The organism is Colwellia aquaemaris (assembly GCF_057548755.1).
In genome coordinates, this window is record NZ_BAAJLV010000002.1 from 461,371 (window position 1) to 692,056 (window position 230,686).

Below are 230,686 nucleotides of genomic sequence, written 5' to 3' on the forward strand. Positions count from 1 at the left end.
CAGCAAACACAAACCCTACCTGATAATGACTTAGACCAACAGCGCCTAATTACCATTCTTGCTGATGATAGTTGTGCTGATTGGGCAAGCTTTTTACAGCAACTTGTTTTGCATATGCAAGGTGTTCATCAGCAATTTGTTGAACTTATTGGTGAAGAGAGCCCTAACCGTCAGGCAGTTGATCAATACTGGAGTACACTTTGGGACAGTCAGTGGGATGATGATGAGTCAATAACTTGGATAAGCCAATCGCCGCAACTTATAGCTAATAATGGTGATAACCCTTGTTGGCATAGCGAAGTGTTATGGCGCTCATTGAAAGAGTTTCGAGATGAAATGAGTAAACGCAGTATGGGAAACCGAGGCCGACAGGTGTTGGATAAATTGATCCCAAGTTTGTTATGGCATATTGCCAATTTAAAATTAAGTGAACAGTCATTAGCCCGAGTTTTAACCGTGCTAACAACAATTGCCACTCGCACTGCTTATTTAGAGTTACTATTTGAGAATGAAGGTGCATTGAAGCACCTAATTCACTTGTGTCACAACAGTAGCTGGGTTGCTGAGCATATTGCCAAATACCCAATATTATTGGACGAACTTATTGACCCGAAACTTTTTCATCAAGCACCACAATTAACTTCTTATGGCGCTGAACTTAGAGAAGTAATGCTACGGGTGCCCGAAGAAGATCAAGAAGCACAAATGATCACGCTTCGACAGTTTAAGCAAATTAAGCAATTGCGTATTGCTGCTGCAGATATATCAGGTATTTTGCCAATAACTGAGGTGAGCGAACATTTAACGGCTTTAGCTGAAGCTATGATTGAAGAAGTTGCTAACTTGGCATGGCAGCAACTAAGCGAACGTTTCGGGGTACCTAGTAGCAAAGCAGGTTCACAAGATAAGGGCTTTGCTGTTATTGGTTATGGCAAATTAGGAGGTATAGAGCTAGGTTATAGCTCTGATTTAGATTTAGTTTTTGTGCATGATGCTGACTTGTCAGAATCCACAACCGGTGCCAAACAGATTACTGCGGGTCAGTTTTACTTGAAGCTTGCACAACGTATGATGCACCTTTTTAATACGCGTATGGCCAATGGTATTCTGTATGAATTAGATATGCGTTTACGGCCATCAGGCAATGCTGGTTTGCTGATGGTGCATATCGACACCTTCGAACACTATCAAAAAAATGATGCCTGGACATGGGAGCATCAAGCGCTTGTACGTACACGAATAATTTTTGCAGCCAATGCATTAGCACAAAGGTTTAATCATATAAAGCGTGATGTGCTTGCAACAACACGAGACTTAAATACGCTGCGTAACGATGTGCAGAATATGCGTGCTAAAATGCGTAATCACCTTGATAAGTCATCACCTGAAAAAGTTGATATTAAACAAGGGCGTGGCGGCCTAGTGGATATCGAGTTCTTTGTGCAATATTTAGTGTTAGCGTTAAGTGCAAAACACCCAGAATTAAGTGCGCATTCAGACAATATTAGCTTGCTAGAAAACTTAGCCAAATTAAATTTAATTACTCAGCAAGAGCAGCAATTACTAACCAATAATTATTGTAAGCTACGCGATTTTGGTCATCATGCAACATTGCAAAATAATGAACAAATGCTATTAACCAATATTTTTCAGCGAGACTTTCACAATATTTTGCCGATATTAAATAAAGTACTTAGTTAACTTTTATTACTAATCACCGACGCGACTTAGGTAATAAAATGCACTCATTCTCTAAATACGGAATGGTGTATTCAATAAGTACGATGGCACGTTGTTGATTACAAAAGTAAATGCTTAGGCCATTTTCAAAGTGGCCTTCTACTGCTTTACCGACTTGATAAGCTGTGGTGAGGATACCTTTATTGATACGAAAAGCATCTTTGACTAAATAGTCGCGATTTAGCCACCAAATAACCTCCAAGCCATTGTCTTGTGCATATTCAGAAAGTTTTTGAAATAAGGTTTCACCTAAGCGAAACGGATGGTTATTTGTTCTACCCGTCCAATTTCTACGTAAAGGTCGAGTAATCAGCCTACGGGCTTCAAGTATTTTTTCTAAATCGCCTTTAGGCTCAGGTAAGTAAACAATATTATTTCTTATTTTAGGACCTTTTTCATCGTCGCCATGTAAATTGGCGTAGAAGCGCGAAAGCCCTTCCGCGGCAGCATTTTTACTCTTAGTTGGGCGAACAACTGATTTTTTCTCTGCATCGGCAACGCTAACAGACGTTGACGAATTGCCAGTCACCTCAGAAATATCATCTGCCGCTTCTTGGCTTAATGAAAAAAGTAAGTCCTGATTCATCAACAATGCTGATGCTAAGCCGATTAAAATAGCCCCTAAAACGATATTGCGCAGCCAAAAATTCATAAGTTATTTATATTTATGTTACATCTTAGCTTATACCATAACCAACAATGCTTATTTATACAATGATGGGTCGTCTTCGTTAGGTCTGGTTTTAAAACGACGGTGCAGCCACATATATTGCTCGGGCTTCACCATAATGGCTTTTTCAAGTTCTTGATTAACTCTTAGAACATCGGCAGTATCATCACCCGTTGGAAAGTTTTCCAACATAGGTTTTATTTCTAATGTGTAGCCACTACCGTCTTCGTTGCGGGTTGGAATTAACATATGGGTTTGGGTGTTTTTTTGCCTTGCAAATATTAATGTACCCGTTGTTGAAGCAGCTTCTGGTACGGCAAAAAACGGCACAAAAACACTACGATTTCGGCCGTAATCTTGATCGGGCAAATAAACACAGGCTTCACCATCGTGTAATGCTCGAATTAGTCCTTTAACATCACGCTTGCCCAGCATATATTTATTTGAACGGCCACGACCTCTAAATTGGAAGTATTCCATCAGTTGATTATTGTGAGGGCGATAAAATACAACCATAGGGTGGCCATAGCCAATGCCACGACAGTTAATTTCAACACTCAAGTAGTGCATAGCGAGCAATAAGATGCCTTTGCCTTCTTGTTGGGCTTTTTCGATGTGTTCTAAACCAATAACTTTTGTTTTACGTTTTACTCGCCAATTTGGCCACCACCAACCCATGCCAGTTTCAAGTAGGGCAATACCCGTGTTTTCGAAATTACGCTTAAGCATAGTCTCGCGCTCAGCGTTAGGCATATCAGGAAAACATAACTCTAAATTTCTTAGTGCCACTTTCTTACGACTTGAGCCTAGTTTGTACAACAAACGGCCTATCATTTTGCCAAGAAATAGTTGAAAACGATAAGGAAGCCAAGAAATGCTGTAGAGGATAAATACCCCAAGCCAAGTGAGCCAATACTTAGGTAACAGGAAAGATATTTTAAAATTTGGTTGTAAAACTTTATTTTTACTCACGGGATGATTTCAACTCATTGAATTGCTTGTGATACAATATTGCTTATTATATCTGTTATAGGGCCTAGGATGAAAGTAGATATTCCCGCTTTTGAAAAAGCGCGTGTTTTAGTGGTTGGCGATATCATGTTAGATCGTTATTGGTATGGGCCTACACAGCGTATTTCTCCAGAAGCGCCGGTACCTGTTGTTAAAATTCAACAGGATGAAGATAGACCAGGTGGTGCGGCAAACGTAGCGCTAAACATTGCCTCATTAAACGGCCAAGTGACTTTAGCTGGTATTACCGGGGAAGATGAAGCAGCTAAAACCTTAGCTAGTCATCTATCGGCAATGAATATTGATTGTCAGTTTTTACAATCACCGTCGCATCCAACAATTACCAAGTTACGGGTAATGAGTCGTAATCAACAATTATTACGCTTAGATTTTGAAGAATCTTTTGCCGATGCTGATAAACAGCCTTTACTTGAGCGCACTAAAGCCTTAGTTGCAGAGCATGATTTGTTACTTTTATCTGATTACGATAAAGGTACGTTGTCAGAAGTGCAGGCGCTAATACAAGTGGCAAAAGCGGAAAATGTTCCAGTGTTGGTTGACCCGAAAGGTACCGACTTTTCACGTTATCGTGGCGCAACATTAATTACACCTAATTTGTCGGAGTTTGAAGCTGTTGTTGGCCCTTGTAAAACTGAAGCTGAAATTGTCAGTAAAGGCCAAGCTTTGCTAAAAGAGTTAAATTTAACGGCTATGCTAGTTACTCGTAGTGAACAAGGTATGACGTTATTACGACATGATCATGAAGAGTTTCATTTACCAACACAAGCACGCGAAGTATATGATGTTACGGGGGCCGGTGATACTGTTATTGCCACTTTAGCACTAGCAATTGCCGCAGATGCCGAGTTTACTCAAGCCAGTGCTCTAGCAAATATTGCAGCAGGTATTGTTGTTGGTAAATTGGGTACCTCGACAGTAAGTGAAACTGAGTTAAATGCCGAGTTGAGCTCAGGGCAAGAAAGCGGCTTTGGCGTGATGTCCGAAGAGCAGTTAAAAATTGCTGTTGAGCTTGCACAAGCTCGTGGTGAGAATATTGTAATGACTAATGGCTGTTTTGATATTCTACATGCTGGCCATGTTTCTTATTTAAATAATGCTAAGACTCTAGGAAGTCGTTTAATTGTAGCAGTCAATGATGATGCCTCAGTTACAAGGTTAAAAGGACCTGGTCGCCCGGTAAACCCTGTTGATAGAAGAATGGCAGTACTTGCAGGTTTAGGCGCGGTTGATTGGGTAGTACCATTTAGTGAAGATACGCCGCAACGTTTAATTGCGAATATTTTGCCAAATATTTTGGTGAAAGGTGGTGACTATAAAGTTGAAGACATTGCCGGTGGTAAGGAAGTTATCGCTGCAGGTGGAGAAGTAAAAGTACTGAACTTTGAAGATGGTATTTCTACCACCAAAATTATCAATACCATAAAGCAAGAATAAATGATTAAGAAATAGTTAAGCAATAAAAAAGCCGCGAAAGCGGCTTTTTTGTGTTCAGAATTAACACTATGGCATAGTGCCCAAAATTGCAAAAAATTAACGGCGTTTAAGCTCTAATAGTTTATTGATTTTAAGGCAATGCTGCTTATTTCGCGGCCATTAAACCCTTGTTAATATCTTCAAGATCTTTATCCGTAATTGTACCGCCAGCACGTTTAAGTGCTAATACGTTTTGAATATAAGTATAGCGTGTTGAAGATAAGTTTCTTTTAGCGTTGTATAAATTACGTGTGCTGTTCAATACATCAACAATGGTACGTGTACCTACTTCAAAACCTGCTTCAGTCGCTTTTAAAGCGCTTTCAGCACTTACTACTGATTGCTCCAAAGATTTAATTGCTGAAACAGCGGCAATAACTGTGTTGTAGGCATTACGGGTATTACGTACAACATTACGATGTGACTGTTCCATATTTTGGCTAGCCACCACATAGTTGCTTTGTGCTTGGCGAACACTACTAGAAATTGCACCACCAGAATAAATTGGTACCGTTAACGTTACACCAATTGAATGGCTATCAAGTGCAGGTGAGTTAATACTATTTACATCAGTATCTGAAGAACTAATGCTGCCATTCAAATCTAATGATGGGTAGTGACCTGCCTTGGCGATATTAATATTTTCTTTAGCAATGTCTACATTGATTTTCTGTGCAATTAAATCTAAGTTTTTCGCTTCAGCGGTTTGCTGCCACTCATTCGCACTATCAGGTGATGGACGAGAAGTTCCGAAACGCTCAGTATTTAAAATGTTTAAATCGCGTGGATAAACGTTAGTAATAACACGTAGCGCTTCTTCAGCGTTAAATACATTATTTTCTGCTCGAATTTCGTCAGTTACGGCGTTGTCATATTGTGCTTGCGCTTCATGAACGTCCGTAATGGCAGTTAAGCCAACTGAAAAACGCTGTTTTGTTTGCTCTAATTGACGTTCAATAGCTGCTTTTTCCGCAACAGAGAACTCAAGGTCATCTTTGGCACTTAGTACATTAAAGTATGCTTCAGTCACACGAACAATTAAGTCTTGCTTCGCCACTTGGTATGCAATATCACTTTGGTGTGCAAGCTTTTTCGCGTTGTCTAAGCGCAACCAAGTTGAATGACGGTATATTTCCATACTAAGATTTGCACCGTAAGTGAAATCTTCAGAATCAAGCGTCATTATTTGGCCTGCATCATTTAATCGCTCGCTTTCACCATCGGTAAATGAAACCGAACCACTCAATTGTGGTAATAAAGTTGCACGAGCTTGATCTATGCCTTCTTTTGTCGCTAAATACTGAGCGTGTGCTCCAAGAACTACTGGATCATTCGCTTGCGCTTGTTGGTATACTGATAATAAATCTTCGGCATTAGCTAAAGAGCTACTTGCAGCACAGGCAAGGCCAATAAATAATGCTGTTATTGTTTTTCTCATGTTGGAGCGATCCCTTTAATTTTGAACTTGGTATTATTTTTCTAATTGTAACTATCTTAACGTGATTAGGGAATTAGCTAAATAAAATAAGTGTTTACCGAAGTATTCTAGTGTAACAAAATGTTAAGTGCTAGTGTTGCATACAAAACAGGCGATAATTTTATAATCTCAACCGGAACTTAGCGATGAAACAATTGAAAGAACCACTTTTACAATTTAATGTTAACGATGTGGAAATTGTTAATAAAACTCGTAAATACCAAGGTTTTTTTGCTTTAGACGAGTATCAATTTCGTCATAAACTTTATCGTGGCGGCTATAGTGAGGTATTGACACGTGAAGTTTTTGAACGTGGAGATGCCGTTGCTGTTTTACCTTACGACCCTGTGACTGATTCGATTGTATTGATTGAGCAATTTCGCCCAGGCGCTTTAAAATCTGAATGTGGACCGTGGCAGTTAGAGCTGATCGCCGGTATGTTTGACGCTGATGAACAACCTGTAGAAGTGGCTATACGAGAAGCAAAGGAAGAAGCTAACTTAACCATTTTGCCAAATAACATAATGAAAGTGATGACTTATTTGTCGAGTTCTGGTGGTATGAGTGAGGCTATTTATCTTTATTGCGCCAGTGTTGACAGCACTAACCTGTCAGGGGTTCACGGCTTAGACGCTGAAGGTGAAGATATTTTGGTTCACGTTATGCCTCGTCAAGACGCCTTAACATTATTAAGGCATGGAAAAATACCCAATGCTGCCACCATTATTGCGTTACAATGGTTAGAACTCAATATTACGAAATTTAGAAAAAATTAAATTAATATGTCTGCTGCTTTAAAGAAATACCGACCTCATTTGCCAACATTAATGTCACTATGTGATGTTAACTATATGCTGTTGTTGAGAATTCTTGCCGATAAAGAGCAAGTGGGCGAAGAGCGTTATTTTTTTATTTCTGATTTTCTTAGTTATCGAGTGAGTGTTAACGAGGTGACCCGCTATACAAGCCTGATCACAATTAACCAAGAAGCAAATATCAATGGTTATAATTTGTCGGCGCTATTTCGGCCTAAAATGGTGATTCGTTTGTATCATGATGCTCGTATGGCTGAAGTAATAAGTAATCAAGATGTACAGCAAGTCAAACCTCGTTATGACTATCCTAACGACAAAATGCACTTACCTGATGAAAAACAGCAAATTAATTATTTTTTAAAAGAATGGTTACAGTTGTGCTTGCATCTAGGTCAAACTCATGTGCCAGACATTGTAAATAAATAATCTTATGGCAGAAGATTTTATCCTCGTACAAATTAGTGATAGTCACTTATTTGGTGATACTAATGGTTTACATCATGGCAGTAATGTTTATCAAAACTTAGTCGCGGTTTTAAAAAGAATTAAACAATTGCCTCAAGTTGATATTTTGGTTTTTACGGGCGATCTTACGCAAGATCATAGTGAAGAATCATATCAACTTTTTGTTCAAGCCTTTAACGAGAGTGGGATAGTAACGCCCGTTTATTATGTGCCAGGAAATCATGACGAGCCTAAGCTTTTAAAACGTTTTCTAGCTGCGGCTCCTTTTTGTCAAACAAGTGTTATTGAAACTAGTGCGTGGCAAATACTTTTACTTGATAGCAAAAGTGCAACGCCAGCGGGCAAGGTAAGTAACCAGCAACTACAAAATATTGAACAAAAAATTGATAGTAGTAAAGCGCAGTTAATCTTGATGCATCATCATCCGGTAGACGTTGGTTATTTTATTGATCGACATGGCTTAGAGAGTAAAGTGAGTTTTCAGAATTTTGTCGAAGCCAATCCGTCAATCCATGCTATTGGCTGTGGACATGTTCATCAAGCACTGTCATTACCAATTGTGACCAAGGATAAAACCATTCCATTATATACTTGTCCGGCAACTTCAATTCAATTTGATAAAAGTTGCGAAACGGTTGCTAACAATGGCCAAGGACCAGGTTTTCGTTGTTTTACATTGAAAGAAAATAAGCAAGTTTCTACAGAAGTTTTCTTTATTTAAGAGCTAAGGAGTGATTTATTAGTGAAAAATTTATTATATATTCATGGTTTTAATTCATCGCCACAGTCAATGAAAGCGCAATTAACTGTTCACTATTTCCAGCAGCATCATCCAGAAATAAAGGTTTTCTGTCCGCAACTATTATCGTCCCCGAACGCTGCTATTGCGCAATTAATGGAGATCATAGAAAGTAACCCACAAGCTGAGTGGCTAATTATGGGGTCTTCGCTTGGCGGATACTTTTCAACTTACTTGTCTGAGAAGTACCAAGCTAAGGCTATTCTTATTAACCCTGCCGTTAAACCCTATGAATTATTAAATAATTTTCTTGGTGAGCAGTTAAATCCATACACTAATGAGTGCTATCAAGTAAAAGAACAGCACATAGTTGATTTAGAATTACTCAAGCAGGAAGAAATTACTAAAAAAAATTACTTGGTCATGGTACAAACTGGTGATGAAGTGTTAGATTACCAACAAGCCGTTGAAAAATACCAGCATTGCCAATTGGTGGTGCAAGAAGGAGGGGATCATAGTTTTGTTAATTACCAAGCTATGCTACCTCACGTTTCTGTATTTTTTAATTTAAATTGAAATAGCGTAAATTAGAACAGTTACATGAGCGAACAATATAATTCTGACTCCATTGAAGTTCTCAGTGGCCTAGATCCGGTGCGTCATCGACCGGGAATGTATACCGATACCAACCGTCCTAATCATTTAGGTCAAGAAGTTATTGATAACTCTGTTGATGAAGCATTGGCAGGTCATGCACAAAATATTACCGTCATTCTGGATAAAGACCAATCGTTAGAGGTTATTGATGACGGTCGGGGCATGCCAATTGATATACACCCAGAAGAAGGGGTATCAGGTGTTGAGCTGATTTTTTGTAAACTACATGCCGGCGGTAAATTTTCCAATAAAAACTATCAGTTTTCAGGTGGTTTGCACGGTGTTGGTATTTCAGTGGTCAATGCATTGTCAACCCGAGTTGATGTTGCGGTTCGACGTGACAGTAAAGTGTATGAAATGGCTTTTGAGAATGGCCATAAAGTTGAAGAACTGCGAGAAACAGGCACAGTTGGCCGTCGAAATACCGGCACACGAGTTAAGTTTTGGCCTGATGCAAGTTACTTTGACTCTGCCAAGTTTTCGGCTCGTCGCTTAGCACATTTGTTGAAAGCAAAAGCAGTGCTTTGCCCAGGTCTAACCATAAAATTTCATGACAAAAGTGAAGATAAAAAATATCAATGGTGCTACGAAGATGGCTTAGTTGATTATTTGAAAGAGTCAGTTAAAGAGTTAGTTAGCTTACCGGAAGAGCCTTTTGTTGGCAGCTTTACATCGCAACATGAAGCCGCAGATTGGGCGGTTACTTGGCTACCTGAAGGTGGTGAATCTGTTGGAGAAAGTTACGTAAACTTGATACCAACAGTGCAAGGTGGAACCCATGTTAATGGTTTACGCCAAGGTTTGCTTGAGTCAATGCGTGAGTTCTGTGAGTTTCGTAATTTAGTGCCGCGTGGTGTGAAACTAACGCCTGATGATATTTGGGATAAATGCTCTTATATCTTGTCAGTCAAAATGGAAGACCCACAGTTCGCAGGACAAACCAAAGAACGTTTATCTTCTCGTCAATGTGCTGCTTTTGTCACAGGCGTAGTTAAAGATTCGTTTAGTTTGTGGCTAAATGAGCATACTGAAATTGCCGAGGCACTTGCTGAATTTTGTATTGCTAATGCTCAGCGACGTTTGCGAGCAAGTAAAAAGATTATTCGTAAAAAAGTAACGCAAGGGCCAGCGTTGCCAGGTAAGTTGACAGACTGTGGTAGCCAAGATATCGAGCGCACTGAGTTGTTTTTAGTTGAGGGTGACTCAGCTGGTGGTAGTGCTAAACAAGCACGAGACCGTGAAGTGCAAGCGATTATGCCGTTGCGAGGAAAAATTTTAAATACATGGGAAGTTGAATCAGGGCAAATATTGGCTTCTCAAGAAGTACATGATATTTCTGTGGCATTAGGTATTGATCCAGACACAGAAGACTTATCTGGTTTACGTTACGGTAAAATATGTATTCTTGCTGATGCTGACTCTGATGGTTTGCACATTGCGACTTTATTGTGCGCCTTGTTTACGCAGCACTTTTTACCCTTGGTGCAAGCTGGTCATGTCTATGTCGCTATGCCGCCACTTTATCGTATTGATGTCGGTAAAGAAGTTTTTTATGCACTCGATGAAGGCGAAAAAGATGGCATTTTAGATCGTATTGAAGCCGAAAAGAAACGTGGCAAAGTGAATGTACAACGATTTAAAGGCCTAGGTGAAATGAACCCATTGCAACTACGGGAAACCACTATGGATCCAAACACTCGCCGTTTAGTGCAGTTAACGGTTGACGAACACAGTGAAACAATGGAACTTATGGATATGCTGCTTTCTAAAAAGCGCAGTGGCGACCGTAAAGAGTGGTTACAAGCAAAAGGTGATTTAGTAGAGTTAGAATAAAACTACTTGAGCTAGTGACAGGTGAGATTTCTTTATTTTCATCACTAGCTAGAACACTTTAATATAAAAGGTATAGACTTAAGCACTATACCTTTTTTGTTTCATTATAGGAGCCATTATGATTGAGCACCGTCATCTTCGTAGCATATGTCATGCCTCGATTGGTACTAATGATTTAGCTAAAGCAAAAGCCTTCTATACGTCAGTTTTGCAAACCTTGAATATTGCACTAGTTAGCGAGTATGAGCATGCCGTGGCTTATGGAAAAGGTTACCCTGAGTTTTGGTTACAACAACCTTTTAATAAAAAAGTAGCCAGTTGTGGCAATGGTGTTCATTTTGGTTTTGTCGCACTTAGTCGTACACAAGTTGATGAATTTTATGCAGCTGCTATTAAGGCCGGTGGTCAATGCAATGGCGCACCGGGAACCCGGCCAGAATATGGTGAACCATATTATGGTTGCTTTATTATTGATCTTGAAGGCAATAAGATTGAAGCAAGCTATTGGCAAATTTGAGAAAATAAAGTTTAGTTTATTCATTTTTTACTGAGTTTTATGGCATTTAAAGCTGATAAAAATAACAGTTTAATATTTATGCGAATTAGTTTTATACTGTATCGGGCGTTTGTTCGCCATTGTTGTTGGAGCGTAAAATTTGCTAAATGTATTTTTTAAATTAACTATTAAAAACTACAGCCGCATTCTCTTTCTTTTTTTGTTAATATCTTGTAAATCAATTGCTTTGCAGTCAGCTAACCAAAGTGATTTTGATGTCTTTTTGCAAAAAGCAGAACTTCTGATTGATAGTGACCCAAAGGCAGCATTGCAATTACTTAATTCATATCAGGGGGATGTAAAGTCTCAGCCAATTGTTAGCCAAGTGAATTTTTACCGTATTCAATCTGAGGCATATTCTGACCAAGCATTGTACCGATTTAGTAAAGCGTCAGCAGAAATTGGTTTAGAGCTCACTCAACAAATGAATAGCCCAAGTATCTTAATTGCGGAGCTTGCCTATACCAAAGGCTTCGCCATGGAAAGTTTGGGTGATCTAGACGGCGCCTTTCAGTTTTATCAAAATGGTTTAGATGTGGCGCGGTCAATGGATAACCAAGAGTTTATTGCACGTGGCATGATCAATATTGGTGCGACATATTATCTACAGAAAGAATACAAACAGTCGTTAATCATATTAAATAAGGCGCTTAAGATTGCCAACGAAATGAATGATGAAGCCTTAATGGGAGATATCACGAGTGAGCTTGGCATATTATATGGATATTTAGGCGAAGAGAATCAAGCGAATGAGTTTTTTCAGCAGTCTTACCAACATTTCAAAAATGCTGGAAAAGATAATTATGCGCTAAACAGTTTGCATAATGTTGCTATTAATCACGCCAATGAGAGTCGCTTTGAACAAGCAATTGAAGTATTTAGAGTTCTAGAAAGTGAAATTCAACCCAATACCAGTAATGAATTTATTGCTGGAATATATCGTAGCTTAGCTTGGGCATTACTTAACAAAGAAGATGCAGATACCGAAAATGCATACCGATATATTTTATTGGCAGGTGAATACGTTAAAGAGGTTGAACAGCATTTAGTTAAATTACAATACCTTATTGACAAAGCCTATATTTTGGAGGAAATGGGGCGTTTTCAGGAAGCTTTGCTAAACCTTGAAGAAGCTGAAGTATTGTTTGAGTATAAATCAAAAGATATTTACGATACTAGTGAAGTTAATATCTTGTACCTAAAGGCTAAACTTTATTATGGTTTAGGTCGTTATCAGGAAGCGTATAGCACGCAAGAGCAGTATTTTTTAAAAGCTATCGATTATAATGAATCTCGCGATACCTCCGAAATAGATGAATTACGATTACAGTATGAAAGTGAAACTGCCGCTCGACAAAAGCATATCTTGAAACAGAAACAGAGTTTGCAAAACTTCCAGTTGCAAAAACTCACTGAAGAAGCAAATAATCGTAAAATTTTAGCAGCGTTACTAGCCATTTGTTTACTTGTTTTAGCGTGGTTTTTACATCGAATTATTAAAGGCCAAAAAAAATTGCTTAAAGTGACACGCATAGATAGCTTAACCGGGATAATAAACCGCAGAAGACTATTGGAAATTGGCAACAATGGTTTTACTGAAGCTAGTGAGCAGCAGCAAGAATATAGTGTTTGTATGATTGATGTTGATTTCTTTAAAAAGATTAATGACAAATATGGCCATAAAATTGGTGATAGTACATTGCAAGAAATAGCAATATGTGGCCAGCAGCAAATGCGCGAAAGTGATACGTTTGGTCGTTTTGGCGGAGAAGAGTTTGTTGCTTTGCTACCAAATACCAGTCATTCGGAAGCATTTGACGTTGCACAGCGTATTCGAGAGCGTATTGAAAATGCAAAATGGCAAACACAAGAAGTTGAAAATTTAACCGTTAGTATTGGTATAGCAACATTTCATAAAGAAAATTACCCAGACTTTAGCAGCTTATTAAAAGCTGCAGACGCCCGACTTTTGCAAGCCAAAAGTGCCGGCCGCAATCAGGTGATTTGAAATGAATACTATTAGAATTTTTCTCGGTTGCTTGTTTATTACAGTGGTTAATAGCAAAGTGATGGCGAGCGATTTAGGTAACCAAGAGCAAGGTTTTAATACACCGAGTGCATCGTTAATTCAGAAAAAAGATAATGTTGCAGTGTTAGCGGTCAACGAAAAAATACTGTCATTAAAAAAACTTAGTGAACATAATACCCGTGCCGCGCAAATAGAGCTGCAGAAATTACTCCAGTCTGATTTGACGCTAAATCATGCCGAGTCTTATTTATTGCATATTATTCGCGCTAATATTGCCAATATTGTAGGACAAGAACATAAAGTTATTAATTGGCTTAATAAAGCCATTAAGCTTGAGTCATATATCGATGAAACACAGCTAAACTCGCCAGACTTTGCTAGTGCTTATTCGATACTTGCCAATGTATACAAACAGCAAGGATTACATAAAGAAGCATTTGATAATAAAAAGAAATATATCAAAAAGTTCTCAAGTCATTTAAAAGCGCAAAACAAAAACCGCTTAAAACGTTTAAATGATAAATATCAGATGGAAAAAAAGCGAGAAGAGAACCAATTGCTTAGTCAAAATGGTGAGTTAAAACGCTTCGAATTATTGCGAGCAGAATCGCAGCGGAATCAGCAAAATATTAATATAGGGTTGATTCTTGTTGTTACTGTTTTGTTTTTTATTCTCTTGTTACGTCAGTTTAAAATTCGCCGCCAATTAAAGATACTCGCGAAAAGTGATAGCTTAACGAAGTTAGCTAATCGCCGCGCTTTTTTTAAGTATGGTAATCGCTATATGGAAAACGCAGTATGTGAACAAAGCGAGTTGTGCGTATTGATGATAGATATTGACCACTTTAAGGCCGTTAATGATAATTTTGGTCATGATATTGGCGATAAAGTGATATGCATGATAGCTGACCTAGCAAGTGAAACCATGCGTTCGCGTGATGTACTTGCACGTATTGGTGGCGAAGAATTCGCTGCCATTTTACCAGATGCAAACCTTGATCAAGCACGCGCTATTGCTGAACGAATAAGAGAAAAAGCACAAAACAGTACTGTACCAGAATGTAAAGAAAGTGCTGTAACAGTGAGTATTGGCTTAGCGAGTATTCGTAATGCTAAAGAAAGTTTCGACCAATTACTACATGTTGCCGATTTAGCCATGTATCAGGCTAAAGAAAAAGGCCGAAATTGTGTATATAGCAACTCATCGACCGATAGCAAATAGTTTCATTTCCTCTACTAGGACAATAATATCGTGGGAAAGTATTTTTTCCTTGTCCATAATCAGCTAAGCTAGCCATAGAGCAACCATAACAACAAAAATTAGATTAATTACTAGCCGTTAATCACACTTTTAGGAACAACACTTCATGTCAGATGCAATCGACTTTAGTTTAGACGGTATTGAACAGCGCCCTTTAAAGCAGTTTACTGAAGAAGCTTATTTAAATTACTCGATGTACGTCATAATGGATCGTGCTTTACCTCATATAGGTGACGGGTTAAAACCGGTTCAGCGTCGAATTGTTTATGCAATGTCTGAATTAGGCTTGTCGGCGGTTGCTAAGTATAAGAAGTCAGCACGTACAGTCGGTGATGTGCTAGGTAAGTTTCATCCACACGGCGATTCGGCATGTTATGAAGCTATGGTGCTAATGGCGCAGCCTTTTTCTTATCGCTACCCATTGGTTGACGGTCAAGGTAACTGGGGTGCACCTGACGATCCTAAGTCATTTGCTGCTATGCGTTATACCGAAGCACGATTATCGCGATTTAGTGAAGTATTATTATCTGAGTTAGGTCAAGGTACGGTTGATTGGACGCCAAATTTTGATGGCACCATGAAAGAGCCAAAAAATCTACCGGCACGCTTACCACATATTTTGTTAAATGGTATCACTGGCATAGCTGTTGGTATGGCAACGGATATTCCTCCACATAATGTTAGAGAAGTCGCACAAGCATGTGTGCACTTAATTGAACAACCAAAAGCCGAGCTGGCTGATATTCTTGACATTGTACAAGGACCTGACTACCCAACAGATGCAGAAATTATTACCCCTAAGGCGGATATTGAAAAAATATATCGCACCGGCCGTGGTAGTATCAAAATGCGGGCTGTGTATGAGCAGTTACATGGCGAAATCGTCATTACCGCTTTGCCACATCAAGCTTCTGGCGGTAAAATTTTAGAGCAAATCGCCAATCAAATGCAGGCAAAGAAACTGCCAATGGTTGTTGATTTACGTGATGAGTCTGATCATGAAAACCCGATTCGCTTAGTTGTAGTACCTAGGTCAAATCGTGTCGACATCGAGCAACTGATGCAACATTTGTTTGCCACCACAGATCTAGAAAAGAATTTTCGCGTTAACTTAAACATGATCGGCTTAGACAATAAGCCAGCGGTTAAAGACATAAAATCGATATTGAGTGAGTGGCTAACGTTTAGACGCGAAACGGTTCGCCGTCGTTTGCAATACCGTTTAGACAAAGTGCTAGCACGCTTGCATATTTTAGATGGCTTATTAGTTGCGTATTTAAATATTGATGAAGTTATAGAAATTATTAGAAATTTTGATAACCCGAAAGCTGAATTAATGTCGCGCTTTGAGTTATCAGAACGACAAGCAGAATCAATTTTAGAGATTAAACTTCGTCAACTTGCCAAACTTGAAGAAATTAAAATTAGAGCTGAGCAAGACGAGCTAAATAAAGAACGTGAATACCTAGAAAAAACGCTAAACTCAAAAGCTCGCATGAATACCTTGCTAAAGAAAGAAATTCTTGAAGCTTCTGAAAAGTACGGTGATGATCGCCGTTCAGTGCTGGTGGAGCGTAATGAAGCAAAAGCATTGTCTGAGAAAGATTTAATGCCAAGCGAAGCGGTTACTGTTGTGGTTTCAGAAAAAGGTTGGGCACGTTGTGCTAAAGGGCACGACATAGATGCGAAAGCGTTAAATTATAAGTCGGGTGACGATTACTTATGTGATGCCCGTGGTCGCAGTAATCGGCCGGTGGTTTTTATTGACTCTTCCGGCCGCTCTTATGCGACAGATGCCCATAGTTTGCCAACGGCACGTAGCCAAGGTGAGCCATTAACAGGACGCTTTAACTTAGCCAGCGGTGAGAACTTTGAAAAAGTTGTCATGGCAGAAGATGAGCAAAAATATCTGTTAAGCAGTGATGCTGGTTATGGTTTTGTTGGTAGTTTTGCTGATATGGTCAGTCGAAATAAAAACGGTAAAGCATTATTAAGTTTGTCTGCCTCTGCAAAAGTTATGACCCCAAGACTTATCACTAACGTTGATGAAGAATTAGTACTGTCAATTACCTCTGAAGGACGCATGCTGGTGTTTCCGTTAAGAGACCTACCGGTATTAAGCAAAGGTAAAGGCAATAAAATCATTAATATTCCTGCCGCTCGTGCTAAGGCGCGCGAAGAGTTTGTTACTTTACTTGAAGTATTGTCGCCTGAAAGTGCAGTCACGCTACATGCAGGTAAGCGAAAACTTACCCTTAAAGCCAGCGATATAGAACATTATCGAGGTGAACGTGGCCGTCGAGGTAACAAACTACCGCGTGGTTTACAACGTGTCGATCGCGTAGAAATTGAAATGGCCACCGCCAAAGCTGATGAAACTAGCGAAGCCTAATACTGGGCAATTACACAGCCCTTTTAATCAATATTAGGGCTGTATTTTTATCATTATGCTACTTTTCTTTGTGTGTCTTTATCTTATATAAATAATTAAGAAAGTCATAAAACTGTCATAAAACTTGCCTAGAATTATTTTAACTAGGAGAGTTATGTGACCGTTAATATAAAAAAAATCATTGAAGATAAAGCCGTTAATACTGTTTTTCAGCCAATATTTAATATACAAACCCAAGATATTACAGGCTATGAAGCACTAACGCGTGGCCCGAAAAACAGCCCGTTATACTCTCCTGATATTTTGTTTGAAAAAGCAACTCAGGCTGGGTTACTTTCGGAATTGGAAATACTCTGCCGAGACAAAGCGATTAAACGTTTTTCCGAATTAAAATTAAGTGGTAAGTTATTTCTTAATATTAGTCCACTTGTGTTATTAAATAAGAATCACCCTCAAGGCGAAACCATTAAATTTGTTGAGCAAGCAGGACTTAATTGCCAGCAAATTGTTATTGAGTTAAGTGAAAAGTATCCGCTGCCTAATAACGACATGCTACGTCAGGCATTGGCTAAGTATCGTCAATTTGGTTTTAATGTCGCAATAGATGATTTAGGAGCTGGCTACTCAGGTTTAAAGCTTTGGAGTCAACTATTACCAAATATTGTTAAAATTGACCGGTATTTTGTTGAGAGCTGTCACCAAGACTGTTTTAAGCAAAAGTTTTTGCAAGCCATTTTTGAACTTGCTTGTGCCGCGGAAGCAGAAATTGTTGTGGAAGGTATTGAGTGCCTAGAGGAATTTAAGTTACTTAAAAAGCTTGGCATGGTGCATGCCCAAGGTTTTTACTTAGCAACGCCAGAATTAGAGCCTGTAAGAGAATATCCTGAGCATTTAATTGTTCAGCATTGGCAAAACCTTAAAGCACAGTAAAGGCCATTTATTGTGCTTCTTGGAGTTGTGTAATGAGGCGAGAAAGTTGTGTGATTTTTATATTCGACAACTGTCGATAATCGAAATAGGGGGATATGATCAGTTGCTGCTCTTGGTTAATAGCAAAATCATTACTGAGCCAATGACACTCTTTTACTAAACCAAGTTGCTCGGCATAGCCTTTACCCAAAATAATGTGAACTTTATTTGACTGGGCATTTGAAAACTGTGGCTTTGAAAACAATAAGCAGTGTTTTGTTTCTTGCAAGAGCTGTTCATCACGTAACGATTGCCAATTTGTAAACTTATCGGGTGCAAGTTCAAACATTAATTTCGCGTAAACGTTGAATATTTTTCGCCAATGATTACCTGTTTCATTACCAATATGGGCTATTTCTCCAATAGTGACTTTTTTGAGGCTGGATAATTCTTGGTAGCTTGCAATAGGAGGGCGATTTTTAATATAAAAATATAGGGTTGCGTGTTCGCTTCCTAGGCCAACTAAGTTTTGATTCATGGTGTTTTTCCAATAAAAAACCCGGCTACTACCGGGTTTTAGTCGTTTTGCTTAGCGCCGAGCTAGTTAAAACTCTTCCAACATATATTCTAAAGAGTCATCAAAAGTTCTGAGATCTTTTTCAAGTTGAAATTTTTCTTTCAGTTGTTCAATTTCACGCCATTTTCTTTTTTTATTATTACTAGAACTTGATTTAGGTTGTCCTGCTAAAGAGTCCAACACTTTTTGAAGTTTTGCCATGGTATGCTCCTTTTTTCTACAACTGCACCTTTTAAATACCATAGTTACATGAAAAATAGAAACACTTTTTTGCATTTATGTTACAAAAACCTCAAATTATGCAAATCCGATCTTAAAAAAATGTTAACCGGTATTTAAAGCATGGCAAGTAACTGTTGCTCTAATTTTTCTTGGTCAATGGCAAAGTTACGAATTCCTTCAGCAAGTTTTTCTGTTGCCATGGCATCTTGGTTCATTAGCCATCTAAATTTCGCTTCTGTTAATTGCGCTTCTTCTGCGATTGCCGGTTGTTCAGAAAATAATTTTTGCTTAACTACTTGCTCTGAGTTTGCTAATTCATCCATTAAGTTTGGACTAATGGTTAATCGATCACAGCCGGCTAATTCTAGTATTTCACCAGTATTGCGGAAGCTTGCCCCCATAACCACGGTTTTATAACCTTTTGCTTTGTAATAGTTATAAATACTGCTGACTGAAATTACCCCTGGATCTTCAGCGGCTAAATAGTCACTCTTGCCGGTAGCCTTTTTATGCCAGTCAAGGATGCGACCAACAAATGGTGAGATTAAATAAATATTAGCCTCTGCACACGCTTGAGCTTGGGCAAAATTAAATAGTAAGGTTAAGTTACAGTTAATACCTTCTTTTTCTAGCTGCTCAGCGGCTTTTATACCTTCCCAAGTTGAGGCTACTTTAATTAAAATTCGGTCATTACTGATGCCGGCTTCATTGTACATGGCAATTAGTTTTTTACCTTTGGCAATTGACGCTTGGGTATCAAATGATAAACGAGCATCTACCTCTGTCGAAATTCTTCCCGGAATTATTTTTAAAATTTCTAAACCAATTAATACTGAGAGCTTATCAGCCGCATCTATAACTTGCTGCTCGGTATCATTTGATTGTGATTTCGCCCATTCAACTGATGCTGCCAGCAAATGCTGGTAATTTGCTAGCGATGCTGCTTTTAATAGTAATGACGGATTAGTCGTTGCGTCTTGAGGTTGAAACTTGGCAATTGCTTCAATATCACCGGTATCGGCAACAACTGTGGTCATTGCTTTTAGTTGAGAAAGTTGATCTGTCATAACATGTCCCTTGAATAAAATAATGGAATCAAATGAATTTTCGAGTACGTTTTGGTGAAATATTACAACGTTTTTCGAGCAAAATAGATGAAATTGCTAGGTATCTGTCTTATTCATGTGTATTTGTATCAAATTTTCATAAATTAGCAAGTCAGATTATGGAATATCTTAGAGGAAATCAGACATATTTTTATTAGTTATGCATTCTGGTATTAATAAACTCTCATTAAGGCGATTATATTCACTTTTGCTTATGTTATAGTGACAAAAAATTATTTTAAATTAAAGAGTAAATCAGCCATGTTACTTGTTGTTTCTCCCGCGAAAAACCTCGATTATGATTCCCCCTTAGCGACAGAGAAATTTTCTCAACCTGAGTTGCTTGAGCACAGTAAAGTGCTGATAAAGCAATGCAAAAAGTTATCCCCAGCAGATATTAGTTCCTTAATGGGAATAAGTGATAAGTTGGCAGGCCTTAATGCCGCGCGTTTTGGACAGTGGTCAACGCCGTTTACAGTTGATAATGCAAGGCAAGCTGTATTGGCATTTAATGGTGATGTTTATGCTGGTTTAGACGCTAAATCTTTTAGTGAAGAAAACTTTGCTTTTGCTCAACAGCACATGAGAATTTTGTCTGGCTTGTACGGTTTATTAAAACCGTTAGATTTGATGCAAGCGTACCGCTTAGAAATGGGAAAAAAGCTAGAAAATGAACGCGGTAGTAATTTGTATCAATTTTGGGGCGACATTATCACTGAAAAATTAAATACAGCAATTGCTGAACAAGGTGACGATATTTTAATTAACTTAGCGTCTAACGAATATTTTAAGTCAGTGCAGAAAAAGTCATTAAAAGCAGAGGTAATTACACCGGCATTTAAAGATTGGAAAAATGGCCAATATAAAATGATCAGCTTTTTTGCTAAAAAAGCGCGGGGTTTAATGGCACGTTATATTATTGAAAATGAAATTACTGAGCTTGAGCAACTAAAAGCATTTGATGTTGCAGGTTATCAATATTCAAAAGAGTTTAGTAAAGGTAATGATTGGGTATTTACCCGCAAAGAATCATAACTTATAACTATTTAAATAGCCTTAGTGTTACTTAATAGCAGTAATGCTAAGGTTTGGTTTTCGGATGTTTTAGATTTTTGATACCAGCTTTTGTTCAGTTTTTTTGTCGCCCACCTTCACTAACCACTCTTAGCTTTCTTCGTAAAACCGTCTTTTTAAATGCGTTATTACCAGAGCTTTCGTTGCCTGGCTAAGTTTCTGCTACGCTTAAATTAAGAATATTTACTAGGGCTTAATTTTAATGTTTAAAAATACACTAACCAATACTCTGCTTGTGGTACTTTTAACACTAATACTATCGGCTTGTGCAACCATGGGGGAAGGAAGTAAAGCGGAGAAGCAGCAAGAAATTTTGCAAATGAAAGATGCGGTTTTGACTCAATTATTTGCTGATAAACCCGATACACGGTCACAATTAAACGCTGCTGCGGGTTATGCCGTATTTTCTAATGCTAATATTAATTTAATTTTCCTTGCCGCAGGCACAGGATATGGTGTGGTAAAGAATATGAAAACAAAGCAGCACACCTATATGAATATGGCCGAAGGTGGAGTAGGTTTGGGCTTTGGGGTAAAGGACTATCGTATTGTGATGGTCTTTCATAGTGAAGCTGCAATGCAAAACTTTATTAGCTCAGGCTGGACTTTTGGCGGTAATGCCGATGCCTCAGCCAAAGCAGGTAAGAAAGGTGGCTCAGTTGAAGGAGAAGCTTATTATGGCGATGTTACTGTATATACTTTCACTGAAAGTGGTTTAGCGCTACAGGCAACGATAAAAGGTACTAAGTTTTGGCGCGCTGATGCCTTAAATTAAAAGTTTATTGCTAATCCTGCGTAGAAGTAAGCACCATTGTAGCCAAATGGTGCCGCGCGACGAGAATATTTAAAAATGCCGTCACTTTCGACTACTGTATTACCCGCTTGGTCGATAATGGTTCCCGCTCTAGAGTTACCTATAATATTTTTGTCTGGATAAACATTAAATAGGTTATTGCTGCCAATATATAATTTGATATTTGATGCAAGTTGATGCTCGACTCGAATATCCGTTAGCCATTTTTCACCATAGGTTTGTTGCGCTCCATCGATAACCTTGTATTTACCAAAATGATTGAAGGTTAAATTAAACTGCCAGTTTTGATAGCGGTAATGAGAGTTGAAATTTATTCTACTTTCCGGTTGCCAGCTTTCAATAATAGCCACATCGTGTTTGGAAAAAATATCATCAACAGCGACATTACTTAAAGCGCTATTGTTTGGAGTAAATAAGCGCTCTACTTGAGTATTAGTATAGTTGGCAGCAAGGGTGATATTTAACTCGCCGTGTTCGGTCTTTGGTTGCCATGTTGCTATCACGTCTAGGCCTTGTGTTTTTGTATCTGCACCATTTAAAAATACTTGCGCTTTATCGACATTTTCAACAATGAGTAACTGGTCTAAACTTGTATTTAAGCCCATAGACAAACCACTACTTAACACTATACGGTCATCTATTTCGATATGATAATAGTCGAGTGTCAGTGTTATATTATTTTCAAAGTTGGCTATCGCACCGACACTAAAATTAGTTGACGTTTCTTCTTGTAGTTTAGGTATACCGATAGCCGTTGCCACTGCACTGTCATTTCGAAAGGTGGCAACTTTTTGGCTGATAAGCTTGTCGTCACTGTTAACCAGAAATTGGGTGCTAGTGTTATTGAAAAAAAGCTGCTGCATTGAAGGAGCTCGAAAGCCTGTATTAACAGCCGCCCGATAGGTGAGCCAGTCATTTTTTTGCCAATGCGCCGCAATTTTTAAGTTGGTTGAAGAGCCAAAACCGTCGTAATTATCAAACCTAGCAGCTGTGTTAATAAATAAATTTGATAGTAATTGCTGCTCAACCTCTACATACATTGAACGCACATTGCGGCTTTCATTAACTGTCGCTTTAGGCGCTATACCTGGAAATCCTTGAATCCCTTCAATAGCAGTATTTGTCGGGTTATTCGCCGCTACAATGTTATAGTTTCGATAGCTATATTCTTCTCCAGGCAAAACTTGATAATGGTCTTTTCTATACTCTATGCCAAGTGCAAGCGTTGTCCAGTCTAGATCTTTCCTGATATCTAGGTTTAAGGTTTGTAGTGAAAGATTTAAATCATAGGCGTGAGCATTTCTTGGCACATTGGCTCTAATATATGCTGGTTGTTTATTTTGTGAAGACAGTTGCTGGGCGTATGAGGCATTTAGCGAATTTTCTGTCCGATAGCTTATTTGGTTTTTTCCATAGGTATATGAAGCATCGAGAGCTATGCCGTTATCGAATTCAAAATTATAGCCTACATTTAATGAGTGATCGTCAATGGTCGATGCAATTTTAGGTAGATAGCCATCGATTAACGTTGCTTGGCCGTCTTGCAGTAGAGGGTTTGTTTGGGCATTTTTGGCTGTACGAAAAAATGCAGCTGAGGTGTTGTCCCGTGTTGAATATGTTGCAAAGCCATAAAGCTCGCCTACATCTGTGTTGTAGCCAGCATTGACTACCCAAGCTTGTTGTATGTATTTCGGGTTGCCCACCTGAAAGTTATCTCGCTTTGCTGTTAACTCTCTAGGGTTTGACGTGCTATAGATGGAGTTTTTTTCTTTTATGCATCCGTGATAGATACATGAACCGTGCAGGCCTGCACGATTAGTTGCTTGATGATCAGAAATACTCCCTGAAATATTGGCATAACCTTGCTCAAACAGTGAGATATTTTTCGAAAACTCTATTTGTTGGCTTGCTCCGTCGCCTTGGGAGTATTGTCCGTAGGATAATTCACTATAGTCAGTTTCAGTATCATCTTTAAGTACGATATTAATTACTCCGGCAATGGCGTCAGAGCCGTACTGGGCTGCTGCGCCGTCACGTAATATTTCTATACGTTTTATTGCCGCTAGTGGAATGGCATTTAAATCGGTACCTGCGGTGCCACGGCCAACAGAGTTATTAATATGAATTAAACTTGCTTGGTGTCGACGTTTGCCATTCACTAATACTAAGGTTTGATCTGGCCCTAAACCTCTTAATGTGGCGGGTTGTAATACATCACTGCCATCGCTAATTGCTGATTTTGAAAAGTTAAATGAAGGCGCGATAGCTTGTAGCATATTGCCAACATTAGTTTGGCCTGATTGCTTTAATTGTTTAAATGGTAAAATATCAACAGGTACAGGTAAATCAGTAATAGAACGACGAGCTGTTCGGCTACCAACTATGGCTATTTTTTCAATACTGTTAACTGGAACTGGCGTTTGACTACGGCTTTTTTGTGTATTTTCCTCGGGAATGCTTGCACTTTCATTTTGTGATGCTTGTGCTATGGCAATGACGTTATCCTTATTCTTAACAAGAACCAAGCCTGAATTTCTAAGTAATTTATTTAACGCAAAATCAACAGTGTAATAGCCTTTAACGGCATTAGTTTGAATGTTTTTAGTTATTTCAAATGGAAATAACACCGTGTGTTGGCTTTGCTGACCGAAATCAATTAACGCATGGTTTGCGTTTTGTGATGGGATATTGAAATAGATAAGATCAGCGGCTTTAGATGTTGTCGATAACAGTAATGTTGCTATTGTGAAGCAGGATAGCCAATTTTTACTTCCTTGATATAAGTTCTTAATTGTCTTTATCAAACTGAAATAAAAGGTGGTTGCTTTCAATGTTTAACGTTCCAATAAAGCGATTATTTTAATTTTTCAGGCTATGAACTCACTAACTTATTTTAGCCTAACATGAATTAAATAATATTAAGAGCGACTTAGTACAAAGGTGTTGCTATTAAGTTTATGATAGCTAATAGCAAAATTATAATTTAATGATTGTAGCAAGCCATTTATATCATCAGTTTTAAAGTATCCAGATACTTTTATGTTAGCCATATTATCCGCAATAGGAGCAAAATTTACCGCGTTATAACGTTGAATTTCAGCGAGTACTTGCGTTAATGGTTCACCATTGAAGATAAGCATACCTTGTTGCCAAGCAAGATCTTTTTCAATTTCTGATGCGCTTAGAGTCTGCACTTGCTTAATATTATGTTGGTGGATAGCGATTTTTTTACCAGCAGCGACTATATTATTTTTTTCTTTGTTAGTTAGTGAATCTAGGTTAGAACTAGTTATTGTTTTTAATAAAGTTGCACGCGGTGTGTTTACGTCGCTGACTAAAACTTTACCTTCTTCGACTAACAGTTCCATATCGCTATCATTGTAGCGCTGTACGTTATAAATAGTGCCTAGTGCTGTAAAAGACTTACCTCCCGAAATTACTGAGAACGGTCGATTTTTATCTTTAGCAACGTCAAACTTAGCTTCGCCACGAATTAAGGTTATTTTACGTTGCAGTTTGCTATAAGCTACTTCAATAACTGTGTTGGTATTTAATGTAACGGCACTACCATCAGTTAAGGTAATTTGTTTTTGTTGGCCGAATAAGGTTTTAAACGTTTGGTAGGCAAGTGGCTGAGAATGACTGTTATTAGGTGATTGCCAAAGTTTGTCAATCTCACTTACAAGGTTTACGGTTAGCATTGCAATGGCAAATATACTCGCAGCTAAACTTCCCTTCATTATGTAATCTCGACGAGAGTTTTTGTCGCTCGGGGCTTCAAATATGCCTTGTAGGTCATACTGGGTGCTGATATCGCCCCATAAGGTCGTCATTCTACGTAACGCACAATAGTGGGCTTTATCTTGATTAAGCCAGGCAATTAACTGTTGCTTTTCAGCGCTAGACATTCCTTTATCAAGGCGCGTTATCCAAAAGTTTGCTTGTTCTTGGACCGATTTTTTATCGTTTGACGTCTTGGTTATCATTTATTTTTTTATTTCTACAGCGGAGATTACAAATTAATACAGTTTTTCACTGGGATTTACTCTAAAGCAATTTTTATCAGTCTGCTATGGAAATTTGACTAAATTATATAAATAAATAACTTTATGCCTCTGTACTAACCTTTCAAAGCTTTAAAAGTCGCTTGTTGGGCGTAAATACTTTTTGCTAATGGTAAGTTATTTATTCCTGTACACCTTCTCGATATGCTTCCGATTTAATTCGTGCACTTTAACGACTAATAATTACAGTTTTTAAACATTAGTGAACATTAACGCAACGGTTATCTAATTATCGTCAAGTTACAATATTGCCATTAATTACAGGAGATATTTAGATGCAAAACCTTAACAAAATAACGAAAACATTATTCGCTGGTTCAATACTAAGCTTAATTGCAATGTCGCAAGCTATACATGCACAAGAGTGGCAGTTTACTACGGGGCTTGGTGTATATAGTGCTAATGAAGCATGGAAGGGAACTGATTCAAAACAAGGTTTAGCACCTATGTTGTCGGCAAAGTATGGTAATTGGCTTATTGGCCAAGATGGCATTGTTTCGTATAGCGTATTAAATGAAGAAGATTTCGGCTTAAGTGTTGGCGTAAATTATAGAAATGAAGGTTATGATACTGACAAGTTTATGGGCTCTGAATCATCTACTGATGAAGTTTTCAAAGGTTATAAATCACCAGAAGCCGACTTAACCGTTAAGGTTGAAGGTTATTGGCAGTTTGTTAATTTAAGTGTTGAACAAGATATTTCTGGCCATTCAAAAGGCTTAACCGCAGATCTAGGCATCGAAGTTCCTATTTTTAATATTGGCAAAGATTTTATGGTGCAAGCAGAGGCGACAGTACATTGGCAAAGTAGTGATTATGCAAATTACATTTACGGTGTTTCAGATACACAGGTGGATGTTAGTGTTGGTAGAACGGCATATACCGTAGGTTCAGCAACCAATTATAGTGTTGGATTATCGGCATTTTATCAGCTAAATACTGATTGGAATGTAATAGCGTCGGCACAATACACTAAACTCGATGATGCGATTGCCGATAGTCCATTAATTGGTGAGGATAAGGTAACAGGGATATTTATTGGCGCGAGCTACAGTTTCTAGTAGTAATACGCCTATTTGATTTAAAAGTCGTTAGATAACATTAAACCTTAGGTAAATTTAGGCTTAATGTTATCTGTGTAGCAAGTTTATTTTTTCTTGCGCTTAGCCTGTTTCTTTGCTTTTGCTTTTTTCTGTGCAGCAGTTTTTTTCACTTTTGCTTTTTTGATGGCAACACGTGCCTCTTTATTTTTTGGTCTTAGCTCTTCAATAACGCGACGCGGAAGACGTTCGTTAACGTAGCGCTCAATTTTGCCAACAACGGCCATATCATGCGCTTCAACTAATGAAATCGCCGTGCCTTTATTACCAGCACGGCCAGTTCGCCCAATACGGTGTAAATAAATATCAGCGGTGCGTGGCATATCAAAATTAATGACGTGAGTGATATCGTCGATATCTAAACCACGCGCGGCAACATCTGTTGCCACGAGCACATTGACGGTGCCATTACGTAAGCGCTCGACAGAGGTATTACGTTTGTCTTGCAGCATTTTTCCTTCTAACCAAACACAAGGCACGTCATCGCCGTAAAGTTTACCTGATAGGTATTGCACGGTTTCACGTTTATTGGCAAAAACAACAACACGCTCTAATTCTTCTTGCTTTAACAGGTTAAGTAACAATGCGATTTTATGTTCTTTATTATCAGCAAGGTGCAGCCATTGGTGAATTTTAGCTTTTTCTTTTCTTGACGGGTTTGCCTCTAAAAATGCTGGTTCATTGAGGATTTCGCGAGAAAACCTTAATACGGCTGAACCTTCAAGTGTTGCTGAGAACAACATAGTTTGCTTTCGCCAGCGTGCTTCTGCAACAATGCGATTGATAATCTCGGCAAAGCCCATATCCAGCATACGATCGGCTTCATCTAAAATTAACACTTCAATTTCCCGAGTATCAAACTGTTCCGTTTCGATGTACTCCATTAAACGGCCTGGTGTGGCAACTAAAATATCGGTATTTGTTGTTAAAATGTCTTTGTGACTGCCATAGTTTACGCCACCGGTAATAACGCCAGATTTAAGTTTAGTGTGCGCTGTTAACTTCTGACATTGCTCATGCGTTTGTATGGCCAATTCTCGTGTCGGTGACAAAATAAGCACACGAGGAAAGCCTGGCTTACTGCGCGGGTAGTCTAATAAATGTTGCGCAGCAGGTAGTATAAATGCGGCTGTTTTTCCTGTTCCTGTAGGCGCTGAAGCAAGTACGTCTTTACCTGTCATAGCAACGGGTAATACTAATTCTTGAATCGATGTAGGCTTTTTAAAACCGGCATTTTCAATACCGCCCAACAATGCGGAATCTAGGTCAAACTGAGTAAACATGTAATAATTTTCTTCAAAGGTAATTAGTTGCGGATTATAATGGCAAAATCCGATTTATCCTAAAGATCTTGCCAAAATTGTCTATTTATTAAGATATTTTTGCTAATCAGCGAGTATATCGTTAATTTCTGATTTGATTTGTTGGCACCAAGTGTGAATGCGCTCATCACTTAAATTATATTGATTGTCTTCATCAAGCGCCAAACCAACAAAGTTTTGTTGATCCTCGGTTAGTGCTTTTGATGCGGCAAATTCGTAGCCTTGATTGGGCCAGTAACCTATTACATAGCCTCCTTGCGCGATAACTTGATCATGTAACATGCCAAGGGCGTCTTGAAACCATTCGGTATAGCCTATTTGATCACCCATACCATACAAAGCAACTATTTTGCCTTCTAAGTCTATATTAGCAATGTCAGGCCAATGTCCTTCCCAATCTTCTTGAATTTCACCATAGTCCCATGTCGAAATACCAAGTATCAAAATATCGTGGACCGACATTTCTGTTAGCGCAGTGTCTTTAATATTGAATAAAGATACGCACTGAGTGCCTAACTCTGCTTGAATTTTTTCTGCTGCCATTTCGGTATAGCATGTGGTCGAGCCATAAAATAGTGCAATATTCATTGATTAAGTGTACCGAAGGTTATAAAACCGAAACATAGGGTGACGGGAGTGATTTTATTGAGATTTTAGCAAATATACGGCAGTTAATACTAGTTTAAATCAAGAACAACAGTAATAAATACTATTTGAACATAGTCGCAGTTATTGCATTTGCGTTATTTTCACTGTAATTTTAGCCTCCAATAAGCGGTCTTTGTTGCTAGTGTTAAATTTAACGTTATTCCCCGCTATCAAATTTATGGAAATCTTTATGTCTAAGAAGTTTTTATTTGCTGCATTATTAGGTGTTTTTAGTTACTCAAACTTTGTTGCTGCTGAAACGATACCTGCAAATAATAGTGTTATGCTACCAAACACACAATCAAATCAGTTTAATCTTGTTAAAACAAAATTGAGCACTACGTTAGGCTTTAATATTGCAAGTATTAAGGCATCTCCAATTGCTGGTATTGTTGAAGTGATCACTGATCAAGGGCTATTTTATGCCAGTGCTGATGGTAAATTTTTGGTGCAAGGGAAAATGTATGGCTTAGGTGAAAATATCAGTAATTTGACTGAAGAAAGCTTAGCGCAAGTTCGAATTGATGGTATGGCCAAGTTTTCTGATGCCATGATTGTTTTTCCTGCAAAAGAAGAAAAGCATGTAGTAACTGTGTTTACTGATATTACTTGTGGTTACTGTCGTAAAATGCATGATCAAATAGCTGATTATAATGATAAAGGTATTACCATACGTTATTTGGCTTACCCACGTGCTGGCGTTAAAGATCGTGCCGGTCGTTATTCTCAGGGGTTTAAAGACTTACGTTCTATTTGGTGTCATGAAGACCCACAAGATGCACTAACGAAAGCGAAAAGTGGTTCTAATGTCGCGGCACGTATTTGTGATATGCCAATTGAAGGTGAATTTAATTTCGGTCGTCAAGTCGGCGTTACTGGTACACCAGCGATTATGTTAGCGAACGGCATGATGGTGCCGGGTTATCAAGACCCAAGTAAGCTCTTTATGTTGTTGGAAACAGCCCAACGCGGCGGATAATGAATAACCGAATACATTCGTAAAAATGGCAAGTGTTTACTTGCCATTTTTGTATTTAAAGCCCAGAAAAATATTATTTAAGAATATAGTTAATGCAAAAAGAAATTGTTCGCAGAGCTCAGGTTGATGACCAGCATTTACCTGAAACACTTCATCCCATTATTCGACAAATTTATGCACGTCGCGGTGTTACCAACGAGCATCAACTTGAATTAACTGCAAAGCATTTATGTGCGGTTGAAACATTAAAGGGACTACCGCAAGCGTGCGCTTTGCTACATATGGCGTTAAAAGAACAGCATAAGATTACCATTATTGGCGATTTTGATGCCGATGGCGCAACCAGTACCGCGTTAATGATGGAAGCATTATCTATGTTGGGCTCTCACCATCATAATTTTCTGGTGCCTAATCGTTTTAAATATGGCTATGGACTGACTCCTGAAATTGTTGATATTGCTGCCTCGCAGGGGGCACAGGTATTAGTGACGGTCGACAACGGTATTAGTTGTATTGCTGGGGTAAACCGTGCGAAAGAACTTGGCTTAAAAGTTGTGGTAACTGATCACCACCTGCCGGGGAATAACCTACCTTTAGCCGACGCCATCGTAAATCCAAATCAAGTCGGTTGTAATTTTGCCAGCAAGTCACTTGCCGGCGTTGGTGTTGCTTTTTACTTTATGCTGGCTTTAAGAAAGTATTTGCGTGAGCTAGCTTGGTTTGAACAGCGAAATATCAAAGAGCCCAATATTGCCCAATTACTTGATCTTGTTGCCTTAGGTACAGTGGCGGATGTGGTGTCGTTAGATGCAAATAATCGCATTTTAGTTGAGCAAGGACTAAAGCGTATTCGCGCTGGTGCAACACGTCCAGGTATTCAGGCTTTAATTGAAATTGCCGGTAAAAATCAACAACAACTGGTGGCAAGTGACTTTGGCTTTGCACTTGGCCCAAGGATAAATGCCGCAGGGCGGCTAGATGATATGGCTTTTGGTATTAACTGCTTACTGGCAAAAGACTTATCAACGGCAAGAGTCATGGCTGCTGATTTAGATGACTTGAACAAAGCTCGTCGAGAAATAGAGCAAGGCATGCAAGTTGAGGCCGAGCGTGTTTTGGCCAGCTTACAATTTAGCGAAGATAACCTGCCTCATGGTATTGCATTATTTCATGGCGATTGGCACCAAGGGGTAATTGGTATTGTCGCAGGGCGGCTGAAAGAGAAATTTCACCGGCCTAGTATTGTTTTTGCTAAAGCTAACGATGAAGCTTGTGATGACCAGCATGCTAATACGCTTGAGGAAATTAAAGGCTCAGCTCGTTCTATTCCTGGCCTACATATTCGTGATCTACTTGAACATATTGACAGCCAGCACCCCGGTATTATTTTAAAATTTGGTGGCCATGCCATGGCGGCGGGGCTATCCATTGAAGCAAATAAATTTAACGAGTTTTCAGACTTGTTTGAACGTTACGCCAAGCTGTGGCTAAGTCAAGAAGCACTAACTGGTGTAATAGCGTCTGATGGTAGTTTATCTACGCAGAATATGACTTTATCTTTCGCTGAGTTGCTGCGTGATGCCGGTCCTTGGGGGCAAAATTTTCCAGAGCCATTATTCGATGATGTTTTTACCCTTGTTCAGCAACGTATTGTTGGAGAAAAACATCTTAAGTTAGTTGTTGAAAAAGACCAGCAGGTGTTTGACGCAATTGCATTTAATATAGATATTAAACGTTGGCCAGACCAAGAAATAAATGCAGTCAAGTTAGCGTATCGACTTGATATCAATGAATTTAGAGGCAAGCGAACAGTGCAACTTATGGTTGAGCAACTTGCTAAGCATAGTTAAATATTGGGCTATTTCGGTAGCGGTTGTCATAATGCGTTAAATCACATAACAAAATAGATTAAAAAAGCATAATAACTTGTCAATGCAAGCGTTTATTTAATGGCGCAAGTAAGCTACAATGCGCGACTATTTTACCCTTAAGTCGTTAGATGTGACTTGGTCACCAAAATCGTATGTTTGAAGTCAATCCAGTTATAAATAAAATTAAAGAAATTCGCGAACGTGCTTTATTGCTTCGGGGGTACCTTTGACTACGATGTTAAAGCCGAGCGCTTAATTGAAGTTAGCCGTGAATTAGAATTACCCGATGTTTGGAACGAGCCAGAAAAGGCACAAGCACTAGGGCAAGAACGATCTTCATTAGAGCTAGTAGTAAATACAATTGTTGAGCTTGAGTCTGGCTGTGAAGACATTGAAGGCTTAGTTGAACTGGCGGTTGAAGAAGGTGATGAAGATACGTTTAATGAAGCAGAAAATGAAATTGCTTCATTGATGGCTGAACTCGATAAATTAGAGTTTCGTCGCATGTTTTCAGGCAAGCAAGATGCCAATAATGCTTATCTAGATATTCAATCTGGCTCAGGCGGTACTGAAGCGCAAGATTGGGCTGAAATGTTAATGCGGATGTATTTACGTTGGGGCGAATCTCACGGTTTTAAAACCGATGTCATTGAAGTTAGTGATGGTGATGTTGCTGGTATTAAAGGCTGTACGATTAAATTTTCAGGTGAATACGCGTTTGGTTGGCTGCGCACAGAAACGGGTGTACATCGTTTAGTACGAAAATCACCATTTGACTCTAGCGGCCGTCGCCATACCTCATTTGCGTCAGCATTTATTTACCCTGAAATAGACGACAATATAGAAATTGATATTAACCCAGCTGATTTGCGTGTAGATACCTTTCGCGCCTCTGGGGCTGGTGGTCAGCATGTTAATAAAACTGACTCGGCAATACGTATTACCCATGTGCCAACAGGTGCGGTTGTGGCGTGTCAAAGTGACCGCTCGCAGCATAAAAACCGTGCAACTGCCATGAAGCTTTTAAAAGCTAAGCTTTATGAAATGGAAATACAAAAACAAAATGAAGATAAGCAAGAACTTGAAGATGGTAAGTCTGATATTGGTTGGGGCAGTCAAATACGTTCATATGTATTAGATGATAGCCGAATTAAAGACTTACGAACTGGTGTTGAGAACCGGAATACGCAAGCGGTACTTGACGGTGACTTAGATAAATTTATTGAAGCTAGCCTTAAATCGGGCCTGTAGTTTCGCAATTTTAGACCATGAGAAATGAAAATGACTGAGCAAAATAAACCTGCACAAGATGAAAATAAGTTAATCGCTGAGCGTCGTAGTAAGCTGGCGAATATACGTGAAAATTGTGATGCAAACGGCCACCCAAATAAATTTGATCGTAAAGATTATGCCGCTGATATTCAGGCTGCTCACAGTCATAAAGATAAAGAAACTTTAGAAGCTGAAACCCAAATGTACAGCATTGCTGGTCGTGTTATGGCAAAACGTGGGCCATTTTTAGTGCTGCAAGATATGTCTGGTCGCATTCAAGCTTATGCTGAAAAAACAGTTCAAAAAGACATAAAAGCACGTTGGGGCTTATTAGATATTGGCGACATTATTGGCGTTACAGGTACTTTACACAAATCAGGTAAGGGTGACTTGTACGTTAATATGAATGAGTATCACTTATTAACCAAATCTTTACGCCCGCTTCCTGAAAAATTCCATGGTTTGTCTGACGTTGAAACTAAGTATCGTCAGCGCTATGTTGATTTAATTATCAATGAAGAAACTCGTAATACTTTTAAAATACGTTCAAAAATTGTTGATGGTATTCGTAAGTTTTTAACAGAGCGTGACTTTATGGAAGTGGAAACGCCAATGCTGCAAACTATTCCGGGTGGCGCAACGGCTAAGCCGTTTAAAACTTTCCACAACGCACTAGACATTGAAATGTTTATGCGTATCGCCCCAGAGCTTTATTTAAAGCGTTTAGTGGTTGGCGGTTTTGAAAAAGTATTTGAAATTAACCGTAACTTCCGTAACGAAGGGTTATCGACGCGTCACAACCCAGAATTCACTATGATCGAATTCTATCAAGCGTATGCTGATTACAAAGACCTAATGAATTTAACGGAAGATATGCTGCGCACCTTAGCTGAAGATGTGATGGGCACTTCTGTTATTCGTAACACAGTTCGTAATGCTGAAGGTGAAGTCACTGAAGAGAAACTCTACGACTTTGGTCAGCCATTTGCGCGCTTGTCTATGGTTGATGCCATTTTAAAATATGGTAAAGACTTGGATGAGTCAGTATTACGTAATCCAGAAGAAAACCTTGATGCCTTAAAAGCGATGGCTAAGCAAGTTGGCGTTAAAGAAACTGAAGCATCAAAAGTGTGGGGCGCAGGTAAATATATTTGTGAAATATTTGAAGAGGTTGCTGAGCATATGCTTGATCAACCAACTTTTATCACAGAGTACCCGTGGGAAGTGTCACCATTGGCCCGCCGTAATGATGAAAACCCATTTATTACTGATCGTTTCGAGTTCTTTGTTGGTGGCCGCGAATTAGCTAATGGTTTCTCAGAGCTTAACGATGCAGAAGACCAAGCAGCTCGTTTTAAAAAGCAAGTGGAAGAGAAAGATGCTGGCGATGATGAAGCTATGCATTTTGATGAAGACTACATTCAAGCGCTTGAGTATGGTTTACCGCCAACAGCAGGTGAAGGTATCGGTATTGACAGACTAGTGATGTTATTTACAGATTCTCCTACTATTAAAGACGTTATTTTATTCCCACATATGCGTCCACTGACTGAATAGCATTAAGTTAAAAACAAAAAAGCACCTTAGGGTGCTTTTTTTATGTCTAGTTTATTTCAGCGTTAAAGCTTATATATCAGACAATCCCCAAATGAAGGCTGCAACGGCGGTTACGGCGATTAAATTTAAATAAATTATGCCTATAATTGAGAACTTTAAAAATGTAAACAGATAACCTTGTTTATACACTCGTTTTTGCATAATAAACAGGTAACAAGGCAACCATGTCAGTAAGATTATAGCTGTGTAGCCAAGACCATTGGCTAAACTTGGCATTGGTGTAGACAGCTGCTCTTGTGCGTTATCAAGAATGTTTACCAGCAAAATGATAAGAAAAATAAAGCTATGACTATGTAAAGCCACGGTTAGATGCTCTAAATATAGTCGATTAGCAAATAAGTAAAAGAGCTTTAATATTACCGCAAAAATGGGCAACAAAATAAACATTAATTGCGGTAACTTGCTGATAGACTGCTGAATTAATGGTCTGGCATCAGAGCTAAACGCCTGTTGTCCCTTTTTTTCTAGTAACTTGACTTTTTCTGCTAAACGCTTGTTATTGTCATCCGATAAAAAGTCGAAAGTAAAGGTACCGTCAGCGTTATTTGATAGGCTAAAAACCTTTGATTGCTCAGCTTTTATCTCACCAGATTTTATCTGCGACAATTGAGTTTTCCATGCTGATAACTTTTTCATATCTTGTGAAGAAAGCATTTCAGCATTAATTATTGCACCTAACTCTTGTTTAACTATTTTTTGGGTGAGCTCAGACTTTTTTGAAGCCGTTTCTTCAGAAAGATCGGCTTGATAGCCTTTAAAGCGGCTAATTTCACCAATTTGAGCTTGTTTTTGTTCTGCTGGGAGAGTTTCTATCTCTCGTTCAAGTTGACTAATATGTAGCTTAACTTGTGCAAGTGGCTCTGCCATCCTTTGTTTATGAACTAAGAGTTCATTACTATCAATGGCAAAAAACTTGAGAGAAATAAAAAATATAATACTGACAAATAAATACAGTCGAAGTGGTGGTACATAATGCACACGACGTCCTTGTATATATTCGTTGGTTAAAAATGCTGGCTTAAACAGTAGTGGCCATAATGTGCGAGATGCGCGCGAGTCAAAGCTAAAAATATCGTCTAGTAAATGCATTATAACATTCCAGAAGTATCGTAATGTTGACTCTATTGACTGTCCACATTGGCTACAAAAAGCACCGGTAACTTTTGCATGACAATTCTCGCAAATGGTAGTGGAATTATCGCTATTTGCTGGCAGCACTTCTAAATTGATGGCTTTGTTCTGATCAGACATAGTAATTGCATTAATAAAACAGTTACTTAGCATAATATCATTGATGCAAATTTGCGCAAATGTGAATTTGATGTTTATTTTTACGAAGAATTTCGTTTCACTAGCGGACTAGTCGCGGAAATAATGCTCAAAACAGCTATTATTTATAATAAAACGTTAAAATTTTGTATATCTTTAGTGCTGTCTTGATAATGTTCTGTTAGATTTAGATAGTTACTGATCAAAGCAAGCCAAATAGTAGGAGAATTATAATGGCATTTGAAGTTACCTTCGAGTTGAAAGAGTCAGATTTAGAGCACTTTCGTGATGTTATGCGACAAGCAAAGTCAGGTGCGAAAACCTTAAGTGAAGCAGAAATTCTAGCGAATGCCAAAAACTTGAGCCAAGATGTAAAAGGCGATGTACCAGCGTTTGTTAGTGAAAGAATTCAAAAACTAGAAACATTAGTGGCGATGATTGAAGACTCGGAATGGAAAATTCCAGATGAAGAGCGTGCCGATGTGCTGAGTGCTTTAGCTTATTTTAGTGACCCAGAAGATTTAGTGCCTGACCATATTCCTGTATTAGGCTTTTTAGATGACGCAATCATGATAGAGCTTGTTGCTGAAGAGCTTAAAGATGATATTGAAGCTTTTATAGAGTTTTGTAATTACCGTACCCGTGAAGAAGGGCGCAGCGGTGATGCTACTATTACCCGTGAAGAGTGGTTAGGTGCTAAGCGAAGAGAGCTACATAGCCGCATGAGAAACCGTCGTTCAACACGCCGTCGTGGCCGTTCAGGTTTTCGCTCAATTTTCTAGATAACGCTAGTTTATTTACACATCAAGTTGACACTAAAAAGCCGCATAATGCGGCTTTTTCTGTTAAGACCTTTAGTAAAACTAATTCACGATTTCAAACTGCATTTAATGTGCAGTGACCAGACACAACAATATAGTTTAGAAAACTAAGATTTTTTTTATTCTAATTAGCTAATTCGTTAAATATAGCATTAGAACAAAGAACGCGATAATTACACCATTAAAAGCAAAAATATAGCCAAACCCCTTTAATCCTTGTTTTACAGTGTAATTATTGCTTTTTAAGTACCAGTACCAAATTGCACACATTATTAATGGGATCAGAAAAAAAAGTCTTATCATGCTTACGCTGTCTCCTGCTGTTTTGGTTGAGAAGGCTCTCGCCATGGTGCAACTTTAAATAGCATTAACATGCCAGGGATTGCCAGAGCGGTACAAATAAAATAAAAATTAGTCCAGCCAACTTGTTCAACAATAACACCTGTTGTTGCATTGGCAAACGTTCTAGGTAGTGCCGCAACAGCAGTAAACAATGCTATCTGAGTTGCAGCAAAGGCGGGGTTAGTATTTTTGGCAATAAACGCGGTTATACCTGCTGCTCCTAAGCCAACACCTAAATACTCAAAGCCCATAGCCATAGCTAAAGCGTAGGTATTATGGCCAACTTCCGCAAGTGCTGCAAAACCTAATATGCTGATTATTTGAACAAAGCCAAATAACCAAAGGGCGCGGTTAATGCTCATTTTTATCATCACTAGGCCACCAAGTGCTAAACCGATAGTCATTGCAATCATAGATGAGGTTTTAGCAACTACACCAATTTCGGTTTTACTAAAGCCTAAATCAATAAAAAAAGGGGTTTGTAAAGCGGTTGCCATATTGTCGCCTAATTTATATAAAAACAAGAACAAGACAATTTGTAATGCAGGCTTCATACCTCGACGGTTTATAAAGTCTTTAAATGGCAACACTACCGCTTGCTCAAGTGTTCTAGGGGCTTGTTCTGCGTTGTTTAATTCTTTAATTGCTAAACTCATCGCTATGCCAATTAACATAAAGGCAGCAACAATAATGAACACCGCTTGCCAGCTGATGTGATCGGCAAGTATAAAGGCAAGTGAGCCAGGGACTAAGCCGGAGAGACGATACGCTTGTACATGAATAGAGTTGCCTAAGCCAAGCTCATGCTCTGGCAATAACTCACGACGATAAGCGTCAAGCACTATATCTTGGCTGGCACTGAAAAATGCCACCGCTGCAGCTAAGTAGGCGACACTCCAAATATTCATCACAGGGTCGATAAAACCAAAAGCGGCAATGGAGAATAATAATAATATTTGCGTAAACAGCATCCAACTTCGTCTTCGGCCTAAAATAGGGAATGAGTACCTATCCATTAACGGTGACCAAATAAACTTCCAAACGTAAGGGATGCCAATTAATGAAAATAAACCAATTTCGGTTAGGCTGACACCTTCGGAGCGTAACCAGCCAGGAACAAGCTGATACAGAATGAATAAGGGTAAACCTGAGCTAAAGCCAGTGAAGATACAAATCAACATACGTCGATTAAAGATAGCTTGCTTGAATGTAGGAGATTGCATTGCCGTTAATGCCTAATGAATGCTAAGAGCTAATATGGCTAGGCTACCAAAATGCATTAGTAAACAGAAGTTTATTCTTTATTGTTAATAAATTTAGTTTGTAAGGATTTTTATTTATGCCTACTTTAGGCTATCACTACAGGTAATTAGGGTATAGGGCGCCAACCTATGCAATCAATAGGGTAGCTGCCAACACCTGAAAAGAATTCCAGGCAAGTTGATATTTCACTTTTAAAATATAAATTACTTTCTAAGGCGTTTGCGCTATGTAAACTCAACTCGTGCATAATATGCCAAAAAACTCGCTCTCGTGCACTGCTGGGGGTTTCGTCATTAACATTGAGTAATGTCCATTCTGCCATTGTATTTTCAACAAACTGGTCTAACTCAGTATAATGAATTGAATGGTTAACCACAGCGTCAATGTAAACTTTGATTTGCGTGATTTTTTCATTGATAAACTGCTCTATTATCATTATGTTCCTTGCAACTATTCACTTGAGTTTGAACTGAATTTTTCTTTTTATCGTGTGTTTTATAACGCCTGTAGCAACTGGTCGGCTTTCCTTAGTTATCGTTTATAAATGCTGAATTGTCAAAATTTAACTTGTACAAAATTGTAATAACATTGTCTTAATGGCTGTTAACTACTTGTGGAAACGAGGGAAAAACGTGTGAAATTTTAATTTTTCTTTAAAAAGAGAATGGATAAGCTAAATTCGGGATAAGAAATATCTCACAACCAAACTATCAGCTGTTTTTAGTGTAATTCTTACCTACAATACTCCGATGTTGGAGAGGTAAAATTATTCAAGCAACTTTGCCGTTTTAGGTGCTTAGGTTGGCACTGACAGCCTAGCATAATGGGTGAAGAGGAAAGGCTTTGTCCGAGTAGCTAAGGTATCCCGTATTGTCGAATAAACATAAGTGTAATACTGTGCTGTTCGTAATAATGCACTTATGTTTATTTTGAGTGTAAAAGTGCGTCGTTAAAGGGCAGGTAATAACGTAGCTTTAATTAATAAAACAGGCTCTACAGGTACATCTTCCCATGACATTTCATCGTTGTAATCTGTTTTAACTTTCGACATAGCTTCAACAACTTCTTCGCCTTCAACAATGGCACCGAACACCGCATAACCCCAGCGACGACCAGGGTCTAAACTGCTGTTGTCGGCGACATTGAAAAAAAACTGTCGATTAGCGGTATGCGGGCGATTCTCTTTCGCCATGGCAATGGTGCCTATCTCATTTTTTAGGCCATTCCCAGACTCGTTAATAATGTTCTTGTTAACTTTTTTAAGTTCAAAGTCTTTAGTATAACCGCCACCTTGAACAATAAACTCTGGCATGATGCGATGAAATATAGTGTTGTCGTATTCGCCACTAACCACATAAGTTAAAAAGTTATTAACAGTGATGGGGGCGCGAACACGATCTAATTCAACAATAATAACGCCCATAGATGTTTCTAGCTTTACTTGCGGGAACAGGTTATCAGGATCGATTTTTGTATCGTTGGCGCTAACCGTCAATGTTAGCCAGAGTAATAAAAGCGAAATAATTCTCATATTTTTATCCATCAAATGCGTTGTTGAGCGCCTAGTTAATAAACTGTTGTAACTCTTGGTTTTGTGTTATTTGAGTTAACAACTTAGCCAATTGTTGGTTGAAGTCTCTTTCTAACACGGCGATGTCAGCCTTAAATGGGCCATTGCTATTTCCCTTTATTGTAAAGGTTTTTGTTAAGCTACCTTGACCATTACTTGCGAGTACGCGAATTTGAATTTCATTATTAGCTTTATATTTTACTAATTCTTGTTGAACACTGATTAAAGCATTATCGATTATAACTTCTAGCTGGTTTGCTGCTAGCGGTTGAATTTGCAGACCATTAGCCTTCAAGCCAGCAGATAATGTTGAGTTAATAATGTTAATTAAAGGCTCTTGTCCAGAGTACAACTCGGCAGCTTCATTAGCTCGTAAAATTTGCACAATATGATTAGCACGACGTAAATCTGTAAAGCTAATTTGTACTTGCTTTTGATGGTATGCATTACCATTGGTTTTTGCTAATTCTGGGCTGACGATAATATTTTTTATCGGTGCGCTACAAGCAAAAAGAAATGACATTGATGTAATTAATAATATTCGGGTTAGCATTGAATTCATGTTTATGCTCGTTAATAAAGTTAAGGGCTAGCGCTTGATTGCTGAAATAGTAACGAATTTCTCATTGCTTGCAATAAGCTTCTCATTACCAAAAATTCTTTTTAATTTTATGTGGTAGGCCAGTTGCCTATTACCAATAATGCGCAACTCACCACCTTTTTTTAATACTCTATGGCTGTCTTTAAACATTTGCCAGGCAATGTGATCAGTTGTCGCAGTTTGCTGATGAAAAGGCGGATTACATAAAATTAAGTCAACACTGCCACCTTCAACGCTGGTCAGGCAGTCGTTAACTTGAAATTGACAATGTTCAACGACTTCAGGGAGATTTTCAGTAACATTACTTTTCGCCGAAGCAATTGCCATATATGATTCATCAACAAAATGCACTTGAGCTTCAGGCTGTTTGGATAAAACGCTTAAACCAATAACACCATTACCACAGCCCAAATCAATTACTTTACTGCTTGCCTCAACTTTAGGTAAGTTTTGTATAAAATAACGGGCGCCAATATCTAGTTTTTCTCGCGCATAAACATTGGCATGATTGCTGATAACAAAGTCGCTATTTTCCAGCGGCCACTTGGTAGGATATTTAGCAGCAATGGCATTGTTATTATCGAGCTTGCTAAATACTAAGCGCGCTTTTTTAACCGCTAATGATGTTTTAGTTGTACCCAAATGGTTTTCAAATACTTTTAATGTAGAGCTATGAATTTCTTTTGCGCGATCACCAGCTATAAAAATAATGTCGTTGTTTAACTGTTGTTTTATTTGACTTAATTGGTAGCTAAGTAAACCTTTACTTTTGGGTATTTTAAATAGCACGATATCAATATCTGCTGGCAAGTTATCTAAACTTGTTAATAAGGTGATATTGTCATTTGATAAGCCATTTTGCGCTAGATTATGCTTAATACCTTGTTGGCTCAAAAAGGAGTCATTTACACAAAATACATGGTGTTTCGACAAGTTACAGCTTAACGCACCAAAGTTGTCATTAAAAATAAGTACTTTCTTTTTTGACGTGGTGAGCTGCTCTTGCGTGAGGTAATTAATGATATATTCATCGGCTGCATCCCAAGCTTGTAAACTTCGGTTAACTTGGCCGATTGGAAACCTATCGAGAAAAAGGTTTTTGTCATTGATAATAAAAGGGCTGATCATAGCAGTTTAAATCTAATTGGCGTGGCGGATATTGTGACAAAATTTACCACTAGGGGCTAGAACTAAGGTAAATTTAAGGAAATATTTATTTTAAAGTGGCGGTGTATAGCAGTGTGAAAATAACATTATCAGATGCAGATATTGAATATATTGATAACTTTTATAATGCTAAGCAGTCAGCATTACTTTTTAGTGAGTTGTATCGGCAAGTCACGTGGCGTCATGATGAAATTTGTATGTTTGGCAAACAAATTAAGCTCCCTCGTTTGCAAGCCTGGTATAGTGATAATAATTTATCTTACCGATATTCAAATATGACGCTTGAGTCAAACACTTTTACGTCAGTATTGAACCAAATAAGACATAAAATTAGCGACTATTGCCAACATGAATTTAATGCGGTTTTGGCAAACTTATATCGAAATGAAAATGATAGTGTAGGTTGGCATAGTGATGACGAAACTGAGCTTGGCATTAACCCTGTTATTGCATCTTTATCGCTCGGTGTTGAGCGAGACTTTCAACTTAAACACATTATAACCAAAGAAAAAAAGACGTTAGTGCTAGCCCCTGGTAGCTTGTTAATTATGCGTGGCACAACACAGCATTATTGGCAGCACTGCATTCCGAAAAGAAGAAATAGTAAACTACCGCGTATCAATCTCACCTTTAGGAAAGTATTATCTTAGCGTTGAACTAGTTATAACAAACAATTAAAAAAAATATAAAAATTGTGCGGCCAGACTTCTAGATAGATGGCATAATTGCCGACAATGACTAAAATTAAAAGTGATCTATAACAGATCAAACTCAGGGAAAAATAATATGACAATAGAAGCTGTAATCGAAGAAAAATTACTTGCTGCTTTTTCGCCCATTCACCTAGATGTCATTAATGAAAGCCATATGCACAACGTTGCACCGGGTAGCGAATCACACTTTAAAGTGATTATTGTGTCAGAAGATTTCGAAGGTGAGCGTTTAATTAAGCGTCATCGAGCTATTAATTCGATATTGGCAAATGAATTAGCTGAGAAAATTCATGCCTTAGCATTGCATACGTACACGGAAAAGGAGTGGCAAAACTATTATGCTGAGAATACACCGCTATCGCCGAATTGCTTAGGAGGCAGTAAAAAAACTGGATAAATTTTTCGTGTATCTCTGCTAAATATATCGTTATGATATTATCGTTTTAAAATAAAACACCGTTAATATTTATTAACGGTGTTTTTATGTACAGGAAGTACGGTATCACGCGATTGCATGGATGCAAATGAGCGAATATGTACAGGAAGTACGGTATCACGCGATTGCATGGATGCAAATGAGCGAATATGTACAGGAAGTACGGTATTACTTGGCTGGCAAAAGCCATCAAATGCAAGTATATAATTCGGGTACACATGAGTATCTTGTTGGTAAAGAAAACATCAACGAAGGCATTATTACTTGGTACATTTCAAATAAGAATAAAAATAAATGGAAGAGTTATGTTGTTAAATATTGCTAGTAAGCTAGTAGATATTATAGATGTGCTAACTGACGCGTTAGGTAGGCTTATCGCTTGGTTAACACTGGTGATGGTTTTATTGACCTTTACCATAGTCGTCTTAAGGTATGGCTTTAATCTTGGTTGGATTGCCATGCAAGAGTCAGTACTGTACTTTCACGGTTTAGTTTTTATGCTAGGTGCCGGTTATACGCTAAAGCACGATGGGCATGTTCGAGTTGATATTTTCTATCAAAAATTTTCTGTAAAACAAAAAGCTTGGGTTAATTTTATTGGCGGCTTAACACTGTTGTTACCTGTGTGTTTGTTCATTTTATTTATTAGTATTGATTACGTTTTGGCCGCTTGGCAAATTATGGAGCGTTCATCAGAAGCGGGTGGCTTGCCGTTAGTTTATCTCAATAAATCTCTTATTTTAGCTTTAGCAATTACTTTGATTTGCCAAGGAGTTGCGGAAATATTGCGAAACTTTCTGCTTATAACAGCGCCTAACATTCATAACGAACTAGGAAACTAATAATGGAATATATTTCTATCTTAATGTTTCTTGCTGTCTGTATTGTGCTGTTATTTGGTTACCCCGTTGCACTTTCGTTAGCTGGTGTGGCGCTTATATTTGCTGGTATTGGTATTGGCAGTGGCGTTTTTGAAATGGCATTCTTACATGCCTTACCGAATCGACTTTACGGTGTACTCAATAACCAAACCTTATTAGCCGTGCCACTCTTTGTTTTTATGGGGGCTATGTTAGAACGCTCAAAAATTGCCGAAAATCTACTTAACGCCATGGCGTTATTATTTGGCCGATTCAATGCAGGCTTAGCTATATCAGTAACCTTAGTTGGAATGCTTTTGGCAGCGAGTACCGGCATCGTTGGGGCAACAGTTGTTACTATGGGCTTGTTGTCATTGCCGACTATGCTAAAACGGGGCTATAGCCCCGCATTTTCCTCGGGCATTATTTGTGCAACAGGTACGTTAGGGCAAATTATTCCGCCGTCAATTGCCTTAGTGTTATTAGGAGATGTGCTTTCTAGCGCCTATCAAAAAGCACAGTTGACCATGGGCATATTTAGCCCAAAAACGGTTTCAGTAGGCGACTTGTTCGCAGGTGCAGTGGTACCAGGGTTAATTTTAGTGCTGTTCTACATTTTGTATTGCATTTTTGTTGCGATATTTCAGCCCAGTGCCATCCCTAAGAAAAATGAAGTAAGTGATAAAAACGCAGTAGATAAGCTTTCATTACTAACCTTAGTTTCAGCCCTGTTGCCACCATTACTATTAATGGTAGCGGTACTTGGTTCAATACTATTTGGTTTTGCAACGCCAACTGAAGCAGCCGGTGTTGGAGCAACAGGCGCATTACTTTTAGCAATGCTTAATAAGCAATTATCAAAAGAGAACCTTATTGCCGTAATGCAAACTACAGTTAAAATTACCGCTATGGTTTTTTTAATTCTAATTGGAGCAAGCTTATTTTCGTTAGTTTTTAGAGGCTTTGGTGGTGAAGAGCTAGTGCATGGGCTTTTCCAGCAAATGCCCGGAGGTGTTGTTGGCGCGACATTGATTGTTATGTTGGTAATATTTCTGCTTGGCTTTATTTTAGACTTTATTGAGATTACCTTTGTGGTAGTGCCTATTGTCGCACCGGTATTACTTGCCATGGGGCTTGATCCTGTATGGCTGGGTATTATGATAGCAGTGAATTTACAAACTTCATTCTTAACGCCTCCTTTTGGTTTTGCCTTATTTTATTTGCGCGGCGTTGCAGATAAAACCGTGGCAACATCTGCAATATATAAAGGTGTTATTCCTTTTATTATTATACAGTTAATATTATTGTGTACCTTAGCTTATTGGCCAGGTTTAGTGACTTGGTTGCCCAATGTAATATACGGATAGAATTATGATAAAAAAACTAGCACAAGCTTTAACTGCAACGGCACTACTTAGCACCGTCTTAATGGGCTGTGGTGAAAGTACAACATCAGCAGACAAGGCTAATCAATCGCAAGTAGAACAAGAGAAATTTGTTTGGAAGTTAGTAACCTCGTGGCCAAAGAATTTCCCTGGTCTTGGTATGGCGCCAGAGAAATTTGCTAAGCAAGTGAACGCCATGAGTAATGGCCGCCTAACAGTAAAGGTATATGGTGCGGGTGAATTAGTTCCAGGTTTTGAAGTATTTGATGCTGTGTCGCAAGGTACAGTACAAATGGGCCATAGCGGCTCTTATTATTGGAAAGGGAAAATTCCGGCGTCACCTATTTTTAGTGCTATTCCTTTTGGCATGACAGCAACAGAGTTTAATGCATGGTTGCATTACGGTGGTGGCATGGAACTGTGGCAAGACTTGTATCAGCCTTTTGGTATTAAACCTTTACCAGGGGGCAATTCTGGCGCGCAATTTGGCGGTTGGTTTAAGAAAGAGATAAACTCAGTCGACGATTTACAAGGTTTAAAAATGCGTATTCCAGGGCTCGCCGGCGAAGTATTAAAAAGTGCCGGTGCCATTCCCGTAACACTAACTGGTGGTGAAATATTTTCTGCACTACAAAGTGGTGCTATTGATGCGACAGAGTGGGTAGGTCCCTATAACGACTTAGCATTTGGTTTTTACCAAGCGGCAGACTATTACTATTCTTCCGTTTGGCATGAGCCAGGTACAGGCTTAGAGTTTTTAATTAACCAAAAGGCGTTTGACGCATTACCTGCCGATTTACAAGCCATTGTTGAAGTTGCAGCAAATGCGGTGAATGAGTCAACCTTGGCAGAATACAATGCCCGTAATAATGCCGCGTTAAAAACCTTACTTGAAGAACATAAAGTGCAATTACGTCAATTCCCAGCGGAAGTTATGCAGGCGTTAAAACAGCACACGCAAACATTAATGGCTGAACAAGCTGCAGCAGATAAAGACTTTGCTCGAGTTTGGCAATCTTATAGCGAGTTTCTTGCTTCAATGCGTGAATTTAATCAATTAACCTTGCAGGCATACTACGAAAATCGTTAGTTTTTCATAAATTTTAGTAAATTTCCGACTGGTCGCACCTCTTAAAGCATAAAGCAAGAGTAAACTAGTCGGCAATTTCGTTTTCAAAATCAATTTATTCGCATTGCTCGCCTATTTAAATTAACAATTATATTGTTTATGGACTTGGCGATTATGGTGAAATTAAGAAGGTATCATTATGGTTATTAAGCCAAAAATTCGTGGTTTTATTTGTACTAATGCTCATCCGGTTGGTTGTGCTGCCCATGTTAATGAGCAAATCGCTTATGTTAAAAGTCAAACACAAGCAGATGCTAAACCGAAAAATGTTTTAGTGATTGGTGCATCTACAGGCTATGGTTTAGCTTCACGTATTACTGCTGCCTTTGGTAACAATGCTAAAACTTTAGGTATTTTCTTTGAAAAACCGCCAACGGAAAAGAAAACTGCCTCTGCTGGTTGGTATAACACTGCTGCTTTTCAAACGGCTGCCGATGAAGCGGGTATTTGGTCGAAAAGTATTAATGGTGATGCTTTTTCTCATGAGATTAAAGCGAAAGCAATTGAAACGATTAAAGAGGAATTAGGCCAAATCGATCTCGTGATCTATAGCTTGGCATCGCCTCGCCGTACTGATCCTGACACAGGTGAAGTGTATTCTTCGACGCTTAAGCCTATTGGTGAAAGTGTTACCACGAAAAACCTAAACACTTCTAAACGTATTATTGATTCAGTGTCGGTTGAAGCTGCTTCTGAAGCAGACATTCAAGGCACAATTGATGTCATGGGTGGCGCTGATTGGGAACTTTGGATTAAGGCGCTTCAAGAAGCTGGCGTATTGGCTAACGGTTTTAAAACCACTTCTTACACTTATATCGGTAAGAAATTAACTTGGCCAATTTATGGTCATGCCACGATTGGTCGTGCAAAAGAAGACTTAGACAGAGCAGCCAAGGCAATTAAAGAAAGCACTAAAGCGCTGTCAGGTGAAGCATATGTTACTTCATTAAATGCCGTTGTTACGCAAGCAAGTTCTGCGATTCCAATTATGCCATTGTACATTTCGGCGATGTTTAAGGTTATGAAAGAAGACGGCACGTACCAAGGTTGTATTGAGCAAATTCAAGACTTATTCCGTGAAAATTTGTATGGTGAAACACCCCGTTTAGATGATGGCGGCCGTTTATTCCAAAACTACAAAGAATTAGAGGATAGCGTGCAAGATCGCGTTACAGAAATCTGGAATACGGTAGACACAGACACCATTGATGAACTAACAGACTACGTAAGCTACCATGGCGAATTTTTAAAGCTGTTTGGTTTTAATGTAGATGGTGTTGATTACGAAGCTGATGTTAGCCCTGAGTTAGCAATCAATAATTTGCTATAAGTTAACGTTATGCGAGTTAGTGAGTCATTTAGCTAGCTAAGATAAAAAACCGACAAGTAAGTCGGTTTTTTTGTGCCAGCCGAGGTAACTTTTTTGCAAATTTATTAAAAAAATTACCATTTATTATTTCTGGTCAATAGGCAAATGTTGGATAACAATTATACTAAATTGTTGAATATTTCGGCCAATATAAGAAGTTTTTGTTCGATAATTACGCGAATTATAGATAATTCGTCTAAATTGTTATTTATTGTCGTGCTTAACATAGAATAAAAAGGTGATTTTGTGCTAGAATCGCGCCAGAAATTTTAACTAGAGCCAGTAATGCTTAATTTGCTAATAACAAATTAAGATTTTTGCTGAAATACACTGAAATCGATCATTTATGTTACTTAACTGCTTTAAGTTGCCTTAACTCGAGAGAGTTATGCAATTATTGAGCGCAGTTATGTAAATAAATTATTGATTTTGATACTCCCATCAAAAGTAGTGCAAGTGTTTATGATTACAATAAAAAAAGGTCTGGACGTTCCTGTAGTAGGTGCCCCCCAGCAGGTAATCCATGATGGTCCGTCCATCAAAACTGTTGCAACATTAGGTGAAGAGTTTGTGGGTATGCGCCCAACCATGTTTGTTAAGGTTGGAGATAGCGTAAAAAAAGGTCAGGCACTTTTTGAAGATAAAAAGAATCCTGGCGTTAAATTCACAGCTCAAGCTTCAGGTGTTGTTAAAGAAATTAACCGTGGCGAAAAACGCGTATTGCAGTCAGTTGTTATCGAAGTAGATGGCAATGAGCAAGAAACGTTTACAAGTTTTGCTGCTGATAAACTAAACTCTATTGCTCGTGAAGAAGTTGTTGCTAACCTTGTGAATTCAGGTTTGTGGACAGCATTACGCACACGTCCATTTAGTAAAGTTCCAGCCGTTGATGCTAGCCCAATTGCTATCTTTGTTAGCGCTATGGATACCAATCCATTGGCTGCCGATCCTGCAGTAATTATTGCCGAACAAAGTGAAGCATTTGTAAATGGTCTAACCGTACTTTCTCGTTTAACTGAAGGTGAAGTGTTTGTAAGCAAAGCTCCAGGAGCTGACATTGCCGTTACTTCAAATGCCAAAGTTACTGAGTTTGCTGGTAAGCATCCTGCTGGTTTAGTGGGTACTCATATGCATTTCTTAAAGCCAGTTAGTGCTGAAAGAGTTGCATGGCATGCCGGTTATCAAGACGTTATCGCTATTGGTAAATTGTTTACCACAGGTGAACTTGATAGCAATCGTGTTATTTCTTTAGCTGGGCCTGCTGCGAAGAATCCTCGTTTGGTTCGTACAACATTAGGTGCATCTGCTGCTGATTTAACCGCTAATGAAGCGCTTGATGGTGAGCTACGTGTAGTATCAGGTTCGCTATTATTAGGCTCAGTTGCTTCTGGTGTTCACGGTTACTTAGGCCGCTACCATACGCAAATCTCTCTTATTTTAGAGGGCAGAGAAAAAGAATTTATCGGCTACATGTATCCTGGCCCTAATAAGTTCTCTGTTACTCGTGCCTATATGTCTCACTTCTTCCCTAAGAAGCTATTCAATATGACAACTACCACTAATGGTAGTTCTCGTGCGATGGTGCCAATTGGTAACTTTGAACGGGTTATGCCACTAGATATTTTACCAACTATGCTGTTGCGTGATTTATGTGCTGGCGATACTGATGGTGCTCAACAGCTTGGTGCTTTAGAGCTGGACGAAGAAGATTTAGCATTATGTACGTTTGTTTGCCCTGGCAAAACAGATTACGGTGTGATCCTTCGTGATTGCCTAACCACAATTGAGAAGGAAGGTTAGTCATGGGCTTGAAAAAGTTTTTTGAAGATATCGAACCGCAATTTGAAAAAGGCGGTAAATTTGAAGCTTGGTATGCGCTTTACGAAGCAGTAGCAACTGGTTTATTTACACCAGGCCAAGTAAACAAAGGTCAAACACACGTTCGTGATAGTATTGATCTTAAACGTATCATGATCACAGTTTGGTTAGCGGTTTTCCCTGCCATGTTCTGGGGTATGTACAATATTGGTTTCCAAGCGACTGAAGCTTTAGTTGCAGGTTACTCTTTACCTGATACTTGGCAAGTAGGGTTATTTGAGTTAGTTGGTGGCAGCTTAACGGCTGATTCTGGCTGGTTTAGTATGATGCTTTACGGCGCTATGTTCTTTTTACCTATTTACGCGACGGTGTTTATTGTTGGTGGTTTCTGGGAAGTGTTGTTTGCGAGTGTTCGTAAACATGAAGTAAACGAAGGTTTCTTTGTTAGTTCAATTCTTTTCGCATTAATCCTACCGGCAACGATTCCATTATGGCAAGCCGCTATTGGTATTACTTTTGGTGTTGTTGTTGCTAAAGAAGTATTCGGTGGTACAGGTAAGAACTTCTTGAACCCTGCATTAGCGGGTCGTGCTTTCTTATTCTTTGCTTACCCAAGTGAAATTTCAGGCGATGCGGTATGGGTTGCTGCTGACGGCTTCTCTGGTGCAACTGCATTAAGTGCGGCTAACCAAGGTTTAATTGAATATTCAATGAACGCTGATTGGTGGAATGCATTCTGGGGCTTAATTCCTGGTTCTGTTGGTGAAGTATCAACAGCGATGATCTTTATTGGTGGTGCTTACATTCTTTATAAAGGTATTGCTTCATGGCGTATCGTTTTAGGTGTGTTTGCCGGTATGGTGTTAACTTCACTGTTGTTCAATAGCATAGGTAGTGATACGAATGCTATGTTCGCTATGCCTTGGTATTGGCACTTAGTTACTGGTGGTTTTGCTTTCGGTATGATGTTTATGGCAACTGACCCTGTATCAGCGTCATTCACTAATACAGGTAAATACTGGTTTGGTGCTTTAATTGGTATCATGGTTGTACTGGTTCGTGTGGTAAACCCTGCGTTCCCAGAAGGTATGATGCTTGCCATTTTATTCGCAAACTTATTCGCACCATTGTTTGACTACTTTGTAGTAAAAGCAAATGTTAAACGGAGGCTTGCTCGCAATGTCTAGTAATAAAGAAACATTTGGCAAAACGGTTGGTTTTGTAATCGCTGTATGTTTAGTTTGTGCTGCATTAGTGTCGATTTCAGCTGTACAGCTAAAGCCGCTACAAGTAGAGAATAAACTACTTGATCAACAAACTAAAATTTTAGAAGCTGCAGGCTTATTACCAGAAACTGACGGTACTAAAGCTAGCGTGCAAGCGACTTTTAAAAAGTTTGTTGAAGCGAAAATGATTGATCTTGATTCAGGTGCTTTTATCGAAGGTGATCCTGAGTTATTTGATGAACGTCGTAATTCTCGCGATGCGAGTAAATCTGACAAGCCTAAAAATGATATCGCGGGTATTAACCGTCGCTCTCATGACGCGGTTGTTTACTTAGTACGTAATGAAGCAGGTAAAGTTAATACTGTTGTTTTACCTATTATTGGTTCTGGTTTATGGGACTTAATGTACGGCTATGTTGGTCTTGAGTCAGACTTAAATACAATACGTAGTGTTGTTTACTCTGATCATAAGGAAACTCCGGGCTTAGGTGCTGAAGTAATGAACCCTAACTGGAAAGCATTGTGGCCGGGCAAGAAAATTTACGATAACAATGGCGTTGCTAAAGTGAACCTTGTTAAAGGTGGTGCGAAAGCTAACGATATTCATGGCGTAGATGCATTATCTGGTGCAACACTTACCAGTAACGGTGTTACACGTACATTACAATTTTGGTTTGGTGAGGAAGGCTATGGTCCTTTCATTGCTCAATATCGTGCAGGAGGTGTTAACTAATGTCTTCAGAAGCTAAAAAAGTATTAACGAAACCTATCGTTGATAATAACCCGATAGCCTTACAAGTATTAGGTATTTGTTCAGCGTTAGCTGTAACAAGTTCAATGACTAATGCTTTGGTTATGACATTAGCAGTAACGTTAGTAACAGCATTCTCTAACTTGTTTATTTCGATTATTCGTAATCAAATACCATCAAGTGTGCGAATCATTGTGCAAATGGCGATTATTGCGTCATTAGTAATTGTTGTTGACCAAGTATTAAAAGCGTTTTCATATCAATTGTCGAAAGAGCTTTCTGTTTACATTGGCTTAATTATTACTAACTGTATTGTTATGGGCCGTGCTGAAGCTTTCGCTATGAAAGAGAAGCCAGGTGTAAGTTTTTGGGATGGTATTGGTAACGGTTTAGGTTACGGTGCTATTTTAATTGCTGTTGCATTTTTCCGTGAACTATTAGGTTTTGGTACTTTATTTGGTATCGAGATCTTACCATTGATTCAAAATGGTGGCTGGTACCAAGCTAATGGCTTATTAGTATTACCATTTAGTTCTTTCTTTTTAATTGGTTTGATCATTTGGGCTATTCGCCAATGGAAACCAGAACAAGTTGAGAAGGATTAATTCTAATGGAACATTACTTAAGTTTATTAGTTAAAACTATTTTCATTGAGAACATCGCATTAACCTTCTTTTTAGGCATGTGTACTTTCCTTGCTGTTTCGAAGAAAGTTGACACAGCAATTGGTCTTGGTGTTGCAGTTATTGTGGTATTAGGTATTGCTGTACCTGCTAACCAAGTGATTTATCAAGCTGTTCTAGCGCCAGGTGCATTAGATAGCGTGTTAGGTATTACTGATCCGAAAGAGTCGATTGATTTAAGCTTCTTGTCATTCATTACCTTTATCGGTGTGATTGCGGCATTAGTTCAAATTCTTGAAATGGTACTAGATAAGTATTTCCCTGCTTTATATCAAGCACTGGGTATTTTCTTACCATTGATCACAGTTAACTGTGCGATTTTTGGTGCGGTATCATTTATGGTTGCTCGTAACTATACGTTAGGTGAGTCAGTTGTTTATGGTATTGGTTCTGGTATCGGTTGGGCACTTGCAATTGTTTTACTTGCAGGTTTGCGCGAAAAGATGAAATATTCTGACGTTCCAGATGGCCTTAAAGGTTTGGGTATTACGTTTATTACTGCAGGATTGATGGCATTTGGCTTTCTTTCTTTCGGTGGTATTTCGTTATAATAAGATTAACACAGAGAGCGATAACATTATTGCTCTCTAAAGATAAGTGCTAAGGAAAAGTCGATGGAAATAGTTCTCGGCGTATCGATGTTTACAGCAATTGTTGTTGCACTTGTTTTGGTGATTTTATTTGCCAAATCTAAGTTAGTTTCATCAGGTGATGTAAAAATCTCAATAAACGGTGACCCTGAAAAATCGGTTACTACAGCAGCTGGCGGCAAGTTATTAGGCGCGCTAGCAGATCAAGGTATTTTCGTACCATCAGCATGTGGTGGTGGTGGTACTTGTGGTCAGTGTCGTGTTGAAGTTCATTCTGGTGGTGGCGATATTTTGCCAACAGAATTAGGCCATATTACTAAGCGTGAAGCGAAAGAAGGTTGTCGTTTAGCGTGTCAAGTTGCTGTTAAGCAAGATATGGACATTGAACTTGAAGATGAAATCTTCGGTGTTCAACAATGGGAATGTGAAGTTATCTCTAACGATAACAAAGCAACTTTCATTAAAGAACTTAAGCTTAAAATTCCAAATGGTGAATCTGTACCTTTCCGTGCTGGTGGTTATATTCAAATTGAAGCTCCAGCTCATCACGTTAAGTACAGCGATTTCGACATCGATGAGCAATATCGTGGCGATTGGAATCACTTTGGTTTCTTCGATGTTGAATCGAAAGTTGATACCGACACATTACGTGCATACTCAATGGCAAACTATCCAGAAGAAGAAGGCATTATTATGCTGAACGTGCGTATTGCTACGCCGCCTCCTGGACGTTTACATTTACCTGCCGGTAAAATGTCATCTTATATCTTCAGCTTGAAGCCTGGTGATAAAGTGACTATTTCAGGTCCATTTGGTGAGTTCTTCGCGAAAGAAACTGACGCTGAAATGGTATTTATTGGTGGTGGTGCTGGTATGGCGCCAATGCGTTCACATATCTTTGATCAACTTAAACGTCTTAAGTCTAAACGTAAAATGTCGTTCTGGTATGGTGCTCGCTCACTTCGTGAAATGTTCTATGAAGATGATTACAACGGCTTAGCCGCTGATAATGACAACTTCGAATGGCATGTTGCTTTATCTGATCCTCAACCAGAAGATAACTGGGACGGTTTAACTGGTTTTATTCATAATGTTCTTCATGAGCAATACTTGAAAGATCATGAAGCGCCAGAAGATTGTGAATACTACATGTGTGGTCCTCCAATGATGAACGCTGCTGTTATTCATATGTTGAAAGATCTTGGTGTTGAAGATGAGAATATCATGTTAGATGACTTTGGCGGCTAATATTTCAATTTAAGCTTGTCTAATGATGCTACTTCATCGTTGGATGTACTCACCTATAGTTATAGGCTCCGTGCATCCATTTTGAACTTACATCATTATTCAGCGCTTAAATATAGAAATATGTTGTTAATATTATCGAATATTTTAAGGCGACTTCGGTCGTCTTTTTAATATTTATAAGAAAAAGTTCAGATAACCAAAATTATTTACTTTAGCTAAAACCACTGTGGCCTTCTGCCAAGTGAACAGTGGTTTTAGCTAAATTAAATTTTTATCAAGGATATTGTTATGCAATATAGAATTAAGCTTTTTTTAGCAATACTTGCTGTGGTTGTATTGACTGGTTGCTTCCCTAGTAATGACCTTGCTCGTCAAGAGTATCATTTGCAGGGTAATACCATGGGCACGACTTATAATATTAAAGTCGTTGGAGAGAACCTTAATACCGGTAAATTAAAGCAAGATATTGATGCGGCATTAAAACAACTGAATCAAGAAATGTCGACGTACATTGCTGATTCAGAATTATCACAATTTAATAAATCAACATCACTTGAGCCTGTTAAAGTTTCTAAAGGACTTGCTCGAGTTATTAAAGAAGCCGTTCGTTTAGGGCAACTTAGTAACGGTGCGCTTGATGTAACCGTTGGACCTTTAGTTAATTTGTGGGGCTTTGGACCGGGCTACCGACCTGAAACAGTGCCAAGCGATGAATTGTTATTAGCAACAAAAGCAAAAATAGGTTTAGATAAATTAACTTTTGCAAATGGCCTTTTAAGTAAGTCTACTCCTGAACTTTATGTCGACTTGTCTACTATCGCTAAAGGTTATGGAGTTGATTTAGTTGCAGAGCTTATTGAAGCCAATGGTATCAACAATTATTTAGTCGAAATTGGTGGTGAAATGCGCCTGAAGGGCTTTAAGCACACAGGAGAGCTTTGGCATGTTGCTATTGAAAAACCATTATCTAACGAGCGAGCAGTACAACAAATTATTGTGCCAAAAGATAACGCTGTAGCAACATCAGGTGATTATCGAATTTATTTTGAAGTTGATGGCCAACGATTTTCACATATCATAGACCCAACAACGGGTAAGCCAATCAATCATAAGCTTGTTTCTGTGACCGTTATTCATCCGTCTTCTATGACAGCTGATGGCTTGTCAACAGCTATGATGGTAATGGGGGAAGAGCAAGCTTTGGCATTTGCAGAAGCTAATGATTTGGCGGTTTACATAATTGCGAAAACAGATCATGGCTTTGTTGAGCAAAGCACGGTAAAATTCATGCAATACCTCAAGTAGGTTAGCAATTTTTTTTTCATTTATTGAAGATTCACTTCTAACTAGTTATTTTCAATAATAAAATAGGTTTGTAATCATTATGGCTATGTTTTTAATCACCTTAGGATTTTTCCTCGTTATTGTTATCGCAATGGCAGTAGGTTATATATTTCAAAAGAAAACCTTAGCTGGTAGTTGTGGTGGTTTAGCAAGTGTCGGTATCGAAAAAGCTTGTGATTGCGATAATCCTTGTGAAAAGCGCCAAGAGCGCGAACGTAAAGCCGCTTTAGAAGTTGGTGATATTAGCGTTAAAAATATTTAATTAATTTTAGCTTGCTAAGTGAGTTGAACCCTCACTAAGTCACTATTAAATAAATGCATAAAAAACGGTGAGCTAAGCTCACCTTTTTTTATGCACAGGAGCGCACTTATTCAATCAGCTTCTAACCATAGGTGGCTTCACGGCATTTATTGCGGCCACGCACATCGATAAATGGTATGTTGCGATCATATAGACATTCTTCGGTATTTTTGCCGCCACGGCATTAATAGCTCCATCTATGTCGATATGAAAGAGCTAATATTGTACTTTACAACGAACGTTCTAATAACCAATATCCCGCTACGATGGCAATCGCGATATTTAAGCTTTTTACTAGCTTTCTTCATAACTGGCGCTAAACATAAAAATGCGATAAAGATCGCGCTAAGCTGGCTTAATTTAACGCCAACATTAAATGAGGTTAGGCTTAATGCGTACTGGTTTTCTGGTAGCCCTACATCTCGAAAAACTGAAACAAAACCTAGGCGATGCAATAGACCAAATGCAAATATTATCGGTAGGTGATTATGTCCGATAGCTTGTGATTTTTCCCGAAAGTTGTTTTCTAAAGCGACAAAAAAATAATAGAAAATGCAATTAATGGATCAACAACATAACTCGGTAATTTGACTACGCCATAAATACCTAACATTAAAGTAATGGTATAGGCCAGTGTAAATGCGGGTACCAACCAAACAAGGCTTTAACGATTTTTAGCAAACAAAAATAGTGCTAAAACAAATAAAATATGGTCAATGCCTCGTCAGAATATGCACAAAACCTTGTATGATATAATCACTTATTGCCCCAAATGAATGTGCATTAATTCCTGTAGGTTCAAGTTCAGCAATGGTATAGCCTTTACTAAAACTTTGCCTTTTTAACGATAAAAATCTGCTTGTGTCTATTATTAAAAACGATATACTGTTTTTATATACAGTTCGGTGTGGGCTTAACAAAAGTGCAAGAGGCAGAGAATAAAATCAGAAAAATAATTCATGTTGATATGGATTGTTTTTATGCTGCCGTTGAAATGCGTGACAATCCAGCGTTACGTGATATTCCTATAGCTGTTGGCGGCAATAGTGCTCGTGGTGTTTTGTGTACTTGTAATTATAAAGCACGTGAATTTGGTGTTCGTTCAGCAATGCCTAACAGTAAAGCCAAAGCCTTGTGCCCCGATTTAGTTATTATCGACGGTCGTATGTCAGTTTATCAGCAAGTTTCTCAGCAAATTAGAGCTATATTCCTGCGTTATACCGATATTATTGAGCCACTATCTTTAGATGAAGCTTTCCTTGATGTGACAGACTCTGAACATTGTGCGGGTAGTGCGACGTTAATTGCTGAAAAAATTCGTGCTGAGATATTTCAAGAATTAGGCATCACGGCTTCTGCAGGAGTTGCACCAAACAAGTTTTTAGCAAAAATTGCCAGTGATGAAAACAAACCTAACGGGCAATGTGTTATTCCACCAGAGCAAGTTGACAGTTTTGTTGCCGAATTGCCACTGAGAAAAATTCCCGGTATTGGCCCTAAAACAGGTGAAAAGTTGTTGGCGGCTGGCTTTGAAACTTGTGCAGATATTCGAGCTAGCTCTGTTGCAAAGCTATATACTATTGTTGGTAAGTTCGCTAATTCATTATATATGCGAAGTTTTGGCATAGATCAAAGGGCGCTTGAAACAGAAAGAGTGCGAAAATCATTAGCCATTGAGACCACGCTTGCAGAGGATATTGATTCAATTGCGCAATGTCGCCAAGTACTCAGTAATTTATTTAGCAAGCTGCTACTGCGCTTGGAAAAACATTCTGATCGCATTATTGCCAAGCAAACGGTGAAAATTAAGTTTGCTGATTTCCAGCAAACCACGGTTGATGTGCAGTCTAGCGAATGTCGAGAAGATGTTTTTATTGAACTGTTGCAACGAGCTATGACCCGTTCTGACAATAGAAAAGTTCGCTTAATTGGGCTTTCTTTAGGTTTTTCAAACAAAGACTGTAATGAGCAACAAAGCCAATTGCCACTGTTTTGATTCGATAGGAATAGGTAAGTATTTGAGTGATTTTAGCTTGGTTAAATTTATAAAATTCAGAAAAAGTAAAAAGTTGCGGTAACTTTTTAAATAATCACTAATATTTATTATGCTAGGCAACGACTAGTTGCGCTGGCATTGAAATGGTTCATTAGACGGCCATCAATTCGCATTTGCTCTAATATGAGATTAAATTGCTGAACAAACTCGGGTGAAATATTTTTCTTATTAAAAATAAAGTGAATTGGAGTGTCATATAGAACCTGAGGATGAATTGCCATACCGTTGAAAATTGAGCGCTCTAATTCGTAACAAAGTACAATTTCATCATCTATTACGATGTCAACGCGCTCGTGATATAGCATTTTTAATCGTTTAGTTATGCTGTCGCTAAAAATGAAGTTATTGTAATTAGCTTTTGCTTTTTCTATCTCGTAACCGTACCAACCTGCAAGGTTTATAGCGATAACTTTTTCTAATTTGATAATATCTTGAAGGCTACTAGTTTGCTCTATATCACTATTGTTAATACGATAGGCAAAGCGGTTAACTTCATGGCGGTAAGCATTAGAGTAATGATGTTGTTTTAAGCGCTCCTTATTTTTACTAGCTCCTAAGCCAATATCGAAACGCCCTTGGCTTATTTCGAATAATGAGCGTCGCTCTGGGTATTGTGCTACAACGACATCACAGCCCATTTCTTTTAAAACATCCTTTAGTAGTTGAAGATCAACACCTTTATACTCTTGATCATCAGCTTTATAAATATAAGGGTACCAATTTGATGTTGTTGAGAGAACGAGGCTTTTTTTGCATTCGGGTACCGCAGCAAAAGAAGTGGAAACTTGCCCGCAAGTAATTAACACTACTATAAAAATAAAATAGCGGGTAGGTAATGATGTACCTTTTCTAGTCATTTAATCTCACTAATAAGTTTAAGCGAACAGTTACATACTAGTATGATAGTGCCTTTTAAAGCAAAAATAACGCTTACGACTTTGTAACTCTTAAGTGTTACGACGGTCTTTTCTTTTGTACACTTAAAGTGTTCGCTTAATAAAACTAAAACTAAAACTAAAACTAAAAATTTAATGGGGAAGTTATGTTAAAAAAATCAATTATGGCATTGACTATGATGCTTAGTGTTGGCGTCAATGCTCAGTCACTGGCTGATGCTGATATTAAGGTGCAAAATGCATCCGGCAACGTTTATATGTTAAAAGGTCCAGGTGGAAATATTGGTGTATTGGCAACCGATAAAGGCCTATTACTGGTTGATGATAAGTTTGCACCACTAGCAAAAAAAATTGAAGCGGCCATGAAGGGCATTGAAGATAAATCGCTAAAGTATGTTATCAATACCCATTATCATGGCGATCATACTGGCGCTAATGAATTCTTTTCTCATAAAGCACCAATATTTGCCCATGAAAATGTAAGAAGTCGATTAAGCAGCAAAGCTGACCATCATGCTGACAGCTTACCTGTAGTGACTTATAAAGATGGTATTACTATCCACTTAGACAACGAAGAAGTGCAATTAACGCATTTGCCTACAGGTCACACCGACGGTGATACCTATGTGTATTTTAAGCACGCAAATGTACTGCACACGGGAGATTTATTTTTTGAAGTTGGCTTTCCCTATGTTGATTTAAAAAGTGGTGGCAGTGTTAAAGGCTATTTGAAAAGTGTTAAGCATATGCTTAAGCATATTCCAGATGACGTTATTATTATTCCTGGTCATGGTAAGTTGACCAATAAAAAAAGTTTGGCGGATTTTGCTACTATGATTGAGTTTAGTATTAATAAAGTCAGTAAAGCATTGGCCTCAGGTAAGTCAGAAGCAGATATTATTGCTGCTGGTATTGGCGAAAAGTATCAGCATTTGTCTTGGGCCTTTATTACCGAAGAAAAGTGGTTAAAAACCTTAATTGCGGATTTACGGTAATGGCGAAATATAGAAGCGTTAAGCTAAATTGAATGATAAAAAAACCGCATTAATGCGGTTTTTTATTTGAGAGTCAAGATAAGTTAAGGATGAGAACGAAGCCTTAATATTGAATTGTTGACATCATAAATTAACACTCTTTGGTATGCCGGCATCAGATAACTTTGTGCAGATGCTCCGGTAATAACTTCTGACCAAAGTTCAACTTGTGCATTATTATACTTGCTGTAAGTGATGCCTAATGTAGGGTCAAAGCGGTAAAAGTAACTGTTGTCGCTTGTGTCAGTTGTTGTATTAAACGTTTGTACATTTGCATTACTTTGAAGCAGGCCATTGTCTGTGTAGCTATTTCCATCAAAGATAGACCACTCAGAAGCGTTGTTCGCTGTATAAATAGCGTTACCACTATTGCTTAATGCAAGATTAGATAAACTGCTAAAGGCTGCGTTAGTGTATGCAACACCATTGCTTGCTGAAACTTTTTCACTGGCATACGCGTTGTAATTTAAGGTATAACGTTCAAGTGATGTCGTCGCTTGCTTATACACCATAATAGTATCTGTGCTGCTAGCTTGAGCTATGGTTGAAGCAAAAAATGCATTTTCTTGATCCCAATAATGTCGGGTTAAGTTTAAATCTGCATATTCTAACGTTTGAGTTATAACAACCGCAGCACCAGCAACCATTTTTATCATGATTGGCCGATATTCAATGGTGACGTTTTCGCTGTCAATTTGACTAAATTGATAACTGCTTAAATCAAATTGATAATGATTAATACGCGTTTGCTCAACTTCGTTTTCATCTAAATAGCTTTCACTATTAGATGCTAATAACATACTACCGTCAGGATGAATAACCAAATTCGTTAAATCAACAGCCGCCAGAGGTGAAGTCGTACTGTTTACAAGCTCGCCAGTTACAACGTGATAAGTATTGATTTTATCTCCGTTAGCAATATAAGCGTATGGGCGCGTTGGATCTAAAACTAAGCCGGAAGTATTAATTGTTACATCACTAATATCAACATCGATACCGTCAGCACTATGTTTATTTAGGGTGACGTTTATTGTACTAGATAGCGCAGCACCCTCTACCGTTGGTGATAACGTTATAATTGCTGTATGTACACCATCGGTAGTTGCATTTGCTGGAATTGCGGTAACTTCCAAGGTGTTGTTGGCATTGTCGCTAGATAAAGACAACCAAGCGGCATCAGTTGTAGCTTGCCATGAGATCATATTCTCACTATTAGCTAGCACATCAATTGTATGACTCAGTGTTGCTTGCGTTGCTAAACTATTAAATGCCAAAGCTGGATAATTACTGGCTAACCGGATTGCATCGACAGCAAGTTCAATCGTAATAACTTTAGTGGTACCACTTGCGGGATCATAAATAGAAATAGAGGCAGTCATTAAGCCCCAGCCAGTAATTAAACTGCGATCAATATTAATTAATACTTTATCGCCATTTTCATCACTTTGTTGCGTAACTAATAACCAAGGTGCGCTCGCAGTTGCTTGCCAACCACTGCCTATATTAGACAAGGTCAGTTCTTGCTGGGCTATAGTGCTATCACCTAAGTTGGTGGTGAAACTGATGCTATCGACAGAGCTAGTAAATTGGCTTAAATTTACAACACTAATATTTTCAGAAGTGGGGGACGGTAAAACGGCTCGGCTATCGCCATTGGCAATAAGCAAACGACTTGGCTGGTTAAAACTTAGCGGAATACTGTTCGCAATCATTTGTTGCTCATCATAAATATCAAGTTTAAAACCGACGTTTGATTCAAAGCGTGCATAATGTGGACGATCATTAGCTGTATGCGCTAATGCTAAATTGGTGATTGCTTCATCAGAATTTAACACACCATTATCTGTAAAGGTTGTTCCATCAAAACTGATCCATTCGCTAGTTGGGCTAATGGCATAAATATTCTTCTCATCAGCTGTAACATAAAAGTCTGATATTTGGTCGCCTTCACCTAGTAACTCAGGTCGATAACTGTGAGTGATCTCTGTTGTTATTGGGTTTCGGCCGAAATCATTTACTTTTGCAGTTATTCTTTTGATCGACATTAAATCGTCAGCGGTACTGACATCTAAGGCAAAGATGTTTTGTTGGTCATTGGCAATATTAAATGCACGTGCAAAAAAGGCATTTACACCATCAAAACCAACACGCATAAGGTTTTCGTCGGCAAATTCTAGGATTGCTGTTGCAACAAAGTAACGGCCATCTATGCGCAAAAATTTTACCGGTTCATTGGTAATATCAGTATCGGTTAATTCGCTAATACTCATATCACTTAAATTAATTTTGTAGCGGTGTGTTGTTGTTTCGGTTGTGTTTTCGTCAATAATCGTTGTTTCGTCCGCTTTGGCTAAAATGACACTGGCATTTGGGTGAATAATCAGTTGCTCTAATAACGTGTCGGCAGGCGAAACAACAGTTGTTGATAATAATTCATTGCTGTAGAGGTGATAGCTGTGTAGTTCATTACCCGTTGCAACATAGTATTGTGGCAATAACGGGTCGATGACAACACCGTTAGTATTGCTAGTAATTTCGAGACTGTTGTTTTCAGTTTCACTATCACTTTTATATAAACTTACTTGAATGGTGTTTGCTAACAAGGTTGTTTGTTCGTTGCCACTAATAGTAATTTCAGCCAATGACGTTGAATTATTTGCTAAATCACTTGCATCTGCTTCAATGGTTAATTGGTTGTTTTCATAATCGGCCGTTAAAGTGAGCCAAGTTGCTTCGGTATTTGCCTGCCAGTCCCACGCCAAAATGCTATTTGAATTAACCTGTAGAACGGTTTTTACATTGTTTATATTTGCTGTTTGAGATAATGCCACAGCGGCTTTATTGGTAAACAAATACACATTATCTAGGCTTAATTCTACTGGGTATTTAGTAGTCCCAAGTGGGCTGGTTACGTCAATGGTAGTTTCAGTTAACCCTGGTGTTGTGATTGAGCTGGTATCTGGAGTTGCGGTAATTGTTGTTACGCCGTCGGCAAATGATTTTTCCAGCGATAGCCAAGGTGCAGAAGTCGATAGCGTTAAGTTATCGGCGCTAGAGCTAAGCTCAAGGGTTTTAGGTGCTATATTTGTTGCACCAAAGGTGTCATCAAACGTTAGTGCTTGCCAAACTAATAAGGATACATTGATATCTTTATGAGCAAAATTAGTCGTTGCGGCATCGCCTGTGGTCAACCTTAATTTAGTACCGTAAAGGTTGGCTATTAATTGGTTGGCATTGGCAACATCAATATGGATGGTAGCAGAGGTTTCGGTAAGGTTTTCAACACGATAATTTAGCCAAGCAACTGGTGACGAATCAGGAGCAAAACCTAGCAAAAGCCCGTCACCATTAAACGTTACATTTACTGCTATGGTATTCGTCTCTTCTTGTAAAAATTCATTAGTAAATGCAACAGAGGAAATATCGCTGTTGATAGAGAAAGTGGGGGTGTTGTCACTTGAACCACCACATGCTTGTAGAAATAGTGAGCTAAATAAAATTACCAATGCTAAACGCATATTTTTATATTGTCCCTTCATACAGGTCCCTGTTTTTTTATTAATAGCTAAAACTTAGCTTTTATTGTTTTGTTAGCTAAGTTTATTTTGCGCGATTATTAACATAATGTAAAAACTTATCGGTATTAATACAATACTTATACCCAAAAGCACCTTAAGATGCTGGATTTAGCAAGTCAAAAAATGGTTAGTACCAAGGTATTGATTGAAGAGCATGCTAGTTTCATTGTCGAAATCAATAACGTAGCAGGTGGCTCTTTATCGCCTGGCCCGAAGGGAGCTAAGCTAGAAAATCAGTTCAGCGTTGCAATACTTGATAAGGGAATAACCATTATCTTCATGCTGCGCCTTACGCTGGCTTCCTGGCTTAACGCTGAAACTGCATCTTCAAGTGGCTTGGGTATATACCCTTCATGTAGTTGCCAGCGACAATAATTTCCTAGTATGGCAAATGATAATAAGCAATGAAGTTAAGTTGCAAAGTGCTTATCAAGGTTATTTTAACGTATAGGGCGATGACCATTTCTTAGTAAATAAACTGCTTTAAATGCACTTGCTGATAAAATTGTGCAAAATTTGTCAATAAACAACGAAATTGATTGGTATCTTCAAGACGAGCTTGCGTATAATATGCGTTTTGGTGCGTCCCTAATAAAATATTAAAAAGATAAAGCAAAAATAAAGCGCTTTATGCAACAGCGTGGTTTCTCACAAAATGAAATCATGACACTATTAAACGCGTAAACAGATTTAATTTTTCGAAGAGTTGGAATTTCACATGATTGAAACTAGTGCCCAATTGCGTCAGGCATTTTTAGATTTTTTTGCTTCTAAGCAGCACCAAATTGTTGCTAGTAGTTCATTAGTACCAGGTAACGATGCAACCTTACTTTTTACTAATGCTGGTATGGTACCATTTAAAGATGTATTTCTTGGTGGCGATGTTCGTAGTTATACACGCGCCACTTCTTCACAGCGCTGTGTGCGAGCCGGTGGTAAACATAATGATTTAGAAAATGTTGGCTATACCGCACGTCACCACACCTTCTTTGAAATGTTAGGTAACTTCAGTTTTGGCGACTACTTCAAAAAAGATGCAATTCATTATGCATGGGAATTTTTAACGTCAGTTTTAGCGCTACCGAAAGAAAAGCTTTTAGTCACTGTTTATGAAACCGATGATGAAGCTTATAACTTTTGGTTAAATGATATTGGTGTGCCGGCAGAGAAAATTATTCGTATTGGTGATAAGTCAGCAGAGAAAAAATACGAGTCTGATAACTTTTGGTCTATGGGTGATACCGGCCCATGTGGTCCTTGTTCTGAGATATTTTATGATCACGGCGAAGAAATATTCGGTGGTCCTCCTGGCTCACCAGATGAAGACGGTGATCGCTTTATTGAAATATGGAACTTAGTTTTTATGCAATACAACCGTCATGCCGACGGTACTATGGAAGCTTTACCTAAACCTTCAGTTGACACAGGTATGGGGTTAGAGCGTATTGCCGCAATTATGCAAGGTGTTCACAGCAACTACGAAATTGATATTTTCCAAGGTTTAATTCGTGATACTGCCACACTTCTTGAATGTGATGATGTAGAGCATAAATCTTTACGCGTTATCGCTGACCATATTCGCTCGTGTAGCTTTTTAATTACTGACGGAGTTATGCCGTCAAATGAAGGTCGTGGTTATGTACTGCGTCGTATTATTCGCCGAGCAATTCGTCACGGTCACAAATTAGAAGCAAAATCATTTTTCTTCCATAAGTTGGTCGCATCCTTGGCAAAACAAATGGGTGAAGCGTACCCTGAACTTGTGCAACAACAAGCGGTTATTGAAAAAATATTACGTATTGAAGAAGAACAGTTTGGTCGTACACTTGACCGTGGTATGGCCTTACTTGAAGATATTTTATCAGAACTAAAAGGCGATACTATCTCAGGAGACGATGTCTTTAAGCTTTATGATACGTACGGCTTCCCAGCTGACTTAACAGCAGATATTGCGCGCGAGCGTCAATTGCGTATTGACCATGACGGTTTTGATGCAGCGATGGCACAACAGCGCGAACGTGCGCAAAAAGCGAGTCAATTTGGCACCGACTATAATGACACGATTAAATCTGATCACCGTACAGAGTTTAAAGGTTATACCCGCAGTGAAATGTCTTCAACGGTCATTGAGTTATTCAATAGTGACGCTTCAGTTTCTGAATTGAGTGCTGGCGAAAGTGGTATTGTTGTGCTTGATAAAACACCGTTTTATGCTGAGTCTGGCGGTCAAGTGGGCGATTCTGGCTTGCTGCATATTGATGACGGTGTTTTTGAAGTTTCTGATACATTCAAATTAGGTCATGCTTTTGCTCACAAAGGTATTGCTCGTCATAACATTGGCTTGAATCGTCGAGTGAAAGCCGAAATAGATACAGAGCGTCGAGCGGCTATCGTTAAAAACCACACAGCAACGCATATTTTACATGCAAGTTTACGTAAGGTTCTTGGCGATCACGTTACGCAAAAAGGCTCATTGTGTGATGCGGAAAAGTTACGTTTTGATTTTTCACATTTTGAAGGGGTGACCCGAGAAGAATTGAATAAAGTAGAGCGTATGGTAAATGAGCAAATTCGTAGCAATTTATCGCGCGAAACTAACTTAATGCAAATTGACGAAGCGAAAGCTAAAGGTGCTATGGCATTATTTGGTGAAAAGTACGATGACGAAGTACGTGTTGTTACGCTTGGTGAATTCTCAACTGAGCTTTGTGGTGGTGTACACGTTGAACGTACTGGTGATATTGGTTTATTTAAAATTGTATCTGAATCAGGTATTGCTGCAGGGGTTCGCCGTATTGAAGCTGTTACCGGTGAAACCGCGTTAAATTACTTTGAATCACAAGAGCAAACCTTAAACAATATTGCTGCTATGGTAAAAGCCGATGTTGTCAATGTTTCAAGTAAAGTAGAGCAAGTTATACAGCGCAATAAACAACTTGAAAAAGAAATTGAACAATATAAGCAACAGCTAGCGAGCCAAGCTGGCGCTGATTTGGTGAACCAAGCGGTTGACTTTAATGGTGTTAAAGCGCTAATTGCTAACCTTGACGGTGTTGAAGCTAAGTCTTTACGTGGCATGGTGGATGATCTTAAAAATAAAATGGGCTCAGGCATTATTTTATTAGCCACAGCAAATGGTGCAAAAGTTAGCTTGATTGCAGGTGTGACCAAAGATCTTATTGGTCAGGTTAAATCTGGTGAATTGGTTAATGTTGCTGCGCAAGAAGTGGGTGGTAAAGGCGGTGGTCGTCCGGATATGGCCCAAGCGGGTGGTAGTCAACCTGAAAATATAGCGACCGCATTAGAAGCTGCGCAGAGCTGGTTAGCCGAAAAACTAAGTTAATAAGCCGTTAAGGCTATACACGGTAAAAGGGGCTTTTTGGCCCCTTTTTTTGTGATTATTTGTTTAATGCTCAAGAACTAGAAAAATGTGTAACAACCGAATTGGTAATTTTAGGTCAAAATCTTAGCAAGAAAATGCCGCTTTCTCGAGGTAATTGATAACACTTGTTAACCTAGTGTAAATCAATAAGTATTTATTCATAGTTTTTTATAAAAAGTTGTCTTAAATTACAAAAAATTACCAATATGATGTTTATTGTTTCATCAAGGTTGTTAAAATAACCACTAATGAATGCAAAGGCAGTTTATTTGGGCTCTGCCTTATTTTCTGTTCGCAATTAAAATTTCGGCATTGTTTTAGGAATATTCAATGTTTAATAAGTATTTTATATACTTATTTTGATCTTTAGTGCACTTTTGCAAAAATTAGACTAAATTTAATTTGTTACTAGCTTATAAATATTTAGTGGATCTCGTTTTTAAACATAAAGGAAATTAGGATGTTAATATTAACTCGCCGAGTTGGTGAAACACTGATGATCGGAGACGACGTTACAGTGACAGTGTTAGGAGTGAAGGGTAACCAAGTACGTATTGGTGTTAATGCTCCAAAGGAAGTTTCGGTTCATCGTGAAGAAATCTATATGAGAATACAATCTGAAAAAGGAGAGGGCGAAGCCTCAGGGAACAAATTCTAATTGTTTCTCATAATTAAAAGCCGACACGATGTCGGCTTTTTTGATCTTCGGATTTAATTTATTTCACCATACTGAGCATATTTTCACGCTTTAATGTTTGAAAAACGAGCGTGTTGTTTGAAATCTCAGCAAACAGTTAAAAAAGCTAAATAAAAGCTGAAAAAAAGTTTGACTTATTTTTTTAATCCCTTATCATTCGCAGCCATTGGAGAGGTGGCCGAGTGGCCGAAGGCGCTCCCCTGCTAAGGGAGTATCTGGTTTATCCCGGATCGAGGGTTCGAATCCCTCCCTCTCCGCCATTCTTTTAGATTGGCATCGTTTGAACAACGATATTAAAATTGTTCAGTGTGAATGTATGTAGTGTTTACTAGGTTGTCTACCTAAGTAAATAATATCTAGTTCACTATCTCATAAACTAGAGATATAAATAAACGGTTTATAATGGACGCGTAGCTCAGCTGGATAGAGTACCTGGCTACGAACCAGGCGGTCGCAGGTTCGACTCCTGCCGCGTCCGCCACTTTTCTTTAAGTGGTTAAATAATAAAGAGTAGCTAATATTAAAGCTAGTTAAAAATTAAATACTGACTTAGGTCTATCTTGAATCAAGATATAAAATAATGATTGACCGCGGACGCGTAGCTCAGCTGGATAGAGTACCTGGCTACGAACCAGGCGGTCGCAGGTTCGACTCCTGCCGCGTCCGCCACATTAGAAAAACCAGTCTAACGACTGGTTTTTTTTCGTTTTAATGAATGTATAAGTATCATTAAAGCTATCTCTTAAACTGGCGATATAAAAAATTAAGTTTATTGCGAATGTGTAGCGCTGTTGGATAGATTATCTAATTATGCTGGCTACGAAGCATTTTAAATGCAAGGTTCGTTATCTCTTAAACTGGAGATATAAAAATTAAGTTTATTGCGAATGTGTAGCGCTGTTGGATAGATTATCTAATTATGCTGGCTACGAAGCATTTTAAATGCGAGGTTCGTTAACTCTTAAACTGGGGATATAAAAAATTAAGTTTATTGCGGACGCGTAGCTCAGCTGGATAGAGTACCTGGCTACGAACCAGGCGGTCGCAGGTTCGACTCCTGCCGCGTCCGCCACTTTTCTTTAAGTGGTTAAACAATTAAGACTAGCTATTATTAAAGCTAGTTAAAAAATAAATACTGACTTAGCTCTATCTTGAATCAAGATATAAAATAATGATTGACCACGAATGTGTAGCGCTGTTGGATAGATTATCTAATTATGCTGGCTACGAAGCATTTTAAATGCGAGGTTTGTTATCTCTTAAACTGGGGATATAAAAAATTAAGTTTATTGCGGACGCGTAGCTCAGCTGGATAGAGTACCTGGCTACGAACCAGGCGGTCGCAGGTTCGACTCCTGCCGCGTCCGCCACATTAGAAAAACCAGTCTAACGACTGGTTTTTTTTCGTCTCAAGGATCCTAAACTATACTTGGTGTGTTAATCACTTGATTTATCTAGTGCGAGTATATCCATGGTAAATTACAAGCTGAAAATTTCGAGTGTGCTGTTTCATCGTTAACGAATAATTCTTCATCGTTAACGGACAATTCTTCTTTGTAGCATTTTGTTATTTACGGTGTCATGATTGCCTTTTATTTTGTTTATTTAATGAATACATTTTAATTGCTGTTTTAGCATATTGATTGCTTATTCAGCAAATCTGATTGACCATATGGTTATATTATTAAATATTGGATATTGTATATCATTTGTATTTTCTCTCGTGTGATACCCGCTATTCATGCTTTTGATATTGTATACAATGTTGCCGATATACCATTTTGCATTTAAAAAGAGTGAAAAAATATCAATTTTAGCTGGTTTTTTGTACTGTTTTGGCTTGACATTATTTTTTTTAACCAATTTGTAAAAATGTGTTTGCTTTTTACATATTGGAGTGATTATTCTAATTATATAAAAATTGCTTGAGAGTATAAAAATGGAAAATCTTCAAGGGTTATTTGTTGAAGCGGGTACTTTAATGTTAGCTGGAATGGTATTTGTTTTTGCCTTTCTGAGCATACTGATCGTATTTATCAATTTTGTTTTAGTTAATTTAGCTAAAAAATATCCTGACGCCATTCCTGAGCCTAAAAGAACAAGCAACAAAAATAATAATAAACAAGACGCTAGCGGTGTCTCACCGGCTGTAGTTGCAGCAATATCATCTGCTGTTACTCAATATCGTCAACAACACTCTGCACAAAAATAGGAAATGACCATGACCAAGCCCCTAGGTATAACTGAAGTCGTATTACGTGACGGCCACCAATCATTGCTTGCTACGCGCTTACGTTTGGAAGATATGTTACCGATTGCATCTAAATTAGATGATATTGGTTATTGGTCAATTGAGTCATGGGGCGGTGCAACATTTGACTCATGTATTCGTTACTTAGGTGAAGATCCTTGGCAGCGTATTCGCGCCCTTAAAAAGGCAATGCCAAAAACAAAACAACAAATGTTATTTCGAGGCCAAAATATTTTAGGCTATCGTCATTATGCTGATGATGTTGTAGAGAAGTTTGTTGAACGTGCTCATATTAATGGTATTGACGTATTTCGAATTTTCGATGCAATGAATGACGTTCGTAATTTACAAACGGCGATTAAGGCTGCAGTCAAAGTAGGTGCGCATGCGCAAGGCACATTAAGTTATACAGAAAGCCCAGTACACACGTTAGAGGGTTGGCTAACTATGGCCAAGCAACTCGAAGATATGGGCGCACATTCATTATGTATTAAAGATATGGCGGGTTTATTAAAACCATATGATGCTGCTGAGCTTGTTAGCCGTTTAAAAGAAACGGTTGCTCTTCCTATCGCCATGCATTGTCATGCAACAACAGGTTTAAGTGTTGCAACGCACATGAAAGCTATTGATTCAGATATCGATGTGATAGACACCTCAATATCGTCGATGAGTATGACTTATGGCCATTCACCAACAGAAACTATTGTGTCGATTGTGGAAGGTACAGAACGCGATACTGGTCTTGATATGGTTAAGCTTGCTGAAGTTGCCGCATACTTTAGAGATGTTCGTGAAAAATATGCTCAGTTTGAAGGTAGCTTACGCGGTATAGATGCAAGAATTCTATTAGCGCAAGTACCTGGCGGCATGTTAACCAATATGGAAAGTCAGCTAAAAGAGCAGGGTGCTGCTGATAAGTTAGATGATGTATTGACGGAAATTCCAAAAGTTAGAAAAGACCTAGGTTATATTCCATTGGTAACGCCAACGTCGCAAATTGTTGGAACACAGGCGGTGTTAAACGTACTAACGGGTGAGCGTTATAAATCGATTACCAAAGAGACTGCGGGCGTTCTTAAAGGTGAATATGGTGTAACTGCTGATGCGGTAAACCCTGAGTTGCAAGCACGAGTGCTCGATGGTGCTGAAGCCATTACTTGTCGTCCAGCAGATATGCTTGATCCTGAAATGGATAAACTTTCAGTTGAGTTACAACAACTTGCAGATGAGAAAAATATTACACTAGCGGAAGACACTATTGACGATGTTTTAACTTACGCATTGTTCCCGCAAATTGGTCTGAAGTTCTTAGAAAATCGAAATAACCCTGATGCCTTTGAACCGGCACCAGGAACCGGCTCAGAAGTTAAAGCGCCAGCAGTAGCTCCCGCAGCCAGCGGTGTGCAATCAGCTCCAGAAAGTTATGCGGTAAGTGTTGATGGTAAAGTGTTTGACGTTGTCGTTGCACCTGGTGGCTCAATTGATTCTATTCAAGCCTCTAACGTAAATACTACTCCTGTAGCTAGTACCAGTAATGATGAACCGTTAAATGCTCCGCTGGCAGGTAATATCTTTAAAGTTTTAGTAAACGAAGGTGATGAAGTTGCTGAAGGTGATGTGGTTATCATTATGGAAGCAATGAAAATGGAAACTGAAATTCGCGCAAGTAAAGCGGGTGAAGTAACAGCTATTCATGCCAGAGAAGGCGACTCAGTTGCCGTTGGCGATACCTTGTTAAGCTTGTCATAGGATAACTCATGGAATCATTAAACGTATTGTGGATGTCGACTGGCCTAGCAAATTTTGAGCTAGGTCAGGTCATCATGATGTTAGTAGGCTGTGGCTTGTTATACCTTGCTATAGCTCGAAACTTTGAGCCTTTATTGTTAGTGCCGATGGGCTTTGGTGCTATTTTAACTAACATTCCTGTTGCTGGTTTCTCTGAAGTTGGTGGCTTGTTGCATTATATTTATTACGCAGGTATTGATACTGGCATATTCCCTTTGCTGATTTTTATGGGCGTAGGGGCAATGACGGATTTTGGCGCCTTAATTGCTAACCCCAAAACCTTGCTACTTGGTGCGGCTGCTCAATTTGGTATCTTCGCGACCTTGTTTGGTGCGATAGCCTTGAACTTCGTCGGTTTAGACTTTTCCATGAAAGATGCGTCAGCGATTGCGATTATTGGTGGTGCTGATGGTCCGACAGCGATATTTTTAGCGTCAAAACTTGCACCTGATTTACTTGGTGCTATTGCTGTAGCCGCATATTCTTATATGGCTTTGGTTCCTATTATTCAGCCGCCAATTATGCGTGCGTTAACTACGGAAGATGAACGTAAAATAGAAATGGCCCAGTTGCGTCATGTTACTAGAATTGAAAAGATTATTTTCCCGCTAGGTGTGTTACTAATGACAATATTCTTTTTACCAGCAGCAACACCGCTAGTGGGGATGTTTTGTTTAGGTAATTTGATGCGTGAATGTGGTGTGGTCGATCGTTTAAGTTCAACAGCCCAGAATGAATTAATTAATATAGTGACCATATTCTTAGGTTTAGGTGTTGGCTCTAAATTAAGTGCTGAGCAGTTCTTAAATACAAAAACACTCGGAATTTTAGCGCTAGGTGCCGTGGCGTTTTCAATTGGCACAGCGGCTGGTGTGTTAATGGCAAAATTAATGAATAAATTGTCGAAAGAAAAAGTGAACCCATTAATTGGTGCCGCAGGTGTTTCTGCAGTTCCTATGGCGGCACGTGTTGCCAATAAGGTTGGTTTAGAGTCCAACCCACACAATTTCTTGTTAATGCACGCGATGGGACCAAATGTTGCCGGGGTATTAGGCTCTGCTGTTGCAGCGGGTATTCTACTGGCATTAGTTGGCTAACTTTTAGCTGATAAAGGTTGTGGAACTAACATAAATAAAAGGGAGCTAATGCTCCCTTTTTGCTATTTGTGTTGTTGGTTTTTAATGTTTACGTTATTTGCCGATATTTACTTCGCCACTGCTTGGTAAGTTGCGGTAATAGTGTATTTGTGGATCCGTTAAGTTGATGGTAACTTTCTGTAATAGCTCATCAAGTTGATGTTTTAAGGCTAGCCCCTGAGCGTTATTGGCTACTGCCATGCTGGCAGGGATTACACCAAATTTTTGATAGTGTATATTTTCAATTTGTAAGCGTTTAATGGTGCTCATCATGGCAATACGCTCAAAGGTGGCAAACTCAAGCCGTCCTTTTGCTAACATTTTGACTAACTGATCTAAATTGGTAACTTCGACAAACTTCTCTCGGGGAATCGCCAATAACTGTGAGAAAAAATCCGCATTGCCAATGAGTGTTCCTATGCTTGCATTTGAAATCTTTGCAATATCAAATGCAGCATCTTGGTGTGAAAAAATATCGACGTGGGCAGCTATGTTCCAATTTAAATCATGGGCGTAGCGATAAAATTCGTCTGTTTCTAATTGTTGAGGTGTTAGTCCGATTAGATCTAGCTGGTTGTTTTTCAACGCGAGCTTAGCGCGACCATAGGTCATAATTTTAATGTTGAACTTAAAATCTGAAACTTGTTCAATGGCATTAAGCATGTCAATAACATGACCTTCGCCATTTTCAGTTATCATAGGAGGGAAGGGCTCAAAGCCAACGTTGATACTTTTTGCAAACAGTGGAGATATCCAAGTAATTGCAAGCAATCCAGTAATACTTAATAACTTCACTATTTTACCTAGGTACTTTTAGATAAGGTCAAGATAGCATGCTGTTATCTAGATGCCAATTTTATACCGTAATGCCCTATTAACCGTTACGTAAATAGGGCGAAATTACATGTTAGGTTAAGGCTGTAATTTAAAATTTTGCCAACCAGAATTAGACTTTTCAAAGCATACTCGATCATGTAAACGATTTGCTCTGCCTTGCCAAAACTCTAAATAGTTTGGCTTGACGCGCCAGCCGCCCCAAAATTCAGGCAAAGGAACCTCTTTGCCGGCAAATTTTTTCGTGTAGTAATCAACTTTTTCGGCGAGCTCGGTTTCAGTTTGAACCTTCTGACTTTGTCGTGATGCCCACGCTCCGATTTGGCTTCCGCGATCTCGACTATGGAAGTAACGAGCAGACTGCTCCGATGAAACTCTTTCTACACAGCCTTCAATACGAATTTGACGTTGTAAAACATTCCAGTGGAATAATAAGGCAACTTTATCATTGTCGGACAATTCGTTACTTTTTCGACTACCATAATTGGTATAAAAAACGAAACCATCGTTATCGAATTCTTTCAGCAATACCATGCGAGAGCTAGGTTGCCCGTTAGTGTTTACACTGCTAACCGAAACGGCTTCTGGTAATAAAATGCCAGATTTATTGGCATCATCAAACCATAACTTGAATAAAGAGTGTGGCTCTGCATAATCATCTATTTTAGGCAGAGGTAGTGCTACCCCTTGCCCAAAAGTGAATAAGCAACGTAGTTTTTCAAATAGCGTCATATTGAGGATAGATAAACTTTATTGATGTTTTTGCCATGATATCAGTTTTAGGCTAAAAACAAATATTCGACAGTAAAAATGTCTAGATAATTTTGCTATATTGAATACTGCTACTGACATGGAAATGTGTGATTCTTAAGCTATTAAATATCCCAATCATCGGAGTCATCTAAAAGTTCTTTTAAGCGTTTTTTTTCAAGTAGATCATCAATACGCTTTCTCACTTCTGAATTATGTGTTGCCTTTTCTCCTTTAGGCAGGTCTTTATCATAATTTTGTTGATCTACTGAAGGGGTTATATCATTTGTTAATTCATCGTTCATTTTTTATACCTACGGCTTTTACAGCTACGCTGCAATTACAATAAATAGTGGCTTTCATTGCCAATAATGCATCAACTTTTTACATTTGAATATCTCGAATAGCAGTAACTCATAATTTTTATGAATAACGCTAGCTTGTATAAATTGAACATAGGCAACTTGCTCAGAATTTTCAACTAAATATTTTTTCATTTCAACAAAAAAGTTAGTTAAAAAAGTTAGATGATTACTTTCTATGCGGATTTATAGCGACAGGAGATATTTAGCTTTTGCGAGTGCTCTGATAGACTTAGCAGCGAAACTCATTTAGGTAGCCACATTGATGTCAAACGACGAATTTTCTCATTGGTATAAGCAGCTAAACCAAAATGCTGTGCATAATCATTGGCGAAATCTCGTGGTTTTAATAGGTGAAAACTATTGGCTAAAGCAGCAAATATCGTCAATTTTGTGCTTAACCGATACCGTGTTAACAACTGCTAACTCAGCCGCAGTTTGCGGCCTTTGCTTTCAAGATGAGAAATCCATACAAGTCAATGAGCTGTTGCTTAGTGTTAATTGCAAAAACTATCATCAGTATTTAGGGACAGAACAGCAGCTTGTTGTACTCCCGTTAGCTCGTGGTGACGATAATAACGGTATTGAAAGTGATTTCGACCTTGATGCCTTTGCTGCGCTTTCAGGTACTATCGTTGCTGGTGGGGTATTGGTTTTAACAATAACAACAGATAGCGATAAAGAAAAAGTTGAGTTGCCACAGCTAGATAATTTTTTACAGCGTTTTTGGCAATTACTTAAAGGCGGCAATAGCCACATTATTAGGCAAAATGCACCATTAGTCATCACTTCAAATGATAAAAAATTACAAGCACCTAAGCACTTGTTACCCGCCAATAGGTCATTATCATACGATTGCAAAACACAAGAGCAAGTGCTAGCTGTTGATGCCATATTAAAGGTTGTGCATGGCCATAGAGATAGGCCGTTAGTGCTAACGGCTGATCGTGGGCGTGGTAAATCGTCGGCAATGGCAATTGCAGCTTGTCAATTGTTAGTCAATAGCAGACAAAATATTGATATTGTAATTACCGCGACAAGCCGGCAAGCGCTGAATGTTTTTTTTCAGCAGGTTAAACGCCAGTTACCTGAAGTCGAAGTAAATAGTAATCGTATTGAGCATGAAAATGGCGTAATAATATTTTTGCCGATTGATAAAATTCTTTTACAACAACCGAGTGCCAATGTGGTTATGGTTGATGAAGCAGCGGCATTTCCGGTTTATTTGTTGCGGCAATTATTAGAAAGCTACCATCGTTTGGTTTTCTCTTCTACTGTACATGGTTATGAAGGTGCAGGGCGAGGTTTTAGTATCAAGTTTCGGCAAGTACTTAACAGCTTACGACCTCAGTGGCGAAAATTTCATATTCATGAACCTATTCGCTGGGCGTCAAATGACCCGCTAGAGAGTTTTGTTTTCTCAAGCTGTTTACTTAATGCCGAATTACCTAAATACCCAAATGAAGTTGTTAAAAAAGTACCACTGACTTCGGTTACTGTGCAGCAAGTGGAAGTCAGTCAATTATTGGCAGACGAAGCGTTATTGCAACAGGTGTTTTGTGTGTTAGTAACTGCACACTATCAAACTTCACCAAGTGATGTGAAGTTGTTGTTGAATAACCCAGCAATATCGCTATTTACCCTTACCCATAAAGGTGATGTGTTAGGCGTTGCTATGATGCTAAAAGAAGGGCAAGTTGATGCTGAACTTGCTGAGCATGTACGTACTGGCAAGCGGCGCTTAAGAGATCAGTTTCTACCGCAATCGCTACTTACCCATTGTGGTTTTGATGATAGCTTTAATTATCACTACCAACGTGTAATGCGCATTGCTATTCATCCTCAATTTCAAGATCAAGGCTTAGGTGGGCACTTTCTTGGGCAAATTGAGCAACGGCTACAAAGTGATGATATTGACTTTATTGGTTCAAGTTTTGCTGGCAATGCCGGCTTGTTGAGTTTTTGGCAGCAATCTGGTTACTCGCTAGCACGTATAGGCTTTACCAAAGATAAAGCAAGTGGAGAACATTCGTGTTTGTTGGTAAAGCCGCTAACAAAGCAAGCACTTGAAAAACAAAAGCAAATAACCGAGAGTTTTTATCAACAGTTTGACTACTGGCTAACCGATGAATTCAAGCACTTACCAGCACAAATGGTATGGCAAGTGCTCCATCATAACCTTAGCAATAACACCAAGCGCTTTAACGATGAGCATAAGCGCATGGTTGAAGACTTTATTTCAGCTAAACGCCAATTTAGCAGCTGTGTGTTCGGTATACACCATTGGCTAATCGCACATTGTTTGCACGATTTTAACGCTGAGTTATTACCGATTATTACCCGGGTTTTACAAAAACACAGTGTTGAGCAAGTGTGCCAACAATATGGATTTACCGGGAAAAAAGCTTTTAATCAGTACTTAGTGGCGACAATTAAAAAATATTATCAAGAGTTACACTTTACTCGCTAAATGCGGAGTCGCTATTTGATAGCGCCATAGCCAATAATTTTTCATTTTATAGTAACTACAATGTCGATCAGCGAGCTGATCAAAATCATCATGTTGCATAACGGCATTAACGCCGAGGCAAATTTTGGCGAGTAGCTGCTTGTTTGAAGAGTGGCTATAACTGTTTATAAAACTTTCAAGCCAAGCTTCTAAATAGCCAATGTCGGCAATAGGTAATTCAGTTGTCATGTGTTTATTCCTCGATACGCAAATTGGTACTGACATTAAGTAAAGACTGCCATAGCGTTTTTCGAGCGTTGTTATCTAGGCAACGACAATCATTGCCAGCTAGTGCACCTGAGGTGATCAGTTGTGCTAATAAAGTGGTTGGTATTTCAACGCGTGATGTACTGTTGCAGCCTTCGGCTACTTGTCTGATACCCATGTTTTTCTCCTCATTCACTCGACTTTTTAAACCTTAGTTTAAATTCATAACCAATGCAAATGATAATTATTATCATTTGTAAAATATTGTCAATACAGTATTAATCTTGTTTCTTAGTCGTTAAAATGAAATTTAGAAATTTATTGAGGTGCGCTATGCAAGAAGTTATTCGGGTGGAGAATCTTACCAAAAGTTATAAAGATGTTATTGCAGTTGACCATATTAACTTTTCGATAAATAAAGGCGTTTGCTTTGGTTTACTAGGGCCAAATGGCGCTGGTAAAACCACCACCATTGAAATAATGGAAGGCATTATTAAGGCAACTCAAGGGCAAGTTTTTTATAACGATAAACCTGTTGACGAGTCAATGTCGCAACAAATAGGCATTCAGTTTCAAAATACTGCCTTGCAAGACTTTTTAACGGTAAAAGAAACTTTAGATTTATTTACTTCTTTTTATGAAAACACAGTACCGCATAAAGAACTCATTGAATTATGTGATTTAAGTGAGTTTTTGGATCGAGATAATCGCTTACTTTCAGGTGGTCAACGACAGCGATTACTATTGGCGCTAGCGTTAATTAATGATCCTGATATTGTTTTTCTTGATGAACCAACAACTGGCTTAGATCCACAAGCGCGACGAAACTTCTGGCAACTGATCAAAAACATTAAAGCCCGTGATAAAACTGTTGTTCTAACCACACATTATATGGATGAAGCTCAACAACTGTGCGATGACGTGTTGATTATGGACCACGGTAAAGTTATTGAGCGCGGCACGCCACGCCAGTTATTGAATAAACATTTCAAAGAAGTTTTCATCTATTTACCCGTTGAGCAAGTGCCCGAAGACTTGTGCCAACAGTTAAATTGGCAAGTGCAAGAACAACAGGTAGAAATTAGCACAACCGATGTTGAGGCTACAATTGCGCTGTTACTGGCAGAAAATGTTTCACTGGCAGGTTTACATGTAAAGTCACCTAATTTAGATGATTTGTTTTTAAAACTTACTGGCCATTCTTTAAGGGAATAAAATGATAAATATCTCACGTTTTTTTGCTGTGGTTAAAGCCCGCAATATTGAGTTTTTTCGTGACCGCTCGTCGCTTGGTTGGAATTTGTTTTTCCCCGTTTTATTGTTGGTAGGTTTGTCATTTGTATTTTCAGGAGATGGCCGAGCGGTATACAAAGTTGGGGTGATTAATTTAGCGCAAAGCCAATCGAGTTTTTTAGAGACAAAATTTATTGCCTTTATTGATTATCAAGATAACGCAAAAGCGAAAATGAAGTTAGAGCAACACAGTATTGATTTATTGGTCGATTTTAATGGGCAAGAGTACTGGGTTAACCAAGGTGCTCCGAATAGCTATTTGGTGGAAAAAATCTTTTTAAATGACCACAACAATTTTCAACGTATTGAAACACAAGGCAGAAAAATACGTTATGTTGACTGGGTTTTACCCGGCATTCTTGGAATGAACATGATGTTTAGCTGCTTATTTGGTGTGGGTTACGTGATTGTACGTTATCGTAAAAATGCGGTTTTAAAGCGCCTAAAAGCAACGCCTTTGTCGGCTTTAGAGTTTGTTTCTGCGCAACTTGTTTCTCGCTTGTTTATTGTCATGTTTATGTCATCTGTGGTGTATATTGGTTGTAACCTATTTTTTGATTTCTATATGCTTGGCAGCTATTTTGACTTATTTATTATTGCCATATTAGGTGCATTTAGTTTAATAACCTTAGGTTTATTAGTGGCTAGCCGCAGCAAAAGTGAAGAACTAATTGGCGGGCTATTAAATTTAAGTTCTTGGCCTATGATGCTACTTTCAGGGGTTTGGTTTAGTTTGGAAGGGGCACCTAATGCCGTGAAAGTATTTGCCGACTTTTTACCATTAACACATTTAGTGGCCGGGGCCCGTAAAATTATAACCGAAGGGGCGACATTGGCTGATATTAGCTATCATGTTTCGGTATTAATGATCATGAGCGTAATTTTTCTAACATTAGGCGCTTATTTGTTTAGCTGGAACACTGAGCGTTAGTCATATTTAGGTGAAATTGGCTTAGTTTTTATTTAGGAATTTTTAGTTCGCAATGTTATTAAAAATAGCTGGAATATTTTTTGTTGGCTTGGCAACGTTAGGGGCTTTTTTGCCATTACTGCCAACAACACCATTTTTATTGGTGGCGGCAGCATGTTTTGCTAAGTCTTCTCCGCGCATGCATAAAATGCTTTTGGCGAATAAAGTGTTTGGCCCGATGATTTATCATTGGGAAAAATCTCGCAGCATTCCAAAACGAGCCAAAGTCATCGCGTTAACGTCAATTGTTATTGCGACACTTTGGTCGTGTTATATTTTGCCATCATTATGGTTGAAAGTGCTGGTGGTGGCGTTAGTAGCATGGCCGTTTGTATTTTTATGGCGCTTACCACTTTCAGATGGCAATGCAGAAATAGCAGCAATTGAAGCGCCTGAACAAGCTAAACCAGAAGAAAATAAGTAACTCTGGTTTTAAGCTAACGCTTTAGCAACCAGTTGCGCCAAATGTGGCGGTAAGGTTAGTGATAGCGCAATTTCTTGTCCTTTGGCTGACATTTTTCGCCAGGTTAATTGCACAATACGAATAATTTTTTCTTCCGTATGTTTAGCTGCAAATTCATCAAAGTAATACTGTAAAAATACTAAGCAGGCAACGTCTTCTAAAGTTTGACTATCACTATTCGACTTTAATTTTTCTTTACGAATAATTGCTGCGGTGGTTTCTGCTGTTGCTTCGTCATAACCTTGCTCTAGCATAATATTTTTCGCAGTTGCCGCATGAAAAATACCAAGCTCTTTTCGCCAAGTTAAATATCCTTGTTTGCCAAGTGGAAAGTCAGCACGTTTTAAATGCCAGCGTTTAACATGTTGTGCGCGCACTGCTATTTGCAGATTCTCGTTTGCATCAGGCCAATATTGCTCTAAGCAGGTAGACATGTACTGTCCGTACAATAATTCTTTCGGATGGTTTACTCCGTCAACAATGGTGATATTCACATCGTTTTTATTGATGTTATCGATAGCATCCAATACGTTTTGCAATTGCGTCATAGTTCTTATTTTTAATTATGAAGAATAATAAAGTGTCAGTTTACTGTGTTTTTCATGAGATAAAAACTCACTCGTTATGAAAACTAGAATTAACTAAGAAATTTTGTACAACTAGATGGCAGGATCATATTGTCGTGAACATGCCTTTTCGGTATAATGCTTTCCCGTCCTACTAAATTCATTTGTTTGTCATAAACTAAATCAATTTAGTGCAAAATTTCTGTTTTTCCTGACTCTGGGTATCGCATGACAACTAGATATATTTTTGTTACTGGCGGCGTTGTATCGTCTCTTGGTAAAGGTATTGCTGCAGCATCATTAGCGGCAATTCTCGAAGCACGTGGTTTAAAAGTTACCATGTTAAAGCTTGACCCTTATATTAACGTTGATCCAGGGACTATGAGCCCAATTCAACATGGTGAAGTTTTTGTAACTGAAGATGGTGCAGAAACAGATCTTGATTTAGGCCATTACGAACGTTTTATTCGTACCAAAATGACTAAGCGTAATAACTTCACTACGGGCCGTATCTATCAAGATATTCTTGCTCGCGAACGTAAAGGCGAGTTTTTAGGCGCAACAATTCAAGTTATTCCTCATATTACTAACGACATTAAACGTCGGGTAATTGAAGGGGCTGAAGGTTACGATATCGCTATGGTTGAAATTGGCGGAACTGTGGGGGATATTGAGTCTCAACCTTTCCTAGAAGCTATTCGCCAACTAGGTGTAGAGCTAGGTCGTGATCGTGCTATGTTTATGCACTTAACGCTTGTGCCTTATATTGCCGCTGCGGGTGAAATTAAAACTAAACCAACGCAACATTCAGTGAAAGAGCTACGTTCAATTGGTATTTTCCCAGACATTTTAGTGTGTCGCAGTGAGCAAACTATTCCTGCCAATGAACGCGCTAAAATTTCATTGTTTACCAATGTTGAAGAAAAAGCCGTTGTTTCAATGCGTGATGTAGATTCTATCTACAAAGTGCCGGCGTTACTTAAGTCACAAGGTACTGATGAATTAGTGGTTAAACGTTTTGGTTTAGATGTACCAGAAGCTGACTTAACTGAATGGGAACAAGTGCTTTATCAAGAAGCCAACCCTGCGGGTGAAGTGGTTATTGGTATGGTAGGTAAATACACTGAATTGCCAGATGCTTATAAGTCAGTCAACGAAGCATTGAAACATGCTGGTATTAAGAATCAAGTAAAAGTTAAAATTCAATATGTTGATTCACAAGATGTTGAAGCCAAAGGCGTTGATGTACTAAAAGACCTTGATGCGATTCTTGTGCCTGGTGGCTTTGGCGAGCGTGGTGTTGAAGGTAAAATTTTAACCGCACAATATGCCCGTGAAAACAAAGTACCTTATTTAGGTATCTGTTTAGGTATGCAAGTGGCATTAATTGACTATGCACGTAACGTTGCAGGTTTAACTGACGCTCACAGTACTGAATTCAACCCAGAAACGCCTCACCCTGTGGTAGGTTTAATCAATGAGTGGTTAGACGAAGAAGGTAAAATTGAATATCGCGATGCTAACTCAGACTTAGGCGGCACTATGCGTTTAGGCTCACAATTGTGCCATATTGTGAAAGGTACCAAAACGTATGACGTATATGGCAGTGAAACCATTTATGAAAGACACCGTCACCGTTTTGAGGTAAATAATAACTACCGTGAACAATTAAGCAAAGCAGGCTTAGTATTCTCGGGGTTATCTACGGATAAAACCTTAGTTGAGGTGATAGAAAATCCAAATCATCCATGGTTTATTGCTGGGCAGTTCCATCCTGAGTTTAATTCAACTCCGCGCGATGGCCACCCATTATTTGAAGGCTTTATTGCTGCATCATTTGAGCATCAAAAACAGCAATCAAGTTAAATCAAACTAATTAAAAACCGTAGCTATTTGCTGCGGTTTTGTTTTTAGTCTACAAATGTTTTTGTATTCGCTAAAAACAACCTTTATTTAAAATTTAATTTATCGTTAATAACCTGCCATGCGCAGTTAGTAAGGAATAGGGAACATAATGTCGAATATTAGTAAAATTATCGCTCGCGAAATCATGGATTCTCGCGGTAACCCAACTGTTGAAGCGGATGTGTATTTAGAATCAGGTGCTTGGGGTCGAGCTGCTGCTCCTTCTGGTGCATCAACCGGTTCTCGTGAAGCACTAGAATTACGTGACGGCGACAAAGCACGTTATTTAGGTAAAGGCGTGTTAAAAGCCGTTGCTGCTGTTAATAACGATATTGCTAACGCACTTAAAGGTCAAAACGCTCTTGAACAAGCAAACATTGATAAAATAATGATTGATCTTGATGGCACTGAAAATAAAGAAAATTTCGGTGCTAACGCCATTTTAGCGGTATCTTTAGCAAACGCTAAAGCGGCGGCAATGGAAAAGAAAGTACAGTTATTTGAGCACATTGCTGATCTTAACGGTACGTCAGGCCAGTACTCGTTACCATTACCTATGATGAATATTATTAATGGTGGTGAGCACGCTGATAACAACGTTGATATTCAAGAATTTATGGTTCAGCCGGTTGGTGCAAAGAGCTTTAAAGAAGCCTTACGTATGGGCGCGGAAATTTTTCATGCCTTGAAAAAAGTTCTTTCAGCAAAAGGTATGAACACAGCGGTTGGTGATGAAGGTGGTTTTGCGCCAAATCTTGAGTCAAATGCTGATGCACTAGCAGTAATTAAAGAAGCAACTGCTGCTGCAGGTTACGAACTAGGTAAAGACGTAACATTAGCGCTTGATTGTGCCGCGTCTGAATTCTATAACGCAGAAAAAGGTATTTACGACCTGACAGGCGAAGGCAAGCAATTTACGGCTAATGAATTCTCAGACTTCTTAGCTAGCCTATGTGAAGAATACCCAATTGTTTCAATTGAAGATGGTTTAGATGAGTCAGACTGGGATGGTTTTGCTTATCAAACAAAATTAATCGGTGATAAAGTTCAAATCGTTGGTGATGACTTGTTCGTAACTAATACGAAGATTTTAGCGCGTGGTATTGAGCAAGGTATTGGTAACTCTATCTTAATCAAGTTCAACCAAATTGGTTCATTAACTGAAACCTTAGCAGCAATTAAAATGGCAAAAGACGCAGGCTTTACTGCGGTTATTTCACATCGTTCAGGTGAAACTGAAGATGCAACCATTGCTGATTTAGCGGTAGGTACAGCTGCTGGCCAAATTAAAACTGGTTCGCTATGTCGCTCAGACCGTGTTTCTAAGTACAACCAATTATTACGTATTGAAGAGTACTTAGGTGATAAAGCTGTGTTTAATGGCTTGTCTGAAGTTAAAGGCCAGTAATCACAACCTTTTTGCTAATTAAATTCAATAACCGCTTTGGTTATACTCACTGACACTTGTCAGCTCCGTGTAACCGCATTGTTCTTGAAATAATTAGCGACAAGTTTACTGATTACTTAGCAATGATAGAAATTTAAAAGCCACTCAAATGAGTGGCTTTTTTGTTACTACTGACTTGTTGAGTAGGTAATCTAAGTTATGTATATTATTTTGCATTAATGCAATACGGAGTTAAGCAGTTGGGCTTTAAAGCAATCACAATTCTACTTTCATTACTTTCTTTTAATGTCTTTGCATCTACACAAGATGAAATTGCTCACCTTTTGAAGTTTGTCGAAACGACCGAATGTAAATATGAGCGCAATGGCACTTTGCATACAGGTGCAGAAGCGGTAGAGCATATTAACAAAAAATATCAATATTACGCTGATGATATTAAGTCGACAGAAGACTTTATTAAATACTCTGCGACTAAAAGTAAAATGTCAGGTAAATATTATAAAATTCATTGTGCAAATAAAGCTGTGGTAAAAAGCCAAGAATGGCTGCTTAGTGAACTGAAAGCGTTTCGAAGTACGCATAGATAATGCAACTTTTTTGCTTGTTGTTAATCATATGCTGTTAGTAATACTCACAGTTTAAAACTATGGAGAGATAACGTGTATCAACTTTTACTTTTGGTATTTATATTATTGTCGTTTTCAACTTATGCTGACGAATTTGAAGCTTTGTCCGTTGATAGAGTCATCTCAAATAATCTGGAGTTAGTTTTTCCTAACGATAAAAATATTAAGCCCAAGGCCAGTGACTTTGAATTGATGAACTATGTTGTCATGAGTAACGACTTAGGTGAACGCTGGGCAGTAATTACTTTAAATAATACTTCCTCTGGTAGCCGAATTCTTGAACACGAGCATTTAATGGCTTTGTTTGCTGACGGAAAACGTCAAAGTCCGCTAGCATTTAAAGTAAGTTTTGAAGGGCAGGAAACACAGTCAATTACCGTTTCATTTGGTGAGAATAAGTTCCCTATTTTGTCGATAAGTACTGACGCTTCACTGTAATAACGGCTTGAGCTGAAATTGAATAATTGAGGTGATATGAACTTAATCGCGTTTTACCCGTCATATTTAGCGAGCTTAATTATTATTTATTTATCACGTTCACTTAAGGCATATTATGAAAAACATTATATTTTTTGCGTTCGTAGTACTTGCATTAACAGCTTGTAGCAATAAGCAACTTTATCAAGTGGGGCAAGACTATCAAAAAAGTGAGTGTATTAAAGAGTCTAGGACTGCACCGCAATATAATGACTGCGTAAGTAGCGATAAAAAGTCGTTTGAAGAATATGAAAAAGAACGTAAAGAAATCGCGAAAAAATAATACTTCTCATACCTTTTTGATAGTCGGTTATGCCGACATATCTTAATTAAAGCCAAACATTAAGTTTGGCTTTAATTTAATCGTTAGTAACTATAACGCAGCGTGAGGGCCAAATACTTCATAATGTATATTACTTTCTCCGACACCTAGTTTTAGCAATTGCTGTTTAGCAAATTGCATAAACCCAATAGGGCCACATAAGTAGAAATTACCTTTTTCAGTAGGTAAGTCAACGGCCGATAAATCCATCATGCCATTGCTAATATGAGCTTGCTCTGCCTCTTCATTTCTATACCAGATATTTTGTTGCCAGTTATTTTGCTTAACTAATTCGCTTGTGCGTTGTGAAAATGAATGCTGCTCGCTACTTTCACAGGCATGTAAAAAATGCACTGGTTGATTATGATTATTATCTGCTAATGTTTCTAACATACCTTGCATGGGAGTAATCCCCACACCTGCAGAAATGAGCACGGTAGGTGTTTGACGATCAACAAAGAAAAAATCGCCAGCTGGTGCGTATAACTGTACTTCGTCGCCAACGTTAACCGCATCGTGCAAGTAGTTAGATACTTTACCTGGAACGCCTAATTGCTCTCGTTTTACTGAAATACGGTAAGTTTTACCGTTTGCCTTGTCTGACAATGAATATTGGCGAATTTCTTTATAGTCATTGCCGGTAGGGTGAACTTCAAGCCCTAAATATTGCCCGGGCGTAAAGCCAATAACCGCTTGTTGGTCGACTGGAGCAAAAACAAAACTTTTAACCAGTTCCGACTCGACAATTTTATCAATAACTTTAAATGCTCTAGCGCCTTTCCAACCGCCAATTTCTGCTGCTCGTTGTTGATATAGTTCTGATTCACGGTTAATAAAAATGCTCGCTAAAAACTGGTAGGCTTGAGTCCATGCTTCTTCGACTTCTGCGGTAAATGCTTCACTGGCAAGTTCTCGTAGGGTTTCAATTAAATGATGGCCAACAATCGCGTAATGCTCAGCTTGTATATTAAAACTGGTGTGCTTTTGCGCGATACGTTCTACGGCCGTGGTTAATACACTCAAATTTTCAATGTTTTTTGCATAAGCAGCTATCGCTTCAAACAATGCTACTTGCTGGCGGCCTGTATGTTGATTCGACATGTTGAAAATATCTTGAAGTTCTGGGTTACTATTGAACATACGTTGATAAAAGTGTGCGGTTATAGCAGGCCCCGCATTTTCTAATAGTGGAATAGTACTTTTAATGATGTTGATGTGTTTGTCAGTTAGCATTGTTACTCCTAAATTAACTGAATGAGAAAGTAACCTATGGAATTTTAATATTCATAGGCTGTATTGAATTTGGTTTAGTTCGTTGTAAATGGTTAGCGTGATATTAAAAACGGCTACGCTTTGGCTTGGTTAGCATCGGAAAATAAATAATTAAAAATAGGCTAGCGGCAACTAACCAAGCTGATAAGCTAATATTCCATCCAAGTAGTGAGTGCTGAAACATTGGCATTAATACACGAGTGATTGCACTGATAAAAATTAATAAGAATATCCAGCTTACTAATTTATGTGGCAATAAAGCTCTTCCTGTATGACCTAGCGATACTCGCGACATCATGGCAAATATCATTAAACCCATGGCGGCTATAGTGATGACATGAATTGCATCTGAAAAGCTAATGTAAAAAGCGCTTGCCACGACAAATAAATAACTTGCACCCAACAATATTAGCCCTAGGCCAAGTGAGAAATAAGATAAATGCAAAGACCAAAGTAATGAAATTTGCAAAGTTGATGCTGTGCGCCAATAACAGAGGCGGATCAAATGCGCGATACCAGCGCTGATCATTAAAGTGGCTGGTGTAAAAGGTAGTTGAATAAAGTAGCCACTAAAAAACACCAGTATTCCCAGTAACGATAACGTGGTAATTAACGGGGTAAGCCATGTAGGTTGTTGTATCGCGGAAGTTTTTGCACCTGAAACGGTGAAAAATGGAATGACGCGGCCACCAAGCACGCCCATGAGTATACAAAATAGCAAAACAGCCGTTCTTGCAACATGCAAACTAAGCGCTTTATAGCCATTAACATCTAAAACTAATAAGCTAATATTTGTTAGCATTAAGGCCATAAGTAATGGGATGAAAATGTAGTTGCGATGGTTTTTACTGCTAAGCACTAATTTAGTAAACACTAAAATTGAACCAAGCCACCAAATTGACTGCAAGGCAATCGCTGTATATAAAAATAATGATTGATTGATTTCATTTTCGGTAACTATGCTCATTGCCAAACACACTCTCACTATTAGCCAAAGCGTGATAAAACTTAATACTGCTAAGCCTTTAATGCTTGCTTTACCTGTCCATGTTTGTGCTGCTGTTAAAATAAAACCTACAGCAACCGTTGCTGCAAAGCCAAACAGCATTTCATGAATGTGCCAAGTGCTTGGGGAAAGTTGGCTAAAACTTATATTGATAAAGCCATTTAGAAAAGCGCCCCAAAATGTCAGTGCGAAAATAGAACATAAGACGGCAGTAAGAAAATAGCTTCTAAAGGGTAAATCTAGCGCTGGATGTTGGTGAATTTTATCTAGTGAGCTTTGGTGTTGTTCGTGATTGAGCTGTATAAGTTCGCTATCTTGAATATTAAACATCTTAAAAGTCTCTTTTCCCAAAAGCATGTAACGCTACGCAGCGTATGACATAACCAAGCTTTAATGTGCCAGCAGAAATGATAGTTGCGATATGACCAGAAATTTGTATTGCCATGCCAAAGTGATCATCGAATACAAAAGTAATTGCAATGCTTAGTGAAATGATGACGAGCGATATCAGCATCATGTAGTTACCTACAATCAGACACTTTTGAAAATTAAGTGCGTTTTCAATCTCTGGCAGTTGTTGTGAAATAAAAAACTGTGAATACATGTTGCCTCCAAGCTTATCTGCTAGCGTCGGACATTGAACATAATGCTAATTTGTTAATGCCGAACTGTTTATCTGTGATTTAGCAAAGCCAGTGCCAAAAGATTAAATTTTATATTTATCAAGTGATTAGTTTTTTTATGAGAAATTTTTGTAGTCAAAGTGACTTCTTTATTTTGTAGTCAAATTGACACTTATGTGTTACTTTTGGTGTGAGGTTAGAAATCCTGAGGACGCTATGCACCAGATATCATCAACTGCTATTATTGAATTGGCTGTCGATTTAACGAGTAGTTTAAATCAAAAAGACAGATTTGATCGCTTGCTAGATACCGTGCGAAAAACGATTAATTGTGATGCTGTCGCATTGCTTTCATTTCAAAATGATGTGCTAACGCCATTGGCGCTGCAAGGGTTAAGCCGTGATACGTTAGGGCGAAGATTTCATGTTTCAGAACACCCTAGGTTTACAGTGCTCTGTCGCTCTAAGCTACCGATTCGCTTTGCCGCTGACTCCCCATTGCCAGATCCGTACGATGGATTATTGGTTGACAGAATAGGCGATTTACCTGTGCATTCATGTATGGGGTTACCACTTTATTACGATGATAAATTACTGGGCTTATTAACGATTGATAGCCTAACACCACATGAGTTTGAAAACATAGCCGAGCGAACACTAGAGATGATTTCAGCTATTGCTGCGGCAACTCTTAATACTGCCTTACTGATAGAACAATTGGAGTTGCAAGCCGACCATTCGCAGCGGGTAGTTGCAGAGCTTACCGAAGAGGCTTGGAAACGTGACGGTGGTGAACTTATTGGTGAAAGTCCAATAATGCAGCAGTTAAAGCAAGAGTTAGATATAGTCGCAAGCTCAGATTTTAATATTTTGATTTACGGAGAAACTGGGGTAGGCAAGGAGCTTGTTGCGCGAACGTTACATCATAAATCGTTACGACAAAATGGCCCTATGGTTTACGTTAACTGCGCGGCATTACCGGAAAATTTAATTGAAAGTGAGCTATTTGGTCATGTTAAAGGTGCATTTACGGGGGCTGACAAAAACAGGGCGGGCAAGTTTTCACTCGCTAGCGGTGGTACATTATTTTTAGATGAAATTGGTGAATTACCCTTGGCTGCGCAAAGCAAAATTCTGCGTGCAATTCAAAACAATGAAATTCAACCCGTTGGGCAGGATAATGTTGAACAAGTTGATGTTCGCATTGTGGCGGCAACGAATAGAGACCTACGAGAAGAAGCCGAAGGAGGTCGTTTTCGTGCAGATTTGTACCATAGATTAAGTGTTTACCCTATTAGAGTCCCCAAGTTGTATGAGCGAGTAGGTGATGTACAAGTATTAAGTGGATATTTTGTTGAACAAACGCGCCGTAAACTTGGTATTCAACAACTGAAACTTTCTGTGGAAGCAATTGCACATCTTGAACAATACAAATGGCCTGGAAATGTGCGAGAGCTTGAACATGTTATAAGTCGGGCGGCATTAAAAGCAAGAGCACGCCAAAAAGGTAAGGCGATTATTGCTATTAACCAAGCTGATTGTGGTTCGCTTGTTAATATTCAGGTTGACGATAATATCGAGCCTTCACCTGTAAATACGGAGTTATCATCAGCACATGCAAGCACAAACACAGGTTTGCCTGAAGGTTATAGTTTACGAGAGGCTACAGAGCAATTTCAACGAAGTATTATTATTGATGCGCTGGAACAAAATAGAGGAAGTTGGGCGGCTGCCGCTCGCGTTTTATCTACAGACAGAGCTAATTTAAATCGAATGGCAAAAAGGTTGAATATTCAAGTTGTGAAACACGTTCAGTAGTTTGTCACAATGGATTTGCCTGCTGATAAAAATGTGAATCAAAAAAGCCTGAGCAAATATACTCAGGCTTTAGTAAAAATGAAGTTGTAAGTGTTGCTAAAGGTTAATTACTTTTAGCTTCTTCTTTAGGTAAAAGTAAGTTTAAGCCAATGGCAACTAAGGCACATAAGCTAATACCTTGAATGCTATAACCGCCTAAATTTAGCGCCATACCGCCAATGCCAAAAACTAATACAACTGCGAAAATAATGAAATTTCGTGGTTGGTCAAAATCAACTTTTGCTTTTACTAAGCTACCTAAACCAACACTGGCAATTAAACCAAATAATAACATCATAATACCACCCATTACCGCACCCGGTATGGTTTGTAAAAGTGCGCCTAGTTTTCCTACAAAGGCCATTATGATAGCCGCACAGGCGGCCCAAGTCATAATTCTAGGGTTGAAAGCTTTGGTTAACATTACCGCGCCAGTCACTTCTGAATAAGTTGTATTTGGCGGTCCGCCTAGCATTGAAGCGGCAGTTGTTGCTACGCCATCACCTAATAAGGTGCGGTGTAAGCCGGGCTTTTTAATATAGTCTTTACCTGTTGCTGAGCCGATAGCAAGTACATCACCAATATGCTCAATTGCCGGGGCAATGGCAATAGGTAACATGTAGACAATGGCTTGCCAGTTAAACTCCGGCGCGGTGAATTTTGGTATAGCAAACCAAGCCGCGTTTTGTACCGGCATGAAGTCGATAATACCGTGATAAAGCGATAACAAATAACCAACAACTATGCCTGCTAAAATTGGCATTAAGCGCATAAAGCCTTTACTAAAAGCAGAAACTAACATGGTTGTTAATAATGCTGGCAAAGAAATACTTAAGGCCAGTGATTGATCAATTAGTTGCGCTGAACCATCACCCGTGCGACCTAGTGCCATATGCACAGCAACTGGGGCAAGCGATAAACCGATCACCATAATAATTGGGCCAGTTACAATTGGTGGCAGGTATTTAGTAATAAAGCCGACACCACGCATGCGAACCACGCCACTAAAGCAAGCGTAGACAACACCAACAACGGCCAAAGCCCCCATAGTTGCCGGAATACCCCAGGTTTGTGTGCCGTACATAATTGGTGCAATAAAAACAAACGAAGATGCTAAAAACACTGGTACTTGTCGCTTCGTTACTAATTGAAATAAGAGGGTACCAACACCAGCAGTACATAGCGCAACGTTAGGGTCTAAGCCAGTTAATAAAGGCATTAACACTAATGCGCCAAAGGCAACAAATAACATCTGTGTGCCAGTGAGTACTTCTTTAAAAAGCGATTGGTTATTAAAATTGTCAGTTGAGTTATTTTCTGAGTTCATATGTTACTCAATAAAACTGCCAGCAAGCTGGCAGTAAAGTGATTTAAATGTTTACTAAAATAATGAGGATTAGCGTTATTTAGTACCGAAGATTTTATCACCAGCATCACCTAAGCCAGGTAAAATATAGCCTGCGTCATTTAGGCAATCATCAACAGAGGCAGTGTAAAGCTCTACGTCTGGGTGGGCTTTTTCCAATGCTGCTATGCCTTCAGGTGCTGCAACTAACACTAGGGCTTTAATGTTTTTACAGCCTCGCTCTTTTAGCAAGTTAATGGTTTCTACCATAGAACCGCCTGTAGCAAGCATAGGGTCAATTACTAGTGCTAAACGTTCATCAATTTGGCCGGCTAGTTTTTCAAAATAAAATACTGGCTCTAAGGTTTCTTCGTTGCGGTACATACCAACGACAGAAATACGTGCACTTGGAATGAGTTCTAATACGCCATCCATCATGCCTAAGCCTGCGCGTAAAATAGGCACAACAGTAACTTTTTTACCTTTTATTTGTTGAACCTGAATTTCGCCATTCCAACTGGTAATTGTTTTATTTTCAAGCTCAAAGTCTTTAGAGGCTTCGTAGGTTAGTAAACTACCAACTTCAGCTGCTAATTCACGAAAACGTTTAGTACTGATATCACCTTCGCGCATTAGGCCAAGTTTATGTTGAATTAGGGGATGTTTTACTTCGATTACGCTCATCGTTTGCTCCAGAACTTGATGAAAATTATTTGTCATATTATATGCCATTCATCAGCTTATGTACGTAAAAGTCAGTGAAAAATAACAATTTTAAACACTTAGCTAATTGATGTGTGACATTTCAAATGTTGTCTGAAGTGTATAGTTTATTACTGTATAGGGTGTTGTCGGTGATCAACTAATGCGGTAGTAGCGCTGCTATTTTTATATTGGCCTTGGCAATAAATTCGTCGCTTGGTTATTGCGAAAGTAAATATTTAGTTAGCTATTTTATCTTTACACTACAATCAAGTATGCTTAAATTATCGTCAGTAAATTATATTCAGCAGTTAATTTCATGGTTACTCAATCATCATTATGGCAATCAGAGCAGCAGTCATCAGATTTTGCTGAGTTGTGTAATGCCTTATATGAAAGGGAATTGCGAATTTTAGCAACAACTGAAGTTACAAATGTTACTGGCTTACAGGGGCGAATTAAAAGTTTGCCTTACTATGTAAAACGTAGTGCGCATGCTTTATTAAATGCTGATAGCCCATTGGCACTGGATATTCAAAATGCTAGCTGGTCTGCTAAACAAGCCAACGCGTTACCATTTACCAGACAATTGCAGCATTACTCGGTCAATGTTTTATCTTGGTATCAAAACAATAAACTTGCTCATGGCTTAGTGGTACCAATTGCCACCCAAACTCGTGTGATACTCGATTGTATTGATAGAGTTGATGAGCAAAATCAAAGGTTTCGCACCAATGCCCACGGTTGGTTTAATTTGCACGAGAAAGAATTATCACATAAAAATTATCAGCTACTTAAGCCAACAAAAAAAATTATGACCGCCGCTTGTGCTGGACATTGCTGGAGAAACAGCCGAAAAGTACAACCTATAATTCCATCTTTACGAGAACTGTTACTGTCGTGCGCGATTAATTGGCGTAACTTTAAGCAGCCCTTTGCGCGAAACAATTAACAATTAATGGGCTCGGGTGTTTACAGCAGATGGTACGCATTTATAATAGCGAATCATTATGTGTTTATAAAATTCGAAAATTGATAATTTATGCGGCTGATCACAGCAATTTTGCTTATTTTTCTAGCGTTACTGCAATACCGACTTTGGTTCGGTAAAAACAGCATACCTGATTATTTCGCGTTAGAAGATGAAGTGGCTCGCCAACAAATCAATAATAATAAATTAAAACAACGTAATAAATTATTATATGCCGATACTGACGATTTAAAGTCTGGGACGGAAGCTATTGAAGAGCGCGCTCGTCATGAGCTAGGAATGATCAAACAAGGAGAAACATTCTTTCGTGTTATCCCTGCCGATTCTGATACCAATAAAAAGGAACGATTGCGATAATGAGCAAACTATTAGGGCCATTTACAGTGGTGATGCCTGCCGCTGGTGTTGGTAAAAGAATGCGCTCAACATGTCCTAAGCAATATTTAACCATCAAGCAAAAAACCATTTTAGAACATACGGTTCAGCGTTTATTAAGTCATGAGGCCATTTCTCATATCGTTATCGCATTGGGGGAAAATGATGAATATTTTCCAAGTACTTCATTAGCAAACAATAAGCAGGTTACGCGTGTAGTAGGTGGCAAAGAGCGTGTTGACTCCGTTTTAGCTGGCTTGCAAAGCATAGACAAAGATACACACCCTTGGGTGTTAGTGCATGATGCGGCTCGTCCTTGTGTGCAGCACCAAGATTTAACTAAGCTGATGGCATATTGTATCGAACATGACCATGGCGCAATTTTAGCGGCACCAGTGCGTGATACCATGAAACAGGCAAAAGCTGATGGTGTTATTGACAAAACCTTAGATCGAAGCCAAATGTGGCATGCATTAACGCCACAAATGTATAAAACAACAGAGCTAATCTCAGCTATTAGCCAAGGTTTAGCACAAGGTATAGAAATTACTGACGAGTCGTCGGCAATGGAAGCTTTTGGCTATACCAGCGGTTTAGTCAGTGCCTGTAGTGATAATATTAAAATTACACAGCCGACAGATTTAACGTTGGCTGAATTTATTTTAGAACAACAAAGTAGTGAAATAGAAGTAGAGACAAAATGAGAATTGGACACGGATTTGATGTACATAAATTTGGTGGTAAAGGGCCATTGGTTTTAGCTGGTGTTGCTATTCCTTATGAGTTTGGTTTTATTGCTCACTCTGATGGTGATGTGGCAATTCACGCTTTGTGTGATGCAATACTAGGAGCACTTTGCTTGGCTGATATTGGTAATCATTTTCCTGATACTGATGGCCAGTATGAGAATATCTCGAGTCGTATTTTACTTCGTCATGTTGTTGGCTTGATGCAAGCAAAGGGCTATTGTCTAGGTAATGCTGATATTACCATTTGCGCACAAGCACCTAAAATAGCCCCACATTTACAGGCGATGCGTACGGTTTTAGCACAAGACTTGCAGTCAAACATCGAGCAAGTCAATGTAAAAGCCACCACCACCGAAAAGCTCGGTTATGTTGGCCGAAAAGAAGGTGTTTCGGTGCATGCCGTGGTGTTATTGATGAAAGCTGAGAGCAAGAGTTGCTAATGTCTGAACCATCAATGGAAAAAGTTATAGAGTCGGCTCCGAGTTTATTGCCAAATTTTGCTTATTTATACTCAAAACCCACATCTACAGGATTATTGCGCAGCGAAAAAGCGGACTTTAAAGTATTTGAAAGACTACCATTTTTACCTTGCGGTGAAGGTGAACACCTATTTATTCATATTCGTAAAACCGGAGCTAATACCGCATTTGTTGCAAAGCAGCTTGCACAATACTTTTCAGTAAAAGAATCTCTTGTTTCTTACGCTGGTTTAAAAGATCGTTTTGCGGTAACAGAGCAATGGTTCGGTGTTCATGTGCCAGGTAAGCAAATTTTTGATTTAAGTGATTTGAAAATTGAAGGTGTCGAAGTTTTAGCTTACAAACGTCATAACAAAAAATTGCGTATTGGCGCATTAGAAGGTAATCGTTTTGAAATTACCTTACGAAATGTAACTGATATTGATGAATTAGTAAGACGTTGGCATGTTGTTTGTAATTTTGGCGTGCCTAATTACTTTGGTGAGCAGCGGTTTGGCATTAATGGCGGTAATATTGAAAAAGCCCTAAGCCTGTTTTCTGGTGGAAAAGTTAAAGATAAGAAAAAACGTGGCATGTATTTATCGGCGGCACGTTCACTAATATTTAATCACATTATTAGCGAACGTATAAAACAGCAAAATTTTGATACCATGTTGAGCGGTGATGTCTTAATGCTTGCTGGCACTCAGTCAGTATTTTTAGCTGAAGAAATTGATGAAAGCTTAAAAACAAGACTCCTAAATCATGATTTAGATATAACAGCACCTATGTGGGGAGCTGGCGAGTTAATGACCTCCTTAGATGCATTAGCCCTTGAGCAAGATGTCGCCAAAAACCAGCAAGCACTTTGTCAAGGGTTGCCACGTTTTGGCTTAAAGCAGGAACGTCGTCGCATCCGTTTGGTTGTAAAAGAGCCAGAAATAAATATTAAAGATGATATGGTTACCTTATCCTTTTTCTTGCCAGCAGGTGCATATGCTACGACAATTATGCGCGAGTTGATTAACTATACCGACATGACCGAGCGTGTTGTCAGTGATTCATCACATAAAGGCGCAGGACACACGTAGGACAACGATGAGAATATTATTAAGTAATGATGATGGCGTTCATGCCCAAGGCATTAAAGTGCTTTACGATGAACTTGCCAAGTACTTTGAGGTTAAAGTTGTCGCACCTGACAGAAATTGCAGTGGAGCGAGCCATTCTCTAACCTTGTTAAATCCGTTGCGAGCACAAGTCATGGATAATGGCTTTACCGCCGTAAATGGTACGCCAACAGATTCAGTGCACTTAGGTGCGACGCAGTTAATGCAACCCGTTCCTGATCTTGTGGTTGCAGGTATTAATCATGGTGCAAATTTAGGTGATGATACCATTTACTCTGGAACAGTAGCGGCAGCAACGGAAGGACGTCATTTAGGAATGCCAGCAATCGCCGTATCTTTGGTATCTAAAAATCCACAACACTTTCAAACAGCGGCGGTGGTTACTGCGAGGTTTATTGAGCGTTTGCGAGCACACCCTTTACCAAGCGATCAAATTATAAATATCAATGTACCAGATGTGCCATTAAGCGACCTTAAAGGCATACAGGTGACACGTTTAGGGCATCGCCATAAAGCGGAAACCATGAAAAAGATGCAAGACCCATGGCAACGTGATATTTATTGGTATGGGCCACTTGGCCAAGAGTTAGATGCAGGGGTAGGCACTGACTTTCACGCAGTTGCGAATGGTTTTGCGTCAATAACGCCGCTAACTATTGATATGACTGCTTATAAAAGCATGACACAAATGACAGAATGGATTAATGAACTTTCACTATGAAACAAAGTAATATCAATGCCAGAGTAGGCAGTAGTATCGGCGGAAAATCAAGTCGAAGTGGCGAGTTACTGGCACAAAAATTACTGGCAGAAGGCATTCAAAACCAACAAGTATTACAGGCAATTGCTCGTTCTCCTCGGCACATATTTGTGCCAGAAATACTTGCACATAAAGCTTATGACAATACCGCATTACCTATTGGGCAAGGGCAGACAATTTCTCAGCCTTATATTGTTGCGAAAATGTCTGAGCTACTGCTCGCTGACGGCGTACCAGAAAGCATACTTGAAATAGGTACAGGCTCTGGCTATCAAACCTCGATATTAGCGCAGTTGACCCCAAAAGTATTTTCGGTTGAACGTATTAAGTCTTTACAATGGCAAGCAAAGCGTCGCTTACGTTCAATGGATTTACATAATGTAGCCATGAAACATGGCGATGGTTGGCAAGGTTGGCACAGTAAAGCTCCATTTCAGGCCATTATTGTTACCGCTGCACCAACGGAAGTGCCAACGGCATTATTAGAGCAACTTGCTGACGGCGGACGTTTAATTATTCCTGTTGGGGAGCAAAGCCAAATATTAAAATTAATAACGCGACACGGCGACGACTTTAAAGAGCAACAAATTGAAGCAGTTCGCTTTGTTCCATTAGTACCCGGCGCATTAGGATAGTTTGTGAAAATATTTTCAGCATTATATGAATGGACACTGAAGTGGGCAGAGCATAAATTTGCGCCAAGAATTTTAGCAATTTTAACATTTGCAGAATCAGTTTTTTTCCCAATTCCACCAGATGTATTACTTGCGCCTATGGTATTGGCTCAACGTGAGCGAGCATGGCGCTTAGCAACGCTAACCACAGTAGCATCTGTTATTGGTGGCGTGGTTGGTTATGGTTTAGGTTATTTAATGTTTGAACCTTGGATTCAGCCTTTAATAACTGAATTTGGCTATCAAGCCCGCTTTGACAAGGCGATGTCATGGTTTAGCGAATGGGGCGTTTGGGTGGTATTTTTAGCGGGGTTTTCTCCTATCCCTTATAAGTTATTTACCGTTAGCGCTGGTTTTCTGCAAATGGCCTTCTTACCGTTTTTGCTAGCATCTGCCATTGGTCGTGGTATGCGGTTTTTCTTAGTTGCCGGTGTTATTCGTTGGGGAGGAGCGCCAATGGAACAAAAAATTAGACAATGGGTTGATGTGTTGGGCTGGCTGCTTGTGGGCGTAATTGTTATTGCGTATATAGCATCTCGATAAAGGATCTATTTGCGACTATGGCTAACAGGGTGAAGTTTGAGTTATTACAAATGAATGTTTTGCTATTGGTGGTTGTGATTCTGTTACTAAACGGTTGTTCTAGTCGCAGTAAACCCGCGCCGGTAGTTGATGTTCAAGGCTCGCTTCCTTTAAGCCAACGAATAAAGAACAGTGTTAGTGGACGTGAATATATAGTCAAAAAAGGTGAAACTTTATATTCAATAGCGTGGCGTGCAGATCTCGATGTTCGCACCCTCGCGAGTATAAACAATATAAAAGCACCTTATAATATTTACCCTGATCAAAAATTATTTTTAGTTAAAAATTCCAGCAACGCAAGTAAAAATAAAGCCAAGAGTAAAAGCTTTAACTCATCAAAACAAAAAGTTATAAAAAAACCTATTGCGCAGAAGAAAAAGCAGGAGTATGGTGGAAATGTAGCTGAGCAAAAAACAAGCAAAAAGGCTCAGCAACAAAAAACTGTCTTTTCACAGAAAATTAGAAAATGGCAGTGGCCTGCGAAGGGAAAAGTTATTCAGAAATTTTCCACCGCAAAACAAGGGAATAAAGGAATCGACATTGCGGGGCGACGCGGTGATTCGGTGAAAGCAACTGCAGACGGCAAGGTAGTTTATGCCGGCGATGCGTTACAAGGATACGGTCAGTTAGTCATAGTTAAACATAACGATGATTACCTTAGTGCTTATGCCCATAACGATCGCATTCTAGTTAAAGAACAGCAGGTTGTAAAAGCCGGTCAAGTGATTGCCAAAATGGGTGATACTGACGCTGAAAGAGTCATGCTTCATTTTGAAGTTCGCTTTCGCGGAAAATCAGTCAATCCTATGAAGTATTTGCCGAAATAATAATAAAAATTTATCAGAAATAAATTGGAGCCAACGTGAATATTTAGTCAGTAAATTTAGCTATAGCTAATTGTGGGAGATATAACATGGGCATAAAAAAACAAATAGAATGTTCTGATGTTGCAGAAAAAGAAAAACCAGAGCTTAATCAGGCTACAATGTCTGAAGAGGCGCCTTCCAATCTAGATGCAACGCAAATATATTTAAGTGAAATCGGCTTTTCTCCGTTACTAACAGCTGAAGAAGAAGTTTACTACTCGCGCCTTTCCCTTAAAGGTGATGAACCATCTCGCAAACGTATGATAGAAAGTAACCTACGTTTGGTCGTTAAAATTGCTCGTCGTTATAATAATCGTGGCTTACCATTACTTGATCTTATTGAAGAAGGTAACTTAGGTTTAATTCGAGCTGTTGAAAAATTTGACCCTGAGCGCGGCTTTAGATTTTCGACATATGCAACATGGTGGATCCGTCAAACCATTGAACGTGCCATTATGAACCAAACACGTACTATTCGTTTACCAATCCATGTGGTGAAAGAACTTAATATTTATTTACGCACGGCACGTGAATTAGTGCAAAAGCTTGATCATGAACCTACCGCTGAGGATATTGCTCTTGAGCTAGATGTGCCGGTGGAAGGCGTTAGCAAAATGCTACGTCTTAATGAGCGTATCGCCTCGGTTGACTCTCCATTTGGTGGTGAAGGTGAAAAAGTTCTACTTGATGTTATTCCTGATGAAAAATCTGGTGGTCCTGAGAGTAAACTACAAACCAACGACATCAAGCACAGTATTGTTGATTGGTTAAATGAACTGAACTCCAAACAACGGGAAGTACTGGCAAGACGTTTTGGTTTACTTGGCTATGAGGCGGCAACATTAGAAGATGTGGGCGTAGAAATTGGTTTAACCCGCGAGCGTGTTCGTCAAATTCAAGTGGAAGCGTTAAAACGTTTACGTGATATTTTAAGTCAACAAGACCTATCTATTGAGGCGCTATTCCAAGCACAATAAATCCTTTCTTATAATTGATGAAATAAAAAACCAGCAATTGCTGGTTTTTTAGTATTTATAAATATGTTCGTGAGCAGCTAGTTTCACACTAAATCTTTAAGTTTATATAATAAATCTAGTGCCATTTTAGGGCTTAAATCATTAACATCAGTGGCGCTCAACGTATCGACTACGGGATGGCTGGTATCCATCAATGACAGTTGTTCAAATGCTTGTGGCTCATTATCCATTATCGACGGCGCTTGCATATTTTCTAGCTCAGATAACCTTTGCTTAGCGCGCTGAATTACTGGTTTTGGTACACCGGCGAGTTGCGCTACTTGCAAGCCAAAACTTTTACTGGCGGCGCCTTCTTGTACCGCATGCATAAAAACAATACTGTCGCCATGTTCAACGGCGTCTAAATGTACATTAGCAAGACTGTCAATTTGCTCTGCTAATAAGGTTAACTCAAAGTAATGGCTGGCAAATAGGGTAAATGCTTGAGTTTTTAGTGCTAGCATTTCGGCACATGCCCATGCGAGTGACAGACCGTCATACGTGCTAGTGCCTCGACCTATCTCATCTAACAGTACTAAACTTTTATTTGTTGCGTTATGTAAGATATTGGCGGTTTCTGTCATTTCAACCATAAAGGTTGAGCGGCCACTCGCTAAATCGTCTGAAGCACCAATACGGGTGAATATTCTATCAACCATGCCAATATTTGCGGCGCTTGCTGGCACATAACAACCAATATGAGCAAGCAATACAATAAGTGCGGTTTGTCGCATATAAGTTGATTTACCACCCATGTTAGGGCCGGTAATAATTAACATTTTACGGCTGTCAGTTAGTACTACTGGATTGGCAATAAATGGCTCTGTGGTCATCTGCTCGACAACCGCATGACGACCAGCTTCAATGTTAATGCCGCTGTCTTCTTGCAATATCGGTTTTACGTAATTTAATGCCTCAGCACGTTCTGCAAAGGTGTTTAGTACATCAATTTCAGATAAAGATTGTGCTAACAATTGTAGATTTTCTAATTCTGGTAAAACTTTGTCGAACAACTCTTCATACAAACGCTTTTCTAAGGCGAGAAACTTACTCTGCGCCGATAATACCTTTTCTTCATGTTGCTTTAATTCATTGGTTATAAAGCGTTCGTTGTTTTTTAGTGTTTGTCGACGAATGTAATCGTCAGGTACTTCATTGGCAGCACTGCGGCTAATTTCAATATAAAAGCCATGAACTTTGTTGTATCCAACTTTTAATGTTTGAATACCGGTGCGAGCTTTCTCACGCTCTTCAAGCTGTGCTAAAAATTCAGTTGCGCCATCACTTAAGTCGCGTAGTACGTCTAATTCTTGGTTATAACCGGGCGCAATAACGCCGCCATCACGAATTAACACCGGTGGGTTTTCAACTATAGCACTTGATAATAAGCTTTGAACATCAGGCAACGGTTGGCATTGAGAGCTTAACCTTGATAAATGCGCTTGCTGGCATGTTTGTAGTAAGCTTTGTAATTCAGGTAACAATACTAAGGCATTACGCAAACGCGCAAAATCACGAGGTCGTGCAGAGCGTAGCGCTACGCGTGCTACAATGCGCTCTATATCACCAAATTGCTTTAGACTAGCGTGTAAATCTAAGCTTAAATCTTGCTGTAGTAACTCTTCAATGGCATTTTGACGATTATTAAGTGTACTGAGATCTCTTAACGGAAAATGTAACCAACGTTTTAGTAGTCTTGAACCCATTGGAGTTGCTGCTTTATCGAGAATGGCTGCTAAAGTATTTTCAAAGCCACCTTGAAGGTTTTGTGTTAACTCTAGATTTCGCCTAGTTGCGGCATCAAGAATAACAGCGCTCGATGCATTTTCTGCAATAATCGAGCGAATATGTGGTAGTGCCGTACGCTGACTGTCTTTCACGTATTGAAATAAACAACCGGCAGCAGCGATGCCTAACGGTTTATTATCGACGCCGAAACCTGAAAGCGATTTAGTGCCAAACTGTTTGTTAAGTAGGGTTTTACTGGTTTCTAGATCGAATTCCCAATCAGGGCGTCTGCGTAAACCTTTACGGCCAGCAATAATGTTATTGGATGATAATGACTCTGGGTATAATAATTCTGCTGGCGATAATCGCTGAAGTTCAGCTAACACTTGCTCTTCAGTGTTAGGTTCAATTAATACAAAGCGACCGCTAGTCATATCTAAATATGCTAAGCCAAAGCCTTGCTGTGTTTGATGAACAGCGACAATTAAATTGTCTTGGCGATCGGTAAGTAATGCTTCATCGCTAACAGTACCTGGGGTGACTACGCGAACAACCTTACGTTCAACAGGGCCCTTACTGGTAGCGGGATCGCCAACTTGCTCACAAATTGCGACGGATTCACCAAGTTGCACTAACTTTGCTAGATAGCCTTCAACGGCATGATAAGGAACGCCTGCCATTGGGATTGCGTTACCACCCGTTTTTCCACGAGCAGTTAATGAAATATCTAAAAGATCAGATGCTTTTTTTGCATCATCAAAAAATAATTCATAAAAGTCACCCATACGGTAAAAAATCAATATATTAGGAAATTCTGCTTTGATGGTGAGATATTGACGCATCATTGGCGTGTGAGCGGAAAGATCTGGCGTTATTGTTGTCATTGAAATGTGTAAACTCGTAAATTCATCAAAGTATTTAGTGGAAGAGATTATGCCACAAGGCTGGCGATTAGATATTATTATTTTTTACAAATATCGTTACGCCTATACAGGAAAAGCTCTCTTACAAAGCTACTGTAAATTGCAATAGTAACTTTTTTTCTGAAAATTTTAAAAAGTTACTATTTATTAAAAAGTTGTTATTTTTCAACGCTTAAAAAGTATCAATTGTTTTGATTTTAGTTAGAAAAAAAATAATTTGATAAAAACCTTGATACTGTACGACTATACAGTATACTTTGCGTCATCAAAACAAATTAACCACCTAAATCATTGTGGAGCATAAAATGAACGATAACAAAGAAAAAGCATTATCCGCTGCCTTAAGCCAAATTGAACGTCAGTTTGGTAAAGGTTCAATCATGAAGTTAGGTGATAACCGTAGTATGGATGTTGAAACTATCTCAACAGGCTCGCTAGGTTTAGATATTGCGTTGGGTGCTGGTGGTTTGCCTTTAGGACGTGTAGTCGAAATCTATGGTCCTGAGTCAAGTGGTAAAACAACACTTACGCTTGAAGTGATTGCTGAAGCGCAACGCAATGGTAAAGTGTGTGCATTCGTTGATGCCGAGCATGCACTTGACCCTATTTATGCTGAAAAGCTTGGGGTAAATATCAATGACTTGCTGGTTTCACAACCTGATACTGGTGAGCAAGCGCTTGAAATTTGTGACATGTTAACGCGTTCAGGTGCTATTGACGTTATTGTGGTTGACTCAGTTGCAGCCCTAACACCAAAGGCTGAAATTGAGGGTGACATGGGCGACTCGCACATGGGCTTACAGGATGTTAGGTTTGACTTAGTAGCATAACCTTTTAGTTAGAAATTATTTGTATATTCATTTCTCTAAATGTATATACAAATAATATTTAAATAACCCTTACAGAACGAGATTCTTAATTATGTCAGCAACTGAAAACAAAGATAAAGCTTTAGCAGCAGCACTAAATCAAATTGAAAGACAATTTGGTAAAGGTTCAATTATGAAGTTGGGTGAAAATAGATCAATGGATGTAGAGACTATTTCTACTGGATCTTTAGGTTTAGATATTGCTTTAGGAGCTGGTGGTTTACCTATGGGGCGTATTATCGAAATTTATGGCCCGGAATCTAGTGGTAAAACGACGCTAACACTTGAGGTTATTGCTGAGGCACAGCGTAATGGCAAAATATGTGCATTTGTCGATGCTGAACATGCTCTTGATCCTATTTATGCGGAAAAACTAGGTGTGAATATTAATGAATTATTAGTGTCACAACCTGATACTGGTGAGCAAGCGTTAGAGATTTGTGACATGCTTACAAGGTCAGGAGCTGTAGATGTCATTGTTGTTGATTCAGTGGCAGCATTAACTCCTAAAGCAGAAATAGAAGGTGATATCGGAGATTCTCACATGGGATTGGCCGCCCGGATGATGAGTCAGGCAATGCGTAAAATGACTGGTAATTTGAAACAGTCAAACACCATGCTAATTTTTATTAACCAAATTCGTATGAAAATTGGTGTCATGTTTGGTAACCCAGAAACTACCACTGGTGGTAATGCACTTAAATTCTATTCTTCAGTTCGTTTAGATATTCGCCGTATTGGTGCTGTTAAAAATGGTGACGAAATCGTTGGCAATGAAACTCGTGTTAAGGTGGTTAAAAATAAAGTAGCGCCACCATTTAAACAAGTAGAATTTCAAATACTTTATGGTGAAGGTATTAATAGCTTAGGTGAATTAATTGACTTGGGTGTTAAAAATGAAATGGTAGAAAAAGCCGGTGCTTGGTATAGCTATAAAGGCGACAAAATAGGCCAAGGTAAAGCGAATTCAGTTAAGTTCTTAAAAGAAAACCCTGAAATAGCACAAGAAATTGATGGACGCTTACGTGAAATTTTTTTGACGAAGAAAAGTGTTAGTCAAGAAAAAGAGGCAGAAAATCAAGGATAATAGTTTAGCTAAAATTTTGAATTTTTATGTGTAGTAGCTCAGACCTGATCTGACAGTTACCCGTTTTTGACGGTGTTTTGTCAGTTTAGATTTGAGCTAAATTCTTTTCAGCCCAAATCGATTTACCATCAATTAATGTTTCCAGCGGAGTTCGTCCGCAGCACATTTTTCCTTGATGTGTTCGTTCATTGTTGTAGTAATCTATCCATTCGTCCAGATCTTTTTGTAACTCATCCATATCAGCATACAGCTTTTTTCTAAAGGTAATTTGATAGAACTCATTTAGAATGGTTTTGTGGAACCGCTCGCAGATACCGTTTGTTTGTGGTGACATAGCTTTAGTTTTGGTGTGGTCAATATCGTTAATCGCTAGATATAGCTGATAATCATGGTGGTCGACACGACCACAATATTCAGTCCCACGGTCAGTTAAAATCCGTAGCATAGGAAGCTCATACTGCTCGAAATACGGTAGGACTTTATCATTTAATATATCTGCTGCTGTGATCGGTGTTTTAGTCGTATAGAGCTTGGCAAAAGCCACTTTGCTGTAAGTATCAACGAAGGTTTGCTGGTAAATACGACCAACTCCTTTGAGGTTACCAACATAAAATGTATCTTGAGAGCCGAGGTAACCTGGATGCGCTGTTTCAATTTCACCACAAGCTTCGTCATCATGTTTTTTCTTCTCAAGTGCAGCAACTTGGGCATCACTTAAAATAATACCGTCACTGGCAACCTTAGCTTCAAGTGCTTTAAGCCTTTTTTTGAAGTTTTCTAGATCATGGCGTAACCAAATTGAACGAACACCGCTACCCGAAACAAAGACACCTTGTTTACGAAGTTCGTTGCTTGTTCTGTGTTGGCCATGAGCGGGTTGAGCCACAGCGTATTCCATTACAGCGTTTTCTGTTGCTTCGTCTACTCTGTTCTTGACGTTAGGTGTTCTTCGGTTTTTATTAATAAGGGCATCAATACCACCATCGTCGACAAGTTCTTGATAACGATAAAACGTATCTCGTGATACGCCCATGACTTTACACGCTTTAGAAACGTTTCCTAATTCTTCAGCAAGGTTAAGCAGACCAGCTTTGTGTTTAATGATTGGGTTGTTAGTATGTAACATGAGGGTTACCTCTTTTTGTTTAAATTAAAGATTCGACACCTTTAATAAAAACGGGTAACTCTCAACTTTTCAAGATGATATGTAAGATCTAATCTGAACTAATACACATTATGTTCTGCGCAACTAAATCAGGACACTTTTCTTAAGGAATTTTGCTCATACTCAGTTGGCGACAGATCACCATTAGCGGTATGAAGCCTCTCTAAGTTGTAATAGCGCATATACGCTGTCACATCATTTCTCATATGCTCACGAGTTGGTTGTGGCACTTTCAACAACCAATCATGTTTTAAACTGCCGAAGAACCTTTCCACAACAGCGTTATCCCAACAAGCACCAACATCTCCCATGCTGGCTCGAATTCCATAATTCGCGAGTAAATTACGATATCGCTTACTGGTATATTGTGAACCTCTATCCGAGTGAAACACTAAGCCTTTAGGCGGCTGGCGTAAGTTATAGGCTTTTATCATCGCTTTGCTTACTAAATCAGTCGTCATGCGCTTATCAACATGACAATCGCTAGATACATCCAGCCTTTACCTGTTTTCAGATAAGTGACATCACCCGCCCAAATCTGGTTAGGCGCAACAGGATTAAAGTTCTGATTTAGTAAATTATCAGCAACAGCATCACTGTGCTTACGTTTAGTTGTTACTTTGTAAGCAACACGCTGAGTCACATATAAGCCAAGTTTAGTCATCAGCTTTTGGACGCCATAATCACTCACTTGCAATCCCTCCTTGCATAAACGCTTTCTCAGCTCTCGATAACCCAAGCTATTTCTACTTTGCTTGAATATCGTTTTAGCTCTCCTATATAAATGCAGCTGCTCTGCTGTAATGATTTTGGCTGGTCGATTTAGCCAAGCATAATAGGCTGAACGACTGACCTTCATTATCTTGCAAAGCTTCACAACGGGAAAAGCTGGTGATAGCTGTTTAATCGTTTGAAACGTTACTTCGTTTCCCTTAGCAGGAGGGAGCTGGCTTTTTTTAATATTTCTTTTTCCACCCTTAGCTCTTTGACTTCCTTGCGTAGCTTTAATAGCTCGGCTCGCTCATCAGCGTTTAAAATGGCACCTGATTGCTCTGCTTCAAACTTGGCTTTCCAGTTATAAAGTAACTTATCTGTGATACCTAAAGACGCTGCCGCTTTAGGTACGCTATAGCCTTGCTCAGTTACTAATGCTACGGCTTCTTTTTTAAATTCTGCCGTGTAGCTTCTCATTTTTCTTTTTGTCATATAACACCTCAATAATTGGATTATATTCCATTATCAAAGTGTCCTGTTTAATTACAGCAGATCATTCCAAAGATCCCGAATATTGTGCACAAGTAACAGACGCAAAAAATAAAGCAGTTTATCTTAAAGTTGAAGCATTAGAAATTAAAGTGCTAAAGTACACATAACAAGCTGTTAAATCAGGACAAAATACAGTTGGCTGTGTTTCGTTCCTCAACAATTTTAGCCAACTAAATTTTGCCCATTAACGAGGGTGTTAGCAGTACAAGGAGGTATCTCATCATTCTGCAATCTATCGGAATTATTTCCGTAATTCTGTTTATCTTCTTTGGTATAAAACATTTAATTGGCTTAAGGAAAGTTCAGCAGAAGTCGTAGAAAAGACACATAAATTATTACCAAGATAATAGCTCTTTTACTGTTCAATAAATTGAAGTTGCTTATTTGATTTTAACTTTTCTAATAATTCTGATTGCATATATTGATAAATATCCTCGATATTAAGCATTTCAACTTTTGATAGATAACGATTCCCTGTGTGTTGGGTAATGCGCTCAACATGCATCGGTTCCATTACAAAGACTTTATCAGCCCAATCAAGTAATTCAGCACTACAAAGACGAGAGCCATATTTAGCACAATACTTTTCACTTAATCCAGCAGACTGAAAAGTGTATTTGCTATTAAGGGCTTTAAAATAATCTTCAGCTGTGCGTGAACGGTGCATGTTTGCTGTACATAGAAAGAGAATATTCATGAGATTAATTTCAATAATTTACTTCATAAAACGACTGATGAGTTAGCTTTATTGTAAAGAGTAGCCAAATTAAATTAATTATTACAAGTCAATTGAACTAGGGTGTATTTTGTACAAAACGTTTTATTAACGCTTCTACAGTAACATTACCGTTATCTAGAGCCTCTTGCATAGCTTTTCTTACTTCCTTATTAAGAAAGCGCATCGATAATGCATTATCGATGCGCTACCGGAATAAGCTTGGGATCATTTAAAAGCAATCGTTTGCATATTAACTTTTATCAATGCATTGATGATAGTATAAACTCAGTTAAAAGTTAGTTCATTGTTGCTAGGTTTGTATGAATAAACTATCAAATACTCCTGCTTATGTTTTAACGCATGCTTTTGATAAAGCCGGTAGCGAGTTGGCTTTATCTGGTACTGATAAAGCCAAAATACTGGGTACGTAATCTTGCGACTGGATATTCCCTCACATCCAAAACTGGTGAGTTACAGCTGCACTTTATTCAACTTTACCAAGCATTATACCAGCTCACTTCAGGTGACAAAGCCTTGATGCAATATTGGTATGAATGTGAAAATAAAACACTCAATGACTCTCCTAAATCGCTTTGCAATTCTATTCATGGCCTACATCGAACTGTGCAATATCTACAGTTATTACAACCAAAGAATATCCTTATAAACCCTCCTGAATAATAGAATCTAAAATGTTTTTGGTTTGGTTTGGTAGATTATCTTCATTTTTAAATAGATGATAAATTAAGCCTGAACTTTTGTTAGCAATATTTTTCCCAAAGTTTAGTGCTTTTTTGCATTGATTTTACGAGCTGTTTTTCAAATTTGTTTATTTGAGGCAAGTCAAAAAATTTTCTTATATCCTGTAGTAGATACACGCCTTTTGAATTCCTAAAATAATAAGATACCCTTAATTTACCCAACTCCGTTTGACACTCGTCAGAGCAAATGCCTTTTGATTGTTGTAGTTCAGTATTTAATACATTTAACTTATTGTGTTTAATGTGAGTCATATAACCTAATTGGCTCTCATCAGTCTCTTTTAATTTGCCACACTGGTGCAGTTTTTTAGATAAGTCATGGTAAATACAACAACACGAGATGAATTTTTTTATGTGATTAATTTGATGTAGATAATAGGGAAACTTTTTTAAACTAACCGTCTGGATATTTTTGTAATCTAAAGGCTTTTTAAAGTACTTTCCAATACGGATAAATAACTCATAACCATAATGTGCTTTTGCATAAGTAAATGAAAATAGTCGAAGCAGTGACTTAAATAATTCCATGTTAAGAGCGCGATCGTCATACTTGGTATTAATATTTTTTTGTTTTAAATGGATGATCAGCAAAGCAGCAACCGCATTAAAAGAATTACATTTCGTTATCTCTTTTATGTGCCAGAATGTAAAATCTTTTGGGATGGATAGTATTTCCCTCTGTATTGAAAGTGGTAACTGCCGAGTTAGGAAAATAAGCTTGCTTTTTGTTGTTTTGTCTTCAGAAAGCAACGCCCATAATGGGTGATATAACGCTTGGCTTACTCCATTATATGTATTATCAATTTCATCAAGTTTTACTGAGTTTCTCAGTGGCTGACCATCCCACTTCTTCCGCCAGTAACCCTGATTTTGTATTTTTTTTGCATTCTCACCTTTGCCTAGCTTTAAAGGTAATTCATTAGTATTTTTTGCTCCAACTCTACGGAGTACATCATAAACACAGTGTGAAGTAGCGATCCTTTTTATTGATGGATCTAATTTTTGGTAAATATAAAACATCGTCAATTTCGCTTTTATCTTGAGAGTGCAGAGTAAAAATCTTTCAGAAGATGTATTGTTCTTATGAACAGTATAGGTTGATATTAGACACTGTTGATTAATTGGTTATGACTTACTTAGTAAAAGAGCTACTTAGCTTTAAGGACTTTAGCCAATATATCTGATGGCCAAATTAGGTGGATTGAGTGGTCAAATTTAATTGACTAACTGGATAAGTGAACTGATTTTAGTGTCGATATTAAGGTGAAATCTGCAGTAAGCATTGAATCAGTATGGAAAAAAGGCTATATACAGACTTTCAAGGCTGGAACAGAGGAAGTTCTTTATAACGTTAATATCATTGATGAAAATATAAAAATCATCAACGCTAATCATAAAGTTGATGGGAAGTACCTTGTTCCACCTAACTTTTACAAATTTGGTAAAGAAGGTCTCTACTCAAAACTCATAGCAATAAAGAATTCTAAAGGTGATTCTTTTGGTCTTTTAATCTCTGTAATTGAAGTTATTAGGTTTTACTACGCTTTATCCACTCACTTGTCGCATGCTGTTTTTTCAGGAGCTTTTAAGCACAATTTAAACTCACTAATAAACCCTGAGCATAGTGGTAACATTAAAGAAGAGTCTCGTTGTATATTACATTTACGAAAGCATATCAGTGACGAGGAAGGTTGGGTGATTGGTCGAATACTGAATTCCAAAGAAGCATTTCAGGGAGCCAATCAACCATTTGACGATATCCTGCAAAACTCGATTAACAACAAATGGATATATGTTGCATCCGCTTTTCCATTCTTAGGCTCAACGAACTTAACGGCCAGAACAAAGAGAATACGTTCATTAACAGACGATGGCTGGAAAACATTAATTTTAGGCTTGGAACATTGTACTGCTCCATTCCCTTTTGAAAATGCTACGTTCTCCAGAGACAATGATAATAATCGAGAAGCAGATCCAAACAATAAGCTTCCACCTGAAGCAAAGAAAATGGCTTGGCCAGTACTTAAAGATAAAGAATCAGACGGCAATAAAGACTTGCAAAACAAACGGGAGCCCAATAAAGAGCGCTCTACTGAAACGATTACTTTGCCTACTAATCGTTTTGCCACAATTGAAGGAAAAAAAACAGATAAGCCGTTAAAAGAACAATGCCACTACATGAGTGGAATTGCTGCAATGCAGAGTGATAAAGAATCAGATTCGTTAAATACGGGACAAGGACACGATAAAGGTTCAAATGCAGGTAAAGGAAATATCATACATCAACGTGTACGCGCTAAGTCACTACCAGCAAATTTTAGTACATTTAAAACAGCTATTGAACTATTAAATGAAAAAGATGGCATAATAAGCTTATTTATACGGGCTATCTGGTGAACCAAATTCCAAACCGACAGGGCCGCCAAGCTCGCCTTATAGTTTCCTTTTTCGGCACCAAGCGATCGCTATTTTATCAAAAATTTCAGCAGGGATGGCAACGGTAAGTTGTTCATTAGATCCAGTTTTTGTAATGCTAAATTCTTCAGGATTATTAGCTTGAATAACTGCGGGGTTATTATTGTCGTCATCAAACGTTATTTCTTGATAACAGCCAATATCAGGATTATCTTGTTCGTAAATCCACTCTTTTGTGCTCATGACGTACCCCTATAAATAAAATCAACATTCAAGCCAGTACATTTTATTGATGTAATTGGATATAAAATTTAATCATCACTTTATGACAGTAGCCTAAAGCGATGTAAAAATGAATGTAAATATTAATTATAGTACAACAGAACGTTGTAATTCAGAGGAAATGAACAACGGCAGCAAGTAGCTGCCAAGCTGAAAAAGGCAGGCAGTAAAGTTCAACAAATATGTCGTTGCTTATCCATTGCGCCTAGTTCATTTTATTATCGAGCTAAACCAAAATCTATTTGTCCTGAGCGCGTAATGTTTGATGCTGCTATGAAGCAAGTTCATGCTGATATGGATGCAGCTTATGGCAAAGTGCGTATGCATGGTGAGTTACAAGCATTATGCTTTGATATTGTGCTTCATCGTGTACGTACTTCGATGAAGCGATTAGGGCTAGTTGCCAAACGCCCTAAGCAACACAAATATCTTGATGGGGCAGACCATCAGTGATAGCGCCTAATCATTTAAATCGTCAGTTTAATCCTGAGCATTTAAACAAGTTATGGTCGGGTGATATCACGTATATTCGTACGCAACAAGGCTGGTTGCACTTGGCCGTGATTATGGACTTTCGCTCTCGCAAGGTAATTAGCTGGGCGTTCTCAGATAAACCTAATAGCGAGTTAACAACCAGAGCCTTACGATTTGCTGTAAATAAGCGACAGCCAATTGATGGCGGGTTATTCCACTTAGATCAGGGGGGCAATATACGTGTGAAGCATTTCAGCGTTCACTGAAAGAGCATGGCTTAGTCTCAAATATGAGTCGTGCAGGTAATTGCTTAGACAATGCAGTAACTGAACGCTTCTTCCGTAGTTTAAAATCGGAGCGGATTAACTATCGCCGTTATCAAACAAGGCGTGAAGCAATGGGTGATATTATTGATTACATCGAACCATTTTATATTCAAAAGCGGTGACATTATAAATTAGGAAATATCTCACCAGCAGAATATGAGATGAAATTAAGAAAAAGTGCCTAACAAAGTCTCCAAGTTTATTTGACCGTTACACAAACTTGTAACATATTTTATTGGTATAGCCTTCTCCGAACATGAGCATAGTATATTCTAGTTTCAGACTAAAACAATAGAAACCTTAGATCATAACATTACACTAACGCCAGCAATTTATAGGTGCTTTAGCAATTATTAGTAAGATATAATTATTAAAAATAATTACCCTATGTGCAGAGGGATTCATTGTTAGACTCCCTAAATAAGAAGGAAATTATTAATATGAAAAAAAGTATATTATTTTTTGGCGCTGGGCGGATGGGAGGCTCAATTCTTTCAAAACTTATTAATGAATGTAGTGATAACTATAGTTTTTTCATCATTGATCCTTATGTTGCTGAAAATCCTGGAGCATTTAAAGGCAAATGCCAGATATATAGTAGCGTTGAAGAATGTGCAAAAGAAAATAACGCTTTAGATATAGTTTTTGTTGCAGTAAAGCCACAAATGTTTTTAAGTGTTGCTCCACAAATTAACTCCATCACAAGTGAAAGCACCGTCATTATTTCAGTAATGGCCGGTATAGGATGTGAGAGCATTGGCGCAGCAATTAGTAATACGAAACAAATTATTAGATGTATGCCAAACATCGCAGCTACTGTGGGTAAATCGGCAACGGCTGGCTATGCAGGAGAGTGTGTATTTGAATCATCTAAAAAACAAGCCAGTGAAGTAATGGAAACCGTTGGAAGTTGCTATTGGGTTGATAGCGAAGAGTTGCTTCATGCTGTTACTGGCATTTCAGGTAGCGGTCCTGCTTATTTTTTCGCTTTTGTTGAAGCAATGATCTCTGGTGGAAAGTTAGTGGGATTAGAGCCTCAATTAGCCACAAATTTAGCTGTTGAAACCATGATTGGGGCTGCACAGCTTTTAATAGAAAACAATAATGCTTCACAATTACGAGAAACGGTAACAAGTCCTAATGGAACAACAGCAGCAGCATTAGATACTTTTGGTGATGCTAATGCGCTAAATAAATTAGTACATAGTGCAATTAAGTCAGCTGTTGATAGATCTAAAGCATTATCAAAATAATGATCTCTTATTTACTTCGTAACTTTATAAAGTTACGAAGTAGTTCTTAAATGAATAGTATTTAAAAGCTACGGCTAATGTATTTAACGCATAAAGACAGTATAAATAACTAAATTAAGTATTAAGGTTTCTATAATCTCTAGGTGTCATTCCAAGAACTGTAAGAAAATTATGATTCATTGTCGCAGTACGAACATACCCTACGTCGTAAGCAATAGTCGTTATTGGTAGGTCAGTATTTTTTAATAATTCAGTTGCGACTTTTACACGCTCCTTAATTATATATGAATGAATCGTTTCACCTGTTTCTTTTTTAAATGATCTTGCCATATGGTAACTACTTAGCCCAGCGATAACCGAAAGGTCATCCAAAGATAATGGCGTTGAAATATTACTCCTAATATAGTCTTTGATGCGTCGAAGTACACATGGAGACAAACCACCTTTTGGTCTATTTATGACGTTTTTTGCATTTGAATAATTTTGTAACAGTTGCATACCAATACAAGAAATTAAAGACTCAGTATATGCTGTACCAAACAGCTCAGATGAATTACCGTGAGCCGCTAACCCCGCTATCATACCAAACAAAGTTTCATCTTCTTCTATGTATTTAGCATCAAAGAGGACGTCTGATGCAGAGATTGAACTCATCGTTTTTTTAAATAAAGACTCATGATCTAGATAAAGTGCTGTATATTGAGATTTTCCATTACCTTTTGTTTCACAGGTTAACTCACATCCAGCTGGCAAAATAAGTATCTGTTTAGGTGGTAAAAAACCTTTCCATTTAGGTCCTGAATGGGTAGTTAACTTAGGTGCCTCACTGTAGCTTGAAGTTCGACAGTAAATAGCCAATTTATCAGTAGCCCAGTCACAGTACTTTAGTCCACTATATTCACGAGGATATTGTTCTATTTGAAAACCGCTACCAGTCTGAACAGAGAGATTTGGTATTAAACTTTTATTTGTTAGCTCTCTAGAAATGAACCCCGACATTATGCTCGCCTTATAACAATCTTATTAACATGCATTTTTAATTGAATTTAATATTTAAGCTGGTCATAACTAATAAATATGAATTAAAGCCTAGCCTATATAATATTAAACTGCAATTTAAACTTGTTTGATAAAAGTAATCCAATCTCTGAAAATGGACCTTTTATTGTTGGATAATTTGCTCGTGCTACTAGCTAGATTAGGGGGTAAATAGGACTAATTTTAACCAGTTATGGCTTTGAGGCTACTTTCTAAGTAATAAATATTGAATAAGGCGCAATATATAGAAGAAATAGCACTAAAAGGAAAGTATAACAAAAGTAATTGAATGACAATTTTTCTATTAATTTGCACTATCATCAATTTATTTAAGCAAGCATAACCATATAACAGTTATGGATTTCTTTAACCTTGAAGATAATAGCCATAAAGGAAAATACGCTAATGCCAAAATCCAGTAAAAATATTATTGGCTCTGCATCTAATGTTGATTTAATTTCGATATTTAGCAACCTTCTTAAACCAGCATCAATTGTATTTTTAATGGGGTTAAGCTTTTCATTATATGTAAATTTTTATGTATCTCCTATTTGGGTTGAACAAAAAAGTACATTTCAAGTGTCTGAAAATGCACAGAAGGATAAATTCTATATTCAAGGAGGAAAAGAAAAAATAATTGATGCTATTGTTCCTTACGATGAATCACCGTTAAATCAGCGTTCACTGAATGAAGTGCAGGGTCCTCCTAAGCTCGAACACCAATGGGTTGTCGAGTTGGTTCAAATAGATGGGTATAATGTCGAACGCTACTCTTTGTTAGAAGCTAAATTTCATTTCGGTATTTGGTCTTTATTACCTGCTTTTCTGGCTATTTTACTTTGTCTACTAACTAAAGAACCATTAACAGCACTTTTTAGCGGCATTCTATCTGCGGCCTTTATGTTAGGAAGGTTTGATATTACGAATGCAGTGTTAATTCCTAATATGGCAACGACAGGATCTGCTGGTGTTATACTGCTGTATCTGTGGTTATTAGGTGGCCTTATGGGGATTTGGTCTAAAACAGGTGCTGCGCAAGCTTTTGCTGAATATATGACTAAGCATTTTGTCAGAGGTCCTAAAACAGCCAAATTAGTTGCATGGTCACTAGGCGTGTTGTTTTTCCAAGGAGGTACTGTCAGTACAGTTTTAGTTGGAACAGCAGTAAAACCAGTAGCAGATAAAGAAAACATTAGTCATGAAGAACTCAGTTACATTGTCGATTCAACCGCGGCTCCTATCGCAATAGTAATCGCTTTTAACGCATGGCCAGCTTATATTCAGGCATTATTATTTGTTCCAGGTGCAACATTTTTAAGTACTGAATCTGCAAGAATGGACTTTTATTTCAGCAGTATTCCTTATAGTTTTTATGCGATTTTAGCGGTAATAGGTACTTTACTCTTAAGTTTAAATATCACTCGATTTTCAGGAAAAGGTATAAGGGCTGCACAAAAAAGAGCAATAGAAACTGGTCTGCTCGATGCTAAAGGCTCTAATCCTCTTATAACAAAAGAATTTCATAGTAATAGTGTACCTAAGGGCTATAGCTCAAATGTGTTAGAGTTTGTTGTCCCACTATTTGTCCTCATCACTATTGCCATCGCGACTTATCTATATGGAGGTTCCCCTCAAGTTCATTGGGCTTTTGGTGCCGCTTTATTGCTGTCAGCCTTCACAGCACTAATAAAAGGCATGAGTTTAGGGGACGTTATTTCAGGTTTTGGTGACGGAGTTAAAGGTGTTGTTGTTGCTTCTATCTTAATCATACTTGCAGTTACCGTGGGCTCGTTAAGCAAAGAAATTGGTGGTGGACTTTATTTAATTAGTTCCCTAGGGTCGTTTCTACCTTATTGGATTTTACCTGTTGTCTTACAAATTTTAACGATGATCATTGCTTTCTCTACTGGGTCTAGCTGGGGAACTTACGCAGTAACATTTCCTCTAGCTATGCCTTTAGCTTGGGCTATATCTCAATCAGGGGGACTAGCAAGTCCTGAGGTATTTATGTCAATTTGTTTTGCCGCTGTATTAAATGGTAGCATTTTTGGTGATCAATGTTCACCAATATCAGATACGACAATTCTTAGCTCGACAGCTACAGGATGTGACTTGATGGACCATGTTAAAACACAATTTGTACCTGCCATATTTGCCGCAACTGCGGCTGGATTTATGTGGACAATGGTGGCTATATTTTTCGTTTAATTTTTAAATGAGTTGTTACTGCAGTGGCGTGAGTAATACTTATAAAATATCTATCATTTGAATATTCCTTAAACACATAAATTTAAGTAAGCACAATTTAGCGTGACTACAGCAATTCAAGGCATGTTTATTCTTAGCAGGTAGCTAGTATTAAATAGTTGTCGGCTATATTTGCTGATAATAGTTTAGAAACCACAAGATATCTATTTAATATTTATGAAAAAGGGGAAGTAATGAATATTTTTAAGAGGAAGCCACTGCATATTGCTATTACTGCGGTTTTGTTTATTTACGCTAGTTCTTCACAGGCCGTAGAGTCAGAAGAGCTGGTTCAAGAACAGAACAAAGAAATTGAAACTATTAGCATATTAGGCTCTAGATCTAACTCTCGTACTGTAGAAGATTCACCAGTAGCCGTTGACGTTATCAGTGGTGATAGCCTTAATAGTTTAGGTAACTCGGCCGATATGACGGATAACTTAAAAGCCGTTGTTCCTTCATACACAGCTACTCCCTCTATAGGTGACGGTAGCGCTTTTGTTCGTTCTACGTCATTGCGTGGTATGGCTCCAGACCAAACACTTGTATTAGTTAATGGGAAGAGGCGCCACCGTTCGGCATTAATCCAACTTAATGCACCAGCAGCTGGTAATGGTGCTCATGGTGCTGACGTGGGTATGATCCCTGGTATAGCTATTAGTGGTATTGAAGTATTACGTGATGGTGCTGCAGCACAATATGGTTCAGATGCTATTGCTGGTGTTATTAACTTTAATATCAAAAATGCGTCTGAAGGTGGTGAAGTTATGCTTCAGTACGGTCAGTTTTATGAAGGTGAGCAAAGTGTAAAATTTGGTGCAAACGCTGGATTTGAACTTGGAGACCAAGGTTTTGTTAACGTAAGTATTGAACATTCAGATAACGAAGCCTTATCGAGAGGTTTTCAAAATCCTAATGCTCAGGCGCTTATTGATGCTGGTGCTGTAGGTGTTGGTCAAGATACTCCTTTTGATGATGCTCCATTAGTGCAGTCACATGGACGTCCTGAAACAACAGGTACTCGTATATTCATCAATTCAGGATATGAAGTTTCTGACAGTGCAGAAGTTTATGCCTTAGCAAATTATGCTGACACTGATGGCTTATATCGTTTTTTCTATCGTCACCCTACACACTCGTCATTACAATCTTTAGTCGATAACTTTGGCTATGACGGTGAACTAATGGAAACAGGTTATACACCTATTATGTCAGGTGAACAGCAAGATTATAGCTTTGTTGGCGGTATTCGCGGAGAGTTTTCCAACGAGATGTACTATGACTTTAGTTTTGGAATAGGTAATAACCGCTTAGAATTTAGTTTATTAAATACTACAAACCCAAGCTTAGGGCTTGGTAGTGATGGTGAGCCACTTCAAAGAGACTTTTATACTGGAGCTACTGAAGAAGAAGACATCTTCATTAATGCGGACTTTAGTAAAGAACTTGCAGACAACATTAATTTAGCGTTTGGTTTTGAGTGGCGGGAAGAGTCATATACTATCGAATCTGGTGAATTAAACGCATACACAGGTTTAGGCTCAAATGGCTTAAAAGGTACAAGACCGGAAGATACTGGTAGCTTCGATAGAGATAACTATGCTGCTTATATTGATATCGAACACGATATTACAGATGAGTTTATGTTGCAGTATGCTCTTCGTTATGAAGACTTCAGTGACTTTGGTGGCACAACTAACGGTAAAGTAGCTACACGCTGGAATGCTACAGATAACTTGATTATTCGTGGCGCTATTTCTACAGGTTTCCATGCACCAACACCTGGTCAATCTAATGTTCGTAAAACAATTACGGATATCATTGATGGACAGCTTGTTGATATTGGGCAGCTACCTCCAACCGCCCCTGCAGCTATTGCGGCGGGTGCAACACCATTAAAAGAAGAAGAATCTGTTGGAGTCAGTGCAGGTTTTGTTTTATCTGAAGGGACTAGCTCACTTTCTGTTGATGTCTTCCAAATTGATGTAGATGATCGTATTTATAATGCTCGTGATATTCCAAACCCATTAGCGGAAGGAACATTCATTAACTTTTATACTAATGCATTGGATGTTCGTTCAAAAGGTATTGATGTTATTCTAACAACAAATTATGAATGGAGTTCTGCTATAGATACAGACTTTACTCTTGCATATAACTATACCAAAGTTGAAGTTACAAATGTAGCGCCCGTAAATACACCGAACCATGGTGCGGTTATACCTGTTAACAAAGATCTTGTTGATGATATTGAGAATAACTACCCTAATGCGCGCTTTGTTTTATCAGCTAATACATCACTTACTGAAGATTTAAGCTTAATGGTACGTGCTAACTATTACGGTAGTGCTATCGATGGACGTGGTAGCCACGATCATCCAACAACACCATCAGCTAAGGTAGACTCAGTTGTTTATGTTGATATGGAATTAAACTATAACATGACTGAAGATCTTAAACTGACGCTAGGGGCTTCGAATATTTTTGATAATTACATCGATAAGTTAACAGAAAAAAATGCTAACTATTTAAATTTTGGTTTAGCTTACCCTCGTGATAGTGCTGCAAACTATGATGGCGGTTCTTGGTACTTACGTGCTTCATACTTATTCTAAGTCAAAAGAAAGTTTGTATTAAATGTTAAATGCTGTGCTTATTACCTGTGTTAGGTGATATGTACAGCATCTTTACTTGTTATACTACTTAATCCTGCTTCAATTAAAGAGGAAACTCTTCAAATAAATTTTTACAATATCATCTTTCATTCAACCTTACGTTTTTTACGAACCATATTAACCAATCAGACAAATCATTATTCTTTTTTACCGCACAAAGTCTTACAGGTTTTAGCAATATATAGGGTCTTTAGCAGTATTTAGTGGGCAAAAAAATTGCTAATGTTTTAACCTCTATTCTATTACAGAAGAGGAAATTTAAATGTACGATTTTTACGCTGATACTAAGTCTATACCAACTAAAGATATGCTAAAAACCATACTCGAAGCAGAGCTTGGAGATGAACAGAAAGGCGAAGACCCAACAACTAATGAGCTTGAAACAAGGGTAGCCAAATTATTAGGAATGGAAGCAGCGATTTTTTTGATTTCAGGTACAATGTGTAATGAAATAGCTGTTAGAGTTCATTGTAGACCAGGTGATGAAATTATCTGTGATGAAACAGCGCACTTACTTAATTTTGAATGTGGCGGCCCTTCAGCACTAAGCGGTGTTGGACTATTACCAATTTCAGGTACAAACGGTATTTACGATAGACAAACACTTAAAAAAGCCATTCGTCCTCTATCACGTTATATGCCATTAACTAAAATGATTTTAGTTGAGCAAACAACGAATTTAGGTGGTGGTGGAATTTGGCCACTTGAAACAATTAGAGAAGTTGTTGCTGAAGCCAAAGAACACGGATTAATTGCTCATATGGATGGTGCTAGATTACTCAATGCCGTCGCTAAAACGGGTATTCCTGCTGATGAGTATACTAAGGGTTTTGATTCTGCGTGGATTGACTTTTCAAAAGGGTTAGGTGCACCATGTGGAGGGGTTTTAGCTGGAAGTAAAGAATTCATTGAAAAAGCATGGCGTGAGAAGCAAACCTTTGGTGGGGCTATGCGTCAATCGGGTGTTCTTGCCGCTCCTTGCTTATATGCACTTGACAATCATATGGCCCAACTGGAAAAAGATAATAATTTAGCGGCAAAAATAGGTGAAGGCTTAAGTCAGGTACCTCAAATAATAAATATAATGCCTGTTGAAACTAATATCGTTATTTTTGACGTTTGTGATAAAGCACCAATAGCAAGTAAAATTGTAGAAGATATGAAAGAAAAGGGCTTTTTAATGGGAGCATTTGGTGAAAGACGTTTAAGAATCGTAACATGCATTAATGTTGATGAGTCAGCTGGGGAAAAACTACTAAAGGAATTTAAAGAGTATTTAAGTAGTTTTTCAATTATATAGTTTGCGTGTTGCTTTGTAAGAATAAATAAATTCCATTTTCATAGTACTGATTCTATGGAGGGTTCTAAAAACATTATTAGAACCCTTATTTTTCAATGATATTATTAAAATTTGAAATTTTGAGTAAGTTCAAACATCCTGAAAAATACACAATATTTTATACGAGCGTTGAGTAACGAAGATAATTATATAAATATCCTATTTTGTATTTAACTTAATTTTAATAGAATTTTCACTTTAGTTGAACATCATACCTAGCTATATCCACTCTGAGGACATAAATATGCTTTTTAATGGTTCTTTTATTACTGACTGTCCAATCCGTCAGAAGATTCGTGAATTTTATCGTATTGATGAGAATATAGCGGTAGATCATATTCTACCTTTAGCTGAAGTTAATGTTAGTGCCAGAAGTAGAGCTTGGGAAAGAGCTCGCAAAATGGTATTACAAATTCGCCTAGACCAAGCTGGTAATGGCGCAATAGATGCTTTATTAAAAGAATACTCGCTTTCAAGTGAAGAAGGTGTGGTATTAATGTGTTTGGCCGAAGCTTTGCTTCGTGTACCTGATAAACATACGCAAGATGCGCTAATTCGTGACAAAATTTCTCAAGGTCAGTGGACTACGCATTTAGGCGGTAGTGATTCGTTATTCGTTAATGCTTCTTCGTGGGGGCTTTTGATCACAGGCTCTATGGTTGATTATGCTGATAATCGTAAGCAAGACAGCTTTGGCTTATTAAAAAGAACCATCGGCCGTTTAGGTGAGCCTGTTATTCGTAAATCAATGAACTACGCCATGAAAATTATGGGTCAGCAGTTTGTGATGGGCGAAACCATTGTTGCAGCAACTGAACGAGCTGCGACTAAAGAACAACAAGGCTACGTGTATTCTTACGATATGCTTGGTGAAGGTGCTCGCACCATGGCCGATGCTGAACGTTATTTGAAGTCGTACCAAGATGCGATTGTCACTATTGGTAATGCAGCGGTAGCGTCGGGTAAAAATGACCCACGCAAAGTACCGGGTATTTCAGTAAAACTTTCTGCCATTCATCCACGTTACGAGTTTACTCATAAAGAACGTGTGATGGCTGAAGTTGTGCCAAAACTTAAAGCGCTTTGTTTACAAGCAAAACAATACAACATTGGCTTAACGGTTGATGCTGAAGAGTCTGAGCGTTTAGATATCTCGCTAGATGTTATTGAAGCGGTATTCAGTGATGATGACTTAGCAGGCTGGAACGGCTTTGGTATTGCACTACAAGCTTACCAAAAACGTGCAATTTTTGTGGTTGACTGGTTACGTGAACTAACGGTTCGTGTAGATAGAAAAATGATGGTGCGTCTAGTAAAAGGCGCCTATTGGGACAGCGAAATTAAAAACGCCCAAAAAGATGGTCATCAGCACTTTCCAGTGTTTACACGTAAGTCTTCTACTGACGTTTCTTACCATGCTTGTGCGAATAAATTATTAGATTATAGAGATACTATCTACCCGCAATTCGCAACACATAACGCTTACACCGCGGCAACAATTGTTGAACTTGCTGGTGATGATAAAGAAGGTTTTGAATTTCAGTGTCTACATGGCATGGGTGATTCATTATATGACCAAATTGTTACTAATGAGCGTATTCAATGTCGTATATATGCGCCAGTTGGCCAGCATGAAGACTTATTAGCCTATTTAGTACGTCGTTTATTAGAAAACGGCGCTAACTCATCTTTTGTAAATGCCATTGTTGATGAAACTCAGCCAGTTGAATCTTTACTTGAAGATCCTGTTGAGAGAACTCAGCGTTTAAAAGAAAAGTATAATAAACAAATTGTTAAACCTATCGCGTTATATTATGGCGAAAATGGCGCTGACCGTGATAACTCTAAAGGCTTAGACTTAACCGATGTAAATGCCATTACACCGTTAAAAGCGTCATTAGATAATTGGTTTAAAGACAACCAGCTTAATGAAAGCGAGCTACCAGAAGGTACTAGCGCCGTTAAGAACCCTGCAAACCACAGTGAAATTATCGGCTTTCATAAACATCATGATAAAGACGATATGCTGGTGATGATTGATACAGCACAAACGGCATTTTCGACTTGGTCAACAACGCCGGTATCTGAACGTGCAGAGTTATTATGCCGTGTTGCTGATATTCTTGAACGTCATACTGACGAGCTAATTGCGTTATGTATTAAAGAAGCAGGTAAAATCGCGCAAGACGGTATTGATGAAGTACGTGAAGCAGTAGACTTTTGTCGTTACTATGCCGAGCGTGCCATTGAATTAGAAAGCGATGAGCGATTAGAAGCCCGTGGTGTAGTACTTTGTATTAGCCCTTGGAACTTCCCATTAGCAATATTCTTAGGCCAAGTTGCAGCGGCCATTGCTACAGGTAACACGGTATTAGCAAAACCAGCTGAGCAAACAAGCTTAATTGCTTTACGTACTATTGAACTAATGAAGTCAGTTGGTTTACCTGAAGGCGTTGTGCAAGCAGTTATTGCAAGAGGTAGTCAGGTTGGTCGCGTGATTATTCCTGATGAACGCATTCAAACAGTCATGTTTACCGGTTCTACTGAAACTGGCACTGTTATTTCACAAACCTTGGCTGAACGTGGTGGCGATCAAGTACCTTTGATTGCGGAAACCGGTGGTCAAAACTGTATGGTTGTTGACTCTACTGCTTTACCAGAGCAAGTGGTTGATGATGTTATTTCTTCAGGTTTCCAATCAGCAGGTCAACGTTGTTCCGCATTACGTGTATTATTTTTACAAGAAGATATCGCTGATAATGTTATTACCATGCTTAAAGGCGCATTAGCAGAATTACATGTTGGTAATCCTGAGTATTTAAGCACAGATGTAGGTCCGGTTATTGATCAAAAAGCACTAGGTGCATTAAATGCTCACAGTGAGTATATGAAAACCAATGGCAAATTATTGTATCAATGTGAAGTCTCAGAGGAAGTAGCAGGTAATGAACACTTCTTCTTTGCGCCGCGTTTATATGAAATCAGTGATATTAGTGTTTTAAAACAAGAAGTATTTGGCCCTTGTGTTCACGTGGTGCGTTTTAAAGGCAGTGAAATAGAGCAAGTTGTTGATAAAATTAACAGTACTGGTTTTGGTTTAACGATGGGTATTCATACGCGTATTGAACACCGCGCCTTTGATTTAGCTAAACTATCACGTGCGGGTAATGTTTATATCAATCGTAATATGATTGGCGCGGTAGTTGGTGTGCAACCTTTTGGTGGTCGTGGCCTTTCTGGTACTGGCCCTAAAGCCGGTGGTCCGAATTATTTAACACGATTAGTGAAAGAAAAAGCCACGGCAGATGCTGAGCAGTTTAACTTGCAACCTTCACATTTAGAGGCATTAGAATGTGATGAAAAGTCACGCTCTGAAGCAATAACAATGATGAACAATGCTAATAACGCAGAGAAAAACTGGCGCTTAGCTGACCTAAATACACGTATTTCTAGTGTGCGTCAGTTGCTAGCGAAAATTGCTCACGTTGATATTGTTGACGACTTAGCTGATGATTTAAGCCTTACGTTAACGGCAGCTCGTTCGCAATTAATTGATATTGAAAAACGTTTGAAAAAACCGAAAGTATTACCTGGACCGACAGGAGAATCTAATATTATTTACCTAGAAAACCGCGGTAATGTTATTTCTTTTGTTGATAAAAACTCAACTTTTCACTTTTGGGTACTGTCAATTGTGACAGCATTAGCAACAGGTAATACCGTTGTTACTGTGGTTTCTGACTTATTCTATGATGAAGCGTTGGCATTTAGAGATAAGTTTATTGCTACCGGCGAAGATAAAAATGTCTTCCAAGTAGCAAGACTACGTCACTTATCAACTATGTTGGCACATCCAAAGTTATCGGGTGTTGTTGTTGATAGTCACTGTGATCGTAAGCACTACATCAGTGAAAAATTAGCTCAACGTCAAGGTGCGATATTGCCAGTGATCAGCTCTGAATATATGGACAACTTAATTCAACGTTTATTAACCGAAAAAACCATTAGTATTGATACGACAGCATCAGGTGGTAACGCGTCTCTAATGAACCTAACTGAAGAAAGTTAGTATTTATAAATCTAATGTGTATAAATTTTAGATTTCCATAAAGGTTGTTCAATATTTATGGATTAATAAAAGAAGGGGTAATGCCTAGCTACTAAATAATAGTGACTTTGATACCGTTATTTAAATAATAAGATATAAAATAGATGATTTTTATTACGACACTTTATCTCAGTAAATATAAAGGTAGCATAAACAATTGAATTATGTAAAGTTAACGTTAATAGCTTAATTGAGGTGCCTATGTTTTTTGTACAAAAATTGTCATTTAAAAATAAATTGATTTTGCTCATATTACTGCCATTGCTATCAACACTATATTTTAGTACCGAACGATTGTTTAACTTACATTTAAAACAAAAACATTTTTCATATACTCAAGAATTAATTGTCTTAACTATAGCTAATAATGCGTTAGTTCATGAGTTGCAGAAAGAACGTGGAGCAACGGCGGTTTATATTGGAAGTAAAGGAAAGAAATTTTTAAAGGAAGTTAGAGAACAACGTAAATTAACCGATAAAGCTAATGTGATTTTACAACAAAAAATTTCTGATTTTGAATCAACAAATGAAGATGTTACTAGTGTAATCTCAACGATTAAGCTAGGACTACTTGATCTAGCGTCAATTCGAAGCAATTCAGACTCATTATCAATTCCTTTGAGCCAAGCAATAGGCTATTACACTGAGCAAAATAAAAAGATGCTAGATTTGGCAAACTTTTTTTCTACAATTAGCCCGACTGAAATTATCAATAATGCTATCGCGTATTATAATTTTTTAGAAGCAAAAGAACGAGCAGGGATAGAGCGAGCAGTAGTAAGTGGCGGTTTTGCTAGTGATAATTTTATGCCTCAAGCTTTTCAAAAATTCATTTCTCTTGTTGCAATACAAAACTATTATTTGGAGCAATTTCGTAAAAAGAGCTCTTCTGAAATGATTAATTTTTATGAGCGCTCATTAAATAATAGTGCTGTAAAAGAAGTTGACCGTATGAGGAATATCGTAAAGAGTACCGGCGGTATTGGGCCTTTTAGCGTTGATGCTGGACTATGGTTTAAAAATGCGACAACTAGAATCAATTTATTAAAAGAGACTGAAGACAGAATTGCCATAGAGTTTGCTAATAAAATAAGTGCTCAACTTAAGGATGTTAAGACTGCAGTCACTATAGATATTATTGTAATAATTTTAGCATTTTTATCAACTATTTTTATAGCATATCAAATTTTAACCAATTTGTTTAAGCAATTAAGCAATATATCAAATACTATGGAAAAAGTGAGTAGCTCAAATGATTTAACAGTTCGTGCTCATGTTTATAGCTCTGACGAATTAGGAAACTTGGCGAGTAAGCTAAATAAAGCACTAGTTACATTTTCAAATGCTATTGTTGAAATAAAAGGTAGTAGTACTTCTCTTGCTAGTTTCGCCTCACAATCTTTATCTATTGTTAGTGATAATGTCAAAAGGTCGCAACTGCAAAGAGATGAAACTACTCAAATAGCTACCGCAATAGAAGAGATGTCAGCAACAGTCCAGGAAGTGTCTCGTAATAGTAATCAAGCAATGTCATCTACACATCAAATTAATAATAAAACGATTGAAAGCCAGACAATTATTAGTAATTCATTGAAGTCAATTAGTAAACTTGTTCAAGAGGTTAATCAAATAAGCTCAATGATCTCTGGTTTGCATACAACAGCATCCAATATATCGAATGTTATTGATGTAATTAAGGGAATTGCAGATCAAACCAACTTACTTGCATTAAATGCTGCTATTGAGGCTGCTAGAGCTGGTGAACAAGGCCGAGGCTTTGCTGTTGTTGCTGATGAAGTTCGAACATTAGCTCAGCGAACACAACACTCTACAGTTGAAATTGAAGCGATCATTAATCAATTACAAAGTGAAAGTAATAATGCCAATGCAATGCTTATCGGAACGCAAAAACGTGCTGATGAAAGCATTGACGGAGCACACTTAATTGAAGAGTCACTTGAAAATATTGTTGCCTCTATATCAGATATTAACCTAATGATAGAGCAAATAGCTACATCAGCAGAAGAGCAAGTTAGTGTCGCAGAAGAAATAAGTCAAAATGTTAATGAAGTTGATAGAAAGTCAACCGAAATAACCGCTGGAGCTGAAAAAGTATCTCAAGCAGCAACAGAGCAAGTGAATATTGCAAATAACCTAGAAAACTTATCTGGCAAATTTGTCTTATAAAATTTAGCGTTTTTCTCTTTGATAAAAGAGCCCTGCTTATCAATTAAAATAAAGAGGTAATTCTTTGGGTTTATAATAACTTCTAGTTATTATAAACCCATAATAGGACTTTTAAACTTATGTGTTAGGTATCATATGTAAAACTTGTAAAACCCTGTGGAACTACCGGAAACGCTTTGCCGTTATCAGAAGAAAGTAGTTATCATTCATACTGTCAATTTCTCAATCGAGGGTTAATTTCGAGTCAACAATGAGTTGCAGTAACAGAGAAGGAACGGCCCATAGAACTTAGCAATTTGATATGCAACCATTCGAAAAAGTTGAAAAAGATGCAACCGAAGGCGATTGGGGCTAATTATTTTTTAAACAGAATGGCAATGAAGCTTGTAGTAAGGTAGGAACGGATCATCCTGACTTGTTAGGCTCCTAATACACACTTTACGGGGCAGCAGGTGCATCTATCAACAGACGTTTTTGACACATACTTAAACTGTGTGATTCATAGACATCCTTTCTATAATTGGCTGTCATGAACGATGAAATTCAGCAAAGATTAAAGTGGATAAAACTTTATCAAGAAACTAACAATGCAGGCTTAGTTTGTCTTCGTTGTGGAATATCTAGACCAACACTAAGGAAGTGGTGGTCTAGGTTTCAAAAACACGGTGTAGATGGGCTGAAAAGCTTAAGCAAAAAGCCACATAGCTCACCAAATCAAAAAATCACTCCACAAATCGAATCTCAAATTCTTACTTTAAGAAAATCTAGAAACCTAGGTGCTAGACGAACTCAAAGTGAGTTGCTCAGGAACGAACACATTAAACTAGGGCTTGCTACTATCCATAAAGTGCTGAAAAAGCACGATGTTGAGCCAATAGTTATTTACCGTAGGAAGCCTGATTTTAAAAGGTACTCAAAGTTAATTCCTGGTGAACGAGTACAAATGGATACTTGTAAAATCGCCCCTGGCTTATATCAGTACACAGCCATTGATGGCTGCACAAGGTACCGAGTTTTAAGGCTATATCAGCGTCGTACAGCAGCTAATACCATTAACTTTATAGAATCAGTTATTGAAGAAATACCGTTTCCTATCCAGCGATTTCAGACCGACCGAGGAACAGGATTTTTTGCTGAAAAAGTACAAAAGCTCTTGATGCAATACAAAATAAAGTTTCGTCCCAACAAGCCAGCTTCATCGCACCTAAATGGTAAAGTCGAACGTTCTCAAAAAACAGATAAAGCCGAATTTTACGCCACAGTCGACTTGAAAGATGCTGATATTAATAAGCTACTTGCTGAGTGGCAGCATTATTATAATTGGGAACGACCACACAGTGCTCACAACGGAAAAACTCCTATGGATAGGTATTTTGAAGTAAGCGAGCAAACCCCGTTTACAGATGAGATAGAGGAGTTTTATCTAGCTCACAATGAGCGGATTCAGCTATCCAATTACAAGCGTGATTTGGAGATCGCTAAATTGAAACGATCTCTATGAATCACACACTTAAACAATTTTGAAAAAATATTTATTATAAGCCCTTAAGTGTAATACATAACGAATATAGTTAGCAGATGTCTATTCATTTATTTTATCAACCAGTAGTTGAATGTGAACATGACACTCTCCACATCGAGGAAATGTATCATTATATTGCATTATCTCAGCATACTCTTCTTCACCATCATAAATCGCCTCTTCAATATTGTTGATATACAGGTCACTACATGTACATACAAGGGTGGGGTCTTGTAATTTTCTATTTTCATCCATAAACTTTATTCCTATTCGATATAACTTCGCGTACGGTATATAGGCTGATTTTTGTGTTTATTATATGTTATTTAGGTATTTACACTTTAAACCTCACTATTAACAATTGATTTCAAACATCATTGGTAAAGCTAACTGAATGTATACAAAGAATAAAGCCATACATATATATGCATGGCTTTACCAGTTATTACATTTTTATTGGCCACCACAACCGCCGCAACAAACACCGTCTTCTCCATGAACTGGTTTTTTACTTGATTTTTCTTGTTCAACCTCCTTATTTTTTTCTGAGAGAGTTGAGTTTTCTTGTTCAATACCTGATTCGTTTTGATTTCTTGCTACGTTAAAAAAATTAAACATAATGTATCCTCTATTTTATAAAGTTAATTTAAGTTTGCTGTTGTTAAATAAGTTAAAAATTCATGCTAACCGCTACGACCATCGGTGCGCGCTTTTATTAAAATTGGGGTGTAATAAATTAAAAATATACTGAAACCCAATATCCAACCAATTCCTGAAAATAGATAACCTAAAGCTTGTAAATTAAGGAGTGGTAAAATAAAGCGCAATAGCGTTGCAATCAGCAGAGCCATGAATGATAAGTTAATCCAGATGTTACTTTGTAATGCTCTTGCGGTATGACCTAAAGAAACGCGTGACATCATTGATAAAATCATAGTCCCTATTGTGCCAAGTGTTATAATATGAAGTGCAGAAGAAAAACTGATGGCTTCAAAATAGTAGCTTAAGCATATACTTACATAGCCGATACCCATATTTATATAGGCGAAATGTAGTGACCATAGCAGTGGTGTTTTCAGCGTCGCTATAGTATGCCAGTTAGCAATACGAATAATTTGGCAGATGCCAGTTATTATAAATAGCAAAGGTAATATTGATATAATATCGAACCAATAACTTAGGGCAAAGAAAATTATTGTTAAAAACATTGATATAGCCGTGATTCGTTCAAGCATGATGTTGGCTTTAACTGGTGGTAAATTTAATGCACGAACAGTAAAAAATGGAATAACACGGCCACCTAAAATTGTCACAACGGCAGTTATCATAAATACTGATAAATATGATAAATGGCTCGCAAAAGTAATATCGTGTGTAATAGATGCATATAACACCGTCGTATCAAGTGCCGCTAATGTTGTGAGTATCGGTATAAAAATTAGATTCCGGCTATTATTAGATTTAATCAGCATATAGCTTAAATACCCAAGGGAAGTAACCCACCATGCCAATTCGGCAATTATACCTGCAATAAGTAATGATGGTTCATTCGTTGTAAAAGCAATACGTGCAACTAACCAAAACACCACTAAGGCCGCTAATTTCAAACCATTAATACTTCTCACGCCTGTCCACGTTTGGGCGGCGGTAAGCAAGAAACCAATAACAATACTAGCGGCAAAGCCAAAAATCATTTCGTGACCATGCCAGTTATTAACAGCAATACTTCCCTGCCAAGAAAGTTCACCATTAAGTATCGCTAACCATATGAGCAAAGAAACAACCGATAAAAGCGCAGGTAGTAAAAAAAATGGTCTAAAAGCTAAACGAAAAAAAGGTACTATGGCGAGCTCTTTTGTTTGTACTTCAGGGAGTAACATAGCTTTCCTTATTATTTAGAGTATCACTTTGGTTATTAAGCTCTTTAGTTGCCGCCATAATCGCAACTACTGCGATTTTAAATACACCTGCAAATATTATTGTCAAGATATGAGCACCAATTTGTACAGGAATACTAAAGCTATTTGCATATGGATAGCTAACAAGTAAACAAGCTACAAAAGCTATTAATGACAGCACTAATGCATAGCGGCTAAAGTTGATAACTTGATTAATGGTTTTTATTTTCTTAAACATTACTTACTCCATGAGCTCTGCTAAGGAAATATTCATACCCATTCGCTTATGTACTACAGGACTTGTCGTAGTATATAACGTAGGAATTCGGTTGTTTGCAGATAAACTTTCCGCAATTGAAAATGCCGCTAAAGCCGTTTCGTGAAAGCCACTTAATATTAACTTACGTTTGCCAGGGTAATGATTAATGTCGCCGACAGCATAAATACCTTTTTCCGAAGTCTGGTATGACTGCGTATCAACCTTTATTTGGTGCTGGTGCATCTCTAAGTTCCATTGACTTACTGGCCCCAACTTAGGCGACATACCAAAAAAAACTAATAACGAATCAAGCTCAACTTTGCGAGTAATGCCGTCTTTTGAGCTAACACTAATAGCTGATAGACGTTGTTTTTTTTCTTCAAAACCAGAGACTTGACCACATAAAAATTGCATCTTTTGTTGTTCACATAATGACATCATTTTATCTACGCTGCTTGTCGCCGCTTTAAACTTCATGCTGCGATGAATGAGTAATACACTTGCTGCTGTCTTTTGTAATGTCAGTGCCCAGTCTAAAGCCGCGTCACCACCACCGAGTACCACGAGATGTTTGTTGCTAAACTGGGATAAGCTACTAATGCGATAAAATAATTGGTTATTTTCAAATTTTTCTATTTTTGGAATTTTTAGTTTTACCGGGCTAAATGCGCCGTTGCCTGCTGCAATAATAATAGCTTTAGCATGTATAACAGTACATTTGTTTGTTGTTACGGTAAAAGATGTATCTGTATGCTTTTTGATATCATCAATACGTTCGCCAAGAATAAACATAGGGTCAAAGGCCTGTGCCTGCTTCCATAAGTTGTCAATAACTTCTTTTGCAGTTGCATTAGGTAGTGCAGGAATATCATAAATGGGCTTATCAGGATAAAGCTCTGTGCATTGGCCGCCAATCTCGGTCAAGCTATCTACTACTATCGACTTTAGGCCTTGTAAGCCAAGTTCAAATACTTGGAAAATTCCAACGGGACCGGCTCCTATAATAACTACATCGGTTGTTAATGTTCGCATCTTGCATCTACCTCCAAATATTCAATGATGTCAAAATTGAAATTAATGACTTATAACTCATATAATACAGAATACGTGCCAATAAATTTTATTTGTTTAAAATCAGGTTCTTACATGTTGTTTTATGTTTTTATAAATAAAAACAAGTCAAATTGACTTGATTTTTTTGTGGGAAATGTTCTTTTGCTGTCTTTTTGACTCTTTTTTTTATTGGGCAGGAAAAAAACAAATAATATTTAGCTTTATTTCATAATTCAATCTAGAAAAATAAATAAACAATTGATTTTTATGGCTTTAGTTAATTGTTGGTAAAGAAGGGGAAATATCACTTACTTTTATCGTGTCATATTGACACTGATGTGTTTTGTTTTATACGATGCCAAGGCGTTTTGCTAAGCGGTGTAAATTAGCACGATCCATTTTCAATTCTCTTGCCGCTTTTGCCCAGGTATTACCATGTAGCACTAGGGATTCCTTAATTACTTTTCGTTGAAAGTCGGCTATGATTTCATTAAATGATTTACTGTTGGTGATAGTTTTAATTGTCGATTGCTCATTAACACCAGAAGAAAGGCTAGTTATCTCCAAGCTTAAGTGTTCAGGGTCTATAACGTTTTTATTATTACTAGCACCATTAACCGCACGTAATGCTGCTCGCATTAATACATGTTGCAGTTCCCTTACATTTCCTGGCCAATCGTATTGCATGAGCAAATGCATGGAGCCCTTACTTATGCGTACATGATTAGAACCCAGTTTCCCCTTAATATTACTTAAAATAAAGTTACCTAGCTGTGGAATGTCATCTATGCGCTCTCTAAGAGGTGGGATGTTTAAAGGAAAAACACTTAACCGATGATATAAGTCCTCGCGAAAACGACCTTGTTTAACTTCTTTTAATAAATTTCGATTAGTTGCCGCGATTACTCTTACATCAACATAGATATTTTTATCAACCCCTACACGCTGAATTTCACCTTCTTGTAACGCTCTAAGCAATTTTGCTTGTGCATTCAAAGTTAATTCACCTACTTCATCAAGAAATAAGGTACCGTGATTGGCAAGTTCAAATTTTCCTATGCGTTCTTTATTTGCTCCAGTAAAAGCGCCTTTCGCATGTCCAAAAAGCTCACTTTCAATAATGTTTTCAGAGAGCGCGGCACAGTTTATTTGTATTAATGCCTTGTGCTTTCTTAGAGATTCAGCGTGAACGGTGCGTGCTACGACTTCTTTACCTACCCCCGTTTCACCTGTAATGAGTACGGTTAACTCTGACTGAGCGACAACCTGTATTTCACTTTTAAGCTCAAGCATGTTAGCACTTTCGCCAATAAAGTTAGAGCCCTTCGAATTGCGCGCTTCTTTTACTAATTCATTTGCTAAACGGAGACTTTGTTCGTTCTGTTGCTCTAAGCGAGCAATTAATTTCGCATTTCGAATTGTGGCTGCAGCAAGTGCTGCTATTGTGGCAATAGTGATATCATCAATATTATGAAAAGCTCCGACCTGTAGTGCATCTAATGTTAATACGCCAACTAGGTTTTCTTCCACGTATAAACAACACCCCATACAATCATGGACATCTAGCGTTCGTTTTGGATCCATAGCAAGTAGGCCATCATAAGGATCTGGATAACTGGAATCGGCATCAAAACGTATGGGCTTTTGAGAAGAAAGAATGGCTTTTAGGCGAGGATGTTTTTGAGGATTAAAGCGCACATTAAGCACTTCAGGAGACAAACCATCGATTGCTACAGGAACGAGGTCCTCTCCATCTAGCTCAAGTAATGCAACGGCATCACAAGGCATAACTTCATTAATAGCTTGTATTAAGCGTTTATAATGTGCTTTTTGAGGTAAGCTTAAACTTAGATCTAGTGCGATTTTTAATAAGGTTTTCTCTAACAAAATAAATATCCATGCTAAGTAATGATTAAAAGCATCAAGCTAAAATAAAAGCTATTAGGTATCTGTGCCGATATGAACAACATCTATATTACTATTCTTGCGTTGCAAAGCTTTTCGCATCATAAATTTATTCTTTACCAAATCGGCTAAGCAATATTTTTCTAATGTTTTCATATAAGAATCCAGCGCTTCAGAAAATACATTACCTAATTGACATGGGCCAGTAATAACACATTGATTAGTAGAACTATTAAAACATTCAACTATGTGAAAATCCTCTTCAGCTCTTGACACAACATGTCCAATATTAATATTTTTAGCATCTCTTGCTAATTTAATTCCACCGTTTCTGCCACGAATCGAAGCGACAAAACCTGATTTAACTAAGTTATGTACAACTTTAGTTAAATGATTCTTAGATATCCCGTAACTTGTGGCTATTTCTTCTATCCGAACCAGCTTTTCGGTATAAAGGGCCAAATACATTAATACGCGAATAGAGTAGTCGGTATGAACACTTTGTCTCATTATATAGTACTGCTAAATGTTTTAATTATAAAAGTTTAACATTTTGAAATGGCCTTTAATATTGACGATAACGTGCAATGTGACAAAGTTTGATGTAAATCAAAGGTCATTAAAATGTCAGTTATACCCTATCTGTTTTTGCTTTTAATTCTGATGCTTTTGAAGATGGAGCAGGCGCTGCGTAGGTGTTATAAGCTAGCGCAACAAAGACGGCACCGCCAATAATATTACCAATAGTAACAAAAGTAAGATTGTAAGCAATATCAGATAAACTTACGACACCATCGGGGCTAAAATAGACGATTGATAATAGAGTCATATTGGCCACACTATGCTCGAAACCGCTGGCAATAAAAACAAATAAGCACCAAAAAATAACAACTAATCGAGCAACATCACTATCAACTTTTTTACTCATCCAAATGGCTAAACAAACTAACCAATTACATAATGCACCTTTAGCAAGCAGCTGTATTGGTGTCGCATTAATTTTTTTTAATGCAACTTGTGCAATTAATTCTTGATGAGAAAACAAGTAGCCCTTGGCTAAAACGTAAACCCCTACAAGCACTAATGCACCACAAAGGTTTCCTAACCAACTCATCGTCCAAGTTGATAACAATTGCTGTGAATTGACGGTTTTTTTCGTCATTCCTATTGTCATATACATGGTATAGCCAGTAAATAATTCAGCTCCAGCTATCACTACCAGTGTTAGTGCAATCGCAAAAGTTGCGCCTAAAACTAATGACTGCACTTCAGGAGGCAGCGGGCTAGCAACGGTAAAAATGAAAATAATACCTATACCCACATATGCACCTGCAAGCATACTACCAATAAAAAAACTCAACGGAGAGCGGTGTAACATTTGCGCTTTTAAACGAGCAAATTCAGCAAAAACGTTAATATTATTTTGCATGTATATATTCCTGCTTTAAATTTTGTGTGGACTCTTTATGCTGACCAAAAATAACCCTTGCAGCTGGCCATAAAGAGAATAAAATAGCAAGTATGAGAAATGCTTTTCCTACAAGTGCTTGCTCCGAATATAAATAGTTAATACATAATCTTTCTTTAGCGGTCATAAATAGCCATGCCATACGAAATAGCGTGGCAATAAACTCAATTCTAAAAAAATTGAGGGTAATGTATGATGATTTATTTAAAGACCACGCCAATGGTAAACCACATAAAAAAGTTAGTGAAAAGACTTTAAATAAATAGAAGCTTTGCTCTTGAATTGAAGCATCTAAAAAACGAGGGAACATCCAATATATAAAAAGCAAGCTAGCCAATAACATCAAAGGAATACCCGATTGATTCCATTTTTTAATCAATGCCGGTTCAGGTAATAAAAAGCGGCCAATAAAGTAACCAAAAGCAATTAACCCCGGAATGGCTATAAAAAGGTGTGCTATTAACGATTGCTGTAAAAATGGAATCATGAATGTTGAAAAAAACAACCAGCCAATGAGTAAAAATCCATTACGATACTTATTCGATAGTTGACGTAATTGCAAGATTCAGTTCCTCGTCGTTTTGCCAATCAGTTACTTTAACTAAATAACCATCGTCATTAGCGATATGAACGGCTGAGTTATGGATGAATCCGCCATATAGGTCATCAATGACAACAACACCAAATTCATTAAGTATTGTCTGTAGTTGCTCTTGTGATTTAGGCACAAACATATACCATTGCTCAGATGTAGTTGTATATCGCTGCTGATATGCTTTTATAGCCGCGGCATTATCGTATAATAAGTCAAAGCTTACACTGACTAATACAACATTTTTTAGCTTATTATCTTTGATTAGTTTACGCTGTAATTGTGCGTAAGAGCTACCCAACAATGTACACACCGTTGGGCAACGGGTATAAATAAAATCAATTAACAGTGTTTTGCCCCGTAAGTCAGAAAAACTAATTTGTTCATCATTGACATCAATAAGCTGATAATCCGATAATTTTATTGGCTGTTCTTCAATATCATGTCTACGGGCACTCTCAGCAGTAAATGCCTGAAAATTATCTGTTTGCAGATATATCAAAATAATACCTGCGCATAGAAAAAAAACGGTTAAAAGTAAATCACGCATCGGCAGTTAAGCTTGCCTTGTTAATACGTAAAATAATTTTTGTTAAGAAAAATAATGTTCCTAACACCACCATAGTCGCCCCAACAGCAGCAATTTGGCTCATAGGGATCCATTCAGCATAGTGTGCCGCCCAACGTCTAGGTACACTATCTTTACCGCTAAGTAGGAATGTGCCTATTAGTACAAGTGAACCATAAAGGTAGGAAGAGAAAAATATTTCATCTAAATAACGGGTATTTCTCTCGTTTTTGGTTTGTGTAATAAACAATGAGAAGGCAAACAACATAGGTAATAAACCAAGCAATAAGTAAAAATGAAAATGCCCAGGTACCCACATAGTGTTATGCATAACTACGTTAACCGAAATAGTTGCATCAATAATTGCTGGAATGGTACCGGCAACCCAACCAAACATAGATAAAAACAATAATCTAGAAATTAGATCCCACTTAATACCTGAACGATGTACTAAAGTTACAGCACCATAGGCAGTTACCAGTAAAACAGGGAAACCATTCATATATGAGCAAATTTGTCCGATAACTAAAGCCCATTTTGGCATTGCAAAGTCCATTAATAAATGATGTGGATAAACCATCATCACCATGAAAGTTGAAAAGAACCAAGCTGTAATGAAAAGCTTATTGATTTTCCACGGACGATTTGTATATTTAGGTAATAATTCATATACCGCAATAACGGCCATATATATTGAGGCATTAATAAATACGTGGCCAAAGAAATAAGTTAAGTTTTTTGCAAGTAAAGGGTCAACCAATATATCTTCTGGAAAGTATAGATTTAGTAAACAAATAACTAATATTACTGCGCCTGCTATAATACCTAATGTATTAATAATCAGTACCATTGTACTAGCAATAACCGCTGGAGGATGTTCTTCATTTAACGCTTTACCGCCAAATAAATATTGTAATCCCATAGCATTGTATAGATTTGAATAGCGTTTTAATATTGCTCGCGTAACATCTAAATAAAATAGTAAAAATCCAACCCCAATAACTAATAATCCACCAAGAAATAGTGCTGCGGCATGATGAGACCATACACCCATTGATTTTGCGGGTAAGGGGTATAAAAAGGTCCACGCTGCAGCAAAATCACCTAAAAATATAGAACCTAAGATCATTAATACACCAACAAGGAATAAACCAAAATTGATCAAAAAGATATTGGTACTCAAATCAACATAGCGACGCAAAAAATACCACATAATGGCTGAAGAAAATAATCCAGCAATGCCGACCATGCCAGCACCATGTACTGTTAACAATTGGTAAAAAATATTAGGAGCAACTTCTATTAAGGCACCTTGCGTATAGCGCATAGTAGCGCCGGCTAGCATCATTAGAAAGAGTACAAGTAATGATGCAACAACATAGAATCTTAGTGCATTTAAAGATTTAGGAGATGTTTCTGGTAAACTGATTTTTTTTAAGTCCATCATTTATTCCTTAGCCGGTAATACGGTTAATGTTGCGACCATATTGTGATGAGCAATACCACAAAACTCTAAACATAGTAATTTATATGTGCCTGGCTTTTTAAAGGTATGTACTAAACGGTTAGTATACTGAGGCATTGCTTGTCCTTGAGTATGCATAACCAAATCTTCATCATAAATACCAAACCCATGATTAACATCACCTGAGTCGATCATAAATTCCACAGGTTCATTAGCATAAACTTCTGTTTTATCTAATACCCAATACCACTGATATCCTTTAACTTTAATACTCTGTGTTATTGATTTATCACTTATCTGGTTTGCTATTGGAAATTCAAATAAAGTGCCTACAGCAACAGCAAATCCCATTAAAATCAGAAAAGTAAATAACTTTGGTCGATAACCATATAGTTTTTCTTTGATCGGCTTAAACTCTCTACGTTTATTTGAAGCTAAATAAACGTATACAAATACAGCTGCTAAAACAGCTATAAAAAACACTGAAACAAATAAAATTAATTCATGTTTCATAATCACTCCCACCCTTGGCATAATTTAATATGCTTTTAATAAGTGCTTTAAAGCACATATTGACATTTTCTGCTCAAATAGATGTTTCATTTACATTTGGAAACATGTATATTATTTACATCTTTAAAGTGAAAGGCAAGCAGAAGATAAAATTATTTTAGCATCTTCTCATTTTTCTTCTAAGATGAAGGTGTGTGTTGTCAATATTTTAATAATAAATTTATAGAGTTAGCTTTAATAAAGGCTAATTATCGACGCATAAAAATTAAACATATATGACACATGCGCTATTTAAGCGACATTAATAACAGTAGGATAATTTATGGATTTCACAATCACATTTTTTATTGCGTTATGTTTTGTACTATCAATTACCGCTTTATTTGCATTTATTTGGTCACTAGGCAATGACAGCAAATCGATATTACAAGGTGATGGCAATATTATATTTGACGATCAAGAGCTAGGAAAATCTGAAGAACCCTCCATTGATGGCCCTTTACCTTTAGCACTTGGTAAAGATACTAATGTAGAGACGGTAAACTATCGCAGTGGTACCGAAGATGAGGTCAATACGCGAGTATCGATTGATACATCATCAAAATTACCTGTTGTCATGTTTCTAACCTCAGCCTTATTTTGGTTGATATTAGGCTCTTTGGCGGGCGTTTTAGTTTCTCTTAAATTTCACCTTCCCGATCTTTTGGTTAATAACATCGAATTAACCTTTGGTCGTATTAGGCCTGTACATCTTAATGCAGTCGTTTATGGGTGGGGAGCCATGGCTGGTGTTGGTGTCGTGCTCTGGTTGTTACCTAGATTACTTAAAACAGAATTAGTTGGAGGGCGCTATGCAGCAAGCTCCTGTATCCTTTGGAATATTGCTTTATTAATTGGAGCCTATCAAATTGTAACAGGGCATACGCAAGGAATGGAGTTTTTAGAAGTGCCTTGGCATACTGATATTCTTATTATATTTGCGGGTGCTATGGTAGCTGTGCCACTATTTTTGACCCTGGCACAACGAAAAGCCGAACATCTGTATGTTTCCGGTTGGTATTTTAGTGCCGCATTAATTTGGTTTCCCGTAATATTTTTTATTGGTAACGTACCAGGGATCTTTACCGGTGCTGAACAAGCCATTGTTAACTGGTGGTTTGGTCATAATATCTTAGGTCTTTGGGTAACGCCAATTGCTGTTGGTTGTGCATATTATTTTATCCCTAAAGTACTCGGCGTTTCTGTTTATTCATATCGTCTTTCTCTTATTGGGTTTTGGGCACTAGCACTATTCTATAGTCAAGTAGGTATACATCATTTACTAGGTGGTCCTGTCCCTATGTGGTTACAAACAATATCGATTGTGCAAAGTGTTATGATGTTGATCCCTATCACGGCATTTTTGATTAATATGTACTCAATACTAAAAGGCCGTTGGTCTGTTGTTAAGTACTCTCCAACATTACGGTTTATATTAATCGGTGGAGCAATGTATGCTGGAGCCTCTATTCAAGGAACCTTTGAAGCTATTCGTAGTGTTAATTACCTTGTTCATTTTACTCATTACACTGTGGCACACGCTCACCTTGGTTTATATGCATTTTTTACCATGATTATGTTTGGTGCAATGTACTTTGTTTTACCCCGTGTAACACAATCAGAATGGCCTTATCCTAAGCTTATTTCTTGGCATTTTTGGCTATCACTTTTAGGCATTACGTTATACTTTGTTGCTCTTACTATTGCAGGTATCAAGCAAGGTTTTGCCTTAGCAGATCCAACAATACCTTTCATAGAATCAATGAAAGTAACAATACCATATCTTGAATTACGCAGTGTTGCAGGTGTCATGATGACTATCAGCCATATCATTTTTGCTTGGCACTTTTTAGCTATTGTTCGACAAAAACAGAACAATACTAATGAAAAGCCGGCAGCATTAAACCTTAAAGAGGCATAAGAAATGAATAAAGTGATCGCAATATTGTCTGGCGCATTAACCATTGTACTTTTTGCTTTTGTCATTATTGTTATGATGCCGACGATGCAAGCAAAAAACAATAAGCCAGATCCAAACATAAAGCCTTACAATGCATCAGAAACGCGCGGTAGAGAAATGTATGTTTCACTTGGGTGCTTGCATTGTCATACTCAGCAGGTTAGAGACTCTATTTGGTCTACAGATGAAGCGCGAGGGTGGGGACGTCCTTCTGTTTCAACGGATTATCAATACGATACACCACACCAATTAGGCACGATGAGAACAGGCCCTGATTTAATGAATATTGGTGTAAGGCAGCCTAGTGATACTTGGCACTTGATGCACTTATACCAACCGAGATCTGTAGTGCCCGAAAGTATTATGCCAGCTTATCCTTTTTTGTTTAAAGAAGTGGATAAAGCTAAAAAAGGGGATGTGGTTATTACAATGCCACCTCAATTTAAAAGTGAAAAAGTTATCGTTGCTAAACAAGAAGCTATTGATCTAACTAACTACATGAAAGCACTTAAGCGTAACCATCCAGCACCTAAATAATGCAAATGTAGTGAATTAAAACAAGCTGTAGTTATAGAAATAAGAGAGTTAAATATGAAAAGTCAACTAAGAGAAAAAAGTGATCCGCATGAGCTTAATAACCCCATTCCATTTTCAGTTTCTGCGATTATACTTGGACTAACGTTATGGGCTGTTTCCTATATTTTTTGGACCAGTCATGCGGTAGAAGAAGCCAATGAAGCGAAACAATACTCACAAACTAGTCAAACGACCAGCACAGTTATAGAGTCAGCAACGAATAACACTGCTAGCTCAATAGAAAAAAAATCAACAGGAAAAGCTGATGGTAAAGCAATTTACAGCGCAAACTGCTCTTCATGCCATCAATCCACGGGTAAAGGGTTAGCTGGTGTTTTCCCTCCACTTGATGGCTCGAAATGGGTCACAACAAGTAACCAAGACTTACCAATTCAAATTATTGCTAAAGGCTTAATGGGTAAAGTAACTGTTGCTGGCACTGATTATAACGGAGTAATGCCTGCTTTTGGACAAACACTATCTAACGCAGAATTGGCGGCCGTAGTAACATACTTACGTACGACTTGGTCAAATAAAGCAACGGAAGTAACCGTTCAAGATATTGATGCTTCACTAGCAAAGCATAGTAACCAATCATCCCCTTGGGACGGAGAAGCACAGTTAGTTGAAGTTATGGGAGCTGCTCAGTAATGACAACAGCACTTAATAACCCTTCATTGGCTGGGCATACCGAACATGCTCATCCCAAAATATCCAAATCTGTTTATTGGGTTGAAGGGTTATTTTGTGGTAACTGTGCAACTGCTTTAGAGCATAAGATATCATCATTAAGCAAGGTGGCTTCAGCGACGGTAAACTTTACCTATAGTTATATGGTGGTCGATTATACAGGTGAAGGCAATACACTTGAAAACATAGAAAAAACAGTAAAAAGTATTGGCTATAATATAACAAGTGCGAGCCTTGATGTTCGTCAAAAACGATTGATTCAACAAAAAAAAAGTGCATATAGTACACTATTTTTTGCTTTTATTTTTTCAATGTGGTCTATGTTAAGTGCAATAGTAACTTACGTTCACGGCCCTAATGAATTAGATAAGCAAGTCCTCAATTTATTAAATATTTCTTCCGGAATTTTTTCGATCCCCGTTGTATTTGCTGCAGGGTTTCACTTCCATAAAATGGCTTGGTATGCCCTTAAGGTCCGACTCTTTAGTTTAGATTTACTGATATCAACATCAGCATTGTCTGCCTTTTTTGTATCTTGCTATTTTCTTTGGTGGCAAATAGATGTTGTATACTTCGATACTGCCTGTATGTTGATACTATTACATTTGTTCGGGCGTACTCTCGATTTAAATACCAAAGCAAAAGCGATGGCGTGTTTAAAAGAAGAAGTTGAACTTAGCAAAAGTTCATCAATTTTACGTGAAAAAAGTGATGCTAACCTAGAAAAAATTTCTGTTAATGCCATCGCTATTGGCGATATTCTAGTTGTGCATTTAGGGGAAATTATTCCTGTTGATTGTGAGCTACTCTCTGAATTTTCGCTATGTGATAATAGTATTTTTACCGGAGAGTCGATACCTGCTCAATATTCTAAACATAGCGAATTATCAGCAGGTTTTATTAATTTGGGGCAAACCATCAGGGTGCGTGCAAAGTGCGCAACTGGACACTCAAATTCAGATCACCAACTGACAAGCATTTTGATGAAAAAAGCTAAAGAAGTTAGCAACAGTGTAAAAATAAACCAGTTATCATCATTATTATCTAAACTGATTTTTTTCTCTGCACTTGTAGCAGGTATTTATGTTTTCTCTACGACTGCAGATTTACGATTAGCATTTGAGCGCACGTTATGTGTATTAGTTATTGCTTGTCCTTGCAGCTTAACTATTGCCGCTCCCTTAGCATCATTGATACTAAATCAGCAAAGTATCAAAAAGAAATTGGTGATCAATAATTATGCTATGTTTGCAGCGAGCCGAAAACTATCCGCACTTTATTTTGACAAAACAGGGACGTTAACTAATGGACATCCTTCATTAGTTAAAATGAAAATCATGAATAAAGATTGGGCGCTTGAAGAAACCCTTCAACATGCCTATCAATGCGTGTATTACAGTGGTCATATCTATAGCCACTTAATTAGACAATATTTATCAGGGTATATTGCCCCTAAACGCGAATCAGGAATATATGAAGAAACGTTAGGTAGTGGCATACAATGGAAAAGTGATAATTCTCAAGTATGTATCGCGTTAGGATCAAAAAAATGGTTTACCGAACAAAACATTGACATCAATGTGGATGAATATAATACAACAAGCTATTTGGTCATTAACAAGGTAGTTGTAGCATCCTTTGAGTTTGAAGATAGTATCAAAAGTTCAGCAAAAACAACAATTAACGGTTTAGCAAATAGCATACCTTATATTGGCATGTTAAGTGGCGATAATCGGCATATTTGTAGCTCGGTCGCACAACAATTGGACCTAAATGAGAATAATGTTTTTAGTGCTATGTCACCGCCACAGAAACAACAACAAATTATTGAAAAACAAAAAAAACAGCAAGTAGTTGGTTTTATTGGCGATGGCTTAAACGATAATCTTGCATTAACGCAAGCAAATTTAGGTATAGCAACAAAAAATGCAAATTCGCTGACTAAAATGAGCGCAACCGTTTGTTTACTTAGTGATAATTTAAACACGCTAAAGTACTTACAGCCGCTTGCAGAACTCTACGATAAACTGATGAAATATAATCTGGCATATGCTGTAGCATATAACTTGATTGCGATTCCTGTCGCATTATTCGGCAATATATCACCACTATTAGCCATAAGCGCCATGGTAGCGAGCTCTTTTTCAGTCTCTATCAATAGCTACTTATTTAGTAAAAAAATGGAACAATTATGAAGATCACAACAAATTCGTCGTTAAATTGGCTTATCGTTTTAGCCGTATTACTTTTGGCATCATTATTCATTATAAAATCAACGCAAAATGTTGAAACATCAACCCTACTATCGCCAGATAATAATCAATTAAAACTTAATGGCTTTTTATTACCAAAACCGTTATCACTTGCTAATGTTGAATTTTCCTCAACGAATGCATCATTTGTATCTACTGATAACTTTGAAAATCAATGGACACTGCTAGCACTTGGCTATACCCAATGTCCTGATATATGTCCAACAACGTTATTAAAGCTTGATCATGTTCTAAATGACATTCCGCAAAACAAAAGGCCTCAAATAGCTTTTTTAAGTATTGATATTTCTCCAGACAAGATAGATAAATTACAAGCTTACATGAACTATTTTAATGAAAACTTTATTGGGTTGAGTGCTAAAACTGAACAACTTGATGCTTTGTTTAAAAGTTTAGGAGCAAGCTACAGTATGAAACAAAATGAAAAAGGTTCTATAGAAATAGAACATTCAAGCTCAATCTTTTTAGTTTCTCCAGATAAAAAGTATGTTGCTAACTTCCCTTACATGTTATCGGCAAAACAAATTAGTCAAGACTATTTATCATTAACGCACTAAAATAATTCGGTTTTATCATAAAGTATGCTTAACTATGAATAATAAATATAATTAGTGGTAAGGTACAATATTTTATGGCTTCACTGTTTTTAAGAATGAGACTCGTACATTGGGTCGCTATTGCTTTATTAGTTATCAATGTCATATTTTTTACTGAAAATAGTATATCACTAATTATTCAATGTTTACTTATTGTTGCTGTTATTATCCATGATATCGATGAAAAGCGTTGGGGCGTCGATATACTTAAGCAGGTTAGCCGCTATTTGGAAGGTTTTGCACAAAAAGATTTGTCAGCAACATGTGATATTAATACCAGTCTGAATTCAGAGGTAGGGCAAGTTGTTGACGTTATGGGCACCGTTAGAGAAAATATTCGTAGTGCACTCGCTCAAATAAAATCATTTTCGGAAAACAATAAAGAAAACTCACAAGTTATACAAATAGGCTGCGAACAATTGCTACAACAAATGTTAAAAAACAGAGAAATCACAAAAAGCACAGAACAACACTTATCAAGTACAAACAACTTTTCTTTACAATTAGCTGAGGTTGTTCACATTGGACAACAACAAATGTGTGATGTTAATGTACAACTATCAAATGCACTAACAGATATTGATAAACTTTGTTTTTCTATGGAAAATTATGCAGCACTAAATGGTGAGTTAAAACAACAATTAGATGTTTTAAGCACTAATGCCGTCAGCGTTAAAAGTGTGCTAGATGTTGTTGCTAGTATCGCAGAACAAACTAATTTGTTGGCACTTAATGCTGCAATTGAAGCCGCACGTGCAGGAGAACAAGGTCGGGGCTTTGCGGTTGTTGCTGATGAGGTGCGAGCACTAGCCGTACGCACACAAGATAGTGTAAAACAAATCAATTTGATAGTACAAAATATTACACATGCATCTGAGCTTGCTGGTAATAAGATGGAAAAGCAAAGTACATCGCTAAGTGATGTTGTACATTCTACCGAAAAAACGGCAAGAACGATCAAGCAATCCGAAAGTATTATCAATCAAGCAACATGCTCTGTAGAAAGTGCTGTTTCTTATACCAACAATATCAATGAATCATTAAATAATATTGAAACTGAGGTCAAGGAAATCATGAATGTAACGGAACAAAATAGTGATATTATCAATGAAATAACGGAGCAAGTAAGAGAATCAAATCAATTTGTGATCCAGGCCGATGATATGATTAATAAGTTTAAATTATAAACACTCTCAAATCGTGATACATTATAAAGCTATTTGATTATGCTTAAATTAGTCAAAATAACTGATACGGCTATTGTTCATTTAACAATAAAACATGTAGATTGTATTGATGTAATATGGAAATATTTAACATTTATATATGAATACCTTTTTAAAATATTTTTTGTCTTTTTTCATCTGTATATTTCTATCGATGGTTAACAATGATGATGCTTTTGCAAATGACAAGGTAGATCTGTCTAGTATTACAGATACCGCATTACAAAAATGCATAAAAAGTACAATCAAAAAGCACCAGTGGCGATCATTGCACGATATTGATGAGCTTAAATGTCATGGTATGAATATAAAAAATATCAAGGGGCTAAACGCGGCAATAAACTTAACCTCCTTATCTCTGTTTAATAATAAACTGACGCATGTAGATTTACGCGATTTTAGTAAGCTCGAATATTTTAATGCGGCCAATAATAAACTTACAACGATAAACCTGGCACATTTAGCCCATTTAAAAACTTTATATTTATTTAAAAATAAGCTCACGCATATCGATTTTTCTGGTCTTAAACAGTTAAAAAAAATACGTATTACAAGTAATCAATTATTCAATATTGATATCAGTGGCTTAATTTCATTAGAAAAAGCCTATTTATTTGATAATAAATTAGAAGATTTAAACGTGAGTGGTTTAACCAAACTAACATTTATAGAGTTAAGGCAAAACCCGATGCCTGATGAAGTTTACGAAAGATATGATGAAATGGAGGGCATTACAATTATCCATGATGGCAACGCTGATGATTGGAAATAAAACTTAATACCAATTGAATAAAGTATTTGCTCATTAAGTGAGAATCAAAAGGGCTATATAGGGCTTTGGCTATGGGTAATAGTTATTTTCTTAACAAAACCAAAATACATATAAACCTTTTAAAATAGCCTATAGAAATTCGCCAGGAAAACAATAACTCTACACGAGAAAAAAGTATGTTAAATATTGTATGCTAATGAAATAAACCAAGTTGATAAATCAAAATTTAATGGCGATGGAACAGAGATACCTTTATCCACACTATAGTTAGCATATACAAGTTTCGCTTCCCACTTACGGTTAAACCGTATTGCAATTTCAACGTCCATTTCACTTCCTATACTTTGGCTATTGGCATAACTTAGAAAGCGATGGTATACCGCTCGCCAGCGCACTTTTTTATGACGTCCTCTATAGGTAAAATACTGATTTCTTAAGCCTGCTTGTGATGAATAACCGCTTGCAACATCACTCCAACCTTGGAATTTATGTAAAGTACCTAAAAAGGTCTGAAAACCGCGGCGATTATCCTCACTAAATACTTCTTGGCTTAATTGAAAAATATGGCTTTTATACTGCACACTTGCTTCAAGCAAGTTATACCAGTTTTGATAGTTAACAGGATTATTATAGGCACTTTTCTGCTGAGCGAACTCAAAAGCATAACGATATTTAAGTGCATCAGGCTTTATTTCATCAGATAAACGTAAGCCATAGGTATTAGTAGACCAAAAAGGGTGATCTTTATTCTCAACCGCATAGATATAGGAGGTTATATGTAAATTATCTTCAGTTTTATATTTTAAGTTGAGCAAATGAGTATTTAATTTATGTCTGCCTAATTCACTGACTGGTCGACGTTCAACAATGCCATAACGAATATCTTCAACAGGAATCGTCGAAGTAGCGTTTTTTCCGTATATACGATGAACATTATTGGCATAAGCATATTGTATATGCCAATTCATTTGATCATTATAATCAATACTAAACGCATCAAAACTTTGTGGTGTTTGCCAATAATCTCTCGCACCTACCATACGCTCATTATCAAAAGCGATAGCTTGTCGGCCCATGTTAATTTGCCAATTTTCATCACTCGTATATTTTAAATGAGCTTTTCGCCAGTTAAAGCCTTTAGGATCAGGAACGGGAAATGTCTGTTTTTTTACAGCAACTGAGTTATAGTCTTCGTCATTAAAAGCGTGGACATAATTAGGCTCAAGTAGCAACTGCAACTTTTCTTCTTCATCTAACGTAAAACGAGATAACAACTTAATACGTGTCGTAAAAACTTTAGTTGAATCTAGCCAGTCATCATCGACCTGTTGATAGCGAGTACGCATGCTAAACTCATGCTTTCCTGGAAATGAATATGTTTGACTCTCAAATACCTTACTATAAACAGGTTGAATAAAGAGGAGTGATGTCAGTATTATTCCCCCTAATATGAGGGCATGTTGATTTTTCATGTTTAATTTTTGTTCGAATTAAATGGGTTTTGCTCAAGGCACAAGGATTGCAGCATAGTTATTCTCGACAACTGCTCCTGCTTTGTTCTAATTACCTGCATCCATGCAGGCGTATGTAAATCCTTTGTACAACTTCCGCACCTGTTCACGCTAAGTACCTAGATTCATGTAGGAAGAGCAAGGCGCTTTTAAACGGATCCGTAAGACAGCGTTTATACGTCATTTCTGCTGCGTTATCGCCAATTCGAATAGAGTAACTATGAATCATTAGCTCTCCCTTGTATAGGTGGCGTCTAAATTGCTGCAAAAACAAACAGGCAAAGCTCAACACGTCCTAGATTTTTTCCTTGAGTAAATTACTTATACATTACTTTGCCAGTCTTGTAGTCTTACACATAGCCCTCTTGAAACTATCATCTCACTTGGTTCACCAATAGCGGATCCGCCAAACTCTTCAATAGTAACAATTAGCGATTGTGAATCTTTAATTAATCGCCATTGTGCTTCTGTTAACTGTTGTTCTATCAAAGGTTTTTTTGAGGAGAGCACTCCCAAGCTGCGTGCTTCAAAATCAGTTTTTGACACGACCCAAAGCTCCAATGATTGTTCATCAGTTACTGCAGTATCATTCACGATATTAACAATCAGTTTTTTAGACTCTCCATATGTACTAGCAACGATATGAGCATCACCTCCATCTTGGGTCAAGACTGCAACATAACTTAAAGGATCGCTTTTTTCATTTATTGAAGTCAGTGTTATCGTCATCAAAACAAAAAGCACAATAGAAAATGCACCGGCATACTGAGTTAGGGGCAATGAAAACCATTCACGGATAGATACCATCAGCTTTTGCAATAAACGAGGTTTATCTGGTGCCTTTTCAGTAGTTTGTTGTTGAGGCAATTGCAACTGCTCTTCAATGATTTGCCAACTTGTTACTTTGGGTGTTAATTCAGGTGTTTGTTCGTCTAAGTGAACAAACCGAGCTTCTAGAAAAAGTATTTTTTGCTCCAGTTCACTATGGTACTGAAGCATTTTAGCTACTCTGCAGCGCACTCTCGTGGTCAATAAACCTAATACATATTGACTGGCGAGGTGTTCTATTACGTTCGTTTGCGTATAACGCTTTGGCATGCGCTCGATCATTTCGTCGACTGAAGTATTATGGGTATCTATTCGCTTAAACATAGCTGTAACCTCCCTAATCCTCGACGAATCCACGACTTTATTGTGTTGACTGGTGTACTAAAATGAGTAGAGATATCCTCTCTACTGTAGCCATATAAATAAGCCATTAAAATGGATTGGCTTTGCTTTTGTTCCAATTTTTCAAGACATTTATGCAATGCTTGCTCTGAGTACTTCATTAATCCAAGTTCTTTTATGCCATCAATATCATATGAATGAGTAACATCGCTATCATTAAATTCAACAACATCTTGTTTATGACGTCTCATATCATAACGTAAACGATCATAAGCGCGATAACGTACAATTGATGATAACCATGTAAAAACTTCACTCTTTTCCTGATGATATTGTGTTTTATTTTGCCAAATCTGAATAAAAGCTTCTTGCAAGACTTCGTTTGCACTATCAACATTTCGAGTGATACGATATGCAATACCATTTAATTTTGCCGCTGTTAGCTTATATAATCGAGAAAAAGCCTTTGAATCACCTTTTTGACACTCCGTGAGCAAAATGACTAGCTCATGGTTGTCATGTTGCGATGTGTTTGCAGACTTTGTGCTCAATTTTTGATTACCCCAAATTTTGTTAGACTTATACAAATAAGTCTAACAACTCGTACTAAAAATAGAAATGACTTTGAACAAACAATATATCACTGTTTTGTTGTGCTTTTTGTGGAATATCTTGTTTAAATCGCATACCAAACCGTAACTGTAAGTGAGCAATAGGTGTATATTCTCCGATCAACGAATAACGTGTTTGCTCATTTTCACCAATATCTCTATCAGGATCAAAATATTCAGCTGTTAATTTAATATTCCATCCTTTTTTCCATTGGTAGTTTATCTCAGCCAACGAAGCAAGTTGATCAATATCTTGTTGATTAGCACTATTGGCTTTTTCTATAGAGATATAATCAATTTCCGCTATAAAAGTAAAATCACGCCATTGACTCCCTGTATAAAAGTTAAGTAGCTGAGTTTGCTGCTCACCATCATTTAATACCGCGCTTGCACCAACTCTAAAGAGTGAAAATAAGTGCTCTGCACGCATACCATACAGCAAGCTATTGTCATCATTGCTTGATTGACCAGTACCATTAGCGATATAGAGATTAATCGTTCCTTGTGGGTAATTAATACCATACTCAATACCATTGTCACTATTGTCAAAATTCATTCCAGTTGCTTGACGAATAAATGCTGAGTCATCTTCAATACGTAGACCATAAGGTAAAAAAAGCTTACCCGCTTTGATAAAATCACCATCAGAAAATTGATACATCGCATAGGCTTCCCTATTGATCGCGCTACCTGGTGCAACTTGTTGGTCAAGATAAAACGATAACCCTGTTTCTGGAATCGCAATATTAAGATAAAGTTGTGCGCTGCTTACCTCAAAGCCTTTACTAGTATTATCGTCATCACTTTTTTGATAATTACCATTAAACCTAGCATCAGCGCCTAAGGTTAAAAACTGCGTCAATTGCGCAAGTTTTTTGGTATCAAAAGAGCTGTCTCTGCTAGGTAATAATTGTTGCCCATAGGTTCGACCAAAATCATTACGTAATCCACCGCCATTGGGATTTGCATGACAACTACTACATTTTAAATTGTTTTTAATCGCCAAATAAGGCTCTGCTTGAATGCTAAAACTCATTACTGCAGACAACAATAGGCTAACACTAAGAACAATAGCCGTTATTAACTTATAAAGAGATATCATAACTAAATACTCCACCTTCAATGCCGTCCAAATTACCGTCAAGTTGTTGACCTGACTGAGAAAGTACTGTGCTAATATTGCCATTATTAACCTGTACATTAATGTGCGATATATCAGGATTTAAATCACTTATGGTAAACTGTAATACATGATCATTAACCACATTCATTGTTGTTTGATCACTATTAACTAACCAACTGTGTTGCTTTTTTCCTTTGGTAATGCTTGCTGTAAAGAGTATTTGTTCATGCGTTAAACCTTCAAAACTCATCGCTTGATTAAACCAAACAACAATCACTAAGGGGCCATTATGACGCCAGAGGTAGTCTATATTTGTCTCGTTGCTCACCTTTGATAAGCTATTATTTCCCCAATTCGCATTATTCATGTTTGTTAATACTTTTTCTTGATAGGCTACTTGCGCGTTTACTCGGCTAACTTGCACCGGTTGATTCGTATTTTCTGGCAAAAGTGCACCATCCGTTATCCATTGTTTTATTGCAGCAATCATATTGCTATCTAAAGCAGGTTGACCTAGTGGCATGCGTGAGCCTGCACGAGTATCTCCTGTTATTTTCAAATACAAATAGCTTTGCTCTGCCGAACCAGGAAGCACACGTTTAAATAATGGGTTAGATGAATCAACATTGATAAGATGCTCTATAGATTGCTCTAGTGATGATAAATCTTGTCCTGCTGCAGGATTTGCACCACCATGGCAACTTGCACACATAGGTATGAAGACACTTTCTTGTATCGAAGCCAAAGTTGGTTTAATACCATCATCAATAGGTGCTGGCTCGTCAGGGTTAACCACTACAGTATCAATTGGTTGACCTTGTTCATCAAGTCCTTCTCCATTACCTGCTTTACATGCACTAAGTACAAACATAACAGAGAATATAAAAAATAATTTCATTTGAATTCCCGCATATTGAATCATCTGAACTCAGAATAAATAACCATAAATTCATTTATTCACCCGAACACCAAAAATAGTTTTAGTATTCGGGTGATTGCTAGAACATATTATGGTCTTGCGATTGTCCAAGTTGGGTAATCACCATTAGTATCGCCTACTTGAGTGTCACCAACAAAGAAGTAAAGAGGTAAACCTTGGTAGCTCCATTGATACGTTGTGGTGCCATTTTCATCTCGGCTTACAATCGTGAAGTCACCAAAAGCTTGGTCTGCTGATGTTGCATAAAGAGGTGGCCAAGTAACCGCACAATTGTCAAAACAAGTACTTTCGCCAGAATCTTTTACATCAGAATCAAATGTATAAAGTGTCAAGCCCATAAGTTCCGCTGATGTTTTTCCTTGGCTATCTAAAACATCACCATGTGCTGCCAATAATAAGCCTTCGGTAGTATGGTCATCTACTTTTACAGGAGCAGGGCGAGCGATATGCCAAACATTACCAGCATTTTCACCTTTAATATCGTCAGCCGTTTCATCTGGTGTGAAAAAGTATAATGGCATACCATTAATTGCCCACTGCATCATACCGTTGTCACGCGTAATGATAGAATAAGGTGCAACAGCAACATCTTCGCTGCTTGCTAATAGTGGTGGCCATGTATCTAAACATGCATTTTGACAATTACTTATACCAGTAGCATCATTATCAAATGTATATAAAGCAAAACCTGTTTTATCGATAGTTTGATTAACGAACTCATTGGTATCAGTGTCTCGAACCATAACATGAACAGAACCGTTTACGGTTACTGCTGCACCTAATGTATGAGTTTCTTGTTCAAATTGAGTAACCACTGGAGGTAAAACTAAGTGCCATACACCACCAACGCCATCACCATTAATATCACCACGTGCTACATCATTAGTAAAAAAGTATAGTGGCTTGCCTTTATGGGCCCACTGTTTATTACCATCTGCGCGCTCAAAAATTGTGAAATCACCAATAGCAGTATCTTGCTCACTTGGTACAAAAGGAGGCCATGTATCTAAACATTGCCCAGCACAGTTAGAGGTTTCTTCACTATCATTGTCAAAGGTATATAAGCTAAAACCATCTTTATCCATAGAAGTTACTGAATAATCATCTACGGATGTCAAAACATTAACTCGACCTGTTGCTGAAAGTGAACGTCCATTGTCAGTAGTACGTTGTGTCGCTGGTTCTTGAGTTGCAAGGTGCCATACATTACCTGCATCGTCACCATTTACTTCTCCAGCCGCCGTATCATTGGCGAAGAAATATAAAGGTTTGCCTTTATATGCCCACTGCATATTACCGTTAGTTGCTGTAATAACACTTAACGGAGCTTCAATAATTGCACCAGCATCAGCTAATAGCGGTGGCCAAGTATTAATACAGTCTCCTGCACAAACAGAGTCATCAATTGGATCTTTATCAAAAGTATAAAGTGCGAAACCATTTTTATCTGTGCGAATTGCCGTTAATACATCAGAACTTGATGTGACTGAAGAAATGGTTTGATTACCCACATAGCTATTAATGCCATTAATTACTTGAGTGACTACAGGTAAAGGACGAGCAAGGTGCCAAACGCCGCCAACACCATCGCCACTCACATCGCCTTGTGCGCTATCTTGGTACCATTGATATAAAGGCATATCTTTATAAGCCCACTGCATAGTGCCATCACTACGTGTAATGATCGTCATTTTATCATTTGCAGTAGCACCTTCAGCAGCAAGTAGTGGTGGCCATTTACCTGCACAAGTATCAGTATCTTCTGGTGTGCCTTCACAAACAGATGTGCCTGGGCTGTCATTATCAAAGGTATACAATGACAAACCTGTCTCAGCTAAAATCAATGAGCCATTATCATTTACAACCGTTGCGCTTGGCGTTGCTACTTGACTAGGAAATTCTGCATCCGTAGTTGGGGTGGTAGGGGTAACAACAGGAGGAACGTATGGATCAGCTGTTGATGGCGAAGAGTTAGAACTAGAGCCTCCACAAGCAGATAATACTGCAACAGAGACGCTGGAAATTAGTAGCATTCTAAAATTGGCTTTTTTGCTGTTATTCAGTGTTTTCATATTAATTCTCTAATAAATAATGAATGTCATAAGAGCTTTACGACACGCAGCTAAAAAAGTTGCACCTAAATAGAGTTAGTTTATTTTTTATGTAACTAATTAAATGTTACTTGTTGATTTTTTTGTTAAAAAATATATTTGTTTTTTTAATTTTTTACTAAAAACACTTGTTTATGAGATTGAAATTCCGTTGTCATTTAATGAAGTGGCTATTTTTAGGGGAAAATTTAAGTATGATGTACAGAATAATTCAGGAGTGGGCATTTGATGACAGATATAAATATACAGTACTTTGATACACCTTACGGGGAGCTCATTTTAGGCTCATACCATCAGAAATTGTGTTTATGTGATTGGCGCTATAGAAAAAGAAGAACGGCCATAGACTCAAGAATACAAAAAGGATTACAAGCTGGATATAATGAACGGTCAGACAGTGTATTAAATCTTACCAAGCAACAACTTAATGAGTACTTTAATTATCAACGAAAGGTGTTTGATATACCGTTGTTATTAGTTGGAACGCCGTTTCAAAAAAGTGTATGGGAAAGTCTATTAAAAATACCTTTTGGCGATACGTCGAGTTACTTACAACTTGCTGTAAGTATGAATAATGAAAAAGCGGTGAGAGCTGTTGCCAATGCTAACGGCGCAAATGCAATTTCTATTATAATACCTTGCCATAGAATAGTAGGCAGTAATGGCGATTTAACAGGATATGCAGGAGGGCTTAAAGCAAAAGAAAACTTGCTTAAGTTAGAGTTTAAAACACTATTCTAGATGTTGTTATAAAGTAAACAGTCGCTAAGCTTTGCTTGATATTAACAATTAAAGTAATTAGGCGAGTTATATAGTGTCAAAAAGTTAAATCATAAATGGCTCTTCTTCTTGAAAATTTATCTAGCTAAAGAGCCATAGTGATCAGCTGCGTTCAGACAAATTTTCTTGAACAATATCTGAATTTTTATCAGCATAAAAATCAACTTGAAATGTTGTATCATCGGTTAAAAATTCAACTTTATGCCAATATTCAGGAGGGGAAACTAGGTAAGTTCCCGCTTCTATAGATACCTCTTGTTCTACATCTGCTTTTCTTTGTGCAAAACCATAAAATTTTAACTCTCCAGATATAGTCTTAATTTTTCCATAAACACCTGAGCGCGTATTATGCTTGTATAAAAACATTTTAGGCACATTGTCCTTATTGAAAACGGGCGTAGATTTATAGTGCACAAAGCTTTCTGGTATTTTATTCATACTTCACTCCATTTATTCATTATTCTGAGTTTATTAGCTTATCTTTTAAAAGTAGATACAACTTTAATGTGATCACTAATCCTATCAAAAAACGATATTCATTTGACACAATACGTATTTTTTAAATATGTTATTAGCACTTGTTACAGCGCCAAATATGAATTACATGCAGATAACTTAAGGGGCTGTTGAGCTTTCAGGATTAAAATTTATTCAATTTAAAGCGTCTTTAATCGTGACGCGAACGCTGTAACATAGTTGTTCTCGATAACTGCTCCTGCGTTGTTTTAATTACCAGCGTCCATTGCAAGCATATGTAAATTCCTTGTACAGCTTACGCATCCTGCTCACGCTAAGTACCTAAACCCTTGTAGGCAACAAAGTAGAAATCTGTTTTAAATGAACCCGAAGAGCAGCGTCTGTTTGATATTTATATGGCGTTGCCCCACATAGATGTCGGGTAAGGTGACTTTGTAGGCGCATAAGGTCGTTATCGCACATTCGAGTAGCTAGCTACTCAAATGTGCTCTACCTTGCCTAAATATCAAACAAACTGCTGTAAAAGTAACCTCGAAAGATCAACAGCCCTTCGTGTAGAAAAATTATCTGCATGCACTTCGAATGACTTTAAGTCTAAGACTATTTTTCTGCTATACGACGACCAAATGCAACTGCGTATGAATTACGACGCGCTTGCAGCAATGGATCAGCTGAGGCTTCAAACCCCGTAGATAATACTAATGGATCGTAGTTAATATCGTTACAACCGCCTGTATTTTCTGTTTGTATTTTATTTACAACAAGCTCAGCAGCGGTGATTTTTTTATTGTTGTCTGACCATGCAATGGCTGCATTATTCACATCATCTTCTGGCGCAGCAAACGTCACTACCATATTCCATTTAACTGGGCCATTATCAAGCTTAGTCTGTAAATTATCGAAGAAAAAATTTTGTGCCGGTTCTACAACTATTTTTTGTTCTTGTTGTGGTACAAAAGACCATCTAACCGCTGTTTTTTCACCTTTGTTGTTAACTAAATAGAAACTGTTAACGCTATTAAATTTCTGACCTTCATAAGGTTTAAGTTGTTTGCTTTTCTTACCGTAATAGGCCTTGAAGCGCTGTAAATCTTTATTTTTTTGTTTAAATGCTTTTACTGCAGGTTTGCCTGCTACTTTAGCATGCATCAACTCAGCAAATGCTTCAGGTGTCGCAACTGGAAAAAAATCTAATGTGTTCATTGACATAAGGTGAGTTTGGTTATCGGTTGTTGTTATAGACAAAGCCATACCGTACTCTCCAGGTTTATTATCTGGAGCTAAGTTCTTACCACCTTTATGAGATAATCGACCTATAACTGATAAGTTATCAGTAAATAAGCTACTATTACTGTACTGCTGAATAGCTTTATCTTTTGGTGATAATGTCGCTGAAAAACAAAATCCTTTAGTATGATTACGTCGTTTACCTTCGGTTACACCGAAGAGTTTTTCAAAAGTATTAACACTATCAGTTGCCGTATCAATATTATTAGAAAGTGCTGGAACTGAAGAAGCGAGCAGCATAGACAAAGTTATTATTTTAAAGTTATTCATTTTCATTACTCTTAAGTTATAGTGACCTTATCATGATAGTATGTGCACGAACAATTAGTCAAGAAATAGTTGTGTATTTAACAAAAAAAGGATAGAGTTAATCATATTGTTACTGTTGATGGTCCATTTTTAGTCTAGGAGAGTTTTTTGTCTGTCGCCCACCTAAATGAGCAGTTATGTTTTGCGTTATATTCCGCATCGAATCATTTAACGAGTATTTATCGTCCATTGCTTGAACCCATAGGATTAACCTATACCCAATTTATTGTATTAATGGCTTTATGGGAAAAAGAGAACATTTCAATAAGCCAATTAGCAAAAAAAACAAATTTGAGTAAAGCAACAATGACACCTCTTTTAAAACGCTTAGAAGACAAAAAGCTAATAGAAAGACAAAGATTGACGGACAACGAACGACAAAAAAATATTGCATTAACTCGTGCGGGTAGAGCTTTATCTCAACAAAGCACAAAAATAACTGAACAAGCTTTTTGCATGAGCAAACTATCTAAAGAACAAGCGCAAGTCTTAATTGATACCTGTCATCAACTTGTTGACACAGATAATGTATAAATAGATCGATTTTGCATATTTCGTTCAACAAAATAGAATTAATATTTAAGTGACTATATAAATTTAAACACGCAAAAGAGGAAAAAGTGATGTCTGACCAATGGTTAAAAAGCTTAATAACTGCAACGCCTCAAGAAGGTTATGAATTAGCAATAAAATTATCACGTATGGGGGTAAAGTATACTCAACCTGATGATGAAATAAGAAGCAAATTACGCCCTGTGTATGGTGAAAATGCTGACAATCTAATTGCATCATCTCACGTAGTTGCCACTAACTTTCAAACGGTTTCTGCTGCTAATAATTATTGGCGGAATTAAATAACCGTTTATTCTTTATAACAGTATTGTGAGAAGTTATTTTATATACTCCTTTGTTTGAGGCAATTACAATAAAATAGAGGAGCCTTTATATTTGATTTTATTTATTTCTCCATTGGGTTTGATGAATGGATAATTTGGGGTGTTCTTTTATGACAAAGAATACCGACTTATAGCTCTATAGTGTTTTAAAGTAAAATATTTAAGTGTATGAAGGAAAATTAATTTTAAGTGGTGAATTACATAAGTATTAATAGCTTGTTTAGCTATAAGTTGATTTAAAAGAAAAATTCAGCTATTAAATTAGCATATAGTATGTTTTTTGTGTAAGAAGAATTATGATTCGTTTTATTATCTTTAAAATTTTATTATTCACCTTTTTTATTATTAACCCCACATTAAAAGCAAAAGAAAAAGTAGACCTTTCAGTTTTTACTTCTCATATTAAACCTCCTTATATTGAAAATCTTGAAGACAAAAAAGGTTTATACTTCGAATTAATAAAGATGATGAATCGAGACTCTGAAAATATCATTTTTAGTATTGAGCATATTCCAAGAAAAAGGCTTAACAAGCTTCTAGAGACTAAGAAACTCAATGGAGTTGTTATTGGTGCAAATCCAGGGTGGTATAAAGATTCTAATAGAAAAAAATACTATTGGAGTGAAGGGTTTCTCTTAGATAAAGATATTGTTATTTCTTCTAGTTCTAAAAAATTTGAATATAAAAATGTCGACTCTAGCTTAGGGAAAATATTTGCTGGTGTTAGAGGTTATTATTATGAAGGCATTGATGAATTAGTGTTACAAAATATGGTGCAACGTTTTAACGTTAACAAAGAAAAAGATCTTCTTAGAATAGTCTTAAGAGAAGAAATAGACTTTATTATAATTGGTAATAATACATATAAAAAGGAATTAACTAAAGATAACAGGTTATCGAGAATGTATCATATATCAGAGAGGGATTTTTCAATGCCTTTTTATAGATATTTCTTAATTCCTAGTGATTACAAAAAATACTATTCTGAGATTAATGTATTGATTAAAAAAACTATATACAGCGAAGAGTGGAAGGCAATTGTTGATCAGTAATATAAGATAACTCTATTATTTTATATTACTCTGAATGATAAAATTTGTTAGTGGTTAAATAAAGTGTTAGGGGCATTGGTTAAACTAAGCAAAAACTAAGTTATCAAAATGACTAAAAAATAAAATAACAATCAATGAACTTTTAAAAATCATACTCGTATACGCATACTTTAACCTATCAAATGTGATTTAAAGTGTAGTAGCTCAGACCTGATCTGACAGTTACCCGTTTTTGACGGTGTTTTGTCAGTTTAGATTTGAGCTAAATTCTTTTCAGCCCAAATCGATTTACCATCAATTAATGTTTCCAGCGGAGTTCGTCCGCAGCACATTTTTCCTTGATGTGTTCGTTCATTGTTGTAGTAATCTATCCATTCGTCCAGATCTTTTTGTAACTCATCCATATCAGCATACAGCTTTTTTCTAAAGGTAATTTGATAGAACTCATTTAGAATGGTTTTGTGGAACCGCTCGCAGATACCGTTTGTTTGTGGTGACATAGCTTTAGTTTTGGTGTGGTCAATATCGTTAATCGCTAGATATAGCTGATAATCATGGTGGTCGACACGACCACAATATTCAGTCCCACGGTCAGTTAAAATCCGTAGCATAGGAAGCTCATACTGCTCGAAATACGGTAGGACTTTATCATTTAATATATCTGCTGCTGTGATCGGTGTTTTAGTCGTATAGAGCTTGGCAAAAGCCACTTTGCTGTAAGTATCAACGAAGGTTTGCTGGTAAATACGACCAACTCCTTTGAGGTTACCAACATAAAATGTATCTTGAGAGCCGAGGTAACCTGGATGCGCTGTTTCAATTTCACCACAAGCTTCGTCATCATGTTTTTTCTTCTCAAGTGCAGCAACTTGGGCATCACTTAAAATAATACCGTCACTGGCAACCTTAGCTTCAAGTGCTTTAAGCCTTTTTTTGAAGTTTTCTAGATCATGGCGTAACCAAATTGAACGAACACCGCTACCCGAAACAAAGACACCTTGTTTACGAAGTTCGTTGCTTGTTCTATGTTGGCCATGAGCGGGTTGAGCCACAGCGTATTCCATTACAGCGTTTTCTGTTGCTTCGTCTACTCTGTTCTTGACGTTAGGTGTTCTTCGGTTTTTATTAATAAGGGCATCAATACCACCATCGTCGACAAGTTCTTGATAACGATAAAACGTATCTCGTGATACGCCCATGACTTTACACGCTTTAGAAACGTTTCCTAATTCTTCAGCAAGGTTAAGCAGACCAGCTTTGTGTTTAATGATTGGGTTGTTAGTATGTAACATGAGGGTTACCTCTTTTTGTTTAAATTAAAGATTCGACACCTTTAATAAAAACGGGTAACTCTCAACTTTTCAAGATGATATGTAAGATCTAATCTGAACTAATACATTTAAAGAAATCCATCAAATTTGGCAGTCGTATTTGTCCTGTAGATTCAAGTGATCATCGCAACAATAATATCTCAACACTGTTTGTTGTTTATTTATTGCTAATATGAGGCTCCTGTCGTGAATTCACTAGTAAGCTTATCTAAGAAAGTCTGGCTAACTGCTCTAAGATAATGTAGATCCATGAACAAAGCTAAATATACAACTAACTTTTCTGACTTTGTATATGTTATGCCGCTACTCTACTGATTTTTCAACGTATCGGCTATTTTTATAGTTTAGATGCAACCACGGATCGTTTATCATCGTAGAGCATTTCTTTTGCTTAGCTCGTTTCGTCACTTTTCCTAATTTTTTCAGTGGGCAATTCAGTTGCTTTGCGAACTAGACCACTTTGTATTTTTATATTAACTCAGCAAACTCGTGTTTAAATTTTGCCGCTAATACTTTCTTGACATCGTTTTTCTCATTACTTAATATAGAGTTTCCTATATATAACCCCTTTTAAATTATGGTGTTAGGTGTTTTTTTTGTGCAGGATTTATTCATTGATAATATCAATACAGTTGAACAGTTTACTACCTAATATTGATTAAAGTTCCTTTATTACCGCTTAATATTAACTAAAGTTCCTTTACTGTTATCTGATATTGGCAAAATTCCTTTATTACTACCTAATTTTGACCAAAGTTTCTTTATTACTACCTAATGTTGACCAAAGCTATTTTATTACTACCTAATGTTGACCAAAGCTATTTTATTACTAACTAATATCAATAAAAATTATGAGTTAGAGGTGATATGTATTTTAGACTAATCAGGAACAGCTTTATAATTTTGTTTGTCGTTACCTTGTTTGGCATTGTCAGTATTACGATGACAGGGAACAATGAATAAAATCAAAATGTAAAATTGTTGGTGAGTATATTATTTACTTTAATTTTTAAAGATATTATACGATTCAATGATTTATGTTCTAATTATGTTATGCTTATAGTTAATCTATCTGGGAATGAGAACAACTTATGTATTTCGTTTTCCCTGCCCGTCATGAAGAGCATTGGCTGACACCTAAATGCTTCAACAATTTTTATCGAATATTGACGGTGGTTGGCTATGTGACTGTATTTCAATTCAAAAAAAGAATCATAAAACGCAATTCTCCTGGTTGGTTACGAATTGCTATTGATGTAAAAAATAATACTCAATTTTATCTGATTTCACCTGGTGGACTAGGCACGCTTATCAGTGCCCCTATCGAAAGCTTTCATCCTGATATTAAGCAAGTTGCTTTGAAAATGATTAAAAAAGGTGAGTTGATGAAATCTAATAATGTAGAGCGTTTTTTTAGCAATGGACATCATTACTTCATATTGGATGTCATTAACCGCCGTCCAAAAAGTATCTTAGTTTTAGGTAAAAATAAGAATTATGAGAGTAAGTAATCAGTTCACTAGACCTCTTTTATAACACAGACTATATCTAGATTTTTATTGGTTATCATTTAGTGTTCATCATTATCAATAAGGCAAAATTTGCTGAAATATCCAAAAAGTGGCTAAAGCTGAAAGTGACTAATAATAAAATGCTGATTGTCGTTATTTTCAATTATGTAGGTTGTGTGAAATGAAGCGTTAAAATTAAATAAGAGCCATAAAAGATGGTTTATGAAAACAATTACAAGTATGTAAATTAGTATAGCAGTGTTAACCTATTTACACATATTATGGTTATATTATGGCTTTATTAACAACAGAGTTTAAGAAAGAATTAAAAAAATTCACCCCAGAATCTCTTTATGATAAGCAGATCATCTCTTTAGAGAGTAATCCCCGCAGAAAAAATGCAATATTAGAATTTTATGAGCATGCAAATCGAAATAACTCTACATGGTTTGAAAATAAATCATCAATTAATGATGCTTTACACCAATATAAAAATAATTTGGTGAAATTTAAATCAATAAGAACTGCATATAGTGACTATTCGAGAGTTCGGGGGCAATTCGCTACTTTTAAAAGAAGCGGTTTGATTCCGCACAACACCATTCTTCCTAAAAACTTTGGTTATAAAAACGTCAATAATTCGAGCAGACTAACAAATTATTTATTAGCTACTACTAATCCGATGTCATTGTCCTCAATAGAGAGTACAGAAATTGAATACCTTGACGCTCTTGAAGTGGAGCTTAGGCAAAACCTAGAGCTACTTAAGTCTTATTCACAGAAGATAATATTTGATTCATATAGTAAATTTTTATTGTTAGGCAAGCTAATAGCAAGTAGTGATATTGATGAAATAGAAGAAGATGGAGATCATTTAGATCCTAATCAAGTTACAAAACAAAAGCAAAAATTAAGTTATTTTTCAAAGGCTCACCCGAATGGTCTAGCAAACTGTGTCGCATACATTTATAGGTACAAAAATCGAATGTTTGTACGAAGCTCTTTTAGTGGTAGCCATCACTTTTATGGGCATGGTATTGAAAATATACTTTGTTATTTGGGGTTATCTTCAGAACTTATTGTTGCAATGATGAATGTGATAATCGATGAAATTGGGATAAATATAACTCCTTTAATAAATCAGAAGGTTAATACAACTAAACATAATGAATTTATAAAGATTAACCCTTGCGGCTCTATAGTTATTAATAATTTGAAAAAAAGAGCCAAATTGGTTCAGTCAACCAAGTTAGATTCAACTTGGATAGGGAGTTTACCTGATGTCGCAGACTTGTGTAGTACAGAAATCAATGCTGAGTTTGCAATAAAGTTTGCTCTTCTAGTAAATGAGTATTTTATTGATTTTAGTGGTGAAAACTATTTGTTTTTGACAATTGGCAGTGATAGCAGTGGTAAAGGTGTTAGAAAAATTTCTAAGATGGCCATCAAATCGATTATCAAAAAATTTGCTGGTGATATATCAGAGGATTTAAGCGAGTTATCACCAACTATGGCGGGGATTCGAGCCTCAAAAGGTGTTTTGATTTGGCTTGAAAATGATGGTGATTCTGTTAAAGCCGCGAGATATTTGCGTAATAAAACACAAACAACGCTTAATTATTATATACCTAAAGAGTTACAAGAATTAAAGCATAGAAAAAGAATCCGCAAGTTTCAAAGCCTCTTAAGTTTACTTAATGCATTATCAACAAATAAGCCCCATGAATATTTAGATGTTGACGCTGAAGAGTATAAAAAAATATTGGAAGGATTTTTTTTAGACGATGACACAAATGGCTGGATTATTGATGACTTAATAAGTAAAGCAGATGGACAAAAGGAAGAAATAATTTTTAGGGTAAGTCAATCGGCAATAACACACCTGATTCAAGTGGCTAGAGAACACCAAGATAAAAATATTCAAAAAAAATGTAAAAGTATTATTGATCTTATCGGCAGTAATGGCTCAAGAAAAATGAAAAGAATGCTGTCTCAAGCTAATAAACAGGCGAACCTTAATGTTAAAAATAATTGATAATCAGTCCTCGTCTGTTGACGATTTAGAGATTGTATCTGGCGACACTCAACTTACTTGGATTGTTGAAGAAAATGAAAAATATTGGTTTGTACCTAAATCTGGCTTTTCACCCAAATTTGATAGTGAAAAGAAGGTTTGGAAAAATGTAGCCAAGGTCTCCTTTAACTTCCCTATTTGCTCTCAAAGTAATTTACCTGATAAAAAATGGGAATTTTTAAAACAAGAAATGGAAGCAAGTTGCAAGTTTCTAGTGCAACAAGAGCATATTGTAAAATATGAATATCTTGAAAGTTATATTAGCACCATATGTGCTTTTGTTTATTTTTTGAATGAGAGACTTGAAAGTAGTAACACAAAAAAATTAATACTGTCGTTTGCCCAAATTACTTCAGAAGATGTTGTAGATTATTTTGACTTCTTAGCGCAAGATGAATCTCTAGTCGAATATTTAATAGATTTAGTTATTAGTGAGCAAGATAAATATCTCTCTTCAGGCACACTTAATATTGACTTATTACGGAAAGAGCAAAAAATTTCTGATAGTTTGTTTAAGAAAATCAAAACTCAGTTAACACATAAGGTTAAGTCCGAGTTGGGGCAATTATCTACGCGTGAAGCTTTACGTGAATATCCAAATGCTTTAAGGAGCAAGCTTGATAGAGAGCCTCAAGATATTGGAAAAATCAGCGAAACCAAGCTTTCATCAATAAAAACGTATCTAAATTACCTATTCGTGTCTAATGTTGTACTGAATGAGCCATTTCATGTTGATGTAAGGGCAGACTTAAATTTTACTGATTCGTTAGACGTATTAAATAAAAGGAGTACGTCATTAATACCTTTACAAACATATAATTACATTTTCAATAAAGTTACTTGGTTCCATAAGGATATTGCACCCTGCCTTTTTAAATATGTACAACAATATGTTACTGAGTTTCAAAATCTTACATCACATATAGCTGAATCTACAATGAAGAAGAATGGCAAAAAGTATTATGATCTTTGCTTTAAGAAAGTACCAATGCCTGAGCAGCTTAGGGCTTTGAATATTAGTCAGTTTCAAGAAACCCAAACTAACCTAAGGAAAAATAAAGATAACAGCTACTACCGTGAAAATTTGTCAATACTTGATATATCGAGGCTGTATGGCATCGCAACTTTTCTTCTTATAATTCTTTACACTGGAATTAGAGATTCAGCCACAAGAAATTTAAGCCGTGATTGCCTTCGAGTTAGTATTGTTGATGAGTTGTGGGATATTTGTTTCAAAAAGCTTAAGGATAAAAATTCTAATGAGTGGTTTGATGAGCTTAAACCAATTCCTGAATTTGTATATTCTGCTATTGAAGACTTCGCTTTTTATGTTGATGAAATAGAAACTTATTTTGGTCTTGCCATCAATGAGGAATATTTATTTCCAAAATTTTTAACTCCATCTTCAAAAGATGAAGAACCAATTTCTTATGATGTTTTCATTAAGTGGCTAGATATATTTTCTGATTGGATTGAGGTGCCCGTCGCTGATGACGTAAAACGTTGGTATCTTAGACCACATCAATTAAGAAGAACATTTGCTGTTTTATTTTTTAATAGTTTCAACAAGCGGTTGATTGAAAGTTTGAGTTGGATGATGGGACATGATGATCTTGATACTACATTAGGTTATGCACAAAGTGATAATGACCAAGAGTGGCAAATAGAAGCTAAGCTTTTTCTACAGCAAATGGCTACTTCAAATGATCAATATCTTGTTGAAATGAGTGAGGAGCTTGCTCTTTTTGTGGAAAATATACGCAAAAAAGAATCGAGTGTTGAGATTAAATTAATCAGTGAAGAGTTTGATCTACATATTCAAAGATTTCTTGGTGGAAGAAAATTGAGCTGGGAAGTTGTAAATAATGAGAAGCTTTTCATGTATGTTGAAGGAGTTGAGGAGTAAATGGCGGGAAGATATAAAAAAGGAGAGACATCACCTCACAAAAGAAAAGAGCAAGCTTTTAAAAAATCATGCATTAAAAATAAGCTTCAAGCATTATTAGATAGTAAAAAAGACAAATATGCATTTCTATGTCTCCATCAATTTAGAAATTATAAAAGAAACAAAATAAGCCTAGATAGTATCCTGAAATGGATAGAACCGGATTGTGATATCTTTCCTGTTTGCTATGGTACTTTGAATAAGTACCCTAGGCTAAAGGGAGAATTAGAAAATGCGCTAGAAGCATATAATATTGAGGTTTATGCTAAAAAATTAGATAAAACTAAGGGCCGAAGAAAAGACAAAAGATCTACAACAGGTCTATCCAAAGATGAGCTTAAAGACAAAGTATTAGATGTCGCAAATGAAAATCAAATGTTGCTTAATAATTGTATCACTATTTACCGTATGTACATGGATTTAAAAAGCACTATACCAGAAGCAGAACAAAATGAGGTTTATTATCAAAGGATGTTGAAACGCCATGCTAAAGGGCTTAAGCGTTTTAATTTACAGTTAGTGGTTGATAACGAGAATTTATAAATGCTAATCACGACAAAAGATGCTGATCTATCAGGGCTTGTAACTGCTTATTCCAATACATCTAAATACCCACTGTTTTTTTATGAAAATGGTAACTTTTGCTGGGATCTAAATGATTATATTCATCATATTTCAGGAGGGAAATTTAACAAGTACGGGGTTGAGCCATCGGCTACAACTATCAATAATAAAGCTGAACGGTTAAATGTTTTTCTAGAATATATTGAGTTGCGATCTAAATCATTTTTTGATGTAGATGATGACTTGTTGACAGAATATAGCATTTATATTGCCTCAAGGAATGATACAGAAAAAAGAGTTTCAACAACTGAAAGACATATAAGAGATATTCTTAATTTTATTGAGTTTCTTCAATTTCAAAATAAAGACCTTTTATTTTTTACTGTTTCAGATGGGCAGGCTAATAACGTTGACCATGAAGTATTTAGATACCAAGTTCATGCCATAAGAAAATACAACTTTCGTTCTAAAAAAGAATACTTAAGTCATGAATGCATTGAGCATTTAAGTGATTTTAGCGTAGAAATTGACTACATCAAGGATTATGAAATAGATATGTGGCTAGATGCAATCGAAGATGTTACTGATAATCCATATTTAATTGATAGGTGGAGCAACTTAACTATTCTAGTAGAATATACAGGCTCAAGAATTTCAGAAATTTGTGATATAGAAATATCGGATATCATTGCTTCATATGAAAGGAAAACCTCTCTTAAAGTCCCTGTAGGAAAAAAGGGAACTAACGGATATGGGCAATTCAGATATATTAAAATTCCTCTAGCAGAGTTAAGTGAACTATATGACTTTGCTTTGGAAACCAAAAATAAAATTAAAGAGTATGGTGTTGAACTTCATGAGTGTTTATTCATTGACACTGATACGGGTAAACCTTTGAAAGAAAGCTATATTAATAGCTTATATACAGATGTTATACCAGAGAGTAAATATAAGAATAAACTAAAAAAGCTAGGCTTTCATTCGTTTAGGCATAGATATTTTACTAAAAAAATGTTCGAATTACTGCAAGAAAACAATGGTAAGAAGCCAAGCTTAAAGGAAGCAGCAGAAGAGCTACTACTTGATTCACTTCACGCTAGCACGGAATCACTTGCAACGTATATTCATTTAGCTGAAGATTTCGATAAACCTTTTGAGCGTAAAAAAGGTCAGTCGCGTCAAGAATTTCGAAAGGAACAAACATTATTAGATAAGCTTAAAGTTATGCTTGAACAAGTTGATGCTAGTGAAATCTCCAATGAGGATGTTATTAATGCTCTAAGAGATTTTGTTTAAATGTGGTCATCGGGTGTTTGTTCTAGAATGTTTCTATGTGAAGTGTTTTATATAGGTTGTTTTGTCTTTTATCTCCTTGAGGTTAGGTTTTAGTGGTTCTTTGTGAGTTCTATATCTAAGTAAAACAAAGTATCAATCTAACATTCCTTACAAGCACGTATGCTTTCACAAGCTATGCGTAAGCTAACAGGTAATTTAAAGCAGTCAAATACCATGATGATTTTCATTAACCAAATTCGTATGAAAATTGGTGTTATGTTTGGTAACCCAGAAACCACAACAGGTGGTAATGCATTAAAGTTCTACGCTTCTGTTCGTTTAGATATTAGACGCATCGGTGCTGTTAAAAACGGTGATGAAATTGTTGGTAACGAAACTCGTGTTAAAGTTGTTAAAAACAAAATTGCACCGCCGTTTAAGCAAGTTGAATTCCAAATTTTATATGGTGAAGGTATTAACAACTTAGGTGAATTGATCGACTTAGGTGTTAAAAACGAAATGGTTGAAAAAGCCGGTGCTTGGTATAGCTACAAAGGCGATAAAATTGGTCAAGGTAAGGCAAATGCAGCTAAGTTCTTAAAAGAGAACCCTGAAGTAGCTCAAGAAATTGATAGCCGCTTACGTGAAGTATTCTTGTCAAAAAATAAGCCTGCTGAAGCAATTGAAGAGCCAGCTAAATAACTTTTAACTCACCTGATAGAAAATAAAAGGCCACTGTTAAGTGGCCTTTTTTGTTGTAATTTTTTACAAAATGTTTGCTATAAGCAAGGCATTTACTAGCTTTTGTGCTGTGAAATAATTTTGAACTTGTTATGATGATTTAGCGGTCTTTATTGTTGTCGATTGATAAAAGAGAGTAATTATTTGTTAAATAATCATGGCCATTTTGCACTTTTAGCGCATTACTTACAGCAAAGTGATGAGTTTGACTGGGTACTCGCAACCATAGTAAATAAAGAAGGCTCTAGCTATCGTTCACCGGGGGCAATCATGCTAGTGAACAGTTTAGGGCAATGTTATGGCTTAGTTAGTGGTGGCTGTTTAGAAGCGAATATTGTTTTACATGCAAAGAAGGTATTTGATGGCAAACAGGCACAATATGTTGAATACGATATGCGTGAAGAAGATGGTTATGCTGCTGAGCTAGGTGTTGGATGTAAAGGTAAAATAGGCGTACTTTTACAATATTTAACCCAGCAACATAAAGAGCTTTTAACACAGCTGTTTCAGCGTATGAAAAGCGGTGTTACCAGTTACCTACAACAGGTTTTTATAACGTCAGGTGAAGAACAAGAGCAACTCAATCATATAACATTACTGGATAGTAAAGGGCTATTGCTAACAGCAACCAATCAAGTGCTAAAGGGCACTGACAGTGAACAAACTATTAGAGCAGCTGCGCCTAGCATTTCCCATTGTAATTTAACTAATGAACAATCTGAATTATCGCTAACAAAAATTTCAGCGCCATTTAACTTGTGGGTTTTTGGTGGTGGCTCTGATGCTGTGCCTATGGTTTCAATAGCGGCTAAGCTAGGTTGGCGCATTACAGTTGTGGATCATCGTTCGAGCTATGCTCGTAATAATGCATTTAAGGATGCTGCATATATTTACAGAACACATCCTGAAGAGCTTTTCAAACCAGAATTTACTGAGCAATTAAAGCATTTTCATCAACTTGATGGTGCGGTATTGATGACGCACAATTTAACCTTAGATGTGGCTTGGCTCAAACTGCTACACCAAACAAATCAGGCAAAATATATTGGCTTACTTGGGCCACTTGAGCGTAGAAGTAATGTTGAAGAATTAAGCCAAATTGATGATAGAGCTTGGTTAGCGCGTGTTGTGAATGGCCCGGTAGGCTTTGATATTGGTGGTGATTTACCTGAATCAATTGCTTTGTCAATTCTCGCACAGTGTCACAGTGTTTTGCACAACCGCAGTGGCTTGTCGTTATCCGGCAAGTTTATTAACAGTTAAGGCTTTTAGCAACTGATTATAATAATCGACCATTCTAAGGTAGTTTAGAGCCAGTTGTTGATGGCGAAGTTGGAGAAGTTTTCGTGACCAGCTTTAATAAAGACTACCCATTAATTCGCTTTGTTACAGGCTATTTATCTGCAATTAAACCCAGTGAAAGTGCTTGTGGTCGAACCAATATGCGCATTAAAGGCTGGTTAGGTAGAGCCGATCAAACCACCAAATTTAAAGGTATGTTTATTCATCCAGAGCAATCGAACGTGCACAACTGACAAGCTCATTATTTCCAAAGGCTCGTTTAACTGTAATTCAGTACCAGCATCAAGATAAAATGCATTTACCGTATGAACTTGATGATGGTGAAATTCCTAAACAAGAGCGTGAACAATTATTTTTCAGTTGAAAGATAATTTAAAGAAACTAACAAAACTGAGTGGTCGCGTAGAGTTTGTAAAAATTGGTAGCTTATTGGATGATGGCAAAGTGATTGATGATAAAAGAATTATTTAGTAAATTCTTGAAAAAATAATGAATCTAACATAAGTTTAATATGTTGTGTGTTCTACATATGTGCAATTTTTAGCAAAGGAAGTTTTAATGACAAATAATGCCTTTCAAGATTGTTATCCGGATGATCTTAGCCACTGTTATGGCTGTGGAAAAAATAATGTTGATGGCCACCAACTAAAAAGTTTTTGGCATACTGAAGGTGGTCTTATTAGTGTTGATAGCGCGGAACAAACCATTGCTCATTTTATACCTGAACAATGCCACACTGCGATTCCTGGCTTTGTTTATGGTGGCTTAATTGCTTCACTTATTGATTGTCATGGTACTGGCAGTGCGGCGGCAATGGCATTTCGACAAGGCCACCGTACCACTGGCACTGAACCAGCACTTCGCTTTGTTACTGCGGCGCTTAATGTTAGTTATTTGGCCCCAACCCCTATGGGCGTTAAACTTGAATTAATAGGTACTTTTAGCGAGGTGAAAGAGCATAAAGTGGTTGTAGAAATAACAGTTTCCGCTAACGGTGTAGTTTGCGCTAAAGGTACTGTAGTGGCGGTTAAAATGCCTGACTCTATGGCATGTTAGTTAATAATATTTGAGATACAGACTAGTCGAAAACTTTATAATAACTAATCGTATGCGCCGAGAAATGCACTGATTTTCTCTTTGAATTGTTGTTGGTTATTTACGCAAGGCTTTGACAGTACAGATTATTAATTTTATGCTTAGGAGAAAAAGGACTGCCTGTATAAATGGACTTTGAACATCAACCCGATTGCCTTAACTGTGGCAATATTTTAACTGCTGAATTTTGTGGCCATTGTGGTCAGGAAAAAGTACAACGCATTACTTTTAAAAACTTACTGGTATTAATCCAACGCGGCACGTTAGAACTGCGTTCGCCTTTGTTGCAAACCATAATTGGATTAACACTGAGACCTGCAGATACGTGTAGGGCATATTTGGCCGGTAAAAGAATTAACTATTTCAATCCTGCAAAATACGCATTTTGGTTGACAACATTTACGATTCTATTTGCCTCGTACTTAAATGTTAGTCTTGTTGAAGCAAGCTTGCAGAGCTTTACATCTGAAGATCTTGCGTCAGACGGATTCAGTACTTTCAAGGCCATACTAGAAAATGGTTTGGTATATTTTTTCTTTGTTAGCGCTTTTTTAATGGCGATTGCTTCAAGGCTAGTATTTAGAAAAAAGCAATATAACATCTTTGAATTTTATGTTATTTATTTGATGCTTAATGGCCACCTTGCTTTTGTATCCATTGCTTTAATAGGTTTTGGTTTGTATGACAAAATGCAAAGCCAAATAGGCTTGATATTAATATCTATTCTCTATCCTACTATTGTTATTGCTCGTATATTTACAGAACGCCGAATTGGCACCTATATTAAGTCATTTGCTGCTAACATTTTAGGGTTTTCGTTTGCGAGTATTATTTTTGGCTTTGTAGGTGGCTTTATCGCGGGTGCATTAGGACTGTAAGCTAACTTTTATTGATATTCTCTTCTACATCACACAATAAAAAAGAAATACTTTAATTAACCCAAGACTATTGCCGCGAAAAAAACGATAATTAGCGCCATTATATTTATTTTACTGTTTATACAGCACAACGTGGATCTCGTTAATGGAAATCAAAGTTAATTTTCTCGACAATTTAAAAGTTGAAGCTAAATTTGACGACTTTACTGTCGTTGCCGACCAACCTATTCGATATAAAGGTGATGGCTCAGCCCCTGGACCTTTTGATTACTTTTTAGCGTCTTCTGCTATGTGTGCTGCATATTTTGTTAAGGTTTACTGTAATTCTCGCAATATTCCAACGGAAAATATTCGCTTATCACAAAATAATATTGTTGATCCTGAAAATCGTTATAACCAAATTTTTCAAATTCAGGTTGAGTTACCTGAAAGTGTTTCTGAAAAAGACCGTTTAGGTATTATGCGCTCAATTGATCGCTGTACCGTAAAGAAAGTCGTGCAAACGGGACCTGAGTTTAAAGTTGATATTGTTGAAAACTTAGAAGAAGACGCACAAGCCATGTTAATGGGGCACGCCGACAGTGATGCAAGTACTTTCATTTTAGGTAAAGATTTACCGTTAGAAGAAACCATTGCAAACATGACCGCGCTTTTAGCTGACTTAGGCATGAAAATCGAAATTGCTTCATGGCGTAATATAGTGCCGAACGTTTGGTCGTTACATATTCGTGATGCCGCATCACCTATGTGCTTCACTAATGGTAAAGGGGCAACCAAAGAAAGTGCTTTATGTTCCGCTTTAGGTGAATTTATTGAACGCTTAAACTGTAACTTCTTTTACAACGACCAGTTTTTAGGGCCAGAAATTGCTAATAGTGACTTTGTTCATTACCCGAATGAGAAATGGTTTAAACTAAATGACAATGATGATTTACCTAATGGCATTTTAGACGAATACTGTTTAAGTATTTATAATCCGGACCAAGAGCTGCGCGGTTCACATTTAATTGATACTAACTCTGGCATGGTAGAGCGCGGTATTTGTACCATCCCTTATCAACGTCATTCAGATGGTGAAACGGTTTATTTTCCATCTAATTTGATTGAAAATTTATTTTTAAGTAATGGTATGAGTGCAGGCAACAACCTAGCTGAAGCACAAGTGCAGTGTTTGTCTGAGATTTTTGAGCGTGCGGTTAAGCGCCAAATCATAGAACAAGAAATTGTTTTACCGGATGTACCAAAAAGTGTTTTAGAAAAATACCCAAGTATTCTAGCGGGTATAGAGGCCTTGGAAGAACAAGGTTTTCCGGTAGTGGTTAAAGATGCATCTTTAGGTGGACGATTCCCAGTAATGTGCGTTACTTTAATGAACCCAAGAACCGGTGGCGTGTTTGCTTCATTTGGTGCGCATCCAAGTTTTGAAGTAGCACTAGAACGTAGCTTAACAGAACTACTACAAGGACGAAGCTTTGAAGGTTTAAATGATGTACCTAAACCTACTTTTAACAGCTTAGCTGTTACTGAACCTGAAAACTTTGTTGAGCATTTTATTGATTCAACCGGGGTTATTTCATGGCGTTTCTTTAGTTCTCAACATGACTTTGAGTTTTGTGAATGGGACTTCTCTGGCACTAACCAAGAAGAAAATGAGAGTTTATTAGCTATTTTAGAAGGTTTAGGTAAAGAAGTTTATATTGCTGTTTTTGACCAGTTAGGCGCAACTGCTTGCCGAATGTTAGTACCTGATTACTCAGAAGTTTACCCGGTTGAAGATTTGATTTGGGATAATACCAATAAAGCCTTAAATTACCGCGCTGATATTCTTAATCTTCATATTCTTGATGATGATGCGTTAGAAAGTTTAGTGACGCGCTTAGAAGATAGCCAACTTGATAATTACATTGATATTAGAACCTTAATTGGTATTGAATTCGATGAAAATACGGTTTGGGGTCAACTGACGATTCTAGAATTAAAAATTCTGATCTATTTAGCACTCGGCGCATTAGAAGATGCAATTGAGCTGGTAGAAGAGTTTTTACAGTTTAACGACAATACTGTTGCTCGCGGCTTGTTTTATCAAGCGATGCACGCAGTACTGGAAGTTGAGCTAGATGAAGAGATGGAACTTGAACATTTTATTGAAAACTTTAGCAGAATGTTTGGTAAAGACGTTATGGAAAATGTTGTTGGCTCTATTACTGGAGAAGTTAAGTTTTATGGCTTAACGAAAACGAGTATGAACCTTGAAGGTTTAGATAAACATCAACGTTTAATTGAAAGCTATAAAAAACTGCATCAAGCACGTGCGAAAGCACAATAATATTGTCGAATTAAAAGCTAGCTTGATATTATTAATGAGCTAGCTTGATAGATTTATGGCATGGCGATAAAAACGAAGTTGATCTTAAAATGGAAAAAGATAAGGAGTTTGTTATTAAATCATTATTTAAAATGGCATCATTTTTTGTCTTGTTAGTTATAAGTTCAGTTTTTGGTTTTTTATCGCTTACCACTGAAATGGGCTTAGCTATTTTAGCGGGTGCATTAGGTTTAGCCTTTTCAAATATCGATAAAATATCTAAATTCAAAGGTGCTGGCTTTGAGGCGGAAATGAATATGGTGCATACCATGTTAGAAAATCAAACCGAGCCGACCTTAGAACAAAAAGAGCAAGCCAAGGCGCAAGCGGAATTAACTCATGATGAAAATTGTATTTTAGTTTGTTTGTTACAAGAGGGTTATACCTGGCGTTATGCTAATACCATTTCCGCCGAAACCGGCATTAGCCAAACACAAACCGGCGCTTACCTTCACGCTTTAATGGCGAAAGGCATGACAAAAAATGGCAAAGGGAGAAACGGTGAAATTTGGTCTATTACTGCGTTAGGAAAAAGTGTTCACCAGCAATATTTATCAAAGAACATTAAAACCAACAAACCTTAAAGGTATTATATCTACTCTCAATACTAACAATAATATAGGCTTCTTTTTTAATGATAAGCTTAGTTATCAATATATTGCTTTTGATATCTTAGTCAGTTACAACTATTTTACTAATTGGAAAATATTACCCATGCGCGTCGCCGTTGCTCAGTTTGCCACTTCATCAAATAGCCAAGAAAATACAGCAATTTGTCTTCGTATGATAGACCAAGCTGCCGCATGTAAGCCCGATATAATTGTGCTGCCAGAGCTTTGCCATAGCGAAAGTTTTTATGTGCAGTATGACGCAGAATTAAACCTATCCAAAGGAGGTAAGCAAGCTCGGTGTGATATGTTCGCTGAAAATGATGATTGTCTGTTAAATATAGCAAAGCGTGCTACTAAACATGGCTGTTATATTGCTATAAGCGTTCCAGTTAAAGCAAGTGTTAAGCAGGGGTTATATATCGCTTCTTATTTAATTTCACCATCAGGTGAGCTTTTTCAGCAAAACAAAAATGCCTATACAGCCAATGTTGAAAACGGTTTGAACAGTAATATTGGTGACGTTACAAACGTGGGTGATACAAGATTTGGCAAGCTAGCCTTAATACATGCAGATGATTTAGTTAGCTTTAAAGCTTCGCGGCAATTAGCCAAAACAGGCGCGCAATTATTGTGTCAGTCAAGTAACACCATTTTACGTGATAACAGTGAGCTTTATGGTGCTGCTCGCGCCAAGGAAAACAATGTGTTTGTCGCTATTGCCAACAAAATCAGTAGCTATGACTCAACAGCAGGCAATGAAGATGAGTTGCTAATAAATTCACGCTTACATGACTATTTAGCTAAGGTTTGTCAAAGCCAAATTATTGCACCCGATGGTAGTATATTGGCAAAAATGCCGCACAATCAAGAAGGCTTTATATTTGCCGATATTGACCTTGCAAACGCTGGGTACAGCAATAAATTACGCACTGATAATACCTGTGTTAGTAGCCAATTACGGCCTGAGCTTTATCAAGACTTTGCACAGCAAATAAAAGCAAGTCAGTTAAGCAAAGCCCCTGAAACCGTCAATGTTGCGATATTCGCCACCTACAAAGCCAATGAATACGCGATTGAAGATGTTTGTCATTATATTGAAAATAACCTCAGTGATATTATTCAGTTGCCGGAATTGTTTTTTGTGAGCGATAAGGCGCTGACTCAAGAAACCCACCAAAGAGTTGGTGTAGAAGACTTGTGTAACCAATTGATTGATAAAATCAGCGCAACATTACGACCATTTCAATATGTTTGTACCAGTTTAATTATTGATGGCACTCATCAGGCGGTCATTATAAGTGAGCATGGGCTATTTGCTCGTCAGCCGCAGTTACATTTTTGTCAAAGGTATCAATGGACGACACTAGCTGATGAGATAAAAATTGTTGAATTACCGTTAGAGCAAGGTGCGATAAAGCTGGCAATGTTTACCGCAGATGATGCGAATGTACCTGAACTTGTTGATGTTGTAGCATCAATGGGAATACATTTACTACTGGTGCCGTTTGATATTCAGTCGCCAAAGGAAGTGGAGTTGAGCTTGCTTGCGCAAGCGGCTGAGCATAAGTTTTGTGTTGTTGCTGCAACACGTGAAAAAAGCTTTAGCAAAGCTTTACTTAATAATAATGCCAGTAACGATGAAAAAGCTGAAAAGTCGACAGGGTTTATCGCCAGTTTGCCAAAACAGCAGAATTTAGCAAGTTTGTTAAACTCGAAAAAGTTTACCGGCTATTTTGATAAACCGATAGTGAAGCAGCAGTATGGCAAAATAACCAAAGCCTTAATACATCCAGTATTGGCCCATAACATGGGCCATGCTTAAATAGTTTCTAATTGACATTTATTGCAATACAGAAATGAGCGATGAATGATTTAAAATTATAAAAAGCAATGCTGCACGCATACCATACTTTACATTATGGTCGATAATTTCCAGCTTCAATGTCTTCTATTATTTTCTCGGCCAATTCATCTAATTTTCGTTTACGTAATCGATTTTGATTGGCAAATTTATCTAAGCTTTGGTCAGATATATTTGAATGTTCAGGTGAAAATAACAGCAGCACTTTCATCCATACATAGGCGTTGTCATATTGTTTAAGTTTAAGATATGAACCCGAAATAGATTGCATAATTTCAACACTAAATTCTATATGACGAAGTGGGTATGTCAGCGAGTTTTTAAAAAATCGAATAGATTTTTGTATGTTTGATTTTTGATAAATCGTGCCTAATAAATATTGCCCGCCCATGGACCTCATACTTTTGCTGCTTTCTAATGCAGTCAGTTTGGCTTTTGCCTCCATATTATTATGACGATTCCACTGAATATATAGAAAACCTGGATATTCAGAATGCTTTGTTTGTTCGGTAATTTCAGCTACTTTTTGGTTTGCCAGCTGCAAGTTATTTATACGTTTGTCTTTTGTTGCTTTGATCTTAACATATTGAACGCCCAGAAAAGGTTCAATACATTGTGCATAATTCTCATAGGCTAATAGCAAGTAATATAGAGGGCGATCTTCACCTGTTTGTTTTGCTAGGCTGTTTTGGGCAATTAAATGCTTATGTTCTTTCAGACAATAGTTATCAGGCTTTAAATCGATACAGATATTGGAATTAGCATCGCATTGCCCGGTATTTGATTGGGCTGTATTTTCTTCATTTGAACATGCAAAAAGTAGGCATGTCAGTAGTGCTAATATTTTTTTCATTTCTCTCTTCCAAGCTGAGTTGTTTATTATATTAAAATTTCAGATGTATTGAGTATGTCAGCAATAACTATTTTTTTAATACTAGTTTACATGGTTTGTTTATAAAACTTTATTGGTGATACTTGGTAAACAAATAGCTATTTAAATATAAATTAATTGTCTATTAAAGGAAGGTAAATTTTGCTCAAAACTCTGTATTAGATCAAAGCTCGAAACATTAATGTCTGTAAAATCCTTCTTAACATCAGCTCTTTGTTGCAATGTTTTTTTAATTGTCGATATAGCGCGTATGTCATTAACATCTTGAGATAATTTATGTTGTATTTATATTTAGGTTATATTGTTGCACAATCGTATGCAGTGACTGAAAAGCTTGTTACCTCAAGCATTTCGCCGCTTGCCATGTTCTTCTCTATAGTCGTGTTTATTATTTGGTCAAGTTTCCCTGTGGCTGGGTATTTAGTTGCTAAAGGTTTTAATGCTCAAGGTAGCTTAAATAGCAAAGCGCTATTTATTTGTGGTTTTATGCTCGGTTTTGTCGAAAATATTTTGTTTTATCTCGACATACTGCCGTATGGTTGGGAAAGCGCAGGTAGTTTTATTGTGTTTGCGATGTCATTTGCGTTAGCTTTTCTATCTTTACCAAAACCAGTAAAGTTAGCGCATATTTAAGTTAGCACTTTACTGGCATTAGAGCTTTTGCAACGCTAGTACTTTGAAAGGATTAACCCAGCACACCATGTTTAATTTCTTGCTGGGTTTGTTCTACTACGTCGGCTAGCAAATCAATGATTTTGTGAACGCTGCTGGGCAGTTGTTCAACATCGATGGCGTCAATCAGGTTTTTCACTTCTAACCCCAGTTCGGTATCGCCTTCAATATGCAAACGACGTTGAAAAAACAAGGTATCTGGGTCTTGTTTACGGCCGGCAATTAGCAATAAGTCGTCACCCGTTGCGCTAAAACTTACGTCTTCTTTAATGGCGAGCTCAGGTGCTGCCATAATTAAGTTATCGCCTTCAAAGCTTAGCCACCAATGTAGGTCAATATCTGTTATTGATATTTTCAACCATTTATCGTTTAAAAACTCGAAGTCGCCGTCTGCAATCGCTTCTTTAAATACTGAGTGTAATGCCGGTAGCAGCATCGACTTTTGCAAGCGAAATGGCACTAAGCGTAAGCTAGGTTTTAGCATTTTCGGTAATAAAGTTAGTGCACGACGACGAACACTAAAAGGTAATTTCTGTAAATTGAAATGTTCAGTGATTTGATTGTTCAAGGTAATTTCCATACCAGTTGTACGACTTTATTGCTTTGTCATTACATTTGGTTGACTGAGCTAAATTATAACAGACACATTAGCATGTCAGTTCCAATGCTTTTATGAAGCAGATCAAGTTAGCAAGTAATATGACCTTAGTTAATTTATATCAAATAATCTCCAACTGAACCTAGGTACACTGCTAAACAAAATAAATTCTGGTTTGGATGATATGGAACTATTGTGTCCAGCAGGTAATTTACCTGCGTTGAAAACAGCAATCGATAACGGGGCTGATGCCGTATATATTGGCATGAAAGACGACACTAATGCCCGTCATTTTGCGGGTCTTAACTTTAATGATGGTAAATTGGCTAAAGGAGCTGACTATGTGCATCAACATGGGAAAAAGTTGCATGTAGCTATCAATACCTTTGCGCATCCTGACGGCGAAGAGCGCTGGCGAAAAGCAGTTGATAATGCTGTCGCTATTGGCACAGATGCGTTAATTATTGCTGATTTAGGCGTGCTTGATTACGCGGCGACAAAATACCCTGATGTTGAACGCCATGTTTCAGTACAAGCTTCAACAACCAATCTAGAAGCAATCAAATTTTTTAAAAATAACTTTGACGTTGAACGTGTTGTTTTGCCACGAGTATTGTCGGTGCAACAAGTGCGTCAGTTAGCTAAAACGAGTCCGGTAAAGTTAGAAGTTTTTGCCTTTGGTAGTTTGTGCATTATGTCGGAAGGGCGTTGCTATTTATCTTCCTATATGACCGGTGAGTCACCTAATACCGCCGGCGCTTGTTCACCTGCAAAATATGTTCGTTGGCAAGAAACCGACAAAGGCCTAGAAAGTCGTTTAAATAATGTCTTAATTGATCGCTATCAAAGTGATGAAAATGCCGGTTACCCAACGTTATGTAAAGGTCGTTTTGAAGTTGACAATAATGTTTATCACGCACTTGAAGAGCCAACCAGTTTAAACACACTAGAGCTTATTCCTGAGCTGGTGAAAATGGGCATTGCCTCAGTAAAAATTGAAGGTCGTCAACGTAGCCCTGCCTATGTTGAACAAGTTGCGAAAACTTGGCGTATGGCACTAGATCGCTTCGCGGAAAACCCTGAAAAGTACGATGTCGAACAAGCGTGGATGAATACCTTAGCTAACCTATCAGAAGGTAGTCAAACCACCTTAGGTGCTTATCATCGTAAATGGCAATAAGTTGTAATACTGACTTATAGGCTAAACCACAATAGTTGGAAAAAATATGAAATTTTCTCTTGGGCCGAGTTTGTTCTTTTGGCCAAAAAATGACGTTGAAACATATTATCAACAGGCATTAACGAGTAAAGCCGATATCATTTATTTAGGTGAAACGGTTTGTTCAAAGCGTCGAGAACTACGTGCGAAAGACTGGATAAACTTAGCGAAAGAGCTCGCGCAAAATAGTGATAAGCAAATTGTCTTATCAACCATGGCTTTACTGGAATCGCCAGCAGAAATTCAAACCATGCGCCGTTTATGCGGTAATGGTGAACTGTTAATTGAAGCCAATGACTTAAGTGCTGTACAAATGATGCATGAGTTAAATTTACCTTTCGTTGCTGGTCCGGCAATTAATTGCTACAACATTGCTACTTTAAAGGTACTACTTAAACAAGGTATGAGCCGTTGGGTGATGCCGGTTGAGCTTTCTGGTGATTGGTTAAAAACGCTCTTGCAACAAGCAACTGATGCAAATATTCGTGAGCAATTTGAATGTGAAGTATTTTCTTGGGGTTATATGCCGTTAGCTTATTCCGCTCGCTGCTTTACGGCGCGTTCAGAAGATAGACCCAAAGATGATTGTCAGTATTGTTGTATCAAATATCCGCAAGGGCGCAAAATGAATAGCCGAGAAGGAGAGCGGGTGTTTATTTTAAATGGTATTCAAACCATGTCAGGTTATCAATATAACTTAGTTAATGAAGTGCCTGAAATGGCAAATATTGGGGTTGATATTGCCCGTATTAGTGCCGATGACGAAAAAGCTTTTACTATGCTCGACCGTTTTGGTAATCAACTGAAAAATCCAGAAAAATATCCACTTGATGGCGTTGAAGAATGCAATGGCTATTGGCATAAAATTGCCGGCATGTCAGTGGCGTAAATCACTACAGAAATATACAACTGCCAATAATATGATGTTAATTGGTATGAATGAGAACATAAAAGGTTATTAATATGTACCAGTTAAATGCTGATGAATTTAATCAAGAGCATTTTTTACGTGACTATTGGCAAAAGAAGCCTGTGGTTATTCGCCAAGGTTTTAAACACTTTATCGATCCAATTAGTGCTGATGAAATTGCCGGTTTAGCCTGTGAAGAGCAGGTAGAGTCGCGTTTAGTGTATAAACAAGGTGAGCAGTGGCATGCTGAATTCGGTCCATTTGATTCATATGAACATTTAGGTGATAAAAATTGGTCGTTGGTTGTACAAGCACTTGATAACTGGTCGGAAGAAGCTGCGCAAATGATTGAACCATTTCGCTTTTTACCGCACTGGCGTTTAGATGATTTAATGGTGAGTTTTGCCACACCTGGTGGCGGAGTAGGCCCACATATAGATTGGTACGATGTTTTTATTTGCCAAGGCTCAGGTAAGCGAAATTGGCGCGTTGGTGATAAAGGCCAGCATCGCGAATATGCAGCTCATGCAGCTTTGTTGCACGTTGAGCCATTTGACGCCATTATTGATGTTGAATTAGCACCTGGCGATATTTTGTATATTCCACCAGGTTTTCCACATGACGGCATTACCTTAGAAACCAGTTTAAGTTTCTCTGTTGGTTTTCGCACCAACTCAGCAGTGAGTTTACTAAGTGGTTTTGCCGACCATTTAATTGACACTGAGCAAGGTGGGCAGTTGATCACCGACCCTGAACGCCAGACAACGCAACATAGTGGCGCCATTTCGGCAAATGATTTTGCGAAAATTAAGCAACATTTCACATCGCTTACTGATAATGACGATATGCTACGTGACTTTATTAGTGTCTTCTACACCCAAGCTAAGCATGAATTAGATTTACAGCCGCATCATGATTTAATCGCTGAAGGTGATATAAAACTGGCGATGACCGAGCATGATTTAAAGCGTTTAGGTGGCGCACGGGCCTTTTATTTTCCTGAAACAATTACTGCTGGCTTTTGTTATATTGATGGCAAAAAAATTGAATTTCCGTCGACGATTGCTGAAATAGTGCAACTGATGTGTGACTGTGTTGTTATTACGCCTGCGCAATTAAAACCTTGGATAAACAATTGTGACTTTATACAGTTTATTGCCCAACAACTTGCTGCTGGCTATTGGTATTTCTCAGATTAAACATTGCTAAATAGCATGAAATGGCGATAATAGCGTCGCCTTTTTTCATTACAGTGATAGCGAAATTCTCAGCAATGCGTCTTGATAAATTTATTTGTAAAAGTACCGAACTAACCCGTAGCGAAGCCAAAAAAGTGTTAAAAATGGGCAAAGTTCGAGTAAATGAAGAAGTGATCAAAGATCCGTCAACGCAAGTGCATGAAAATAATAGTATCACTATTGAGGGGCAACAACTTACGGCACGAAGCTCTCGCTATATTTTGCTACACAAGCCTGTTGATACCATTTGTTCTAATGTTGATGAAATGTACCCGTCACTATTGCATTTAATTGATGTTGATAGAGTGTTTGATATGCACATTGCCGGGCGCTTAGATGCTGATACGACTGGGCTAGTACTGGTTACCGATGATGGCCGTTGGTCACATAATATTATTTCCCCAAAAAAGCAGTGCGAGAAAGTTTATCGTGTCTGGCTCCGTAACCCCCTTAAGGATGATACGGCGGAAAAATTTACTCACGGTGTGCAATTACAAGGTGAAAATGGCTTAACACGGCCAGCTAAACTAGAAAAAATTGCTGACCAAGAAGTACTGCTAACCATAACTGAAGGTAAATACCACCAAGTTAAGCGTATGTTTGCGGCTGTTGGTAACAAAGTAGTTGGCTTACACCGCGAACAAATTGGGCCAATAAAGTTAGCTAACTTACCACTTGGTGAGTGGCGCTACTTATCAGATAGTGAAGTTAAAGCCTTTTTATAATCATTATTCTTGCCAATATTTTTGCTAGTCGTTTTTTAGCAATTTATTACATTCTACACGCAAACATTAAGTCGTTATTAGTTTTCACGTCTGGCCGAGTTGTGTTTTTTCTTTGTAAGCTTATCTTTTCATGCCTACAGAATGTTAACTTAGCAAAGCAGCTTTTTAATAAATTAGCCACAACGGCTTTGTATCGCAGCTAATTGTTACGGCGAAACAAGGTGAAAGTGAAGAAGTTACGCTAGAATAAAGCGTGAATATCGTGAAAGCGGCTTTTATTCAATCTATATTCCCAACAGATTATAATGAATGAAGGAGATACAACATGGCTAGTTGTTTTAAGGATTGGTTAAATTGTATGAGAGGGTGTTCACGACTCCCTGGTACGGCAGATCAAATAGCCTGTGCCGCTGATTGTGATCTTGATCTTGCTCGATGTGTGAGAGATTCGCTTTTTATGACCTCTTCAGAAGATGCATTGGTGCTAGCGCGAACGATAAGATCAGGCTTTCCTTTACCACTGGAATACTTAGTAAAAGATGAAGTCGGCAATGAAGTTGACCCATGCTTTAATATTAAAGGCTTAGTTGATAGCGCATATGAAAATAAGCCATTAACAGAATTAGTTGATGCCCCCGTTTCGGTGATCAAAGGTGTTTCCGCTGGTGATGCCAAAGTACTTGCTGAAACTTTTAATATTAAAACCGTACGAGACTTTGCTAATCATGAGTTTGCTAAGCATGCTCGCAGTATTGTGAAGCAAGCCGATCTAGATGATTGTTAATAGCAGTGACTAAATCTATAATTTTATTAGAAGGTATATGCTGAGCACTAACTTTTTATCGAGTTAGTGCTTTTATTTTTGATAATATCGCACTTTAGTGTGTTATTTCTTAGCTGCCATGGCTAAGTTTTGCGTATGAAGTAGTAACTTTACATCGCCTACTTGCCCATGGCCCGGTACAACTCGCTGTACATTGGGATATCGAGTAATAAGTTTTTGTATAGACCTTGGCCACTGTTCTATGTCTGCATCACCGGTATAGCCAAGTGTTTTACTGTTTAAACTTTTTACTAGGCAGCCACCAAACAATAGCTGATGCTCAGGTAACCACACAACAATGTTATCACTTGAATGTCCTGCGCCGGGGTAAAATACTTCAATGCTCTGGTCAATATAGCTTTGTTGCTTTGTCTGTGAGTTTTTGCTTAATAAGCTATGCTTGGCTGCTTGCTTATTATTTGCTTTTAGTAATTTATTTGTTAATTCATAAGCATAGGTTTCGACCGATAAACTATTTAAATAAGGTATTCCTGCTGCTCTGTCGCCATGAAAATGCGTTGAAATAGTGCCCTTTAGTGTTAAGCCTTGTTCAGCTATCCATGACACTAACTTTTTTGTATCTGCAATTGTCCAAGGCGTATCAATAATATGGGCATCTTTATCATTAATCACTATAAGTCCGGATGCTGGCACTAACCCGTAACCTTGCACATGCTTATATGAGATATGCTGAAACACATTATTCGCAATGGGGGTTATAGCGAGTGGTAGGTGTTCTTGTTCAGTCAAGGTGGCGTGGGCTATCGCCTTGACGGGGCTTAAAAGTAAAAAGGTAAAAAAACAAAATGTAAATATACAGGAGATAATTTTATTGTGCATAGGAGCAACCCATTTCAAAACAACATGTAGCATATCACTGCTTTGCAAATATTGTTAACTAAAGGTTTGAAGGTGTTGAAATTTGACGCATGTTTTTACCGTAGTGCCGTGAGCCTTTATACAAAACTGGGGTTAAGCTATGCACTTATGCTAGGCAATTACTTGATAACTCGCCCCTCTAATTCGAACAATAATTATACCACTAAGCGCAACACGCTCTATGGAGAGAGGTTATTTTTAATCATGTATTTAAACCAATAAAAAATTAAACTTTTAATTTCTACTGCCGACTTTATAAACAACAGATAATAACTTTAGTAATGAAAGCCGAGAAATTGTATGGACGTAATAGCAGAATTATTGCCGCCTAGTTATAGTGTGAAAGCAGAGCCTTCTGCCAAGGATAGTCGACGTCAGCAACAAGAACGGAAAAAACCTAGGCAGACACAAACGAAAACTACCAGCATAAAAATTACGTCAAGTATGGCACCTGAAGTTGAGCGTCGTACTGGAGAAGATCGTCGACAAAAAAAAGTTAATCGTGGTAGATGGTTAGAGTCACGTGATAAAAATGATCGTAGAGCCAGTAGCTCAACAATATTTGTTCGGGTTTGATATGGTAATTGAAAAAATCGACACTATTTTACCATTTTTATTATTCGGTAATTACTTCACCTAAGCTGGGTATTATTTTAGGAATATGTCGATACTTGGCTAATATCTTTTCAATTTCACCAGACGTTTTCAGAATTTCAATAGCCTGATTGATACTTTTAACCGTTAATTTATCCATACTAGGCGCAAATACACAGTGAATGTCGTTGTCGTTTAAAACTGTAACAGAGTCTTCAATGTTTTTGGTAAAATACGATGCTTCAACAGAGGCACTGATAAAGCCTGCCACTTTATTCTTCCGATATTTTTGAAAGCTTTCGGCTGGGGTTAGGCTAGATACTGGGAGAATATTTTTATTTTTTATAAGCGTGATTAATTCAGGGTAAATATAGCCTAACGTTGTACCTATTTTCAATTGCTTGTAATTTGCTAGCTCTGTTATTGAGGTAATACCTTTTCGGTTGATCAAAATATCTGGGTTTTTATAAAGCACCTCACTCCACTGCAAGCTCGTGAGTTTATACCATTTAGGGTTTGCAACGCAGTGCATATCAATGATGTTTTTCATTAATGACTGGGTAATACGCTTACGTGGAATAGGGAGAAACTCAAGCTTTACTGCTAGCTGCTCAGCGATAGCGTGAGTTATATCGTATAAAATACCACTTGTGGGCTGGCCCGTGTCATTAAAAAATAATAGAGGCGCAATGTTTTGTCGATAGAAAGATGTACGAAGGATTTGCTGATCTGCATAGGAAAAATCAGCGAAAACGAGCAACATAATTACGATAATTTTATTTAGTCGCTTCATTGCGAGTGCATACCTTCGTATTATGACGACAGAGCTATATATTATTTTTTCGGGTTTAGTTGATTAAATTTTGCCATTTGTTCTTCTGTTGCTGGCAATTGATGTTTTTCTTTCCATTCACTATACGGCATACCGTAAACTTGTTCGCGCGCCGTATCAATATCAAGGTCAACACCTAGTTTTTCTGCTTCGGCAACGGTCCACTTTGAAAAACAGTTACGACAAAAACCGGCTAAATTCATTAATTCTATATTCTGAACGTCTTTTCTATTGTCTAAATGTGCTAATAAACGACGAAAAACGGCGGCTTGTATCTCTATTTCTTTATCCATATTGTCCTCTACATTTAATAAATTATTGGCGGCTAAAAAGCTTAGTTTTCTGCTTCTAGCTGTGGCTTTTTGTATGGCCTAATTTGAACTATCATCCCCATGTAAGGGTGATCAAAATAATGCACTTCACCACTAATGACTCGGCGATTCTGTTTAAAGCGAATCGCTTTTGCTTGAGTTGGAATATCAGTTGTGACTTGCTCATGACTATCAGTTTCAGCCACAGGGCTTTGCGCTAATTTTGCGGTGGCAAGTTCAGCCAAGTTTTTGTCTAAAATATTAAAGTCAGCGGTGATAAACAAATAGTGCTTTAAATGAATATTAAACAAACCTTCAATAAACCAATTTTGTGTTGGTGCGATAGGGGCCGTTATATCGTTTATTTGAGAACTTGGCGTTTCAGCAATTTTTAATGTTAAATCATTATTTTTTATAGTGTTAAGTAGCTGTTCGGTGTCATTGGGGATATCAGATATTTGCGACACGATATTTTCAATGCGCGCTTTTTTAGCTTGCGCCAATAATACGCTTTGGGTTTCTGCAATATTATTATCTATCTCAGGTCGTGCTATGGCTTGCGCTATTGCGTCACTGTTGGCACGCATTTCTAATAACTGAGCTTGTTGAGTTTGGTAATTTTCTACTTGTTTTTGATAGTCAGCGGCAAAATTATCGCCGGCATATATTTTAACGGCCGTAGCTTGTTTTTTAGGACGAGCAACTTGTCGCCATCCCATATGCAATATAGGGCGAAAGTTTTTGCTGTAGCGTAAATCGGTAATTATATCGCTAAGTTGCAACGACTCTTTGTTGAGCAAATGGCTATTGTTGTCAGCAATATTTTCTATAGCGCTAATAGTCAAAGGCATGCTATCAATAGTAAAGCCGTTGTAATCAAAACTGCTATCGTTTGCTTTAAGTTCAGTAAAGCGTTTTTCATCAAGTCGACACCAAATTTGCTGAGACGTTATATCGGCTTTTTTTGTTGTGTATTGAAATTTAAAGCGGCTAAATTCTTGCTCTGCTGCCACAACTAATGCTTGAATTTCTGCACGTTCTTGTTCTGAACGCTCAGGTAGCAATTGCGCTATTGCAGAGTCATTGATACTGCTATTGTCTTGGTTGGTTGTTTCGTTTGGGTTTAATTCTGTAAAATGTGTATTATCACGATAATTTTGCTCTGTGATAATTGCTTCATTTTGCGAATTAAACGCTTGCGGTTCAAGAGCAGGTAGTTGAGCAATATCTGCTAATGATTTTTCTTTAAAAAGTGCCGGTAGTTTTGCATTTTGGCTAACTAAGTCTGCAGGGTAGTAGGGTGATTCACAGTTAGGCAGTAATTGCTTTAAACTTGCGATATCGGGGTTTATATAATCGGCCAGCAGGTCTAACGTACGTCGGTATTTAGGTAGTTCAATACTATCGGGAAAGTGCTCTTTTAGCTGGCTTTTATCGCCAAGTTGGCTAAATAAGATAACCTCAACTTCAAACCATCGGTCTTTATTTTTTCCTGATGCGGCATTGGCTGCTAGTGGTAACACTACGGCAGCGGCACATAGTATAAACTGCTTTAATCTCATTCAAAATCCAGTGGTTAATATCCATTGTTGGCAATTAAAATGACAACATTACTTTCGGATAATAGCAAAGGTTGCTCAATACTTAAATTATCAATCATTTACCTTGGCGTTTATTTTTATCTTTTCGTTGTTGATTACCGTTTAGGCGGTGAGCAAACGGCAATCAACTATCTGCACGTAAATGGTTTGCTAGCTCGTTAATCATAGTGGTAATTAAGATGAAGCGTGTTTTTGCATCTTCACTTGCCTGCTTAAATTTAAGCTTGCTGCCACCTTCCATTTTATAAATTTTAGGCTGTTGCTGAATTAGGCTCATGATGAACATAGGGTCAACTTTGGTATCGCTACTAAACTCAATTGAGCCGCCAGCAGGACCGGCATCAATACGAGATATACCGATTTTTTCCGCTTTGAGTTTAAGTTTTGCAATATGAATTAAGTTTTTCGTTGCTTGTGGTAATAGACCGAAACGGTCAATAAGCTCTACTTGCACGTCATCAAGTGCTTGTTTACTTTTGCAACTAGCAATGCGTTTATAAATACTTAGCCGTAAGCTGACATCAAAAATATAGTCATCAGGTAATAACGCAGGTACGCGTAAATCAACTTCAGTTTGGGTTTTCATTACTTGTTCTAGTGATAACTGTTTGCCATCTTTAAGTGCGGCTACCGCGGCATCAAGCATTTCCATGTACAGGCTAAAACCGACTTGGCTCATTGAACCGCTTTGATCTTCGCCGAGTAATTCACCCGCACCACGAATCTCTAAATCATGGGTTGCCAGAGTGAAACCAGCGCCTAAGTCTTCAAGTGAGGCGATGGCTTCAAGGCGTTTGCGTGCGTCTTTGGTCATGCGTTTTTCGTGTGGCGTTAACAAATAAGCATAAGCTTGATGATGAGAGCGACCAACACGACCGCGAAGTTGATGCAATTGTGCTAAACCTAAATGGTCGGCTCTATCCATAATAATGGTGTTGGCACTTGGTACGTCAATACCGGTTTCAATTATGGTAGTACATACGAGTACGTTGTATCTTTGATGATAAAAATCACTCATAATGCGCTCAAGCTCGCGTTCACGCATTTGCCCGTGAGCGGTAATTATTTTTGCTTCTGGTAATAACGTTTGAATGTCTGCCGCGGTTTTATCTATGGTATCAACATTGTTGTGTAGGAAGTACACCTGACCACCACGTAGTATTTCACGTAATATCGATTCGCGAATTAAGGCGTCATCACGTTGTCTAACAAAGGTTTTTACTGCTAATCGTTTTGCCGGAGGCGTTGCGATTATGGATAAATCGCGCATACCGCCCATCGCCATGTTTAGTGTTCTTGGAATTGGCGTGGCGGTAAGGGTTAGAATATCGACGTTTGAGCGCAATTGCTTAATCTTCTCTTTTTGCTTAACACCAAAGCGATGTTCTTCATCAACAATAAGTAAGCCAAGATCGTGGTACTTAATGCTGTTTTGTAGCAATTTATGAGTGCCGATTAGAATGTCAATTTGACCAGATTCAACATCTTTTATTACTTGGTTTTGTTCTTTTGCCGTTTTAAAGCGTGATAGAACTTCGATGCTTATTGGCCAGTTGGCAAACCGGTCACGAAAGTTTTCATAATGTTGTTGTGCTAATAGCGTTGTTGGTACCAGTATCGCGACTTGCTTAGCGTCGTTTACTGCTACAAATGCCGCTCGCATGGCAACTTCTGTTTTACCAAAACCGACATCACCACATACCAATCTGTCCATGGCTTGTGGCGATAACATATCACTTATTACAGCGTTTATGGCTTGTTCTTGATCTAAAGTTTCTTCAAAGCCAAAACTGTCGGCAAAGGCGCGATACTCATCTTTATCACGCTTAAATGTGTGGCCATGCTTACTGGCTCGTTTAGCATAAATATCAAGTAACTCTGCAGCAACGTCTCGTACTTTTTCTGCAGCTTTTTGTTTGGCTTTGCTCCACGTATCGTTGCCAAGTTTATGTAGTGGTGCATGTTCGGCGTCTGCACCTGAATAGCGACTAATTAAATGTAGGGCGGCAACAGGCACATAAAGCTTAGCTTCACTGGCATAACTTAACACTAAAAATTCGGTGGTGATACCGCCATTTTCTATGGTTTGAAGTCCCATATAACGACCAATACCGTGCTCAATATGCACCACGGGTTGACCAATACTTAATTCCGCTAAGTTTTTAAATATGGCGTCGTTCTGAATATCTTGTTGCTTATTACGACGACGTGTTTGACGAACTATATCACCTAATAATTCGGCTTCAGTAACCAAGGCAATAGCATTTTTTCGGGCAGTACCTTTTGCTTGAAAAATAAAGCCAGCACTAAGCGCGTTAACCGTAATGCCTAAGTTACTATCACTATTGATAAAGTCTTCAATACTGTCAAAATTGCTCGGTTTAAGGTTGTTACGTTGCAGTAATTCTAAAACACTTTCGCGTCGCCCTTGGCTTTCAGCCACAAATAACAATTTTACAGGTGTTTCCTTACTGTCAATAAAGTTGTTTATTAGCTCAAATGGTTGTTTTAACTTGTGATCTATTGTTAAGTCAGGCAATGACTTAACATCAAACTGCACTTGTGCACTTTTTACTTCTTCATCAATTGTTTCTGGCTTTAAGTTAATTCGGTCAAAAGGCTTTAATGCCGTGTAAAGCTCTTCGCTATTGAGGAATAACTGCTGTGGCGGCAGTAGTGGCCGCGTTGGATCATAACGCCTATCTTCGTAGCGATATTCAATATCAGTCCAATAATGGGCGATTGCTTTGTCGATATCACCACTGACAATGACTAAGGTATTGTTAGAGAAATAGTCACATAGGGTGTTAGATTGTTGGAAAAATAACGGTAAGTAATACTCAATACCTGCCGGCATAACACCATTACTGACTTGATGATAAATTGACTCTTTATCTATAGTACTCGTGAACTGTTCTCGGTACTGACTACGAAATAAGTTAATACCGTCGCTGTCGGTTGGAAATTCATGCGCAGGTAATAAATCAATACCGTTTACTTTCTCACTTGAACGCTGATTTTCCGGATCAAATAAACGAATTTCATCGATTTCATCATCAAAAAAGTCAAGTCGATAAGGGGTTTTACTGCCCATAGGAAATAAATCTAAAATGGCGCCACGGGCAGAGAATTCACCGTGCTCCATCACTTGGTCGACGTAGCGATAGCCACTAGCCTCAAGTTCTTGTCTTAATTGGTGTAAGTCTTTTTTATCGCCTTTTTGAATAATTAAACTGTTAGCTTCTAAATATTGTTTTGGTGCCAAGCGCTGCATTAATGTTGTTACAGGTACAATAACGATGCCTTTTTCCATACGCGATAGCTGATACAAGGTTGCTAAGCGCTGAGAAATAATATCTTGGTGTGGTGAAAAGGTATCATACGGTAGTGTTTCCCAGTCGGGAAATAGACAAATAGGCAGCTGTTGTTGATGGTTTAAGCTTGTTAATTCTTGCTCTAAGCGCAAAGCTGACGGAGTATCATGGGTTAGTAAAAGTACAGGTTGAGAAGCTGATAATGCACCATGAAATATTGCGACACTGGCACTACTGCCGGGTAAGTTTTGCCACGTTTTTTTATCGGCATTTTTGCCTCGACTTTTTGCTAAAACCGGATTGAATAAATTAACGTTTTTGCTCATGACTGCTCTTTAATATGATATGGGCTTTGGTAACAGCGTCGACATGCTAGGCGGCACTGACAGTATAATTTGCGCGTATCTTAGCATGAGTTTATCGGAAATTTTAGCGGCTAAAACTATTCTCAACTCTATCGCTAGGTAATTCACCGATAATTAGTTTTAACAACAGCAGAAATTGCTAGCTAAAGCATGTATAATATTGGGCAATTCTATTACTGTATTTTGCTGTTATTTATCGAACTAAAAATTAGTTAATAACAGTATTAACCAGCAAATTCGTTGGTTTCTTGGAGAAGTTTGTGACTAATAACGATGTTTTACGCCGTCTTAGATATACCTTTAATTTTAATGATCAAAAGGTTATCAGCATTTTTGCATCTGGAAATTTAACCGTAACTCGAGAGCAAATAAGCAATTGGCTTAAAAAGGAAGAAGATCCTGCCTACATAAACTGTCCTGATACAACGTTTGCATCATTTTTAAATGGCTTTATTAATGAGCGTCGTGGCAAAAAAGAAGGTGAACCAGCGAAAGCTGAGAAGCGCTTAAATAATAATATTATTTTAACCAAACTTAAAATCGCTTTTAACTTAAAAGCTGAAGATATTATCGAAATTTTGGCCTCAGTAAATTTTCGCTTGAGCAAACCGGAGTTAAGTGCTTTTTCTCGTAAACCTGAACATAAAAATTATCGTGAATGTAAAGACCAAGTGTTACGTAATTTCTTGCAAGGCATTGATAAAAAGTTTCATGTACAGCGCCGTGCAAAAGCGCAAACTAGCAGCCACATGCCATCAACAGAGAAAGATAAATTAGAGAAAGTGTTAGATAACAAAAATTACAAAGCGGCAAAGCCTAACGCAAGCAAAATATATGTAAACCCAAACAAAACCAAAGTTGAACGCAAACCCGGCGAGCGTAAGGTACTTAAATTGAAACCTAAAGATATTTGGGGCGAGTAATTTAACATTAAAGAGTGTAGTTCTTTGTGCTATAAATAAAGTAAATAGCAATTAATAGATTCTTAATAATAATATTAACAAGGAAAGAACTATGACTGAAAATACAACACCAGAAAATCCACAATCAGAAAACAAGCAGCCGCCAGAAGAAGTTGCAATGCCAAGCTGGTTTAACGTGGTCGCGATTTTGGCGTTAGTTTGGAATTTGCTTGGCGTGATGGCGTTTGTTAATCAAATGATGATGACGCCAGAAATGATCGCTGAGCTGCCGCAAGCTGAGCAGGATTTATATGCTACAACACCAGTTTGGGCAATTGCAGCTTTTGCCGTTGCTGTGTTTGGTGGTGCATTGGGGAGTTTAGCTTTACTGCTAAAAAAAGCGATAAGTTATCAATTGTTGGTGGCATCGTTTGTTGGCGTTGTTGTGCAAATGTTCCATTCATTTTTTATTAGCAATTCGTTTGAGGTTTATGGGCCGGGTGGCATGATAATGCCTGTTATGGTGATTGTGATTGCGTTATTGTTGGTTCGGTTTTCGGCCAAAGGTATTAATAATCATTGGTTTGATTAATTCAATAATAATTGGCCGCAAGTAATAATTGACCGCAAGTAATAATAGATAAAAGCTGGTGATTACCGGCTTTTTTTGTAATTAGTTGTTGGCTAGGAAAATATATAAGTTGATCAACAAGGTGACGATTAAGCTCGTATAACCTAAGGTCAATTGAAATTTTTTCAGTTTAGCTTTACTACTAAATATAGCGACCACAGCGCCTAGCAGTAAGCCTGCCATTACAGCTAATATAACTGAGTAAGTAAATATAAATAAGTATTCCATCTTTTCACCTTTACTTTGATTAAGTAGCTGCTGTTAAGTTGGTAGATATAAAGCGGTTATAAATTATCCTAAATTAACGTAATAAAAAATCACCTATCTTTATGTTTTCATTGCTTAGAAAAATGCCAACCTAAGTTTAGCCACATTATCGCTATCAAGTTTTACTTTTATCTACAGGATACTGGATTACTTAAATGGTTTTTATGATAAAAATCAACATTGCTCACCGACAAGTGCTACAATTTCAGCGCAATTTTAATAGGTTTAAATTTACGACTCTTTAATTGATGTTAACAAGTATAAGAAAGAAGGCCGTTGGCAGCTTTTTATGTGCAATTGTTGCCGTTGTAGCGACGATAGTATCGACGCAGTATCAAGCACCAGTAATGCTTTTTTCGCTATTGTTGGGTTTAGTTGCCCATGCCTTTTATCGTAATCAAAAAATTCAAGCAGGTGTTAACTTTTGCTCGCGTGAATTATTGCGTTTTTGTGTGGGCTTATTAGGTGTTCGTATTGCCTTTTCTGATATTGTTTCATTGGGGATTATACCGCCACTCATTGTTATGATTAGTATGGCATTTACTATGGTATTCGGTGTGTTTTTTGCGCGCTTGTTAGGTTTACCCAAATCATTTGGCGTACTTTCAGGCGGCGCTGTTGCAGTTTGTGGTGTTTCTGCAGCAGCGGCAATTTCAACGGTATTACCTAAAGATAAAATGCAAGAAAAATACTTTGCACTTACGGTTATAGGTATAACCACCTTTAGTACTTTATCAATGATCTCCTATCCTATTTTGGTCAAATATTTGGGCTTTTCTGATGAATTGGCTGGCGTGTTTATTGGTGGTGCGATTCATGATGTCGCGCAGGTTGTCGGTGCTGGTTACACCATTTCCCCTGAAGCTGGTGATGTTGCCACTTATATCAAACTACTGAGAGTCGCGTTGTTAATGCCGATTGTAATGATGGTGTTTTTTGCTTTTAAAGAACGAGACAGTCAAATGGAGGCAGGGGTTAGTGCTTTTATTCCTGGCTTTTTGATTATGTTTTTCCTGCTTGCTTTCTTGAAAAATATTGGCGTAATACCAGCATGGTTAATTGAAATTATTCGTGTTGTTTCATCTAACTTACTTGTGGTTGCTATTGCTGCTATTGGTATTAAAACATCACTTAAACAGGTGTTATCAGTAGGTTGGCGACCAGTATTATTGATGGGCAGTGAAACCGTATTGTTAGCAAGTTTAATTGTTGGTAGTTTATTGTTTTTCTACTAAATAAATTTAAGGCTAATAGCTTGTATCAACAATATTTGCTTCGCTGATGCGCTCAAGCCTTGCTTGCTCTTCAGCAAAAGCGGCTTTAATTTCTTCCAGTACCATATCAACATTAGCACTGACATTGTTGTCTTTGAATAAGCCGGTAAGTTCTGATTCTGCGGTTAATTCGCCACGTTCAAATAGTGCCCACATTTCTTCGGCATATCTGCTTTGCTTAAGTGCAGGGCTGAATTGAGCATAGTAATTGGTCATATTCGTGACATCGCGCAGTAGCATAGCTTTGGCGTTGTTGTTGGCTGAGGCATCAACGGCCTGTGGAAGATCTATAATGACAGGGCCATAATCATCCACTAAAACATTAAACTCTGATAAATCACCATGAATAATACCCGCACATAACATTAATTTTACATAATGCATCACAAGGGCATGATCTTCTCGTGCTTGCTCGGCTGACATAATGACATCATTTAAACGTGGAGCAACATCACCTCCGTCGTCAGTGACAAGTTCCATTAGCAAAACACCGTCGAAGCAACCAAAAGGTTGAGGTACGCGCACACCAGCATCTGCTAATTTATAAAGCGCATCAACTTCCGCATTTTGCCATGCTGACTCTTGCTGATTTCGTCCGTATTTCGAACCTTTTTCCATTGCTCTAGCGCGGCGACTATTTCGGCTTTTTCTACCTTCTTGATATTGCGCTGCTTTTTTAAAGCTACGTTTGATAGCTTCTTTATAGACTTTAGCGCAGCGAATATCGTCGCCACAACGTACCATATAAACAGTGGCTTCTTTACCACTCATTAACTGGCTAATTACTTCATCTACTAGGCCATCATCAACAAGTGGCTGTATGCGTTTAGGTACTTTCATGGCGTCGTTATACCTTAGTTACGCGCGGGAAGATATAACAAAATTATAACTTTTAATTCATCAATAGATTAATTTGCCGTGCTGTTGGGGTAAAATGAGTAAATTGATCAACCACTAAGCGATTACTATGATCCCATTTATTAGCCAACTTTCCGTTACAGAACAAGCGCTTTGGCTAAAGGCGTTAAAGTTGGAATTGCCAAATGAAACCATTGTTTTAGCGGCTGATATTTCTCAAGAGCAGAAAGAGCAGTGTCAAATTGCCATTGTGGCTAACCCTGACATGTCAGAGTTAGCTGAGTTTAAAAACTTACATTGGTTGCATAGTGTTTGGGCAGGCGTAGAGAAATTAATGACAAGTTTACAGGCCTCAGCAATGCATGTGACACGCTTGATTGATCCTCACCTAAGCCAAACTATGGCCGAAGCTGTGCTTGCATGGAGCCTGTATTTGCACCGAGATATGCCAACATATGCATTACAACAGCAGAAGAAACAATGGCAACAGCTAGACTATATTCCTGCATCTAAAAGACGTATTGGCATTTTAGGTTTAGGAGAGCTAGGACGAGCAAGTGCACTGCAATTACAACAAAATGGTTTTCAAGTGATGGGCTGGAGCCGGAGTGCAAAAGAGCTTGAAAATATTAAGACTTATGCTGGCGAAAAAGGGCTTGTCGACATAGTATCGCAAAGTGATATTTTAGTTTGTTTATTGCCGTTAACACCTGCCACCAAAGGCTTAATTAATCGTGATCTAATAAATGTTATGCCCGTTGGCAGTTCACTAATTAACTTTGCACGTGGCGGTATTGTTAATTCTGATGATTTATTGCAAGCATTTGCTAATCAGCGTATTAAACATGCGGTTTTAGACGTATTTGAGCATGAGCCATTATCGTCAAAAAGTGAGTTTTGGCATCACCCTAATATAACAGTACTACCACATATTTCTGCACCAACCAATATGGCCAGTGCTTGTCAAATAGTAGCGAAAAATATTATTGAATATCGAAAAACTGGCCAACTGCCTGAATGTGTTGATAAAGTCCTAGGTTACTAGCATTCGACCTAGCATGGAATGGTGACAGGCAAAGCGTTTTTCTAAGGTTTATAGTTGTAAACCTGAACCCGCCAATTTTTCATATTATTTGTTATTGGCTTTTATATTCTTTTAGCCAGAGTCTTCTTTAGCTCATTTAATCGGCGCCCTTCAATTTATATTATGCACGAGCTGATTTGTTTATTTTAATTTTATTGTTACATATGGGTAAAAGTAAATTGCATATTTGGTGTATTGTTAATTAATAGCAAATAAATATAATGGCTCGACATTAACAACGGTTAAAGTTTTGATAGCGCAACCCAGAATAGTTTTATTCAACTATAGTTATGGGCGTTATTAACGTAACTGAATAGAACTTTTCACAGAATATGATGTAGCGAAGTAAAGTTATACATATAGCGTTATAGAAAAATTATTTTAAATATATTGAGGAGCGAAAATGGCTGATAAATTTATTAAATCAAAAGCGGCGATTGCTTGGGGGCCAAAGCAACCTTTGTCGGTTGAAGAAGTTGACGTTATGTTACCGCGCAAAGGTGAAGTGTTGATTAAAGTTATTGCTTCGGGTGTTTGTCATACTGATGCCTTCACTTTATCAGGTGAAGATCCTGAAGGTATTTTTCCGGCTATATTAGGCCATGAAGGTGGCGGTATTGTTGAGCAAGTAGGTGAAGGTGTAACAAGTGTCGAAGTTGGCGATCATGTTATTCCTCTTTACACTCCAGAGTGCGGAGAGTGTAAATTTTGTTTATCTGGCAAAACCAATTTATGTCAAAAAATTCGTGAAACACAAGGCAAAGGTTTAATGCCTGATGGTACAACGCGTTTCTATAAAGATGGCCAACCAATTTATCACTATATGGGCTGCTCAACGTTTTCTGAATATACCGTGCTACCTGAAATTTCATTAGCCAAAGTTAATAAAGAAGCGCCATTAGAAGAAGTGTGTTTATTAGGCTGTGGCGTTACAACAGGTATGGGCGCTGTAATGAATACCGCTAAGGTAGAAGAAGGTGCAACTGTCGCGATATTTGGCTTAGGTGGCATTGGTTTATCAGCGGTAATTGGTGCAACTATGGCGAAAGCAAGCCGTATTATTGCTATTGATATTAACGAAAGTAAATTTGACTTAGCGAAGCAACTGGGGGCAACAGACTTTATTAACCCGAAAAATTTCGATAAGCCAATTCAGGACGTTATTGTTGAAATGACAGACGGCGGCGTTGATTACTCATTTGAATGTATTGGTAATGTTAATTTAATGCGCTCAGCATTAGAGTGCTGTCATAAAGGTTGGGGCGAGTCAGTGGTTATTGGTGTTGCCGGTGCTGGTCAAGAAATATCAACGCGCCCATTCCAATTAGTAACTGGTCGTGTATGGCGCGGTAGTGCTTTTGGCGGTGTAAAAGGTCGTAGTGAATTACCTGATTATGTAGAGCGTTATTTAGCGGGCGAGTTTAAGTTGAGTGATTTTATCACTCATACGATGGGCTTAGAAGATATTAATGAGTCATTTGAGTTAATGCACAAAGGCGAGAGTATTCGTACTGTTATTCATTTCGACAAGTAACTTCCTTGATAGTTTTGCTGCAATTAAATTATGTTGTAGCAAATTTTTTAGGTAAATTTAGAAGGCGAACAATGAGTTTAGAAAATATTAGTGCAAATAAGAGTTTTGGAGGTTGGCACAAGCAATATAGCCACTTTTCAAGCAGTGTAAATAGCACCATGCGTTTTGCTATTTATTTACCACCACAAGTATCGAAAGGGCAAAAAGTTCCAGTACTTTATTGGTTGTCGGGTTTAACCTGTAGCGATGAAAATTTTATGCAAAAAGCAGGTGCGCAACGCATTGCTGCCGAGCTTGGAATTGCTGTTGTTGCTCCTGATACAAGCCCAAGAGGTGACGATGTTGCTAACGATGAAGGTTATGATTTAGGCCAAGGTGCTGGCTTTTATGTTAATGCTACGCAAGCTCCGTGGAATAAACATTTTCAAATGTATGATTACATTGTTGATGAGTTACCTAAGTTAATTGAAGAAACGTTTCCTGTAACATCTCAACGCGCCATTTCAGGCCATTCTATGGGGGGACATGGTGCCTTAATGATCGCGCTTAAGAATCCTAACCGATATAGCTCAGTATCGGCGTTTAGCCCAATTAGTAACCCTATTAATTGCCCTTGGGGACAAAAAGCATTTGCTGCTTATTTAGGTGAAGATAAGTCAACATGGAATGATTTTGATTCGAGCATCTTGATGAAAAAGGCAACAGCGTTTGTACCTGCTAAGGTTGACCAAGGTTTAGGTGATGACTTTTTAGTGGAGCAGTTGAAGCCTGAAGCTTTAGTTGCAGCAGCAAAGGAAAATAGTTATCCATTAACGTTAAATCAGCACGAAGGTTATGACCATAGCTATTACTTTATTGCTAGTTTTATTGAAGCGCACCTGCGCTTTCATCAGCAATATTTCACTTAATGCTGGTTCGTGCAATAACTCATTAATTAAAAGCCTTTGTTTATTACAAAGGCTTTTTCGTTTATCAAAGTTTTTTAGCTGTAATAACATAGCGCTCGTTAGCGTCATCGCCAATACCATTAAATGGATAGCAAGTAATTAAAACTAGACTGCTATCGTCTCCTAACAAAGGTAGCTTTCCCGAAGATGCGTCTACTATCTCAATTGCTTCAACTTGATATAGCTGGCTTTTGCCATCTTGGTCAGTCATTGATATTACGTCTTTCATTAAAATATCCTCTAAAAATGCAAAATGGCTGTCACGGTGACCTGCAACGACAAAAGGGTTACTCGAACTTGGCTGATTAAATGGTGCAATAGCACCTGCTGAAAAAGCCAAAGTTGTAGGGTCGCCGCCATTTAGCACCACAATAGTTTCTCGCAAACGTTGAAATGACAATTGCGCAATAGGGAAGGTATCAGCCCATGGCCAGGGCTTAATGGCGTTTCTCAGGTAACCTTGGCTATTTTGTCTAGGTTGTGCAGCTAGTGATTGTTGCCAGCTATGCTGTATTAATTGCTGTGATAACCATGCCTTTGCGGGTAGCCAACTGGCATGCACACATAGAACTGCACCCAAAATAACAAGCGCTTTTGCAGCAATTTTGGCAAGCCTATTTTGCGTATACACGTAGTAGTACCGATGCAATTATTATCATAAGCAAACCTATAATGAGCTGTTGGTGCCAGCCCATTGCTGTTTTTGGCATTGCTACCATTAAATCTTCATGCGCTTTAGCCAGCATGTTTTTTTGAGGCGCTAATTTGTTGGCATTTTTCGCAGTAGACAGTGGTGCTAGTTCATCTTGTTTTTCAACCGCAATAAAACTGGTGTAAGGCGAGATAATTTGGTGGGCAATTGAAGTAGTAATTACCTGTTGCTTTACGTGTTGGGCATCTGCACCTATGACTAAGGTATCGAGTAAGTCTGCAATTTTATTTCGTGCCCAAATAGTGGAAATTCCTCGAGCGCTTTGGTTGTCATCAATAATAATTTGTTGAAACCAAGGTTTATTTGCCATATCGCCGGTTAGCTGTGCGCTGGTGATTGGGAATTTTGATTTAATGGCAACTTGCAATGGCTCACCTAAGTACAAATCAGTGATTTTCTTTGGATAAATTTCAGTTTGTTGATGAATTTGATTGTCGAGCAACAGTTGTATATTGCTCACTGCAGGTTGGCTGATTTTGTCCATTAATGCCGACATACGTGTCTGTACATCTTGGTTATTTCGGATAAATACATAGCTGCCTCGGCCAAATTGCGCAGCTTTTTTCATAAAATAGCCATTGGGAGCAGCGCCAATACCAACTGTGAATAGGCGAAAGTTTCCCTGTGCGCCATCAAGTAATTGCATCAATTCAAATTCATTTGCAACGGCGCCGTCTGTAATAAACACCACTTGGCGGATTGCTTTTGATGATTGATGTTCATTTTTGTTCATCACTAAGGCTTGACTAAGCGGACGGTACATTTCGGTGCCACCATCAGCATGCAAGTTATTGATAAATTGAGTGGCTTGACGAATGTTGTAATTTGACACCATTTGCGTTTGAGAAAATAGCAGCTCAACTGAGTCATCAAAGGCAATAACATTAAAGCTGTCTTGGCTATTTAGTTGTGATATTGCATGTTGCAAACTAAGTTTTGCTTGGGTCATAGAACTTCCTTGCATAGAGCCTGAGGTGTCAATAATGAAAATTATGTCTCTTGCAAGTACTGGTGTTTTATCGGCTAGCGGCGGAAAAAAAGTTAGTAGTGTAAAATATTCATTGTTAACTTGCTCTGTAAAACTGCTTATTTGTGGCTGAAGACTAGGCTCAAGTTGCCAAGACAAATTAAAGGTTTTATTGGCAATTGCCTGTTGTTTATTAAGCGAAATTAAATAGGAAGATTGTTGACTGTTAAGTGCTTGCGTGTTGATTTTATGGCTAGCACTTTGAATAGACTTAATGGCGATACCTGCATTTAACGCAATATGAACAGATGCCTGGCTTTTTGCTACTACCTTTTGATTTGTGAGATGAAATAAAGACTCATTTAGGCTAGCGTTGTCAAAAGCAAAAATGTTGCTATTAAGTTCGGCCGGAGAGCTTTGATAATGCTGTGGTTGGTACCTGCTAGTCATTGCTAATGGTAAGTTAAGGTTTAGTTCACCATTGAAAAATGTTACTGGCGTGATGAACGTTAAAGTAACAACCACGGCCGAATGAGCAGGAATATTGGCAATATTATTAGTAAATAGGTTTGCTCGCTGTTGTTGTACTAAGCTCGCCTTTTTTTCCTGCTTCTTAGCTTGGTTGTATTTTGCTTTTGCCGCTTTTTTTTCCATGATTTGCCCAACGATCTCTTTGTCGGCCACTTTTACATGTAAATGTTTAATAGCTGCATTTTCTGGCAACGGAAATTGGTATTTGCCTTCAAGTTCAAGGCTGTATGGGTTAATGAAAACCTGTTTTATTTCGGCATAAGCCATTAAACCGCTGATCTCTATATTGGCGGTAATATCAATAGGTAAGGCTAACTGCTTACTCTGCTCGGGGTGATTAAAAATTAATTGTGGTCCATAAATTAAAGTATTTTCCTTATTTGAAAGCCCTCCCGCTGCCTGTTGGTCATTAATATTTTTACTTTGAGCCAATGGTACAATAATGGCTGTTAGCGTTATGAGTATAAGTAATACTAGCTTTAACCACTTTTTACGCTGCTTCTTACGTTTTTGTTGGTAAAAGTATGAGTCTTGATAATCGATTAATCGTAAGCTTTTATCTGAGTTAAACACTGTAATTCTCCAATATCCGTGTGATATTAGTTATTACAACAAAGCAATGCGTGTTAGTTACGGCGAGATTGAGGCAACTTTAAGAACAATTGTGGCAAAATAATGGCAGTTGTATCGCCATTTGATACGTTGGATGTTTAATGCTCTTAATAGACTGTAAAGTAAAATAGCTACTACTTGAAAAATATGACTCGTTAAATTAAGTTTACCGGCTTTAGAGCATCATTATTTAATCTTGTAAAGTATGTTTCATGTAATTTAGCCCAAAATTGACTAGTAACTTTGTTGATAACGTTAGATTCAGCATTAATTAGTACAGCAAATCCAATGCCTATTTCTGGCGAATAACCTATATCAGCACGAAAGCCAGCCACCCAACCTGAATGGTAAACTATTGGCATATCACCTAACTGATATATGCGCCAACCATAGCCATAATGAGCATCAGTTAAATGATTACGCCAGTGACGTCGCCGTAAATCTTTTTTTGTTTTAATTCTAGGTGTTGTTAACTCTGTCAATAATGTTGGTGAGAGTACCTCTGGTTGGTGTCCTAAATTGGCAATTAACCATTTTGCCATGTCGGTGATACTGGCATTAATACCAGCTGCAGGCGCTACTTTGTAGTAATCAGGTTCAACATTAACGGTGCGCCAAACGTACTTTCTAATATTATTTCCATGCTTGTCTTTCTTACCGGTTTTAATACGTTTTCTTAAAATATGAGGCTTAGCTGTATTTTGATTTTCTTTAAAAACGTCAATACCAACAGAGGCATTTTTCATATTAAGCGGGGTAAATATTCTTTCATCGAGCAATTCAACATAGGTTTTGCTTTGGCTAGCTTCGATGGCAGGTTGTAAAAAACCGTAAGCAATATTTTGATATCCGTAACATTTTGCTGGTTGGCAAATTGGTGTTACACGATCAAAGCGGTTGATTATTTTCTCCATACTCCAGTTTTCATGTAGTAGGTTGTCATAGGCGTTTGGCATTAGGCCACTTGAGTGACTTAATAAGTGCTTTAATTGAATTTTTTCAGCTGCACCTTTTGTTGCTAGCGCAAAGTTTGGAACAAACTTTGTTATGGGATCCGTTAAGCTTAGTTGATGCTCCTGTGCAAGCATGGCGGTGATCGTTGCTGCAAAAGGCTTAGAAACTGACGCCAATCGAAAAACGGTTTCATTATCTACTTTTTTGGTTTTTTTTGTGTCGGTATAACCAAAGCTCTCGAGTGCTACTATTTGATTATTTTTAACTATGGCATAGGCTGCACCGGGGATGTTGTGCTTTTTAAGTTCTTTAGCAAAATCAGCCGCTAATTGCTTATTAAAACTATTAAGCTCGTCAGCGTGACTAGAAAAGTTAACGCTATAGGCGCTTAGCGTCATAATAAAGGTGAGGAATAAACGAGAGAAATCAACAAACATGCAATGGGCTCAAATTGAAAAATCAGCTAATTTTAGCTATTCAGAACAAAATTACCAACTAAAAAGTCAGATTGTGAAAAGTGTAAATAAATTTCACTTAGGGGGGGCAACTTTGGTGTATGTTTTTGCAGCGGTTTAGCGAACATTTTTATAAGAAAGAGCTGAAGTCATGTGCTTATTCTCGACTTTGCCTCTTGAGTCACTTTAATTCCTGCCTCCATGCAGTTACACATAATTAAGTGATAACACAGTCAATATGTTCATTTAATCACATTAAATTTGTATGAAATTTATATCGCCAAGTTCTATACGGCCTAATGCTTTTGCTCAAGTTAATCGCTAAATTACATCGCGTTATAACTAAGACAAATAAACTTCACCATTACACCCGTAAACTTTGATTTAGGTCAAGGTACAGCAGAAAATGAAGTTTAAAATGGAAAAATGAGCGCATTATCGACTAAATAATGCCTGCAAAATCAACTTTAAAACTTGCTGCTAAATTAAAGGTAAGTTACAACGGCGGAATATGTAATGATAGATAGTAAACCTATAGTTTTTGCTTGCTCTGGGTGTTCGCATTTGGCAACTATGGCTAATGACATCGCACTAACACTTGACAGTGATGGCATTGCAGAGATGTCTTGTATTTCTTGGCTTATGGTCGCAGATGAAGAGCAAATTAGCGCTAAGTGTGGAAATCGAAAAGTAATACTCATTGAAGGTTGCAGCGAATCGTGTAGCCATGATTGCTTAGTAAAAGCAGGGGTGACTATTGATGTGCATTTTAATATTTCTGATTTAGGTTTTATCGCGCGTTCTGCCGGTGATTGCTCACTACAAGAAAACAGTATTGCAATGAGCCATATTTACGAAAAATTAGCTGAGCAAGGGATTGCAGCGCAATAATGTGCCTTGGGTTAATTTAATTTTGACAATAAGCCCTTCGCTTGAATCTTCTTTCGAGCGCTTATAGTGTCTAGCGATAGTAAGAATATGGAATTTATATGCTAGATCACCTTATGTTGCCAGTTATTAATTTGCAGTAAAGTGGCTTGCAAATAATCACAATTTGTTCAGCTAACATTAATGTTTGTCGATTTAAAATTGCCTAAAATTTGATGTATATAGCTTATTGAGAAACTTAATCCTGCTTTGCCTATCAAACAGAAACTGAATTTGTTAGGTACATTCACCAATAGTTTTATTAGGAATTTATATGAAACGAATAACTCCCCTTACTTTAATTGCTCTTGTAACTTGTGCGCTTTCTTTCTCGTCTTTTGCAAACAACAGTTTGCCGAGTAACCGACATATTGCCGTAACGGGCACGGCGCAAATGATGGCCTTGCCAGATATTGCTATTGTCCATCTAAATGTTGAAAGTACTAAAAGAACCAGTTTAGATGCTAAAAAAAATGTTGATGAGCGTGTAAATAATTTACTAGATGGTTTAGCGCAATTTAATATTGATGAGGCCAATGTTTCAGCATCAAATATTTCAACCGATGTACGCTATTCATATGATCGTGGAGAGAGAAATAAAATTGATGGCTATATTGCAAGACGAACTTTAAAAATTACGCTTAATGATATTGAAAAACTAAATGCTTTTATGGATTTCGCGTTAAGCGTTAAAATTGATGCGATTAGAAACATAGAACTAAAATCGTCCCAAGAACAAGCTTTGAAGGCGGAAGCGAATGCTTTAGCCGTTAAAGACGCTAAAGCACAAGGAAAATTACTCGCCAACGCTTTTGATGCAAAATTAGGGGCTATCTACAGTATCAATTCAAATAGTAACCATATTCAGCATAGGTATGGTGCTAATAGTGATGCTGAAACTTATGCGGTAAGTGCTCGCATGGGCAGCAGTAGTGCTAAACCCGGTCGTTATTTACAAGAAAATATTGTCTTCTCGGCCTCTATTAATGTTGTGTTCGACCTAGAGGTAAATTAATTTCTGTGGCTATTGCAATCGCTACATAATGACTAATCTGCAAGTTGTCATTTTGCTGACTTTAATCCAGAGCTTGATGAAGTTGCAGTTTATGGTTTGGGCGCGTTAGTTGCAGGTAAAGTGATTGCTAAAACGGGCTTTATTGCAGCAGCAATTCATTTTCTTAATAAGTGTGGTGTTATATTTGTTGTCGCAATTGCAGCGTTTTTGAAGCAAATTCTTACGCGAAAAAAAGCCTAGCTGCTACAATTTAAATAGCCCGTTTATACATGACGGGTTACTGGCGGCTGTTGCGACATTTACGACAAAATTGTGCTTTAAACGATATACCTCATGTTTTTGTTAAATGTGATTGGCCGTACACCCGGAAGTAGAGAGGGTAAAGGAGGCAATATGGATATCGTCTATTGGAGCAAATATTTGCTTATGGTTTTGCTAGGGACTTTGTTAGTTTTACTGTCTATGCATGAAATCGTAAATAAACTACATATCGCTGTAAAACCAAAAGAATGGTTACGCTCTGCCATTCTATATGCTGGATTATTTATTTTAGTTTACAGTGTTTACTGTTTAATTATTGATGCTATGGTATATCAATAATAATTATCAACAAAATGCTATGACTAACATATATTCAGGTCAGTGTATTTGCCAAAACGTTGCCTGTGAAATTCGCTTACCTCAACGGCTACAAACCTATAGTGCGAGAGCATGTGATTGCGAATTTTGCCAAGCACGAGGCATAAACTATCTATCTGCACCTAGTGCCGACATAACCATCACAGCTAATTCCGATCTTCAAGTTTTGCAGCAAGGCTCAATGCAAGCTAGTTTTCTTGCTTGTCGTGAGTGTAACTTGATAATTGCAGTAACTGTCCAAACTGAACTCAGCTATATCGGTGCTTTAAATAGTGAGATACTAGAGGCTAAAGCACTATTATTGCCACCGACTGTGGCTTCTCCTAAGTTGCTAAGTGCTGATGAAAAATTGGCTCGCTGGCAAAAAGTTTGGGCACCTATTAAAATGCAGATACGTTAGTTGTTTAAAACGCGAATTGTTAAATAGCTAATGTATTAAAGGGCAGATAGTTACTATTGCTCCGCTTGAATGAGATATTAGGACTTGTTTATATTGAAAAACTTTATTGGTCGAATTTATGTTTTAAAACCGATTTTTAACTGTATTTTTTTGTTGTCTATCGGCTTTATCGTTTTTCTCTTTATATTTTCCAGCATTGATGCACAAAACCAATTTGCCTTACCTAGCTTAATGTTAGCAGTGTGGAGCTTGTTGTTTAGTGCTTTGTTAGGTCTGACCAATAATGTGCCAGTACAGACCATTGAGAAACCATCTTGGTTTTCTAAAATTTACTTTAAATTTCGAAAAGTTTACTTTAGATTTATTGCTTTAATGCTTATTTTTGTGACTTTGGCACTTATCTATTTAAGCTTTAGATTATTTTCTGCTGTAGAAATTTTGCTTTAGTCGGCGTTGCCAATAACTTTATCAGGACCAAGAACGATGAAAAATTTCCCATTAGCTGATTTGATGCTAACAGGTAGAACAATATCGCTAAAACCATTACAGGTGTGTTATAGCGATGAGTTAGTGGCATTGTCTGAGTTAACTAACATGTCATCATTATGGTTTACGCAAGTTCCCAATAAAGACACAATAGCCAGTTATCTCGAAATGGCTTTATTACAAAAACATGAAGGCAGCGCTTTGCCTTTTATTGTGCTAGATAACAAAACAGGGAAAGTACTGGGTACAACTCGTATTTGTAATGCCGACTTCACTCATCGACGATTTGAAATTGGTTATACTTGGTATGGCGAGGCTTTTCAAAAATCGGCTGTAAACACTGAGTGTAAATTACTGTTACTAACTTATCTCTTTGAAGAGCTTGATGCTATAGCTGTTGAGTTTCGTACCCATTGGCATAATCATAAATCTCGCGCCGCCATTGCAAGACTCGGTGCTAAACAAGATGGAGTATTGCGAAACCACCGTATTCATCCAGATGGTGAATTGCGTGATACGGTTGTATTCTCAATTATTAATAGTGAATGGCCTGTAGTTAAAAAGTCGCTAATTTATAAACAGCAAGCATATACATAAAGGTTTGACACCTTTAGGGGTATTTCAGACTATTAGTTATGTAGTGGATATCGCTAAAGCGTTTTGTTTTGCTAAAAAAAAGCCTTAGCTAACTTGTTAGCTAAGGCTTTTTAATGATTTTTAAATAAGTGAAAACTTAAAACTGTGATTTACGATACTTCTCACAAGCTTCTTCGTCTTCACATTCACCGTATAAGTATAAACTATGGTTCGTTAGTTTAATTTTATGTGATTTAGCAATATCTTCTTGGCGTTGTTCAATAACGTCGTCTTCAAACTCAACAACCTTGCCACAATTAAGGCAAACTAAATGATCGTGATGTTTTTTATGGCTTAATTCAAAAACTGATTTACCGCCTTCAAAATGGTGACGAGTCACAATACCGGCGTCATCAAATTGGTTCAATACGCGGTAAACGGTCGCTAAGCCAATTTCTTCTTGTTGCTCGAGTAATATTTTATAAACATCTTCGGCACTAATATGCTGATTATTTGGATCTTGTAAAATCGCCAATATCTTAATGCGGGGCAGAGTAATTTTTAATCCGGCTCTTTTTAGTTCTTCATTTTGTTCTGGCATTAATTTAAATCTCTGTATTGGGCTTTCAAATTATAGAAAATTATAGGTTGTTATGACCTTGGTGGAAAGCGATAGTTGCAACTGATTATTAATTTCACTGGTTTTATTGCTTTTAATGGTCATAATACCACGACTGGTCTGATGAGTTAGGGCTTTTTAGACCACAATATTTTTACGGGTACTTACCTTTTCTGCTATTCAATAAGGAATGTTTATGTTTAAAAGAGCTTGGCTATTGAAATTACTACTAAATATTTGGCCTCCGTTTTATTTTAGTGGCATTAAAGTTGTTCATTTATCGGCGGACTTTCGAACAGCAAAAGTTCAATTAAAGCTAAGTATGTTCAATAGAAATGCTGTTGGTGTGCACTTTGGTGGCTCATTATTTGCTATGACAGATCCTTTTTATATGTTGATGATTTTGGCCTGTTTAGGGGATGAATATATTGTTTGGGATAAATCGGCAGATATAGATTTTATAAAGCCAGGAAAAGGTAAAGTAACAGCTGAATTTTTAATTACTCCGGCCTTGATAGAAGATATTATAACTCATACTGCTAATGGCGAAAAATATCTACCTGAGTTGCTGGTCTATGTTAAAGATGAAAGTGGCGATGTAGTAGCGAAATTGAACCGAACGTTATATATTCGAAAGAAGAAAACAAATCAATAGTTTGAACTAAAACAAATAAATGTATTGTTTTTCGCAATGCTAATATAAATTCTCATATACTCAGCTTTATTTTAATCAGGACGATTTCAGTATGTTTGTACAACTATCTTTAGCGAAAAAAATTAACATTATCTTAGTGATTTTCGCGATTATTTTTCTTAGTACAACGGTTATTTTTTTCTGGTTTGATGAAAAAGCCTTAAGTGAAAAATTTGTAAAACATAATCTTGAGAATCTCGCACTAAACTATTTTGACTCTGTTAATACCATGATGTTAACGGGCACGGCGGCAAACCGGAAAATAGCGCAACAAAAAGCGCTTAGCCAAGAAGAAATTGTTGAAGCACGCATAATTAGAGCGCCAATTTTAAATAAAACGTTTGGTAACGGCTTTGATGACCAAGCAGCAAATAATGACTTTGAGCGCAGCGGTTTGTCAGGAAACAAAGAGTTTAAGCATATAGTGCAAGATGGCAAAAATATGATGACTTTTATTATGCCGATTGTTGCTAAAAGTGATTATCGTGGTACGAATTGTTTAACTTGTCATCAAGTCGCTGAAAATGAAATTCTTGGTGCGGTTAAGATTACTTATGACTTAACCGCAGTAGATAAAGAAATACATGAGTCGATTGTACAAGCGGGCTTATTGCAACTTATTATCACTGTAGTATGTTTTGGCTTACTCAGCTTTATGTTTAGTAAATTAGTTATTGCCCGTTTGCGTCGCTTAAAGCGAACCATTAATGATGTTGAAGCAAATTTAGATTTAAATAAAACCATTAAAGTGAATTACGACGACGAGCTAGGTGCGGTGAGCATTGCACTTAATAGCATGATGGATAAATTTAAAGTGAGCTTTTTGTCTTTCTCAAACGCTACTGAGCAGTTAATTGGCTCAGCTAAAAATGTTGATGAAATATCAACGTTAACCCGTGAAGCTGTGTTGAATCAAAAAAATGGTACCGATTCAGTGGCAGCAGCGATTAATGAACTTGATGCCTCTGCTGATGAAGTGCAAAGTAATACCGGCTTAGCTGCTGAGAAGTCAGTGCATGCTAGTGAAAGTGCCTCACAAGGATTAGCATTAGTTGATAGTGCAAAAACGGGTATTAATCAATTGCGCGATCAAGTGGTAGAAAATACCGCAATGATCACAGAGTTAAGTAATAAAACTAATGAAGTTGGCACTGTTTTGGAAGTCATTACTGGCATTGCCGAGCAAACGAATTTATTAGCTTTAAATGCAGCGATTGAAGCTGCACGCGCTGGAGAGCAAGGCAGGGGCTTTGCGGTTGTTGCAGATGAAGTGAGAAATTTAGCAACCCGTACTCGCGAGTCAATTGACCAAATTCAAAGTACCATTGGCAGTTTGCAAGTTGACGCAAAGCAAGCGGTAAATTCAATGAATGATGTTAGTGAGCAGGCAAGTGAAAAGGCACAAGATGTTACCAATGTTGCCAGTCTACTCGAAGGTATTGCTAGTCAAATTAGAGAGTTAGATGAGTTAAATTGCCAGATCTCTGATGCGGCTAAACAGCAAAATATTGCCGCCGATGAAATTAATAAAAATGTTGTTGATATTAGCAATGTTGCTGAGCAATCTAGTGAGGACGCCATTAAAGGTAAGCAAATTAGTGAAGAGTTATTAGAGCTTGCGTATGAGCTAAATAGTCAGCTTTCGAAATTTAAACTGTAAGTGATAATAGTTTATGAACAAAGGCTATGTTGTACATAGCCTTTTTTGTTCTTATTGTGCAAAGCTTCTTGCTAGCGATCATCTGTTAGAGCCTTATTTAATAGCTGCTGCCTTGTCAGGATAGATTTTTCTTGAAATATTCTGATACTAACTATGGCTAACTAAAACCATGTAGTTATCGCCTATTTTGCTGAGTATTGAAAGTTTCCTTGCAAGTGCGAGGGGTTTCTATATCCCACTGGCTAACGTTGATATTCTTCAGCTGCCAATAAAAGTCGAACATTGCTTTTAATTCTCGATAAACGTTTTTAAACATAGATACTCCTTATTCGGTTACTTATATTTGACCATTGTGTTAGTGAGTTTTAGCTAAGGTTATGGTGGTATTATTTGGTCTAAACACTATAGTTTTAATATTGATTAAGTTATCTTGAACTATGTGGTTGTTATCGATTAATAATGCAGTGGTAAAGTCGTCTAATGCACCAAGGTTATCATTCGAAAGGTAGCGAACAATTCCACGATTGCTATAGGCGAGAGATTTCAAAAACTGTATATGGTTTATGCTGCTATCTACATGATTAATATAATGTATCGCTTGATTACAGGCTTTATCAGCCTCGCTTAATCGTTTGGTTTTTAAATTGGCAACACATAAGCCCGTTGCTTGTTCGAACCCTGCCTCCATTTGCGAAGTTGATGTTTTTAACTTTTCTAGTCCTTGATTATATAAACCAGAAACGAGTTCACTTGAGCCGATAGCATCTTTGATGATCGCCACTTTAAGCCCATTTAGCGCTTTATTTTTTGATGATTCGGTGTTGTCTGATGCAAGTGACGTAGTGCTAAAAGTGCTTGATAGTAAAAGCGTCAATAATAGTGTTATGCTGGTGATAAGGTTATTAGGTTTCATAGCCGTTCCTTTTTGCTGTTAATGAGTGTCTTTTCAAATGTCATCCTGCGATGGCACTATTACTTTAGAAAAATTGCCGGTAATGTGACAAACGATATAAAAACACCCATAACATGAAATTTATTCACCTATTATAAAAAATAGCCAATCTAAATGGCGAAATTCCTTTTAACCCAATCAGCAAATAATGACAGCTCAGGTGATGCGTCAATATTTTCGTGCTGAAGTAGGTAATATCGGTCGTGGGTGATCAATTCATTATCGAATAGCTTTACCAATAATTGTTCACTAAACCATGCGCGGCTAATTGGTAATGGCACAAGTGCTATTCCCATACCTTTTTGTGCTGCCTTAGCCACCGCGTGCATGCTTTCGAATTGGATAATTTGTTTTGGATCGAAATTTGTAACGTCAGCACGTTCAGCCCACTGATGCCAAGACCAAGGCCGTGCTTGATGCAATAATAGCGGTAACGAATTAAGTGCTTCAAAGCCACATGCCGCCCACTTCTTATAGAGTTTCTTATTACATGCGGGAACATATCGAATGGGAAATAAGTCATGAACAATACTGCCGTTAGGCTTGCCGTTGGCGAGTACAATGGATAGATCTGCATTTGCTGCTACTTTGTCTCCTGATTTTACCGTGTCGAGTTGCAGGGCAATATCTGGGTGAACGCTCGTCCAATCCATGAGTTGTGGAATAAAAAGTTCATTGGCGAAAAATTCCGGCAAACTTACCGTAATGGTTTTGTGTTTTTGATTATGAGTAAAGTCAGCAATGGTGGATTCTAAATTAGCTACAATGGGCTGCACGGCATTGTAAAAGCGCTTGCCAGCACTGGTTAATTCTATCGAACGGGTTTGTCGAGTAAATAGGGTTGTGCCGAGTTGTTCTTCAAGTTGCTTAATTTGATGGCTAACGGCAGATGGTGTTAAAAATAGTTGTGATGCTGCATGCTTAAAGCTTAAGCAGTTTGCCGCGATACAAAATGAACGTAAGCCTCTGATTGGCGTTTGAATTGTCATGAAATTATTTAGATAAGTAGGAAAGTTTAGCTGAGTTTGTTTTAGCAAACGCTCTGCCATTATTTACTAGATTGATTTTAAAAGAATTATTAAGAACCGTTAATAAAAGGGATAGCATTTTTGCGTGTTGAAGGGGCAAATGCACAGTTATAGTGCATAGCTTTTTGAACGCAGTGAACAGAATTTTAATTTAGTGAGAGGTTGTTAATAATAACGAGTAGCGAAAGAAAAAAGGGTACTCAAATGAGTACCCAGGCAAACAATTATGCGTTTAAAATGTTTAGAAATCGGGGGGGAGATCTCGAAAACAAAATTAGCTTATCGATTTGTTTCTCTTTCGACAAACGAGATAAAATCATCACTGAGGTTAAAAAAATTCACCTGTTCGTGATTATTGATTACCTTCTTTATCATTTTATTTTCGTTAGTTGTACATTTAGCTTTTGGTTATTGAAAACAAAACGTTGGCAATAAAAAGTTGGTAAAAAAAAAGCCAGCTAATTGCCAAGCCGATACGGATAATTGGGTCTAAAAATTTGGTTTAAGCAAATAAAGTGCTATATTTACTGTATATTTTCACAGTTGTAGCACTTTTTTATGGGAAAGAAATCTTTCCAAGAAAAACCAAAAGGGATTCCACTTGCTTTTAAAGGGATTCCACTTGCTTTTAAAGGGATTCAGGTCAATTGTTGTAAGTTTACGAGATGTAAGAACTTTGGCTTAACGCCAGAGGGCATTCAGGCATTAGTAGATTTAAATAACGATAATAAAAATATTGAAGACCGTCAACCTGTAAAGCCTACTGACTACTACGTAATATCTGGCACAGGTAATAAGTCGTCTTCTATATTGTGCAAAGGCTGCGTTGAATTCTCTCAATCATCCGAATACAGCAATCAGAAATATTACTCACTTAAAAGTAATAAAGGGGTTTATGAGGAACTTGAGCGCCTTTCAGAATACCTTGTTAAACCCGGTACAAAGTGCCCAAAGGCTGAATGTCCGAGTAATAGTGGTAATGACGCAATCTCAATCAAAAAGAAAGGTAAGACACCAAAAGGCAATCAGAGATACATCTGCAATGTATGCAAATACTCTTTTACTGGTAAACCTATTATTCGCGAGCATACAAACTCTGAAATAGATATTTTCCTATTTAAACAACTGGTATCAAAAACTCCTCTCCGACGCATAGCCGACCTGTATGACATCAGTATGGTAAACTCTACCGTCGAATAGAGTTCATTCATAAGCAATGTTTAGCCTTCGTTGGGGAAAGAGAACGCCGCTTGTCTAAGAAACAATATGAAAGAATGTATTTGTGTACAGACAGACAAGTTCATATTTCAAACTGGACCAACAGAAAAGAGAAACAAAACTGTGAGTTTTACGCAATAGGAACGGCTGATCTCACCAGCAGTTATGTTTTGGCATATAACTTCAATTACGATGCTAGTATCCAACCTAATGAGGCCGAGATGATGGCTGCGGAAGTGGATGATATCAGCAAGTTAAAACATCATCGAGCTTACGCTCGTATTTGGCTTAGAAGTGACTTTGAAGATACTAAACGTACTAAAGGGAGTAAGTTCGCCGCCAAAGGAGGCTCACTAAGAGAAGACTTAGAAAATCAAGCTGCATTCAACCAGCAGTTTGATACAGATGAGTCGGCAGAAATGTTTAACCGAACACATCAAGTACCTGTTCAGGGAGTTGAGATTCATAACGAATATACGATGGCCGCTCATTTCTACTTAGTTAAAACAATGCTTTCAGGCGTCCAAACTACGCGATTTTTCATGGATCAAGATTCTGGTATGAGGAATTGGTATATCGCAGCCTTTAAGGATGAAATATCAAATGGTTGCTCTGACGGATTCACAGTCACAATGAAAAAAGAAATGACCGTTGATGATAAGCAAAAAATTGCTCGTGACAGGAAAAAGCAGATAGGCTTGTTTGCACGTAGGTCTTACCAAAGCATGAGCGCTTTAGAAGTCGATGGAATAATACGCCGCATGATTATCAGTAATATGGCAAACCCAACGATTCCAAGAAATGACTACTCTCGCTGGGTGTTTAACCCAACCCCCAGTATGAACGAGGTAGATAAGCATATTGCTGCCTGCACAAACATAGATAGATACGACACGGAGCATCAGGCTAACTTATACAAAAAAGCCTCCCTCCATGCGATAGACAGGTTTTTCATGCAGATTCGAAGAAAGGTGAGCATTTTTGAGAGACCAAAGAAAACAGGTAACAGGAATGCTGGTACTTGGTACGGTTATCAACCCTATAACCCTGAATTATTCGTTAAGTTGGGCGACATATTTCGTGTTTTTTATAACTACTGCTTGCCGGATGAGAAAAATAAAACGACTCCAGCCATGAAGCTTGGCCTTGCCAAAGGCCCAGTTAAAGTTGAAAAGATCATCTATTTTGATCGATACAAGTAGCTATTAAACTAATCAAAGAGCTTCGCTATTAGCTCCTAAAAGTAACTACCGAGTGGTTACTCTCTAGGTTGTTACAAATTAGTAACCATATAGTACTTACTAATTTTATCATTTCGAAGTCATTTTTAATGAGCTAAAAACCAATGTTTGATATATTGTCCAATATATCAGTGATTTGGACTAGGTTTTCGTAATTAGTTCAATTGTAGTGTTCAGTAAGGGATTATTGTGTTTGACCAATCATTATCAGTTAGAAACTTTAGAATCATCTATGATTTAGACAGAAAAAATAAGGGAAGTATTGAAAAAGATTATTTTCCTGTAGCTTTTGAACACCGCCTTAAAATTCGTTTTTTAAAAAAGCTCGCAAAAAAACTTAGCTCTCGTCATAAAAATAAATTGATACCAAAAGAATATTTTGAGACTCGTAAAGAAAAAATAAATAAACTAATCGAATTAAGAAAAGAGCGTTTGAACAATAACGTAGATGAGAGACTTACTTCAATTGTTCAAACTGTCAGTGAAAAAGGCTACTCGCTTCCTCTGACAAAATCGGACTCGTTGATCCGTGGGAAGGAAGTTTATTCAATCGGCAAGACTATTGAAACCATTCTTGTTTCCAGACACGTTCAAATGGTTCTTAGCTCTTTGTATAAAGTGAAAGTAAACAACAGAGATCTCATAATTAGCAGGTTGAGCACAATTGCTAAGGATTCAAGCCCTAAATATATCATCCGAGCAGATGTTGAAAGCTTTTATGAGTCGATTGACCATAAAGATCTACTAGATATCTTGCATTCTTCTCCGAAACTATCAGTGACTCCTAGGCGTATACTTACTCAACTGATTAGGGCTTATGCAGAAATTTCTAACACGTCTAAAGGCTTACCAAGAGGGGTTGGAATTAGCGCATACTTATCAGAAGTTTACATGGGCAATGTAGACGAAGAAATAAATTCACTGCCTGACATCACTTACTATGAACGGTATGTAGATGATCTAATTGTTATTTTCTCGCCAACTAGAAACGAACATATCACTTCTTATTTACCAAGCATCAATAGAATAATCAGAAAAAAGAAGCTTCAATTAAATGATAAGACGGAAGAGCTTGATCTCTTTAACCAAAGTTCTCAAGGCTTTGAATATCTTGGATACCATTTCAGAATTGAAAATGGATCTTGCAAGATAAAATTGAGTCGAAAGAAAAAGGACAAACTGAAGGAAAGGTTGAATCAATCTTTTAGCTATTTTCAAAAAGAATACAAAAACACTCCCAAAGTTGCTTTTAGAAACCTTCTTCTCAGAATTCGCTTTCTCACTGGAAATACCAGACTTCTTAATAGCAAGTCCAACGCATTTGTTGGTGTTTATTTTAGCAATAAATTTATTACTGACACTTCAGATTTAGTGGCTTTAGATAGGTACTTCGAGCATAAGTTGAACTCACTTGCCGATGTAAAACATAAAAATAGACTTAATAAAATGTCATTTTTGAAAGGGTTTGAAAACAGAGTATTTAGAAAGTTCGATATGAAAGATTTAAGTTTAGTTTCAAAAGGGTGGGATAATGGCTAAAAAGGCACTTTCTATAAATTTCCCAATCGAAAGAGCGGTATTGTCAGACTTCGCTCCGTTTGAAGTCCCTATAACCTTTTCGAATAGACACTTGTACAACTTTTTAGTTGATCACGATATAAAACATGATGGCAAGAATTTTTCTTGGAGAAAAAAACACCAACCTCTGAATCAATTAATATTATTACTTTTAGGTCTAGAGCAAACTACGCCCCTTTTAAATTATCAGGAAAATGGCGATGAATATGTGAGAACGGATATTGGTCATGGCAAGTTACCGTCTATTCCGTTTACTTTCCCTATTTCACACAAGCACAACGAATTCAGGCATTTGTCAGTTATACATCCTAAAGGCCAGATACTAGCAGTAGATTTCTATGATAAATACAAAGACTTGATTACGTATTATTCTGATCTTAGTCCTTTGAGTTTACGCGCAGCAAAAAGAGTGGCTGGATGTACTTATATAGACTCCAAATCACTTATGGAGAGTTTCGATAAAGATGATTCACAAATTGAAGTTGAGGGGCAAGATTATGAAAACTTGCGTTCTTTCTTTGTTTATAAAAAATACAAAAATATTTATGAGTTCTATGAATCCCAAGATCACCACTGGTGTGAAAAGAGATTTAACTACCTATCAAAGCTAGATGTAACCCAGTGTTTTGACTCTATTTATACTCACTCCATGGCGTGGGCAGTATACAAAAAATCTTACGCAAAACAGAATTTGGATTCAACGAAAAGTACTTTTGCATTCAAATTCGATCAGTTAATGCAGCGAATAAATTACAATGAAACCAACGGAATAATAATTGGTCCTGAGCTTTCACGAATCTTTGCAGAGATAATAATGCAAGCGACAGACAGAGAGGTTATTGAAGAACTCGAAACTGAAAAATATGGCTTATTACTAGGTAAGGACTATCAAATATATCGTTATGTAGATGATTATTTTATTTTTTATAATGAGGAAAATATTTTTGATAACATTAGAGATACCATTCAGGTTAAACTAAAAACTTATAAACTTTCTCTAAACAAGAATAAAGAGGAAACTTACTCAAGGCCAATAATTACACCAATAACAATAGCCAAGAAAAAAATTGCAAACCTGATATCTGAAAAGCTCGAATATAAAATCGAAGATAAGAAAGATGATACTGAAGAGGAATACAAAGAAGGTAGCATTTACGTTAACCAGAGCAGTTTGTCCACAGACTTTAAGTCGATATTGGCTGACTCTGGAGTAACTTACTCTGACATACTGAATTATTCACTGGCTGTAATAGAAAGAAAGACTAAAAAAATTCTTGTTGATTACAAAACTATAAAAGAAACCGAATCTTCTGCTCGGCAGTTGATCAATGCGTTGGTTTCAGTAATTAATTTCACGTATTTTATTTATTCAGTAGCGCCTAAGGTTAATAGCACGATAAAGCTTTGTAGAATAATTCAACAAATAATTTTATTCATTAAAGACCAGAAGTTGGGAATAGAATTTCAACATATTATTTTTAAATGTATTTTTGATAATACGTGTTCGATACTCAACAAATATTCTGTTAACAAGTTTACACCCATTGAGACTCTATACCTTCTAGTCTTACTAAGACAACTAGGAAAGTATTATTGGTTGGATGAGGCAATGCTCACTAAATATTTCAATATATCTACAGATGGGCAAAGCCTTAAATTCGAAAGCAATTTGAACTATTTTTCAATAACTACTTTACTGTTCTATATCTGCGACAAAAAGCGTTACAAGCAGCTTCGAGGTGGCTTACTTGAATATATTAACGACCTATATTCAAATAGGACAGACACACTTATCTCTGACTCAGAAATGGCTCATTTGACATTAGACTTGATCGCGTGCCCTTTCCTAAATGTTAATTATAAAAAGTCACTATTAAATAACTATGGGATACTACCTTCGAGTGTCAAAAAAATAATTGAAGTTAACGCGTTTTGGTTCACGAAATGGAAAGACTTTAATTTTGCTAAGGAGCTAGACTCTAAGCTCAGTAACGAAGTATACTAACTTCGCTCGCATCGGGTAACCCAGATGGCTGTTGGCAGCTACACACACCAGCGACAAAAGGTATCATTGTCCGATGCAAGGAAATGATACTTGGTAGAATTTGCCTGAGTTTTGCCGTTTCAGCGCCTCGAAATTGATAAGCTTATGGCCTAATCAGTTGAAAGGCGCTCAAATCTCCTCTTTCGCATACTATTGCTGTAGTTAATTTAAATATTTTCTTCATATTGCTAGTAAGCACACAAGTTTATATTCACAAAAATAATTCTGTCAGATTCATGAAATAGCCTTTTGTACTATAAAAACGAAAGCCTTACAGTTTCCTGTAAGGCTTTTTTATCTTACTTCTTAGGGTAGACCCAATTATCCGTATCGGCTTGGCTAATTGCTGGCTTTTTTAAGCAAACTAAATGCGGTGTCGAAAAGTTAGTCTTCCAATTCTGCTAAACATAGCTCGTCATAAATTTGTTTAACCCAAGCGTCAACGCGAGCTTCGGTTAATTCTGGTTGACGGTCTTCATCAACACATAAACCAATAAAGGTGTTTTCGTCAATTAAGGCTTTTGAAGCTTCAAATTCATAACCTTCAGTTGGCCAGTTACCTACAACAATAGCACCTTTTGATTCTACGATATCGCGCAGAGGCTCCATCGCATCACAGAAGTACTCAGCGTAATCTTCTTGATCGCCTAAGCCAAAAATTGCCACTAGTTTATCAGTGAAATCAATTTCTTCTAATTCTGGTAAAAAGTCATCCCAATCACATTGGTTTTCACCATAATACCAAGTAGGAATACCTAGAATTAACAAATCAAACTCTGCGATTTCTTCCTTGGTACTTTTAGCGATATCTTTAACATCAACAAGCTTTTTACCCAGCTTTTTCTGGATCATTTTACCTACAGCTTCAGTGTTTCCTGTATCACTTCCGAAAAATAAACCTACAATTGCCATGAATCTAACCTTTTATATCTATCTAATCTTTAATATTGTTGGTATCAAGCGACCGAATTAATAGCGACTCTATTAATTCACTTCGACTAACACCTTTATCTTTTGCTAAAGCATCTAAGCGTTCAAATATATCTTGATGTAATTTAAACTCTACTCGCTTTAAACCTTTGTTCTTATCGCGCTTAACTTGATTGCGCTTATTTATTTTAACTTGCACGCTTCGCGAATGAGGGTTCGTTTTTGGTCGCCCCGGACGCTTTTCATTGCTAAATAAGTCAATGGTTGTTAAATCTGCTACTTCTTTCGCCATCTTTTTATTTACTTATCCAACACCTTGGCTTTCCCATACAAACTGAATAATGCCTTTGGCAATAAAACCTGCGCATCCTAAAAACAGTACAAAATAAACTACAAATTTTCCCATTTTTGGAACATCGTTTTTCTTCATTACATCATGGATTGATAACCCTATGAAAATAAAGATAAAAGCAAAAAATAAATTCAGCCCAATGGCTTCAACTAATTCAAAGTGTTCTGCTAACATAATCAACCCTAAAATTTTCAGGGCGCACTATAGCATACCGTTGCTTTTAAACACATTAATTTTGTACTGCGATAGGCGAATTTGTTATCGCTATTTTATACAGCAGATAACTAATAGTCTGTGCGCAAAATGTTTTTACTGTTTTGATTATACAAGCTTTGTTTGTGTAAAATTAGAACTAGATCAAGGTGCTGGCCAGAAACTTTAAAGTTAATTTAAAAAACTTTCGACACTTCGGTTAAAGGCCGCTGTTTTTTCTGCGTGTAACCAGTGACCAGCCCCTTGAATTACCCGAGCACGACTTTGGGGAAACAGTTTAATAATTTCTGCTTTATGCTCTGGCAATATATAATCCGAATTTGCACCTTTAATAAATAATGTTGGCCCATTGTAACTGGTGTCACCTTGATAGGTTTTCATGATGTGAGAATAGTTGTTATTGATATTGTCAATATTGCATTTAAATGAAAACTGATTATTTTTACTAGTTAAATTCCCCAATAAAAATTGACGAACGCCGATATCATCTACATATTGTGCGAGTTGTTGGTCAGCATCTTTTCGCTTAGTCACGCGACTAAAATCTATTGCTTTAAGGCCTGCAATAATTTGATTATGGTGTGGTGGATATTCGACTGGGGCAATATCAGCAACAATTAACTTTTCAACTAACTCAGGACAGGTTAGTGCTAATTCCATGGCAATTTTTCCCCCCATAGAATGTCCAAGTATAGTGGCTTTTGCTATTGCCAAGTGTTGCATAAGGGTTACAACATCTTGCGCCATGCTTGGGTAATCCATGTGTTCGTGATGAAAGGAATTGCCGTGGTTTCGTACATCAACACTGGTGACTCGATAATTTTCTGATAAAACTTTAGCAACCATGTTGAGGTTTTCGAGTCGACCAAATAACCCGTGAATGAGAATTATGTCTTTACCGCTACCGAGTTGTTGAAAGTTTAATAGCATGCTTGATTTGGCCTTTTTTCTGAGTAGATAGAGTATTAATAGGTAAATTGTCGTTGTTTTTATGGGCTGTTGCAATCAAGTTGCTATAGAAACTTTAATACCAGTGCCATGACTAACGGCTGCATGTAAATTTAAAAAATATTTCTCTCATTTATCGATCCACTATAGAGACTTGCTATTAAGGTAAGTATAATCTTGCCGCGATCTATAATAATTTTCCTAGGGTCATCAATGAAAAACATCGAAATAGATGAAGAACTTTATCAGCATATTGCTTCAAACACTCAGTATATTGGCGAAAGTGCCTCGTCGATTTTACGTCGTCTAATTAATTTACCTGACGAAACCGCATCTGAAGCCGTAGCTGAACCTGCGCCGGTTGCGGTTGAAGGCCAAACTTCTGAAACAGTTGAAACGCCAAAAGCAGCGACAACTACAGATGTTGATGGCTCGGTATTTAACTATATCAACAAAGAAGAGTTGGCAATGCAGCGTGGTGCTGTTGGTCGTTTTTTACTTATTCTTGCGGCACTGTACCGTGTACATAACCAGCAGTTTTCAGCGGTATGTCAAATTCGTGGTCGCGACCGTTTGTATTTTGCTGCTAGTGAAGCAGAATTAGCCGCAAGCGGCAGCAGTACAAAACCACGACAAATTCCTGATAGCCCATATTGGGTGATCACGAATTCAAATACTACACGCAAGAAAATGATGCTAACAGAGGTAGGGCGTGCGTTGGGGTATAACGAACAGGATATTGAAGATATTCGTGACTTACTCTAGTTACTTATTTATTGGTTAGATAAAAACGTTAAATAACGGACAAGGAAATGAAATGGCAATTCATCCACATGCAGGTAAAGCCGTGAGACCAGAAGATAGAATTAATATTGGGCGTTTAGTGAGTGATTACTTCCTACAAACGCCTGATATTACTATCGCAGAGCAAAAAGTAACATTTGGTACTTCAGGGCATCGTGGTAATGCCAGCAATTTAAGCTTTAACGAGAATCATATTGAAGCCATTTGCCAAGCTGTGGCTGAATATCGTCAAGCACAGGGTTTTCAAGGGCCTTTGTATTTAGGTAAAGATACCCATGCTTTGTCGGAGCCTGCATTTGCATCCGCGATTTCAGTGTTAATTGCTAATAATGTTCCGGTTGTTATTCAAAACGATGAAGGTTTTACGCCAACTCCGGTTATTTCTCGGTTGATTATTGCGCATAATAAAGTGCAGTCATCTCAAGCGGATGGCTTAATAATTACACCTTCGCATAACCCTCCAACAGACGGTGGCATAAAATATAACCCGCCACATGGTGGCCCCGCAGAAGGCGCAATAACTAAAGTTATTGAACAACGCGCTAACGATATTATTGCCAATGATTTGCTTGATGTTAAACGTATCAGTTATACCCAAGCACTTGAGTCTCCTTTATTATCACGTGATAACTTTATTGAATTCTACGTAAACGAATTAAGCCAAGTTATTGATATGGAGGCTATTGCAAAAGCAGGTGTTCATATTGGTGTTGACCCACTTGGTGGCTCAGGCATTCATTATTGGCCGGTAATTGCCAAAAAATATGGTTTGAAACTTGATGTAGTTAACCCTGTTGTTGACGCCAGTTTTGCTTTTATGCCGCTAGATAAAGACGGCAAAATTCGCATGGATTGTTCATCGCCTTATGCGATGTCTGGTTTAATCGCATTAAAAGATAAGTTTGATATTGCCGTCGGTAATGATCCTGACTTTGACCGCCATGGCATTGTCACTAAATCAGGTGGTTTGATGAACCCGAATCATTATTTAGCGGTGTCTATTCACTATTTAATGACCCACAGAAACTGGCCCGAAACATCGAAAATAGGTAAAACCTTAGTTTCAAGTTCAATGATTGACCGTGTTGCAAAACTTATTGACCGACCACTTTCTGAAGTGCCAGTAGGCTTTAAATGGTTTGTTGATGGCTTGCATGATTCAAGCTATGCCTTTGGCGGTGAAGAAAGTGCAGGAGCTTCTTTTATCGCCCGTGATGGCAGTTGTTGGACAACTGATAAAGATGGTTTTGTCATGACCTTACTTGCTGCAGAAATGTTGGCCGTAACAGGTAAAGACCCTTACCAATTGTATCAAGAGCTAGCACAGCAGCTAGGCGAGCCATGTTATGGCCGTGTTGAAGCGGTAGCTAACTTACAACAAAAGCAAGTACTAACCTCATTAACACCTGATGCAATTACCACCGATATTTTAGCGGGTGAAAAAATCACGCAGATATTGTCGCATGCCCCGGGTAATAATGCTGCAATTGGTGGTATTAAAGTGTGTACCGAAAATGGTTGGTTTGCAGCGCGGCCATCAGGCACTGAAGATATTTATAAAATATACGCAGAAAGCTTTATTGATGACGCGCATTTACAATTAATTATTAGCGAAGCACAATTATTAGTTAGTGCAGCATTTGCCGATGCTGGCTTGTAACTGAGTATTAGAGGATGTGTTGAATAGAGCGTATTATTCAATTTGCTAGTGACTGAGAATTAAAGGCGCCAATTGGCGTCTTTTTATTTTTAACTTGATTGTTTTTACTCACAAATAGTTGTTCGAGGTTTAAACTTCAAAAGCTATAGTTGGGTAGTTATAATCAGCAATTATAGCCTTAATTAATTACACATAAACAATGTATAAAAGAAAGCAAGATGCCAAACCACAAGAGATTTCCTACGAGCGGGTAAAATCATATATGTTGTGGTTAATTGAGCGCTACGGTGATTACTCTGCTAAAAAACTGCTGCAAAAGGCAAACTTACGCTTTAAAGATGATACTCAATTTAATGAACCTGCTTTAGCTTATTTAATTGAGCGCGATATTGTTAATGACCTTAGATATGCGCAACGCTTAACACTGAGCTTGTCAGAAAAAAATATCGGCCCAAATAAAATTAAAGAAAAGCTCTATGTAAAAGGTTTTACCTCACAAGTGATTAACGAATGCGTTAGCGGTATAGAAACAAGTGACGACGATTACTTTAATAAGGCGCTAGCACTAAAAATTCGTAAATTTGGCGCTGAGCCAATTGAAGATTTGAAGCTAAAACAGAAAGCATTACGGCATTTGATCACCAAAGGCTTTTCCTATGCTATTGCCAGTAAAGTTATTGGTTATTCAGCTGATGATGAGTATTAGCTAGGGTTATCACAATAAGTTTAATATATCTGCTCAGTTAAGCTGTTCTATTTTATCTATAGAACAGCAACAACTAAAGAGAGCGCTATGTAAATTAAGCCGATTGAAAGTTAGCACTATTTTAGTGCGTTAATTTTTTGGTTTAACTCAAAGGCAGGCTCCGTGACTATTTTTTCTAGTACTTCAATTCGAGCTTTTAATGCGGTGATCTCTTCTATTTTTTGCGCTCTTTCTGAGCTTGTTAACTGTGCTTCTTCCTGCTTTGCAAAAGGTGTATCACTGTTACCATTTAGCCAGTCAATTACACGAAGGTTGTATTGCTTATCAATGTAAAGTCCAAAAATATAGAGTGAAAAAATAACGCTCATGAGTAAAAGAATCTCTAAGTTTGTCATGCGAAGCTCCTATTTATTGTGCTGATAATCAGCTGATTCTATTCGGGAGGCATAGCTAAATTCAATTGCTTGAATGCCTACTACAAACACATAGTCTCGGCTTATCCAGTTTTATTACATTTTTTGATAAATTTTTAAATAAATTTTCTCCTACCCCTTAGTTTAGCTTTGATTTTTTTATTTAAGTAATTGATTATAAGTGGTAATTTGTTTGGTGTTATCTTCGCCAGTTAAACGTTAAAAGCTTGTTTATAGTTAAAAAAGAGCAAAAATCAATGTTGTTAGTGTAAGGTGATGATGATTAGCTGTTTTTATTCGCGAGTGCTTTAATGGCTACCTTTAATTTTTACTAAATAGTGAATTCACTAAGCCAATCGGTATAATAGCCCGCACTAATTAACGAGACCGATTGCTGAAAATTATTTGCGGCTCATTAATATTCGATAACTACAGTCGACAACTTCATTCGACAAAACAAATAGGTGAAACCGCGTGAATGACTTATCTAATTCAACCAGTGCCTTTGCATCTGCTTTACAACAAAGTGGTGATTTCTTATCAATAACTCGTGCCAATGAATGGTCACTGCCCGGCGGTGCGTTTAGCTTTGAAGTTATTCATCAAGCATCGCAAACAAAAAGCAGAGTGTCGGTTTTAGAAACCGGTTTAATTACCTTTGACCCTATTGGTCGTGAAACTAGTCAAGATATTGTCTTATCAAGCGCGGTGCATGGTAATGAAACCGCACCAATTGAAATTTGTAGTGATATTATTAGTCAGCTTATTCGTGGTGAATTAGCATTAGCTGAGCGCGTGTTATTTATTTTTGGTAACCCGGCGTCAATGAACATTGCTGAGCGCTTTGTTGAAGAAAATATGAATCGTTTATTTTCGGGCGGTCATTCACAAGACCAAGGCAATGGCCCTGGCTTAATTAATAAAGAGCGTCATCGCGCATTATTATTAGAAAATACCGTACGTGAGTTTTTTGAAACTGGCAGTAAATTAGCTTGTGCTAATGGCGGTGAACGTCATCGTTGTCATTATGATTTGCATACCGCGATTCGCGGCTCTAAGTGCGACAAATTTGCTGTTTATCCATTTTTACATGGCGCGCCTCGTAAAAAAGCACAATTAGAGTTTCTTAATGCTTGCGGCGTTAGTACTATATTACTGTCGCACTCACCAACAACGACTTTTAGTTATTTTTCTTCAAATGAATTTGGCGCAGATGCCTTTACGGTTGAATTAGGTAAAGTTCGCCCGTTTGGCGAAAATGATATGACGCAGTTTAGCCAAGTACGTGAAACATTGACTCGTTTAGTTTCAGGGCAAGATCTTGAATTAACGCCGTACCAAGCAGAAGACTTTAATTTGTATGAAATATCGCAGGTGATTGATCGTCACCATGAAGATTTTTCATTAACTTTTGCTGACGATGTAGAAAACTTTACTGACTTCCCACAAGGCCATGTATTAGCAATTGATGGCGAAAATGAAATAAAAACCCAACAAGATGGCGAGGCCATTATTTTCCCAAATGCCAATGTTGCTATTGGTCAGCGTGCCTTATTAACTGTTACGCCAACAACACTTACTTAAATGAATTAGGAGCTTAGGCTAAAGGCAAATAATCAATACCTGAAGAGTGTATATTGCATAACAAATGGCATCTGCATAACTAAGCAATTGGTCAACTATTTAACGGCGAGCAATACTGTAAAGAATTATGCTCGCCGTTTTGTAAATAAAAGCGCTAACTTTGATCACTAAACTTGTTTTTCAGTTTACGTAAAGGTAAAGTGCTTGCGATTATTACAACCAACAATTCATAACAATGACATAAATATTCACCTTGCCGTGAAAGCTTCTATACTTTCAGTGGTAAAAATTATGTGAATATAAAATGTCACCTTGTCATTCAAGGTTAATAAAAAAAGAGAAGGCTATGAACACTGACATATATAACGAAAGCCCGGTCGTACACCAACCAGCTTTTATTGATGGTCATTCAGTTGAAATTCCAATCCTTAAAATATTAAAGCAAGACGGTAGCATTTATGAAAATGCCACTATGCCGGAAATTGATCAAGAACTTGCCACGAAAACCTACAAAACGCTAGCTTTTCACCGCGTTTTAGATGAGCGTATGGTGGCAGCACAAAGACAAGGTCGCATTAGTTTCTATATGGCTGCACTCGGTGAAGAAGCCGCAAGTGTTGGTGGTGCTGCAGGCTTAAAAGATCAAGATATGATCATGGCCCAGTATCGTGAGCAAGGTGCATTAATGTTCCGAGGTTTCAGCCTTGAAAACTTTATGAACCAAATGTTCAGTAATGAAAAAGATTTAGGCAAAGGTCGTCAAATGCCAATTCACTACGGTAGTAATGAATTGAACTATATGACGATTTCATCGCCGTTAGGTACACAAATTCCGCAAGCTGCTGGTTATGCTTACGGGCAAAAAATGCAAGGCTTAGACGCTGTTACCATTTGTTATTTTGGTGAAGGTGCAGCTTCTGAAGGTGACTTCCACGCCGGTTTAAATATGGCTGCAGTACATCAGTCACCAGTTATTTTCTTCTGTCGTAATAATGGTTATGCCATTTCAACGCCGTCTGATGAACAGTACGTAGGTAATGGTATTGCTTCACGTGGTGTTGGTTACGGTATGAAAACTCTACGCATCGATGGCAACGACATTTTAGCAGTCATTGCTGCAGTGCAATTGGCGCGTGAATATGCAGTTAAAGAAGGCAAGCCAGTGCTGATTGAAGCCATGTCATACCGTTTAGGTGCTCACTCAACTTCTGATGATCCTTCAGGCTACCGTACCCGTGAAGAAGAAGCTAAGTGGCAAGAACATGACCCGATTCTTCGTATGAAGAACTGGATGTTGGCACAAGGTTGGTGGGATGAAACACAAGAAACCGAGTTATTTGAAAAACTTCGCGATGAAGTATTAGCTGCTGTGAAAGTGTCTGAAAAAATTGATAAACCACCTGTTGAAGACTTAGTGACTGACGTTTACGATCGAGCTCCACCTATGTTAGAAGCACAACTTGCACAATTAAAAGAGCATATTAAAAAGTATCCGCAAGCTTACCCGTTTACTGCAGGGAGAATTAAGTAATGGCGCAAATGAATTTATTACAAGCGATTAATAACGCGCTTGATACCGTAATGGCAGAAAATGACCGTGCAGTTTGTTTTGGTGAAGACGTCGGTCACTTTGGTGGCGTATTCCGTGCAACGAGTGGTTTACAAGAAAAGTACGGTAAAAACCGTTGTTTCAATACGCCATTGGTAGAACAAGGTGTTATTGGCTTTGCCAATGGTTTAGCGGCTCAAGGTAGTACGCCGATTGCGGAAATCCAATTTGCGGATTATATTTTCCCAGCTTTCGATCAAATTGTGAACGAGTCGGCTAAATTTCGTTACCGTAGTGGTAATGAATTTGATGTCGGTAAACTAACTATTCGTACGCCATACGGCGGTGGTATTGCTGGTGGTTTATATCACAGTCAATCACCAGAAGCTTATTTTGCTCATACACCTGGCTTAAAAGTGGTTGTGCCACGTAACCCATATCAAGCGAAAGGTTTATTACTTGCGTCAATTCGTGATGATAACCCAGTGGTATTTTTCGAACCTAAGCGTTTATATCGTGCATCGGTTGGCGAAGTACCCGAAGAAGATTACCAGTTACCATTAGGTAAAGCTGAAGTTGTACAACAAGGCACTGACATCACGTTATTAGCGTGGGGCGCTCAAATGGAGATCGTAGAAAAGGCAGCAGAGCTAGCCTCAGCTGACGGTATTTCATGTGAAATTATCGATTTACGTACCATTTTGCCTTGGGATGTTGAAACTGTTGCTAATTCAGTTACAAAAACAGGCCGCTTTGTAGTTAGCCAAGAAGCTCCATTAACTGCTGGTTTTGCGAGTGAAATTGCCGCAACAATTCAGAATGAGTGTTTCTTACACTTAGAAGCGCCAATTGCACGTGTATGTGGAATGGATACACCATATCCGTTAGCACTAGAAAAAGAATATGCTGCAGATCACTTGAAGATCTACGAAGCCATTAAAAACAGTATGAATTACTAGGACTTTATCGCATGAGTATTGATTTTATATTACCAGATATTGGTGAAGGTATTGTTGAATGTGAACTAGTTGAATGGCTAGTAGCAGAAGGCGACGTGATTGCAGAAGACCAGCCGGTAGCTGATGTAATGACAGATAAAGCGTTAGTGCAAATTCCAGCTATGCATTCAGGTGTTGTTGATAAGCTTTATTACGCCAAAGGCGATATAGCTAAAGTTCATCAGCCTTTATTTGCTATGACGCCTGCAGATGAATCTGCCTCAGTTGAAACCGCAGCTGAAGCGCCAGCTCCAGTAGCCGAACCTGCTGCAGCTTCAGGCACGCAAGTAGAAGATTTCATTTTGCCTGATATTGGTGAAGGTATTGTTGAATGTGAATTAGTTGAATGGCTAGTGGCTGAAGGCGATATGATTGAAGAAGATCAGCCGATTGCAGATGTCATGACAGATAAAGCGTTAGTGCAAATTCCTGCCATGCATAACGGTAAAGTTGTTAAGCTTTATTATGCAAAAGGCGAAATTGCTAAAGTTCATTCACCATTGTTTGCGGTTGAAATTGCCGCGACAGGGCAAACTGCTGCTGTTGTTGAAGCGCCTAAAGCTGCACCTGTTGCTCAAGCTGCTGCGCCTAAAGCGCCAGTGGCACCTGCTAATACTGCAACGACAAAAGTAGTAAATGAAAAAGCGGTAGCAAGCCCAGCAGTGCGCCGCGTTGCTCGTGAACTTAATGTTAATATTCATCAAGTTCCTGGTAGTGGTAAAAAAGGCCGTGTTTATAAAGAAGACGTGCTTGCTTTTAATGAAGCGCCAGCTGTCTCTGCAACCGCTGCAGTAGTTGCTAACGCGGTTTCAGGTGGTACACGTGTTGAGCCAATTCGCGGCGTTAAAGCGGCAATGGCAAAAGCTATGGTGAATTCAGTATCAACCATTCCTCACTTTACCTACTGTGAAGAAATTGATATGACTAATTTGATTAAATTGCGTGGCGAACTTAAAGAAGTTTACGCTAAGCAAGATATTAAATTAACCATGATGCCATTCTTTATGAAAGCTATGTCGTTAGCGCTGAAGCAATTCCCGTTAGTGAATACGCAAGTTAATGATGATTGCACAGAACTAACGTATTTTGACGACCATAACATTGGTATGGCGGTTGACTCGAAAGTTGGTTTATTAGTACCTAATGTTAAACAAGTTCAAACTAAATCTATTTTAGACTTAGCAGGCGATATTACACGTTTAACTAATGATGCTCGTTCAGGTCGAGTTGCTACGGATGATTTGAAAGGTGGTACTATTACTATTTCAAACATAGGTGCTATTGGCGGTACGGTTGCTACACCTATAATCAACAAGCCAGAGTCTGCTATTGTTGCACTTGGTAAGTTGCAAAAATTGCCACGTTTTAACGACAAAGGTGAAGTTGAAGCACGTTCAATTATGCAAGTAAGTTGGTCTGGTGACCATCGCATTATTGACGGTGGCACCATTGCTCGTTTTTGTAATTTATGGAAGTCATTCCTTGAAGAACCAAGCAATATGTTAGTGCATATGTCCTAATTATTATTGATCGTTTGATTTTGAAAGCCTGCTTTATGCAGGCTTTTTTATGTACAGGATGTACGGTATAACGCGGTCACATGGATGTGAAAGAGCGTATATGTACAGGATGTACGGTATAACGCGGTCACATGGATGTGAAAGAGCGTATATGTACAGGATGTGCGGTATAACGTGGTCACATGGCCTTTCAAAGCCATCCATGACTAAAAGGCATTAATACCTCCATATATGTCGATGTGAAAGAGCGTATATGTACAGGATGTACGGTCAGTTTTTAAGTTCCAGACAAAAACTAAGTACCTACATCCATGTAGGCAATATCGTGGGTGCATAGATGCACAGGAGCATGTAAGTTCAGGCCTTTCAAAGCCATCCATGGCTACAAGGCATCCATGGCTACAAGGCATTAATACCTCCATATATGTCGATGTGAAAGAGCGTATATGTACAGGATGTACGGTCAGTTTTTAAGTTCCAGACAAAAACTAAGTACCTACATTCATGTAGGCAATGCCTCAACCATTCGCTTTTACTAGACTTCTTACCTTGATATATCAATCACTAGTTCCCTAGAAAAGATAAAAAAGCCCTAAACCATACGAGACGATTTAGGGCGAAAGACATAGGGAAGATGTCAAAAATTATGCTAGAGAGAGTTATCAATACAAATAACCATAACGCTATTCTAACTGGCTGATGTGACGTTTTTGTTACAAAGTTGGTGTAAGGTAAGATAAAGTTTCTATTTAATGAAACCGTTTAATTATATTTTTTATAAATTAATAACTTAGTAAGCTTCCATCATATACAAGTTGACGCTGTATGTTGCATCTCTTAACAGTATGTTGTTAGCTATTCTTTAAAATAGACGTTATTTTACTTAGTTAGCCGTTAGTATTGACCGCTAGCAATTTCGGTATTATGTTGTCTCAAAAGTTTGTATTGTTAATAGCACTATTAGTGTTAATGTCAGGGTGTAGCCAACTGACGAGTGAAAGAAGTCCGGCAAAGTTTTCATCGAATACTACTACGGCCACACGTCAAATAATAAAGCAGATAAATTACACCATAAACCACCGGCTAACCTATCAAGTTGACCAACAGCAATACGGCGTATTGGATTATTGGGCTGCACCAATTGAAGCGCTAGAAAGTGGTAAAGGAGATTGTGAAGACTATGCTTTTTTAAAGCGTGAACTGCTGATACGCATTGGTGTGCCAAAGGCCCAACTTAAGTTGATACAAGCCGATGTTGATAGTTTTGTAAAAGTAACAAGTGAAAAGCAAAAAACTATACCACACATTGTTTTAGCGTATTACGCCAATGACAATGTCAATAACCCGCTGATATTAGACAATACCACAGATCGTGTTAAATACTTGCGCAGCTTGAAAGGCTTTCATCTAAATTATATTTTTGATGAACAATCGGTGTGGAAAGTATCCGGTAACCATAAAAAAGTCCTTGTTAATAATACAGATATTCTTCCTAAGTTTAGTGCTTTGCAAGCACGTCAAAAGCATTGAAAAGCGATTAATTTTCATAATCCTTGCATTAAATCATGATATGCTTTTAGTTACGCATAGCTGATGTTGAACCGTAAAATAAAGTGAAATAAGAATGCGGTTGAAATAATAATAATGACGAGGGTA

211 protein-coding genes, 5 tRNA genes and 5 pseudogenes (1 of these 221 cut by a window edge) are annotated in these 230,686 nt (G+C 37.7%); 141 read left to right on the plus strand and 80 right to left on the minus strand.

The features are described 5' to 3' along the window. Window positions 1-1,701, plus strand: partial view of a bifunctional [glutamate--ammonia ligase]-adenylyl-L-tyrosine phosphorylase/[glutamate--ammonia-ligase] adenylyltransferase gene (gene glnE, locus AC27HL_RS08355; RefSeq protein ID WP_487080515.1) — the 3' portion only. The gene continues 1,197 nt to the left of window position 1, outside the view; the window shows 1,701 of its 2,898 coding nt (coding positions 1,198-2,898); its start codon lies off the left edge, out of view; it ends in the stop codon at window positions 1,699-1,701. A 13-nt stretch (window positions 1,702-1,714) separates the two neighbouring features. Here glnE and AC27HL_RS08360 read toward each other — a convergent pair whose 3' ends face one another. Both AC27HL_RS08360 and lpxL read right to left on the minus strand, forming a co-directional pair. After that, window positions 1,715-2,392 (minus strand): TcpQ domain-containing protein, encoded by a 678-nt coding sequence (locus AC27HL_RS08360; protein WP_487080516.1) that lies wholly within the window; start codon window positions 2,390-2,392, stop codon window positions 1,715-1,717. 51 nt (window positions 2,393-2,443) lie between these two features. Continuing rightward, entirely contained in the window at window positions 2,444-3,382 is a 939-nt protein-coding gene (gene lpxL, locus AC27HL_RS08365; protein ID WP_487080517.1) for an LpxL/LpxP family Kdo(2)-lipid IV(A) lauroyl/palmitoleoyl acyltransferase, read from the minus strand. Window positions 3,383-3,451: 69 nt separating this feature from the next. On the opposite strand from lpxL, the gene hldE reads away from it, so the two are divergent. Next, window positions 3,452-4,876, plus strand: coding sequence for a bifunctional D-glycero-beta-D-manno-heptose-7-phosphate kinase/D-glycero-beta-D-manno-heptose 1-phosphate adenylyltransferase HldE (hldE, locus tag AC27HL_RS08370; RefSeq protein ID WP_487080518.1), 1,425 nt, complete (start codon window positions 3,452-3,454; stop codon window positions 4,874-4,876). A 145-nt stretch (window positions 4,877-5,021) separates the two neighbouring features. On the opposite strand, the gene tolC is transcribed toward hldE, so the two are convergent. Continuing rightward, window positions 5,022-6,353, minus strand: coding sequence for an outer membrane channel protein TolC (gene tolC / locus AC27HL_RS08375; RefSeq protein WP_487080519.1), 1,332 nt, complete (start codon window positions 6,351-6,353; stop codon window positions 5,022-5,024). Window positions 6,354-6,538: 185 nt separating this feature from the next. Between tolC and AC27HL_RS08380 the strand changes: the two genes are divergently transcribed. From AC27HL_RS08380 to AC27HL_RS08425, 10 genes are all read left to right on the plus strand, one after another. Next, a complete protein-coding gene (locus AC27HL_RS08380) occupies window positions 6,539-7,168 on the plus strand; it encodes an NUDIX domain-containing protein (protein WP_487080520.1) in 630 nt (209 codons plus the stop codon). Window positions 7,169-7,174: 6 nt separating this feature from the next. Next, a complete protein-coding gene (locus AC27HL_RS08385; protein WP_487080521.1) occupies window positions 7,175-7,633 on the plus strand; it encodes a DUF1249 domain-containing protein in 459 nt (152 codons plus the stop codon). Window positions 7,634-7,637: 4 nt separating this feature from the next. Next, window positions 7,638-8,393 carry a metallophosphoesterase gene (locus AC27HL_RS08390; protein ID WP_487080522.1) on the plus strand — a complete coding sequence of 252 codons (756 nt, stop codon included), beginning with the start codon at window positions 7,638-7,640 and terminating at the stop codon, window positions 8,391-8,393. Between the two features lie 21 nt (window positions 8,394-8,414). Beyond that, entirely contained in the window at window positions 8,415-8,987 is a 573-nt protein-coding gene (locus tag AC27HL_RS08395; protein WP_487080523.1) for a YqiA/YcfP family alpha/beta fold hydrolase, read from the plus strand. 24 nt (window positions 8,988-9,011) lie between these two features. Next, the gene (parE, locus tag AC27HL_RS08400; protein WP_487080524.1) at window positions 9,012-10,901 is read left to right on the plus strand and encodes a DNA topoisomerase IV subunit B; all 1,890 of its coding nucleotides are present in this window, start codon (window positions 9,012-9,014) and stop codon (window positions 10,899-10,901) included. 118 nt (window positions 10,902-11,019) lie between these two features. Beyond that, window positions 11,020-11,418, plus strand: a complete 399-nt coding sequence (locus AC27HL_RS08405; RefSeq protein ID WP_487080525.1) for a VOC family protein — start codon at window positions 11,020-11,022, stop codon at window positions 11,416-11,418. Window positions 11,419-11,644: 226 nt separating this feature from the next. Continuing rightward, the gene (locus AC27HL_RS08410) at window positions 11,645-13,465 is read left to right on the plus strand and encodes a diguanylate cyclase (RefSeq protein ID WP_487080526.1); all 1,821 of its coding nucleotides are present in this window, start codon (window positions 11,645-11,647) and stop codon (window positions 13,463-13,465) included. Window position 13,466: 1 nt separating this feature from the next. Continuing rightward, window positions 13,467-14,708: a GGDEF domain-containing protein gene (locus tag AC27HL_RS08415; RefSeq protein WP_487080527.1), complete on the plus strand. Its 1,242-nt coding sequence runs from the start codon at window positions 13,467-13,469 to the stop codon at window positions 14,706-14,708. A 145-nt stretch (window positions 14,709-14,853) separates the two neighbouring features. Next, window positions 14,854-17,139 (plus strand): DNA topoisomerase IV subunit A, encoded by a 2,286-nt coding sequence (parC, locus tag AC27HL_RS08420; protein ID WP_487080528.1) that lies wholly within the window; start codon window positions 14,854-14,856, stop codon window positions 17,137-17,139. Window positions 17,140-17,295: 156 nt separating this feature from the next. Continuing rightward, window positions 17,296-18,069, plus strand: a complete 774-nt coding sequence (locus AC27HL_RS08425; protein ID WP_487080529.1) for an EAL domain-containing protein — start codon at window positions 17,296-17,298, stop codon at window positions 18,067-18,069. 7 nt (window positions 18,070-18,076) lie between these two features. Here AC27HL_RS08425 and AC27HL_RS08430 read toward each other — a convergent pair whose 3' ends face one another. The 3 genes from AC27HL_RS08430 to tal form a co-directional block, all read right to left on the minus strand. Then, window positions 18,077-18,586, minus strand: a complete 510-nt coding sequence (locus tag AC27HL_RS08430; protein WP_487080530.1) for a DUF6942 family protein — start codon at window positions 18,584-18,586, stop codon at window positions 18,077-18,079. Window positions 18,587-18,652: 66 nt separating this feature from the next. Beyond that, the gene (locus tag AC27HL_RS08435) at window positions 18,653-18,826 is read right to left on the minus strand and encodes a DUF3545 family protein (protein ID WP_487080531.1); all 174 of its coding nucleotides are present in this window, start codon (window positions 18,824-18,826) and stop codon (window positions 18,653-18,655) included. Window positions 18,827-18,960: 134 nt separating this feature from the next. After that, on the minus strand, window positions 18,961-19,914 hold the full coding sequence (gene tal / locus AC27HL_RS08440; protein WP_487080532.1) for a transaldolase: 954 nt from the start codon (window positions 19,912-19,914) through the stop codon (window positions 18,961-18,963). 300 nt (window positions 19,915-20,214) lie between these two features. Between tal and yaaA the strand changes: the two genes are divergently transcribed. Both yaaA and AC27HL_RS08450 read left to right on the plus strand, forming a co-directional pair. Then, window positions 20,215-20,988 carry a peroxide stress protein YaaA gene (yaaA, locus tag AC27HL_RS08445; RefSeq protein ID WP_487080533.1) on the plus strand — a complete coding sequence of 258 codons (774 nt, stop codon included), beginning with the start codon at window positions 20,215-20,217 and terminating at the stop codon, window positions 20,986-20,988. A gap of 241 nt (window positions 20,989-21,229) precedes the next feature. Continuing rightward, window positions 21,230-21,802, plus strand: coding sequence for a lipid-binding SYLF domain-containing protein (locus tag AC27HL_RS08450; RefSeq protein ID WP_487080534.1), 573 nt, complete (start codon window positions 21,230-21,232; stop codon window positions 21,800-21,802). Here the strand turns inward: AC27HL_RS08450 and AC27HL_RS08455 are convergent. Then, complete coding sequence (locus AC27HL_RS08455; protein WP_487080535.1) at window positions 21,799-24,672, minus strand: TonB-dependent receptor domain-containing protein; 2,874 nt, start codon at window positions 24,670-24,672, stop codon at window positions 21,799-21,801. The genes AC27HL_RS08450 and AC27HL_RS08455 overlap by 4 nt on opposite strands. An 87-nt stretch (window positions 24,673-24,759) precedes the next feature. Beyond that, window positions 24,760-25,827, minus strand: a complete 1,068-nt coding sequence (locus tag AC27HL_RS08460) for a FecR family protein (RefSeq protein ID WP_487080536.1) — start codon at window positions 25,825-25,827, stop codon at window positions 24,760-24,762. A 353-nt stretch (window positions 25,828-26,180) separates the two neighbouring features. Here AC27HL_RS08460 and AC27HL_RS08465 point away from each other — a divergent pair, with 353 nt between their 5' ends. Beyond that, window positions 26,181-26,966, plus strand: coding sequence for a MipA/OmpV family protein (locus tag AC27HL_RS08465; protein ID WP_487080537.1), 786 nt, complete (start codon window positions 26,181-26,183; stop codon window positions 26,964-26,966). An 86-nt stretch (window positions 26,967-27,052) separates the two neighbouring features. On the opposite strand, the gene srmB is transcribed toward AC27HL_RS08465, so the two are convergent. Together srmB and fldB are read right to left on the minus strand one after the other, a co-directional pair. Further along, on the minus strand, window positions 27,053-28,288 hold the full coding sequence (srmB, locus tag AC27HL_RS08470; protein WP_487080538.1) for an ATP-dependent RNA helicase SrmB: 1,236 nt from the start codon (window positions 28,286-28,288) through the stop codon (window positions 27,053-27,055). A 102-nt stretch (window positions 28,289-28,390) separates the two neighbouring features. Further along, window positions 28,391-28,915 carry a flavodoxin FldB gene (fldB, locus tag AC27HL_RS08475; protein ID WP_487080539.1) on the minus strand — a complete coding sequence of 175 codons (525 nt, stop codon included), beginning with the start codon at window positions 28,913-28,915 and terminating at the stop codon, window positions 28,391-28,393. Between the two features lie 250 nt (window positions 28,916-29,165). On the opposite strand from fldB, the gene dsbC reads away from it, so the two are divergent. The 4 genes from dsbC to lysS all read left to right on the plus strand — a co-directional run bounded on the left by dsbC (window position 29,166) and on the right by lysS (window position 34,654). Then, the gene (dsbC, locus tag AC27HL_RS08480) at window positions 29,166-29,954 is read left to right on the plus strand and encodes a bifunctional protein-disulfide isomerase/oxidoreductase DsbC (RefSeq protein WP_487080540.1); all 789 of its coding nucleotides are present in this window, start codon (window positions 29,166-29,168) and stop codon (window positions 29,952-29,954) included. Between the two features lie 92 nt (window positions 29,955-30,046). Next, window positions 30,047-31,804 (plus strand): single-stranded-DNA-specific exonuclease RecJ, encoded by a 1,758-nt coding sequence (gene recJ / locus AC27HL_RS08485; protein WP_487080541.1) that lies wholly within the window; start codon window positions 30,047-30,049, stop codon window positions 31,802-31,804. A gap of 173 nt (window positions 31,805-31,977) precedes the next feature. Continuing rightward, window positions 31,978-33,076, plus strand: a protein-coding gene (gene prfB / locus AC27HL_RS08490) for a peptide chain release factor 2 (protein ID WP_487080542.1) whose coding sequence is annotated in 2 segments (ribosomal slippage) — window positions 31,978-32,052 and window positions 32,054-33,076 — 1,098 coding nt in all. Because the reading frame shifts where the segments join, the coding sequence is not laid out codon by codon here. Window positions 33,077-33,106: 30 nt separating this feature from the next. Beyond that, on the plus strand, window positions 33,107-34,654 hold the full coding sequence (gene lysS, locus AC27HL_RS08495; RefSeq protein ID WP_487080543.1) for a lysine--tRNA ligase: 1,548 nt from the start codon (window positions 33,107-33,109) through the stop codon (window positions 34,652-34,654). A 69-nt stretch (window positions 34,655-34,723) separates the two neighbouring features. On the opposite strand, the gene AC27HL_RS08500 is transcribed toward lysS, so the two are convergent. Continuing rightward, complete coding sequence (locus tag AC27HL_RS08500; protein WP_487080544.1) at window positions 34,724-35,965, minus strand: DUF3667 domain-containing protein; 1,242 nt, start codon at window positions 35,963-35,965, stop codon at window positions 34,724-34,726. Window positions 35,966-36,216: 251 nt separating this feature from the next. Here AC27HL_RS08500 and AC27HL_RS08505 point away from each other — a divergent pair, with 251 nt between their 5' ends. Then, a complete protein-coding gene (locus AC27HL_RS08505; RefSeq protein ID WP_487080545.1) occupies window positions 36,217-36,765 on the plus strand; it encodes a YkvA family protein in 549 nt (182 codons plus the stop codon). A gap of 344 nt (window positions 36,766-37,109) precedes the next feature. On the opposite strand, the gene AC27HL_RS08510 is transcribed toward AC27HL_RS08505, so the two are convergent. The 5 genes from AC27HL_RS08510 to AC27HL_RS08530 form a co-directional block, all read right to left on the minus strand. Further along, window positions 37,110-38,369 carry an AmpG family muropeptide MFS transporter gene (locus AC27HL_RS08510; protein ID WP_487080546.1) on the minus strand — a complete coding sequence of 420 codons (1,260 nt, stop codon included), beginning with the start codon at window positions 38,367-38,369 and terminating at the stop codon, window positions 37,110-37,112. 146 nt (window positions 38,370-38,515) lie between these two features. After that, on the minus strand, window positions 38,516-38,845 hold the full coding sequence (locus AC27HL_RS08515) for a hypothetical protein (RefSeq protein WP_487080547.1): 330 nt from the start codon (window positions 38,843-38,845) through the stop codon (window positions 38,516-38,518). 513 nt (window positions 38,846-39,358) lie between these two features. Then, window positions 39,359-39,940 carry a peptidylprolyl isomerase gene (locus AC27HL_RS08520; protein ID WP_487080548.1) on the minus strand — a complete coding sequence of 194 codons (582 nt, stop codon included), beginning with the start codon at window positions 39,938-39,940 and terminating at the stop codon, window positions 39,359-39,361. Window positions 39,941-39,971: 31 nt separating this feature from the next. Beyond that, window positions 39,972-40,541, minus strand: a complete 570-nt coding sequence (locus tag AC27HL_RS08525) for a YajG family lipoprotein (protein WP_487080549.1) — start codon at window positions 40,539-40,541, stop codon at window positions 39,972-39,974. Window positions 40,542-40,568: 27 nt separating this feature from the next. Beyond that, entirely contained in the window at window positions 40,569-41,708 is a 1,140-nt protein-coding gene (locus tag AC27HL_RS08530; protein WP_487080550.1) for a methyltransferase, read from the minus strand. Between the two features lie 113 nt (window positions 41,709-41,821). Here AC27HL_RS08530 and AC27HL_RS08535 point away from each other — a divergent pair, with 113 nt between their 5' ends. From AC27HL_RS08535 to nqrM, 15 genes are all read left to right on the plus strand, one after another. Continuing rightward, on the plus strand, window positions 41,822-42,397 hold the full coding sequence (locus tag AC27HL_RS08535; protein ID WP_487080551.1) for an alpha-ketoglutarate-dependent dioxygenase AlkB family protein: 576 nt from the start codon (window positions 41,822-41,824) through the stop codon (window positions 42,395-42,397). A gap of 136 nt (window positions 42,398-42,533) precedes the next feature. Beyond that, a complete protein-coding gene (gene bolA, locus AC27HL_RS08540; protein WP_487080552.1) occupies window positions 42,534-42,857 on the plus strand; it encodes a transcriptional regulator BolA in 324 nt (107 codons plus the stop codon). Between the two features lie 127 nt (window positions 42,858-42,984). After that, on the plus strand, window positions 42,985-43,221 hold the full coding sequence (locus AC27HL_RS08545; protein ID WP_487080553.1) for a hypothetical protein: 237 nt from the start codon (window positions 42,985-42,987) through the stop codon (window positions 43,219-43,221). Beyond that, complete coding sequence (locus AC27HL_RS08550; protein ID WP_487080554.1) at window positions 43,202-43,738, plus strand: TRAP transporter small permease subunit; 537 nt, start codon at window positions 43,202-43,204, stop codon at window positions 43,736-43,738. The genes AC27HL_RS08545 and AC27HL_RS08550 overlap by 20 nt, the downstream gene beginning before the upstream one ends. Before the next feature lie 2 nt (window positions 43,739-43,740). Further along, window positions 43,741-45,123, plus strand: coding sequence for a TRAP transporter large permease (locus tag AC27HL_RS08555; RefSeq protein ID WP_487080555.1), 1,383 nt, complete (start codon window positions 43,741-43,743; stop codon window positions 45,121-45,123). A 4-nt stretch (window positions 45,124-45,127) separates the two neighbouring features. Beyond that, on the plus strand, window positions 45,128-46,231 hold the full coding sequence (locus tag AC27HL_RS08560; protein WP_487080556.1) for a TRAP transporter substrate-binding protein: 1,104 nt from the start codon (window positions 45,128-45,130) through the stop codon (window positions 46,229-46,231). Between the two features lie 178 nt (window positions 46,232-46,409). Continuing rightward, window positions 46,410-47,600: an enoyl-ACP reductase FabV gene (fabV, locus tag AC27HL_RS08565; RefSeq protein ID WP_487080557.1), complete on the plus strand. Its 1,191-nt coding sequence runs from the start codon at window positions 46,410-46,412 to the stop codon at window positions 47,598-47,600. Between the two features lie 501 nt (window positions 47,601-48,101). Continuing rightward, window positions 48,102-49,439, plus strand: coding sequence for a Na(+)-translocating NADH-quinone reductase subunit A (locus tag AC27HL_RS08570; RefSeq protein ID WP_487080558.1), 1,338 nt, complete (start codon window positions 48,102-48,104; stop codon window positions 49,437-49,439). Between the two features lie 2 nt (window positions 49,440-49,441). Next, on the plus strand, window positions 49,442-50,644 hold the full coding sequence (locus AC27HL_RS08575) for an NADH:ubiquinone reductase (Na(+)-transporting) subunit B (protein WP_487080559.1): 1,203 nt from the start codon (window positions 49,442-49,444) through the stop codon (window positions 50,642-50,644). Then, window positions 50,637-51,416 (plus strand): Na(+)-translocating NADH-quinone reductase subunit C, encoded by a 780-nt coding sequence (locus tag AC27HL_RS08580; RefSeq protein WP_487080560.1) that lies wholly within the window; start codon window positions 50,637-50,639, stop codon window positions 51,414-51,416. Before AC27HL_RS08575 ends, AC27HL_RS08580 begins: the two co-directional genes overlap by 8 nt. After that, a complete protein-coding gene (locus tag AC27HL_RS08585) occupies window positions 51,416-52,039 on the plus strand; it encodes an NADH:ubiquinone reductase (Na(+)-transporting) subunit D (RefSeq protein WP_487080561.1) in 624 nt (207 codons plus the stop codon). Before AC27HL_RS08580 ends, AC27HL_RS08585 begins: the two co-directional genes overlap by 1 nt. A 5-nt stretch (window positions 52,040-52,044) precedes the next feature. Then, the gene (gene nqrE / locus AC27HL_RS08590) at window positions 52,045-52,668 is read left to right on the plus strand and encodes an NADH:ubiquinone reductase (Na(+)-transporting) subunit E (RefSeq protein ID WP_487080562.1); all 624 of its coding nucleotides are present in this window, start codon (window positions 52,045-52,047) and stop codon (window positions 52,666-52,668) included. 63 nt (window positions 52,669-52,731) lie between these two features. Next, window positions 52,732-53,955 (plus strand): NADH:ubiquinone reductase (Na(+)-transporting) subunit F, encoded by a 1,224-nt coding sequence (nqrF, locus tag AC27HL_RS08595; protein ID WP_487080563.1) that lies wholly within the window; start codon window positions 52,732-52,734, stop codon window positions 53,953-53,955. Window positions 53,956-54,243: 288 nt separating this feature from the next. After that, window positions 54,244-55,260 carry an FAD:protein FMN transferase gene (locus tag AC27HL_RS08600; protein WP_487080564.1) on the plus strand — a complete coding sequence of 339 codons (1,017 nt, stop codon included), beginning with the start codon at window positions 54,244-54,246 and terminating at the stop codon, window positions 55,258-55,260. Window positions 55,261-55,339: 79 nt separating this feature from the next. Further along, window positions 55,340-55,561 (plus strand): (Na+)-NQR maturation NqrM, encoded by a 222-nt coding sequence (gene nqrM, locus AC27HL_RS08605; RefSeq protein WP_487080565.1) that lies wholly within the window; start codon window positions 55,340-55,342, stop codon window positions 55,559-55,561. Window positions 55,562-55,797: 236 nt separating this feature from the next. On the opposite strand, the gene AC27HL_RS08610 is transcribed toward nqrM, so the two are convergent. Both AC27HL_RS08610 and AC27HL_RS08615 read right to left on the minus strand, forming a co-directional pair. Beyond that, on the minus strand, window positions 55,798-56,163 hold the full coding sequence (locus tag AC27HL_RS08610) for a HupE/UreJ family protein (RefSeq protein ID WP_487080757.1): 366 nt from the start codon (window positions 56,161-56,163) through the stop codon (window positions 55,798-55,800). Further along, complete coding sequence (locus AC27HL_RS08615) at window positions 56,127-56,252, minus strand: HupE/UreJ family protein (protein WP_487080566.1); 126 nt, start codon at window positions 56,250-56,252, stop codon at window positions 56,127-56,129. The genes AC27HL_RS08610 and AC27HL_RS08615 overlap by 37 nt, the downstream gene beginning before the upstream one ends. Window positions 56,253-56,543: 291 nt before the next feature. On the opposite strand from AC27HL_RS08615, the gene dinB reads away from it, so the two are divergent. Further along, window positions 56,544-57,596, plus strand: a complete 1,053-nt coding sequence (gene dinB / locus AC27HL_RS08620; protein WP_487080758.1) for a DNA polymerase IV — start codon at window positions 56,544-56,546, stop codon at window positions 57,594-57,596. 107 nt (window positions 57,597-57,703) lie between these two features. On the opposite strand, the gene AC27HL_RS08625 is transcribed toward dinB, so the two are convergent. Then, window positions 57,704-58,513, minus strand: a complete 810-nt coding sequence (locus AC27HL_RS08625; RefSeq protein WP_487080567.1) for a substrate-binding periplasmic protein — start codon at window positions 58,511-58,513, stop codon at window positions 57,704-57,706. Window positions 58,514-58,698: 185 nt separating this feature from the next. On the opposite strand from AC27HL_RS08625, the gene AC27HL_RS08630 reads away from it, so the two are divergent. Next, window positions 58,699-59,547 carry an MBL fold metallo-hydrolase gene (locus AC27HL_RS08630; RefSeq protein ID WP_487080568.1) on the plus strand — a complete coding sequence of 283 codons (849 nt, stop codon included), beginning with the start codon at window positions 58,699-58,701 and terminating at the stop codon, window positions 59,545-59,547. A gap of 83 nt (window positions 59,548-59,630) precedes the next feature. Here AC27HL_RS08630 and AC27HL_RS08635 read toward each other — a convergent pair whose 3' ends face one another. Further along, window positions 59,631-63,125, minus strand: coding sequence for a BACON domain-containing protein (locus AC27HL_RS08635; RefSeq protein ID WP_487080569.1), 3,495 nt, complete (start codon window positions 63,123-63,125; stop codon window positions 59,631-59,633). A gap of 162 nt (window positions 63,126-63,287) precedes the next feature. Between AC27HL_RS08635 and AC27HL_RS08640 the strand changes: the two genes are divergently transcribed. The 12 genes and pseudogenes from AC27HL_RS08640 (at window position 63,288) to AC27HL_RS08695 (ending at window position 72,382) form a co-directional block, all read left to right on the plus strand. Continuing rightward, window positions 63,288-63,539, plus strand: a complete 252-nt coding sequence (locus AC27HL_RS08640) for a hypothetical protein (RefSeq protein WP_487080570.1) — start codon at window positions 63,288-63,290, stop codon at window positions 63,537-63,539. A 234-nt stretch (window positions 63,540-63,773) separates the two neighbouring features. Beyond that, window positions 63,774-63,848 (plus strand): annotated as a pseudogene (locus AC27HL_RS08645) (hypothetical protein); the annotation flags it as partial. Window positions 63,849-63,882: 34 nt separating this feature from the next. Continuing rightward, the gene (gene alaS / locus AC27HL_RS08650; RefSeq protein ID WP_487080571.1) at window positions 63,883-66,507 is read left to right on the plus strand and encodes an alanine--tRNA ligase; all 2,625 of its coding nucleotides are present in this window, start codon (window positions 63,883-63,885) and stop codon (window positions 66,505-66,507) included. Window positions 66,508-67,006: 499 nt separating this feature from the next. Beyond that, window positions 67,007-67,204 (plus strand): carbon storage regulator CsrA, encoded by a 198-nt coding sequence (gene csrA, locus AC27HL_RS08655; RefSeq protein WP_487080572.1) that lies wholly within the window; start codon window positions 67,007-67,009, stop codon window positions 67,202-67,204. 207 nt (window positions 67,205-67,411) lie between these two features. Continuing rightward, window positions 67,412-67,503, plus strand: a tRNA-Ser gene (locus AC27HL_RS08660). Window positions 67,504-67,647: 144 nt separating this feature from the next. Further along, a tRNA-Arg gene (locus AC27HL_RS08665) sits at window positions 67,648-67,724 on the plus strand. 111 nt (window positions 67,725-67,835) lie between these two features. Continuing rightward, window positions 67,836-67,912, plus strand: a tRNA-Arg gene (locus AC27HL_RS08670). Window positions 67,913-68,238: 326 nt separating this feature from the next. Further along, a tRNA-Arg gene (locus AC27HL_RS08675) sits at window positions 68,239-68,315 on the plus strand. Between the two features lie 221 nt (window positions 68,316-68,536). Further along, window positions 68,537-68,613 (plus strand) — tRNA-Arg (locus tag AC27HL_RS08680). A gap of 569 nt (window positions 68,614-69,182) precedes the next feature. Further along, window positions 69,183-69,455, plus strand: coding sequence for an OadG family transporter subunit (locus tag AC27HL_RS08685; protein WP_487080573.1), 273 nt, complete (start codon window positions 69,183-69,185; stop codon window positions 69,453-69,455). Window positions 69,456-69,464: 9 nt separating this feature from the next. Then, the gene (gene oadA / locus AC27HL_RS08690) at window positions 69,465-71,246 is read left to right on the plus strand and encodes a sodium-extruding oxaloacetate decarboxylase subunit alpha (RefSeq protein WP_487080574.1); all 1,782 of its coding nucleotides are present in this window, start codon (window positions 69,465-69,467) and stop codon (window positions 71,244-71,246) included. An 8-nt stretch (window positions 71,247-71,254) separates the two neighbouring features. After that, complete coding sequence (locus AC27HL_RS08695) at window positions 71,255-72,382, plus strand: sodium ion-translocating decarboxylase subunit beta (protein WP_487080575.1); 1,128 nt, start codon at window positions 71,255-71,257, stop codon at window positions 72,380-72,382. 93 nt (window positions 72,383-72,475) lie between these two features. On the opposite strand, the gene AC27HL_RS08700 is transcribed toward AC27HL_RS08695, so the two are convergent. The 3 genes from AC27HL_RS08700 to AC27HL_RS08710 all read right to left on the minus strand — a co-directional run bounded on the left by AC27HL_RS08700 (window position 72,476) and on the right by AC27HL_RS08710 (window position 74,310). After that, window positions 72,476-73,216: a substrate-binding periplasmic protein gene (locus AC27HL_RS08700; RefSeq protein WP_487080576.1), complete on the minus strand. Its 741-nt coding sequence runs from the start codon at window positions 73,214-73,216 to the stop codon at window positions 72,476-72,478. 117 nt (window positions 73,217-73,333) lie between these two features. After that, entirely contained in the window at window positions 73,334-73,987 is a 654-nt protein-coding gene (gene pdxH, locus AC27HL_RS08705; protein WP_487080577.1) for a pyridoxamine 5'-phosphate oxidase, read from the minus strand. A gap of 143 nt (window positions 73,988-74,130) precedes the next feature. Further along, the gene (locus AC27HL_RS08710) at window positions 74,131-74,310 is read right to left on the minus strand and encodes a PA3496 family putative envelope integrity protein (RefSeq protein ID WP_487080578.1); all 180 of its coding nucleotides are present in this window, start codon (window positions 74,308-74,310) and stop codon (window positions 74,131-74,133) included. A 322-nt stretch (window positions 74,311-74,632) separates the two neighbouring features. Between AC27HL_RS08710 and AC27HL_RS08715 the strand changes: the two genes are divergently transcribed. Next, window positions 74,633-76,837 carry a tRNA(Met) cytidine acetyltransferase TmcA gene (locus tag AC27HL_RS08715; RefSeq protein WP_487080579.1) on the plus strand — a complete coding sequence of 735 codons (2,205 nt, stop codon included), beginning with the start codon at window positions 74,633-74,635 and terminating at the stop codon, window positions 76,835-76,837. On the opposite strand, the gene AC27HL_RS08720 is transcribed toward AC27HL_RS08715, so the two are convergent. Together AC27HL_RS08720 and AC27HL_RS08725 are read right to left on the minus strand one after the other, a co-directional pair. After that, the gene (locus tag AC27HL_RS08720) at window positions 76,820-77,065 is read right to left on the minus strand and encodes a hypothetical protein (protein ID WP_487080580.1); all 246 of its coding nucleotides are present in this window, start codon (window positions 77,063-77,065) and stop codon (window positions 76,820-76,822) included. The two genes, AC27HL_RS08715 and AC27HL_RS08720, sit on opposite strands and share 18 nt — an antisense overlap. Before the next feature lie 4 nt (window positions 77,066-77,069). Beyond that, window positions 77,070-77,261 carry a hypothetical protein gene (locus AC27HL_RS08725; protein WP_487080581.1) on the minus strand — a complete coding sequence of 64 codons (192 nt, stop codon included), beginning with the start codon at window positions 77,259-77,261 and terminating at the stop codon, window positions 77,070-77,072. A 155-nt stretch (window positions 77,262-77,416) separates the two neighbouring features. Here AC27HL_RS08725 and AC27HL_RS08730 point away from each other — a divergent pair, with 155 nt between their 5' ends. The 3 genes from AC27HL_RS08730 to AC27HL_RS08740 are packed head-to-tail and all read left to right on the plus strand — an operon-like array spanning window position 77,417 to window position 79,770. Further along, the gene (locus AC27HL_RS08730; RefSeq protein WP_487080582.1) at window positions 77,417-78,298 is read left to right on the plus strand and encodes an ABC transporter ATP-binding protein; all 882 of its coding nucleotides are present in this window, start codon (window positions 77,417-77,419) and stop codon (window positions 78,296-78,298) included. A 1-nt stretch (window position 78,299) separates the two neighbouring features. Beyond that, window positions 78,300-79,307, plus strand: coding sequence for an ABC transporter permease (locus tag AC27HL_RS08735; protein ID WP_487080583.1), 1,008 nt, complete (start codon window positions 78,300-78,302; stop codon window positions 79,305-79,307). A gap of 52 nt (window positions 79,308-79,359) precedes the next feature. Then, window positions 79,360-79,770: a YbaN family protein gene (locus AC27HL_RS08740; RefSeq protein ID WP_487080584.1), complete on the plus strand. Its 411-nt coding sequence runs from the start codon at window positions 79,360-79,362 to the stop codon at window positions 79,768-79,770. An 8-nt stretch (window positions 79,771-79,778) separates the two neighbouring features. On the opposite strand, the gene AC27HL_RS08745 is transcribed toward AC27HL_RS08740, so the two are convergent. Continuing rightward, on the minus strand, window positions 79,779-80,357 hold the full coding sequence (locus tag AC27HL_RS08745) for a DUF4202 domain-containing protein (protein ID WP_487080585.1): 579 nt from the start codon (window positions 80,355-80,357) through the stop codon (window positions 79,779-79,781). A 246-nt stretch (window positions 80,358-80,603) separates the two neighbouring features. Between AC27HL_RS08745 and pyrG the strand changes: the two genes are divergently transcribed. The 5 genes from pyrG (at window position 80,604) to AC27HL_RS08770 (ending at window position 85,074) form a co-directional block, all read left to right on the plus strand. Beyond that, window positions 80,604-82,241, plus strand: a complete 1,638-nt coding sequence (gene pyrG, locus AC27HL_RS08750; protein ID WP_487080586.1) for a CTP synthase — start codon at window positions 80,604-80,606, stop codon at window positions 82,239-82,241. 148 nt (window positions 82,242-82,389) lie between these two features. After that, window positions 82,390-83,688 carry a phosphopyruvate hydratase gene (eno, locus tag AC27HL_RS08755; RefSeq protein WP_487080587.1) on the plus strand — a complete coding sequence of 433 codons (1,299 nt, stop codon included), beginning with the start codon at window positions 82,390-82,392 and terminating at the stop codon, window positions 83,686-83,688. A gap of 239 nt (window positions 83,689-83,927) precedes the next feature. Beyond that, window positions 83,928-84,275: a DUF5329 family protein gene (locus AC27HL_RS08760; protein ID WP_487080588.1), complete on the plus strand. Its 348-nt coding sequence runs from the start codon at window positions 83,928-83,930 to the stop codon at window positions 84,273-84,275. Between the two features lie 72 nt (window positions 84,276-84,347). Further along, complete coding sequence (locus tag AC27HL_RS08765) at window positions 84,348-84,752, plus strand: hypothetical protein (RefSeq protein WP_487080589.1); 405 nt, start codon at window positions 84,348-84,350, stop codon at window positions 84,750-84,752. 115 nt (window positions 84,753-84,867) lie between these two features. Further along, window positions 84,868-85,074: a membrane lipoprotein lipid attachment site-containing protein gene (locus tag AC27HL_RS08770; protein ID WP_487080590.1), complete on the plus strand. Its 207-nt coding sequence runs from the start codon at window positions 84,868-84,870 to the stop codon at window positions 85,072-85,074. A 90-nt stretch (window positions 85,075-85,164) separates the two neighbouring features. Here the strand turns inward: AC27HL_RS08770 and hmpA are convergent, their stop codons facing one another. From hmpA to AC27HL_RS08785, 3 genes are all read right to left on the minus strand, one after another. After that, complete coding sequence (hmpA, locus tag AC27HL_RS08775; RefSeq protein ID WP_487080591.1) at window positions 85,165-86,346, minus strand: NO-inducible flavohemoprotein; 1,182 nt, start codon at window positions 86,344-86,346, stop codon at window positions 85,165-85,167. Between the two features lie 103 nt (window positions 86,347-86,449). Then, complete coding sequence (locus AC27HL_RS08780) at window positions 86,450-87,721, minus strand: NnrS family protein (protein ID WP_487080592.1); 1,272 nt, start codon at window positions 87,719-87,721, stop codon at window positions 86,450-86,452. 1 nt (window position 87,722) lies between these two features. Further along, window positions 87,723-87,995: a hypothetical protein gene (locus AC27HL_RS08785; RefSeq protein WP_487080593.1), complete on the minus strand. Its 273-nt coding sequence runs from the start codon at window positions 87,993-87,995 to the stop codon at window positions 87,723-87,725. Between the two features lie 235 nt (window positions 87,996-88,230). Between AC27HL_RS08785 and norR (AC27HL_RS08790) the strand changes: the two genes are divergently transcribed. Further along, window positions 88,231-89,832 (plus strand): nitric oxide reductase transcriptional regulator NorR, encoded by a 1,602-nt coding sequence (gene norR / locus AC27HL_RS08790; RefSeq protein WP_487080594.1) that lies wholly within the window; start codon window positions 88,231-88,233, stop codon window positions 89,830-89,832. A 103-nt stretch (window positions 89,833-89,935) separates the two neighbouring features. Here the strand turns inward: norR (AC27HL_RS08790) and AC27HL_RS08795 are convergent, their stop codons facing one another. Continuing rightward, the gene (locus AC27HL_RS08795; protein ID WP_487080595.1) at window positions 89,936-91,198 is read right to left on the minus strand and encodes a uracil-xanthine permease family protein; all 1,263 of its coding nucleotides are present in this window, start codon (window positions 91,196-91,198) and stop codon (window positions 89,936-89,938) included. 75 nt (window positions 91,199-91,273) lie between these two features. Then, window positions 91,274-91,900 carry a uracil phosphoribosyltransferase gene (upp, locus tag AC27HL_RS08800; protein ID WP_487080596.1) on the minus strand — a complete coding sequence of 209 codons (627 nt, stop codon included), beginning with the start codon at window positions 91,898-91,900 and terminating at the stop codon, window positions 91,274-91,276. Window positions 91,901-92,237: 337 nt separating this feature from the next. Here upp and AC27HL_RS08805 point away from each other — a divergent pair, with 337 nt between their 5' ends. The 10 genes from AC27HL_RS08805 to rpoS all read left to right on the plus strand — a co-directional run bounded on the left by AC27HL_RS08805 (window position 92,238) and on the right by rpoS (window position 99,480). Next, a complete protein-coding gene (locus AC27HL_RS08805; RefSeq protein WP_487080597.1) occupies window positions 92,238-92,870 on the plus strand; it encodes a hypothetical protein in 633 nt (210 codons plus the stop codon). Between the two features lie 90 nt (window positions 92,871-92,960). Beyond that, on the plus strand, window positions 92,961-93,266 hold the full coding sequence (gene ftsB, locus AC27HL_RS08810; RefSeq protein WP_487080598.1) for a cell division protein FtsB: 306 nt from the start codon (window positions 92,961-92,963) through the stop codon (window positions 93,264-93,266). Then, complete coding sequence (ispD, locus tag AC27HL_RS08815) at window positions 93,266-93,988, plus strand: 2-C-methyl-D-erythritol 4-phosphate cytidylyltransferase (protein WP_487080599.1); 723 nt, start codon at window positions 93,266-93,268, stop codon at window positions 93,986-93,988. The genes ftsB and ispD overlap by 1 nt, the downstream gene beginning before the upstream one ends. Beyond that, window positions 93,985-94,473 carry a 2-C-methyl-D-erythritol 2,4-cyclodiphosphate synthase gene (gene ispF / locus AC27HL_RS08820; protein WP_487080600.1) on the plus strand — a complete coding sequence of 163 codons (489 nt, stop codon included), beginning with the start codon at window positions 93,985-93,987 and terminating at the stop codon, window positions 94,471-94,473. The genes ispD and ispF overlap by 4 nt, the downstream gene beginning before the upstream one ends. Then, a complete protein-coding gene (truD, locus tag AC27HL_RS08825; protein ID WP_487080601.1) occupies window positions 94,473-95,582 on the plus strand; it encodes a tRNA pseudouridine(13) synthase TruD in 1,110 nt (369 codons plus the stop codon). The genes ispF and truD overlap by 1 nt, the downstream gene beginning before the upstream one ends. A gap of 7 nt (window positions 95,583-95,589) precedes the next feature. Then, the gene (gene surE, locus AC27HL_RS08830) at window positions 95,590-96,342 is read left to right on the plus strand and encodes a 5'/3'-nucleotidase SurE (RefSeq protein ID WP_487080602.1); all 753 of its coding nucleotides are present in this window, start codon (window positions 95,590-95,592) and stop codon (window positions 96,340-96,342) included. Beyond that, a complete protein-coding gene (locus tag AC27HL_RS08835) occupies window positions 96,339-97,016 on the plus strand; it encodes a protein-L-isoaspartate(D-aspartate) O-methyltransferase (protein WP_487080603.1) in 678 nt (225 codons plus the stop codon). The genes surE and AC27HL_RS08835 overlap by 4 nt, the downstream gene beginning before the upstream one ends. Window positions 97,017-97,019: 3 nt before the next feature. Continuing rightward, window positions 97,020-97,598 carry a YqaA family protein gene (locus tag AC27HL_RS08840; RefSeq protein WP_487080604.1) on the plus strand — a complete coding sequence of 193 codons (579 nt, stop codon included), beginning with the start codon at window positions 97,020-97,022 and terminating at the stop codon, window positions 97,596-97,598. Window positions 97,599-97,615: 17 nt separating this feature from the next. Continuing rightward, entirely contained in the window at window positions 97,616-98,464 is an 849-nt protein-coding gene (locus tag AC27HL_RS08845) for a peptidoglycan DD-metalloendopeptidase family protein (RefSeq protein ID WP_487080605.1), read from the plus strand. Window positions 98,465-98,550: 86 nt separating this feature from the next. Continuing rightward, window positions 98,551-99,480 (plus strand): RNA polymerase sigma factor RpoS, encoded by a 930-nt coding sequence (gene rpoS / locus AC27HL_RS08850; RefSeq protein WP_487080606.1) that lies wholly within the window; start codon window positions 98,551-98,553, stop codon window positions 99,478-99,480. A gap of 83 nt (window positions 99,481-99,563) precedes the next feature. Here rpoS and mutS read toward each other — a convergent pair whose 3' ends face one another. Further along, window positions 99,564-102,131, minus strand: coding sequence for a DNA mismatch repair protein MutS (gene mutS, locus AC27HL_RS08855; protein WP_487080607.1), 2,568 nt, complete (start codon window positions 102,129-102,131; stop codon window positions 99,564-99,566). Window positions 102,132-102,475: 344 nt separating this feature from the next. Here mutS and AC27HL_RS08860 point away from each other — a divergent pair. Next, window positions 102,476-102,973 (plus strand): annotated as a pseudogene (locus AC27HL_RS08860) (ATPase domain-containing protein); the annotation flags it as partial. 118 nt (window positions 102,974-103,091) lie between these two features. Beyond that, window positions 103,092-104,126 carry a recombinase RecA gene (recA, locus tag AC27HL_RS08865; RefSeq protein ID WP_487080608.1) on the plus strand — a complete coding sequence of 345 codons (1,035 nt, stop codon included), beginning with the start codon at window positions 103,092-103,094 and terminating at the stop codon, window positions 104,124-104,126. Window positions 104,127-104,211: 85 nt separating this feature from the next. On the opposite strand, the gene AC27HL_RS08870 is transcribed toward recA, so the two are convergent. From AC27HL_RS08870 to AC27HL_RS08885, 4 genes and pseudogenes are all read right to left on the minus strand, one after another. After that, entirely contained in the window at window positions 104,212-105,252 is a 1,041-nt protein-coding gene (locus AC27HL_RS08870) for an IS481 family transposase (protein ID WP_487080609.1), read from the minus strand. 128 nt (window positions 105,253-105,380) lie between these two features. Then, window positions 105,381-106,497: pseudogene (locus AC27HL_RS08875) on the minus strand (IS3 family transposase). Between the two features lie 415 nt (window positions 106,498-106,912). Beyond that, the gene (locus AC27HL_RS08880) at window positions 106,913-107,254 is read right to left on the minus strand and encodes a hypothetical protein (protein WP_487080610.1); all 342 of its coding nucleotides are present in this window, start codon (window positions 107,252-107,254) and stop codon (window positions 106,913-106,915) included. A 782-nt stretch (window positions 107,255-108,036) separates the two neighbouring features. After that, window positions 108,037-109,056, minus strand: coding sequence for a hypothetical protein (locus AC27HL_RS08885; protein WP_487080611.1), 1,020 nt, complete (start codon window positions 109,054-109,056; stop codon window positions 108,037-108,039). Window positions 109,057-109,299: 243 nt separating this feature from the next. On the opposite strand from AC27HL_RS08885, the gene AC27HL_RS08890 reads away from it, so the two are divergent. Then, on the plus strand, window positions 109,300-110,433 hold the full coding sequence (locus AC27HL_RS08890) for a hypothetical protein (protein WP_487080612.1): 1,134 nt from the start codon (window positions 109,300-109,302) through the stop codon (window positions 110,431-110,433). A 36-nt stretch (window positions 110,434-110,469) separates the two neighbouring features. Here the strand turns inward: AC27HL_RS08890 and AC27HL_RS08895 are convergent, their stop codons facing one another. Further along, window positions 110,470-110,694, minus strand: coding sequence for a hypothetical protein (locus AC27HL_RS08895; protein WP_487080613.1), 225 nt, complete (start codon window positions 110,692-110,694; stop codon window positions 110,470-110,472). A gap of 297 nt (window positions 110,695-110,991) precedes the next feature. Here AC27HL_RS08895 and AC27HL_RS08900 point away from each other — a divergent pair, with 297 nt between their 5' ends. From AC27HL_RS08900 to proC, 4 genes are all read left to right on the plus strand, one after another. Continuing rightward, window positions 110,992-111,186 carry a hypothetical protein gene (locus tag AC27HL_RS08900; RefSeq protein ID WP_487080614.1) on the plus strand — a complete coding sequence of 65 codons (195 nt, stop codon included), beginning with the start codon at window positions 110,992-110,994 and terminating at the stop codon, window positions 111,184-111,186. After that, window positions 111,183-111,473, plus strand: coding sequence for a DDE-type integrase/transposase/recombinase (locus AC27HL_RS08905; RefSeq protein ID WP_487080615.1), 291 nt, complete (start codon window positions 111,183-111,185; stop codon window positions 111,471-111,473). The genes AC27HL_RS08900 and AC27HL_RS08905 overlap by 4 nt, the downstream gene beginning before the upstream one ends. 23 nt (window positions 111,474-111,496) lie before the next feature. Beyond that, window positions 111,497-111,655 carry an IS3 family transposase gene (locus AC27HL_RS08910; RefSeq protein ID WP_487080616.1) on the plus strand — a complete coding sequence of 53 codons (159 nt, stop codon included), beginning with the start codon at window positions 111,497-111,499 and terminating at the stop codon, window positions 111,653-111,655. 318 nt (window positions 111,656-111,973) lie between these two features. Further along, on the plus strand, window positions 111,974-112,786 hold the full coding sequence (gene proC, locus AC27HL_RS08915; protein ID WP_487080617.1) for a pyrroline-5-carboxylate reductase: 813 nt from the start codon (window positions 111,974-111,976) through the stop codon (window positions 112,784-112,786). Between the two features lie 114 nt (window positions 112,787-112,900). Here the strand turns inward: proC and AC27HL_RS08920 are convergent, their stop codons facing one another. Then, complete coding sequence (locus tag AC27HL_RS08920) at window positions 112,901-113,785, minus strand: helix-turn-helix domain-containing protein (RefSeq protein ID WP_487080618.1); 885 nt, start codon at window positions 113,783-113,785, stop codon at window positions 112,901-112,903. Window positions 113,786-114,229: 444 nt separating this feature from the next. On the opposite strand from AC27HL_RS08920, the gene AC27HL_RS08925 reads away from it, so the two are divergent. The 6 genes from AC27HL_RS08925 to AC27HL_RS08950 all read left to right on the plus strand — a co-directional run bounded on the left by AC27HL_RS08925 (window position 114,230) and on the right by AC27HL_RS08950 (window position 127,881). Further along, the gene (locus tag AC27HL_RS08925) at window positions 114,230-116,032 is read left to right on the plus strand and encodes a Na+/H+ antiporter NhaC family protein (protein WP_487080619.1); all 1,803 of its coding nucleotides are present in this window, start codon (window positions 114,230-114,232) and stop codon (window positions 116,030-116,032) included. Between the two features lie 233 nt (window positions 116,033-116,265). Further along, window positions 116,266-118,686 carry a TonB-dependent receptor plug domain-containing protein gene (locus AC27HL_RS08930; RefSeq protein WP_487080620.1) on the plus strand — a complete coding sequence of 807 codons (2,421 nt, stop codon included), beginning with the start codon at window positions 116,266-116,268 and terminating at the stop codon, window positions 118,684-118,686. 322 nt (window positions 118,687-119,008) lie between these two features. After that, window positions 119,009-120,046, plus strand: coding sequence for a threonine aldolase family protein (locus AC27HL_RS08935; protein ID WP_487080621.1), 1,038 nt, complete (start codon window positions 119,009-119,011; stop codon window positions 120,044-120,046). A 283-nt stretch (window positions 120,047-120,329) separates the two neighbouring features. Continuing rightward, the gene (putA, locus tag AC27HL_RS08940; RefSeq protein WP_487080622.1) at window positions 120,330-124,154 is read left to right on the plus strand and encodes a bifunctional proline dehydrogenase/L-glutamate gamma-semialdehyde dehydrogenase PutA; all 3,825 of its coding nucleotides are present in this window, start codon (window positions 120,330-120,332) and stop codon (window positions 124,152-124,154) included. A gap of 240 nt (window positions 124,155-124,394) precedes the next feature. Next, window positions 124,395-126,380 (plus strand): methyl-accepting chemotaxis protein, encoded by a 1,986-nt coding sequence (locus tag AC27HL_RS08945; protein ID WP_487080623.1) that lies wholly within the window; start codon window positions 124,395-124,397, stop codon window positions 126,378-126,380. A 529-nt stretch (window positions 126,381-126,909) separates the two neighbouring features. After that, a complete protein-coding gene (locus AC27HL_RS08950; protein WP_487080624.1) occupies window positions 126,910-127,881 on the plus strand; it encodes an IS481 family transposase in 972 nt (323 codons plus the stop codon). Between the two features lie 81 nt (window positions 127,882-127,962). Here AC27HL_RS08950 and AC27HL_RS08955 read toward each other — a convergent pair whose 3' ends face one another. The 12 genes from AC27HL_RS08955 to AC27HL_RS09010 all read right to left on the minus strand — a co-directional run bounded on the left by AC27HL_RS08955 (window position 127,963) and on the right by AC27HL_RS09010 (window position 137,623). After that, window positions 127,963-128,157, minus strand: a complete 195-nt coding sequence (locus AC27HL_RS08955; RefSeq protein WP_487080625.1) for a (2Fe-2S)-binding protein — start codon at window positions 128,155-128,157, stop codon at window positions 127,963-127,965. 198 nt (window positions 128,158-128,355) lie between these two features. Beyond that, complete coding sequence (locus tag AC27HL_RS08960; protein WP_487080626.1) at window positions 128,356-128,520, minus strand: CCGSCS motif protein; 165 nt, start codon at window positions 128,518-128,520, stop codon at window positions 128,356-128,358. Window positions 128,521-128,585: 65 nt separating this feature from the next. Then, the gene (locus AC27HL_RS08965) at window positions 128,586-129,782 is read right to left on the minus strand and encodes an NnrS family protein (RefSeq protein ID WP_487080627.1); all 1,197 of its coding nucleotides are present in this window, start codon (window positions 129,780-129,782) and stop codon (window positions 128,586-128,588) included. Further along, window positions 129,769-130,038, minus strand: coding sequence for a hypothetical protein (locus tag AC27HL_RS08970; protein ID WP_487080628.1), 270 nt, complete (start codon window positions 130,036-130,038; stop codon window positions 129,769-129,771). Before AC27HL_RS08970 ends, AC27HL_RS08965 begins: the two co-directional genes overlap by 14 nt. Window positions 130,039-130,041: 3 nt before the next feature. Continuing rightward, window positions 130,042-131,091: an NAD(P)/FAD-dependent oxidoreductase gene (locus AC27HL_RS08975; protein ID WP_487080629.1), complete on the minus strand. Its 1,050-nt coding sequence runs from the start codon at window positions 131,089-131,091 to the stop codon at window positions 130,042-130,044. Between the two features lie 369 nt (window positions 131,092-131,460). Next, window positions 131,461-132,999 (minus strand): nitric oxide reductase transcriptional regulator NorR, encoded by a 1,539-nt coding sequence (norR, locus tag AC27HL_RS08980; protein ID WP_487080630.1) that lies wholly within the window; start codon window positions 132,997-132,999, stop codon window positions 131,461-131,463. Between the two features lie 54 nt (window positions 133,000-133,053). Beyond that, window positions 133,054-133,527, minus strand: coding sequence for an RrF2 family transcriptional regulator (locus AC27HL_RS08985; RefSeq protein ID WP_487080631.1), 474 nt, complete (start codon window positions 133,525-133,527; stop codon window positions 133,054-133,056). 121 nt (window positions 133,528-133,648) lie between these two features. After that, entirely contained in the window at window positions 133,649-134,446 is a 798-nt protein-coding gene (locus tag AC27HL_RS08990; protein WP_487080632.1) for a formate/nitrite transporter family protein, read from the minus strand. Continuing rightward, window positions 134,436-135,047: a hypothetical protein gene (locus AC27HL_RS08995; RefSeq protein WP_487080633.1), complete on the minus strand. Its 612-nt coding sequence runs from the start codon at window positions 135,045-135,047 to the stop codon at window positions 134,436-134,438. The genes AC27HL_RS08990 and AC27HL_RS08995 overlap by 11 nt, the downstream gene beginning before the upstream one ends. Beyond that, window positions 135,022-135,627 carry an SCO family protein gene (locus AC27HL_RS09000; RefSeq protein ID WP_487080634.1) on the minus strand — a complete coding sequence of 202 codons (606 nt, stop codon included), beginning with the start codon at window positions 135,625-135,627 and terminating at the stop codon, window positions 135,022-135,024. Before AC27HL_RS09000 ends, AC27HL_RS08995 begins: the two co-directional genes overlap by 26 nt. Further along, the gene (locus AC27HL_RS09005) at window positions 135,620-137,092 is read right to left on the minus strand and encodes a cbb3-type cytochrome c oxidase subunit I (protein ID WP_487080635.1); all 1,473 of its coding nucleotides are present in this window, start codon (window positions 137,090-137,092) and stop codon (window positions 135,620-135,622) included. The genes AC27HL_RS09000 and AC27HL_RS09005 overlap by 8 nt, the downstream gene beginning before the upstream one ends. After that, complete coding sequence (locus AC27HL_RS09010) at window positions 137,093-137,623, minus strand: cupredoxin domain-containing protein (RefSeq protein ID WP_487080636.1); 531 nt, start codon at window positions 137,621-137,623, stop codon at window positions 137,093-137,095. A 322-nt stretch (window positions 137,624-137,945) separates the two neighbouring features. On the opposite strand from AC27HL_RS09010, the gene AC27HL_RS09015 reads away from it, so the two are divergent. From AC27HL_RS09015 to AC27HL_RS09045, 7 genes are all read left to right on the plus strand, one after another. Further along, the gene (locus tag AC27HL_RS09015; RefSeq protein WP_487080637.1) at window positions 137,946-139,583 is read left to right on the plus strand and encodes a cbb3-type cytochrome c oxidase subunit I; all 1,638 of its coding nucleotides are present in this window, start codon (window positions 137,946-137,948) and stop codon (window positions 139,581-139,583) included. A 3-nt stretch (window positions 139,584-139,586) separates the two neighbouring features. Further along, complete coding sequence (locus tag AC27HL_RS09020; protein ID WP_487080638.1) at window positions 139,587-140,159, plus strand: cbb3-type cytochrome c oxidase subunit II; 573 nt, start codon at window positions 139,587-139,589, stop codon at window positions 140,157-140,159. 54 nt (window positions 140,160-140,213) lie between these two features. Beyond that, window positions 140,214-140,849, plus strand: a complete 636-nt coding sequence (locus tag AC27HL_RS09025) for a c-type cytochrome (RefSeq protein WP_487080639.1) — start codon at window positions 140,214-140,216, stop codon at window positions 140,847-140,849. After that, window positions 140,849-143,083, plus strand: coding sequence for a heavy metal translocating P-type ATPase (locus AC27HL_RS09030; RefSeq protein WP_487080640.1), 2,235 nt, complete (start codon window positions 140,849-140,851; stop codon window positions 143,081-143,083). The genes AC27HL_RS09025 and AC27HL_RS09030 overlap by 1 nt, the downstream gene beginning before the upstream one ends. Continuing rightward, window positions 143,080-143,718 carry an SCO family protein gene (locus tag AC27HL_RS09035; RefSeq protein ID WP_487080641.1) on the plus strand — a complete coding sequence of 213 codons (639 nt, stop codon included), beginning with the start codon at window positions 143,080-143,082 and terminating at the stop codon, window positions 143,716-143,718. Before AC27HL_RS09030 ends, AC27HL_RS09035 begins: the two co-directional genes overlap by 4 nt. Window positions 143,719-143,792: 74 nt before the next feature. Further along, window positions 143,793-144,944 carry a methyl-accepting chemotaxis protein gene (locus tag AC27HL_RS09040; protein WP_487080642.1) on the plus strand — a complete coding sequence of 384 codons (1,152 nt, stop codon included), beginning with the start codon at window positions 143,793-143,795 and terminating at the stop codon, window positions 144,942-144,944. 193 nt (window positions 144,945-145,137) lie between these two features. Next, complete coding sequence (locus AC27HL_RS09045; RefSeq protein WP_487080643.1) at window positions 145,138-145,755, plus strand: leucine-rich repeat domain-containing protein; 618 nt, start codon at window positions 145,138-145,140, stop codon at window positions 145,753-145,755. Between the two features lie 179 nt (window positions 145,756-145,934). Here AC27HL_RS09045 and AC27HL_RS09050 read toward each other — a convergent pair whose 3' ends face one another. The 6 genes from AC27HL_RS09050 to AC27HL_RS09075 all read right to left on the minus strand — a co-directional run bounded on the left by AC27HL_RS09050 (window position 145,935) and on the right by AC27HL_RS09075 (window position 153,182). After that, window positions 145,935-147,101, minus strand: coding sequence for a hypothetical protein (locus AC27HL_RS09050; protein WP_487080644.1), 1,167 nt, complete (start codon window positions 147,099-147,101; stop codon window positions 145,935-145,937). A gap of 486 nt (window positions 147,102-147,587) precedes the next feature. After that, the gene (locus AC27HL_RS09055) at window positions 147,588-148,418 is read right to left on the minus strand and encodes an anti-sigma factor (RefSeq protein WP_487080645.1); all 831 of its coding nucleotides are present in this window, start codon (window positions 148,416-148,418) and stop codon (window positions 147,588-147,590) included. After that, window positions 148,403-148,987 carry an RNA polymerase sigma factor gene (locus tag AC27HL_RS09060; RefSeq protein WP_487080646.1) on the minus strand — a complete coding sequence of 195 codons (585 nt, stop codon included), beginning with the start codon at window positions 148,985-148,987 and terminating at the stop codon, window positions 148,403-148,405. Before AC27HL_RS09060 ends, AC27HL_RS09055 begins: the two co-directional genes overlap by 16 nt. A 55-nt stretch (window positions 148,988-149,042) precedes the next feature. Next, window positions 149,043-150,233: a hypothetical protein gene (locus AC27HL_RS09065; protein WP_487080647.1), complete on the minus strand. Its 1,191-nt coding sequence runs from the start codon at window positions 150,231-150,233 to the stop codon at window positions 149,043-149,045. Next, a complete protein-coding gene (locus AC27HL_RS09070) occupies window positions 150,133-151,068 on the minus strand; it encodes a hypothetical protein (RefSeq protein WP_487080648.1) in 936 nt (311 codons plus the stop codon). Before AC27HL_RS09070 ends, AC27HL_RS09065 begins: the two co-directional genes overlap by 101 nt. A 110-nt stretch (window positions 151,069-151,178) precedes the next feature. Next, on the minus strand, window positions 151,179-153,182 hold the full coding sequence (locus tag AC27HL_RS09075; RefSeq protein ID WP_487080649.1) for a hypothetical protein: 2,004 nt from the start codon (window positions 153,180-153,182) through the stop codon (window positions 151,179-151,181). Between the two features lie 267 nt (window positions 153,183-153,449). Here AC27HL_RS09075 and AC27HL_RS09080 point away from each other — a divergent pair, with 267 nt between their 5' ends. Then, window positions 153,450-153,962 (plus strand): methylated-DNA--[protein]-cysteine S-methyltransferase, encoded by a 513-nt coding sequence (locus AC27HL_RS09080; RefSeq protein WP_487080650.1) that lies wholly within the window; start codon window positions 153,450-153,452, stop codon window positions 153,960-153,962. Between the two features lie 141 nt (window positions 153,963-154,103). On the opposite strand, the gene AC27HL_RS09085 is transcribed toward AC27HL_RS09080, so the two are convergent. After that, the gene (locus AC27HL_RS09085; RefSeq protein WP_487080651.1) at window positions 154,104-154,439 is read right to left on the minus strand and encodes a TehB family protein; all 336 of its coding nucleotides are present in this window, start codon (window positions 154,437-154,439) and stop codon (window positions 154,104-154,106) included. A gap of 639 nt (window positions 154,440-155,078) precedes the next feature. Beyond that, entirely contained in the window at window positions 155,079-156,035 is a 957-nt protein-coding gene (locus tag AC27HL_RS09090) for a catalase (protein ID WP_487080652.1), read from the minus strand. A 147-nt stretch (window positions 156,036-156,182) separates the two neighbouring features. Between AC27HL_RS09090 and AC27HL_RS09095 the strand changes: the two genes are divergently transcribed. The 3 genes from AC27HL_RS09095 to AC27HL_RS09105 all read left to right on the plus strand — a co-directional run bounded on the left by AC27HL_RS09095 (window position 156,183) and on the right by AC27HL_RS09105 (window position 158,022). Next, window positions 156,183-156,608 carry a MarR family winged helix-turn-helix transcriptional regulator gene (locus AC27HL_RS09095; protein ID WP_487080653.1) on the plus strand — a complete coding sequence of 142 codons (426 nt, stop codon included), beginning with the start codon at window positions 156,183-156,185 and terminating at the stop codon, window positions 156,606-156,608. A gap of 89 nt (window positions 156,609-156,697) precedes the next feature. Then, window positions 156,698-156,928, plus strand: coding sequence for a hexameric tyrosine-coordinated heme protein (locus AC27HL_RS09100; protein ID WP_487080654.1), 231 nt, complete (start codon window positions 156,698-156,700; stop codon window positions 156,926-156,928). Window positions 156,929-157,266: 338 nt separating this feature from the next. Then, window positions 157,267-158,022 (plus strand): hypothetical protein, encoded by a 756-nt coding sequence (locus tag AC27HL_RS09105; RefSeq protein WP_487080655.1) that lies wholly within the window; start codon window positions 157,267-157,269, stop codon window positions 158,020-158,022. 251 nt (window positions 158,023-158,273) lie between these two features. Here AC27HL_RS09105 and AC27HL_RS09110 read toward each other — a convergent pair whose 3' ends face one another. Then, entirely contained in the window at window positions 158,274-159,314 is a 1,041-nt protein-coding gene (locus AC27HL_RS09110) for an IS481 family transposase (RefSeq protein WP_487080609.1), read from the minus strand. 1,130 nt (window positions 159,315-160,444) lie between these two features. On the opposite strand from AC27HL_RS09110, the gene AC27HL_RS09115 reads away from it, so the two are divergent. The 13 genes and pseudogenes from AC27HL_RS09115 to AC27HL_RS09175 all read left to right on the plus strand — a co-directional run bounded on the left by AC27HL_RS09115 (window position 160,445) and on the right by AC27HL_RS09175 (window position 175,536). Next, window positions 160,445-160,864 carry a hypothetical protein gene (locus tag AC27HL_RS09115; RefSeq protein WP_487080656.1) on the plus strand — a complete coding sequence of 140 codons (420 nt, stop codon included), beginning with the start codon at window positions 160,445-160,447 and terminating at the stop codon, window positions 160,862-160,864. Window positions 160,865-161,156: 292 nt separating this feature from the next. Continuing rightward, the gene (locus AC27HL_RS09120; RefSeq protein WP_487080657.1) at window positions 161,157-162,899 is read left to right on the plus strand and encodes a hypothetical protein; all 1,743 of its coding nucleotides are present in this window, start codon (window positions 161,157-161,159) and stop codon (window positions 162,897-162,899) included. After that, window positions 162,883-164,844, plus strand: coding sequence for a hypothetical protein (locus tag AC27HL_RS09125; RefSeq protein WP_487080658.1), 1,962 nt, complete (start codon window positions 162,883-162,885; stop codon window positions 164,842-164,844). The genes AC27HL_RS09120 and AC27HL_RS09125 overlap by 17 nt, the downstream gene beginning before the upstream one ends. Next, a complete protein-coding gene (locus tag AC27HL_RS09130) occupies window positions 164,845-165,426 on the plus strand; it encodes a hypothetical protein (RefSeq protein WP_487080659.1) in 582 nt (193 codons plus the stop codon). Beyond that, window positions 165,427-166,743, plus strand: a complete 1,317-nt coding sequence (locus tag AC27HL_RS09135) for a tyrosine-type recombinase/integrase (RefSeq protein ID WP_487080660.1) — start codon at window positions 165,427-165,429, stop codon at window positions 166,741-166,743. A 147-nt stretch (window positions 166,744-166,890) separates the two neighbouring features. Further along, window positions 166,891-167,424: pseudogene (locus AC27HL_RS09140) on the plus strand (recombinase RecA family protein); the annotation flags it as partial. 183 nt (window positions 167,425-167,607) lie between these two features. Next, window positions 167,608-168,726: an XdhC family protein gene (locus tag AC27HL_RS09145; RefSeq protein ID WP_487080661.1), complete on the plus strand. Its 1,119-nt coding sequence runs from the start codon at window positions 167,608-167,610 to the stop codon at window positions 168,724-168,726. 83 nt (window positions 168,727-168,809) lie between these two features. After that, a complete protein-coding gene (locus AC27HL_RS09150; protein ID WP_487080662.1) occupies window positions 168,810-168,998 on the plus strand; it encodes a hypothetical protein in 189 nt (62 codons plus the stop codon). A gap of 325 nt (window positions 168,999-169,323) precedes the next feature. Beyond that, complete coding sequence (locus AC27HL_RS09155; protein ID WP_487080663.1) at window positions 169,324-169,821, plus strand: PaaI family thioesterase; 498 nt, start codon at window positions 169,324-169,326, stop codon at window positions 169,819-169,821. 167 nt (window positions 169,822-169,988) lie between these two features. After that, entirely contained in the window at window positions 169,989-170,738 is a 750-nt protein-coding gene (locus AC27HL_RS09160; protein ID WP_487080664.1) for a DUF3667 domain-containing protein, read from the plus strand. A 145-nt stretch (window positions 170,739-170,883) separates the two neighbouring features. After that, complete coding sequence (locus AC27HL_RS09165; protein WP_487080665.1) at window positions 170,884-173,064, plus strand: OsmC domain/YcaO domain-containing protein; 2,181 nt, start codon at window positions 170,884-170,886, stop codon at window positions 173,062-173,064. A gap of 44 nt (window positions 173,065-173,108) precedes the next feature. Next, a complete protein-coding gene (locus AC27HL_RS09170) occupies window positions 173,109-173,687 on the plus strand; it encodes a hypothetical protein (RefSeq protein WP_487080666.1) in 579 nt (192 codons plus the stop codon). Next, window positions 173,638-175,536: a nitrilase-related carbon-nitrogen hydrolase gene (locus AC27HL_RS09175; RefSeq protein WP_487080667.1), complete on the plus strand. Its 1,899-nt coding sequence runs from the start codon at window positions 173,638-173,640 to the stop codon at window positions 175,534-175,536. The genes AC27HL_RS09170 and AC27HL_RS09175 overlap by 50 nt, the downstream gene beginning before the upstream one ends. Before the next feature lie 94 nt (window positions 175,537-175,630). Here AC27HL_RS09175 and AC27HL_RS09180 read toward each other — a convergent pair whose 3' ends face one another. Further along, entirely contained in the window at window positions 175,631-176,428 is a 798-nt protein-coding gene (locus AC27HL_RS09180) for a DUF2989 domain-containing protein (RefSeq protein WP_487080668.1), read from the minus strand. Window positions 176,429-176,743: 315 nt separating this feature from the next. On the opposite strand from AC27HL_RS09180, the gene AC27HL_RS09185 reads away from it, so the two are divergent. Further along, window positions 176,744-177,100 (plus strand): hypothetical protein, encoded by a 357-nt coding sequence (locus tag AC27HL_RS09185; RefSeq protein ID WP_487080669.1) that lies wholly within the window; start codon window positions 176,744-176,746, stop codon window positions 177,098-177,100. A gap of 52 nt (window positions 177,101-177,152) precedes the next feature. Here the strand turns inward: AC27HL_RS09185 and ubiT are convergent, their stop codons facing one another. Beyond that, the gene (ubiT, locus tag AC27HL_RS09190) at window positions 177,153-177,707 is read right to left on the minus strand and encodes a ubiquinone anaerobic biosynthesis accessory factor UbiT (protein WP_487080670.1); all 555 of its coding nucleotides are present in this window, start codon (window positions 177,705-177,707) and stop codon (window positions 177,153-177,155) included. 214 nt (window positions 177,708-177,921) lie between these two features. Between ubiT and ubiU the strand changes: the two genes are divergently transcribed. The 5 genes from ubiU to AC27HL_RS09215 all read left to right on the plus strand — a co-directional run bounded on the left by ubiU (window position 177,922) and on the right by AC27HL_RS09215 (window position 182,613). Further along, window positions 177,922-178,917, plus strand: a complete 996-nt coding sequence (gene ubiU / locus AC27HL_RS09195) for a ubiquinone anaerobic biosynthesis protein UbiU (protein ID WP_487080671.1) — start codon at window positions 177,922-177,924, stop codon at window positions 178,915-178,917. Between the two features lie 46 nt (window positions 178,918-178,963). Continuing rightward, a complete protein-coding gene (locus AC27HL_RS09200) occupies window positions 178,964-179,845 on the plus strand; it encodes a U32 family peptidase (RefSeq protein WP_487080672.1) in 882 nt (293 codons plus the stop codon). Between the two features lie 74 nt (window positions 179,846-179,919). After that, window positions 179,920-181,065 carry a cupin domain-containing protein gene (locus AC27HL_RS09205; protein WP_487080673.1) on the plus strand — a complete coding sequence of 382 codons (1,146 nt, stop codon included), beginning with the start codon at window positions 179,920-179,922 and terminating at the stop codon, window positions 181,063-181,065. Window positions 181,066-181,139: 74 nt separating this feature from the next. After that, window positions 181,140-181,829, plus strand: coding sequence for a pseudouridine synthase (locus tag AC27HL_RS09210; RefSeq protein WP_487080759.1), 690 nt, complete (start codon window positions 181,140-181,142; stop codon window positions 181,827-181,829). Between the two features lie 325 nt (window positions 181,830-182,154). Beyond that, window positions 182,155-182,613 (plus strand): hypothetical protein, encoded by a 459-nt coding sequence (locus tag AC27HL_RS09215; protein ID WP_487080674.1) that lies wholly within the window; start codon window positions 182,155-182,157, stop codon window positions 182,611-182,613. Window positions 182,614-182,715: 102 nt separating this feature from the next. On the opposite strand, the gene bla is transcribed toward AC27HL_RS09215, so the two are convergent. After that, entirely contained in the window at window positions 182,716-183,402 is a 687-nt protein-coding gene (gene bla, locus AC27HL_RS09220) for a subclass B1 metallo-beta-lactamase (protein WP_487080675.1), read from the minus strand. Between the two features lie 429 nt (window positions 183,403-183,831). On the opposite strand from bla, the gene AC27HL_RS09225 reads away from it, so the two are divergent. Further along, window positions 183,832-184,107 (plus strand): hypothetical protein, encoded by a 276-nt coding sequence (locus AC27HL_RS09225; protein ID WP_487080676.1) that lies wholly within the window; start codon window positions 183,832-183,834, stop codon window positions 184,105-184,107. Between the two features lie 40 nt (window positions 184,108-184,147). Here the strand turns inward: AC27HL_RS09225 and AC27HL_RS09230 are convergent, their stop codons facing one another. Genes AC27HL_RS09230 through AC27HL_RS09240 form a run of 3 tightly spaced genes read right to left on the minus strand, consistent with a single transcriptional unit; the run spans window position 184,148 to window position 186,830 of the window. Continuing rightward, window positions 184,148-184,918, minus strand: a complete 771-nt coding sequence (locus tag AC27HL_RS09230) for a substrate-binding periplasmic protein (RefSeq protein ID WP_487080677.1) — start codon at window positions 184,916-184,918, stop codon at window positions 184,148-184,150. 41 nt (window positions 184,919-184,959) lie between these two features. Next, window positions 184,960-185,250: a DUF1244 domain-containing protein gene (locus AC27HL_RS09235; protein WP_487080678.1), complete on the minus strand. Its 291-nt coding sequence runs from the start codon at window positions 185,248-185,250 to the stop codon at window positions 184,960-184,962. A gap of 41 nt (window positions 185,251-185,291) precedes the next feature. Next, entirely contained in the window at window positions 185,292-186,830 is a 1,539-nt protein-coding gene (locus tag AC27HL_RS09240; protein WP_487080679.1) for a CsiV family protein, read from the minus strand. A gap of 39 nt (window positions 186,831-186,869) precedes the next feature. On the opposite strand from AC27HL_RS09240, the gene AC27HL_RS09245 reads away from it, so the two are divergent. Continuing rightward, window positions 186,870-187,031, plus strand: a complete 162-nt coding sequence (locus AC27HL_RS09245; RefSeq protein ID WP_487080680.1) for a hypothetical protein — start codon at window positions 186,870-186,872, stop codon at window positions 187,029-187,031. Here the strand turns inward: AC27HL_RS09245 and mfd are convergent. Beyond that, window positions 186,994-190,509, minus strand: a complete 3,516-nt coding sequence (mfd, locus tag AC27HL_RS09250; RefSeq protein WP_487080681.1) for a transcription-repair coupling factor — start codon at window positions 190,507-190,509, stop codon at window positions 186,994-186,996. The two genes, AC27HL_RS09245 and mfd, sit on opposite strands and share 38 nt — an antisense overlap. Before the next feature lie 299 nt (window positions 190,510-190,808). Between mfd and AC27HL_RS09255 the strand changes: the two genes are divergently transcribed. Both AC27HL_RS09255 and AC27HL_RS09260 read left to right on the plus strand, forming a co-directional pair. After that, window positions 190,809-191,471 carry a YehS family protein gene (locus AC27HL_RS09255; RefSeq protein ID WP_487080682.1) on the plus strand — a complete coding sequence of 221 codons (663 nt, stop codon included), beginning with the start codon at window positions 190,809-190,811 and terminating at the stop codon, window positions 191,469-191,471. A 91-nt stretch (window positions 191,472-191,562) separates the two neighbouring features. Beyond that, the gene (locus tag AC27HL_RS09260) at window positions 191,563-192,042 is read left to right on the plus strand and encodes a hypothetical protein (protein ID WP_487080683.1); all 480 of its coding nucleotides are present in this window, start codon (window positions 191,563-191,565) and stop codon (window positions 192,040-192,042) included. Window positions 192,043-192,123: 81 nt separating this feature from the next. Here the strand turns inward: AC27HL_RS09260 and AC27HL_RS09265 are convergent, their stop codons facing one another. Beyond that, entirely contained in the window at window positions 192,124-192,309 is a 186-nt protein-coding gene (locus tag AC27HL_RS09265; RefSeq protein ID WP_487080684.1) for a hypothetical protein, read from the minus strand. Between the two features lie 287 nt (window positions 192,310-192,596). Between AC27HL_RS09265 and AC27HL_RS09270 the strand changes: the two genes are divergently transcribed. After that, complete coding sequence (locus AC27HL_RS09270; protein WP_487080685.1) at window positions 192,597-193,583, plus strand: YeiH family protein; 987 nt, start codon at window positions 192,597-192,599, stop codon at window positions 193,581-193,583. A gap of 12 nt (window positions 193,584-193,595) precedes the next feature. On the opposite strand, the gene AC27HL_RS09275 is transcribed toward AC27HL_RS09270, so the two are convergent. After that, window positions 193,596-194,462 carry a PA4780 family RIO1-like protein kinase gene (locus AC27HL_RS09275; RefSeq protein ID WP_487080686.1) on the minus strand — a complete coding sequence of 289 codons (867 nt, stop codon included), beginning with the start codon at window positions 194,460-194,462 and terminating at the stop codon, window positions 193,596-193,598. Window positions 194,463-194,589: 127 nt separating this feature from the next. Between AC27HL_RS09275 and AC27HL_RS09280 the strand changes: the two genes are divergently transcribed. The 3 genes from AC27HL_RS09280 to fghA all read left to right on the plus strand — a co-directional run bounded on the left by AC27HL_RS09280 (window position 194,590) and on the right by fghA (window position 198,006). Continuing rightward, window positions 194,590-195,525: a 2-hydroxyacid dehydrogenase gene (locus AC27HL_RS09280; protein WP_487080687.1), complete on the plus strand. Its 936-nt coding sequence runs from the start codon at window positions 194,590-194,592 to the stop codon at window positions 195,523-195,525. 442 nt (window positions 195,526-195,967) lie between these two features. Then, window positions 195,968-197,098, plus strand: a complete 1,131-nt coding sequence (locus tag AC27HL_RS09285; protein ID WP_487080688.1) for an S-(hydroxymethyl)glutathione dehydrogenase/class III alcohol dehydrogenase — start codon at window positions 195,968-195,970, stop codon at window positions 197,096-197,098. 71 nt (window positions 197,099-197,169) lie between these two features. Continuing rightward, on the plus strand, window positions 197,170-198,006 hold the full coding sequence (gene fghA, locus AC27HL_RS09290) for an S-formylglutathione hydrolase (protein ID WP_487080689.1): 837 nt from the start codon (window positions 197,170-197,172) through the stop codon (window positions 198,004-198,006). A 64-nt stretch (window positions 198,007-198,070) separates the two neighbouring features. Here the strand turns inward: fghA and AC27HL_RS09295 are convergent, their stop codons facing one another. The 3 genes from AC27HL_RS09295 to AC27HL_RS09305 form a co-directional block, all read right to left on the minus strand. Further along, window positions 198,071-198,676, minus strand: coding sequence for a class GN sortase (locus AC27HL_RS09295; RefSeq protein WP_487080690.1), 606 nt, complete (start codon window positions 198,674-198,676; stop codon window positions 198,071-198,073). Further along, a complete protein-coding gene (locus tag AC27HL_RS09300; protein ID WP_487080691.1) occupies window positions 198,660-200,828 on the minus strand; it encodes a marine proteobacterial sortase target protein in 2,169 nt (722 codons plus the stop codon). Before AC27HL_RS09300 ends, AC27HL_RS09295 begins: the two co-directional genes overlap by 17 nt. A 194-nt stretch (window positions 200,829-201,022) precedes the next feature. Further along, window positions 201,023-202,258 carry a serine hydrolase domain-containing protein gene (locus AC27HL_RS09305; RefSeq protein WP_487080692.1) on the minus strand — a complete coding sequence of 412 codons (1,236 nt, stop codon included), beginning with the start codon at window positions 202,256-202,258 and terminating at the stop codon, window positions 201,023-201,025. 534 nt (window positions 202,259-202,792) lie between these two features. Here AC27HL_RS09305 and AC27HL_RS09310 point away from each other — a divergent pair. The 7 genes and pseudogenes from AC27HL_RS09310 to AC27HL_RS09340 all read left to right on the plus strand — a co-directional run bounded on the left by AC27HL_RS09310 (window position 202,793) and on the right by AC27HL_RS09340 (window position 206,340). Further along, complete coding sequence (locus AC27HL_RS09310) at window positions 202,793-203,167, plus strand: putative zinc-binding protein (RefSeq protein ID WP_487080693.1); 375 nt, start codon at window positions 202,793-202,795, stop codon at window positions 203,165-203,167. A gap of 310 nt (window positions 203,168-203,477) precedes the next feature. After that, window positions 203,478-204,218 (plus strand): SIMPL domain-containing protein, encoded by a 741-nt coding sequence (locus tag AC27HL_RS09315; protein ID WP_487080694.1) that lies wholly within the window; start codon window positions 203,478-203,480, stop codon window positions 204,216-204,218. Window positions 204,219-204,278: 60 nt separating this feature from the next. Beyond that, a pseudogene (locus tag AC27HL_RS09320) lies at window positions 204,279-204,458 on the plus strand (DUF2167 domain-containing protein); the annotation flags it as partial. A 153-nt stretch (window positions 204,459-204,611) separates the two neighbouring features. Then, window positions 204,612-204,818 (plus strand): hypothetical protein, encoded by a 207-nt coding sequence (locus AC27HL_RS09325; protein ID WP_487080695.1) that lies wholly within the window; start codon window positions 204,612-204,614, stop codon window positions 204,816-204,818. 19 nt (window positions 204,819-204,837) lie between these two features. Continuing rightward, window positions 204,838-205,257, plus strand: coding sequence for a GFA family protein (locus AC27HL_RS09330; RefSeq protein WP_487080696.1), 420 nt, complete (start codon window positions 204,838-204,840; stop codon window positions 205,255-205,257). Between the two features lie 93 nt (window positions 205,258-205,350). After that, window positions 205,351-205,704 carry a hypothetical protein gene (locus tag AC27HL_RS09335; RefSeq protein ID WP_487080697.1) on the plus strand — a complete coding sequence of 118 codons (354 nt, stop codon included), beginning with the start codon at window positions 205,351-205,353 and terminating at the stop codon, window positions 205,702-205,704. Window positions 205,705-205,740: 36 nt separating this feature from the next. Beyond that, complete coding sequence (locus AC27HL_RS09340) at window positions 205,741-206,340, plus strand: GNAT family N-acetyltransferase (RefSeq protein WP_487080698.1); 600 nt, start codon at window positions 205,741-205,743, stop codon at window positions 206,338-206,340. 136 nt (window positions 206,341-206,476) lie between these two features. Here the strand turns inward: AC27HL_RS09340 and fur are convergent, their stop codons facing one another. After that, window positions 206,477-206,920: a ferric iron uptake transcriptional regulator gene (gene fur / locus AC27HL_RS09345; RefSeq protein ID WP_487080699.1), complete on the minus strand. Its 444-nt coding sequence runs from the start codon at window positions 206,918-206,920 to the stop codon at window positions 206,477-206,479. A 214-nt stretch (window positions 206,921-207,134) separates the two neighbouring features. Here fur and AC27HL_RS09350 point away from each other — a divergent pair, with 214 nt between their 5' ends. Further along, the gene (locus tag AC27HL_RS09350; protein WP_487080700.1) at window positions 207,135-207,593 is read left to right on the plus strand and encodes a DUF4442 domain-containing protein; all 459 of its coding nucleotides are present in this window, start codon (window positions 207,135-207,137) and stop codon (window positions 207,591-207,593) included. A gap of 91 nt (window positions 207,594-207,684) precedes the next feature. Next, on the plus strand, window positions 207,685-209,292 hold the full coding sequence (locus AC27HL_RS09355; RefSeq protein ID WP_487080701.1) for a methyl-accepting chemotaxis protein: 1,608 nt from the start codon (window positions 207,685-207,687) through the stop codon (window positions 209,290-209,292). 175 nt (window positions 209,293-209,467) lie between these two features. On the opposite strand, the gene AC27HL_RS09360 is transcribed toward AC27HL_RS09355, so the two are convergent. The 3 genes from AC27HL_RS09360 to AC27HL_RS09370 all read right to left on the minus strand — a co-directional run bounded on the left by AC27HL_RS09360 (window position 209,468) and on the right by AC27HL_RS09370 (window position 211,227). Continuing rightward, the gene (locus AC27HL_RS09360; protein WP_487080702.1) at window positions 209,468-209,608 is read right to left on the minus strand and encodes a hypothetical protein; all 141 of its coding nucleotides are present in this window, start codon (window positions 209,606-209,608) and stop codon (window positions 209,468-209,470) included. Between the two features lie 39 nt (window positions 209,609-209,647). Next, window positions 209,648-210,205, minus strand: a complete 558-nt coding sequence (locus AC27HL_RS09365) for a hypothetical protein (RefSeq protein ID WP_487080703.1) — start codon at window positions 210,203-210,205, stop codon at window positions 209,648-209,650. Window positions 210,206-210,354: 149 nt separating this feature from the next. Continuing rightward, window positions 210,355-211,227: a LysR family transcriptional regulator gene (locus AC27HL_RS09370; RefSeq protein WP_487080760.1), complete on the minus strand. Its 873-nt coding sequence runs from the start codon at window positions 211,225-211,227 to the stop codon at window positions 210,355-210,357. Window positions 211,228-211,830: 603 nt separating this feature from the next. Between AC27HL_RS09370 and AC27HL_RS09375 the strand changes: the two genes are divergently transcribed. The 4 genes from AC27HL_RS09375 (at window position 211,831) to drt3b (ending at window position 217,314) form a co-directional block, all read left to right on the plus strand. Beyond that, the gene (locus AC27HL_RS09375; RefSeq protein ID WP_487080704.1) at window positions 211,831-212,472 is read left to right on the plus strand and encodes a transposase; all 642 of its coding nucleotides are present in this window, start codon (window positions 211,831-211,833) and stop codon (window positions 212,470-212,472) included. A gap of 50 nt (window positions 212,473-212,522) precedes the next feature. Continuing rightward, window positions 212,523-213,692 (plus strand): hypothetical protein, encoded by a 1,170-nt coding sequence (locus tag AC27HL_RS09380; protein WP_487080705.1) that lies wholly within the window; start codon window positions 212,523-212,525, stop codon window positions 213,690-213,692. 228 nt (window positions 213,693-213,920) lie between these two features. Continuing rightward, the gene (drt3a, locus tag AC27HL_RS09385) at window positions 213,921-215,270 is read left to right on the plus strand and encodes an antiviral reverse transcriptase Drt3a (protein ID WP_487080706.1); all 1,350 of its coding nucleotides are present in this window, start codon (window positions 213,921-213,923) and stop codon (window positions 215,268-215,270) included. Beyond that, on the plus strand, window positions 215,263-217,314 hold the full coding sequence (gene drt3b / locus AC27HL_RS09390) for an antiviral reverse transcriptase Drt3b (protein ID WP_487080707.1): 2,052 nt from the start codon (window positions 215,263-215,265) through the stop codon (window positions 217,312-217,314). The genes drt3a and drt3b overlap by 8 nt, the downstream gene beginning before the upstream one ends. 423 nt (window positions 217,315-217,737) lie before the next feature. On the opposite strand, the gene fldA is transcribed toward drt3b, so the two are convergent. The 4 genes from fldA to AC27HL_RS09410 all read right to left on the minus strand — a co-directional run bounded on the left by fldA (window position 217,738) and on the right by AC27HL_RS09410 (window position 219,778). Next, entirely contained in the window at window positions 217,738-218,265 is a 528-nt protein-coding gene (gene fldA / locus AC27HL_RS09395) for a flavodoxin FldA (RefSeq protein WP_487080708.1), read from the minus strand. Window positions 218,266-218,287: 22 nt separating this feature from the next. Continuing rightward, a complete protein-coding gene (gene ybfE / locus AC27HL_RS09400) occupies window positions 218,288-218,575 on the minus strand; it encodes a LexA regulated protein (RefSeq protein ID WP_487080709.1) in 288 nt (95 codons plus the stop codon). Window positions 218,576-218,587: 12 nt separating this feature from the next. Beyond that, window positions 218,588-218,809 (minus strand): DUF2788 domain-containing protein, encoded by a 222-nt coding sequence (locus AC27HL_RS09405; RefSeq protein ID WP_487080710.1) that lies wholly within the window; start codon window positions 218,807-218,809, stop codon window positions 218,588-218,590. 210 nt (window positions 218,810-219,019) lie between these two features. Beyond that, the gene (locus tag AC27HL_RS09410; protein WP_487080711.1) at window positions 219,020-219,778 is read right to left on the minus strand and encodes an alpha/beta fold hydrolase; all 759 of its coding nucleotides are present in this window, start codon (window positions 219,776-219,778) and stop codon (window positions 219,020-219,022) included. A 231-nt stretch (window positions 219,779-220,009) separates the two neighbouring features. Between AC27HL_RS09410 and seqA the strand changes: the two genes are divergently transcribed. The 3 genes from seqA to AC27HL_RS09425 all read left to right on the plus strand — a co-directional run bounded on the left by seqA (window position 220,010) and on the right by AC27HL_RS09425 (window position 222,966). Further along, window positions 220,010-220,561: a replication initiation negative regulator SeqA gene (seqA, locus tag AC27HL_RS09415; RefSeq protein WP_487080712.1), complete on the plus strand. Its 552-nt coding sequence runs from the start codon at window positions 220,010-220,012 to the stop codon at window positions 220,559-220,561. 52 nt (window positions 220,562-220,613) lie between these two features. After that, complete coding sequence (gene pgm, locus AC27HL_RS09420; protein ID WP_487080713.1) at window positions 220,614-222,260, plus strand: phosphoglucomutase (alpha-D-glucose-1,6-bisphosphate-dependent); 1,647 nt, start codon at window positions 220,614-220,616, stop codon at window positions 222,258-222,260. A 199-nt stretch (window positions 222,261-222,459) separates the two neighbouring features. Then, a complete protein-coding gene (locus AC27HL_RS09425) occupies window positions 222,460-222,966 on the plus strand; it encodes a regulatory protein RecX (RefSeq protein WP_487080714.1) in 507 nt (168 codons plus the stop codon). A 116-nt stretch (window positions 222,967-223,082) separates the two neighbouring features. Here AC27HL_RS09425 and AC27HL_RS09430 read toward each other — a convergent pair whose 3' ends face one another. Continuing rightward, window positions 223,083-223,361 carry a hypothetical protein gene (locus tag AC27HL_RS09430; protein WP_487080715.1) on the minus strand — a complete coding sequence of 93 codons (279 nt, stop codon included), beginning with the start codon at window positions 223,359-223,361 and terminating at the stop codon, window positions 223,083-223,085. A 492-nt stretch (window positions 223,362-223,853) separates the two neighbouring features. Between AC27HL_RS09430 and astE the strand changes: the two genes are divergently transcribed. From astE to AC27HL_RS09455, 5 genes are all read left to right on the plus strand, one after another. Beyond that, window positions 223,854-224,963 (plus strand): succinylglutamate desuccinylase, encoded by a 1,110-nt coding sequence (gene astE, locus AC27HL_RS09435; protein ID WP_487080716.1) that lies wholly within the window; start codon window positions 223,854-223,856, stop codon window positions 224,961-224,963. Between the two features lie 346 nt (window positions 224,964-225,309). Next, window positions 225,310-226,494, plus strand: a complete 1,185-nt coding sequence (locus AC27HL_RS09440) for a thiamine pyrophosphate-dependent dehydrogenase E1 component subunit alpha (protein WP_487080717.1) — start codon at window positions 225,310-225,312, stop codon at window positions 226,492-226,494. After that, a complete protein-coding gene (locus AC27HL_RS09445) occupies window positions 226,494-227,471 on the plus strand; it encodes an alpha-ketoacid dehydrogenase subunit beta (RefSeq protein ID WP_487080718.1) in 978 nt (325 codons plus the stop codon). Before AC27HL_RS09440 ends, AC27HL_RS09445 begins: the two co-directional genes overlap by 1 nt. 11 nt (window positions 227,472-227,482) lie before the next feature. Then, window positions 227,483-229,030 carry a dihydrolipoyllysine-residue acetyltransferase gene (locus AC27HL_RS09450; RefSeq protein ID WP_487080719.1) on the plus strand — a complete coding sequence of 516 codons (1,548 nt, stop codon included), beginning with the start codon at window positions 227,483-227,485 and terminating at the stop codon, window positions 229,028-229,030. 924 nt (window positions 229,031-229,954) lie between these two features. Beyond that, entirely contained in the window at window positions 229,955-230,560 is a 606-nt protein-coding gene (locus AC27HL_RS09455; RefSeq protein ID WP_487080720.1) for a transglutaminase-like cysteine peptidase, read from the plus strand. The last annotated feature ends 126 nt before the right edge of the window (window positions 230,561-230,686 follow it).

What these genes read in the sequence shown, in the direction of transcription:
- AC27HL_RS08360 (WP_487080516.1), bottom strand. Translation starts at nt 2,392, where the DNA reads ATGAATTTTTGGCTGCGCAATATCGTTTTAGGGGCTATTTTAATCGGC.
- hldE (WP_487080518.1), top strand. Translation starts at nt 3,452, where the DNA reads ATGAAAGTAGATATTCCCGCTTTTGAAAAAGCGCGTGTTTTAGTGGTT.
- tolC (WP_487080519.1), bottom strand. Translation starts at nt 6,353, where the DNA reads ATGAGAAAAACAATAACAGCATTATTTATTGGCCTTGCCTGTGCTGCA.
- AC27HL_RS08380 (WP_487080520.1), top strand. Translation starts at nt 6,539, where the DNA reads ATGAAACAATTGAAAGAACCACTTTTACAATTTAATGTTAACGATGTG.
- AC27HL_RS08385 (WP_487080521.1), top strand. Translation starts at nt 7,175, where the DNA reads ATGTCTGCTGCTTTAAAGAAATACCGACCTCATTTGCCAACATTAATG.
- AC27HL_RS08390 (WP_487080522.1), top strand. Translation starts at nt 7,638, where the DNA reads ATGGCAGAAGATTTTATCCTCGTACAAATTAGTGATAGTCACTTATTT.
- parE (WP_487080524.1), top strand. Translation starts at nt 9,012, where the DNA reads ATGAGCGAACAATATAATTCTGACTCCATTGAAGTTCTCAGTGGCCTA.
- AC27HL_RS08405 (WP_487080525.1), top strand. Translation starts at nt 11,020, where the DNA reads ATGATTGAGCACCGTCATCTTCGTAGCATATGTCATGCCTCGATTGGT.
- AC27HL_RS08415 (WP_487080527.1), top strand. Translation starts at nt 13,467, where the DNA reads ATGAATACTATTAGAATTTTTCTCGGTTGCTTGTTTATTACAGTGGTT.
- parC (WP_487080528.1), top strand. Translation starts at nt 14,854, where the DNA reads ATGTCAGATGCAATCGACTTTAGTTTAGACGGTATTGAACAGCGCCCT.
- AC27HL_RS08430 (WP_487080530.1), bottom strand. Translation starts at nt 18,586, where the DNA reads ATGAATCAAAACTTAGTTGGCCTAGGAAGCGAACACGCAACCCTATAT.
- AC27HL_RS08435 (WP_487080531.1), bottom strand. Translation starts at nt 18,826, where the DNA reads ATGGCAAAACTTCAAAAAGTGTTGGACTCTTTAGCAGGACAACCTAAA.
- tal (WP_487080532.1), bottom strand. Translation starts at nt 19,914, where the DNA reads ATGACAGATCAACTTTCTCAACTAAAAGCAATGACCACAGTTGTTGCC.
- yaaA (WP_487080533.1), top strand. Translation starts at nt 20,215, where the DNA reads ATGTTACTTGTTGTTTCTCCCGCGAAAAACCTCGATTATGATTCCCCC.
- AC27HL_RS08450 (WP_487080534.1), top strand. Translation starts at nt 21,230, where the DNA reads ATGTTTAAAAATACACTAACCAATACTCTGCTTGTGGTACTTTTAACA.
- AC27HL_RS08460 (WP_487080536.1), bottom strand. Translation starts at nt 25,827, where the DNA reads ATGATAACCAAGACGTCAAACGATAAAAAATCGGTCCAAGAACAAGCA.
- AC27HL_RS08465 (WP_487080537.1), top strand. Translation starts at nt 26,181, where the DNA reads ATGCAAAACCTTAACAAAATAACGAAAACATTATTCGCTGGTTCAATA.
- srmB (WP_487080538.1), bottom strand. Translation starts at nt 28,288, where the DNA reads ATGTTTACTCAGTTTGACCTAGATTCCGCATTGTTGGGCGGTATTGAA.
- fldB (WP_487080539.1), bottom strand. Translation starts at nt 28,915, where the DNA reads ATGAATATTGCACTATTTTATGGCTCGACCACATGCTATACCGAAATG.
- dsbC (WP_487080540.1), top strand. Translation starts at nt 29,166, where the DNA reads ATGTCTAAGAAGTTTTTATTTGCTGCATTATTAGGTGTTTTTAGTTAC.
- recJ (WP_487080541.1), top strand. Translation starts at nt 30,047, where the DNA reads ATGCAAAAAGAAATTGTTCGCAGAGCTCAGGTTGATGACCAGCATTTA.
- lysS (WP_487080543.1), top strand. Translation starts at nt 33,107, where the DNA reads ATGACTGAGCAAAATAAACCTGCACAAGATGAAAATAAGTTAATCGCT.
- AC27HL_RS08500 (WP_487080544.1), bottom strand. Translation starts at nt 35,965, where the DNA reads ATGTCTGATCAGAACAAAGCCATCAATTTAGAAGTGCTGCCAGCAAAT.
- AC27HL_RS08505 (WP_487080545.1), top strand. Translation starts at nt 36,217, where the DNA reads ATGGCATTTGAAGTTACCTTCGAGTTGAAAGAGTCAGATTTAGAGCAC.
- AC27HL_RS08510 (WP_487080546.1), bottom strand. Translation starts at nt 38,369, where the DNA reads ATGCAATCTCCTACATTCAAGCAAGCTATCTTTAATCGACGTATGTTG.
- AC27HL_RS08515 (WP_487080547.1), bottom strand. Translation starts at nt 38,845, where the DNA reads ATGATAATAGAGCAGTTTATCAATGAAAAAATCACGCAAATCAAAGTT.
- AC27HL_RS08520 (WP_487080548.1), bottom strand. Translation starts at nt 39,940, where the DNA reads ATGAGAATTATTTCGCTTTTATTACTCTGGCTAACATTGACGGTTAGC.
- AC27HL_RS08525 (WP_487080549.1), bottom strand. Translation starts at nt 40,541, where the DNA reads ATGAATTCAATGCTAACCCGAATATTATTAATTACATCAATGTCATTT.
- AC27HL_RS08530 (WP_487080550.1), bottom strand. Translation starts at nt 41,708, where the DNA reads ATGATCAGCCCTTTTATTATCAATGACAAAAACCTTTTTCTCGATAGG.
- bolA (WP_487080552.1), top strand. Translation starts at nt 42,534, where the DNA reads ATGACAATAGAAGCTGTAATCGAAGAAAAATTACTTGCTGCTTTTTCG.
- AC27HL_RS08545 (WP_487080553.1), top strand. Translation starts at nt 42,985, where the DNA reads ATGAGCGAATATGTACAGGAAGTACGGTATCACGCGATTGCATGGATG.
- AC27HL_RS08550 (WP_487080554.1), top strand. Translation starts at nt 43,202, where the DNA reads ATGTTGTTAAATATTGCTAGTAAGCTAGTAGATATTATAGATGTGCTA.
- AC27HL_RS08555 (WP_487080555.1), top strand. Translation starts at nt 43,741, where the DNA reads ATGGAATATATTTCTATCTTAATGTTTCTTGCTGTCTGTATTGTGCTG.
- AC27HL_RS08560 (WP_487080556.1), top strand. Translation starts at nt 45,128, where the DNA reads ATGATAAAAAAACTAGCACAAGCTTTAACTGCAACGGCACTACTTAGC.
- fabV (WP_487080557.1), top strand. Translation starts at nt 46,410, where the DNA reads ATGGTTATTAAGCCAAAAATTCGTGGTTTTATTTGTACTAATGCTCAT.
- AC27HL_RS08570 (WP_487080558.1), top strand. Translation starts at nt 48,102, where the DNA reads ATGATTACAATAAAAAAAGGTCTGGACGTTCCTGTAGTAGGTGCCCCC.
- AC27HL_RS08575 (WP_487080559.1), top strand. Translation starts at nt 49,442, where the DNA reads ATGGGCTTGAAAAAGTTTTTTGAAGATATCGAACCGCAATTTGAAAAA.
- AC27HL_RS08580 (WP_487080560.1), top strand. Translation starts at nt 50,637, where the DNA reads ATGTCTAGTAATAAAGAAACATTTGGCAAAACGGTTGGTTTTGTAATC.
- AC27HL_RS08585 (WP_487080561.1), top strand. Translation starts at nt 51,416, where the DNA reads ATGTCTTCAGAAGCTAAAAAAGTATTAACGAAACCTATCGTTGATAAT.
- nqrE (WP_487080562.1), top strand. Translation starts at nt 52,045, where the DNA reads ATGGAACATTACTTAAGTTTATTAGTTAAAACTATTTTCATTGAGAAC.
- nqrF (WP_487080563.1), top strand. Translation starts at nt 52,732, where the DNA reads ATGGAAATAGTTCTCGGCGTATCGATGTTTACAGCAATTGTTGTTGCA.
- AC27HL_RS08600 (WP_487080564.1), top strand. Translation starts at nt 54,244, where the DNA reads ATGCAATATAGAATTAAGCTTTTTTTAGCAATACTTGCTGTGGTTGTA.
- nqrM (WP_487080565.1), top strand. Translation starts at nt 55,340, where the DNA reads ATGGCTATGTTTTTAATCACCTTAGGATTTTTCCTCGTTATTGTTATC.
- AC27HL_RS08625 (WP_487080567.1), bottom strand. Translation starts at nt 58,513, where the DNA reads ATGACTAGAAAAGGTACATCATTACCTACCCGCTATTTTATTTTTATA.
- AC27HL_RS08630 (WP_487080568.1), top strand. Translation starts at nt 58,699, where the DNA reads ATGTTAAAAAAATCAATTATGGCATTGACTATGATGCTTAGTGTTGGC.
- AC27HL_RS08635 (WP_487080569.1), bottom strand. Translation starts at nt 63,125, where the DNA reads ATGAAGGGACAATATAAAAATATGCGTTTAGCATTGGTAATTTTATTT.
- AC27HL_RS08640 (WP_487080570.1), top strand. Translation starts at nt 63,288, where the DNA reads ATGGTTAGTACCAAGGTATTGATTGAAGAGCATGCTAGTTTCATTGTC.
- alaS (WP_487080571.1), top strand. Translation starts at nt 63,883, where the DNA reads ATGATTGAAACTAGTGCCCAATTGCGTCAGGCATTTTTAGATTTTTTT.
- csrA (WP_487080572.1), top strand. Translation starts at nt 67,007, where the DNA reads ATGTTAATATTAACTCGCCGAGTTGGTGAAACACTGATGATCGGAGAC.
- AC27HL_RS08685 (WP_487080573.1), top strand. Translation starts at nt 69,183, where the DNA reads ATGGAAAATCTTCAAGGGTTATTTGTTGAAGCGGGTACTTTAATGTTA.
- oadA (WP_487080574.1), top strand. Translation starts at nt 69,465, where the DNA reads ATGACCAAGCCCCTAGGTATAACTGAAGTCGTATTACGTGACGGCCAC.
- AC27HL_RS08695 (WP_487080575.1), top strand. Translation starts at nt 71,255, where the DNA reads ATGGAATCATTAAACGTATTGTGGATGTCGACTGGCCTAGCAAATTTT.
- pdxH (WP_487080577.1), bottom strand. Translation starts at nt 73,987, where the DNA reads ATGACGCTATTTGAAAAACTACGTTGCTTATTCACTTTTGGGCAAGGG.
- AC27HL_RS08710 (WP_487080578.1), bottom strand. Translation starts at nt 74,310, where the DNA reads ATGAACGATGAATTAACAAATGATATAACCCCTTCAGTAGATCAACAA.
- AC27HL_RS08715 (WP_487080579.1), top strand. Translation starts at nt 74,633, where the DNA reads ATGTCAAACGACGAATTTTCTCATTGGTATAAGCAGCTAAACCAAAAT.
- AC27HL_RS08720 (WP_487080580.1), bottom strand. Translation starts at nt 77,065, where the DNA reads ATGACAACTGAATTACCTATTGCCGACATTGGCTATTTAGAAGCTTGG.
- AC27HL_RS08725 (WP_487080581.1), bottom strand. Translation starts at nt 77,261, where the DNA reads ATGGGTATCAGACAAGTAGCCGAAGGCTGCAACAGTACATCACGCGTT.
- AC27HL_RS08730 (WP_487080582.1), top strand. Translation starts at nt 77,417, where the DNA reads ATGCAAGAAGTTATTCGGGTGGAGAATCTTACCAAAAGTTATAAAGAT.
- AC27HL_RS08735 (WP_487080583.1), top strand. Translation starts at nt 78,300, where the DNA reads ATGATAAATATCTCACGTTTTTTTGCTGTGGTTAAAGCCCGCAATATT.
- AC27HL_RS08740 (WP_487080584.1), top strand. Translation starts at nt 79,360, where the DNA reads ATGTTATTAAAAATAGCTGGAATATTTTTTGTTGGCTTGGCAACGTTA.
- AC27HL_RS08745 (WP_487080585.1), bottom strand. Translation starts at nt 80,357, where the DNA reads ATGACGCAATTGCAAAACGTATTGGATGCTATCGATAACATCAATAAA.
- pyrG (WP_487080586.1), top strand. Translation starts at nt 80,604, where the DNA reads ATGACAACTAGATATATTTTTGTTACTGGCGGCGTTGTATCGTCTCTT.
- eno (WP_487080587.1), top strand. Translation starts at nt 82,390, where the DNA reads ATGTCGAATATTAGTAAAATTATCGCTCGCGAAATCATGGATTCTCGC.
- AC27HL_RS08770 (WP_487080590.1), top strand. Translation starts at nt 84,868, where the DNA reads ATGAAAAACATTATATTTTTTGCGTTCGTAGTACTTGCATTAACAGCT.
- hmpA (WP_487080591.1), bottom strand. Translation starts at nt 86,346, where the DNA reads ATGCTAACTGACAAACACATCAACATCATTAAAAGTACTATTCCACTA.
- AC27HL_RS08780 (WP_487080592.1), bottom strand. Translation starts at nt 87,721, where the DNA reads ATGTTTAATATTCAAGATAGCGAACTTATACAGCTCAATCACGAACAA.
- AC27HL_RS08785 (WP_487080593.1), bottom strand. Translation starts at nt 87,995, where the DNA reads ATGTATTCACAGTTTTTTATTTCACAACAACTGCCAGAGATTGAAAAC.
- norR (WP_487080594.1), top strand. Translation starts at nt 88,231, where the DNA reads ATGCACCAGATATCATCAACTGCTATTATTGAATTGGCTGTCGATTTA.
- AC27HL_RS08795 (WP_487080595.1), bottom strand. Translation starts at nt 91,198, where the DNA reads ATGAACTCAGAAAATAACTCAACTGACAATTTTAATAACCAATCGCTT.
- upp (WP_487080596.1), bottom strand. Translation starts at nt 91,900, where the DNA reads ATGAGCGTAATCGAAGTAAAACATCCCCTAATTCAACATAAACTTGGC.
- AC27HL_RS08805 (WP_487080597.1), top strand. Translation starts at nt 92,238, where the DNA reads ATGGTTACTCAATCATCATTATGGCAATCAGAGCAGCAGTCATCAGAT.
- ftsB (WP_487080598.1), top strand. Translation starts at nt 92,961, where the DNA reads ATGCGGCTGATCACAGCAATTTTGCTTATTTTTCTAGCGTTACTGCAA.
- ispD (WP_487080599.1), top strand. Translation starts at nt 93,266, where the DNA reads ATGAGCAAACTATTAGGGCCATTTACAGTGGTGATGCCTGCCGCTGGT.
- ispF (WP_487080600.1), top strand. Translation starts at nt 93,985, where the DNA reads ATGAGAATTGGACACGGATTTGATGTACATAAATTTGGTGGTAAAGGG.
- truD (WP_487080601.1), top strand. Translation starts at nt 94,473, where the DNA reads ATGTCTGAACCATCAATGGAAAAAGTTATAGAGTCGGCTCCGAGTTTA.
- surE (WP_487080602.1), top strand. Translation starts at nt 95,590, where the DNA reads ATGAGAATATTATTAAGTAATGATGATGGCGTTCATGCCCAAGGCATT.
- AC27HL_RS08835 (WP_487080603.1), top strand. Translation starts at nt 96,339, where the DNA reads ATGAAACAAAGTAATATCAATGCCAGAGTAGGCAGTAGTATCGGCGGA.
- AC27HL_RS08845 (WP_487080605.1), top strand. Translation starts at nt 97,616, where the DNA reads ATGGCTAACAGGGTGAAGTTTGAGTTATTACAAATGAATGTTTTGCTA.
- rpoS (WP_487080606.1), top strand. Translation starts at nt 98,551, where the DNA reads ATGGGCATAAAAAAACAAATAGAATGTTCTGATGTTGCAGAAAAAGAA.
- mutS (WP_487080607.1), bottom strand. Translation starts at nt 102,131, where the DNA reads ATGACAACAATAACGCCAGATCTTTCCGCTCACACGCCAATGATGCGT.
- recA (WP_487080608.1), top strand. Translation starts at nt 103,092, where the DNA reads ATGTCAGCAACTGAAAACAAAGATAAAGCTTTAGCAGCAGCACTAAAT.
- AC27HL_RS08870 (WP_487080609.1), bottom strand. Translation starts at nt 105,252, where the DNA reads ATGTTACATACTAACAACCCAATCATTAAACACAAAGCTGGTCTGCTT.
- AC27HL_RS08880 (WP_487080610.1), bottom strand. Translation starts at nt 107,254, where the DNA reads ATGAATATTCTCTTTCTATGTACAGCAAACATGCACCGTTCACGCACA.
- AC27HL_RS08885 (WP_487080611.1), bottom strand. Translation starts at nt 109,056, where the DNA reads ATGTTTTATATTTACCAAAAATTAGATCCATCAATAAAAAGGATCGCT.
- AC27HL_RS08895 (WP_487080613.1), bottom strand. Translation starts at nt 110,694, where the DNA reads ATGAGCACAAAAGAGTGGATTTACGAACAAGATAATCCTGATATTGGC.
- AC27HL_RS08900 (WP_487080614.1), top strand. Translation starts at nt 110,992, where the DNA reads ATGTTTGATGCTGCTATGAAGCAAGTTCATGCTGATATGGATGCAGCT.
- AC27HL_RS08910 (WP_487080616.1), top strand. Translation starts at nt 111,497, where the DNA reads ATGAGTCGTGCAGGTAATTGCTTAGACAATGCAGTAACTGAACGCTTC.
- proC (WP_487080617.1), top strand. Translation starts at nt 111,974, where the DNA reads ATGAAAAAAAGTATATTATTTTTTGGCGCTGGGCGGATGGGAGGCTCA.
- AC27HL_RS08920 (WP_487080618.1), bottom strand. Translation starts at nt 113,785, where the DNA reads ATGTCGGGGTTCATTTCTAGAGAGCTAACAAATAAAAGTTTAATACCA.
- AC27HL_RS08925 (WP_487080619.1), top strand. Translation starts at nt 114,230, where the DNA reads ATGCCAAAATCCAGTAAAAATATTATTGGCTCTGCATCTAATGTTGAT.
- AC27HL_RS08930 (WP_487080620.1), top strand. Translation starts at nt 116,266, where the DNA reads ATGAATATTTTTAAGAGGAAGCCACTGCATATTGCTATTACTGCGGTT.
- AC27HL_RS08935 (WP_487080621.1), top strand. Translation starts at nt 119,009, where the DNA reads ATGTACGATTTTTACGCTGATACTAAGTCTATACCAACTAAAGATATG.
- putA (WP_487080622.1), top strand. Translation starts at nt 120,330, where the DNA reads ATGCTTTTTAATGGTTCTTTTATTACTGACTGTCCAATCCGTCAGAAG.
- AC27HL_RS08945 (WP_487080623.1), top strand. Translation starts at nt 124,395, where the DNA reads ATGTTTTTTGTACAAAAATTGTCATTTAAAAATAAATTGATTTTGCTC.
- AC27HL_RS08950 (WP_487080624.1), top strand. Translation starts at nt 126,910, where the DNA reads ATGAACGATGAAATTCAGCAAAGATTAAAGTGGATAAAACTTTATCAA.
- AC27HL_RS08955 (WP_487080625.1), bottom strand. Translation starts at nt 128,157, where the DNA reads ATGGATGAAAATAGAAAATTACAAGACCCCACCCTTGTATGTACATGT.
- AC27HL_RS08960 (WP_487080626.1), bottom strand. Translation starts at nt 128,520, where the DNA reads ATGTTTAATTTTTTTAACGTAGCAAGAAATCAAAACGAATCAGGTATT.
- AC27HL_RS08965 (WP_487080627.1), bottom strand. Translation starts at nt 129,782, where the DNA reads ATGTTACTCCCTGAAGTACAAACAAAAGAGCTCGCCATAGTACCTTTT.
- AC27HL_RS08970 (WP_487080628.1), bottom strand. Translation starts at nt 130,038, where the DNA reads ATGTTTAAGAAAATAAAAACCATTAATCAAGTTATCAACTTTAGCCGC.
- AC27HL_RS08975 (WP_487080629.1), bottom strand. Translation starts at nt 131,091, where the DNA reads ATGCGAACATTAACAACCGATGTAGTTATTATAGGAGCCGGTCCCGTT.
- AC27HL_RS08985 (WP_487080631.1), bottom strand. Translation starts at nt 133,527, where the DNA reads ATGAGACAAAGTGTTCATACCGACTACTCTATTCGCGTATTAATGTAT.
- AC27HL_RS08990 (WP_487080632.1), bottom strand. Translation starts at nt 134,446, where the DNA reads ATGCAAAATAATATTAACGTTTTTGCTGAATTTGCTCGTTTAAAAGCG.
- AC27HL_RS09000 (WP_487080634.1), bottom strand. Translation starts at nt 135,627, where the DNA reads ATGCGTGATTTACTTTTAACCGTTTTTTTTCTATGCGCAGGTATTATT.
- AC27HL_RS09005 (WP_487080635.1), bottom strand. Translation starts at nt 137,092, where the DNA reads ATGATGGACTTAAAAAAAATCAGTTTACCAGAAACATCTCCTAAATCT.
- AC27HL_RS09010 (WP_487080636.1), bottom strand. Translation starts at nt 137,623, where the DNA reads ATGAAACATGAATTAATTTTATTTGTTTCAGTGTTTTTTATAGCTGTT.
- AC27HL_RS09015 (WP_487080637.1), top strand. Translation starts at nt 137,946, where the DNA reads ATGGATTTCACAATCACATTTTTTATTGCGTTATGTTTTGTACTATCA.
- AC27HL_RS09020 (WP_487080638.1), top strand. Translation starts at nt 139,587, where the DNA reads ATGAATAAAGTGATCGCAATATTGTCTGGCGCATTAACCATTGTACTT.
- AC27HL_RS09025 (WP_487080639.1), top strand. Translation starts at nt 140,214, where the DNA reads ATGAAAAGTCAACTAAGAGAAAAAAGTGATCCGCATGAGCTTAATAAC.
- AC27HL_RS09030 (WP_487080640.1), top strand. Translation starts at nt 140,849, where the DNA reads ATGACAACAGCACTTAATAACCCTTCATTGGCTGGGCATACCGAACAT.
- AC27HL_RS09035 (WP_487080641.1), top strand. Translation starts at nt 143,080, where the DNA reads ATGAAGATCACAACAAATTCGTCGTTAAATTGGCTTATCGTTTTAGCC.
- AC27HL_RS09040 (WP_487080642.1), top strand. Translation starts at nt 143,793, where the DNA reads ATGGCTTCACTGTTTTTAAGAATGAGACTCGTACATTGGGTCGCTATT.
- AC27HL_RS09045 (WP_487080643.1), top strand. Translation starts at nt 145,138, where the DNA reads ATGGTTAACAATGATGATGCTTTTGCAAATGACAAGGTAGATCTGTCT.
- AC27HL_RS09050 (WP_487080644.1), bottom strand. Translation starts at nt 147,101, where the DNA reads ATGCGTACTCGCTATCAACAGGTCGATGATGACTGGCTAGATTCAACT.
- AC27HL_RS09055 (WP_487080645.1), bottom strand. Translation starts at nt 148,418, where the DNA reads ATGTTTAAGCGAATAGATACCCATAATACTTCAGTCGACGAAATGATC.
- AC27HL_RS09065 (WP_487080647.1), bottom strand. Translation starts at nt 150,233, where the DNA reads ATGGCAATATTAGCACAGTACTTTCTCAGTCAGGTCAACAACTTGACG.
- AC27HL_RS09070 (WP_487080648.1), bottom strand. Translation starts at nt 151,068, where the DNA reads ATGAAATTATTTTTTATATTCTCTGTTATGTTTGTACTTAGTGCATGT.
- AC27HL_RS09075 (WP_487080649.1), bottom strand. Translation starts at nt 153,182, where the DNA reads ATGAAAACACTGAATAACAGCAAAAAAGCCAATTTTAGAATGCTACTA.
- AC27HL_RS09080 (WP_487080650.1), top strand. Translation starts at nt 153,450, where the DNA reads ATGACAGATATAAATATACAGTACTTTGATACACCTTACGGGGAGCTC.
- AC27HL_RS09085 (WP_487080651.1), bottom strand. Translation starts at nt 154,439, where the DNA reads ATGAATAAAATACCAGAAAGCTTTGTGCACTATAAATCTACGCCCGTT.
- AC27HL_RS09090 (WP_487080652.1), bottom strand. Translation starts at nt 156,035, where the DNA reads ATGAATAACTTTAAAATAATAACTTTGTCTATGCTGCTCGCTTCTTCA.
- AC27HL_RS09100 (WP_487080654.1), top strand. Translation starts at nt 156,698, where the DNA reads ATGTCTGACCAATGGTTAAAAAGCTTAATAACTGCAACGCCTCAAGAA.
- AC27HL_RS09105 (WP_487080655.1), top strand. Translation starts at nt 157,267, where the DNA reads ATGATTCGTTTTATTATCTTTAAAATTTTATTATTCACCTTTTTTATT.
- AC27HL_RS09110 (WP_487080609.1), bottom strand. Translation starts at nt 159,314, where the DNA reads ATGTTACATACTAACAACCCAATCATTAAACACAAAGCTGGTCTGCTT.
- AC27HL_RS09115 (WP_487080656.1), top strand. Translation starts at nt 160,445, where the DNA reads ATGTATTTCGTTTTCCCTGCCCGTCATGAAGAGCATTGGCTGACACCT.
- AC27HL_RS09120 (WP_487080657.1), top strand. Translation starts at nt 161,157, where the DNA reads ATGGCTTTATTAACAACAGAGTTTAAGAAAGAATTAAAAAAATTCACC.
- AC27HL_RS09125 (WP_487080658.1), top strand. Translation starts at nt 162,883, where the DNA reads ATGTTAAAAATAATTGATAATCAGTCCTCGTCTGTTGACGATTTAGAG.
- AC27HL_RS09130 (WP_487080659.1), top strand. Translation starts at nt 164,845, where the DNA reads ATGGCGGGAAGATATAAAAAAGGAGAGACATCACCTCACAAAAGAAAA.
- AC27HL_RS09135 (WP_487080660.1), top strand. Translation starts at nt 165,427, where the DNA reads ATGCTAATCACGACAAAAGATGCTGATCTATCAGGGCTTGTAACTGCT.
- AC27HL_RS09155 (WP_487080663.1), top strand. Translation starts at nt 169,324, where the DNA reads ATGACAAATAATGCCTTTCAAGATTGTTATCCGGATGATCTTAGCCAC.
- AC27HL_RS09160 (WP_487080664.1), top strand. Translation starts at nt 169,989, where the DNA reads ATGGACTTTGAACATCAACCCGATTGCCTTAACTGTGGCAATATTTTA.
- AC27HL_RS09165 (WP_487080665.1), top strand. Translation starts at nt 170,884, where the DNA reads ATGGAAATCAAAGTTAATTTTCTCGACAATTTAAAAGTTGAAGCTAAA.
- AC27HL_RS09180 (WP_487080668.1), bottom strand. Translation starts at nt 176,428, where the DNA reads ATGAAAAAAATATTAGCACTACTGACATGCCTACTTTTTGCATGTTCA.
- AC27HL_RS09185 (WP_487080669.1), top strand. Translation starts at nt 176,744, where the DNA reads ATGTTGTATTTATATTTAGGTTATATTGTTGCACAATCGTATGCAGTG.
- ubiU (WP_487080671.1), top strand. Translation starts at nt 177,922, where the DNA reads ATGGAACTATTGTGTCCAGCAGGTAATTTACCTGCGTTGAAAACAGCA.
- AC27HL_RS09200 (WP_487080672.1), top strand. Translation starts at nt 178,964, where the DNA reads ATGAAATTTTCTCTTGGGCCGAGTTTGTTCTTTTGGCCAAAAAATGAC.
- AC27HL_RS09205 (WP_487080673.1), top strand. Translation starts at nt 179,920, where the DNA reads ATGTACCAGTTAAATGCTGATGAATTTAATCAAGAGCATTTTTTACGT.
- AC27HL_RS09210 (WP_487080759.1), top strand. Translation starts at nt 181,140, where the DNA reads ATGCGTCTTGATAAATTTATTTGTAAAAGTACCGAACTAACCCGTAGC.
- AC27HL_RS09215 (WP_487080674.1), top strand. Translation starts at nt 182,155, where the DNA reads ATGGCTAGTTGTTTTAAGGATTGGTTAAATTGTATGAGAGGGTGTTCA.
- AC27HL_RS09225 (WP_487080676.1), top strand. Translation starts at nt 183,832, where the DNA reads ATGGACGTAATAGCAGAATTATTGCCGCCTAGTTATAGTGTGAAAGCA.
- AC27HL_RS09230 (WP_487080677.1), bottom strand. Translation starts at nt 184,918, where the DNA reads ATGAAGCGACTAAATAAAATTATCGTAATTATGTTGCTCGTTTTCGCT.
- AC27HL_RS09235 (WP_487080678.1), bottom strand. Translation starts at nt 185,250, where the DNA reads ATGGATAAAGAAATAGAGATACAAGCCGCCGTTTTTCGTCGTTTATTA.
- AC27HL_RS09240 (WP_487080679.1), bottom strand. Translation starts at nt 186,830, where the DNA reads ATGAGATTAAAGCAGTTTATACTATGTGCCGCTGCCGTAGTGTTACCA.
- AC27HL_RS09245 (WP_487080680.1), top strand. Translation starts at nt 186,870, where the DNA reads ATGACAACATTACTTTCGGATAATAGCAAAGGTTGCTCAATACTTAAA.
- mfd (WP_487080681.1), bottom strand. Translation starts at nt 190,509, where the DNA reads ATGAGCAAAAACGTTAATTTATTCAATCCGGTTTTAGCAAAAAGTCGA.
- AC27HL_RS09260 (WP_487080683.1), top strand. Translation starts at nt 191,563, where the DNA reads ATGACTGAAAATACAACACCAGAAAATCCACAATCAGAAAACAAGCAG.
- AC27HL_RS09265 (WP_487080684.1), bottom strand. Translation starts at nt 192,309, where the DNA reads ATGGAATACTTATTTATATTTACTTACTCAGTTATATTAGCTGTAATG.
- AC27HL_RS09270 (WP_487080685.1), top strand. Translation starts at nt 192,597, where the DNA reads ATGTTAACAAGTATAAGAAAGAAGGCCGTTGGCAGCTTTTTATGTGCA.
- AC27HL_RS09275 (WP_487080686.1), bottom strand. Translation starts at nt 194,462, where the DNA reads ATGAAAGTACCTAAACGCATACAGCCACTTGTTGATGATGGCCTAGTA.
- AC27HL_RS09280 (WP_487080687.1), top strand. Translation starts at nt 194,590, where the DNA reads ATGATCCCATTTATTAGCCAACTTTCCGTTACAGAACAAGCGCTTTGG.
- AC27HL_RS09285 (WP_487080688.1), top strand. Translation starts at nt 195,968, where the DNA reads ATGGCTGATAAATTTATTAAATCAAAAGCGGCGATTGCTTGGGGGCCA.
- fghA (WP_487080689.1), top strand. Translation starts at nt 197,170, where the DNA reads ATGAGTTTAGAAAATATTAGTGCAAATAAGAGTTTTGGAGGTTGGCAC.
- AC27HL_RS09305 (WP_487080692.1), bottom strand. Translation starts at nt 202,258, where the DNA reads ATGTTTGTTGATTTCTCTCGTTTATTCCTCACCTTTATTATGACGCTA.
- AC27HL_RS09310 (WP_487080693.1), top strand. Translation starts at nt 202,793, where the DNA reads ATGATAGATAGTAAACCTATAGTTTTTGCTTGCTCTGGGTGTTCGCAT.
- AC27HL_RS09315 (WP_487080694.1), top strand. Translation starts at nt 203,478, where the DNA reads ATGAAACGAATAACTCCCCTTACTTTAATTGCTCTTGTAACTTGTGCG.
- AC27HL_RS09325 (WP_487080695.1), top strand. Translation starts at nt 204,612, where the DNA reads ATGGATATCGTCTATTGGAGCAAATATTTGCTTATGGTTTTGCTAGGG.
- AC27HL_RS09330 (WP_487080696.1), top strand. Translation starts at nt 204,838, where the DNA reads ATGACTAACATATATTCAGGTCAGTGTATTTGCCAAAACGTTGCCTGT.
- AC27HL_RS09340 (WP_487080698.1), top strand. Translation starts at nt 205,741, where the DNA reads ATGAAAAATTTCCCATTAGCTGATTTGATGCTAACAGGTAGAACAATA.
- fur (WP_487080699.1), bottom strand. Translation starts at nt 206,920, where the DNA reads ATGCCAGAACAAAATGAAGAACTAAAAAGAGCCGGATTAAAAATTACT.
- AC27HL_RS09350 (WP_487080700.1), top strand. Translation starts at nt 207,135, where the DNA reads ATGTTTAAAAGAGCTTGGCTATTGAAATTACTACTAAATATTTGGCCT.
- AC27HL_RS09355 (WP_487080701.1), top strand. Translation starts at nt 207,685, where the DNA reads ATGTTTGTACAACTATCTTTAGCGAAAAAAATTAACATTATCTTAGTG.
- AC27HL_RS09360 (WP_487080702.1), bottom strand. Translation starts at nt 209,608, where the DNA reads ATGTTTAAAAACGTTTATCGAGAATTAAAAGCAATGTTCGACTTTTAT.
- AC27HL_RS09365 (WP_487080703.1), bottom strand. Translation starts at nt 210,205, where the DNA reads ATGAAACCTAATAACCTTATCACCAGCATAACACTATTATTGACGCTT.
- AC27HL_RS09375 (WP_487080704.1), top strand. Translation starts at nt 211,831, where the DNA reads ATGGGAAAGAAATCTTTCCAAGAAAAACCAAAAGGGATTCCACTTGCT.
- drt3b (WP_487080707.1), top strand. Translation starts at nt 215,263, where the DNA reads ATGGCTAAAAAGGCACTTTCTATAAATTTCCCAATCGAAAGAGCGGTA.
- fldA (WP_487080708.1), bottom strand. Translation starts at nt 218,265, where the DNA reads ATGGCAATTGTAGGTTTATTTTTCGGAAGTGATACAGGAAACACTGAA.
- ybfE (WP_487080709.1), bottom strand. Translation starts at nt 218,575, where the DNA reads ATGGCGAAAGAAGTAGCAGATTTAACAACCATTGACTTATTTAGCAAT.
- AC27HL_RS09405 (WP_487080710.1), bottom strand. Translation starts at nt 218,809, where the DNA reads ATGTTAGCAGAACACTTTGAATTAGTTGAAGCCATTGGGCTGAATTTA.
- AC27HL_RS09410 (WP_487080711.1), bottom strand. Translation starts at nt 219,778, where the DNA reads ATGCTATTAAACTTTCAACAACTCGGTAGCGGTAAAGACATAATTCTC.
- seqA (WP_487080712.1), top strand. Translation starts at nt 220,010, where the DNA reads ATGAAAAACATCGAAATAGATGAAGAACTTTATCAGCATATTGCTTCA.
- pgm (WP_487080713.1), top strand. Translation starts at nt 220,614, where the DNA reads ATGGCAATTCATCCACATGCAGGTAAAGCCGTGAGACCAGAAGATAGA.
- AC27HL_RS09425 (WP_487080714.1), top strand. Translation starts at nt 222,460, where the DNA reads ATGTATAAAAGAAAGCAAGATGCCAAACCACAAGAGATTTCCTACGAG.
- AC27HL_RS09430 (WP_487080715.1), bottom strand. Translation starts at nt 223,361, where the DNA reads ATGACAAACTTAGAGATTCTTTTACTCATGAGCGTTATTTTTTCACTC.
- AC27HL_RS09440 (WP_487080717.1), top strand. Translation starts at nt 225,310, where the DNA reads ATGAACACTGACATATATAACGAAAGCCCGGTCGTACACCAACCAGCT.
- AC27HL_RS09445 (WP_487080718.1), top strand. Translation starts at nt 226,494, where the DNA reads ATGGCGCAAATGAATTTATTACAAGCGATTAATAACGCGCTTGATACC.
- AC27HL_RS09450 (WP_487080719.1), top strand. Translation starts at nt 227,483, where the DNA reads ATGAGTATTGATTTTATATTACCAGATATTGGTGAAGGTATTGTTGAA.
- AC27HL_RS09455 (WP_487080720.1), top strand. Translation starts at nt 229,955, where the DNA reads ATGTTGTCTCAAAAGTTTGTATTGTTAATAGCACTATTAGTGTTAATG.